The following is a 227436-nucleotide window of genomic DNA, read 5'->3' on the forward strand; positions in this document are numbered from 1 at the left end:
AATCAGTGCGAAATCGGTCGATCCTAGCGCGGCCGGCGACGTTGGCCGGGATTGCGGAACGGCTCGGCGGTGAAGCCGGAATCGCCCCGGTTGGAACTCATCGCGGAACCCTGGCCCTCGTCCACGTAGGTGCCGGGCGCGACGATCTCGTCGATGCGTTCGAGCACGTCCGGCCCGAGGCGGATGTCCGCCGCGGCCAGCGCCTCGTCGAGCTGTGCGCGGTCGCGCAGACCGACGATCGCCGAGGACACCGCCGGGTGTTCGGTGACGAAGCCCAGCGCCAACTGCACCATCGTCAGACCGGCGGACTTGGCCAGGTCCGCCAGCTTCTCGACGAGGTCGAGCTTGCGCAGCACGCCGGGGTCGGCGGGGTCGATCCCGCTCTTCGCCGCGCGGGAGCCGGCGGGGAACGGCCGGCCGGCGCGGTAGCCGCCGGACAGCCAACCGCCGTTGAGCGAACCCCAGGTCAGCACCCCCATCCCGTACCGCTGACAGGTGGGCAGCAGATGCCCCTCGACGCCTCGTGCGAAGATCGAGTAGGGCGGTTGCTCGCTGCGGAACCGCACCAGGCCACGCTTCTCCGACACCCACTGCGACTCGACGATCAGCTCGGGCGGAAACGTCGACACCCCGACCGCGAGCACCTTGCCCGCCCGCACCAGGTCGGTGAGCACCGACAGGGTCTCCTCGAAGTCGGTGTGCTTGTCGAACCGGTGGAGCTGGAACAGGTCGATGTGGTCGGTGTTCAGCCGGCGCAGGCTGCGTTCCACGCACCGCAGCACCCAACGCCGCGAGCCGCCCTTGCCGTTGGGGTCGGCGGTCAGCCCCTTGGTGCCGAACTTGGTGGCCAGCACGACCTCGTCGCGCCGGCCGGACCGGCTGAGGTAGTCGCCGATGACGGATTCGGACTCGCCGTAGATGTCGGCGGTGTCGATGGTGTTGATGCCGGCGTCGAGCGCCGCGCCCAGCAGGCGTGCCGCCTCGTCGTGGTCGGTCGTGCCGGTCACGCCGAAGTTCTGCGCACCGATGGTCAGCTTGCTGACCTTGATGCCGGTGCGACCGAGAGGTCGGTATTCCACTGTCGGCTCCTCGCTAGGGGTGCAGGCGGGCCAGTACGTCGGCGGCCTCGGGTCGGTTCTCGGGTCGGTGTTCCAGACACGCGTCGGCGATCTTCAGCAGCTCGGCGGGGAATCGCCCGGCGGGCGCGGCGGCCACGCACGAAGGGCCTAGGTACCGGGGCATCCGACCGGTGGTCATCTGGTGGATCAGCACCCCCAGCGCGTACAGGTCGGCTTTCGCGTCCGCGGTGTCGTAGGCCGTGGCGTACTCCGGCGGCCAGTGGAACTCGTCGGGCCGCCGGGCCGGCCCCAGCGGCCCGGAGCGCACGTCGCGGGCGCAGCCGAGGTCGGCGACGACCGCGTGACCCTCCTCGGTGAGCAGCACGTTCTCCGCGTTCAGGTCGCGGTGCGCGACACCCCTGCGGTGCAGGGTCTCCAGTCCGCCGGCGACGTCCCGCGCCACGGTCAGCACGAAGTCGGCGTCCAGGTCCCAGCCCAGGCTCCCCGCGTGGTGCGCCAGCGAGCCGGCCGGGTGGTGCCGCATCAGGTAGTAGGGGATCGCCGCGTCCATGTCGCCGGTCGACACCTCGACGATTCCCGGGCTGCCGCGCAGGGCCCGGAGCGTCTCGTACTCGAACCGGAACGCGGTGTGCCAGGCCGCGTACTGCTCGGGTCCGTACCGCTTGTACCAGTAGTAGCCGTAGGTCCCCGGCTGTCGTTCCGGCGGCGCGTCGTGGATCACGTGGTAGTAGCCGCTGAGTCCCTTGGCCACCGCGGGTTCCCCGGGCGCGTCCGCGCTGTCGACGAGCGCCAGCGTGCTCAGCCCGGCGAACGCGATGATCCGCCGGACCTCGACGCCGCGCGCGTTCAGGAACGCGGTGAACCGCCCGGCGGGGTAGTCGAAGTCAACCAACGGGAACGACCTCCTTCGCCGCCGGGAAGTGCCGCCGGATCGCCCGCAGCGCGGCGGCGACGGCCCGTGTCGGGTCCGAGCCGTTGTTGTCGATCCGTGCCACCGACGGCACGCCGGTGGCGAAGAACTCCAGGTACTTCGCGTGCAGCCGGCGCAGGGTCCGCTGTGTCTCATGTGGACGGACGGCCTTGTTCCGCTTGACGATCCGGTCGAGGGCGACGTCGGGATCGGTGTCCACGAACAGCACCACGTCGGGCATCCGGGTGCCCAGCTCGCGGTGGTGGTCGAGGGTGCGCGCGGCCGGGATGCCGTACAGCACGTCGTGATACACCACGTCGCTGTGCACGAACCGGTCGGCGAGAACGCCGACCGTGTCCAGTGCCGGGGCGATGTTCTCCCGCAGGTGCAGGAACTTGTCCACCGCGTACGCCCGGGTGAGCTCGTCGCGACCGAAGCCGAGCTGCTGGTTGCGCGCGGCCTGGATCACCCGCCCGGCGGCCACGTCGAGCCAGCTGTGCTGGCCCACCATGAAACAGCGGTGCCCGCTCTCGGCCAACGCCCGGTTGAGCAGTGTGCGCAGCGTCGACTTGCCGCTGCCGTCCGTGCCCTCGATCGCGATGAACGGGTACCGGCCGCGATCACCGCTCATCGATCGGCTTCCTGATCAGGGCCATGCTCAGGTCGCCGACCCCGCCCAGCACCTCCAGTTGCGGTGCGCCGGGGCCGAAGTAGTCGTCGCACGCCCGCTTGACGCCCGGCAGACCGTCCCACGCCCGCGGGTTGGCGTCCAGGTCGCAGTAGTCGTCGACCAGGATCACCCCGCCGGGCGCCAGCCGGGGGTAGACGTGCTCCAGGCTGGTCTTGATCGACTGGTGGAAGTCGCCGTCCAGGTAGGCGAAGCAGACCTGAGGCGGGCAACCGTCGGGCAGGGTCTGCTCGAACCAGCCGGGGTGCACGATCGGCAGCGGCAGGTCCCAGGTGGCGAAGTTCGCCTTCACGTCGTCGAGCGACGCCTGGCAGTCGCCCTTGCGCAGATAGGCGTCGTGGGTGCCCAGGTCGGGCAGCCCTTGGAAGGAGTCGAACAGGTGCAGTTCGCGTTCGGGCGCGAAATCCTGCACGATCCGCGCCAGCCACACGCTGGTGTACCCGGCGTTGCAGCCCAGTTCCACCACCGCGCCGGGCACCCGGTGGATCAGCGTGGTGGACAGCGCCCAGTAGATGGCGTTGATCCGTTCCAGGTCGGACATGGCCTCGTTCTGGGTGGCCAACCTGATCGCCATGCGCACTCGCACGATGCTCTCCTGCCTGTAGTTCGGGGCCGCTCAGGACACCAGGAAACCGATGATCTTGTTCACTCGTCCCGACCGCACCGGCTCGGTGCCGTGGGTCAGTTGCGAGCCGTAGAGCAGGGCCTCGCCCTGCCGTGGCCGCACGTGCCAGCGCGTCCTCGGCTGCGCGCGGAACCAACTCGACGAGTGGTCGCACTCGGGCCGCACCACCGGCCCACGCCGGGACGGCAGCCACTGCGCGGCGTCGCACGCGGTCTCCACGAAGAACTCGCCGCCGGTGTAGTCCGCCGGATCGCTCAGGCAGATGCTGATGCCCGCGACCTTCGGGTGGTCGGCGTCGGGATCGTTGTCGCTCAGGTCGATGTGCGGGGTGATGAACTGGCCTTCGGTGTAGCTGACGAAGGTCCAGTAGCCCAGTTCGCGCACCGAGGGCAGCATGATCCGCACCGTCGGCAGCAGGCGCTCGGCCGCGGCGTCGAGCACCTTGCGGGCCGCCTCCGGCAGCGTGGACAGCTCGTCACGCCCCTTCGGCTCGTACACCCGCATCGCCGCTTCGGTGCTCAGGCCCTCGATGCTGTGCACCGAGTCCTGACGCGCCGACGCGGCCAGCGTGGGCGCACCCGCGTACGTCGAGACCAGGACCCGCCGCAGTTCGTCGATCTCCTCGGGGAGAAGGAAAGCGGGCACGCTCCCGACGTGCAGGCTCTCAGCGACGTGCACCGGACACCTCCAGATGGGTCATGTAGTCGAACGGGGAACCGAAGATGTTGTGCGCCCGGCCCGGTGCCGGCCACCAGCAGCGCACCAGTTCCGACAGCAGGGGCAGTTCCGGCACCTGCGTCGGTTCACCGGGGTCCGGGCCGTGCCGGCCGTCGGCACGCCGGTGGTACTCGGCCAGCACGCCCCGGGCGAAGTCGGTGGCGGCGGCGGTCGTCCCCGGCGGTGGCCCGTCGAGTCCGTAGGCCAGCACCTCCGCGTACGCCCACGTCAGGGCCAGGGACCGCGCGGCACCTTCGAGCACCGACGCGGTCAGCTCGGCCGTCGGCAACGACCACGTGGCGGCCGGTAGCAGTACGGCTTCCCGGTCGACCGCCGGCTCGAAGACCGCCGGCAGGGACGTCAGGCCGACCAGGCCGATGCCCAACTGGCACACCGGCTCCAGGCCCAGTTCGGCGGCCCGCCGGTACGCGCGGTCCGCGCCGTCCGAGACCAGCCCGCTGCCGGGTTCGTCGAACACCAGTGGCCCGGAGTCCTGCCGGACGAACCGGTCCAGGAGCCGGATGCCGTCCGCCAACGGGCCGCCGACCGCGCAGCCGAGTAGCCGGGCGAGCACCCGGTCCGCGGGCCGGGTGCCGTCCAGCCGGGCGACCACGGCTACCGAGGTACCCGCCGAGTCGATCAGTGCCCGTTCCCGCGCGCGGTGGTCCCGCACGAGCTGGTGGTCGACCAGGCCCAGGTGCAGGTGGACCAACCGGCCCGTGATCATGCCTGCCCAGTACGGGTCGGGCAGGATCGGCTCGTTCACCGGACCACCTCCGATTCAGCGGTACGCGAAGACGCCGGTGCGAACCGGCGGGAATCCCAGGGGTGACAGAGGTCGGACACCGTCCATTCCGGACCGGAATGGGTACCGACTGACATCACCTAACGCGAGTCGGCGGAACGTGTCAACGTCATAGTTTCGGTGTCTTCCGGCTTGCCGGAAGGGGGAATTACCGTCGACGGCGTCCCATCATCAGGAGGTTCGAGTGAGCGAACAGGTCGATTTCGGTGAGTTCCTGGCGGCGCTGCGCGACTTTCGTCGCGACGACACCGTCGCCCGCCCGACCGCGCACACGTCCAGTGTGAGCACGCGGGATTGGCAGCGCGTCGAAGAAGCCCTGAACAGCACGGGTTCCGGGCGCGCGTGAGAGGTGCGGTGGGGCGGCCGTCCGGCACGCCCCACCGCCACTTCCACCGGAGGACGGAGGACAAGGTGGAGCTGGTGCTTCCGCGCCCCGCGGACTCGCTGACGGTGATCCTCAAACTGGCCGGGGCGGCCTGCAACATCAACTGCTATTACTGCTACGAGAAGCGCAAGCCCTATCCCGACGAGAACTGGCTCAGTCCCGAGACCCTGGGCAAGTTCCTCGTCGCGGCCGGGAATCGGCCGTTGCGCATCGTGCTGCACGGCGGCGAGCCGCTGTTGATCGGTCCCCGTCGGATGCGCCCGCTGCTGGAACTGCTCGCCGGCTACCCGGGCACCGTGGAGCTGACCATGCAGACCAACGCGATGTTGCTGACGGACACCTGGATCGACCTGTTCGACGAGTTCTTCCCGGACATCGACATCGGGGTGTCCATCGACGGCCCGCGCGAGGCCAACGCCCACCGGGTGGACTACCGCGACCGGCCGACGTTCGACAAGGTGTTGCGCGGCATCGAGTTGTTGCGCCGCAGGGGAAAGACGATCGCGCTGTGCATCACCGTCACCGATCTCGTGCTGGGCCTGGCGGCCGAGACGATGGCCCTGGTCGCGGACTTCCCGCACGTGCGCGCGGTGCGGCTGAGCCCGTGCCTGGACTACAACGTGTCGACCCTGAAGTTCCCCAAGGCCAACGCGCCGTCCCTGCTCGCGCTGAACGGGAAGGGCCGGGGCGCCGCCGGGTGGTCCACGACGCCGACCGAGTACGCGCGCTTCGTGGCCGACTGCTTCGACGTGTGGCACCGCGAGTACTTCCAGCGGTTCCTCGTCGAACCCCTGTTCTCGATGCTGCTGCACTTCACCGGTGCGGAGGTGACGTTGACCGACTGGTCGGTGCTCAAGGAGCCGTTCATCGTCGCCCTGTACCCGGACGGCACGATCGGCGCCTCCGAGGAGATCTCCACCCCGGACGCGGCGATCGGCACGGTGGACACGGTCGGCAGCCTGGACGAGATCGTCCGGTTCCAGCGGAACCTGCCGCTGGTGACCGGGATGCGCGAGTTGCTGGAGCGCTGCTCCTCCTGCTCCCACGTGTCGGTGTGCTCGGGCGGCTCGCTGGCCGACCGGCTGCGGTTGCGCGACACCGAGTGGGACAGCGAGTACTGCGCCTCCCGGAAGTGGCTGATCGACTACGTGAGGAGTGGGTGTGAGCGCTACGGCCTTCGACCGAGTGTTGCCGGCTGAGGTGGCCGACCGGGTCGACCGGTACCGGCAGGAGAAGATCGACCGGCTGGACTCGGTGCTGCGGGACCTCCCGGGGTGCCGACCGTGGGGTGACGTCGCGGCCGAGGACCTGCCGCTGCGGTACGCGTTGGCACACCACGTTTTCGAGGGTGTCAGCCGGGCGGCGGAACAGGGCGACGCCGAGCGCGTGGCTGACCTGTTGCGGCTGCGGGCCGACCAGTCGGCGCTGCGGCCCGCCCACGAGGCCGGCGGCCCGGTGCTGGTCGCCGACCCGCCGCGGTCGGCGTTCACCGACGACCGGGCCCTCGCGGCCTCGCCGGTCGCGCTCGTCGACCCGGTCGTGGCGGCCTCCGCGTCCCCCGCCGTCCGCGACCTGGTGTCCCACGCGCTGGCCACGGCGGTCGACAGCGGTTTCGGCGCGACGGTGAGCCGCAACTCGCGGGTGGTCGTGCTCATCGCGCGGCGGCGGGCCACGGACACGTCGATCCGGAGCTGGACCACGAACGCGTTGCCCGCGACGGTGCACCTGGACTACTTCGCCGAGCACGAGTACGTGGGCCGGGACCTGATCCACGAAGCCGCGCACACCGAGTTGAACGACCTGTTCGCGGCGCACGGCGTGGCGTTGCCCGACGAGGTGGCGTACTACGCGCCCTGGCTGGAGACCGAGCGCCCCGTGTTCGGGTTCCTGCACGGCACGTGGGCGTTCTCGCACGTCGCGCTGTACTGCGAGTGGCTGGCCGGTGCCGCGGTGCCCGCCGACGTGCGGGCACTGGCGAGCGCGATGCACGCGAAGTACGCCGAGCACATGCACCAGGCCAGGTCGGACTTCGACCGGGCGATCCGGTGGGTGCGGGCCGAGCCGGTCGCGGAGCTGATCACGGCGTGCCGGGACCGGGTGCTGGGGAGCTTCGACCCGGTGTGAACGGCGGACGGCCCGTCCGCCGGCCGGGCGGAGTCGACGGGGTGTCGCGACACGGCCGCCGGTCGTCGGCGGTGACAAGATCGGCGAAGCGCTCGGCCGGGGTGTCCCGGCCGAGCGTTTTTCGTGGGCCGCCGTCGAGTCCTGCCGGGGCCGGGTGCTCCGGGTCGTGGACGGACAGGTGTGCCCGATCCCGGGGCGAGGCGGCGGGGGTCGGTGCGCGAGTCCGTGGCGAGTCGGCGGCGAGTCGGCGGCGGGGACGGAGCGGGCCTGGATCCCGTGGTCCTCGCATCCCTGAGCCGGGGTGTCGCGACGACTACCGGAAACCGGGCAAGCGGAGGACCGACCGTGCGCGTGTGCCCGGCCCGGTCAGCCGCCAGCCAGGGAGAATCCCGCGACCTCCGGCTCGCACCGCGCCGCCAGGTAGACCTGCCGGGCCGCGGCCACCGCGCCGCCCGTCGACGAGAACCCGCGGTCGAAAGCGGCCAACTCCAGCTCATCGGCCGGCCGGCACCAGCGCTGCGCCAACCACTCCAGCACCTGGTCCGCCGCGATTGCGGCCGGGTCGAAGTCCGGTCGGTGCCGGCGGCCCGCCGCGTTGACCGCGGCGACCCGGCCGACCAGCGCGGATGCCGGACCGCGTGCCCGGCTCGCGCGGAACGCGCGCAGGGCCAGACCGGTGGCCACGATGCCGGGCCGGATGCGGAAGGCGCGCACCACCAGGCGGGTGAGCAGTTCCCGGGTGTCCAGCGCCGCCCGTTCGGCCGGTGTGGTCCAGCGGTCGACCAGGTCCGGGTCGGGCCGGTCGGCTCGGAAGAGGCCGACGTGGGCGCCGTGGTCGACGGCGTCGCCGGGGGCACCGCAGGTCTCCCGGCACCGCGCGGCCAACCACGCCAGCACCGTGCCGCGGTGGAAGTCGGGGTAGTCGGGCGCGAGGACCTGGCACAACGCCAAGGCGCGGGAATCCACGCCACCGGCCGCGATCCGCCAGTCGTACACGTGCACCGTCTCCGGGAAGGCCGGCGCGGGCGGCGGCACCGGGTCCGCCTTACGCAGCACTTCCAGCAGTTCCAAGGCGTCCGCGCGCTTGCGGTCCACCAACGGCACCGACGTGCCCAACGCGTGCCGCGTGCGGTCCCGGTACGGCATCGCGCCGAGGTCGGCGATCAGCCGGTCCGCCTCGGCCCGCCCGTACGAACCGGCGGCCACCGCCGAGTCCAGCGAGGCGCGCAGGTTCACCAGCGGTTCCGAGCGGTGCGAGTACCCGTCCTCGGCGGTGCCGTGCATCAGGGTCACCTCGTCGTCGGCGACCAGCCGGCCGTCCCGGTAGTCGGCGAAGATCCCGCCGATGCCCTCCATCCCGTACGGGTGCAACTCGGCCGCGCGCAGCGCGCCCAGGCTCGCCGCCCCCAGCACCCGGGCACCGCGGGCGAGCAGGTCCAGGATCTCCTTGTGCGGTATCGAGCGGGTCCGGTGGAAGTAGCCGTCCACGATGCCCACGACGTCGCCCGGCCCGACGGGCAACGCGAGCAGATCACCGGCCGACACCGGGGGGAGGACCTCGATCCCCGACCCGGAGACCAGCTCGGCGGCGTCGGGCAGCGTGGGGCCGACGAACAGGAACCTGCCTGGCATCCGAACCACCTCAGTAGTCGTGGGGACAGTCCAGACCCGGGCACACGACCCGGACCACCGGGATCGCGAACTCGTCGCGGGTGTGCTCGACCACCAGCGGGCTGTGGCCGGTGTGCGCGGTGACGCGGGCGGCCAGCACCTCCACCGCGGTCGCCGTGGCGTGGTGCGTGGGCGCGGGCAGCGCCGCGGTACCGGCGACCGCGGGGCCGGCCGGCGTCCACGAGTCGCCGAACAGGTCGCCGAGCAGGTCCTCGCGGGTCCCGGCGATCGCGGCCACCCGGGACTGGGCGGCTTCGGTCAACGCGCGGTGCAACGCCACCGACCCGTCCAGGTGGGCCGCGCTGCCGCGGAAGTCGACCGGGAACTCCTCGCTGGAGACCCGGACCTCCACGCAGGGCACGGCGACCGGTGACGGCACGAGGTACGCGGCCACGGCCACGCCCGCCCGCTCGAACCGCTCGACCAGCCCGGCCGCGACCTCGTCGACACCGCCGAGATCCAGCCCGACCCGGTCGGACTCCGCGCCCGCCAGCGCGTCCCGCTCGATCACCTCGTACAGGCCGTGCAGCACCGCGTCCACGCGGGTGGGCCCGCTCGCCAGGCCGTTGCTGGTGACCTCGAACAGCGGCGGAGCCCACTCCTCGACCACCGTGCCGTCCAGCCGCAGGGCCGCCGTGGGCACGAAGCCCGTGCCGCCGTCGGACAGCCGGGTCGCGGGCACCCAGTCGAGCACCAGGTCGTCGTTGACGCAGGTGCGCCCGGTCGTGCGCAACGCGGTCACCGGGTAGCCGAGCCGGTCCCGCATCGACCGGACGCTGCCCACCTCCGGCCCGGCGGGCAGGTTCTCCGCGTGCCACACCTCGATGGCCTCCATGGCCGCCGACACGGCCGCGGCCTCCGGGGTCAGGCCCTTGCCCTGCGACACCGACAGGGTGCGCGCGGTCGGCCGCACGGCCTGCCAACACGGAATCCCGACCTCGTCCAGCCAGGTCACGTCCGCCAGCCTGGTGACCCCGACCGCGGTCAACACCGGGCCGATCCGGTTCAGCGTCTCGTCGTGCGGAATCACGCACACCCACTTCCGGGCTGAATGGGAAATGCACTCGAAAGCTGTATACCCGCGACCCGCGATAGTGGCAACCAGTCGGCACGCGGTCGGCATATCCGTTTTTCCGCCGTTTCTTCCTGGACTCGTCCCGGTCGCCGTGCGAGTCTGCGGGGCAATGTCGACCGGGAGGTATGGCCGCCATGCGCACTTCGCTCGCCCAAAGGGATTCCGAATCGTCGTGGACGGTGGCCATCGCCGTCGGTCTTCCGCTGGCGCGGATAGGCGTGGAATGCGCCGTCGCCGGTGACCGGGACTTCCGGGTGGTCGCCTCGGTCGGCTTGGCCGAGGAGTTGGACCCGGTCGGGTGTCCGGCCGATCTCACGGTGGTCGAGGTGGCGCCGCACGGTCCCGTCCCGGCACCGGTCGTGTTCGGTGCGCTGGTCTGCCACAGCCGGGTGGTGGTGCTCGCGCACGCCGGGGACCCCAGGGTCCGCGAGCTGTCCGGCGTCGGTGCCGTGGTCGGACACGACACCGAGGCCCGCGACCTGGTGCGCGCGTTACGGGTCACCGCGGGCGACCGGCTGCCGCGGCGCGAGCTGCTGAGCAGGCGTGAGGTGGAGACCGTCCGGCACATCGGGCAGGGCCTGACCCACCGGCAGATCGCCCGCCGGATGGGTCTGACCGAGGCGACCGTGAGCACCTACGTCAAGCGGATCCGCGGCAAGCTCAACGTCACCAACAAGGCCGAGCTGGTGCTGCGGGCGATGGCCTTCGGCTACCTGACCGAACGGTGATCGCGCCGGTCCCGCCACCGGGCATGCCCGGCGACCTCGCGACCGAACAGCCGCACCAGGTCGGGCAGCGACCACCGGGACCGCCCGGTGGCGACGACCAGGTTCGCGTCGACCAGCTCGTCCACCGCCCGCAGGGCCACCAGCGGGCCGCCGGCGAGCAGGGTCTCGGCGAGCCCGACGGTCAGCTCGACCCCGGGCGCCCTGGCCACGCCGAGCAGCAGCGTGGCGGCCGGGACGCTGAGCTGCCGGTAGACCGACTCCAGCGCCGCGCGCATCGACAGGTCACCGACCTCCAACTGGGCCAGCCGGTCCGATTCCGGGCGGAGGCGGGCCGCGAGCTGCGCCAGGCACCAGTGCGGCCGGCTGGCCAGCTGGTTGATCATGATCCGCAGGGCGAGCGGGTGACCGCCGCACAGCCGGACCACCTCCGCCGCCGCGCCCGACTGCGCGTCCACCACGTCCGGGCCCAGCGTCGAGCGCAGCATGTCCAGACCGGTGCCGAGGTCGAGGGCGCCGAGCACCACCCGCTTGGCCACGTTCAGCCCGGTCAGCGTCCGGCGGCTGGTGAGGATGACCAGGCAGTGGGCGCTGTTGGGCAGCAGTGCCCGGATCTGGCGCTCGTCGACCACGCCGTCGAGCACGAGCACGAACCGCCGGTCGTGCAGCGTGGAGCGCAGGAGCGCGGCCCGCTCGTCGATGTCGGCCGGCAGCCCGTCGCCGGTGATGCCCAGGCCGCGCAGCAGCCGGGCGGCCACCTCGTCGACGGCCATGCCGCCCTGGAGGTTCACGAACAGCTGACCGTCGGGGAACCGCTCGCCGACCACCTGGCAGGCGCGGACGGCGAAGGCGGTCTTGCCCACACCCGGCACGCCCGACACCGACACGACGACCGGTCCGAGCCTGCGGCCGGGCGCCGGGGACACCAGGGTGGCCAGTTCACGCAGTTCGGCACACCGGCCGACGAACGACTCCGCGTCCGGGGGCAGCTGGCGCGGCACCTGCCGAAGCGGCTGGGGCGTCCACGCGACCGCCCGTAACGCCCGTAACGCCGCGTCGCCGAGTACGGCGCCGAGCGAGTCGACCGATCTGCGGTGCGGTCGTGCCACTGTTCCGCGTTCCATATTGCCGATCGCGCGGGCACTCAGACCGGATTTCTCCGCCAATTCCTCCTGGGTCATGCCCCGATCGAGTCGAAGTCGCAGCAGCACAGCACCGAAGTAGTTCACCCGAGCCTCCGTTCAGAGCGCACAGCACTGTCCAAGATGTGTGGATTCCGTCTCGACAGGCTCGGGAATGGATGGCCGGATCCAGGCGTGCGAGTGCCTGATCCGACTGAGTCGACACTATCCGCCGGCCTTCCGCCGGCAGTGGGTCCTAGGGGTCCGACCGCCGATTCCGACGGTCGCGACGCCCCGCCGGTGCGCGGGGTCGTCGAGCGCCGTCGGCGGTGACGTCTCGCGGCGCCATTCGGCGACGCGATTCCCCGGTGGTGGTCCCGCGGTCGACGGCGGGCCGCGCGTGGAGACGCCGGCAGCCTGTTCCGTCCGTTCCGCACTTCGTCCGATCGGCGGCCACGCCGCCGTGATCAGCCACGTCCGGGACCGGTGACCAGCCGATCCTCGACAATCCGACCACCCCCAACCCCAGGCTCCGATCCACGACCGAGGCGTACCCGGCGCTCCCCAACGCCGCACGCCCCGGCTCCTACCGCTCCGGACCGGTCTCTCCCACCGTGTCCGGACACCCTACGTGAAACCACCGCAGGGCAACGGCAGATCCCCGTAGCGATCTCCCTGTCCTCCGACGGAAGGTTTCCGCCCGCTCGACCACCGAGGTGGACATCCTGTGCACGAACGGAAATCCTCCCTCAACCGCACCGGGGAGCACATGCTACGACCGTCTGGATCTGCCAAGCCGGGGCGAATGGTCCGCGGGCCTCGTCGAGCGTGGTGCGGGCGCCGGGGGAGTGGCCCGCCGCGGCGGTGTCGTCGAACGGGGACGTCCGGTCGGCGCGACGCCGCCGGTCAGGTCGCGAGGAGGCGGGCCTGGTGGTCCATGACCAGTTCCTCGTCCGACTCGACGACGTGGACGGCGACGCCCAGGCGGGGCAGTGGCAGCCGGCACGTGATCCGGTCGCGCAGGCCAGCCGCGTGTTCGCCGATGCCGCCGGTGAAGACCAGCGCGCGCCAGTCGTCCAGCGTGGTGGCGCAGGACGCGATCGCCATGGCCGCCGAGCGGACGAAGACCTCCAGGGCGAGGCGGGCCGCCTCGTCGTCGGCGTCGAGGAGGTCGCGGACGTCGTGGCGACCGGAGATGCCGGCCAGGCCGCCGTGGTGGTCGAACAGGTCGCGCAGCCCGGACGCGGTCATGCCGTGTCGCTCGATCAGGTACGGCAGGATCGCCGGGTCCACGTCGCCGCTGCGGGTCGCGGACATCATGCCGCCGGTAGGGGTGAAGGACATGGTGGTGTGGCGTGGTGTGTGGTCGGCGGCCACGGCCGTGACGCTGCACCCGCTCCCTAGGTGCGCGACGACGGTGTCGCCGAGGTCGGGCCGGCGCAGCAGGACCGATTCGACCGACAGGCCGTGGAAGCCGTACCGCCGCACGCCCAGCGCCGCGAGGTCGGCCGGGATCGGCAGCCGGGTCGACGCTTCGGGCAGGGCTTGGTGGAACGCGGTGTCGAAGCACGCCACGAAGCGCGCGTCCGGCCAGGCGCGTCTGGCGTGCTCATAGGTCTCCAACGAACCGGGCTGGTGCAGCGGGGCCAGGGGCACGAGCGCGCGCAGCTCGTGCGTGAGGGCGTCGTCCCAGAGCGCCGGGCCGGGGCGGTCGCCGCCGTGCACGACCCGGATCGCGACCGCCTCCGGCGCCGCGCACACCCCGGCGACCGCGTCGACCGCCGCGCCCAGGTCGCCGGAGAACGGCCGGGTGTCGCCGTCGACGCGCAGCGTCCCCTCCGGGTCGCCGACACGCTCCACGCGCACCGACCGCACGAGGTCGGGTGCGCGCAGAGCGGCCTTGAGCGACGACGAGCCGGGGTTGAGGGACAGGATCAGGCCCACTGCCAGTCCCTGATCTCGGGCATGTCCTCGAAGTGCTCCCGCACGTACGCCTCGTGCCGGTCGAGCATGGCGCGGCAGTGCGCGGCCAGTTCCGCACCGCGCTCGGGCGCCCGCCGCGCCCGGCGCAACGCCTCCAGCACCAGGTGGTAGCGGCTCATCCGGTTGAGCACCACCATGTCGAACGGGGTCGTGGTCGTGCCCTGCTCGGAGAACCCGCGCACGTGGAAACGCCCGGGGTTGACGCGGCCGTGCAGCAGTTGGTGCACGGCGCGCGGGTACCCGTGGAACGCGAACACCACGTCCGCGTCCTCGGTGAACAACTCCGCGAACCGCGCGTCCGGGAACCCGTGCGGGTGGTCGGCCGGCGGCAGCAGACCCATCAGGTCGACCACGTTCACCACGCGCACCCGCAGGTACGGCACGTACTCGCGGAGCAGCTTGGCCGCCGCCAACACCTCCTGCGTGGGCACGTCGCCCGCCGCCGCGAGCACCACGTCCGGCTGGTCGCCGTCCTCGGTGCCCGCCCAGTCCCACACCGACGCACCCGCCGCGCAGTGCCGCTCGGCCTCCTCCAGCGTCAGGAACTGGGTGTGCGGCTGCTTGTCCACCACGATCAGGTTGACGTGGTCGCGGCTCTCCAGGCAGTGCCGGGTGATCGACAGCGCGGTGTTCGCGTCCGGCGGCAGCCATACCCGCACGACGTCGGGCGACAGCGGGATCGCGGTGTCGATCAGCCCCGGGCCCTGGTGCGAGAAGCCGTTGTGGTCGTTGCGCCAGCACGTCGAGGTCAGCAGCACGTTGAGCGACGCCACGGACGACCGCCACGGCAGCGTGGCCGCGTGCTGCAACCACTTCGCGTGCTGGATCAGCATGGACGCCGACACCATCGCGAACGCCTCGTAGGTCGCGAACAGCCCGTGCCGCCCGGTGAGCAGGTAGCCCTCCAACCAGCCCTCGCACAGGTGCTCCGACAGCACCTCCATCACCCGGCCGTGCGGCGACAGGTGCTCGTCGGTGGGCAGCACCTCGGCGCGCAGGCACCGGTCGGTCTCCTCGAACACGGCCTGGAGCCGGTTGCTGGCGGTCTCGTCCGGGCAGAACAGGCGGAACGTGCCACCGCCGTCCTCGGTCGTGGTCGCCGCGTACACGTCGCGCAGCAGCTCGCCGATGGGCGCGGTGTTGCCGTGCTCGACCGAACCCGGACCGTGGACCTGCACGGCGTACTTGTCCAACGGTGGCAACGGAAGCGGCCGGAGAAGACGACCGCCGTCGGCATAAGGCGTGGCCGACATCCGCTTGTCGCCCTGCGGCGCCAACGCGGCGACGTCCGCGACCAACGCGCCGTCGGCGTCGAACAACTCGTCGGGCCGGTACGAGCGCAGCCACTCCGCCAGGAGCGCGAGGTGTTCCGGGTTCTCCCGGACGCCCGACAGCGGCACCTGGTGCGACCGGTGCGTGCCCGTGACCGGGACGCCGTCCACGGTCGCCGGGCCGGTCCAGCCCTTGGGCGTGCGCAGGACGATCGCGGGCCACCGGGTGGCCGTGCCCGCCCGCAGGTCGGCGATCCGCGCCTGGGCCTCGGTCATCCGCGCGTGGAGGTCGGCGTACACGGCGGCCGGGTCGTCGCCGGACACGACCACCGGGTCCCAGCCCTGTGCGCGCAGGAACCCGGTCAGGTCCTCGTCGGACGCCCGGCCGAACACCGTCGGCCCGGAGATCTTGTAGCCGTTGAGGTGCAGGATCGGCAGCACGGTCCCGTCGCGGCGCGGGTCGAGGAAGCTCGGCGCCTTCCACGACGCGGCCAGTGGGCCGGTCTCGGCCTCGCCGTCGCCGATCACGCACGCCACCAGCAGGTCGCGGTGGTCGAACGCGGCACCGGTGGCGTGCGCGAGCGCGTACCCCAGCTCGCCGCCCTCGTGGACGCTGCCCGGCGTCTGCACGCTGACGTGGCTGGGGATGCCGCCGGGCGTGGAGAACCGGCGCACCAGCCGGGTCAGCCCGGCGAGGTCGCGCGACACCTCGGGGTAGATCTCGCTGTAGGTGCCCTCCAGGTAGGCGTTGGCGACCAGCGCGGGCCCGCCGTGCCCCGGACCGGTGACGTACAGGCAGTCCTGGCCGGTCTCGCGGATCAGCCGGTTGAGCACCGTGTAGATCATCGACAGGCCGGGACTCGTGCCCCAGTGGCCCAGCAGCCGGGGCTTGATGTGCCCGGCGGTGAGTTCGTCCCGCAGCAACGGGTTGTCCCGCAGGTAGATCTGGGCGACGGTCAGGTAGTTCGCCGCGGCCCACCAGCGCAGGTCGCGTTCCGTCGTCGACATCGGGGATACCCTCCCAGGCTCGTGATCGTGCCCCTTGACGATGCGGCAGGGGCGGGTCGCCCACCCAGAGCCGGAATACCCTGATCGTCACCCGGTACGCGTGCGTCCGCCCGGCGGCATGGGTACGGTCCGGTCCATGGCCAAGCCGAAGCGTTTCCCGCGCGCCTTGTACGAGGCGGAACTGGTGCGGCTGCAAGGTCGTCTGGTCGAACTCCAGGAGTGGGTCAAGGCGACCGGCGCCCGGCTCGTCGTGGTGTTCGAGGGCCGGGACGCGGCGGGCAAGGGCGGCACGATCAAACGCGTCGCCGAACACCTCAACCCGCGCGTGTGCCGGATCGCGGCGCTGCCCGCGCCGACCGAGCGCGAACGCACCCAGTGGTACTTCCAGCGCTACGTCGACCACCTGCCCGCCGCCGGCGAGATCGTCCTGTTCGACCGGAGCTGGTACAACCGCGCGGGCGTCGAACGGGTGATGGGCTTCTGCACGGCCGACGAGTACCGGCGGTTCCTGCGCCAGTGCCCGGTGTTCGAGCGGCTGCTGGTCGAGGACGGCGTGCTGCTGCGCAAGTACTGGTTCTCGGTCAGCGACGTCGAGCAGGAGCGGCGCTTCCGGGAACGCCTCGACAACCCGCTCAAGCGCTGGAAACTGTCCCCGATGGACCTGGAGTCGATCACCCGGTGGGATGACTACTCCCGGGCCAAGGACGACATGCTCGTGCACACGGACATGGACTTCGCGCCGTGGACGGTCGTGGAGGCCGAGGACAAGCGGCGCGGGCGGCTGAACATGATCGCGCACCTGCTGGGCAGTGTGGACTGGACGCCGGTGCAACGGCCACCCCTCGTGCTGCCCGCGCGCCCGGCCGGCGGCGGCCACGTCCGGCCGCCCCGCGAGGCCGACCGACTGGCACCCGACCACGCGCGGACCCTGCTGGACGGGCCGCCCCGCGAAGCCTCCTAGAGTACGGATCATGAACGGTTTCACCGAGGACGAAGGCCGCACGCTGCGCACCGCCGTGTACGGCGCGATGGTGCTGGTGTCGGTGGCGGACGAGGGCGCGGTCGACGAGGAGAGCCACGCCGGGATCCGGGCGATGTCCGCCCTGCCGCCGCAGCTGCGTCAGGTGGTCGGCGCGGCGCCGCCGGAGTTGCCCGTGGGGACGGTCGCCGACGTTGAGCACGGCGTGCTCACCGCGCTGCGGGCGTCGGCGGACCTGTTGGCCGCGCGGTCGGCCGGTCAGGCGCGGGCGTTCGCCGACGCGGTCCTCGCGATGTGCGGGGACGTGGCCTCGGCGGACGGCACGGTCGGGCGCGCGGAGGACGTGGTCGTGGCGCGCATCCGGTCCGCCTTGGACGCCGCACTATAGAGACCCCACCGTCCGAAATGCCCGCTCTCCGCCGACGCCGCGTCCCGACAGTCCAGTCGGGTACACCCGGACGGGCGAGCTTCAGGGGTGTAGCTGGGTGCACCCCGTGTTCGGGTGGTGGCCCGATGGCCGGAACCGCCGGACAGTTCCTAGGGTTTGCGGCATGACTGCGCTTCAGCTTCACGAGCTGCGCAAGGCGTACGGCACGGTCCGGGCCCTCGACGGGGTGTCCCTGGAGTTCCCGGCCGGCACGTTCACCGCGGTGATGGGCCCGTCCGGATCGGGCAAGTCCACGCTGCTGCACTGCGCGGCCGGGCTCGACCGTCCCGACTCGGGACGGGTCGTGCTCACCGGCGTCGACCTGGGCACACTGGACGACGACGGGCTCACGGTCCTGCGCCGGCAGCGGATCGGCTTCGTGTTCCAGGCGTTCAACCTCATGCCGACGCTCACGGCCGAGCAGAACGTCGAACTGCCCCTGCGCCTGGCCGGCGAACGACCGGACCCGGCGGCCATCACCGCCGCGCTCGCGGCCGTCGGCCTGGCCGACCGCGCCGGGCACCGGCCCGCACAGCTCTCCGGCGGCCAACGCCAGCGCGTCGCGATCGCGCGGGCGCTGACCACCCGCCCGCAGGTGCTGTTCGCCGACGAGCCCACCGGCGCGCTGGACAGCCACAGCGGGCACGAGGTGCTCGACCTGCTGCGCGCCCTGGTCGACCGGGAGCGGCGCACCGTGATCATGGTGACCCACGACCCGGTCGCCGCCGCCTACGCCGACCAGGTCGTGTTCCTCGCCGACGGTCGCCTCGCGGGCACGCTGCCCCGGCCGACCGCCGAGGCCGTCGCCGCCCGCCTGCCGAAGCTGGAGGCCCGGGCGTCGTGAGCACGCTGTCGTGCGACCAGGGGGAGCGGACATGCTGAGCATCGCCCGCGACACCCTCAAGGCCCGGTGGACCAGCCTGGTCGCGACGTTCATCGGCCTGGCGGTCGGCGTCGCCGTCCTGTCGTCCATGGCCGTGGTGTTCGCCTCGGCGCTGGCGCCGCAGTCACCGGCGCCCAGCCGCTACGCCGAGGCCGCGGTCGTGGTCCGCTCGCCCGAGACCCGGACCGTGGACGACGGCGCCGTCCTGGACAACGCCGAGCCGGAGCCGTTGACGAAGGAGGTCCTCGCCGCCGTTCCGGGCGTGCACGACCGGTCGTTCTACGCGCAGGTGGCCGACCGCCCGGCCGCCGCCCCGTACGGCAGGCCCTGGTCGGCGGCGAAGTTCGCGGGCTACCGCCTGGAGTCGGGCAAGGCGCCCGCGCTGGCCGACGAGGTCGTGGTCGCGGCCTCGACCGGCGCCAAGGCCGGCGACCGGGTGACCGTGCTGACCGCGTCCGGCCCGCGCCCGTACGCGGTCTCCGGTGTGACGGCCGACGTCGACTTCGAGACGGCCGTGTTCTTCACCGACACCGAGGCCGCGCGCCTGTCGCCGGACGTGATCGCGGTCGTGGCCGACGGGTCGGCCGAGCAGGTGCGCCAGGCGGTCGGCGACCGCGCGGACGTGCTGACCGGCGACGCCCGCGTCAAGGCCGAACCCGGCAGCAGCCGCAACCGCGGCGCGCTGTTGGGCATCGTGTCGATGACCGCGACCTCGATCGGTGTCGCGGTGTCCGTGGTGGCGTTCGTCGTCGCGGCCACGTTCGCGTTCTCGATCACGCAGCGCACGCGCGAGTTCGGGCTGTTGCGCGCGGTCGGCGCCACGGCCCGGCAGGTGCGGCGGATGGTGTTCGCCGAGGCCCTGCTGGTGTCGGTGTCCGCGTCGCTGCTGGGCTGCGGACTGGGCTTCGCGGGCGCGCCGGCGCTGGCGTCCGCGCTGAAGTCGGCCAAGGTCGGTCCGAAGTGGTACGAGCTGACCGTGTGGGTGGTGCCCATGCTGTCGGCGTTCGTGCTCGGCGTCGGCGTGGCGCTGCTGGCCGTGTGGTCGGCCGCGCGCAAGGCGGGCGGCACGTCGCCGGTCGAGGTGCTGCGCGAGGCCACGGCCGACACGAAGGCGATCGGTCGCGGCCGGTTGGTCGTCGGACTGTCCACGGTGGTCTTCGGGGCCCTGGTCGTGTTGTTCGTCGTGGCCAAGGCGTCGTGGCTGTCCATGGTGCCCGTGCTGTACACGCCCATCGCCGCCGTGCCGCTGATCGGCGTGGCACTGCTGACGCCCGTCGTGGTCAAGCCGTTGGCACGCCTGCTCACCTGGCCGCTCGGCCGGTCCAAGGGCGCGACCGGGATGCTCGTGCGGGCCAGCATCGTCACGGCCGTGCGCCGCACGGCGACCACCGCCGGACCCGTGCTCCTGCTGGTGGGCCTGTCGGTCACGATGCTGGGCGTCACCTACACGGTCGGCAGCGCCGAGGTGAACGCCGAACGCGCCACGGTCACCGCGGACCACGTCGTGACCCCGGCCGGCACGCCCGGCCTGAACGAGGCGGCGCTGGCGCGGCTGCGCGGAATCGCGGGCGTCACCGTCGCGCCGATCACGCCGCTGCGGGTCAACCACCGCAAGTTCGACGACGACCCCGAGATCAACGACATGCGGGCCGTGGCCGTCGACCCCGCGACTGTGGGCAGCACGCTCAAGCCCGTGGTGGCCGAGGGCTCGACGGCCGACTTCGGCGACGACACGATGATGGTCGACGAGAACGTGCGGCTGCCGCTGGGCGTGACCGTGGCCGTGTGGTTCCCGGACGGGTCCCGCGCGGAGCTGAAGGTCGTGGCGCTGCTGCGCAACAGCGAGACCTACATCAGCAGCAAGCACGCGTCCGGCGTGCTGCCGACCCGCGCGTACCTGACCACGCCGCCGGGCACGTCGACGGAGGCGGTGAACGCGGCCGTCGCCGGCCTGGGCGCGAGGGCGGTGCCGGCCGACGACTACTTCGTGGTGGCCGACCCGTTCCAGTCGCCGTCGCTGCGCTTCGGCGTGATCCTGGGCCTGGGGATCATCGCCGCGTACGCCGCGATGTCGATCGTGAACACCTCGATCCTGGGCCACGCCGACCGCCGGGGCGCGACCACGGCGTTGCGGCTGACGGGCGCGACGTCGAAGCAGGTGGTCCGGGTGGCCGCCTACGAGGCGGTGATCGTGGCCGCCGTGGGCATCGTGGCGGCGGTCGTCATCTCGGCGGTGAGCCTGTTCGGCTTGCGGCTGGCGGTGAGCCAGGAGGTCGGGCCCATGCCGGTGATCCTGCCCTGGTGGGCGTTGATCGGCGTGGTGCTCGGGTGCGTCGTGGTCACGGTCGCCTCGGCCGTGCTGCCGACCCGTCTGGCGCTGCGGTCGCCGCCCGCGACCGCCGATCCGCAGGGCTGATCGCGGACGAGGGGCGTCCACGGTGGACGCCCCTCGTTCACAGCTCCTTGCGCAGCAACGTGCACATGGTTTCGTAACGGCGGATGTCCCCGTTCGGACCTTCCTCGTCCCAGGAGTCGGGTTCACGGCCGTAGGCGACGTAGCCGAGGCGTTCGTAGAGCGCGCGGGCCCTCGGGTTGTCGTCCTCCACGCCCAACTCGGCACGCCGCAGTCCCCGGTCCCGGATGCGGAGTTCGGCGCCCCGGACCAAGGTGGTGCCGATACCGCACGACCGCAGCGCCGGATGCACCGCCAACTGCCACAACGTGCCGGCACCCGGACTTTCCCGGTAGTCGATCCCGCCGATGCCCAACGGCACGTCGGCCGGGCCGCACACGGCGAGGTAGTCGCCCACGCCGGACCGCGCGCGTGCCACCTCGGCCGCGACGTGCGTCAAGTGCAGCCGCGTCCCGGCCCACGAGCAGGACGGCAGGTCGGCCTCCGTCAGATCGCGCACCGACAGGGTCACCGTCACCTCGGTCATGGCGACCAGCGTGTCCACCCCGCCGGGCATCGGCAACGGAATTCCCGTCACCGGGAGCGAAGATCTCCGACCACGCCACCGCGAAGATCCCCGGTCGTCGGCGTCCAGCCCAGGTCACGCAGGCGGCCCGCGTCCAGGGCCGCGTCCATCGCCAGGAAACCCGCCATCGGCCCGTGCGTGGCCAGGGCCTCGGACAGCGGCCACGAGCGCACGGGCACGTCGGCGGCGTGACCGACGGCCGCCATCAGGTCCGCCAGGGCCACCGGGGACGCCTCGGCCGCGTGGAAGACGCCCCGCGCCGGGGTTTCCAGGAGCAGCGCGTACGCCTCCGCGAGGTCCGTCACGTGCACGGTCGACCACACGTTCGCGCCCTCGTCGACGTAGCGGGCCACGCCGTCGGCACGGGCCTGCCCGACCAGGCGTGCCACCGGGCCGCCGCCCGCGCCGTAGACCATCGGCGGGCGCACGACCACGCCGCGCACGTCGGCCGTCAACACCCGGTCCTCGGCGTCGGCCAACCACGCCAACGGCCCCTCGGGCGCGGCCGTGTCGTCCTCGGCCACCGGGACCCGGGACGACCGGGCACGCGGCACGCCGGTGGTCGTGACGAACACGGCCGGTCCGGCGGCGAGCATCGCGGTCACGGCGGCCTCGTCCACCACCGGCCGGTCCGCGGTGTCGGTGGCGGCGGTGTGGATCACCGCGTCGCCCACGGCACCGGCCAGGACCGCGAGGTCGGTCAGACTGCCCCGCACCGGTTCGCCGCCCGCCGCCCGCACCACCGCCTCGGCGCGGGCACTGCGGGCCAGGCCGCGCACGCGGTGGCCCCGTCCGACCAGGACACGGGTGATCGCCGAGCCGATGTAGCCGCTCGCACCCGTGATGAAGACGTCCAGCATGATCACTCCTTCGCGGAAGACGTCTCCGACGGTAGGAAGCGGCGTCCGGACGGGAAATGTGCGAGAGTCCGGGGTTCATGCGCGAGCGTCCGGTGTTCGAGACCCTGCTGGCCGGCGTCCGGGTCGAAGCGGGCAGGTTCGCACGGGTCGAGCTGCGGGCGCCGTGGGGTGCGCGGGTCGGGCCGCGCGACGTCGTGGCCCTGCACCACGTGCTCGACGGCGAACTCTGGCTCGACGCGGGCGACCACCACGCGCACGTGCGCGCCGGGGACCTCGTCGTGGTGCCGCCCGGGACCGGGCACGCCCTGCGCCACCGGCCCGGCGCGGCGGTGACGGCGGTTCACGACGCGCCCTCGGTCGACGCGCTGTCGGTGCGGCGGGTGTTCGGCGGCGACGGGCCGCGCACGGTCGTGCTCTGCGCGGAACTGACCCTGCGCGGCGCCACGCGGTCGGCGTTGCTGCGCGCCTTGCCGACGGTCGTGCACCTGCGCGAACCGCACCTGGACCACCTGCTCGCCGAGTTGCGGCACGAGATCCGCGAACGCCGCGCGGGCGCGTCGGTCCTCGCGGCGCGGCTCGTGGAACTGGTGCTGCTGCGCGGGATCCGGGCCGAACTGGAACGCCCGGCCGAGACCGGCACGTGGCGTGCCGCGCTGACCGACGAGCGGATCGGCCGGGCGCTCGACGCCGTGCACCGCGAGCCGGGTCGGGCGTGGACGGTCGCGGGTCTGGCCGAGGTGGCGGGGATGGGCCGCGCGGCGTTCGCCGTGCGGTTCCGCGACCTGGTGGGCGACACACCGGTGGCCTACCTGACCGCGTGGCGCATGGACGTGGCCCGGGAGCACCTCGTGGACCGTCCGGAGTGGACGATCGGCCGGGTGGCGGCGTCCGTCGGCTACGGCAGCGAGTACGCGTTCAGCACGGCGTTCCGGCGTGTGGTCGGCGTACCGCCCGGCCGCTACCGCACCGAGAGCGTCTGACCCGGGCCGCGGCTACCGGTCTCCGCGCTCGTGCCATGACGCCGCCAGCAGGTCCTGGAGGCGCGCGTGGCGGAACTGGTAGAAGGGGCCGACCGTCCGCAGCACGCCCCGTGCGCAGGCGTCCTCCAGGAAATCGATCATCCGCAGCGGGCCCGCGCCCTCGACCCGGAGCTGGCAGAACACGAGGAATGCCACCCAGGTCTTCGAGGACACCACGCCGAAGACGAGGCCGTAGGGCACCGTCCCGGCGAGCTGGCCCAGCAGGCTCGCCGTGACGTCGTCCACGCCTTCGTCGGACGTGATGAGTTCGGCGAGTGTCATCATCGCCCCGCCCAGGACGCCGACGGCCAAGCCGAACGCGATCCGGTACCTGATCTCCCGGTACCAGCACGTCGCCGGCGGTATCGGACTGAACTGGTCGACCGACGGCCGGGCGATCGAGTAGAACAGGAAGCTCGTCAGGCCGACGGCGAGCCCGCACAGCAGACCGGCCATGATCCCGTAATCGCGGCCGAGCCAGACGGACAACGTCATCGAGAGCATCAGGAAGGTCGTCACGGAGAACAGGGAGGCCGCCTTGAAGTTCTCCCGGGAGAACAGCTCCGGTCGCAGCGGCCTGGACCACTGGCGCGGCTGCCCGACCCCTCGCGCGTAGACCGCCCCCAGCACCAGGGCGAACACCGTGGCGTAGCTCAGCAGGGCGGCATCGGTACGACCGGCGACGATCGCGCCGAGCACGATGCCCAGCACGAACGTCACGCTCAACCCGGTGGCGACGACGCGTATCCACCTCGGGCGCCATCGGTGGACGGTCCACCACGAGAGTTCCGGGCTGTTGTCCTCGTTCATCTGCGCCGCGACGCACCCGAGCCACCTGGTCGCCTGGTCGAGTCCGTACCGGGGCGCGGGCTGTCCGGGGGAGGGGGCGTACGCCACGGCGAGAAAGCGTTCGAGCAGGTGGTGTTCCACCTCCGTGCGATCCGCGAACCCGCCGGTCGGGAACAGGTCGGCCATGTCGTCGCCCGGCCGGTAGGCGTCCCGCACCAGGCTGAGCATCAGCGGCGTGTCCAGTGCCCGGGTGACCGCGTCGTCGTGGCGCCGCACGTGGTCGACGAGCCTGCGCCAGCCTGGCGGTGGCGGATCGACGCGGCACAGTTCCAGGTAGGCGGCGGCCCGGTCCCCGGTCACCGGCAGCAGTTCGAGGACCGCCGCACCGGCGACGTGGCCGCCTTCGGCCACGGCCTGGACCAACTCCGCGCTTCGACTGAGCAGCACGACGCGTCCGGTGGCCTGTAGGTCCAGCGCCCGCACGGCGACCGGGCGCAGGCGTTCCGGCAGGTCGTCGAGGCCGTCCAGGAACAACACCACCCGGCCGCTCTCGATCAGTCTCCGGGCGGTGCCGCGGCCGTACTCGGAGGCGACCAGGAACGGGTACTCCAGTTCCAGGCGGGCCGCTGCCCAGTCGACCAGCCGGTGTCGGGCCGCGTTCCAGTCCGCGAGTCCCAGCAGCACGGGAATCGGCACCCGGTGCCGGTCGGCCGTGCCGTCGCGGTGTCGGAGCACCTCCAGCAGCAGCAGGATCGCCGCACTGGTCTTGCCCGCGCCCGCCGCGCCGATCAGCAGGATCCGGCCGGAGTCGAGGCCGGCGAACACGTCGAACAGGCCGCCGAGGTCGCCGTCCTCGACCTGGAGCGGGCCGACGGGCCGCGCACCCGGGAGCACGGCGACCCGCGACGGCGTGACGGGTGACCCGACGGCATCGATCCGCGAGCCTCCCGCCGTCCTGTCCGACCACGACCAGCGCACCGAAATGCGGGTCGGGTAGATCAGCCGGAGTTCAGTGGCGGTGCGTTCCCACCGGGCCCGTACGGCGACGGCCAACCCGTCCCCGGCCGCGTCGAGATCGGGAGTGCGCGGCACACGCCGTCGCAGCATCCACACCCCCAACGCCGACCCGGGGACCAGCACCGCCGAGACCGCCTGGATGACCGTGCCGACGACGCTCCGGTCGCTCGCGGAGAAGAGCAGCCACAGCACGCCCCCGATCGAGGCCACGACACCCAGGAAACCGACTATCGACCAGCGTCGTGGAGATCTTCTCCCGGCCATCCCAGTCCGATCCGCTGCGCGGCCGATCGCACCGGACCCGGCGATTCCCCGCGTCGCACCGACTTCGTCCCGTCCCGTCGACGCATGCTCCCACCTCCGGCCGTTCGCGAGCCCGTCGGTCACCCGGGCGGACCAGCGGGACCGGTCACTGACCGCCGGCCGCGTAGTGCGCCGAGATCCGGGCGGCCGACAGCGCGTACGGGTAGTAGGCCATGAACGCCAGGTTGCCCCGGAAGTGCGCCGTGGTCTGGTTCGAGCCGAAACCGTTGGCGTAACCCGAGGTGTTGTCGTACCCGATCCGCATATATCCGGTCATGCTCTGCGGGTGGGCGCCGGCGAGTTGCACGATCAACTGCCCGTCGAGGTACAACCGGATGCCGTACGTGGCGTCGTGCACGCCGACCACGTGGTGCCAGGCGCCGTCGTTGTACGCGAACGGCGTGACGATCTCGTACGGGCTGGGGTTGTTGGTCACGAACGCGATGGTGCCGTTCGACGTCAGAAGGATCATGTTGTCCTTCTTGGTCGACGCGCCCGTCGCCAGGTCGCCGATCCCGCTGATCACGCCGCCGAGGTCGTCGTGCGTGCGGAACCACGCCTCGTGGCTCGACGACGTCGACGCGCTGAGCGTGATCGTGCCCGTGGTCGAGACGTAGTGCGTGTTGTCGAGCACGGCGTACGGCTGGGTCTCCCGCAGGCACGGGTACTCCACGGCGTCCTGGACCTGCCGGCCGCCCTGGTAGGTGCCGTTCGCGGCGGTCGGCGACCCGTCGTAGGCGACCGTGCCGGTGGTCTCGTTGAGTTCGTAGAACCGGGTCGGGTTGTCGGCCAGCGCGACCGCGGTGCACGTGTGCGCCAGAGACGTCACCGTGTTGTTGGAGTTGGTCACCTTGGCGTTGAACGCGCCGCTGGTCGGTTCCACGCCGAGGTACGCGATCGCCGCGACGACGACCGCCACCACGAGCACGAGCTTCCTCATCGCACCGCCCTCGGCCGGACGAAGAACGACACCAGCAGCGGTATCGCACACAGCACCAGGCACAACGTCCACCAGGTCCACGGCATGTGCGGGTTCACCTCGATGGGCACGTTGCCGCCGTCGCCGTACTTCGACGCCGACGCGGTCAGCTCGCCCACCTGCCCGGCGCGCAGGTCCGTGAACACGCCGTCCGGGGTGGTCGCGCGGACCGGCAGCACGCCCGACGACACGAGCTGCGCGCGGGTCACGTCGCCCTCGGTGAACGTGCCGAGCAGGATGACCCCGACCAGGGGGCGCAGCACGACGATCGCCACGCACACCACGAGCGGGTAGAGGATGAGCCGCAGTGGCGTGCGCCAGCGGCCCGTCCAGCGGGTCAGCAACCACACCGTGAACCCGCCGACCAGCAGGAACGGCAGGGATTTGACCAGCCAGGCCACGCCCCACCAGCGCGCGACCACCAGGCCGACCAGGTTCTCGTCCCCGGTGCGCCACGGGTCGTCGGCGCCGTTGATGTCACCGCGCGTGATCAGCTTGCCGTCGCGGATCTCCACGACCCGGTGGGTGTAGGCGATCTTGCTCGCGGCCGTCGGGTAGAACGAGACGACGTCGCCGACCGCGACCTCGGCGACCGTCGTCGGCCTGGTCAGCACGAGCGTGCCGACCGGCGCGGTCTCGCCCATCGAGCCCGAGTCGACCGACAGCCACCGGCCGCCGGTCAGCCGCCAGCCGAGGGCGACGGCCAGGCAGAGCAGGACCACGGCGAGGAGCGCGATGCGCAGCACGCGCGGGACGTCGGCGCGGCGGTGTCCGCCGCGCCGATGCGCCCCGCTCCGTCGCCGAGTACCCACCCGATGCCCGTCAGGAGCTGAAGGTCCAGGTCAGGGCCTGCGACGCGGTCAGACCCTGGTAGGAGTTGCCCAGCGAGGACGGCAGCGACACCTGGAACGTGTACGGCTGGGTCGCCGAGGCGGCCAGGGGCGTGAGCGACAGCGGCGTGGTGAACGCGGCCAGGGTGCCGTTGTAGATCGGGGAGCCGGTGGCCGTCGCCCCGACGTAGACCTTCAGCGTGACCTGCGTGCAGAAGTCGTTGGCGGGCGTGATGCCGCTGACCGAGCCGGACTGCGAGCACGTGCCCGGGGTCAGGGTGAACGTCGCCGGCGTGCCGGTGCCGTCGTTGGCCAGCGTGACGGTCTTGGTCGCCGACCCGCCGGGGGCCAGGACTGAGCCGGTGTACTTGTTGATCGTGGCGCAGGTCGCCGAGTTCGTCGAGGAGCTGTTGCTGGTGCAGGTGTTGCTGCCGTCGGTCTCGCGCATGATCAGCGATCCGGTCGAGACGGTGTCGGTGGAGTTGGTGATCGCCGCGGTGAACGCCGCGAGCGTGCCGGTCAGGGACAGCGCCAACAGGACGCTGCCGGCCAGGCCGCTGAGGACCGCCACGAAGGCGAAACGGCGGCGGGAGCGGCGGGATGCAGGGACCGCACTCATGGACTTCCCTCTCTCGGGCGGTGTGGCAGGGGGTCGCCCGTCGATCGCAGGTACACCCAGGTGGGTGTACCTGGTCCGTCGAATACGGGTGGCACTCGGCGGCAGCTGTTACCCCCTGAATACGGATCAGTCTGCCGTTCATGACCAATTCACACGAACGATGATCCACAGAGGACAGTCCAATACAGACTCAGAGTAGAATCCGGAGTGCCTATAGCCACCCGAGAGAGTGAAGAGTGGGTGCTAAGTAGGTGCAGTCTGGGTGTAAAAAGGCGCTCTGTCAGAGAAGTGATGCGTGTTCATCACCTCAACGAGTGGTACTGAATTCCTACGTCACAGGACGTCGGTGCACTCACGCTCCGAGATCGCCGGTCTCCAGCAGCGTCTTGAGCGCGGAGACGATCATGGGCCAGCCCTCGGAGATCCCCGCCAGGATCTCGCTGCCCGGCTCGAACCCGTCGTGCACGACGGTCAGTTTGACCCGCGCGCCCAGTTCCTCCAACTCGAAGGTCACCTTCGAGCGCGGTTCGGCGGACATGCGCGCGACGACGTCCGGGTCGAACCCGTGCGAGGCCGTCCACTCGTCGGTCAGCGCGTGCCAGGTGTACGACAGCCGGTGGAAGGGGTCGGACTCCAGGACGACCTGTTCGGGGTCCTTGATCGCGACGCCGTTCTCGTGCCAGGTCATGGACGCGCCCGGCGTCCAGTCCGTGGTGAAGGTGGCGCCCCAGTACCGCCCGGTGAACGCCGGGTCGGTCAACGCCTGCCAGAGGCGTTCCGGCGTCGTGGTGATGTAGGTCGTGTAGACGAATCGGTTCGCGCCCATCGGTTCCTGCTCCAATGCCAGTTTCAGATCGGCGAGCGCGTGTACCCGCGCCCGGTCGTACCGCCCGATCCAGCGGTCCGCGATGGCGTTGATCGGCTCGGCGTTCAGGTGGTGCAGCTTCTCCCGGCCGCGCCACCGGGTCGTGACCAGGTTCGCCGCCGCCAGCACCGCGAGGTGCTTGCTCACCGACTGCCGGGTCATGTCCAGGCCGTCGCACAGTTGGCGCAGGGTCAGGCCGCTGCGCGCGTTGAGCCGGTCCAGCAACGCGCGTCGGCTCGGATCGGCCAGTGCGCGGAACACCTCGTCCATCTCATCGCCTTCGGGCAGCCGCTGGGTTGCCTGTCCGAGGATAGGCAACCCAGCGGCTGCATGTAAAGCCTCGATCGCGATCTTCCCGGCCGAAGAGGCGGGGAACGCGACGCACCGTCGTGACGGCCGCCAAGGGCGACGACGTGGCCTAGCGACCGACCAGTCGGGCCACCGCGAACCACGCGAGGGCGATCAACGCCAGGACGCCCGCGACCACGGACACCCGCCGGGCGTCGAGCAGTCCGCGGCGTACGGCCAGGACACACCCCACGCCGACCGTCGCGGCCGTGACACCCCCGAGCACCCAGAGGCCGGCGGTGGTCGTGAACAGCCACACGGCCATCCCGCCCACCGCGATCACCGAGACACCGCCGGCGGCGAACACCGCCATGATCCGCAGCCGCCCACCCAACTCGTCCCGCCGCGGCAGGACCACACTGCCCACCGTCGCGGCCATCGCGACCAGCGCGAGCACCACGGCCGCCGCCCGCCACGGATGGGCGGCCACGGCCGCCCCGACGAACGCCAACCCCCGACCGACCCGGTCGAACACCACGACCCCGCCCGCGACCAGAGCGACGAGTCCGGTGCCCGCCACGGCCACGAACCCGACCCCGGCGGCGACGTCCCGCCGCCGCCGATCCGCCGTCCACCAGGCGCCGGCCAGAACCGCCAGGACCCCGGCTGTGATGAGCGTGCCCCGCGCCGGATTTCCGGAGACGCTGTCCCACAGCGCCACCACGGCGGTCATCGACGCGAGCGCCACGCTCGACGCGAACACCGACAACGCCAGCGCCGTGGCGACCACGTCGTCCCGCGCACCGGCCTGCCGCGCGGATTCGCCCCCACCCCGAACCACCTCGCGCACGACCGGCCGCCGCGCCTCCTTCGACAGCAACACCAATCCGGCCGCCGCACCCAGACCGAGGGCCACGACCAGGACCGCCCGCACGGGGTGCACGGCAGCCGCACCGACCAGGGCCGTGAAGGCCAGGACACCGCCGATCACCACGGTCGAGACCAGGACGTGCCGCCTCACCACCAGCCCCACGAACACCGCGACCACCCAGAGCACCCGCGAGTTGTACCGCCGTTACGCCACCCCGTCCGTCCGAGCGCACGACCGTGGCCCGAACCCACCCGATCGAGGGCCTGAGCGCGTAGTTCAGGGTGTCCGAGCGGAGGACTCGCGAGGTAGAGGTACGCGAGTGCACATTTCGCAGTGCCTGAACGCACAACTCGCGGTGTCTGAACGTATAACTCGCGTGTTCGCGGAGCAGGGCGCACTCAGTCCGAAGGACGGCGAGGTTCGGGCACAAGGTGCCCGGCGTACGCGTAGGCGTAGAGGTCGGCAGGGGAGAGTCCCGCGGGCGTGCGGACCGGCGCGGCCACCCGCATGGGGTTCGCGGGCAACGACGACAACCACGCGGCCACCGCCTCCGGCGACGGCAGCAGCTCCCCGTCCAACCGGGCGTGCTCCACGACCTGACCCTCCACCGGCTCCCGCACCGCGGACCACCCGGTGTGCTCGTTCCACAGCAACGCCGACTCGCCGTCCAACGCCAGGTAGGCGGACGCCGGGTGCTCGTCCTCGATGCAGAAGCACTCGCCGCTCACCCCCAGCGCCGAGGCGACCAACCGCACGTACCCGCGCAGACCGCGGACGATGGCGTCGTCGAAATCCAGTTCCCGTTCCACCGCGCACCCCCTCACCCACTGGGCTCGTGGGTACATACCCGGGGAGGGTGAGCGAAATCCGACAAAGCGACTTTTCCGATCCAGACGCACGCGGCACCGCCCGTTCGGCAGCGACCGTTGGGCAACTCGACGTCAGTCCGGCCACTCCCAGGCGACGGAGAACGTGCCCGGCCCGAAGTTCAGCGCCACGGCGTGCGCGGCCCCCTCGGCGTTGACGGGCAGCCGCCGCCGGTCGCCGCCGTCGGGGTCGTCGGGGGTGGTGGTGAAGCGGTGGCACGCGACGGGCAGCGCGCGCGGGTCGAAGCGGATCTCGATCACGTAGTCGCGGATCGGCGAGCGGAACACCCGCCCGTACGAGTCGTTCCCGCGCGGGTACGGCGGACCGTCCAGCACGGACGCGTGCTCGACGACCACGGTCTCGCCCCGGCTCAACGGCCGTTCGAAGACCAGTTCGGCGGCGATCATGCCGGTCTCCTCGTCGGCCTCGATCCGGCCGACCGAGCACCCGCTGACCGGCAGGACGCGCGGTATCGGCCACCCCGGTTCGGTCAGGTCGTGGATGGAGATCCATCGGTCGGGACCGTCCACTTCGGCGCGCAACACCTGCCGTGTGCGCACGGCCCGCACGCCCCGGTCGGCCGCCAGTTCCACGATCACGTGCAGCGTCACGCGGGTCAGTTCGTCGTCGCAGTCGACGTGCACCCGCGACAGCAGCGCCTCGATCCGGTCGGACTCGTGCCACAGCTCGGCCAGCGGCCGGGTCGTGGCGCCGCGCCGGGACCGGCCGCGCGGCCGTGGCGCGCCGAGCAGTTCGGTCAGCGAACCGGGCGCCACGTCGAGCACCTCTTCCAGGTGCCGCAACGCGACCATGGACGCGGCGCGTTCCGGCCGTCGGCGTCCGGACTGCCAGTAGCTGAGCGCGGCGACGCTGATCGTGGTGCCGCGTGCCTGGAGCCGTTGCTGGATGCGGTCGAGGCCGAGTCCTCGTCGGCGGATGGCCTCGCGCAACGCGACCGCGAACGGGTCACCCGGCGCCGCGTCGCGGTGACTCATCGACCCTCCTCGGATCTGGCGACGACCGTGCGACACTACGCGGCCACCGACCGCGCTGGATAGCGATCCGGGGTGGAAATCCGCAATGCTGCGGTCAGCCGAACAGGCTCGCCGCGTCCCCGGTCGTGATCATGCGGACGGTCCGGCCCACGGGTCCGTCCCCGGTGGGCACGACCACGCGCACCAGGTCGTCCCGGTCGGCCTCGACCGCGGCGTCGGCGATCCCGGCCGGTGCGCCGGGCCGGGCGGCGACCGCGGCCACGTTGTCCCGCACCCGGTCGACGCCGGCGGCACCGCCGCACAGGACGTCGGTCGCCACGCCGTCGACCACGCGCACACCGGCCGCGACCGGCAGGCGGCCGAGCGGGTTGGCGATCACGGCGACCACCACGTCACCGAGGCACCGCGCCAGCGGTCCGACCGCCGGGTGCCGGTCGAGAGTCAGGTCGCCGGGAGCGGTGAACCAGCCCAGCGTCTCGGCGCTGGGCGCGTGGAACAGGCCGTCGGGCGTCACCCGGACCTGGTTGAACGCGGCCATGACCCCGAGCGAGCCGAACGGCCCGGCGAGGTCGACGGCGTTGTCCTTCGCGGTGGTCCACGTGGTGCCGCCGCCACCGTCCTCGCGTTGCGCGCCGAGGCCCTCGAACTTGCCGTTGACCGCGTCGACGGGGACCTTCATCCGCAGCACGCCCGCCCATTTCGGCGGCTGTCCGACGCGCAGCACCGTGTCGGCCGCGGTCGGGTCGAACCCGGTGACGTCGGCGATCTTCGCGCCGCGCGGGGCGAGGTCGGACAGTCCGACGTGGGCCACGGTCTTGAACCGGTCGACGTCGTACCCGCGCAGTGCCGCGAGGTCGCCGTACTCGACGTAGGCGGCGCCCTCGTGGGTGGCTTTGACGCGGGAGAGGGCGCCGACCAGTCCCGGTGGTGCCGGTGAAGTCGTGGTGGTGGGTGCCGGTGCGCCGGTCTCGGCGGCACACCCGCCCAGCAGTGCCGCGATCCCGACCAGTGCCGGGGCGATCATGCGAGTCGTCCGCTTCACCGGCGGAATCCTAGCCGGGCGGGGTGCCGATCCGGGCCGGATCGCGATCTTGACCGGCGCCGGCACGCCGACCGCGCAGACCGTCGGTGACGATCTCCAGCAACCGGCCCACCAGCGCCTCGTCGGCGGTGCGCATCGACAGGTGCAGGCCGGACAGCAGCGCGTGCAACTCCATCAGCGACAGGTCCGCGCGCACGCTGCCCGCCGCCTGTGCCCGGTGCAGCAGGCCGGTGAGCACGATCTGGAGGTCACGCCGTGCGCCGGTGACCACGAACGTGGCCGCCTGGCAGTTGTCGCCACGCGCGGCCAACGCGTCCGACAAGGCACGGTCTCGCGTGCCGTGGCGCAACAACAGCCGCAGCACCCCGAAGAACGCCTCGGCCGGGTCGGGTTCGTCGACGAGCACGCGCGCCTCGTCCACGATCTCCGCGATCCGTTCCTCCAGCACGGTCTCCAGCAGCGATTCCTTGGTGGGGAAGTGCCGGTGGACCGTGCCCGCGCCGACGCCCGCCCGCCGGGCGATCTCGTCGATCGACACCGCCGCGCCCTCTATCGCGAATGCCTCCCGCGCTGTCTGGAGCACCTTGGACCGGTTGCGCCGGGCATCGGCGCGCAGTGGCTTGGTCCGGGTGACGTCCTGGGATGACATGCGCTCACGGCTCCGCGTTGACCGGTACTGCGACGACGGTCCCAACGGTATCCGGTGTCGGGCGGAAACACGTGCTGGATGACCGTAGTGGCCCAGTGCCGGACACAGTGGTCCGCACGGGTCGGGAAAGGAAAGGGGTCGGCGCGGCGGTCGCCTCTCGGCGGGTGGCACATCACGGCTCCAGCCGCACGGTATTCCGTGATGGCGCGAGATGAGGCCCGGGGACACGAACCGCACCGACCGAGGGGTCCAACGACCGGAACGGCCCCCGGTGTTCCCGATTCGGTGTGACTTGGATTACATTTGTGGACCGAAGCGACTTTTTCCGCGGCCTCGTCGAGTTCTCCGCACATCGGCGGACACGGTCCGTCCGGGGTCCACAGTGGATCGTCCCGGCGGAGTCCGGTGTGGACGGTCGGCCGACGTGTGCGACACCGGACTCGGCCGAACCGGTCGAGCGCACTACCCTCCACCTCCTCGCGCGACGGACGGGTGGGTGCATGGGCTTACGCAGGGCGGTCGGCATCGGTGCGCTGGTGGCCATGATCGCGGTACTGGTGGCGGCGTACGGAGGGCTCGTGCCCTGGGACGAGGACGCCCGGAAACCCGTGGTCGACGTCGCGAACATCGGGAGTCCGCTGCTCGCCGCGCTGGCCATCCTCACGGCGCTGCCGGTCCGACGTCCGCGCCGCGCCCTGGACAGCACACCGGACCAGGTGCGGTCCGCCCGCGAGGTCGTCGCACGCGACGTGCGGCGGTGGGTCGAACGCGAAGTGCGGCACCAGGAACTCGACGCCTCGGCGTTGGTGAACCTGCGCGTACCCGGTCGGCACGACGAGGCGCCCACCGTGGACGACCTCGTCGGGCTGGTGACCGGCGGCCGGCTGCTGATCACGGGCGCGCCGGGGACGGGCAAGTCGTCGGCGGCGTTGCTGGTGGTCGACCGGCTGCTGCGGGACGCCGACCACGCCGGGCCGGTGCCGGTCGTGTTCGACATCCCCGTGTGGGACCCGGAACTCCACGCGCTGGAGGACTGGCTCGTCGGGCGGCTGGCGTTCGACCACAGACTGGCCGACGACACGCACTACGGCAGCCGGGCGGCGCGGTACCTGGTCGTGGACGGGCACGTGCTGCCGGTCCTCGACGGGATCGACGAACTGGCACCCGCCGCCGAGAAGGCGGTGCACGCGTTCCTGGAGCACTGGCCGCACCCGGTCCTCGTGACGCGGCGGTGGGCGGCGGGGGTCAACCAGCTCGCGCGGGACCTGGACCTGCGCCTGGTGAAGGTCGTGGAGATCGCGCCCGAGACGGCGCTGGCCCATCTGGCCGCGAAGGACCGGCGGTGGCAGGCCGTCCTGGACCTGCCCGTCAAGGCCCGGTCGCGCAGCGGACTGGTCAACGCGTTGCGCACGCCCCTGATGGTGTTCCTGGCCCGTGAGGTCACGCGGGTCGGTGCCGAACCCGTCGGGCTGGTCGACCGGTTCCGTACCCGCGTGGAGGCCGAGGACTACCTGTTGGCGCACTTCGTGCCGGCCGTGTTCGAGGCGTGCCACCGCCGTAGGGGCAGGCTGTCGAAGGCCGAGGCCGCCCTGGTACCACGCCGGACGCGTTCCTGGTCGCCCCGGCGTGCGGAGCGGTGGTTGAGGTTCCTTGCTTCCCGGGCCACGCACGACGAAGGCCGGTCGGTGCGGTGGTGGCGATTGTGGGAAACGACCTCCAGCCTGCGTTTCGCGTTCTTCCTCGTGGGCTTCGTGGCGCCACTCGCGACGGGGAGCCTGATCAACCTCGTCCGGTCCGGTTCGCCGCTGCCGGGCACCACGGCGCTCTTGATCGCCTACACGCTGTCGGCGACGTTGGCGTTCATGCCGGTGCGTCGGTTGCGGAGCGAACTGCGCAAGGAACCCGCGCTGGACCTGGGGACGAGCATCGGGTCGTTGGTCGCCGTGCTGGTGGGACTGGGCTTGACCCGGGCGCTGGGCCCGGTCGTCGGCGTGGTGGGCGCGCTGGTCGCGTTCGGCCTGGTGTTCAAGGTCTCCCACGTGGCCGACCTGCGCACGCGCGACGGCGAGGTGGTGATGGACCCGTCGGCGTTGATGCGGCGGTTGCGCACGACGGCGTTGACCGGCGCGTGCTGCTACGCCGTCGCGATGGTCGTCGTCGTCTCGTGGTGGTACCGGTTCGTGCCGGAACTCCTGCTGGTCGGTCTGGCCATCGCGTTGGCCGCGTTGCGGATGTCGTTGTGGGGCGTGTTCGTCGCGGTCCGGGTGCGGTCGGCGGTGGCCGGCCGGTTGCCGTGGCGGTTGATGCGGTTCCTGCGCGACGCGGACGCGTTGGGTGTCCTGCGCCGCACGGGTCCCACGTTCCTGTTCCGCCACGAGCGGCTGCGGGTGGCGTTGGCCGACAAAGACGACGCCGACAAGGACGACGCCGACAAGGACGACTAGGACTTGCCGACCAGGGGGAGCACCTCGGTGCCGAGAAGTTCGATCGCCGTCACCACGTGCCGGTGCGGGACGCCGGACCAGTCCATGTGCATGGCGTAGCGGTCGGCGCCGACCAGCTCGCCCACGGCGGCCAGGCGTTCGGCGATCTCGGCCGGACTGCCCGCGAAGATCGAGTTCGCGTCGTGGGTCCACGCGTCGTAGTCCGCGCGTGACGGCACGCGCCAGCCCCTGGCCCGCGCGCCGTACTTCATGGTCTGCAACCAGTACGGGTAGTAGATGTCCTTCGCGTCCTGCGACTTCGGGGCGATCAGGCCGATCGCGCTCATCGTGACGTGCAGGTCCTCGGGCCGGTGGCCGGCGGCTTCCCCGGCCCGGCGGTAGAGCTGTGCCAACTGTGCGAACCGCTCGGGTTCGCCGCCGATCACCGCGTAGACGACGGGCAGGCCGAGCAGGCCCGCGCGGATCGACGACTCGGGGTTGCCGCCGGTGCCGATGGTGATGCGCAGGCGGTCCCGGTACGGGCGCGGGTAGACCTCGGCGTTCTCCAGCGGCGAGCGGAACTTGCCCGACCAGGTGATCGGGTGTTCGCGGTCCAGGCGCAGCAGCAGGGCGAGCTTCTCCTCGAACAGCTCGTCGTAGTCCTCCAGCCGCGCGCCGAACAGCGGGAACGACTCGGTGAACGAGCCCCGCCCGGCCAGCAGCTCGGCCCGGCCCCGGCTGAGCTGGTCCAGCGTCGTGAACTGCTGGTAGACGCGGACCGGGTCCTCGGTGCTCAGGACGGTGACCGCGCTGCTGAGCGTGATGTGCTCGGTGACGCTCGCGGCGGCGGCCAGGACGGTGGCCGGGTTGGAGCTGGCGAAGTTCTCCAGGTGGTGCTCGCCCAGGCCGTAGAAGCCGAGGCCGACCTGGTCGGCGACCTTGATGCGCTCGACGGTGTTCGCCAGTTCGTCGGCGACGGAGAGCTGTTCGCCGGTCAGCGCGTCGGGGCTGCGGTCGGCGAAGCTGTAGACGCCCAGCTGCATGTTCGTGGACACGTCAACAAGATAGCCCCGGTTTGATGACGCGTCAACAAAGGCGTGTTAGCTTGGCGCCATGGAGTGGTTGGACGAGCGCGAGGCGGCGATGTGGCGGTCGTACCTGGCCCTGCACCGGGAACTGCTGGGTGCGCTGGAGCGGCGGCTCGAACGCGACTCGGGACTGTCCAACGCGGACTACGCCCTACTCGTGCCGCTGTCGGAGGCGCCCGACGGCCTGGTGCGCGCGCGTGACCTCGCCGCGTCGGCGGGCTGGGAGCGCAGTCGGCTGTCGCACCAGGTGGCGCGGATGGAGAAGCGCGGTCTGGTCGTGCGCGAGGTGTGCGCGGAGGACGCCCGCGGTTCGATGGTGCGGCTCACCCCGGCCGGTCGGGCGGCGATCGAGAGCGCGGCGCCCGGACACGTCACGGCCGTGCGCGGACTGCTGTTCGACGCGTTGAGCGAGGACGAGGTGGAGACGTTGGGCCGGGTCTTCACCCGCGTTCTCGACCGATTGGCCGACCAGGGCTGATCCCGTACCGTACGCTGCCGTATGGAGGTGGGGATCATGGAGATCGTCGCGGTGGTCGTCGCGGTCGCGCTGGCGCTGATCGGCCTGTTGCACGTGGTGTGGATCTTCTCGCCGTGGCCGTTGCCGGACCGGGCGTCGTTCGCGGAACTGGTGACCGACCGCCCGGTGGCGCAGGCACCGCCGTGGCCGTTGACGCTGCTGGTCGCGGTGCTGCTCGGGCTTGCCGGCTACCTGGTCGTCGGGCGTGCCGGGGTGGTGGCGGTGCCCGGACCGGCGTGGCTGACGACGGTGGGCGCGGGCGGGGTCGCGGCAGTGCTGCTGCTGCGCGGCGTCGGCGGGTTCGTGCACTGGGCGCGGTCGACGACGGCGTTCGCCCGGCTGAACCGGCGCTGGTACTCGCCGCTGTGCGTGGTGCTGGGCACGGGGGCCGGTGTCGTCGCGCTGGTCGGCTCGTGAGCGACTGGTCGGTGCTGCTGGTCGGCGGCGCGTCGGGCAGCGGCAAGAGCACGCTCGCCCGACCCGTCGCCGCCGCGCGCGGTGCCGTGCTGGTCGAGGTGGACGACCTGGTGCTCGCCACGCAGGCGGTCACCACGCCGGACTCGCACCCGGACCTGCACCACTGGCGACGGCACGACGCCGACCGGCTGGGCCCGGAAGGGGTGGCGGACGGTCTGATCACCGTGGCCCGTGCGCTGGCGCCGGCGGTCGACGCGGTGATCGCGGACCGCCTCGACGCCGGTGTGCCCCTGGTGCTTGAGGGTGACTACCTGCTGCCCGAGCACTGTGCGCGATGGGTCGAGCGGGACCGGCGGGTGCGTGCCGTGTTCGTGCGCGAGCCCGATGCGGACCGCGTGCGACGCAACTACCTCGGCCGCGAGCCGGAGTCCGGGGACCAGGTCCGGCGGGCCGAGTGCAGCGCGTACTACGGCGACCTGCTCGCGGCGGAAGCGGAGAAGCACGGGCTGCCGGTGTTCGCGGCACGCCCATGGCATGACGCGGCCGAACGGTTGGCGGCACTGCTGTAGCCGTTCGCCGGAACGCCACGCGGGTGATCGGGTCTTGCGCCCGTCCCGGCTGCCGCCCGACCCTCGGTGGCACGAGGGGGAGGGGATGTCGTGCGCGCATTCGGGATTCTGGCCGCGGTCGTGGCGATCACTCTGGGGACGACGCCGCCCGCGCGGGCCGTGCCGGGGGACCTGTACCTCCAGGTCGTCGCGCACGAGGACGACGACCTGCTGTTCATGAACCCCGACATCGACCAGACGATCCGCACCGGCACGGACACCGTGACCGTGTTCGTCACCGCGGGCCAGATCACCGGTGCCGGCGACACCGACGAGATCCGCGCCCGCAACCGGCAGCGCGGCATCCAGGACGCCTACGCGCGGATGGCGGGCGTGCCCGACCTCGACCCGAACGCCCAGGAGGAGTGGACCGGGGACCTGCTCGCGGTCGCCGGGCGGCAGGCCGAGCGCTACGTGCTGACCGAGCGTCCCGAGGTGGCGTTGCTCTTCCTCAACCTGCGCGACGGCCGCCTGGGCGCGGTCCGCGACAGCGGCGTCACCGACACCACGGTGATCCCGGCCGGCGGTCTGGTGACCAGGTCGTTCTCCTACGACCGGGCCGGGGTGACCGCCGCGCTGGCCGACGTGCTGAGGCTTTACCGGCCGTCGCTCGTGCGCGCGCAGGACCCGTTGCCCGATGCCCGGTACCAGCCCGACCACGGCGACCACGTGGCCGCTGCCCGGTTCACCGACGACGCGGTGCGCGCCTGGGGCGGGCGTCCGGTGCAGGTGAACTACCGCGACTACAACAACGTCGACGTGCCCGGCAACCTGTCGCCGGGCACGCTCGACCGCAAGAGTTCGGTCTTCGACAACTACCTGCGCTACGACGGCAACACCGGGCTGCGGGCACTGCTGGTCGGCATGAACGTGCGGTGGCCGCGCGGCACCGGCTGGGCCGGGCGCGACGCCGACGGGCGGGCGCGGTTGTTCGTGGTGCGCGCAGGAGTGGCGGTCACCTACACGCAGAACGCGGCGGGCGGCTGGGACGGCGCGGTGGCGTTGCCGGCCGCCGGCGGTCCGCTCGCACCGTCGATCGTGGTCGGTCGCAACGCCGACGGCCGGTCGGAGATCGTGGCCCGGCGCCTGTCGGACCACCACCTGCTCGGCCTGCACCAGACCACGCCGAACGGGGGTTGGGCCGGCGCGTGGACGGACCTGGGCAACCCCAACACCTCCGGCGCGGACCAGGTCGGTCAGCCGGTCCTCGCCGCCAACACCGACGGCCGCCTCCAGTTGTTCGTGAAGAATGGTGGTGGCGGAGTCAGCACCAGGTTCCAGACCACGCCGAACGGGCCGTGGGGCGATTGGGTGGACCTGTTCGGCACGGACGTGCAGGACGGGCTCGCCGCGATCACCGGTCCGCAGGGCCGCATCGAGCTGTTCGCCGCCACCCGGCAGAAGATCCTGCACTGGTTCCAGGCCTCGCCCAACGGGTCCTTCGCGCGCAACGACAACCTGCCGTCGGCCGTGCCCGCCGGTCCGCCGACGGCCGCGCTGTCCCAGGACGGCCGGATCGAGGTGCTCTACCGGGGCGCGGGCACCGAGCACGTGGTCGCCTCCGTGCAGCGCGAGGTGAACGGCGGCTGGTACTCGACGCCGGTCGTGCTCGGTGGCCACGGCGGCGTCGGGTCGGTCGCGACGGTGACCGGGCCGGGCGGGCGGATCGTCGCCGTGGAGCGCAACGCGGGCACGGGCGTGAGCCTCACGACCCAGCGCGGGCCGAACGCCGGGTACGGGGAGTGGGTCGACCTCGGCGGCGTGGTCGCGGACGTGCCGGCCCTGACGTTGGACGCGCGGGGCGCGGTGGTGGTCGCCTCGATCGGGACCGACGGTGCGCTCTACGTGCGTACCCAGGGCGAGCCGACGCCGGACAGCCCGTTCGGGCCGTGGGTCCGCTTGTAGACCGTTCGGCCCAGTCCGGAGGGCTGTGAGGTCACTCACCGGTACTTACATCGATTGTAAACTTGCAGTCGCTGAATAAAACCGCCTACGGTGTCCACCGTGACCGGGCGTCGTGACCGCAAGAAACGGCGGACACGGGCCGACCTCGTCCGGGCGGCCGTGTCGCTCGTCGAGGAACGCGGCTTCGACCGGGTCACGGTGGAGGACATCAGCGCGGCGGCGGGCGTGTCCGCGCGGACGTTCTTCAACTACTTCACCGGCAAGGAGGAGGCCGTCGTCGGCCCGGACCCGGAAGCGGGTCCGCGCATCCGGGCACACGTGCTCGCGCAACCCGACGACGTGCCCACCCTCCAGGCGGTCCGGTCGGCCCTGCTCGCCGAGATCGCGGACGAGGGTGCCGACGAACGGGCACTGCTGTCGGTGCGGATGCGCATCGTGCAGGCGGACCCCGGTCTGCTCGCCCGGGTCTTCGCGGGCGGCCGGCGGACCGAGGAACACCTCGTCACGGCGATCGCCGAGCGGACCGGCCTGGCCGCGGGCGACGCCTACCCGCTGCTGCTCGCGGCGGCGGCGAGTGCCGCGCTGCGGTGCGCGATGACGCGCTGGGCGACGACCGACCGGTCGTTGCCCGACCTGCTCGGCGAGGCGGTCGACCTGCTCGCGGTCGGCCTGACGGACCCGCCGGGCGCACACAGGAGAGGAACTGGGGGATCATGACCGAGGCCACCGGCTCCCGGGCGAACCGGGAGATCGGCCAGGCGATGACGGCCCTGATGCTGGGCATGTTCATGGCCATCCTCGCGTCGACCATCGTGTCGAACGCGCTGCCGCGGATCATCGCGGACCTGCACGGCTCGCAGTCGGTCTACACGTGGGTCGTCACGACCGAACTGCTCGCCATGACCGCGACCGTGCCGCTGTGGGGCAAGCTCGCCGACCTCTACAGCCGCAAGCTGCTCATCCAGCTCTCGCTGGGCATGTTCGTGGCCGGTTCGCTGATCGCGGGCTTCTCGCCGAACGTCGAGGTGCTCATCGCCAGCCGGGTCGTGCAGGGCCTCGGTGCGGGCGGCATGACCGCGCTGGCCACGATCGTGATGGCGGCGATGATCCCGCCGCGCGAGATGGGCAAGTACGCGGGCCTGTTCGGCGCGGTGTTCGGCGTCGGCACGGTCGCCGGCCCGCTGATCGGCGGCGTGCTCGTGGACACCTCGTGGCTGGGGTGGCGCTGGTGCTTCTTCATCGGCGTGCCGTTCACGCTCGCCGCGATCGTGCTGCTCCAGCGCACGCTGCACCTGCCGGTCGTGCGCAAGGAGGTCAAGATCGACTACCTGGGCGCGGTGCTGATCGTGGCCGGCGTCTCGACGCTGCTGGTGTGGTCGACGCTGGCGGGCCACCAGTTCGCGTGGTGGTCGGCGTGGACGGTCGTGCTGGTGCTCGCGGGCCTGGTGCTGCTGGGCGCGGCGGTGTTCGTGGAGTCGCGCGCGGCCGACCCGATCGTGCCGCTGTCGATCTTCCGCAACCGCACGGTCACGCTCACCACCCTGGCCAGCGCGCTGGTCGGCGTGGCGATGTTCGGCGGCACGGTGTTCCTGTCCCAGTACTTCCAGATCGGCCTGGGCAAGACACCGACGCAGGCCGGTCTGATGAGCCTGCCGCTGATCTTCGGCCTGCTCGTGTCGTCGACCGTGGCGGGCCAGCTGATCACCAAGTGGGGCCGGTGGAAGGCGTTCCTGGTCGCCGGTGCGGTGATCATGGTCGGTGGCATGGTGCTGCTGGCCACGATCGACGCGAACACGAGCGTGTTCGTGGTGAGCGTGCACATGGCCGTGCTCGGTGTCGGCGTCGGCATGCTCATGCAGAACCTGGTGCTGGCGGCGCAGAACGACGTGCCGGCGAGCGACCTGGGGGCGACCACGTCCACGATCACGTTCTTCCGCAGCCTGGGCGGCGCGATCGGCGTGAGCGCGCTGGGCGCCGTGCTGGCCAACCGGGTCACGTCGCTGTTCGCGGAGAAGTTCCCGCAGGCGGCCGGTTCCGGCGGCACGACCGAGGTGCCCGACCTGGCGTCGCTGCCCGAGCCGGTGCGCGCGGTGGTGCGCGAGGTCTACGCGACCGCGACCGCCGAGCTGTTCCTGATCGGCACGCCGATCGCGGTGCTGGCCGTCGTCGCGGTGCTGTTCATCAAGGAGAAGCCGCTCAAGACGCAGAGCGGCGACGAGCGGTTGGCCGAGGAACTGGCGGCCACCCACTGATCACCCGGTCGGCGCGGCACGGTGCCGCGCCGACCGGTGGGGTCCGGGTCGAGGGGGCGCGGTGCGGTGGGCGGAGTACTCCGCGGGGTGCATGGCTACAGGTACTCCGGGCTTCGGGTGAGCAGGTCGGGTTTGTAGACGGCGCGGGCGTGGTGGGGACTGCCAAGCCGAGGTTGAGGATGTCGTGGGCGTTTTTGGCGCTCATGGGGTGTCGTCGGGCCAGGGCCGGCGCGGTGACCACCGCACACCGCGTACAGCCGAACCGTCACTGCCTTTCACTGCGACCTCCGATCCCGAATCCGGCGACCGGGATCATTCAATCCGGGCGCGCTACGATCGGGCAGGGTCGACCACGCTGTTGCCCCCCCGTTTGCCCCCGGCGATCAATAGGTGACCGAGGTGGGCGCGTTGGCAGCGCGGGTGGGTGCTGTTGCCGATTCGTCGGTCGTGCGAATCCGCGGCGCCGTGGCCGACTTCCGCAGGAACGCCGTGGCAGAGGAGTCGACCGCGTGACCGGGTTGGAGCCGATGCGGGACCACTGGTGGTGGCGGCCGGGCTGGTGTGTCGGACGGTCGTTCTACACGTGGCACGTGACGTTCGCCGACCAACCCGGCGCGGGGCGACTCGTCGCCGACTACGCGCCCGTGCTCGCGGGGCTGCCGCAGCTCGACCCGGTTCCCGCACGGTGGCTGCACCTGACCTTGCAGGGCGTCGGCTTCACCGACGAGACCGACCGCGCGGAGGTGGACCGGGTCGTGGAGGCCGCCCGCGGGCGCTGTGCCGGACTGGAGCCGTTCACCGTCACCATCGGCTCGGCCCACGTCGATCCGGAGACGATCCAGATGCCCGTCCGTCCGCTGGAACCGTTGGCGGCGCTGCGGCGGGCGATCCGCGCGGCGATCGGCGACGTACGCGGACCGGAGAACGTGCCGGAACCCGAAGCCGGGTTCCGCGCCCACGTCAGCCTGGGCTACTGCAACACCGCCGGACCGGCCGAACCGATCGCCGAGGCGCTGGAAGTCCACAGTAGACACTCGGCGGAAGTGGTCGTTTCCTCCGTGTCGTCGATCGACTTCAACCGGGATCGCAAAGCCTACGAGTGGACCGACGTGGCGACCGTCCGACTGGGCGGGTGAAGGCAGTGGGACAGCCCCGCAGGACAGGCCGGGCCACCGGGCGGCCATGCGGTTCGTCCGGCGATCGGACCGGAAGCGGGTCGGGGAAGCCTCCGCATCCGGCACGTCGCACGCCGACCGGAACCCCACCGGACCGTGGCCGCGATGCACGAGGCCCTCGCCTCCTCCTAGGCGTCCGGGGCGACCGTCCGCCGCAACCACTCGAAGTACTCCGGCGTGCCGTCCACCACCGCGGTCGCGGTCACCTCCGGATTCGTCCACGGATGATTCGCGACCAGGTGATCACGCAGCCCCGGGAAGCGATCGGTGGTCGTCTTCAGCACGACCGCCCACTCCTCGCCCTCACCGAGTTCGCCCAGATGCCAGAACACCGACCCCACCGGCCCGACCACCTGCGCCCCGGCGGCCAACCGTGCCCCGACAGCGGACCGGGCGAGCACGAAAGCCGCCTCCCGACTACCCGCAGCGGTGGTCACCTGCACAAACTCCGTCACACAGACCAACCTAGCCCCGACCACCCGCCCCGACACGGCCGCGCACGCCGCCGAACCCCGGGCTGGATGCCGCCCGCCGCGTCCGCGAAACCCACACCACTACCTGGGTCACGACCCGGTCGTCCGTCATTCACGCGGTCGATCACCGAGCCGGTACCAGGGCGAAGATCCACATGTGCGGATATGGGCGGGCTGTGATTTCCGGGACCGGACGGCGTGGCCTCGGTCGTCGGGCACCGCGATGCCGTGTCGCGCCCCCGATCGCCATCAGGCTCGCCGACCGGCGACGCCGTGTCGGATTCATCCCGTGGAGTCCGGCGAATGCGACACTCGCCGCATGGTGCGTGAAGTGGGCTTGCGCGAACGCAAGAAGCGGGCCACCCGGGCGGCGCTGGCCGAGTCCGCGCTGCGGTTGTGCGTCGAGAACGGCTTCGACGCGGTGACCGCGGAACGGATCGCCGGTGCCGCCGGGGTGTCCCTGCGGACGTTCTTCAACTACTTCCCGTCCAAGGAGGAGGCGGTCGTCGCCGCCGAGGTCGCGCGCGCCGAGGCGATCGTCCGCGAGTTCGCGGGACGTCCCGCGCACGAGCCCGTGCTCGTGGCACTGCGCAACACGCTCCACCGCCTGCTCGCCGGCCGCCTCGACCGCGACGATGCCGCCCGGCTGCGGGCGTTGCGCGCCACGCCCGCCCTGCTGCCGTACCAGACCGCCGCCTACGCGGCCAAGGAACGGCAGTTGGCCGAGGCCGTCGCCCGGCGGGTCGGCGCCGATCCCGACGCCGACCTCTACCCGACGCTGTTCGCCGCCGCCGTCATGGCCACCCTGCGGGTGGTCGTGGGCCGGTGGCTCGATTCGCCGACGACCCCGTTGTCCGAGCTGGTCGACGCGCTCGTCCACCGGCTCGGCAGCGGGTTCGGCGACCACGTCCAGGCGTCCCGGACCGCCGCGGTCCCGGCTCAGGCGTCCCAGGTGACCGGGAGCGAGTGCACGCCGTAGATCGCCATGTCGTCGCGCAGCGGCACGTCGGCCGGGTCGACGTCGAGCCGCAGACCGGGCAGCCGGCCCAGCAGCCCGGTGAAGCCGGCGGTCATCTCCACCCGCGCGAGCTGCTGGCCCAGGCACTGGTGGATGCCGTGCCCGAACGCCAGGTGCGGCGCGCGCGGCCGGGTCACGTCGAGTCGGTCCGGGTCGTCGACCACGCGCCCGTCCCGGTTGGCGACGGTCACGGACACGAACACCGTCGAGTCGGCCGGGATGGTGACGCCGGAGATCTCCACGTCCTCCAGCGTCGTGCGGACGATGCCCAGGTGGACGATCGCCAGGTAGCGCAGCAGTTCCTCGACCGCGCCGCCGATCAACGCCGGGTCCGCCCGCAGCGCCGCGAGCTGGTCCGGCTTCTCCAGCAACGCGAAAGTGCCCAGCGCCAACATGTTCGCGGTCGTCTCGTGCCCCGCGATGAGCAGCAGGTTGGCGATGCCGACGAGTTCGGCGTCGGTCAGCGGCGTGTCGGTCTCCGCGTGCACGAGACCGGACAGGATGTCGTCGGTCGGCTGCGCGCGCTTGCGCTCGACCAGGCGGTGCATGAACTTCCGGAGGTTGTCGGAGGCGTCGAAGACCTCCTCCAGGGTCGAGTCGAGCGCCAGCAGCTTCGCGGTGCGGTCCTGGAACTCGTCCCGGTCGGCGTACTCGACGCCGAGCAGTTCGCAGATCACCAGCGACGGCACCGGCAGCGCGAACTCGGTGACCAGGTCGGCGCCCGGTCCCTTCGCGATCATCGCGTCGATGTGCTCGGCGACGATGGCCTCGATGCGCGGTTCGAGCTGACGCATCCGGCGCACGGTGAACTGGCCGGTGAGCAGCCTGCGGTAGCGGGTGTGGTCCGGCGGGTCCATGAAGATGAAGCTGCCCGCCCGCGCGTCGGGGTCCAGGACCCGGGCGCGGATCTCGGGCGAGAGCTTGTCGAGCACACGCGCTGTGAAGCGCTCCGAGGAGAATCGCGGGTCGGCCAGGACCGCCCGGCCCTCGGCGTACCCGGTGACCAGCCAGGCGGTGTCCCCGTCGCGTTGGGTGATCGGCTGGACGGCGGGCCCGGTGTCCGCGAGGCGGTCCAGGGCGACGGGCGGGTCGAACGGGCGGCCGGCGTCCCGGTGCATCAGTTCGGCGGGGAGCTGGATGCGCTCCCGGTTGGTGGATTCGGTCCCGGCGGTGGCTTCGCCCGCGTCTTCACGGGTCGACGAAGCGGTGGTGGACATCCCCAGTCCTTGTCCCGGCCCGGTCCCCCGACCAGGCCGTAGCTCGTCACCCACGGTACCAAAACCTGCACGCCGTGCAGCTTTCTTTTCCTCGGCCCGACTACCACGAGTGATCGATATTCGTCTCGAGGGGCGCGCTGAGATGTACAGCGCGTCATGTTCGGCGGCACTTTTCGGGGTAGTGGAGGCCGAAAGAGTGAACCAAGGTCATACGGAAGTCTGAGAAGTCGACTACCGAAGGGCGACCCGGTTCTCAGCACGCGCGTGCGACGCTTCCCGCGTCCCGCCGGCCGTGCCCCGGAGCCGGAGGCGTGCGACACCCCGTGCAGTTCCTTTAAGGAGATTCGTACATGTCCGTGCTGGCCAGGCTCAGCCTCGCCAACCGGAGCCTCGTCGGGCTGCTCAGCCTGGTGGTCATCGGCTTCGGCGTGCTGACGCTGCCCTCGATCAAGCAGCAGTTGTTCCCGTCGATCGAACTGCCGGCCGCCGCGATCGTCGCGCCGTACCCCGGTGCCGCGCCCGACCTCGTCGACCGCCAGGTCGCCGAGCCGATCCAGTCGGCGGTGCGCGGCATCGACGGCGTGGAGGAGGTGCTGACCACCTCGGCGGAGAGCCTCGCGACGATCCAGGTGATGTTCACCTACGGCACCGACATCGACGCCGCCGTCAACCAGTTGCAGCAGGCCGTCAACCGGCTCCAGCCCCGCCTGCCCGAGGGCGTCGAGCCGACCGTGGCGCAGGGCAGCACCGACGACATCCCGGTGGTCGCGCTCGCCGCGACCTCCGGCGACGACGACATCGCCACGGCCGCCCGGCTGCGCGCCGAGGTCGTGCCCGGCATCGAGGAGATCAAGGGCGTCCGCGAGGCGTCGGTCAGCGGCGAACGGGAGCGCGAGGTCACCGTCACGGTCGACTACGGCAAGCTCGGCGCGCGCGGCCTGGACCCGCAGGCCCTGACCGCCGCGCTGCGCGGCGCCGGTGCCGCCGTGCCCGCGGGCGCCGTCGAGCGCGGGACGCAGTCGCTCACCGTCCAGATCGGTGGACCGGTCACCTCGGTCGACGCGCTGCGCGACCTCGTGCTGACCTCGCCCAACGGCCCGGTCAAGCTCCGCGAGGTGGCGACCGTGGAGTCCGCCCCCGCCGCGCTGGCCGTGCTCAACCGCACCGACGGCAAGCCCACGCTGGGCGTCGTCGTCACGATGAACGCCGACGGCAACGCGGTGGAGATCTCCAAGGCCGTGCGCGCCAAGCTCGACGAGTGGGGCAAGGCCGCGGACTCCACGCTCACGGTCGCCTTCGACCAGGGTCCGGAGGTGGAGAAGGCGATCAGCGGCCTGACCACCGAGGGTCTGCTCGGCCTGCTGTTCGCGGTCGTGGTGATCCTGCTGTTCCTGATGTCGTTGCGCTCCACGCTGGTCACCGCCGTGTCGATCCCGCTGTCGGTGGTCGTCGCGCTGATCGCGCTGTGGACCGGCGACCTGTCGCTCAACCTGCTCACGCTGGGCGCGTTGACCATCGCCGTCGGCCGCGTCGTCGACGACTCGATCGTGGTGCTGGAGAACATCAAGCGCCACCTCGGGTACGGCGAGGAGAAGCAGCGCGCGGTGCTCGACGGCACCCGCGAGGTGGCGGGCGCGGTCACCGCGTCGACGCTGACCACGGTCGCGGTGTTCCTGCCGATCGCGTTCGTCGACGGCATCGCGGGCGAGCTGTTCGGCCCGTTCTCGATCACGGTGACCGTGGCGCTGCTCGCGTCGCTGCTGGTGTCGCTGACGATCGTGCCCGTGCTCGCGTTCTGGTTCCTCAAGCGGCCCGTCGTGTCCGACGACCCGGCCGCCGCCGCGGAGGCCAAGCGCCTGGCGGTGGAGAAGGAGCGGCGTGGCCTGCTCCAGCGGATCTACGTGCCGGTGCTGCGGTTCGCCACGCGCCGCCGCCTGGTCACCGTGCTCATCGCCGTGCTGATCTTCATCGGCACGGTCGGGCTCGCCGGTCAGCTCAAGACCGACTTCATCGGCGACTCCGGCGGCACGGCGTTGCAGGGCACCCAGACGTTGCCGCCGGGCACGGGTCTCAAGGCCCGCGACGACGCCGCCCGCAAGCTGGAGGCCGTGCTCGCCGACACCGACGAGATCGAGACCTACCAGGTCACGGTCGGCAGCGACACGAGCATGGCGGCGTTCGGCTTCGGCGGCGACGGCAACACCCGCGTCCAGGCCACCGTCCGCGAGGGCACCGACCTGGAGGCGTTGGGCACCCGCCTGAGCGACAAGATGAAGGGCGTCGAGGGTGCGGGCGAGGTCAAGTTCGGCGCCGGCGCGTCGGGCTTCGGCTCCGACGGCATCGAGGTCCTGGTGACCGCCGACGACGAGAAGTCCCTGCGCGAGGCCGCCGACCAGGTGCAGAAGGCGGTCGAGGGCACGCCGGGCGTCGCCGAGGTCGACAACGACCTGGCGGTCAGCGCACCGCGCGTGCAGGTCGTCGTGAACGAGGACGCCGCCGCCGCGCGCGGGCTCAACGGCCAGGTGATCGGCCAGTTCGCGGCGCAGGCGCTGCGGGGCAGCCCGGTCGGCGAGCTGCCGATCGGCGAGGGTTCGCAGCGGATCGTGCTGCGCACCGGCACCGCACCGGCCGACGTGGACGCGCTCAAGGCGTTGGCGCTGCCCGGCGGCGTGACCCTGGGCCAGGTCGCCGAGGTGTCCGTCGTGGACGGTCCGGTGCAGGTCAAGCGCACCGACGGCGAGCGCAGCACGACCGTGCGCGCCAAGGTGACCGGTGCCGACCTCGGTGCCGTGACCGCCGATCTGGCCAAGCGGCTGGATGCGCTCGACCTGCCCGGCGGCGCCGACCAGGAGATCGGCGGCGTGAGCCAGGACCAGGCCGACACGTTCGCCGACCTGGGGTTGGCGATGCTGGCCGCGATCGCGATCGTGTTTCTGATCATGGTGGCCACGTTCCGCAGCATCGTGCAGCCGCTGATCCTGCTGGTGTCGATCCCGTTCGCGGCGACCGGCGCCCTGGGTCTGCTGCTGGTCACCGGCACGGCGCTGGGTCTGCCGTCGCTGATCGGCATGCTGATGCTGGTCGGCATCGTGGTGACCAACGCGATCGTGCTGATCGACCTGGTCAACCAGTACCGGGCGCAGGGGATGGGCGTGACCGAGGCGGTGATCGAGGGCGGGCGCAGCCGACTGCGGCCGATCCTGATGACCGCGGCGGCGACGATCTTCGCGCTGCTGCCGATGGCCCTGGGCGTCACCGGCGAGGGCGCGTTCATCGGCAAGCCGCTGGCGCTGGTCGTGATCGGCGGCCTGGTCAGCTCGACGCTGCTGACCCTGGTGCTGGTGCCGACGCTGTACACGATGGTGGAGGGCCGCAAGGAGCGGCGTCGGGCACGCCGGGAGGCCAAGCGCGAGCAGGCGCCCCGACGCGAGCCCGTGTCGGTCTGATCCACCCTGCCCAGGACGGCCCCGCCCGCGTTCCGGGCGGGGCCGTCCGCCGTTCAGGCGGGGATCGTCGCCGTGGCGTCGGCCCGGCCGAACGGCCGCCAGGCCGCGACCACGAGCGCGGAGACGGCGACCACGCCGAGCCAGAACGGCGCCGTGACGCCGAACCGCTCGGCGAGCAGGCCCGCGGTCAGGGCGCCGATCGCGGAACCTCCCGCGGTGAGCAGGAACATCGTGCTGCCCACCCGGCCGCGCAGTTCGTCGGGCACGGCGCGCTGGCTGATCGTCTGGCAGATGACGTTCCACACCACGGCGTGCAGGCCGAACGCGGCCATCGTCGCGAACGCCACCCACGCGGTCGTGGTCAGCGCGAGGCCGAGGTGGGTGGCCGCCTCGACGACCAGGCCGAGGCGCAACAGGGCCGGCGCGCCGAAGCGCCGGATGAGGGCGGGTGCGAGCGCGGTGCCCGGCAGGCCGCCGACGGCCGACGCCGCGAGCATCAGACCGTAGGCGGACGGGTCGAGCCCGAGGCGTTCGCGCGTGTAGAGGACCATGATCGCGAAGCCGCCGGTGAGCGTGAGGTTCATCAGGGCCAGGCACAGGCACAGCGTGCGCAGGACGTCGTGGCGCCACAGCCACCGCAGGCCGGTCGCGATGTCCCGGCGGACCGTGGCGCGGGCTTTCGGCGCGGGTTTCGGCACGCCGCGCACGCCCGCGACGATCATCGCGGCGACGACGAACGTGACCGCGTCGATCCCGAACGGCAAGGCCGCGGCCAGGACGAACAGCGCCGCGCCCAGCGGGGGAGCGCCGAGTTGGTTGACGACCAGGTTCACGGCCGCGAGCCGGGAGTTCGCGCGGGGCAGGGCGTCGTCGGCGACGACCGCCGGGACGAGCGCGCGGGCCGCGTTGTCGGACAGGGTCTCGCCGGTGCCCAGCAGGAACAGGCACACGTAGATCAGCGGCACGGACACGTGGTCGGTCAGCACGGCCAGGGCGAGGGCACCGATGACCGCGCCGCGTGCGAGGTCGACGACCACCACCAGTCGCCGTCGGTCCACCCGGTCCACGATCACGCCGCTGACCAGGGAGAACAGCAGCCAGGGGAGGAGCAGGGCCGTCAGGCCGCCGGCGACCAGCGTCGGGCTGTCGGTGACGGACGCGAGTAACAGGGGACCGGCGGCCAGGGTGATGCCGTCGCCGAGACTGGAGATCGTCCGGGCGGTGATCAGTCGGGTGAAGTCCGGGCCCAGGGAAGAGGAACGCATGTGGCAGGAAGTTAACCGTCCTTCCCCGCTGGGGCAGCGGAAATTCCCGCCCTTGATTAGTTGGTCACGATAACTTCAGTGTTGACTGAAATAAGTTCAGGATCGGCACGAGATCGTCGACACCCCGCACGGACGTACTGGTCTCCAACCTGGTCACGCCACGCTCGCCCAAGGCCTCGATGCGGTCGTGGACCTGCGCCGGGGTGCCCGCGACCAGGAACCGGTCGCACAGGTAGTCCCAGACCCCGAGCCCGATCGCGGTGTCGACGTAGCGGCGCTTGGCATCCTCGGGCTGACGGCCGTGCGCGGACAGGTCGTAGGAGGCGCCGAGCGCGGCGATGGGGTCGCGGTACTCGACCGGCACGGCCTTGGTCGCCAGGCCGGAACGGGCGAAGTGGTGCGCGTGGGCGGCGAGCAGCCAGCCACCGGCCGCGCGCGCCCGGTCGGGGTCGTCGTCCACGCTGAAGCTGCCGGTGTTCCACCACAGCGGCACGGGGTCGCGTCCGGTGCGGTCGGCCACGCGGTGCACCACCTCGGTGACGGCGGCGACGACGTCCGCGCTGAACCCGAGGCCGACGATCACCGCGTCGCCGATCTCGGCGGCGGTCTCCAGTGCGGCGAGTCCGTGGGCGGACACGATGATCGGCACCGGGCGGTCGGGCACGCGGTCGAGCGCGAGGTCGCCGTGCCGCCCGGTGCGCAGCAGGTCGCGCACGCACCTGACGTAGGCGCGCAGGTCGGCCAGGGTCGAGGCCCGGCGGCCGAGGTTGTACACGCCGCTGTCGCCCGTGCCGATGCCCAGGAACACGCCGCCCGCGGCGATCTCGGCCAGCGTCGCGAGCGCGGCGGCCGTGACCACCGGGTGCCGGGTGACCGGGTTGGTGACCGTGACGCCGAGGGGGAGCGTCGTGCGCCCGGCGAGGACGCCGAGCGTGGTCCAGCACTCGGGGACGGCGACGGGGGAGTCCCAGACGCCCAGGCGCGCGGCGCCCGCGTCGGCGACGCGCACGGCCCGGTCGACCATGTCCCGCACGGACCGGGCGTTGAGGTTGACGGCGATCTCGACCATGGGCAGAGCTTTCCGCACCGGAAGGGGCGGCGGGCGGGAAATCGGTGGACGGTCGATTCGGTTCCGTAATGATGCGGAGTGTTTGGTGTCGGTCCGCGGTCGTCCTACGATTCGGTCATGCCTCCGGATTTCAGCAAGGAGACCGTCGATCGGTGGCAGGTATTCGGCGGGATGGCGGGCGTGGCGGCGCTCGCGGTTTCCGCCATCGGCGGGCTGAAGGATTCCCTGCCGCTGTCGTTGGCGGCCGGCGGGGTGGTGACGCTGGTCGGAGTGCTGCTGCTGTACCGGTGGGGGCGGCAGGCCGGATTCCAGCGGTTCCTGATTCCCGTCGTCGTCACCCTGATCGGCGCGTTGACGACAGGATTCCTGATCGCGCGGAATCTCTCACCGTCGACGTCCGGTACCGGCACGACGGGCTCCGCTTCCCGGACGACGGCGAAAAGCGTCGCACCGGCCGCCGCGGGTGAACCGGCGCGTTTTCGCGAGGGTCGCGTCGTGTTGAACGAGTACTCGTGGGTCGATCTGGATTCGCACGGGGAAAGCGGGGGAGTGGGGTCGGGGTCCCCGGCCTCCAACGGCCACGACCTGTCCTACAGCTACGGCCTGAACGCGGCCGAGCGGCTCGCGGTCGTGTCCGCGGAGTCGCCGGGGTACCGCGACTGCTACGAGGCGACCGACCTGCGGACCTACCTCGACGGCGACACGGTCAAGCGCGGGCCGGCGTTCTGCGTGAAGACCTCGGAGGGTCGGTGGGCGCGGGTCGTGGTCGACGCGTCCGGCTGGCCGGGTTCGGTCACGCTCGACGTCGTCGTGTGGGAGAAGGAGTAGCCCTCACGGCGCGAAGGGCGCGGTGATCGGCGTGGTCTGGGCGACCGCGATCCGCCAGCGGTCGGGCTGTCGGACCAGCACGTAGGTGAGCCGGGCCGTCAGCTCGTCGGCGAGGCCGGAGACGTGCTTGAGGCAGCTCACGATCGCGACGTCGGGCGAGACGAGGCGGATGTCCTCGACGTCGGACCGGGTGGTCACGTCGGCGAGCGGCGAGTCGAGCGCGGCGGCCATCGCGTCGCGGAGGGCGGCCCGGCCGAGCACCCGGCGTCCGGCGAGGTTGACGACCACGACGTCCTCGGTGTGCAGGGCGACGAAGGGGTCCAGGTCCGACTGGTGGCGTTCGGCGTCGGCGATGGTCCGGCGGATGTCGTCCACGGTGGGGTCCTCTCGTAACGGAGCGATTTGCTCCGTTATACGTGCGGAGCGGATCGCTCCGCAACCGTTATGCTGATCACCCCATGACCAAGCGCACCGCGGCCCGCCAGGCCGAAGCCGAACGCAACGACCGCGCCCTGCTCGTGGCCGCCCGCGAGGTCGTGGGCAGCGAAGGCGCGCACGCCTCCGTGGCCGCGATCGCCGAACGCGCGGGCGTGGGCATCGGCAGCCTGTACCGGCGCTACCGCACGAAAGAGGAGCTGTTCCAGCGCCTGTGCGCGATCGCCCTGGACGACTACCTCCAGGCCGCGCGGGAGGGGCTGGCCGACCCCGACCCGTGGGCGGGGCTGGCGCACTACGTGACGACCTCGCTCGCGCTGGGACCGGGTTCGCTGGCGCCGATCGCCGGCACGATCACCGTGACCCCGGAGATGGTGGAGAAGAGCGCGTCGGGCGACGAGGCCGTGGCCGGACTGGTGTCCCGCGCCCACGCGTCCGGCGTCCTGCGGCCCGACGCCACCGCGGCCGACCTGGAACTGCTGATCGAGCAGCTCTCCCGGTCGCCCCTGCTCGACCAGCTCCGCAAGCAGGGCCGTGCCGACCTCCTGCCGGCCGCGCTCGCCGCCCGTGCGCGGCTGGTCACGATCGCCCTGGACGGCCTGCGCGCCGGCACGACCCCGTTGCCGGGCGACCCGCCGGGCTACGAGTTGTTCACCGAGCGCTGGTCGAAGCCCGCGGACTGATCCGACCACCAGCGGCGGCCGGACTCCGGGAGGGTCGGGAGGGGGTCGTAGTACGGGTGGCGTCGGGTCAGGGCGTCGGGATCGTCGTGGTCCAGCGTCGTGCGGTAGTTCTTGGTCCAGTGGGAGATCCCGCGTTCCCGGTCGTACGCCGTGACCTGGTGGACCCAGCGCTTCCCGACGTAGGGCACGTCGCACACGATGCGCGGGGTGGCGTAGCCGGGCAGGTAGCCCATGATCGCCAGTTGCAGGTCCTGCGCCTCCCAGAGCGCCAGCCGCCAGTGCTCGGCGCCGGGGATCATGTCGCACAGGTAGAAGTAGTAGGGCAGCACGCCCGCCTCGCCCTGGAGCGCGAAGCACAGGTCCAGCAGGTCCGTGGACGTCGCGTTCACGCCGCGCAGCAGCACGCCCTGGTTGCGCACGTCGCGCACGCCGACGTCGAGCACCGTCCGGGCGGCCTTGGCGACCAGGGGCGTGACCGAGTTGACGTGGTTGACGTGGGTGTGCAGCGCCAGGTTCACGCCCCGGCGCGCGGCGGTGCGGGCGACCCGTTCGAGGCCCTCGACCACGGTCGGTTGCAGCCAGTGCTGGGGGAGCCCGGCCAACGCCTTGGTCGCGAGCCGCACGTCGCGGACGGTGTCCACGGCCAGCAGGCGCATGAGGAACGACTCCAGGCGCGGCCACGGGACGTTCGCCACGTCGCCGCCGGAGACCACGACGTCGCGCACGGCCGGCGTGGCGCGCAGGTACTCGATCATGCGGTCCTGGCGGTCGACGGGTTTGAGTTCGAGCCGCTGCTTGTCGACCTGTGGCGTGGAGTTGCCGACGAGGTCCATCCGCGTGCAGTGGCCGCAGTACTGGGGGCAGGTCGACACGAGTTCGGCCAGCACCTTGGTCGGGTAGCGGTGGGTCAGGCCCTCGACGACCCACATGTCCGATTCGTGCAGGGAGTCGCGGCTGGAGCGGGGGTGGCTGGGCCACGCCGCGCGGTCGGAGGCGACGGGCAGCATGTACCGGCGGACCGGGTCCTCGCGGAACGCGCCGGGGTCCATGGTGTTGAGCATCTGGGGCGGCAGGAGCATGGCCATGGTGGCGTGCCGTGCCTGGTCCTCGGCGAGGTCGGCGTAGAACGCGTCGTCGACGAGGTCGCCGAGGACGTCGCGCAGTTGTCGTGGGTTCTTCACGCAGTGCGCGCGTTGCCACTGGGCGTCGTGCCACTGGCGTTCGGTGACGTCGCGCCAGCCGGGGAAGCGGCGCCAGTCCGGTTCGACGAGTTCGCGGCGGCGGTACGCGTAGGGCTGGAGCGCGGGCTCGACATCGTGCAGCGCAGTCATACGTGCTCCCTCACGGTCGAAACGCGTAAAGATATCCTGCCAGTATCGGCGCTCAACGTAAATATTTCGGCAGGGAGCTTTCCGGGCGTCTCGTTCGTTGAGCCGGTCATGCGTGTGTTCGCCGTGTTGCTGATCGGCCTGGCCGTCGAGCTGACCACCCTGGTGTGGGCGTTCGGCGCGTGGGGATTCCTCACGACCCTGGGCCTGCTCGTGCTCGGGGGTGTCGTCGGCTCGGTGCTGATCCGCCGTGAAGGGGCACGCACGATGGCGGCGTTCACCGAGGCGCTGCGCAGCCGGCGCGAGCCGCACCAGGAGATCGCCGACGGCGTCCTGATCGCGGCGGCCGGCCTGCTGATCGTCGTGCCCGGCTTCCTCAGCGACCTGGCCGGGCTGTTCCTGCTCTTCCCGCCCACCCGGCGGCTCGTCAGCCGGCGACTGGCCCGCGGCGCCGAGCGGCGCGCGGCCACGATCACGCTCAACCAGCGCTACGGTCGGCCGCCGACGTCCGGCGGTGTCGTGATCGACGGTGACGTAGTGGACGTCCGCGCCGATGACCACGACGGGCGGCCGAACCGCCCGGAACTGACCTGATCGACAGGAGGCCAGGTGGCGACGCTGAACCGCGGGATGTGGGACCGGGGCCGGTCACGACTGATCGACTACGCCGCACGCGCGCTGTCGGGCTACGACACGGTCGTGTCGCGGTTACGAGAAGCGGCCCGGGAGCACGAGTCCGAGGAGACGCGCCAGTACCTGGCGTTGTTCGAGCAGGACAACGAGGACCTGCGCACGCAGATCGCCGAGCACAAGCGGCATACCGCCGAGATGGTGGCCGAGCGCGCGTACCTCGTCGAGGAGCTGGAGGCGTTGCAGGGCGAGAACGTCGACCTGCGGCACCGCTGGGACGACGCGCGCCGCAAGCTCGCGCTGGTCGAGCCCCTGCTGTGGCGTGATCATGCCGACGCGATGGCCGCGTTCGCCGAGTCGCCCACGCCCGACGGGGTCGAGTCCGCGGGCGACGCGGCCCTGTTCGCGCAGGCGTACCTGTCCGACCACCTCGTGCTGCCGGACTCGGCGTGCGTGGACCTGGAGGCGATCGACACGGCGGTGGAGTCCAAGGCGTGGGGGCAGACGTCCCTGCGCGGGTTCCTCGCGTTGCACGCCTACGGCCGGGCGCTCTCGGCCGGCGAGCCGGGCTCGTTCTGGACGTGGTGCGTGAACTCCGGGCACCCGTACGCGTGGACGGCGACGTCGAAGAAGCTGGCCATGGCCGAGAGCGCGACGGTGAAGAACACCGACAAGCTGCGGGCCAAGCGGATCTTCGAGGTGGACCCCTCGGTCGACCCGTCCGGGCACCTGTTCATGGAGGCCCACCTGAAGATCGCCGAGGGCGGCGGGAACCTGGCGCCGCGGGTGTACTTCCACCCGTCGCGCGAGCAGGGGCGGGTGCACGTGGGCTACTTCGGGCCGCATCGCAACGTGCCCAATACGGTCGCCTGACGACCCGGTCGGCGGGTCGTCGACCCGCCGCCCGTCAGGCCCGGATCGCGGTGAGTCCCCACGTGGCGTAGGGGAGCGTGACCGACTCGCCCACGGTCGCGGCCACGGCGTCGAGCACCTCGGCGAGGTGTCCGGGCGGCAGGCCCGTCAGTCCGCCGGAGGTCGGGATCAGGTCCAGCAGCTCGGCCCGGCTGTAGGTGCGCTCCCAGTCGTGCCGCCACACCACGGGCTCGTCGAACCCGCCCGCCGCGCGGACGCCGTCCGCCGCCCTGGTGTAAAGCCCCTGGTAGGCGTCCAGGATCGACCGGTCGCCGAACCCGATCGGCGAGTCCGGCGCCACCCGTCGGTACGCGTCGGCCAGGGCGTGCGCCGTCGGGGCCGGGAGTTCGTACACGTGCCCGAACGGGGCGAGCACGCCTCCCGGACGCAGGACCCGTGCCGCCTTCGCCGCGCCCGCGACCGGGTCGACCCAGTGCCAGGCCGTGCCGGAGACGACGGCGTCGAACAGGCGTCCGGCGGGCTCCCACGCCTCGAAGGTCGCCACCTCGACGTCGACGCCCGTGCGCCGGGCGAAGTCGGCCATGCGCGTGTCGGGTTCGACGCCGAGCACCGTGCGTCCGGCGGCCAGGAACTGCCGGGCCGCGATGCCCGTGCCGCAGCCCACGTCGACGAGGGCGGGGCCGGGCGCGGCGGACACGACACGCGCGATCACCTCCCTCGGGTACGCGGCGCGGGTCCGGTCGTATCGTGCGGGGTCGACGCCGAACGACTCGGCGAGATCACGGCGGGAAGTGGGCATGTGCCCACTCTAAGGGGAACGGTGCGATGCCGACCGGTGTGGCGCTGCGCGATCCGCGTCAGCGGCTGTTCGACGCGGCCGAACGGGTCCTGCTGCGGGCCGGGGCCACCGGTCTGACCAGCCGGGCGGTCACGGACGAGGCCGGGGTGGCGAAAGGGGTCCTGCACCGGCACTTCGGCGACTTCGACGCGTTCCTCGTCGAGCTGGTGCTCGACCGCATCGCCCGCGTCGACGCGCGGGCCGGCCGGTTGCGGGCGAAGGTCGGTGCCGGTGCCGTGGTCGACAACCTGACGAGCGTGCTGCTGGAGAGCTTCGACCGGGTCATGATCGCGATCGTGGTGCTGGTCGTCGCACGCGACGAGGTGCGTACCCGGCTGCGCGCGGCCGGCACCGCCCGGTTCCCGCTCGTCGGCGAGGCCGTGGCCATGGTCGCCGGCTATTTGGCGGCCGAACGCGACCTCGGCCGGCTCGCGGCGGACGCGGACGTCGACGCGCTCGCGCCCACGGTGATCGGCGCGGCGCAGTTGCTGTTCACCGAGCGGCACGACACTTCGCCCGAGCCCGAGGCCGTGCGGAAGGTCGTGGTCACGGTGCTCGCGGGCGTGCTGTCGGCCTAGTACGCGATTCGGGTGCGGTTCGTTCTTCGACGGCGCGGCCCGATGCCGCTGTCGCACCGGGGGCGCACCGCCCCGCGCGTACCCGCACCCGGAGCACGGACTAGCGCGGCGGGTACGGGCCCAGCGGGTGGTCGGCCCGGGGGTAGGGGCCGCGGGGGAGCTGGGTGTCGGCGTAGACCAGGTCGCCCACCACGCGCAGCAGGTCGGCCGGGCCGTAGCGGGTCGGCCTGCCCGGCAGGCGGCTGCCCAGGGCCTGGCGCCCGTCGGGTGCGGTGAAGGTGATCGAGCCGAGCACGCCGTCGCGGCTCGACGCCGCCCGCGCGCCCGGACCGTCGCACCACTCGAGGAGATCCGTGCGCGCGGGTTCGGCCACGCGCGCGGCGGCGTCGCGCAGCCGGGCGACGGCGTGTCCGAGCGGAAGGTCGAACGGCGCGTCGGAAGGGGCGCCTTCGACGTCGTTGAGCGCGTCCCGCACGGCGTGGTGCAACCGCAGCGAGGCCCACACGACCCGGCCGAGCGCGGGGAGCAGGTCCTCGTCGCACGGCATGCTCGCCGACCAGTAGTCGTAGTCGATCACGGCGTCATTGTTCCGTACCTGTCACGACGTCCGACCCGGTCGATGCTTGCGCCAACAGTACCAACGGCGTGAAGATATCCCGGTCACACCCGAACTGGCCGAAGGATTTCCTTCATGTCTGTCCACGGTCTGCACCGCGTCCTGGAACCGCCCGGTGTCCTGCCGCAGCGGGCCGACCGGCTGGACCCCACGCCCGTGTGCGGGCCGGACGAGGTACTGGTCGACGTCGGGCTCCTCAACCTCGACGCCGCGTCCTTCCGGCAACTGCGCGAGGCGCACGGTCCGGGGATCCGCGACGCGGTCCTCGACATCGTGGCCGCGCGCGGCAAGATGCAGAACCCGGTCACCGGGTCGGGCGGCATGCTGCTGGGCACGGTTCGGGAGGTCGGGCCCGACTCGCCGCTGGGGCTGCGTCCCGGCGACCGCGTCGCCACCCTCGTGTCCCTGACCCTGACGCCGCTGACGATCACCGGGATGGACTGGGACGGCACCACCGAGCAGGTGCCGTGCCGGGGCACCGCGATCCTGTTCGCCCGCTCGATCGCCGCCGTGCTGCCCGACGACCTGCCCGACGCGCTCGCCCTGGCCGTGCTCGACGTGTGCGGTGCGCCCGCACTCACCGACCGGGTCGTGCGCCGCCATGACCGACCGGTCGTGCTCGTCCTCGGTGCGGGCGGCAAGTCCGGCACGTTGTCGCTGGTGGCCGCCCGCCGCGCCGGTGCGTCCCGGGTGATCGGACTCGTCCCGCACGAGGCCGAGGCGGACCGCGTCCGCCGCTCGGGCCTGGCCGACGAGGTGGTGACCGCCGACGCCCGGGACCCGCTGGCGGTGGTGGCGGCGCTGGCCGGCGGCACACCCGCGCACCCGACGGAAACCGCACCGGCCACGCCCTCGGGAACCGGCGCCGACGTCACCGTGGTCTGCGTCGACGTGCCGGGCTGCGAGCACGGAGCCATCCTCGCCACCGCCGACGGCGGCACGATCGTGTTCTTCTCCATGGCCACCTCGTTCACCGCCGCCGCCCTGGGCGCCGAAGGACTGGCCGCCGACGTGGAGATGCTCGTCGGCAACGGCTACGTCCCAGGTCACGCCGCATTCGCCCTCGACATCGTGCGGACCGAACCTGCCGTGCGCGCGGTGTTCGAGCACCGGCAGACTCCACAGCCGTGACTACCTTGCTCGTGGGCGGACGCGTTCACACCCCCGCCTCTCCCGACGCCACCGCGATGGCCGTGACGGACGGCGTCGTCGTCTGGGTCGGGCAGGACGCGGTCGGCCGCGCCCTGCACCCGGACGCGGAGGTCGTCGACCTCGACGGCGCGTTCGTCGCACCCGCCTTCGTCGACGCGCACGTGCACGCCACGTCGGCGGGCCTGCTGCTGACCGGTCTCGACCTCACCGACTGCCCCTCCCCGCAGGCCCTGCTCGACGCCGTGCGGACGTTCGACGGCCCGCTGGTCTGGGGGCACGGTTGGGACGAGACCCGCTGGTCCGGCCGCGTGCCCACCCGCACCGAACTCGACGCCGCCGCCGGTGGTCGGGTCGTCTACCTGTCCCGCGTGGACGTGCACTCGGCGCTGGCCTCCACCGCGCTGCTCGACCGCGCGCCCGGCGCCCGCACCGCCGACGGGTGGTCCGAGGACGGCCCGCTGACCCGCGCCGCGCACCACTACGCCCGTGCGGTGGCCAAGGACGCCATCCCGGTCGACCAACGCCGTGCCGCGCAACGCGCCTTCCTCGACCACGCCCTGTCCCGGGGCGTGGCCGCCGTCCACGAGTGCGCCGGCCCGGAGATCTCCAGCGTGGCCGACCTCGCCGACCTGCTCGCGATCACCGACGGCCCGCGCGTCACCGGCTACTGGGGCGACCGCGCCCGCATCGCGCTGCCCGTGGCCGGGTACGCGGGCGACCTGTTCGTGGACGGTGCGTTGGGCTCGCGCACCGCCGCGTTGTGTGCGCCCTACGCCGACGACCCGGCCACGTCAGGCGCCCGCTACCTCGACGCCGACACCATCGCCGACCACCTGGTCGCGTGCACGGAGGCCGGCCTCCAGGCCGGGTTCCACGTCATCGGCGACGCGGCCGTCGCCGAGGTCGTCACCGGGTTCGAACGGGCCGCCGCCAAGGTCGGCACGCCCGCGCTCGCCGCCCGCCGGCACCGCCTCGAACACCTGGAGATGATCACCGCCGGGCAGGCCGCGACGCTTGCGTCCTACGGCGTCGTCGCGTCCGTCCAGCCCCTGTTCGACCACGAGTGGGGCGGCCCGGACGGCATGTACGCGCAGCGGCTCGGCGTCGACCGCGGCACCGCGCTCAACCCGTTCTCGCGCCTGGCCGCCGCCGGGCTGATCCTCGCGTTCGGCTCCGACGCCCCGGTCACCCCGGTCGACCCGTGGGCCACGATCCGCGCCGCCGTCCACCACCGCACCGAGGGCCACGGCATCTCCGCGCGGGCCGCGTTCACCGCGCACACCAGGGGCGGCTGGCGCGCGGCCGGCGTCGACGACGGACTCACCGGCACCCTGCGGCCCGGCGCGTCCGCCACCTACGCGGTGTGGGAGGCGGGGGAGTTGGAGGTCGCCGCACCCGACGCCCGCGTACAGCGCTGGTCCACCGATCCGCGCTCGGGTGTGGCGCCGCTGCCCGCGCTCGCCGGCCCCGCGCCGAAGTGCCTGCGCACCGTCCTGGACGGCCGCACCCTGTGGGCGGCCACGTGAGAGGGGAGTGACCCATGGCGCTGCTCGACCTCGATCCCGGGGTGGTCGCCACCGCCCGCCGGCTGGCCGCACGGGCCGCCGCGCCGGTGGTGGCGCTGGCCCGGGGCCACACCACGGTCGCGGTCGAGCGCGCCACCCTGCGCCTGGCCGGGATCACCGGTGCCGACACCGGGCACCCGGCCGGCGACGTGCCATGGGTCAACCGCGTCGTCGACACCGTGCGCGCGCACTGCGGCCTCGAGCACGGCGTCGTCCTGCCGGTGTTCCACGCGTTGCGCACGCACGGCCTGGCCACGCTGACCGACCTGGCCGAGGCCACCGCCGCCGGCCAGATCCGCTACACGCTGCCGAAAGGCGCCGAACGGACCCGTGCGGCCCGTGCCGCCACGACCGCCGTCAACCGGGGCCTGCGCGCGATCGACCGCAACCGCGCCACCCGGGACCGGCTCGTCGCGCGCCTGGGCGACCCGCCTTGCCGACCGTGGCTCTACCTGATCGTCGCGACCGGCGACATCGACGAGGACGTGGTCCAGGCAGCCAACGCCGCCCGCGCGGGCGCCGACGTGATCGCGGTGATCCGGTCGACCGGCCAGTCCCTGCTCGACTACGTGCCCGAAGGCGCCACCCATCACGGGTTCGCGGGCACCTACGCCACGCAGGAGAACTTCCGGATCATGCGCGCCGCGCTGGACGACGTGTCCAAGGAGGTCGGCCGCTACGTCCGGCTCACCAACTACGCGTCGGGCCTGTGCATGCCCGAGATCGCCGTGCTGGGCGGCCTGGAGCGCCTGGACATGATGCTCAACGACTCCATGTACGGGATCCTGTTCCGCGACATCAACCCGGTGCGCACGTTCGTCGACCAGCGGTTCTCCCGCCAGGTGCACGCCCGCGCCGGCATCGTGATCAACACCGGTGAGGACAACTACCTCACCACCGCCGACGCCGTGGACGCCGCGCACACCGTGACCGTGTCGCAGTTGCTCAACGAGCACTTCGCGCAGGAGGCCGGGCTGCCCGACCCCCTGCTGGGCCTGGGCCACGCGTTCGAGATCGACCCGAAGGTGCCCGACAGCTTCCGCCTCGAACTCGCCCACGCCCTGCTCGCCCGCGAGCTGTTCCCGGACGCGCCGCTCAAGTGGATGCCGCCCACCCGGCACATGACCGGCAACGTGTTCCAAGGGCAACTGCTCGACGGGTTCTTCAACCTCGCGGGCGTGCTCACCGGCCAGTCCATCCTGCTGGTCGGCATGATGACCGAGGCCGTGGCCACGCCGTTCCTGTCCGACCGCGACCTCGCCCTGGCCAACGTGCGCTACGTGCTCGACGCGGCGGGCGGCCTGGCCGAGGACTTCCGGCCCGCGCCCGACGGCCTGATCGTCAAACGCGCCCACCAGGTGCTGGGCGAGGCCGTCGACCTGCTCGGCCGCATCGTGGACGACGGCCTGCTCGCCGCGATCGCCGACGGCACGTTCGGTCTGATGCGCCGCCCACCCGACGGCGGCAAGGGCGCCGACGGCGTGATCGCCAAGGCCGACGACTACCTCAACCCGGCCGCCGCGGCTTTGGAGGCGCGATGACCCGCCACGTCCGCCCCTACGGCGACACCACCGGCGACGGCATGGTGCAGACGTCGTTCACGCTGCCCGTCCCGCCCGGTCCGAAAGCCGACGGCGCCGCCCGGCTGCTCGCCGAACGCATGGGCATCGACCCGGCGACCGTGGTGCACTCGCACGGCATCGGCGACGGATTCACGTTCTTCGTCGTCTACGGCCCGGTGCGGCACGTGATCGACCTGGCGGACGTCCGCGTCGTCGAACGCGAGTACCCGCTGCTGTCCCCGGCCGAGGTCAACGCGGCGGTGAAACGCGTGCTGCGCCGCAAACTCGTGGTCGTGGGCGGCTGCATCGGCACGGACGCGCACACCGTGGGCATCGACGCGATCCTCAACATCAAGGGCTTCGCGGGGGAGAAGGGGCTGGAGTACTACCGCGAACTGCGCGTGGTCAACCTCGGCGCCCAGGTGTCCGTGCCCGAGCTGGTGCGCCGCGCCCGTGCGGAGAAAGCCGACGCCGTGCTCGTCTCCCAGGTCGTGACCCAACGTGACGCGCACCTGCTCAACACCCGCGAGCTGGCCGCCGCGTTCCGCGAGGCGCTCGGTGCCCGGCGACCGCTGCTGGTCGCGGGCGGCCCCCGGTTCGACCCGCTGATGGCCGACGAGTTGGGCGTGGACCGGGTGTTCGGCCGCGGCACCACGCCCGGCGAGGTCGCCAGTTACCTCGTGCACGCCGTCCACGCCCGGAAGGAGTCCGCGTGAAACCGGGATTCGAGGTCACCCACCGCCGGTACGTCCCGCACGCGCACGCCCACTACGGCGGCGACCTCGTCGACGGCGCCTACAGCCTCGGCCTGTTCGGCGATGTGGCCACCGAACTGCTCATCCGCACCGACGGCGACGAGGGGCTGTTCGCCGGGTACTCGTCGGTCGAGTTCACCGCGCCGCTGCGGGCGGGCGACGTGGTCGAGGCCACGGCCACGCTCGTCCGCGTCGGCACCCGCTCGCGCGAGCTGGCCTTCGAGGCCCGCGTGGTGTGCCGGTCGGCGCCCGAACGCGGTCCGTCGGCCGCCGACGTCCTCGACCCGCCGTTGGTCGTGACGCGGGCCAGGGGAACGGTGGTCGTGCCCGGCTGAGGTCGTCGTGCGGGGTCGTTCCGGACCGCGGTACCCGGACGTCCACGCCTTCGCGCGGCTGTGGGTGCGCGGTTCCCGGTCCCGCCACTTGACCCGGACGGTATACCTCAACGATCATTGACTCAATGGATGCTGACTGGTCTTCGGAGCTGACCGCGCGGGCGCGGCTGCACGCCGCACTGGGCGAACCCGCCCGGCTGGCGATCGTGGACCGCCTGCTGCTGGGCGACGCCTCGCCGGGCGAGATCGGGCGCGAACTGGGACTGGCGAGCAACCTGCTGGCACACCACGTGAAGCTGCTGGAACAGGCCGGTGTGGTCGGACGGTCGCGGTCGGAGGGCGATGCGCGGCGGTCCTACCTGCGGTTGCGGACCGCGGCGTTGTCCGGGCTCGTGCCGTCGGGCGTGCGGCACGCACGACGCGTGGTGTTCGTGTGCAGCCGGAACTCGGCACGCTCGCAGCTCGCGTCGGCGTTGTGGGCCGCGCGCAGCGAGGTGCCCGCCGCGTCCGCGGGCACCCGCCCCGCCGGCGAGGTCCACCCGCTCGCGGTCGCGACCGCTAAGGCGCACGGCCTGTCGCTGGCCCGTGCCCGTCCCCACCACGTCGACCGGGTGATGCGCCCCGACGACCTGGTGGTCGCGGTGTGCGACAACGCCCACGAGGAACTCGACCCCGCCGACCGGCTGCACTGGTCGGTGCCCGACCCGGCGGCCGTCGGCACCGAGGCCGCCTTCGACGCCGCTTACCACGATCTCGCCGACCGCGTCGACCGGCTCGTACCGGCGGTCCACGACTCTTGATCACCGTGCACAGAAGTGGAGTCGCGATGCGGCCCCTGTCCCGACCGCTCGTGGCCGAGTTCCTCGGCAGCCTGCTGCTCGCCGCCCTGGTGATCGGTTCCGGCATCGCCGCCCGACGCCTCTCGCCCGACGACGTGGGCCTGCAACTGCTGGAGAACGCCGCCGCCACGGCCGCCGGCCTCTACGCCCTGATCCTCGTCTTCGGACCGGTGAGCGGCGCGCACCTCAACCCTGTCGTGTCCATCGTGGACGCGGCCTTCGGCGGGCTGCCGTGGCGGCACGTCGCCCTGTACGTCCCGGTGCAGATCGCCGGCTGCGTCACGGGTGCGATCGTGGCGAACGTGCTGTTCGACGCCGCACCGGTCAGCGTCGCCACCACCGACCGGGCCACGTGGCCGCACGCCGCCTCCGAGGTCGTCGCCACCCTGGGCCTGCTGCTGGTGATCTTCTCTCTGACCCGCACCGGACGCGCCACCCGGGTCCCCGCCGCCGTCGGCGCCTACATCGGCGCCGCCTACTGGTTCACCAGTTCGACCGCCTTCGCCAACCCGGCCGTCACGATCGGCCGCGCGTTCAGCGACAGCTTCGCCGGGATCGCCCCCGCCTCGGTGCCGGCCTACGTCGCCGCGCAACTGGTCGCGGCGGCGGCGGCGATCCTCCTGCTCCGCGTCCTGTACCCCGTCGCCCCGGACCCCTGGCCCGTCGGGCGGCCCGTGAAGGAGAACCCATGACACCGCGCCCGTCCGTCCTGTTCGTCTGCGTGCACAACGCCGGCCGTTCGCAGATGGCGGCCGCGTGGCTGACCCTGCTCGCCGGCGACCGCGTCGAGGTCCGGTCCGCCGGGTCCGCCCCCGCCGACCAGGTCAACCCGGCCGTGGTCGAGGCGATGCGCGAGGTCGGCGTCGACATCTCCGCCCAGTCCCCGAAGATCCTGACCTACGAGGCGGTCCGGGAGTCGGACGTGTGCGTGACCATGGGCTGCGGCGACGCCTGTCCGGTGTTCCCCGGCAAGCGCTACCTGGACTGGAAGCTCGACGACCCGGCGGGCCAAGGCGTCGAGGCGGTCCGTCCGATCCGCGACGAGATCAAGGCGCGGGTCGAGGGCCTCGTCGCGGAACTCCTGCCCGCGGACACGACCGTCGATGCCGTCGGCGTCCGGTCGGTTCCCGGGGCTTCCGGGCTCCGGACGAGTTGATCCACCGGGTGGCGTCCGGCTTCGAGCGGACCAAAGCCCGCGAATCGGTCACCTGTCGGTCGGATCGCCGCCCTCCCCGACGTGTCGGCAGGGTGGCGCGTGGAGTCCGTGATCTCCGACTCGAACTGGTTCTCACCGGGCGGGGACCGGGCCGCTTCCCCTTCGGCGACGTGGAGTCCCGACGGCCAGGAGTTCAGGGTCACCACACGCGGCGCCGACGGGAACAGCCACGAGAGCCACTGGTGGGCCGCTACCGGTTTCAGCGCCTGGTCCGACCTCGGCTTCACCTGGCGCGAAACGTCACCGAGCTGTTCCCCGGTCGCCGTCCTCGGGAATGGTCGAGTAGACCCGGTGCCAATGGTGGACCGAGCGGACCATGTCGTCGACGACGTGGAGGAGGAATTTGCTCAGGTTCTCCAGCCGTGCACCGGCCGGGGTGGTGGTGCCGAGCTTCTCCGCCGCGGTCCCGCAGGCGAGCGCGATCCGGGTCTGGTTGCGCGCGCCGGCCATGATCGACTGGAACAGGACGTCGTCGTCGATGACGTAGCTCTCCGCGCGGCTGCGCGGATCGCGGTCGCGCCTGATGAGAGCCTGGTTCTCCAGATAGCCGACCGCTTTGGAGACCGAGGCGGGACTGACGCGCAGGCGCCGCACGAGTTCGGCCGAGGTGAGGCTGCCGCTGTCGGTGGTGAACAGCGCGGCCAGCACCCTCGCCATCATGTGCGGAAGTCCCGCCTGGACCATCAGTTCCGTGCTCCGCGCGTCCACCTCGTCCAGGAGTCGCGGATCCGTCCGGCCGGGATCGCCGGTCGTCGGAGCCGGCCTGCGCCTGCGTGCCGGTCGTGTGCCGGTCCGGTGGGCCGATTCGGCGTCGTAGCCGCCCGGCCCGCCGTTGCGCATCACCTCGCGCGTGACGGTCGAGGTCGGCCGCTCGATCCGGCGGCCGATGGCGGCGTAGGTCAACCCGTCCCGTAGCCCGGCGGCGATCTGCCGCCGGTCCGGCAGGGTGAGTCTGTCCCCGGGCATCGCTGTCCTTATCCGTCGACGTCGGCGCCAGCGTAGTGCAACGCTGTCGCCGTTGCATTAGTCGGCAGAGGTCACGCAACAATATTGCTCTTTCTACCTGCGTTTACAGTCTTTATTGCCGAGTGCTCGATTGACGAGTTCGTGTATGCAACGTAAATTTCGCTGTGTCGCGAAGGTCATCGGTGCGAGTGGGCCCGATCCGACGCGCGACTTTCGGAACCTCTTCACGGAAGCGGAATCCTCATGACCGCAACTTCCGGTCGATCCGCGCTCGCGATGAACGCCGTACGCAAGGCGTACGGCGATCACGTCGTGCTGGGCGGCATCGACCTCGACATCCCCGCTGGATCGATCTTCGCGTTGCTCGGCCCGAACGGCGCCGGCAAGACCACGCTGGTGCGGATCCTGTCCACGCTCATCCGCGCCGACGCGGGGGAGATGCGCGTGGCCGGCCACGACGTGGTCCGGGAGCCGGACGCGGTCCGGGCCGCGATCGGCGTCACCGGGCAGTTCTCGGCGGTGGACGGCCTGCTCACCGGCGAGGAGAACCTGCTGCTGATGGCCGATCTCCTCCGACTGCCGCGCCCGGAGCGGCGGCGACGCTGCGCGGAACTGTTGCGGCGGTTCGACCTGGTGCGAGCGGCCGGGAACCCCGCGATCACGTATTCCGGTGGCATGCGCCGCCGCCTGGACCTCGCGATGACGCTCGTCGGCCGGCCCCGGGTGATCTTCCTCGACGAGCCGACCACCGGACTGGACCCGCGCAGCAGGCGGACCATGTGGGAGATCATCCGCGAGCTGGTGGCCGCCGACGGCGTGACGATCTTCCTCACCACCCAGTACCTGGAGGAGGCCGACCGGCTCGCGGACCGGCTCGCGGTGTTGCACGAGGGCAGGCTGGTCGCCCAGGGCACCGCGGCGGAACTCAAGCGGCAGGTCGGCGGCGGTCACATCGCACTGCGGTTCGCCGACGCGCGTGGCTACGACCACGCGGCCAGGACGCTCGACGTGGTGAGCCGCGACGACGAGGAGCGCACGCTGCGCATCGCCGGCCGGGGCGACGTCCGATCGCTGCGCGAGGTGCTGGACCGGCTCGACCGCGAGCACCTCGCCGTGGACGAACTCCGGGTCCACGCCCCGGATCTCGACGACGTCTTCCTCGCTCTGACCGGCAACCCGGTCGCCGAACAGGAGAAAGCCCGATGACCACCGTTCCCGGCAGTGTCTCCGCCGCGTTCGTCGACTCGGCGACCATGCTGCGCCGCCAGTTGCGGCACCTGGTGCGCTACCCGACGCTCGTCCTGACCGCCGCCGGTGTCCCGGTGGTCTTCCTGCTGCTGTTCGTCCACGTCCTCGGCGGCGCACTCGGCCGCGGCCTTGACGGCCCGGGCACCTACGTGGACTACGTCGTGCCCGGAATCATCCTGATGACGGTGGCCACCGCGGCCCAGGGCACGGCGATCGCCGTCGCGCTCGACATGACCGAGGGCATCGTCGCGCGGTTCCGCACGATGGCCATCGCCCGGATCTCGGTGCTCACCGGTCACGTGCTGGGCAGCCTGATCCAGACCATGTTCAGCATCGCCGTCGTCATCGGTGTCGCGCTGCTGGTGGGATTCGAACCGACCGCCGATCCCGGCGACTGGCTCGCCGCGGCCGGCATCCTCGTGATGATCACGTTCGCGGTGACGTGGTTGTGCGTCGCACTCGCCATGGTGGCCAAGACCGTCGCCACCGCGAGCAACCTGCCGATGCCGCTGATGCTCCTGCCGATGATCGGCAGCGGACTCGTCCCCACCGACTCGATGCCGGCCTGGCTGCGGTGGTTCGCCGACCACCAACCGTTCACCCCCTTCATCGAGACCCTGCGCGGACTGCTGACGGGCACCCCGATCGGCGACAGCGCGCTCCTGTCCACGGGGTGGTGCGCCGTCATCACCGTCGGCGGCTGCCTGTGGGCCAGGAAGCTGTACGACCGCGAGCCGAACCGGTGAGCCGCGGGGTCGCCCCTCGCCGTCCGGTCGTTCGTCGCCGGTTCGAAGCCGAGGCTCAGCGATCCGGCAGTCGGCGCACGACGTGGCGGGCGTCGCGACCGACGCCGCGCACCGTCGCCGACCCCAGGGTCCGCTGCCACTCCACACCGACGAACCCCAGCCCCGGGACCACTGTGGACAGCCCGCTCCGGTGGACCGGCCGCCCCCGGCCGTCGAGGGCGCCCAGACCATCCAAATAGGACAGTGCCGGGCGGTAGCCGGTCGCGAGGACGATCGCGTCGACCCGTTCGCGGGTGCCGTCCGCCCACGTGAGCACGTCGCCGTCGACGCGGGTGAACACCGGTCTGCGGTCGAGGAGCCCGGCGGCGAACGCGGCGCGCTGGTGCCCGCGGTCGAGGACCGGCGGGTGCGGCGGGTTCCGCAGCAGGCGGCCGACGGGCACGAAGTCCACGCCGGTGGCGGTGATCCAGAAGTGCACGTCGCGGCCCCACGGTCGCTGCCGCACGAACCGCACCGGCACGCGGGTGGCCAACGTGACGCGGGCGTGCCCCGCGAGTTCGACGGCGATCTGGACCGCCGAGTTGCCCGCGCCGACCACCACGACCCGTCGACCGGCGAACGGCGTCGGCTCGCGGTAGCCGGCGGCGTGCAGGAGGGTCCCGGTGAAGCCGTCGGCCAGGGCGGGCCGGTGCGGTCGACCGAACGAGCCGGTCGCGGCGATCACCCGACGGGCGCGCACCTCCCGCCCACCGACGGTCAGGACGAAACCGTCTCCGGCGCGTCGCACGGCGTCGACGCGGTGGTGGGTGCGGATGTCGGCGTCCAGGCCTGAGGCGTAGCGGCGCAGGTAGTCCACGACCTCGTCGCGACGCGGGTACCGGTCCGGGTCGCCGTCGAACGCCATACCCGGCAACGCGCTGTACCGGGCGGGGGAGAACAGGGTCAGGCTGTCGTAGTAGAACGGCCACGAGCCGACCGGTTCGGCGCCTGCCTCCAGCACCACCGGGGTGCGTCCGGCCCGCAGCAGGGCGTGTGCGGTGGCGAGTCCGGCCTGGCCGCCGCCGATGACTGCGGTGTCGATCACGAGGTCCTCCGGGTGGTGGCGAGGGAGAGGAAGGCGGTGCCGAGCGTGGTCACGCCCAGCAGTACGAACGCGGACGCGTGGCCACCGAGCAGGCGGGCCGGCGCGGTGCCGGCGAACGCGGACGGGTAGAGCACCATCCCCATCGCCACCCCGACCACCAGCCACCCCGCGGCGAACCACACCGGGTCGTGCGCCGTGGCCACCGCGACCGCCGACCCGACGGCCATCACCACGCGCGGCCCGCGCCGGTCCGGCCACCGCCCGACGGGAATCCCGACCAGCCCCGACACCGACCGGGCGGCGGAGAACCACGCCGTCAGCGTCACCGCCGACCAGCCCGTGTCGACGGCGATCCGACCCGACAGCACGGGGAAGGCGTAGAACAACACGCCACTTCGTGATCCGCGTGGCGCACAGCACCACCAACACCCGCCGCCGTCCCGCGTGCGACGTCCCGGTGACCACCCCGGTTCAGCGGGCGGCGGGCGCGGACAGCGGGAGCACCTCGGCCGGGGCGCAACAGCCGCCGCCTTCGGCGGGCCCGTCGAACACCCCCGAGCCCCCGCACACCCCGGTCTCCGGCAGGGTCAGCCCGACCTTCGCCGCCGCCTCGTGATCACCGGCGATCTCCGCGACCACGCTGCGCACCTGCTCGTACCCGGTCAACGCCAGGAACGTCGGCGCCCGCCCGTAGCTCTTCATCCCCGCCAGGTACACCCCGGGCTCCGGGTGGCGCAGCTCGCGGGCGCCGTGCGGGTACACCGTGCCGCACGAATGGGCGTTCGGGTCGATCGACGGCGCCAGCCGCACCGGTGCCCGCAGCACCGGGTCCAGGTCCAGCCGCACCTCCGACAGCCACGAGTGGTCCGGCCGGAACCCGGTCAGCGTCACCACCTCGTCGACCGGCTCCAGCCGGTGCCCGTCCTGCGACACCAGGACCACGCGGTCGCCGGCCCGCTCGACCGCGGCCGTGCGGAATCCCGTGACCACCTCGACCCGCCCGGCGCGCACCACCTCCCGGGCCTTGAGCCCCAACGCGCCGCGTGCGGGCAACTGGTCGGCCTCGCCGCCACCGAACACGGTGCCCACCTCGCCACGCCGCAACAACCACACGACGTGTGTGCCCGCCAGTCGCGTCAACGCCACCAACGCGGTCAACGCCGAGTGCCCACTGCCCGCCACGGCGACCCGCCGACCCGCGTACCGGCCGGCGTCGGCGACCAGATCGGGCACCCGGTAGGAGATCCGGTCGGCGGCCTCGCGTTCGCCGACCGCCGGATATCCGTCGCCGCCCAGCGGGTTCGGCGAGGCCCACGTGCCCGAAGCGTCGATCACCGCACGCGCCGTGATCCGGTCCTCGCCCGCGGCCGTGCGCACGTGCACCGTCAACGGTTCGCTGTCCCGTCCCGCGTCCACGACCAGGTCACGGCCCCGACGCGCCACTCCGACCACCTCGGCGCCCACCCGCACCCGGTCACCCAACGCCTCGGCCAGCGGCGTCAGGTACTCGTCCGCCCACTCCGCGCCGGTGGGGTAGCCGTCCGGGTCCGGAGCGGTCCACCCCCGCGTCGCCAACAGCCGCCGCGCGGCCGGGTCGACCAGTTCGGACCACCGCGAGAACAGGCGGACGTGGTGCCAAAGCGCGACCGCCGCCCCGGCCCGGTCGCCGGCTTCGAGGACCACGGGCGTCAGCCCGCGTTCCACCAGGTGCGCGGCGGCGGCCAAGCCGATCGGACCCGCTCCGACCACGACCACCGGAAGCTCGCTCATCGTCGACTCCTTCATCGAGGGATGCCTATCAAGCGAGCCGGACTCTATAGTCATGTGTCGATGGAAGCAACCATAGACAGCTCTCGATATACTGAGGTCGTGATGCCGATAACCCTCCAGGACGACGATGCCGCCACCTACGCGAAGTGGTTCGCCTGCCTGGCCGACCCCACGCGGGTCCGGCTCCTGCACACCGTCGCCACCCACCCGGACGAGATGACCGTCGGTGCCCTGGCCGACGCGATCGGCATCACCCAGCCGACCTGCTCCCACCACCTGCGCAAACTCGCCGAGGTCGGCTTCGTCCGCCTCCGCAAGGAGCGCACCGCCACGCTGGTGTCGGTCAACCCCGCCTGCTGCACGGGACTTCCGCACGCCGCCGACGCGGTCATGGGCACGATCGTCACCCGCCCGTGCTGTCCCGCCGACCTGCCCGGCGACGTCACGGTGCGTGCCCTGCTCGACGGCGACTGGACCGACGTCCGCCGCATCTACGCCGAGGGCATCGCCACCCGCGACGCCACGTTCGAAACCGACACCCCGAGCCGCCGCACGCTCGACGCGAAGTGGCTTCCGGACCACCGCTGGGTCGCCGAACTCGACGGCGAGGTGGTCGGCTGGGCCGCCGCCACGCCCGTCTCGACCCGGGACTGCTACGCGGGGGTCGCCGAGACCTCGGTCTACGTCGCCGCCGGCGCGCGGGGGAGGGGCATCGGCAAAGCGTTGCTGCACAAGCAGGTCACGGCCGCCGACACCGCCGGACTGTGGACCCTCCAGACCTCGGTCTTCCCCGAGAACCGGGCGAGCATCGCCCTGCACCACGCCGCCGGCTTCCGCACCGTCGGCGTGCGCGAACGCATCGCCGAACACCACGGCGTCTGGCGCGACACCGTCCTGCTCGAACGCCGCGCCCAGACCCCGCCGACCTGCCCCTGCTGAACCACCGACCGGGTCGGCGGACGCGGTCCCGGTCGACCGCGTCCGTCCGGAGCGCCGAGCCTTCCGCGTCACCGTCCGGTCGGGATGCTTCCTCTGCCCGACGCCCGGCCGCGCGGTGCGATCGCGTCCTTCCTCCAGAGCCACGAGTGGTCGGCAAGCCCCGCGCCCGGTGCCGCAGGGCACGGTGTCCGGGATCGCGGTGTCGATGCCTCACGACCCGCCGCCGGCGCACCACGTCCGGCCGACACGGATCTCCCGTGCCCGGAAACGGGCCGAGCCGATCACCGATCCGGCGGCCCCGGAATCCGATCACCGGGCCGGGGTGCGTCGCCAGGACTTCGTTCGCCGGGCACGTGATCGCGGGCCACCGGCGGCGGGGCCGGCTTGCCGAGCGCACCGGCCTTGTCGAGGGTGCCGGAGCCCGATCGCCAAGCGGGTGCCGACCTGCGCGGTCGCGGTGACGTCGTCTTCGGCGACCGCGGTGACCCCGCCCGAGCGGTGCGGTGCCGTTCCCCGTCGGGCTGTCCGACGCCGAGGCTCGACGGGGGCTCCGGCGCGGTACCGACCTTGATCGGCGGGCGTCGCCGTGGTCCCGACCAGGGCCTCGCCGATTCCCGGCTTTGCCCGTGCCGCCCCCGCCAGGCTGCCCGTCGGCGGCACGCGGGTCCGGTGTCGAAACCCGATCGTCGAGCGCGCCGGCCCGGTCCGCGGGCTCGGAATCCGATCACCGCGGACCGGGAGGCCCGTCGTCCCACTTCGCCTGACCGGACCGGGGGAGGATCCGATCACCGCGGAGCGGGAGGCCCGGGGGCGGGCCGCGACCTCGGGTCAGGGTGCGATGCCGAGGTCCGCGGAGAGGGCCTGGAAGCGGGATTCGGCCAGGGGAGCGGGGTCCCCGCCCAGCCAGGCCAGGTGGCCGAAGGTCTCCAGGACCACCAGGCCGTGGATCGCGGTCCACGCGGTGAACGCCACCGCCGCCGCGTCCGGGGGCAGGTCGACCGCCGCGGCGAACCGGTCCAGTGCGGTGAGGCTCGGCGGGACCTCCCGCCGTTTCAAAGTGCCACGCCGCCACGCCTTGATGATCGGCGGCACGAAGGCGGCACCGACCTTCCGGCTGGCGTCCGACGTCGGACCGGACTCCGGGGCCGCGTAGTCGGGGATCGGCGTTCCGTACAGCAACGCGAACTCGTGCGGGTGGGTCAGCGCCCACTCCCGGTAGGCCAGTGCCGCTGCCACGAAGGCGTCGCCCCGCGCCGCGTCCCGCGCCCGCGCCACCTCCTCGGCCAGCGCCGCGAACCCCTCGGTGATCAGGTCGGTCAGCAGCGCGTCCCGGCTCGGGTAGTAGCGGTACAGGCCCGCCGGGCTCATCCCGATCGACACCGCCACCGCGCGCAACGACAGCGCCGCGCCGCCGCCCTCCCGCAGGTGGGCCAGCGCCGCCGCCTTGATCTCGGCCGACGTCTGCTCCCTGAGCCGTTCCCGCCTGTTCGCCATGGTGTGTGAGGGTAGCGCGTTGCGATCGGTGTTCGCAGTGCGATACTTTGAAAGTGTGAACACTGATCGCAGTGTAGTTGCTGATCGCAATGCAAGTGGTGGACGCGAAAGCGTCCCGGGGCGGGCGACCGCGATGTTGTTGCTGGTGGAGGGGCTGCTGCTGTTCGTCCCGCTGGTCATCCTCGGGGCCGCGGTGGACTGGCCGGCCAGCCTGGGCGAACCCGCCGCCGCGGTGCTGCCGCGCGTGGCCGAGAACGAGACGGCGCTGCGGCTCGGGTACGTCCTCTACCTCGCCTACTCGGCGTTGTTCCTGCCGGTGGCGCTGTGGGCCACGGTGACCCTCGCCCCGGACCGGCAGGACTCGCGACCGGCCCGGCTCGGCCTCGCGTTCGCGGCCCTGTCCGCGCTGGCACGATGCGTCGGCATCGTCCGGTGGCTCACCACCATGCCCGACCTCGCGCACGGCTGGCAGGAGGGTGGGAACCGGGAGGCGATCGAGGTGCAGTACGACGCGCTGAACTCGTTCGCGGGCGGTGTCGGCGAACTGCTCGGTGTGTCGCTGTTCGCGGCCGGGTGGCTGCTCTGCCTGGCCGGGATCGCCGACCTCCCGGCGTGGCTCAGGGGCTTCACCGTCCTCACCGCCGCCGCCCTCGCCCTGCCGCTGGTCGAGCTCCTCGGCGTCGACGCGGGCGCGCTGATCAGCGTCGGCAGCGCGACGGTCCAGGTCTGGTTCCTGGTCGCGGCGGTGTACGTCTTCCGGAGCGCCCGGGGATCACGTCGGTCGGTCGCGTAGGTCGCGTTCCGAAGGTGACACAGCCGAAAGCCGGAGCGGGCACGGTCGGGTCCGGCTCTGCCGGCCCCGGCCGGCGACGTCCGGTCGGGAGGCGGACCGCCGGGGGTCGGTGACCTCGCCGGGCCCGAGGAGGTCGGCGCGTCCGCGGGCCGACGCGGGGTCGACGGCGTCGTCCAGGCCGCTCGGAGTTCTTGTCGGGTCCGGGCGGCCGGGCGTGGAGCGACCGGCGGCGGGTCGGTCGTCACGAGCGGACGCCGGGCGATGGCTGTCCGGGCGGCCTGGTACCGCACTCGGTGACGCTGTCCGGGCCGTTTCTCCGGTGCGCCGTCGACCTGCCCGCCGGCCATGGCCGATCGCCGCCCCACGCCAGGAGCCGGACTCCCCGGAACCACTCCCGCCGCGCGGACGTCGTTGTGGCTGACGTCGCAGCGGTTCCGCAGGCCCGCATCGCGTCGTCCGGCGGCATCGACAGGAACAACGACGTGCGGCACGGCACAGGCGCACCGACGACAGCGGGGGAGTGGACGACACCCGCGATCGCGATCAACGGCGCGGCGAGAGCCGATCCGCGGTCCTCGTGCCGGCAGTCTGCCAGTATCCCTGCGTGATCAGCCTCGATCCGGTATCCACCGTGCCGCCCTACGAACAGGTGCGCTCGCAGTTCGCGCGCAAGATCACCGACCGCGAACTGGCCGTGGGCACCCGGCTGCCGACCGTGCGCGCCCTCGCCGCCCAGCTCGGCATCGCGGTCAACACCGTCGCCCGCGCCTACCGCGAACTCGAGGAGGCCGGCCTGATCGAGACCCGCGGCCGGGCGGGCACCGTGGTCAGCGCGGCGGGGGAGCGCAGTCGCGAACGCGTCCTGCGGGCCGCACGCGGTTACGCGACCACGGCCCGGGAACAGGGCCTCACGACCGAGGAGGCGCTGGAGATCGTCCGGGCGGTGCTCGCCGACTGATCGGGAGCCTTAGGGTTGGGTCGTGGCCACCGAACACAGCGGCACCGGCGACCCCGCGCGCACCCTGGCCCTGCTGTGGCGCACGGCCGAACCCGTCGCCCGCAAGGGCCGCCCCGACCTGGGCGTGGACCGCATCACGGCCGTCGCCGTGGAGATCGCCGACACCGACGGCCTCGCCGCGCTGTCGATGCGCCGCGTCGCCGAACGCCTCGGCGTCGGCACGATGTCGCTCTACACCTACGTGCCCGGCAAGGGCGAACTCGTCGACGTGATGGTCGACCTGGTCAACGGTGGCACCCCGCGCCCCGACGACGTGCCGGGCGGCTGGCGCGGTCGGTTGACCCGCATCGCGCACGACAACTGGGACCTGCACCTGCGGCACCCGTGGCTGCTCCAGGTCGCGGGCCACCGTGCCGTCCTCGGCCCGAACGTGGCCGCCAAGTACGACTACGAACTGCGTGCCCTCGACGGGATCGGCCTGACCGACGTGGAGATGGACGCGGTGCTGTCACTCGTCCTCGGGCACGTCCGGACGGCCGCCCGCCAGCACGTGGAGACCGCGCTCACCGCGCAGCGCACCGGTCTCACCGACGGCCAGTGGTGGGAGGCCGCCGCGCCGATCCTGGCCCGCGTGCTCGACCCGGCGCGGTTCCCCACCGCCGCGCGCGTCGGCCAGGCGGCGGGCGAGGCCCACGACGCGCCCTACGACGCGTCGCACGCGCTCGGCTTCGGCCTGGACCGCATCCTCGACGGCGTGGCCGCGCTGATCGCCTCGCGCGCTCAGTAGCCCCGCTCGGGCAGGATCAGCCAGAGGGCGAGATAGATCAGGAACTGCGGTCCGGGCAGCAGGCAGGACAACACGAACACGATCCGCACCGTGCTCGGCTTCCAGCCGTAGCGCTGCGCCAGCCCGGCGCACACGCCCGCGATCACCCGGTCCTGTCGTGGCCTGCTCAACGTCGTCATGTCTCCACTCTCCCCGTGCGCGGGCGGCGGCGCATCGCTGTCCGACCCTGGTCTTGTGCTCCGGGGTTTCCCCGAGGAGGGCACCGCCCAACCTCGGCCATACGCCCTGCTCGTACGCTTGCCACGTGGTAGCTCCCCCCGTGGCCGCGCCCGAACCCGCGCCCGCCATCCCCCGCGCCCGTCGCGGGTTCCTGCGCGGCGTCCTGCCGCGCCTCGTCCTGGCCGCGGCCGGCGGTTTCCTGCTCTACCTGTCGGTGCCGCCGCGCACCACGTGGTGGCTGGCACCGGTGGCGTTCGCCGTGCTCGGCGTGCTGCTGCACGGTCGCCGCGCGCGTGCCGGGTTCGGCCTGGGCCTGGTGTGGGGACTGGGTTTCCTGACCCCGCTGCTGCGCTGGACCGGCGAGTTCGTCGGCCTGGTCGCGTGGCTGCCGCTGGCGCTGGTGTGCGCGCTGCTCGTCGCCGTGGGCACGGCCGCGATGGCCCGGGTGTCGACGTTGCCCGGCGGGCCGGTGTGGATGGCGCTGGTGTGGGTGGCCGACGAGGCGTTGCGCTCGACCGTGCCGTTCGACGGCTTTCCGTGGCCGCGCGTGGCGTTCGGCCAGCCCGAGGGCTGGTACCTGCCGCTGGCGTCGGTCGGCGGCACGCCCCTGATCGCGTTCGCGGTGGCGGTGACCGGGTTCGGCATCGCCCACCTGGGCCGCTCCTGGCGGCTGGGCGTGCCGCTCGCCGTGGTGCCCGTGCTCGCGGGTCTGGCCTTGACGCCGCTCGTGCACACGGACGCCACCGAGGGCACGGCCGTGATCGCCGCGATCCAGGGCAACGTGCCGCGCGCCGGCCTGGACTTCAACTCCCAGCGCCGGGCCGTGCTCGACAACCACGTCAACCGCACGCTGGCGCTCGCCGAGGACGTGAAGGCCGGCAAGGTGCCGCGGCCGGACGTCGTGGTGTGGCCGGAGAACTCCTCCGACATCGACCCGTTCCGCAACGCCGACGCCGCCGCCCGCATCGACCAGGCCGCCCGCGCGATCAAGGCGCCCATCGCGGTCGGCGCCGTGGTCGTGGACCGGGGCGACGGGCGTCCGCGCAACACCGTGGTGCTGTGGGACCCGGACCGCGGCCCGATCGACACCTACACCAAGCGGCAGTTGCAGCCGTTCGGCGAGACCATGCCGTACCGGTCGTTCTTCCGGATCTTCAGCTCCACCGTCGACCGGGCGGGCACGTTCCTGCCGGGCACGGACCCGAAGGGGTTCGAGGTCGGCAAGGTCCGGCTGGCGATCGACACGTGCTACGAGGTCGCGTTCGACTCCGTGGTGCGCGACTCGATCACGGCGGGCGCGAACATCATCGCGATCCCCACCAACAACGCCACGTTCGGCTACAACGAGATGACCTACCAGCAGTTGGCCATGTCGCGCGTGCGTGCCGTGGAGCACGGCAAGGCGGTCGTCGTGGCGGCGACCAGCGGCGTCAGTGCAATCGTGCAACCCGACGGGTCGGTCACCGCCCGTACCGGGATGTTCACGCCCGACGCGCTGGTGGCCGAACTGCCGCTGCGCGGGGAGGCTACGCTGGCAACCCGGCTGGGTCCATGGCCCGAGTGGGTGATGACCGCGCTCGCCCTCGGCGCCCTGGCCTTCAGCCTGACCCTGACACGACGACGAGCACGTCCGACCACCCCGGAACCGGGGGTCGGCGAGGAGGACACGGATGGCGGACCAGCAGGCGAAGCCTGACCGCGAACCCGGGCCGGTGCTGGTGGTGATCCCGACCTACAACGAGCGGGACAACATCGAGAAGATCGTCACGCGGCTGCACGCGGCACTGCCCGACGTGCACGCCCTCGTGGTCGACGACGGCAGCCCCGACGGCACCGGTGACATCGCGGACCGCATGTCCGCCGCCGACGACCGCGTGCACGTGCTGCACCGCACGGAGAAGGCCGGGCTCGGCGCCGCGTACATCGCGGGCTTCGGCTGGGGCCTGGAGCGGGACTACGGCGTACTCGTCGAGATGGACGCCGACGGCTCGCACGCGCCCGAGGACCTGCCGCGCATGCTGGCGGCGCTGGGCGACGCGGACCTGGTGATCGGGTCCCGCTACGTCCCGGGCGGCACCACGGTGAACTGGCCGTGGCACCGGCAGCTGATCTCGCGCATGGGCAACGTGTACTCGGCGATCGCGCTCGGCGCGAAGGTCAAGGACATCACCGCCGGGTTCCGCGCGTACCGGGCGGACGTGCTGCGCAACCTCAAGCTGCACAACGTGGCGTCGGCGGGCTACTGCTTCCAGATCGACCTGGGCTGGCGGACGATCGAGCTGGGCTACCGGGTGGTCGAGGTGCCCATCACGTTCACCGAGCGCGAGGTCGGCGTGTCGAAGATGAGCGGCGACATCGTGCGCGAGGCGTTGATCCGCGTGACGAAGTGGGGCCTGCGGCGGCGCTACACGCAGTTGCGCGACCTGTTCGCGCCCAAGCCCAAGGCACCGGCGAACCGGTAGCGGCGGGCACGACGGAAGGGGCGGTCCCGGTGTCGGGACCGCCCCTTCCGTCACAGTCGGATCAGGCGGTGCGGGTGCGCCGGCCCTTCAGCTCCTCCAAGCGCTCCTCGAGCAGCTCCTCCAGCTCCGGGATCGAGCGCCGCTCCAGCAGCATGTCCCAGTGGGTCCGCGGCGGCTTGACCTTCTTGGCCTCCGGCTCGTTCCCGTCGATGATCTTGGATTCCTGCCCGTGGAGGCGACACTCCCAGGTGTGCGGGATCTCGGCGTCGTCGGAGAAGGGGACCTCGAAGTCGTGCCCCTTGGGGCACGCGTACCGCACCGACCGGCGCGGGGCGAGGTCGTGATTGCGGTCGGTCTCGTAGCTGACTGCTCCGAGCCGGCTACCCCGGAGAACGCGGTCGGCCATGGCGGTGTCCTTTCGCTCGGCTCAGGGCCGGGGCCCAGGCTTGCTGCTCACCGAGTGCAACGACCGGACTGCTCCGTTCGTTCCCGGCTTTCATGGTCTTGGTTGCCCTCAGTGACGTCGTTCACCCGTCAACGAAGGCTTCCTCCTAAGGGATGCAATCGCGGCGAGATCGTGACGCGTTATCAAGCTGTCGGGACTCTTCATCACACTGATGGAGCAGTACCGGCAGTTGACGAGCGGCTGCGTCAGCTTAGACCGAACACGTAGTGCGACGTGACGGCGGGCTGGACGCGATTGTCGTGACGGCTGTCTCCACTGTGGTCACCCAACGTCAGTTCGGGGTCTGCCGATCTTGCGTACACGCTCCGTATCGGCCCGGTCGCACGGCGGGCGAGTCCTCCGACGCGTACCCCGAGGGTCACCCGACCGGCCCGCACCCAAACGCCGACCCCTCACATTTGATCAAAGCGATGACTTCAGTGTGGACTAAAGATCAAGCAGGTCGAGCAGCGGGACCTGGCCTTTCACCAGCCTGACCCGCGCCTCGGCCAGATCGAACCAGGCCACGCGATCGACCTCGGGGAACTCGCGGACCGTGCCCGACCTCGGCGGCCATTCGAGGCTGAACGTGCCGGGCACGACGTCCTCGGGGTCGAGGTCGCCCTCCAGGGCGAAGGCCGTGACGACCTTGCCGCCCGACTGGCGCACCTGCCCGAGGGGCACGAGGTCGCCCTCGGGCACCGGCAGGCCCAGCTCCTCGACGAACTCGCGACGCGCCGTGACTTCGGGATCTTCGTCGCCTTCGGTCTCGCCCTTCGGGATCGACCACGCTCCGGCGTCCTTACGCGCCCAGAACGGCCCGCCCATGTGGCCGAGCAGCACCTCGCGCCGCCCGTCGTGCAGTCGGTGCAGGACGATGCCCGCGCTGTGCTTGGCGCTCATCGGTCGAGGGTGGCGGTAGGGCGGGGGAGGAGCGCATGACCGGGGCCCAGCGATCCGGTGCGGTAGTGCCGTCGGCACAGCACCTGGTAACGCACGTCGCCGGCGGGGGCGGTGTCGGCGACCAGGACGGTGCTCCCGGCCCGGACGACGTCGCCGTCGTGCACCCGCGCGTTGAACCGGCCGGGGTGCCCGCACCAGCACAGCACCTCGACCTGGATGGCGTGCAGCTCGTCGGCCAGTTCGAACAGGCGTCGCGAGCCGGGGAACAGCGTGCTGCGGAAGTCGGTGGCCAGGCCGAAGCAGTGCACGTCCACGCCGCCGTCGTCGGCCAGTTCGGCGAGCTGGTCGACCTGGTCGGCGGACAGGAACTGGGCCTCGTCGACGATCACGTAGTCGACCCGCCCGCCGCGGGCCCGCCGTTCGCGTACGAGTTCACGCAGGTCCACGTCCTCGTGCGCCTCGACCGCACGCCGGATCAGCCCCATGCGGCTGGTGATGGCGGGGGAACCGGAGCGGTCGTGACGGACGAGGAGCAGCCCGTCGCGGCCCTGCCGGGCCTGGTTGTGGTCGATCTGGAGGGCGAGCGTGGACTTGCCGCAGTCCATCGGGCCGAAGAAGAACCGCAACCGGCCCGTCGGTCCGCCGCGATGGGCGGCGGACAGGGCGTCGGTGGGATCGGGTGTCGTCGTCGGCTCCACGGCGCGTCACCCTAGTGGGCGCCTGTTCCCGGCGGACCGCCCCCCTGCCTCGATAATCTCTATTCCTTCAGTGTGGACAGAATTTTAACTCGATCGGGAAAACACAAAGCCAAGACCACCAGGACGTCTCCCGGCGGTCTTGGCAGGACGATCAGGCGGCGTCGGACGGCTCGGTGATCACGAGCCCCAGGTCGGCCGACTCGCCGGCGCAGGCTTTGTCGATCATGTCGGACAGCACGCGGGTCAACTCGGCCAGCGTCCGGTCGGCAGGGGAGTCCGCCTTGGGCGACGGCTGTCTGGCGTGTCCGCGCAGCTCCAGCCACAGCCGGACGATGCGCATGATCTGGTGGTGCGGCAGACCGCAGACCCGCAGGAACTGCACCACCTGGTCCTGGCGGGTCGGCAGTGTTCCCCGCCGCAGCATCGAGTAGACCTGACTCCGGGCGATGCCCGAAGCCCGCGCGATCCGCGGCGGGGTCAACCCGGACCTGAGCTGGATCAGGCCGAGGAGGTCGGCGAACTCGGCGGCGTTCGTCGCCTGGAGTTCGGTGTCGAGCATCGGCTCGAGCGCGGTGCCCGAGTCGAGCGCCGTGGACGCCTTGTGCACGTCCACGTCCAGTGGCTGTTTGACGCGGACGTACAAGGACTCCTCGGTGTACGCCTGGATCACGAGACTCGGGCGTGGCACGTGGTCGGTGCGGGTCGGTGCCCGATCCCGGGCGCGGCGGTCGACGACCGCGTCGTGGTCCGCCGTCGCCTCCTGCTTCGACGCGGGTCGCCGGCCGTCGTGCCGCCGCGGGCGCTCGGAGATGAGGCAGTGGTCGTACAACGACCTGATCCGCTGGGACTCGTCGGTGGTCAGCGGCAGGTCGAACAGCCACTCGGCGTAGGTCGCGAAGCGTGCCAGTCGGCCGCTTTCCAGCGCTTGGAGGACCTCGGGGCGGGTGGCGACGTCGTGGACGGTGAACAGCCGGGCGACCGCCCGGTGGAACACGGTCACGGCGTCCGCGGCCGGGTCGGACTCGTGTTCGGCGGCGTTCACGCGGTGGCACCCGCCTCAGCGGTCACCAGCGCGTGCAGCAGTCGTCGCATCAGCAGGCCCGGTCGGGTCCGCACCACGATGACGACGAGGAGCACCACCGCGACCGGCACGGAGACGGCCGTTCGGACCGGGTGGGCCGCGTCGAGGAGCACACCGGTGAACACCAGCGTCGCCACCGCCAGGACGACTTCGGCGGGCGAGACGCGGTTGTGGGACGGGCACGAGGTGCGCGGGCGGGTGCCGTGGTGCCCGCAGATGTGACCCGCTTTCGTATTCATGTCATTGCTCCGTAAGCGCGCTTGTGGCGTTCCCCGCCGAAGTCGGCGGGGAACGCGGTTCGGGCCAGTCGGGACTGGAATGAACATGCCGCCGGAATTCCGACGGCGCCGTCGGGCGCGAGTTGGCGCTCTTGTCCGACGGCGCCGCCAATCCTGGCACCGACCGCCCGAATCGCCTAGCCGGCGGTCGATTTTTTCGCCGTTGACCGGTGCGAATCCGTCCAAGAACGTCCAAGAACGTCCAAGAAGTGCGCGTTATCCGCATTTAGCGGGAAAGGGTAACCACACGATCGGGCGGCAATGCCCACGTCAGACCTGCAACTTTGCGGCTTGTCGCGTCCAAGAAGCTTGATATGTGGCAGGGACGTGACATACCGTTCGCCCCGTTCCGAGGAGCCATACGCGACGAAGGAACACCTGGGCACGCTGATGGGCCAGTCGGGCACCAGGGCATGGTGGCCCCTCGTTGGCGCGGGGGGCCACTACTTTTTTCACCTTCGTGTCGATGCTTCTCGAAGGCGGCCGGCGGTCGACGGCCCGGGGACTGATTTCCGTTCGATCGGTTCCGTTCTCGAGAGCGCAGTCGCGACTGCGTCACATGAGAATACATCGAACCTTCACTCGTCCAGGTGACCCGGTGCGCCGCGCGGCGGTACACACTCTGCGTCTATGCGGTTTAGGTCGACTGAGCAGGGGCAACGTCGGTGAGCCTCTGTCGCCGGGGCGAGAGATTCCCTCGAAAGAGGTAAGCACTTCTCGTCGGAGTAGCGGGCCGTGTATAAGGCTGCCGGGTGGACCGGTCTCCGTTCACCGGTATTCGCAAGTGACGCCGTCGGCATCCGGCGTCGGGTGCGACGGGCGTGCGGTGGTGGCGCGACGCCTGCGACGCCGCTCGCGGGAGCGGGGGGCGAACGAGCCGCCTGTCGACGGGGGACGCGGGGTCCGCTGTGGACGGGGGCGCGCTGGGGGTCAGTCGGTGAAGTGCGTGCGTGCCCCGGCGATCACGTCCGGGTGCACGGAGGCGTGGATGTCGGCCAGCGTCTGGCCGGCCAGTTCGCGGCGCCAGGCGAGTTCGGCGCGGTTCATGGCGCGGTCGACGGCGCATGGCACGCCGGGGTCGACGGTGGCGCGGCCCTCGGGTGTGTTGAGCCTGATCTCGGTGCAGCGGAACGCCGGGTCGGTGCCCTCGATCGCGCACACGACGTCCATGAGCGTGATGGCGTGCAGGGGTCGGGCGAGGCGGAAGCCGCCGCGTGGGCCGGGGGTCGAGGCCAGGATTCCGGCGCGGGTGAGGGCTTGGAGTTGTTTGTTGAGGTAGGGGGCGGGCAGGGAGTAGTAGGCGGCGAGGCGTGCGGCGGGCAGGGCGCGGTCGTCGGGTGCCCAGGCGATGCCGAGGCAGCAGTGGACGGCCCATTCCACGCCTTCGCTCATCCGCACGGGCCGACCCTACACCTGAACCAGGACGTTCCATATCCACTATTGGTGGACGACATATACTGCCGTCCGATATAACTCGGGGTATGAAAGCCATGTCCGAGCAGACGTTCCTGATCCTCACGGCACTGGCCGACGAGTCACGGCACGGCTACGCGATCGTGCGCGCGGTCGAGGAGTTGTCGGACGGGCGCACGACGTTGCGCGTGGGCACCCTGTACGGGGTGCTGGACCGGCTGGTCGCGGACGGTTGGGCCGACCGTGGCCGCGAGGAGGTCCACCAGGGCCGCCTGCGCCGTTACTACAAGCTCACGGACGCGGGTGTGCGCGCGTTGTCCGCCGAGGTGGCCCGGCTGTCCGCGAACGTCCGCGCCGCCTCGGCGGTCCTGAACCGGAAGGGGAGCACGGCATGACGCCGCTCGAACGCCGTTATCGCCGCCTGTTGCGTGTGTTGCCCGCGGACTACCGGGCCGATCGCGAGGAGGAGATGGTCGCGACGCTGCTCGACGACCGCACCGACGAACTCGACCGCGAGCACGGGTGGCCGGGTTGGGGCGAGTTCGCGGCGACGGTCGCCCTGTCGGTGCGGGTCCGGTTCGCGGCGGGCACGCGGATCGGGGGCGTGGCGCGGACGGTCGCGCTCGTCGGTCTGCTCGGCCAGGTCGTGTTGGCCGCCCAGTCGCTGACGGTCGCGTCGCTGGTCGAGGGGGCGCGTCCGCTGCCGTGGTTCGACATCGCGGCGGTGGTCGCGTTCGCCGCGTTGGTGACCGGGCGTCGCACGACGGCGCGGGTGGCGGCGACGCTCGGCGCGGCCGTGTCGCTCGTGCCCGTGGTGACGGCGCTCGTGCGGGCCGAGCCGGGCTGGCTCGCGGTCGTGTTCGCGGTGCCGTCGCTGATCACGGCGGTCGCGATGCACGTCGGGCACCACCGTGAGGCGCCGCTGCCCGAACCGGTCCGCTGGTGGTGGGCCGCCGCGACCGCGGTGGTGCTCGCGGTCGCGGCGACGGTGCCCGATCCGGGTGCTGCCTGGCAGTTTCCGGCGGCGTGGCTGCTGACGCTCGTCGCGGTGGCCGTGGTGCGTCCGCGCGTCACACTTTCGCCGGTACCCGGTTCCCCGACGCGATGATCGCCCGGCGGACCGGTACGAAGATCAGCAGCACGAACCCGACGACGAAGAAGACGATCAGCGACACGATGGCCAGCCGGAACGAGCCGGTGGCCTGGCCGACGCCCGCGAACACCAGCGGGCCCAGCCACGACGTGGAGCGTTCGCCGATCTCGTAGAGGGAGAAGTACTGGGCTTCGCGGCCCGGCGGCACCATCTGCGAGAACAGCGACCGGGACAGCGCGTTGGTGCCGCCGAGCACGATGCCGATGCCGATGGCCAGGGCGTAGAACTGGGTGGGTTGCTGTGCCTGGACGAAGAACGCGCCCGTGATCACGACGATCCACACGCACAGGCTGGCCATGATCGTGTTCTTGGCGCCCCAGCGGCGGGCCGCCCAGCCGTGCAGCAGGCCGCCGAAGAAGGCGACGAACTGGACGATGAGGATCGTGGCGATCAGGACGGTCTCGTCGAACTTGAGTTCTTCGCGGCCGTACTGGGCGGACACGGAGTTCACCGTGGTGATGCCGTCGGTGTAGAGCAGGTAGGTGCCCAGGAACGCCAAAGTGAGCGGGAAGGTGCGGGCCTGGCGCAGCGTGGTGCGCAGTTCGGTGAAGCCGGCGGACACGACGGACTGCCCGGCTTCGACGGGGCGGGGTTCGCGGTGGCGGCCCAGGCGGGCCAGGGGGATGAGCGTGAAGCCGGCCCACCACAGGCCGGAGAGCACGAACGCGATGCGCACGGCGGTGGATTCGCTCAGGCCGAGGGCGTCGTGGCCGAGGAACAGCGCGAGGTGCAGGGCCAGGGCGAGGCCGCCGCCGAGGTAGCCGAACGCCCAGCCGCGGGTGGAGACGCCGTCGCGTTCGTCGGGGTCGGCGATCTCGGGCAGGAACGCGTAGTAGACGACGATGGACGCGCCGTAGCAGACGTTGCCGATCAGGAAGAGGATCACGCCCAGTCCCCAGTCCGATCCGGACACCAGGGCCAGGGCGATGGTGACCGCGGAGCCGGTGAACGCGAACACGGCGAGCATGCGGCGTTTGTTCTGGGAGCGGTCGGCGATGGCGCCCATGATCGGCAGGACGACGACCTGGATGACGGTGGACAGCGACAGCAGGTAGCCCCAGAGGGATCCGGCGGGGAAGTGGGCGCCGAACAGGGAGATGTCGCAGTCGCGCAGTCGGCTCTCGGCGCAGGCGTTCGGGCCGTTGCGGACGACGTCGGCGCGGGCGGCCTGTTCGGCGACGGCGCTGAGGTAGCCGGACAGGAAGACCAGGGCGACCGATGTCGGGAACACCGAGTTCGCCCAGTCGTACCACGTCCAGCCCCGCTGCTCGCGCTTGCGGTCGATGCCCGGTGCAGTGCCGTCGGCCACGCTCATGGAGGCGGACTGTACTTCCCCGAGGGGTGCGTGGAGACGATCATCGGGTACCCGGTGCCGAGCCGATATCGCGAAGCCGAGGAATGTTCACTCCGGGGCGGGTTCGGCAGGCCACTGGCCGCGTGACCGCAGCACGTCGCGCAGGAGGTCGGGCCGGTCGGTGACGAGTCCGTCGACGCCGGTGTCGAGCAGGGCGCGCATGGTCGGTTCGTCGTCGACCGTCCACACGTGCACCTCCAGGCCGCGTCGGTGGGCGGCGCGGACGAAGCGCTCGTCGACGACGGTGAGCCGGCCCTGGCGGACGGGGACCTGGGCGACGGCGTCGCCGACGGCGAACCCGAGGGCGGGTACGCGGGCGGCGAGCCAGAGGACGCCGGCCTGGTGCGGGCCCATGGACGTGAGCAGTCGCGGTCCGGCGGCGCGGCGCAGGCGGCGCAGGCGGGCGTCGGAGAACGAGGCCAGGCACACGCGGCCCCAGGCGTCCATGCGCCGCAACACGTCCAGTACGGGTCCGGCGGCCCGGTCGGCTTTGACGTCGATGTTGACCAGGGCGTCGGGCAGTTCTTCGAGGAGGTGTTCCAGGCGGGTCACGGGGTCCCGGCCGCCGACGCGTGCCTTCGACACCTGGGACCAGGGGAGTTCGGTGACGGTGCCGGTGGCGTCGGTGGTGCGGTCGAGGGTGGCGTCGTGGTGGACCACCACCACTCCGTCGGACGTGGCGTGCACGTCCGTTTCGAGGTAGCGGTAGCCCTCGGCGACCGCGCGGCGGAACGCCAGGAGCGAGTTCTCCATGCCGGCGAGATCGCCGAGGTGCCACCCGCGGTGGGCGAACGCGCGGGGCGTGGACTGGGCCAGGTAGGGGTGCGACGACGTCACGGGTACAGAGTCTGCCCCGGCGGCGTGGCGTGGTGGTGACCGGCCGGTAGCCGGATACCGTCGCCGGCCATGGAGTTGGCCACCCGACATACCGTCGCCGCACCGCGCCGGTCCGACACCCGTCATTGCGCGTGGTGCGGCCGTCCCCTTCCCGACACCGGACGGATCGGCCGGCCTCGGCGGTACTGCGCCCAGCCGTGCCGGCAGCGTGCCTACGAGCGCCGTGCGGCCGTGCAGCGCGGGGGTCTGCCCGACGACGCCGTGGTGTTGTCGGGCGAGGAACTCGCCGATCTCCAGGACCGGTTGTTCCAGTTGCGGTGCGCGGCCGAGGACATCGCGACGGCGGCGACCGACGGCACGGGCGGCGCCGAGTTGTTGCGGCTGGCCACCGAGCTGGCGCACACCGCGCGGGGGCTGGAGCGGCTGCGCTGAGCGGGGCGGGGTGACCACCCGATCAGACCATTGCCCGTCGTGGGTGGGATACGGAGGATGAGTGATCCGCCCCGCACCCCCCACGATCGGACCACCATCCCGTGTCCCACCCGCAGCCGACGCGCGGTGTCCGCCGCCTCGAACTGACCACTCCCGACCCCGAACCCGTCGCCGACTTCTACGCCACCCTGCTGGGCTGGACGGTGCTCGCCGAGCCCGACGGCTCGTTCACCGGCTGGGTGGGCGACCGGCTGGCGACGCACGTGCGCCCGCATTCCGAGACGGCGTGGCGGATCGTGTTCGCCGCCGGCCGGCCGCGTGAGCTGCGCGGGGGCGCGGCCACCGACACCGGTCGCGCGCTGCACGGCCCGTGGGCGCCGACGCCGCGTCCCGGCGAGCCCGCGTGGTTGGAGTTGCACGGCGTGCCCGCCGCCGACGACCCGTACTGGACCGACGAACTGGGCTGTCGGCCGCGGACGCCCGACGCCGACTACACCGTCTACGAGACCGGCGCGGACCAGCGTCCGCTCGCGGCGCGGCACACGAGCGCCGAGGGCGGTTGGCTGGCGTACTTCGCGGTCACCGACGCCACGGCGGTGCTGGACACGGCGCGTGGTCTCGACGCGACGATCCTGGTCGACCCGCGTCCCACGCCCAGCGGCACCGCCGCCGCGCTGTCCGATCCGGCCGGTGCGGTGTTCGCGGTGCTGGAGAAGCCGGCGGTGTGGGGCGGCACGTCCTGACCCGGTGCGCGAGAGCCGGTTCCACTACCGGACGGACGGGCGGTAGTGGAACCGGGCGGCGGTGGCCCCGCGGAAGCTTCGACGAGGAAAGGCCCATAAGGGACAGCGCGATGGTCCCACGTCCGCGCGTTTTCCCGAAGCGGGGTCACCGACCCGATCCGAGCAGTCCGGCCAGGTGGTCGAGCAGCGCGGTCAGCGCCCGTTCGAACAACGCGTCGAAGTCCAGGTCGTAGCCGGTCCGGCCGAACCAGGCCATGGCCGAGGCGAACGCCGGGTGCCCGCCGTCGGCCAGGCGCGCGGCGAGTTCGGACTCCTGCTCGTGCATCCACTGCTCGCCGGAGACGCCGGTGTCGTCCACGGCCTGCGCCTCGCGTTCGAGCTGCACGGCCAGCCCCTGGATGTGGCTGTACAGCACGACGTTGAGGTCGAGTACCAGTGCCGGGTCCAGGCCCCGGCCGGACAGCGTCGCGAACCACCACTCGGAGTAGTCCAGCAGGCTGGGGATCAGCGTGGGCCGGGTCAGCGGGCCCAGGTGGGCGAGCCACGGGTGGGCGCGGTGGACCCGCCACAGCATGCGCGCGGCCAGTTCCAGGCGTGGCCGCCAGCCTTGTGGCGCGTCGGGTCCGGCGGGCAGGCGCAGTTCGGACAGCACGGCGTCGGCCATCAGCAGCACCAGGTCGTCCTTGCCGGCGACGTGCCGGTAGATCGACATCGGCGCGACGCCCAGTCGGGCGGCGATGCCGCGCATCGACAGGGCGGCCAGGCCTTCGGCGTCGGCGATCTCCACGGCCGCGCGCACGACCCGTGTCCGGGTGAGGTCCTCGGCCGCCGGGCGTGGGCGGTCGCGCGGACCGGCGGTCGAGGCCACGACCGTGCCGGCCGACGACGACTCGACGAGGCCCTCCTGGCGCAGCAGGGTCAGGACCTTGGTCGCGGTGGCCATGGCGACGTTCCACTCCCGCGTGATCGCGCGCGTGGAGGGCACCCGGTCGCCCGGTCGCAGCGCTCCGGTGGCGATGCGGTCGCGGATCTCGGCGGCCACGCGCCGGTACGGCGCCTCGTCCTGAGACATGCGTCACTCCTCCTGGTGCACTAGGGCGGCCAGGACCGGTGAAGATCGCTCTTCGCCGACCAGTGCACTAGTGCTGAACTGCGTAAACAGTGGTTGTCGGCGTTGTCGCGTACTTCGTACAGTCCTTCTCGTACACCGTATCGAGGAGGTTCTCCCATGAACAGCACCGTGCTCGTCGTCGGCGCCGGCATCGCCGGACTGACCCTCGCCGCCGCCCTGCACCGGCGCGGCCACACCCCGGTCGTCGTCGAACGCGCGCCCGGCCCGCGCCCCGGCGGGCAGGCGCTCGACGTGCGCGGCCCGGCCCTGGACGTGCTCGACCGGCTCGGCCTGCTCGCCGGCGCCCGGGCCGCCCGCACCCGCATGCGCGGCATGTCGATGCACGACGCCGCCGGCACGGAACTGTGGCGCTCCACCGAGATGACCTACAGCGCGGGCATGCTCGACTCGGCGGACATCGAGGTGCCGCGCGACGACCTGACCACGTTGCTGCACGACCTCGTGCGCGACGACGTGGAGATCGTCTTCGGCGACACCCCGGTCGCGATCGCCCCCGACGGCGAGGTCACGTTCGCCGGCGGCACCCGGCGCACGTTCGACCTGGTCGTGGGCGCCGACGGGCTGCGGTCGGCCGTCCGCCGCCTGGTGTTCGGCGCGGACGAGGAGTTCGTGCGCCACCTCGGCGCCCAGGTCGCGGTGTTCGGCGCGGACAACTTCCTGGAGCTGGCCGACTGGCAGACCTGGACCCAGGACGAGGCCGGCACGTGGTGCGCCTACCCCGTGCACGGCAACGCCCGGCTGCGGATCACGGTCGGCGTGCCGACCTCGGCCGACGAGCGCCGCGAGCCCGACCAGTGGCGGGCGCACCTGTCGGAACGGCTCGCGCACCTGGCCGGCGACACGCCGCGCGTGCTGGAGGCGATGCGCGCCGCGCCCGACTTCTACTCGGCGGCCATGGCGCAGGTCGTGATGGACCGGTGGCACGACGGGCGCGTGGTGCTCCTCGGCGACGCCGCGCACTGCCCGTCCCCGCTGTCCGGGCAGGGCACGAGCCTGGCCCTGGTGGGTGCGCACGTGCTGGCCGAGGAGTTCGACCGCGACCCGGCGCACGCGCCGGCCGCCTACGAGGCGCGGATGCGGCCGTTCGTCGCGGTCAACCAGGCGTTGGCCACGGAGAACCCCGGCCAGGGGGCGTCGCCGGAGTCGCTGGAGCGGGCGAAGAACGCGTTCAGCCTGACCGCGTGATCACTCGCAGCGCTGGAGCAGCGACCGCAACGCGTCGGCGACGACCTGGCGGGTGCGCGTGTCGAGCGGGTCGAGGAGTCGGGTGTAGCGGGCGAGGTGGTCGCCGAGCATGCCGTCGACCATCGTGCGCCCGCGTTCGGTGAGCGTGATCCGCACGACCCGCCGGTCGGTGGCGTCCGGGACGCGGGCGACCAGGCCCTTGGCCACCATGCGGTCGATGCGGTTGGTGATCGCCCCGGCGGTGACCAGCGCGGCGTCCAGGAACGCGCCGGAGGTCATGCCCCGGTGGCCGCCCGCGCGGCGCAGCGTCGCCAGCACGTCGAACTCGCCGGGTTCGAGGTCGAACGGCGCCAGGAACTCGCGCAGGTCGCGGTCGAGCAGTCGGGCCAGCCGCAGCACCCGGCCCAGCACGGCCAACGGCGACGCGTCGACGTCCGGGCGCTCGGCCCGCCACTGCGCCAGGACCAGGTCCACCGCATCGCCCATCCGAACCTCCGGCCCAGGTACTTCAACGTCGAACAATTCGAGATAAAACTAGTGTACGCCGACGCGCCGACACCCGGACCGCGCGGCGGTTCACCGGGATGTCGTACCCACCTGGCCACCTGTGCCGGCGCACACCACTGCGACAGCCCTACGGGCACGCCACGGACACATCAGGCGGACACCACGCCCATCACCCTTCGTGACCGCTGTTCGGCGGTCATCGGAACGTCCGGACCGGCGGCGGGCGGCGGCGTTCACCCGGAAGAAGGTGCCCGAGCGCGTGTTTCAGGGTGTCCGGGCGGAGGACTCGCGGGTCAGTGGGAATGGACGGTGATCGTGGTCCACGCGCCGAGGTGGACGCGGGAGCCGTCGGCCAGCGGGCGCGGGGTGTGGGGGAGCAGCGGGCGGGGGTCGTCGTCCACCGTCGTGCCGTTGGTCGACCCGAGGTCCACCACCGCCCAGCCGGGACCGTCGGCCACGAACTCGACGTGCAGGTGGGACACCCCGGGGTCGTCCAGTTCCCGGTCCGGGACGCGGGACCGCGACCCACCGCGCCCGACCGTCACCCGCGGCCCGGTCAGGTCGAACCGGCACGGCCGGTCGTCGACCGGGAACACGAGCGTGTCCGCGTCCGGCCCGCCCACCGCGAGCACGCGACGGAAATAGGCGCGGTCGGGCGCGGCGCGGGCGTGCCACCGCACGACCGGCACCGGGGCCAGCGAGTCGTGGCCGCACTCCTCGCAGAACCGGCCCTCGCGCGGCGTCCCGCACGCCGCGCAGTCCGCCAAGGCCGGGACGGGCGACTCTCCGGGGTCCGGTTCCGCCAGGGACGCGCCGCACACGTCGCAGTAGTCCTCGGCGGCGGTCGCGTGGCCCGACGGACAGGCGGCCATCACCCCCTCCCGACGCGCTTGGTCATCGTCGACCGGGTGTCCAGGGTCATCTCGTCGGCGTCGGTCACGCCCGCGCGCAGCCGCACCGTCCCCGACGGCGCGTCCTCCACCTCGACCACGCGGGCCAACAGGCGCGCGGTGTCGGTGTGCCCGGACTCGTGGGCCAGCCGCACGGCCTTGCCGAGCTTCGCGGTCGCCGTCGCCACGTCTCCGGCCTTGCGCGCCTCCAACCCCTCCTGGATCGCCTGCGCCATCTCGGCCTGCCCGGTGTGGTGGGCGACCTCCGGGTTGATCCGCGTGGACAGCGCCGAGTCCTCGGTCCAGCGCACCAGGACCAGGCCGCCGCCCAGCACCTCGTCCCCGGCGACCAGGCTCACCCGGGACGCGAGCATCCGCCGGTCGCCCACGGGCGCGGGCCGCACCTTCACGCACAGGTGGTAGTCGCGGCTCTCCGCACCCGACCACGCGCCCGTCGGGTAGTCGCCGGTGCGCGGACCCGCGTCCGCGCGGCGGTCGGTCAGGTCCGCCAACGACGGCGCGGCCTGCTTGAGGAACACGACCTCGGCGCCCTCGGGCGTCCACAACCGCAACGACACGTCCGCGACCGCGCGGTCCATCGCCGTGCCGGTCATCGCCCGGAAGTCCGCGGCCAGCGCCGCCGGGTCGGTGACGATGTCGACCGTGCCCAGCAGGGTCTCGGCGATCCGGCGCAGCTCGCCCACCTCCCAGTCCGTGCCGATGCCCCGGCAGTCGCCGGTGAACCGGCCCGCGACCTGGGCCAGCACGGCCGACAGCTCGGCGGGCGTCTCGTGCTGGTTGCGGCCGTCGGTCAGCAGGATGACGTGCCGCATGCCGCCCTCGTGCCGCGACAGCAGCCGGTCGGCCGTGCGCAACCACGTGCCCATCGCGGTGCCGCCGTCGGCGCGCAGACCGGCGACCGCCGCCTTCGCGTTCTTCCGCGTCGTCGCCGACGCGCTCTTCAACGGGCCCGACGTCGGGTACACGACCCGCGCGGTCTCCGTGCCCGCGACCACGGCGAACCGCACGCCGTCGCGTAAGGAGTCGATCGCCGCCCGGGTCGCCTCCTTGGCGGCGGCCAACTTCGCCGGCGGGTAGCGCATGGAACCGGAGGTGTCGACCACGATCACCTGGGCGATCCGGTCCGCGGCGACGGGTTCCGCGCCATCGCCGGACGCGGTCACGGTGACGATCGCGTCGACCCGGTCGGCCCCTTCGGCCAGGTACTCGTTGTGGAAGACCTCGACGGCGAACTCAAGCCCCATGCCCACCCCGCAATTGGACGACGACGACCGTGACGTTGTCGTGGCCGCCCGACTTCAGGGCGACCTCGACCAGTTCCCGCGCGACCTCGACCGGCGTGACGCCGCGCGGCAGCACCTCGAGCAGGTCCTCCGGTTCCGGCAGGTAGTTCCACAGCCCGTCGCTGCACAGCACCAGCAGGCCCGACACCTCGACCCGGAACGTGACCGTGCGCGGCGCGTCCGTGCCCGAATCCGCGCCCAACCACCGCGACAGCACGTGCGCGCGCCGGTCGGTGAGCGCCTCCTCCTCGGTCAGCACGCCCTGCGCGACCAACTGCGCCGCCCACGTGTCATCGCTGGTCAGGCACGCGGCACCGGCCTGCGCCACCAGGTAGGCGCGGCTGTCGCCCACCCAGCCCACGGTCGCCGAGTCCTCGGTCGCCACCACCGACACGTAGGTGCACGACGGCGCCAGCTCCGGCGCCTCGGGCCGGGCCAGCCGGGCGACCGCCGCGTCCGCCGCCACGACCGCGTCCGCGGTGGACCGCTCCGCGTCGCCACCCGACTGCATCGCGGTCAGCAGCACGTCCAACGCCGTGTCCACGGCCGTCTGCGACGCCTGCTCCGCGCGTTCGGACGACGCCACCCCGTCGCACACCACGGCCGCCACGCCCCGCCCGCGCACCCGGCCGAACGCCATCGAGTCCTCGTTGCGCCGCCGCCGTCGACCCCGGTCGCTCACCCCGGCCACGCCGGGCAGCGTGAACTCGACCCGGTCCCGGCCGCCGCCCCGGGCCAGACCGCACCGCGTGCAGAACGCGTCCCGGTCGAACTCCGTGCCGCCGCACGCGCACCGCGTCGCGGCCGGCGAGTCCGGTCCGCCCACCGGCGTGCGGCGCACCCGCAGGTTGCGCCCGCACGCCTCGCAGAACCGGTCCTGCGCCGACACCGGCGCCGCGCACTCCGGGCAGCAGTCCATGATCACACCAACGTCCTGGGCCGGACCGCGTTCGCGCGGTCGACGAGCGCGATCCGCTCCTCCGGGGTGTCCGCGTGCCGGGCGAGTTGCCGGTAGCAGCGCTCCAGTCCGGTGCGCAGACCCGGTTCGTCCAGCGGGAACCCGAGCAGCCGGCCCGGTGGCGGCGGTGTCGAGCGCACGGCGGCCAGCGCCGCGGCGAGCAGCTCGACGGTGATCTCCGCCCGGCGCTGCGCGTCCAGGTCGAGCCCGGCCAGCCGGGTGCCGGCGGCCAGCACGTCCGACAGCCCGCCCCCGGCCTGCGCCCGCACCGCCGCGAGCTGCGCGGCCAGGTGGTGGCTCGACGTCGCGGGCACCGAGTGCAGCACGGCCACCGCGCCGTCCCGGTCGTCGACCGCAAGCAACGCGCGCGCCAGCCCGAACCCGGCACTGACGTAGGACCGGTCGGTGCGCCACACCACCCGGTGGAACGGGGCCGCGTCCTCGCCCGCCAGCTCCGCGCACGCGGCCAGCGCGAGCTTGGGCGCCGCCTCGCCGGGCAGCAGGTCGCACACCCCGTCGAACAGCTTCCGCGCCCGGTCCGGACGGCCCGCGACCAGCGCCACCACGCCCCGGTACCAGCGGCCGCGCCAGTCGGCGGGCACGTGGTCGAGTTCCTCGGCGGCCTCCTCCGTGCGCCCGGCCTCGGCCAGCACGCGGGCCAGCCGCAACCGCACCTCGGTCGTCACGGCCGGTGCCGCGCGCAGCTCGTCGGGATCGCCGGACGCGGTCATGAGGAACGTCGCCGCCGCGTCGGCCGGGTCGACGTTGGGCACCGGCAGCGCGGCGGCCACCGCGCGGGCGTCGGGCACGCCGTCCGTGCCGAACGCGCGCCGTTCGGGCGTGAACCGCCGCGACAGGCCCGGCCGCGGCACGTCGTCCTCCTGCGCCAACACCTCCCGCAGCACACCGGTCAACTGCTCGGCCATCTCCTCGGCCGAGGAGAACCGGCGGCGCGGCTCGCGGTGCGTGGCCCGGACCAGGAACCGGCGCAACGAGTCGTGCCGGTCCAGCAGCGGCACGTCCTCGGGCAGCGACTCCTTGTACGTGGTGCGGAAGTCGAACCGGAACGTCATCACCGCCAACGCCCGGCCCACCGTGTACAGGTCGGAGGACACCGACGGGCCGGCCTTGCCGATCTCCGGCGCCTGGTAGCCGATCGTGCCGTAGATCGGGGACTGGCGGTCGTCGACCCGGCGCACCGCGCCCAGGTCGATCAGCTTGAGCTGCTCCTCGGTCTGGATCACGTTGTCCGGTTTGAAGTCGCAGTACAGCAGGCCGACGTCGTGCAGGTAGCCCAACGCGGGCAGCACCTCCAGCGCGTAGGCGATGGCCTGCGCGGGCGGCAGCGACTCGTGTCCGGTGCCGGCCAGCCGCAGGCGGTTGATCATGTCCTTGACCGACGTGCCGCCGGCGTACTCCATGACGATGTAGTCGACGAGTTCGCCGGTGGCGCGGTCGGCGTGCCGCACGAAGTTGTGGATCTTGACGATGTTCGGGTGCTCCACCTCGGCCAGGAACCGCCGTTCGGCCATGGCCGCGGCCATCGCGTCCTCGTCGCCGGAGTCCAGCAGGCCCTTGAGCACCACCCACCGGTCGCTCACCGCGTGGTCGGCGGCCAGGTAGATCCAGCCCAGGCCGCCGTGCGCCAGGCAGCCGAGCACCTCGTACTGGTCGTGCAGCACCTCGCCGGGCACCAGCTTGGGCGTGAACGAGTAGCGGTGCCCGCACTCCGCGCAGAACCCCTCGGCCCGGCCCGGCCGGCCGTCCCGGCTCCGGCCGACCTGACGTCCGCAGCCGCTGCAATAGCGCTTGGCCTCGGGGACCTCCGGGTCGGTGAGCACGGCGTCCTTGGGGTCCCGGTAGGGGACCAGCGGCACCTCGACCAGTCCCGCGCCGAGCCGTCCGCGCCCGGCCGACCGGGTCGAGGACCGCCGTGACCGGCTGCCCGCCGATCCGGAGCCGGTCCGGGGTTCGGGTACCGGTGTCGGCGCGGACCACGCCGAGGTGCCGGGTGCGGTACCGGACGGTCCGGTGGCGGCCCCGACCCCGGGTCGCGCCGCCGAGCCGGTCGCCGCCGGACCGGTTCCCGTTCCCGACGACGTGCTCCCGTCCGGGCCGGCGGTCCCGGCACCGTTCGCGGCCGATCCCGTACCGACCGGCCCCGGACCCGTCGAGCCGGCACCGGACACCGCGGACGGACCGCCGCCGGCGGATCCGGTGCCCGCCGATCCACCCGCACCGGACCCGAGCGGGCCGGTTCCGGCGGCGGCCGGCGGCGGGGCCTCCATGCCGCAGCGGTCGCAGAACCCGTCCCCGTCGATCGTCCCGTCGCAGCCCGACCGGGCGCACGTCAGGGCAGTCATCGGCCCGCCTCCGTCCTGTCCAGCACCGCACGCTGGTAGCGGCCGACCGCCACCGTGGCCGCCCGCAGGTCGCACGGCGCCGAGTAGAGCACCGACCGGGCCCGGCGGTGCAGGTCCGACAGCTCCGCGTCCTCGGCATGACCCGTCCGGGTGGCTTTCGCCTGGTACGCCGACAACCTGCCGCGCAACTCGGCCCGCCGCTCCAACGTCCCGGCGAGCTGTTCGAGCACCGCGCGCGCCCGGTCACGCGAGGTCGCGGCCGTCCGCTCCACCTGTGCCACGTCGTTCTCCAGCACGTCGGGAAAACGCGCGCGCACCGCCGCCACCGTCCGGGCGAGGTCGTCGCCCGGCACGTCCGGGTGATCACCGGCGATCCGTTCCACGACCCGCGCCCGCACGACCCGCGCCCGCTCCCGCGTCGCCACGACCTCCTCGACGACCCCGTCCAGCGCGGCCATCCGGTCCGCGAAACCCTCGTGCAGCCGGTGGACCGCCGCGACCTCGTCGACCAGCCCGGCCACCTCCGGGTCCGGCGTCAACGGGTCGGACAGCGCACGCTCGCGGGCCGCGGCGACCCGCACGCGCAACGCCGCCACGACGGCCGTGTCGGGCAGGGCCCGCAACCGGTCGGCGGGCGTGGTCAGCAGCGCCACCCGGTCGGCGCACCGGGCGTGCGCCTCGTCGAGCACCGCGGTGATCTCCGCGTGCCGCCCGGTCATCCGCGCCAGCAACCCGGCGCTGGTGAGCGGGGTGCCGTCCACCTCGGTGACCGGCGTGGCCAGCAACACCCGCAGCAGGTCGGGATCGGCGTCACGGCAGCGGGCCAGCAACGCCCGGTGCACGTCGTACCACTCCCACAGCACGACCATCGCCGCTGCCGTCTCCTCCCACCGCGTGCGCGACGCGCCGGTCAGGCTCGCGCCGCGCAGCAGCCGGTGCCCGGGGTGGTCGTCCATGGCCAGCAGCGCGGCCGTGATCCGGTCGCCGTCGGCGATCAGCCTGTCCACGTCGTCGGCCATGTCAATCCCGGTAGGACGGCGTCGGCGGCGCGGGCGGTGCGCCCAGCCAACGGCGGTGGATCGACGCCCACGTGCCGTCGGCGCGCAGGCGCTCCAGCACGGCGTTGACGAACCGCACGAAGTCCTCGTGCCCCTGCGGGAACGCCATCCCGTACGGCTCGGCGGCGAACGGCTCGCCCACGATCCGCGTGAACGGGTCCTGCGCCACCAGGCCCGCCAGGATCGGGTTGTCGGTGGAGATCGCGTCGACCTGGCCCTGTTGGAGCAGCACCAGGCAGTCCGACCAGTACGGCACCGACACCGGGATCGGCTTCGCCGGGTGCGCGGCGATGTTGGCCAGCGAACTGGACCCCTTGGACGCGCACACCCGCTTGCCGCCCAACGCGTCGATGCCCGCGGCCGACGACGAGATCGGCACCAGGACCCGCTGGTCGGCCTGGTAGTACACGGTCGAGAAGTCGACCTGGGCCCACCGGTCGCAGTTGATCGTCATCGTGCGCACCACGATGTCCACGTCGCCCTGGCGCAGCGCCGGGATCCGCTGTTCGGAGCTGACCACCCGGAACTGGATCCGCGTCGGGTCGCCGAACAGGGCCTTGGCGATCTCGCGGGCCATGTCGATGTCGAAGCCCTCCAGCTCGCCGGAGACCGGGTCGCGAAAGCCCATCAGGTAGGCGTTCTGGTCGACGCCGACGACCACGCGCCCCTTGTCGCGGATCGTGGCCATCGTCGACCCGGCGGGCATCGCGTCCGGCGCGGGCGGCGGACCGGTCGGCCGCCGGCTCGCCGTGGGGTTCGCGGCGCACGCCGGATCGGGCACGGCCGACGGGGTGTTCGGCACGGCCGACGGGAGCGGGCCGGTCAGCTCGGTCGCGTCGACCGGTCTGGGCACGACCGCCGACACGTCGCCGATCGGGGGCGCACCGCTGGGCACGGGCGCGCACGCCACGCACGCCAGCAGCGCCAACGCGGGAACGAGTCGCCTCATCGGTACTCCTTCAGCCGCTGCCACAGGCCCGCCGCCGACATCACGGCCGCGAGCACCGCCATCAACGCCGCGACCGGCGCCGCACCGGTCAACGCGCCGCGGGCCGACGCGATCATGTCGTTCTCCGCGGTCCGCGTCCGGTGCAGTCCCTCGACCAGGGACGCGTCCAACGCGTCGAACGCGCGGGCGGCGCCGTCGGGTCCGTCGCTCAACGCCACCGCCACCGCCTGCGTGTACTCGCCCCGGTCGTCGGCGTCGCGGACGGCCTTGTGCGCGGTGCGCCAGCGTTCGTGCTGGTCGAGCAGTTCCGGGCGCACGGTCGGCCACGAGTCGGAGTTGTCGAGCAGCCCCTCCAGCCGGGTGTCGTACTGGGTGAACCGCTTCTCGTAGCCGGCGCCGCTGCCGCGCGAGACGAGCGTGAGCATCTCGTCGCCGCGCGCGGTCAGCATCGCGATCCGCGCCTGGGCGAGCGTGTCCACGCGGTACGCGCCATGGTCCTCGGCGTCCGTCACGCGGATCATCACCACCACGGAGGCGGTGACCACCCACAGCAATGACACCGTTGTCGCCAGCGTCGCGGCCACCAGTCCGACGTTGAACACCCGGTTCGTGCGCCGGGTCAGGAAGCGCTGGGCGAAGACCAGGACGAGCAGCGCGGCCAGGCCGAGCACGAGTTCGACGTACGGGAAGAGACCGGCCGACCGCAGGCCGTGCACCACGGACGCGCTCTCCGCCCGGTACACCGCCTCCGCGGCGGGCAGCAGCCGGTCGCGCATCAACGCCGACGCCTCGCGCAGGTAGGCCGCGCCGACGGGGTTGCCCTGCCGGTTGTGCGTGCGCGCGGTCTCGACCAGGCCGGTGTACACGGGCAGTTGCCCGGCCAACGTCGTCAACGCCGCGGACAGGTCCGGCGAGCGCACGGTCTCCGTCGTGGCGAACGACAACGCGACCGCGGCCTTGGCGATGTCGTCCTGGTACCGCGCGCGCAACGCGGGCGACTCGACCCCGCCGGACAGGAACGCGCTCGCGGCCGTCGCGTCCGCGTCGGCCATCGCCCGGTACACCTCCTGGGCGGCGTACGCGAGCGGCTCGCTGCGTTCGGCGAGGGTCTCCAGGTCGGCGGAACGCCGCTCGACCGACCGGACGGACAGCGCACCGGCCGTCAGGCTCACCGCGATCAGCAGCAGCGCCACCAGCGTCAACCGGCCCGGAGTGCTCCGGGCGAGCCCGGTCACCCGGCGTACGGCGTCCCGTTGTCCCGTTCCCACCAGCACGACCGCCCCCTCTGTCCGAGTGATCGGCGCCACAGGCGATCCTGTTAGCGTAGAGGCCCGGTGATCAGACGGGACGGCGTTTCGGCGGGAAGGACCGGCATGGGAGACGTGACCGGGGGAGTGGGCCTGACCGCGTTGGGCGCGGCGGCGGCGCGCGCCGTGGAGACCAGCCGCCCCGACCGCCTGGCCGAGGACCCGTTCGCCGCCGCGTTCGTCGAGGCGTCCCCGATCCCGGTGCCGTTCCCCGTGCGCTGGCCCGAAGACGGCGAGGAACTGACCGATCGGCAGCGCGTGCTGCTGTCGGGCGCCAACTACGTCGGGCTGCGCACACGCTTCTTCGACGACGTCGTCCACGGTGCCCGCCAGGTGGTGCTGCCGGCGGCGGGACTGGACACCCGGGCGTTCCGCCTGGACTGGCCGGCGGACGCCCACGTGTACGAGCTGGACCTGGCGGGCGTGCTCGCGTTCAAGGACGCGGTCCTCACCGTCGCACCGGCCGCGACCAGGACGACCGTGGCCGCCGACCTGGCGACCGACGACTGGGCGGCGGCGCTGCTCGGCACCGGGTTCGCCGCCGCGACCCCCACGACCTGGATCGTCGAGGGGCTCCTGCAGTACCTGTCCGCCGACGCCGAGGTCGCCTTCCTCGCCGCGGTGGACGGCCTGTCGGCGCCGGGCAGCACGCTGGCTGTGGAACGGTCGGTCGCACTGTCCGCCGAAGCCCTGCGCGCGGGCGGCGCGAGAGCGGGCGTGGACCTTTCGAAGATCGCGCACGCCGGTGCCCGACCGGACCTCGCCGCCTGGCTGGCCGACCACGGCTGGACCACCGAGGACCACCCGGTGGGCGAGGTGGCCGCCCGCTACGGCCGTCCCCTGCTGCACCCCCGCCTCGCCGCGGGCTCGGCGGCACCGTCACCCGCGGGCTTCACCGTCGCCACGAAGCGCTGAACCTCAGCGCGGCGGCAGGGGCAGCGGCACCGCGGGCAGGCCGTCGATGCTGTGCTGGTTGTGCTCCTTGCTCTCGCAGTAGCCGCGGAACTCCTCGTCGGACTTGCGGCCGAAGAAGTCGGCGTGCAGCGTCCGCTCCTCGCGGTAGTCCATGAACGGCACGGCGAATCCGCACGTGTCGCTGATCAGCTTGGCCGTCACCACCACCACGGCCCGCACGCCCGGACCGTCGGCCTCGCCGAACCCGGCCGCGAGTTCCGCGAACCCCGGCGAGTCGCGGAACACCGGCACGCCGGTCCCGTGCACCCGCACGATGGTGGGCGGACCGTCGAACGCGCACCACATCAGCGTGATCCGGCCGTTCTCGCGCAGGTGGGAGATCGTCTCCGCGTGGCTGCCACCGAAGTCCAGGTAGGCGACCCGCCGCTCGTCGAGCACCCGCCACGTGCCCGACCGGCCCTTGGGCGAGACGTTCACGTGCCCGTCGGCGGCGAGCGGTGCCGTCGCGGTGAAGAACACCGGTTGCGCTTCGACGAACGCCTTGAGTCGACCGTCGATCCGCTCGTAGATCTTTCCCATCCCGCGAGTATCACCGAACCCGAAACCGCTGGACAGTGCCGTGCCGCATGGCGGGATGGGACCGGACCCGCGCCCACGGCGAGCGCACGCCGAGCGCGCCGTCGCCGCGGCCTGCGCGTACGTGACGACCTTCCCGTCCTCGTCCGCCGGCCGCCACGTCGACCCACCGGGTCCTGCTACCGTCGACCGGCCGCCCCTGACCGTCCGGGGGTGGATCGACGACGCTTCCGGCAGGGCGGCCGGGAGTGGCTCGTGCTGTGGTGGGTCTTCTTCGTCAACGGCGCGGTTCTGTCGAGTTGGGCACCGCGCATCCCCGCGGTCGCGGCGTCCCTGGACCTCTCCGATCGCGGACTGGGCATCGCCCTGTTCGGCATCGCGGCCGGTTCGGTGCCGGCGCTGCTGGTCACCGGTCGCCTGATCCGCCGCCGCCGGGCCACGACCCTGTGCCTGTCGGGATTCGCCTTCGCGGCTGGTCTGCCGTTGATCGCCGCGGCGGACTCCCTGGTCACGCTGACCGTGGTCCTGGTGCTGCTGGGTGCGGCCGGCGGGACTCTCGACATCGCCATGAACACGGCGGCCGTCCGGTGGGAACGGACGATCGCCCCGCGCCGGGTCCTGTCCCGGCTCCACGGCGGCTACAGCACCGGTGTCCTGGTCGGCGCGGGCGGCGCGACCCTGGCCGCCGACGTGCCGGTGGGGCTCCACTTCACGGTGGTGGCCGGCGTGCTGGTGGTCGTGCTGGCCGTCGTCGTCCCGCGCCTGCCCGCCGAGACGCCCGCGGACGCACCGACCCGGACCCGGCGTGCGGCCCGCCCGGCGGTCCTGGTCCTGGCCGTGGGCGCGTTGTTCCTGGAAGGCGTCGTCACGGACTGGTCGGCACTGTTGGCGGCCCGGGACCTGGGCGCCGGACCGACGGCGGGCGCGGCGGTGGTCACCACGTTCACCGTCGCCATGGCGCTTTCCCGGACCCTGACCGCCGGCACCCGGACCGCGGCGGTCGCCGGGGTCCTGCTCGCGGTCGTCGCGGTGCCCGCCGCGCTCGTCCTCGCCCACCCGGCCGTGTTCCTGGCCGCCGCGGCCTGCGTCGGCGCGGGCCTCGGACCGCTGTTCCCGGCGGCGGTCGGCGCGTCCGGCGACATCGCGACGGTCACCGCCGTCGGCTACTGCGCCTACCTGGCCGGTCCGCCCGTGCTCGGTGCCGCCGCCGAGGCCGTCGGCCTGCCGGTCGCCTTCGGGGTCGCCGTGTCGGTCGTGGGCGTGGTCGTCGCGATGGCCGCCCGCCGGTGCCTTCCCCGCCGCCATTCCGGTGAACGGGCGGAGTAGGTTTCGGCACGGCGGGACACCGGTTGTCGCGACCGGCCCGGTTACCCGTCCTGGGTGTCCAGCAGCGCGCGCAACGCCGTGCGCAGGGACTCGGTCGTCTCCTCGGCGGTGCTCAACCGGGCGATCTCGGCCTTGAGCCGATCGAGTTCACCCGGTTCCCGCCCGGCGTTGCGCGCTTGGAGCAGGACCCGTTCGACGACGTCCACGGCGGAGCGCTCGGGCGCTCGGGCGGCCTGGTTGTAGACGCGGTTGGTGGTGTCGACCGACGAGTGGCCCACATCGGCCTGCACGTGGGTCATCTCCGCGCCGGCCTCGGCGGCGGTCGTGACGTAGAAGTGGCGCAGGACGTGCGGGCCGAGCCGGTCGGCGACGTCGGCCAGCCCCGGACCGGCGCCGCGGGCCAGGCGGCGCAGCAACGACCACATGTCACGCGGGTCGACCGGTCCGCCGTCGCGGGTGGCGACGAGCGGGGAGAGCTGCCCGCGGACGCGTCCGGGCAGCGTGGGCACGGCCGCCGCGCTCCACCGGTCGCGTTCGGCGAGGTAGTCGTCCAGTGCGCCGGCGGCGAGCGACGACAGGTAGACGATGCGGATCTTGTCGCCCTTGCCCGTCACCCGCAGCGCCCGCCGGCCCCGGGTGGTGTGCACGTCGCTGCGCCGCAGCGCGGCCAGCTCGCCGATGCGCACACCCAGGGTCAGGAGGGCGACGATCGCCACCGCCCGGTAGCGCATGACCGCGTGCACGCCACGCCGCGGCGTCGCGGCCGTGCGCAGCAGCAGGTCGACTTCGGCGGCCGTGAGGACGACGGTGGGGGAGGTGTCGCGGTGCGACCCCAACCCGAGCCGCGACCGGTCGAACCGGGTCGGGTCGACGGTGACGGCACCGTGTTCGGCCAGGTACGCGTACATGGCGCCCACGGCGGACAACCGGTGCGCCCGCGTCGACTTGGGTGCGCCTTCGGCACCCAACTCCAACTGCCACCGCTTGACGGCGGCGCTGTCGGCGCGCAACGGGTGCACGCCGTTGCGGTCGCACCACCGCAGCCAGGCCCAGTCCCGGTACCGTCCCGGCCGGGTGGGCGGCGTCGACCTGGCCGCACGCGGTCCGGGCAGTCCGCCGATGGCCTCGACCCACCGCCGGTCCAGGCCGAGGGCGTCGCCGTACGAGCGTCGGGTCGCGGCCGAGGAATAGCCGGACAGCCAGTCGTGCAGCAGCCGTTCCAACGCGCGCAGTTCCGACTCCCCGACGGCCGGGGAAGCCACGACCTCCCCCGGCCGCGGATCGGACGGCTGCACCGGTTCGACGATCACCGGAGCAGCCTATCCCGCACGCACCGACCACGACCGTCCACAAAGGACCGGTCGCGCGCCCGTCAACCAGGCGGCAGCGCCGTGCACTTGACCTCGGCCAACAATCCCGGCATGGCCAGGGCGCCCACGCCGAGCGCGGTCCAGGCCGGCAACCGGTGGGGATTCGTGAAATGCCGGTCCTTCACTTCGATGAAAAGCGGCAGGTCGCGCATGTCCGTGTGGTACGTGACCATGTCCACCACATCGTCGAACGCGACCCCGGCCGCGCCGAGCACTTTCCCGACGTTCTCGAACGCCTGGGCGAACTGCGCTTCCTTGTCCTCGACCGCGTTCAGGTGTTCGTCCCGCCCCAGTTGGCCGGCCATGAACAAAAAGGCCCGGACTTCACGCCGGGCGAATACCGGAACCGCTCGTGGACGTCCTTCATGTCCTCGGGGACCACGGTCTCTCGTCTGGGCATGTTCCGGTCTTCCTCTCCAGATGCGGTTCGGCGCCCGCGGACGCACTGTCGATCAAGGCTGGTGACTCGCCGGGCACCTGCCCGTCCATTTACCGGACACCGAGAGGAACATCGGCTCTCCCCGTTGTGCGAAGCAGTATTTTATGGCTTCCGACGAGGGTCGATAACGTCGGATTCATGAGTTTTCAGACGGCCGAAGAGATGACCGCCGCGCTGTGCGCGGGCGAGGTGACCTCGGCGGACCTGACCGACGAGGCGATCGCCCGTATCGAACGCGACGACAAGGCGATCAACGCGATCTGCGTGCCGGACTTCGACCGTGCGCGAGCCGCCGCGCGCGCCGCGGACCGGGCACGCGCCCGTGGCGAGGTCCGGCCACTGCTCGGTGTTCCGGTCACGGTCAAGGAGTCCTACGACATGGCCGGGCTGCCCACGACGTGGGGCATGCCGGAACACCGGGACTTCGTGCCGGCCGAGGACGCGGTGCAGGTGTCGCGGCTCAAGGCCGCCGGTGCGGTGGTGCTCGGCAAGACCAACGTGCCCTTGGGGCTGCAGGACATCCAAAGCTTCAACGAGATCCACGGCACGACCAACAACCCGTGGGATCACGAGCGCACGGCGGGTGGGTCGTCCGGCGGATCGGCGGCGGCCCTGGCGTCCGGGTTCGGCGCGCTGTCCATCGGCTCCGACCTCGGTGGTTCGCTGCGCACCCCCGCGCACTTCTGCGGCGTCTACGCGCACAAGCCGACCCTCGGACTGGCGGCGCACCGCGGCATGGTCGCGCCGACCGAGCCGGCATCGCCGACCGATCCCGATCTCGCCGTCGTCGGACCGATGGCGCGCACCGCCCGTGACCTCGCGCTCCTGTTCGACGTCATGGCCGGGCCGGACCCGTTGACGCTCGGCAAGGCGTACGACGTGACGCTGCCGCCCGCACGCCACGAACGGCTGCGCGACTTCCGGGTCCTGGTGCTCGACGACCACCCGTTCATCCCCACCGGGTCGGCCGTGCGGGCGGGCGTGAACCGGGTGGCCGACGCGCTCGCCGACGGCGGCGCCCGTGTCGAGCGACACAGCCCGCTGCTGCCCGACCTGACCGAAGCCGCCATCCTCTACGCGCAGTTGCTGGTCTCGGGCTCTGTCGCCAGGTTCCCCCTCGACGAGGAGCAGGTGCGGACCCGTGTCGCCGGACTGGACGTGGACGACCGGAGCCTCGACGCGGCGCGGCTGCGCGGAATGGTGTTCAGCCACCGCGACTGGCTCGAGGTGAACGCCCGTCGTGAACTCCACCGCCGCGGCTGGCGCCGGTTCTTCGCCGAGTTCGACGCCGTGGTGTGCCCGATCACACCGACCCCCGCGTTCCCGCACGACCACGACCCCGATCCGCTTGCGCGCCGGATCGACGTCGACGGCGTCGAGTACCCGTACTTCGACCAGCTCGTCTGGGCCGGTCTGGCCACGATGCCCGGCCTGCCCGCCACCGCCGTACCCGCGGACCGGTCTCCCGAGGGCCTGCCGGTGGGGGTGCAGCTCATCGGTCCGATGTTCGAGGACCGCACCCCGTTGCGGCTGGCCGAACTGCTCGAGCGGGCGATCGGCGGTTTCCGGGCGCCGAGGTAGGTCAGGTCGTCTCGACCGAGAGGAGCGCGGCCAGCGTGTCGAGGGCCTTCCGCTCCCGTCCGGCGTCGTGCTCCTCGGCCGGCGCGGTCGCTTCGCGCAGCACGCCCGCCACCCGGTCGAGCAGGCGGGCGTGCGCACGCTCGAACCGATCGGCCCGTTCGGTCTGCACGCCGAGGCGGTGCAGGTCCTCCCGTGACCGGGCGTCCTGCGCGCGGTTCTCGGCGTGTGCCCGTTCCACGCGTCCGTCGGCATCGGCGGTGATCTCCGCGGTGATCCGGGCGAGGTCGACGGCGAGCCGGTCGCGGACGCGGTCGACCTCGGCCTCCAGGTCGCGGACGCGCGTGGCCCGTTCGTCGAGCCGTTCCCGTGCGGTGGCCAGTTCGCCGCGCAGGACGGCGGCGGCTTCACGGGCCCGCGCCGTCGACTCGACCGCTTCCCGGACCCGGGCGTCGGCGACGGCCTCGGCCTGGGCGACCGCCGCGGAGGCATCGGTTTTGGCCTTGTCCGCCTGTTCGCGTGCGGCGTCGCGTTCCGCCCGAAGCCGCTCCTGGGCGAGCAGTGAATCCTGCCGCGCCCGGTCGGCGGCGTCGCGGGCACGCAAGGCTTCCGTCCGCTGTGTCCGGGCCTCCTGCGCTTGGTGAAGCGCTTCGTCACGGGCGGCTTCGGCGACGCGTGCCCGGTCCTCGGCCTGCTGCCGTGCGGTGTGGGCTTCCTCGGCGGCACGTTCGGCCTGCTCGGCGCGCGCGATGAGTTCGTCCCGCACGGCACCCAACAGGTCCCGTGATCCCTGCACGACTCCGACGAGGTCCTGGAGCGGTTCCCACACCTCGTCGAGCTGCCCAGCCAACTCCAGCACCGTTTCGCGCAGTGCGCCTGGCCCGCCCGTCATCCCGGCGGCACGCGCGGTGATCCGTTCGGCCCGGGCCCGGGCCTGGCAGTCGCGTTGCTCGGCGGGGCAGTACCTCGGCGGTCTGCCGGTCGGCTTGCGCGCGGTGACCGGCAGACCGCAGTAGGCGCAGGCACGGGTTCGAGGGGCGTCCACCTGCGATTCTTGGGCGACTGTCACCTGTCCAGCCTAGCAGAGTTCTTGTTTCCAGAAACCAGAATGGGTTCCACTTACCGTAAACGATAACTGTGACGAGGAGGCTGCCGAGATAAGTGACATTATGTCGGCGACATGTGCGAACGTGAATTCAGCCGCCCGGAGAGGGTGTAGAAACTGGGAGATCGTCACCGTGACGAAACTCGGCAGGGGGTCACCCTGCTGTCTCATCGAGTATTCGACATCCATATCGCCGGCCTGATCCGGCGGACCGGCCCATCCCGACCACCCCGGACGAACTGCCGGACACCGACGTCGAGCTCTCGGCCATCGGACCGCTGGTCGCCGGTCTACGCCTGCCCTTCGTCACCGCGGACCTCGTGCTGCGGGACGACGGCGTATGGCGCGTCGTCGAGTTGGGCGACGGACAGGTCGGCGATCGACCCCGCACCATGGACGCCGAGGCGTTCATCGACATGCCGATCCCCTGACGGAGAGGGGTCGCCGTAGTACTCGGGAAAACCGGCGGATTTGCCTGAACTGCGGCGATCCAGGCGTCCGGCGGTCTCGGCGTTGGGCTTCGGCGAAGTCGGCGTGCGTCTGGGCGACGGCGTCGGGGTGGGCGTGGCGCTTCTCGTGTTCGGCCGGCGCGGACCGAGGCGACGGTGAGGTCTTGTTCGTCGGTGAAGACCCCTGGCGAAGCCGATCAGCAGTCCGCCCACCGCTGCGGTGTCCCGGTTGACACCCGCTCATCGGGCATTCCACCGGGCGGGACTTACGGGAATCGGCGAGCAGCGGTGATCTTCACGGCGCGGCCAGGGGGCGTGTGTCCCGGTCGGGGTTCGTCGATCGTGACGGCGAATGGGCGCTCGGCCGAAACCGCACGGGCATGGCCGATGAGGGCAAGAAGTCTGCTGAGAGCAACCGTGCGGCCCGGCCCAGGGGCTGTGAACCCGTTGTCAATATCTTGCTCGCCACCACCAGGTAGTTCTCCGCCTCCGGGTTGAACGTGCTCCTTTCCGTCCGGAGTCCGACCCGGTGCAACTCGGCTTCGAGTTCGTCGTGCCGGTAGGGCCAGCAAGACAGCAGTTCCGAGCGGACGACAACCGGCCCGGCTGCGTCGACTTGTGCGACCGCGATCTCGATGTGGTGCTCCTCCTCCCAATGCGGCGCAATCTCCCAGCGGTAGACGACCATGGCATCGCGACCGTTCCGGCGGACGAGTCGATCACTGATGTCCAGCCGGGAACCTCTGGCCCTCACGAGTTCCCAAGTGCGGGAGGTGAGTACCAAGCGTCCGCCACGACGCAGAAGCCGTGACATCGACTCGAGGGCGGCAAGTCTGCCTCTCGCACCCGCGGCATGGTGCAGCGAGTTACCCACGCAGAACACCATGTCGAAGGTGCCGTCATCGAAATGGTCGGGCAACTCCTGCCAGTCCGCCCGCACTGTCCGGACAGATGCCTTGAATTCCTCGGACAACTCCTCGGTCCGACGAACCATCGCTTCGCTGGCGTCAGTCGCGACAACCCGCATGCCAAGACCGGCGAGGCCGACCGCGAGTTGCCCGGTACCGCACGAACAATCGAGGACTTGAGCGTTCGGCGGAAGGAGACAGGTGACGTCGGCGAACGCCGCGGCGAACTCGGGGGGCGTCGACTTCGCGTCCGAGATAAGCCACTCGTACACCTCGGCAAGCACGTCATAGCTCGTCACAACTGATACCTCCGTCACGCGTCAGATTCGCGCCGGCACATCAGTACATCAGCAGGGCAAGTCGGTTCGCCAATGCTTTCGCGAGGGGCGACCCCAGTCCGCTCACGCCGTTGCCGCTGCTCTCAACCGGCAGCCACGTCGTGACCGTCGTGCCTGGCCCCTACGGCCGTGATGCTTGTGGTCTTCGAACTCCGGAATGCCCCGGCCTCGGTCGAGTCTGCTTGTAGAGTCGCCGTAGTGGAGCGTTCCGAGATCTTCGACATTGCCCATCTGCGCCATCCGATCGCGGCGCCCGTGGCGCCCCGGCGGTTACGCGAACTGGTCGGCTGGCTGCGACCGAGCGACGGCGCCCGCGCCGTCGACCTCGGGTGCGGAGAGGGCGAGTGGCTGCAGGAGTTGCTGCTTGCCCACCCCGGGATGACGGGCGTGGGGATAGACCACATGCTCCCGGCCTCTGCCGCCGCGCGTGCCGGCGAGCGGGGGCTGGGCGACCGTGTGCGCTGGATCGAAACGGATGCCGCCACCTGGGCCGACGGGGGCTTCGACGTGGTGGTGTGCGTCGGTGCGAGCCACGCCTTCGGCCGGCTGGAGGACACGCTGGTCGCTGTCCGGCGGCATCTGCGCCCCGGCGGCCAAGCGCTGGTCGGCGACAGCATCTGGGAGGTCCCCCCGTCGGCCTCCGCGCTGGCGGCGCTCGAGCTTCCCGCCGACGCTTATCCCGACCTCGCCGGCTTCGTGCGAGCCACTCGTGAGCACGGATTCGAGCCGTCGTACGGGCACGTAAGCACAGTGGCCGAGTGGGACGACTACCAGTTCAGTTGGTCCGGGTCGCTCGTCGACTGGGCCGTGCGGGAGGCCTCGACGACGGAGGACCGTGACCAGGCGCTTGCCGTCGCACGTGAGCATCGCGAAGCCTGGCTGAGCGGCGCGCGACGTGAACTCGGATTCGCCACCTTCGTCCTGCACGACGTCGCCGGCGCGCGCGACTGATCGGCGTTCACGTCGCTGCCGATGTCGGGGTCGCCGTAGTATCCGGGAAAAATCGGGCGGATATGGCTTCGGTAGGCTCCTGACCTGGGCATTTTCAGGGTTGAGGGTCGTGGTTGTCGGCGCGGGTGTTCGCGGACGAGGAGCTTGAGCGTCTGCGGGAGTTCCCGGAGATCGGTCGGGACGAGTTAGCCCGTTCTTTACGCTGACGCCGGCGGATGTGGCGTTCGTTGACCCTGGTCGCGGGCGTGGCCCGGCGGATCGTCTGGGGTTGGCGGTGGCGTTGTGCACGTTGCCGTGGTTAGGGTTCGTGCCGGACAAGGTGTCGGTGGCGCCGCCGGTCGCGGTGGCCCGTCTCGCCGAGCAGCTCAAGGTGGATCCGGAGGAACTGCGGTCCTACGGGAAGCGGGCGAAGACCCGGACGGATCACCTGCGGCTGGTTGCGCAGTACTTGTCGTGGCGGTTGCCGACGACGCTGGAGCTCAAGGAGCTCGACGAGTTCTTGCTGGCGCGGGCGATGGAGCCCGAGTACACGGCACCACGCCAATCGACGTCACCGGCCGCGACGGCGGCGCTCGCCCTGGGCCTGCTGCCGGGTCGAGCAGTCAAGCCGCTCGGCCCGGCAACGGACGGATCAGACGTCCGGGTCGTTGCGATCGATCACTGCTGGTCCCGGGCGTCGACATGGACCGGCCCCGCAGACGAGGGGCGCCTGCGGGGCCGGGTGATCGCGTAAGCGGGTGGATCAGGCTGGCCGGGGCGGCTCGACCAGTTCGATGCCGATCGCCACGACGCCGAGTGCTTCGCGTTCGGGTGGGTAGATCTGGCGGATGTTGGCGAGCTGGTCCTCTCGGGTGGCGGTGGGGTTGACCGAGGCGACGGGTTCGCGGTCGAACATCTCTTCGAAGCTGGTGTAGCGGTTGACCTTGGTGACGCGGGTCAGGACGTTGTCGCCCTGGCAGTTGAAGCGGATCAGTGAGCCGGGCTTGATGTTGCGGCGGCTGGAGTCGTTGACGCGGATCTCAGTGGTTTTCCGGCCGGTGGCGATGAGATCGAAGTAGCGCTTGTATATGCCCATCTCGTGGGCACGGACGCCGGGTTCGGTGGGTCGCTGGATCATGAGTCGGCCGAGTTCCTTGACGGTGAACGAGCGGAAGAAGTGCTTGGGGTCCTTGAGAAGTTCGCCGACCAGCCACACGAGTGCGTCAACGTAGTCGTCGACGGTGCCGGGCCAGGCTGTGGTGTCGAGCATCCATGGCTCGACGTCGGGCGGGAGCGCGGCGCGGCCCTGTTCGCGCAGCAGCGATTTCGACAGCTTCGCGCCGGTCGGTGCGAGCACCTGCGGGGTGAACACCCGAATCGGCATCTGCGCGGCCGGCGTGCCCAGCGCACCGAGTGCGCCGTCGACGAGCTGGCAGCCGAACGTCCAGTCGCCGCCCTTGAGCATGACGTGCAGCACGTCGGTGTCACGGCCGAACGCGCGTTCCTTCACCAAGTTGCGGTACAGCGTCGCGAGATCCAGGTAGGGCACGTCGTCCTCGGGGTCGATGTGCACCTCGTAGCCGCCGTGGTCCATGCACACCGCGGTGAAGGTGGCACCGTCCTCGTCGAGGTGCGCGAGCTTGGTGCGCTCGGCGCGTTTTTCCGCCCATCCGCAGTCCGGGCACGGCACCCGGATGTGCACCAGACCGTGGCTGGGCGCCATCCACCAGCGGATGTCCTCCAGCCGTTCCAGGGTGCGCAGGAACTCCGCCCGGAAACCCGGGGTGGCCTGCTGGTCGGTGTAGGTCTCCACCGCGTACTCGGTGTCCGTCGCCTCCGATAGCGAGCGGAAGAACGCCTGGTAGTAGCCCTCGATCAGCTCGCCGATCTGGTCCTTGCCCAGGGCGTGGAAGTAGGTCTGCTGGTAGGCGTGGTGGGTTTCCGGGTCCAGGTCGACGGTGTGCGGGGCGTTGTCCAGCGCGCCGAACCGCACCACGGTGTCGATCGAGAACTCTCGGCGCGCGATCTTCGCGAGCAGGAACGCCGCGATCTGCACCAGGTTCGTGCCCAGGTGAGGGGCACCGTTGATCTGCGTGCCGACGACGAACTCGATCCGCTTCGGGCGCGCGGCGAGCACACGGGGCCGCAGCAGGTCGATCGAGCGCAGCAGCGCGTTGGCCAGGATGCTGTTCGGAGAGACGAGCAGCGCGGGTTTTCCGTTGCGCGACAAGGAAATTCACGCTCCTCGGCTGGGTTTGGGCAGACGCAGGTTGGCGCAGATGAAGTCCAGCCGCGCCGACGCGGAGTCGGCAGCGACGAACACCGGCTCGTAGCCGGCGTCGTAGTAGCCCTGCACCACCAGCTCGTGCACCCGGCGGATCTCGCGCTCCTTCGCCCACACGATGTCGTCCGGGTCCTCGAAGGTGTCCAGCGGATCCAGCAGGAAGATCGCGTCGTAGCGGTAGCGCGCCGTCGCCTCCTCGAGCTCGGTGGTCGGCTTGAGGCCGAAGAAGCCCTCCCAGCCGTAGCCGTCCGGGATGCCCCGGTTGTAGAACCGCACGCCGTGCACGTGCGCGGTGTACTCGGCGACGAACGCCTCCAGCACCTCCAGCGAGTACTCGCGCCGATCTTCCTTGCGCAGGTGGCGTCCGAGACGTTCACGGTGCTTGCGGTAGATCTCGCGGCCGGGCTCGTCGACCATGCAGGGGATCCCGGCGTTGTGCACCGCCGTGATCAGGTCGTCCTTGCCCGAGGAGGGGCCGCCGGTGATGACGTAGCGGCGCGGCGGCCCGCCCGCGGCGGCGGCGAGCGCTGTGGACAGGTCGGGGTTGATGCTGGTCACGGTCATCCGTTCTGGTCGGGGTCAGGCGGAACAGGGGTGCTTGGAACAGTCCTGGCCTGCTCGGGGGATGGGAGTGCGGCCAGGAAGCCTTCGGTCCAGGTGTTACCCAGGCCGGTCTCGCCGTGCAGGTGCGCGACGAACGCCTCGCGGCTCGCGCCACCAGCGGCGGCCTCGGTCAGCCGCGAGGTTTGCCCGGCACTCAGCGCCGGCGTCCACCCGGCCAGTGCCACCAGCTCGTGCACCGCGAGGTCCGGAGCGAACGCCGTGGTGTAGCTGATCGCCTCGGCGCGGGCGGCGGCCCACCGCCAGGCAGCGGTCACCGCGGCCCGGATGACGTCGGTGCGCTCGCTGTGCAGGCTGATCAGCCGCTCGACGGTGAGCAGCTCCGCACGGGCGGCGTAAATCGCCGACCACAACAAGCTCAGCTGCTCCTCCTGCTCGGCGACCTCCCACGCGAACGGGTCGGCGAGCACCGGCTGCCGCGCCGTCACCGGTGCAAGCCGGGGCGCGATCAGCGGCGACCGGGTGAACCGGTCCGCGTCGGCCAGCAGCTCGGCCGCCAGCGTCGTGACCAGCTTGGGCTCGACCCGCTTGCGGAAGTGGTGCACCTCGTGGCCGGCCTGCTCGGCCGCGAGCTCGCGGCGCACGGTCAGGTTCATTCCCGGCACGGCCGGTGGCAGGCCGAACAGCGCCCGCGCCGCCGCCGCGTACCGGGCATCAGGGAACCGTGCCAGCAGACCGCGCAGCGTGCCGTCCAGCGCCGCGATCCGGCTGGCCTCGTCGCCGGGGTCGGCCGCCCGCGCGAGCACACCGCGCAACTCCAGCAGCACCGGATCCACTGCCGCCAGCGTCACAGGCAGCCCGCGCCGCATCAGCCGCGCGACCGCGTCCGCAACCTCGTCCTCAAGTGGGCTTTTTGTGGGCATGGGTCGAGTGAAGCACGATGCCCAGAAAAGGCCCAGCCCGTCACCCGTCCGCGCCATGCTGACCACGCTGGTCATCGAGAGACTCGCCCAGCCGGCGCCAGCACCGCCCGGCGACCCGAACACGAACTGAACCAGCCACCGACGGCTGAACGACCTCCACCGAGCCGCATTACTGCGGGTCAGGCATATCCGCCCGACTTTTCCCGGATACTACGGCGACCCCATGTCACGGCTCCCGGACCGGCCTGTCGAGACGCGACCCGCAACGCCGGACGTTCGGCGGGAAGCCGCACGATTGCGGACCGCCTACCCTGGCCTCGGCGCCCCTGCGCGCCGCGGACGGACCACAGGAACCACGAGTGTCCTCGGGAGCCTCCAGTGAGAAGCACAGGAATCGTGCTGTGTGCCCTGCTCATCACGTGGGCTGTCAGCCTCTCTCCGGCATCCGCCACGCCGACCCGGAACGCGTTCACCCTGTCCAGCACCGCGTTCGCCGACGGCGGCACGATCCCCAAGGTGCACGAGTGCACCAGCGGCGGCGGCAACGACCCGGCCAAGAAGAACGAGTCCCCACCCCTGGCCTGGTCGGGCGCACCGGCCGGGGCCAAGAGCTACGCGCTGATCATGCGGGACATCGACAACGCCAACCTCATCCACTGGGTCATCTACGACATCCCGGTCAGTGCGACGTCGTTGCCCCAGAACGTGCAACACGTCTACCAACCCCCGGTTCCGGCCGGGTCGCGGCAGATCTACTACCGGGGCAGCGCGAGCCTCTACGGCTACCAGGGCCCCTGCTCGCCCTCGACGGTCAACACCTACGACTTCGTCGTCCACGCGCTGAACAAGGCGTCGTTGACCAACCTGAACAACAACTCCTCCACGCAGACCGCCGCCCGGGCGATCACCGCGGCCTCGATCGGTTCGGCCCGGATCACCGGCGAGTCGTGATCCGACCGCGCCGTCCCGCCGACCGGGGTGGGACGGCGCGGCTACCAGTTGAGCAGGATCTGCGCGTACGCGAACACCAGCAACAACGCCGGTCCTCGGGCCAGGCGCAGGATGAACGTCAGCGGTACGGCGCCGTAGCCGCCGAAGTCGAACAGCGGGGCCGAGTAGTCCAGTGGAGGCTTGGTCGCGATCCGGTACACGGCGAGTACCGCGCCGAAAGCCGACAGCACCGCGGTGCCCGTCCACGGCAGCGCGGGTGTGGTCGCCGCGCACCACACGAGTGTGCCCACCGTCGGGACGACCAGGTGGGCGGTGCGGATCACGCGGTCCGTGCCGCCGATCGACCGGCGTAACGCTCCCGAACCGCAGACCGCGCGCAGGCCGCCGGAGAGTTGTCCGGCGGCCAGGAACGCGCACAGCAGGTGCAGCACGGCCTGGGTGCGGGCGTCGTAACCCAACCCGATCGCGTACGGCACGGGGATCAGGCCGAGCCACACGAGCGGCACGTGGCGCAGTCTCAGCACCCGTCGGCAGTCGGCGCGCAGGAGCACGGCGAATCGGCGCCCGTGCAGGCGCGCGGAACGGACGCGTCCCAGGGCGCGGGTCCGGCGCGACGTCATCAAAGACGTGAACAACGCGCTGTCCAGGAACGTCACCGACACGGCCAACGCCGACGCCAACTCCGTTCCGGCGGCCAACGCGATCCGGTTCAGCCGGCCGAGCGTCCACACCGCGACACCGGTCGACACCACCGCCGCGAGCGCGACCGGCACCAGCGGCACGGTCACGCCGCCGATCCCCGACATCGTCGGCCGCACCAAAAGCAGCGCCAAGATCGACATCCAGGCCGTGACGGCGACACCGTTCACGACGCGGCGCGGCGCACGTGACACGTGCGGTTGCACGATCACCGTCACGGACGCGGCGACGACACCGCCCAACGCACCCGCCACCGACCACGGACCGCTCACGCGCATCAGCACGAACGGCAGCGCGAAGACGACCGTCCCGACCGTCGCCGACACCGCCAGCACCGCGAGGAACCGCGGCACAAGCAGCCCGCGACGGTCCACGGGCGTGCTCAGCACCCAGAACCGGGCCGCGCCCCGTGCCACGACCGGACCGAACGCGAGCAGCACGCCGATCTGCGCGGTGGCCGCGAGGACGCCCACCAGTACCGCGATCGGGTTCCACAACGTGTCCGGTGCCGGCGTGAACGCCAGGAGTTCGGCGACGGCACCGAGCGCGATCCCGGTGAACATCGCCGTGTAGGTGATCCGGTCCACCGCCCGCGACAGCCGGAAGCGCCACGGGTCGCGGCGGCGCGACCGTCGCAGCCGGCGCGACAGCGCGGCGGACGTGGTCACGGTTCCACGGCTCGGTCGGCGACGGTGTCGATCAGCGTCGCGTCGTGCGACGAGAACAGCACGCCGACGCCCGCCGCCTTCTCCCGGTTCAACCGGTCGGCCAGCCAGGCACGCCCGGCCCGGTCCAGGCGCTGTTCCGGTTCGTCGAGCACGAGCACGCGCCTGGGCCTGACCAGGCACGACGCCAGCCCGAGCCGGTGGTGCTGCCCGGCCGAGAGCGTGCCGGGCAGCTGGTCGCGGACGCCGTCGAGGCCGACCTCGGCCAGTACCCGGTCGACGACGCGGTCCGCGTCGGCCTCGCCGTGCGCCCACGCGTAGAGCAGCAGGTGTTCCACCACCGACAGGTCGGGGAAGTGCTCGACGTCGTCGAGCAGCACGGCGAGTGCCGCCCGGTGCGCGGGGTCGGTGTCGTCGACCGGGCGGCCTTCGAGCAGCACGGTGCCCTCGTCGGGCCGGTCGGCGCCGACCACGCAGCGCAGCAGGGTCGACTTGCCCGCGCCGTTGGGCCCGACGATCGCGACGGCCTCGCCCGCGTACACCGTGAGATCCACGCTGTCGACGACGGGATCGCCGCCGTGGTCCTTGCGCAGCCCGGCCACCCGGAGCAGTTCGTGCCCCATGAGTCCCCCTGGTCGTTCTCCCCGTCGATCAACCTATCGGGGTCTCCAACGACACCGGCCGGCCGACCATGCCGTGCGCGACGGCCCGGTCCACCATCGGCAGGCGGGACAGGCGCAGCGCCTGGCGGCGGGCCCACAGCCGGGTGGGCGAGGACGGCAGGAACCACCGGGCACCGGACCGTCCGACGAGTTGCTTCTCGTCGACGACCGGCCGCCACGCGCGCTCGAACCCGGGCGGGTCGTCGAGGTGGTCGGCGAGCAGGTACGCCCCGCCCATCGCCAGCGACGCGCCCTGTCCCGCGATCAGCGACACGGCACCGGCCGCGTCGCCGACCAGCACGACGCGGTCCCGACTCCAGCGCGGCACGACGACCTGCGCCACGTGGTCGTAGTACGGGTCCGCCGGGCAGAGTTCCAGTGCGCGCGGCACCACCCAGCCCGCCGAGGCGAAGACCGAGCGCAGTTCGGCACGCGGATCGGCGGGCCGCTCGGTGGACGGCGTGCGGTGCACGGTGAACGCGGTGACCCGGTCCCGGCCCAGGCCGTAGCAGCCGAACAGCCGGTCGACGGTGTCGGTGACCCGGAACCGGCCGGCCACCCGCGCGTGCACGTCCGGGTCGGTGAACGAGAACGCGGCGGTGTGGAAGCCGAGATGGCGCACGTGGCCGTCGCCGAAGACGAGCCGGCGCACCGTCGAGTGCACGCCGTCGGCGCCGACGAGCAGGTCCGCGTGCAGCACGGTGTCGTCGGACAGCCGCACCGTGACGCCGTCGGCGCGGTTGTCGACGTCGACGACCGCCGCGCCGTAGCGGAGATCGACACCGGACGGCAGCGCTTCGCGCAGGGTGCGTTCCACGTCGGGGCGCAGGATGCTGAGCAGGCGTCCGCCCAGGATCGCGGACAGCCGGCCGAACCCGATGCCCGCGACGCGACGCCCCTCGGCGTCGACGTACCCGGCCTCGTCGATCACGTGGGACCGGGCGCGCAGGACGGGCAGGATGCCCAGGCGTTCGGCCGCGTCGTAGCCCGGCCCGAAGAAGTCGATCAGGTAGCCCTGGTCGCGCGGCGCGGGGGAGCGGTCGACCACGACGACGTCGTGCCCGACCAGCCGGTGGGCCAGGGTGAGTCCGGCGATCCCGGCGCCGGCGATCACGATCCTCATCGCAGCACCCGTTCCAGGACGGGCACGACGCCCGCGGCCGACAGGCCGGGGTCGAGCGCGCGGTGCAGCAGGAGGCCGTCGACGGCGGCAGCGAGCACGGCCGCCGTCCGCTCGGGGTCGGGCACGTCGAACCCGGCGAGCCACTCGGCGAGGCCCCGGCGGAACTCCGCCAGCACCTCGCCGACCGCGGCGCGGATGGTGTCGTCCCTGGTCGCGGCCAGGAAAGTCTCGGTGAACAGCTCCTGGCCGTCGGGGGAGTCGAGGGCGGCGAGCACCGCGTCGAGGCCGGCGCGGGGTGTGGCCGCCGAGGCGAGCACGTCCCGCAGTCCGGACACGGCCGTGCGCAGGGCGCCCACGGCCGCTTCGGCGAGCAGCGCGGGCAGGGAGGCGAAGTGGTAGTGCACGACTCCGGGGCCGACCCCGGCTCGTTCGGCCAGGACGCGCGTGCTGACCGCGCCCCAGCCCCGTTCCGCGATGAGTTCCGTGGCGGCGGTCAACAGCCGCTCTCGCACCGTCATTTGGACGATCGTACTGGACGATCGTCCAAACATCAGGTGATCACCACCTCACCCGCGACGCCGGCGAACGCGAGCAGCGCGGCGCCCTCGGTCTCCACGTCGACGCGCTGCGCGCGGGTCAACGGCCGGAATATCTCGACGTCGAGCCCGGTGCGGGTCGTGCGCCACGTGCCGTGGACGAACCCGTCGACCAGGACCGTGCGCCGCCCGCCGACCACGACACCGCGCCGGTAGTCCTCGTCGGAGATGATCCGGCGGCGGTCGTCGTGCCCCAGCAGCACGTTGTCGAACTCCGGCAGGAAGCGCACCGGCGCGGGCACGTCCGCGTCGGGCAGCACGGCGTCGGGCAGGTCGACCAGCTCGCGGCCGTCCTCGTCGACCAGACGGCGCAGGTCCAGGCCCTCCACCACATCCTTGAGCCCGCCGAGTCCCGACCACGCCCGCACGTCGGCGACCGTGGCCGGCCCGAACGCGGCAAGGTAGCGCAGCACCAGGCCCGCGTGGTCCGCCTTGTCGCCGCGCGGCACCCCGAGCCAGTGCTCGGCCGTCGTCCACGACGCCCGCCCGCTCGCGCCCCACACCGCGCGCGGCGGCACCTGGATCATGGACAGGAGCTGGCACGCCGCCACCGCGAGCGACTCCGCGTCGACGTCGGGGAACTCCGCGCCGAGCAGCCTGGTCAGTTCCGCCTTCGTGCGCGGCTGCTCCGCGACCCACTCCCGCACGAGCGGCGCGATCCGGTCCAGGTACGGCGCCGCGACCTTGAACGGCGAGGACCGGAACCGGCGCTCGACCATCGGCCGCAGGACGGGTTCGAGCACGCCGTGGTCGTCGGCCGTGACCAGGTGGATCGTCGCCCGGTGCAGCGGCGCCCGCACGACCTTCCGGTCCACGAGCAGGTCGCCGAGCATGCGGGGGTCGAAGTCGCGCACCCGCGACCAGAGCCCGAAGTACGGCGAGAACGGCTCCTGCGCCTGCATGCCGACCAGGTGGGCCACGACCTCGTGGGGCGTCGCCGCCGACCGGTCGAGCAGCAGTTGACGGTCCAACGTGGCCCGGTTGAGGGCGCGGAGGCTGAGCATGCGCCCACGATAGGACCAATCGAGGACAGCTCCGGTCCGCGATTCAGGCCACGACGCCCAGCCGGGCCAACGCGGCGCGGGTGTCGTCGGCGGTGGTGTGCCGGTGGGCGTGCAGGCCGAGCGCGCGGGCGGCGTCGACGTTCGCGGGCATGTCGTCGACGAACACGCACCGGTCGGCGGGCAGGCCCACCAGGTCCAGGGTGTGGTCGAAGATCGCGCGGTCGGGTTTGCGCAGACCGACGCGCGCACTGATGACCAGCGTGTCGAACAGCTCGGTCAGCAGGGTGACGGGATAGCCGTCCTCGCCCCAGCTGTTGGACAGCAGCACGGTGTGGACGCCCGCGGCCCGCAGGTCGCGCACCAGCCCGACCATGGCGGGGTCCGTGTGCGCGGTGCCGAACATGCGGGTCAGCAGACCGGGTGCGTGGACCTGCCCGCCGTCGAGCGTGACCAGCTCGGCGGCGAGCAGGTGCTCGAACTCCGCCACGGACAGCACGCCGGTCTCCAGGTCGGCGACCGGGCCCGACCCGGAGTGCAGCCAGTCGGACATGGTGACGTGGTAGCGCTCGCGGTCGATGCGGTCGACCCGCAGCCAGTCGTCGACGAACGCGGGCACGGGCACCGTCAGCACGCCGCCCCAGTCCACCAGCACCGCGTCGACCTGCCGTCCGTCACCCATGGGCGCACGCTACCGCCGTAGGGGACCGCGCGGTCCCCTACAACCGGGCCAGGTGTCCGGCGTAGGCGCCGGTGGTGAAGAACCGCGGCGGGTCCTCGGCCAACGCGGTCGCCGTGAACAGCTCGCGTACCGCCTCCCGGCGTTCGGGTCGGACCGCCGCCAGCTCCCGGTCCAGCAGCGCGTGCACCAGCTCCTCGGTGACCATGCCGCCCTCGGCCAACGGCGTGATGTGCCGCAGCCACTGCCAGATCTGGCACCGCGCGATCTCGGCCGTGGCCGCGTCCTCCATCAACCCGCCGATCGACGCCGCGCCGACACCGTCGAGCCACGACCCGAAGTACCGCACGGCCACGGACACGTTGCCCCGCAGCCCGGCTTCGGTGACGCCGCCGGGCGTGCGGTCCACGGCCAGCAGGTCGGCGGCCGTCACGACGACGTCCGGGCGCAGCCGGTCGAGCTGGTCGGGCCGGTCGAACGCCGCCGCGCACACCCCGACCAGCCCGGGGTGGGCCACCCACGACCCGTCGAAGCCGTCCTCGGCCTCGCGCTTCTTGTCCTCGCGCACCTTGTCCAGCACGATCGCGTTCGTCTCGGCGTCGCGGCTCGGGATGAACGCGGCCATGCCGCCGATCGCGTACGCGCCCCGCCTGTGGCACGTGCGGACCAACAACTCGGTGTAGGCCCGCATGAACGGCACGGTCATGGTCACCCCGGCCCGGTCGGGCAGGACGAACTCCGGCCGGTCGCCGAAGTTCTTGATGACGCTGAAGATGTAGTCCCACCGGCCCGCGTTCAGGCCCGCGCCGTGTTCCCGCAGCTCGTAGAGGATCTCCTCCATCTCGAACGCGGCCGTGATCGTCTCGATCAGCACCGTGGCGCGGATCGTGCCGCGCGGGATGCCCAGCTCGTCCTGCGCGAAGCCGAACACGTCGTTCCACAGCCGCGCCTCGCGGTGGCCCTCCAGCTTCGGCAGGTAGAAGTACGGGCCGAGGCCGTGCGCGAGCTGTCGGCGTCCGCCGTGGAACAGGTACAGGCCGAAGTCGAACAGGCTCGCCGACACCGGCCGCCCGTCGACCACGACGTGCTTCTCGACCAGGTGCCAGCCGCGCGGCCGGACCACGATCGTGGCGACCTCGTCGGCGAGCGCGTACCGCTTGCCGGTGTCGGCGGTGAAGTCGATGCGGCGTTCGATCGCGTCGAGCAGCGTGAGCTGGCCGTCGACGACGTTGTGCCACGTGGGCGCGGTCGCGTCCTCGAAGTCGGCCATCCACACCTTCGCGCCCGAGTTCAACGCGTTGACGGCCATCCGCCGGTCCGGCGGCCCGGTGATCTCCACCCGCCGGTCGACCAGGCCGGGCGCCGGGGGAGCCACGCGCCACGAGTCGTCGGCGCGGACGGCCGCGGTCTCGGCGAGGAAGTCCGGGGTGCCGCCGGCGGCGAACACCTCGCGGCGTTCGGCACGGGCGGCGAGCAGTTCGGCGCGACGACCGGCGAAACGGTCGTCCAGGCGCACCACGAAATCGAGCGCCTCGGGCGTGAGGATCTCCTCGAACCTCTCGCCCGGGGCTCCGGTGACCACGATCCGGTCGGGCACGGCGGCCTCCTCCCGGCTCACGCGAACTGGGCCTGTTCGGTGGACCCGGCCAGGGCGGTGGTCTCCCCGGTCGGGTCGAGGGTGGTGGAGACGAGGTCGAAGTAGCCGGTGCCGACCTCGCGCTGGTGCTTGACGGCCGTGTACCCGTCCGCTTCGGCGGCGAACTCGCGTTCCTGAAGGCCCACGTAGGCGGCCATGCCGGACTCGGCGTAGCCGCGGGCCAGGTCGAACATCGAGTGGTTGAGCGCGTGGAAACCGGCCAGCGTGACGAACTGGAACCGGTAGCCCATGTGCCCGAGTTCGCGCTGGAACTTGGCGATCGTGGCGTCGTCGAGGTGCTTGCGCCAGTTGAACGACGGCGAGCAGTTGTACGCCAAGAGCCGGTCGGGGTACTCGGCCTTGACCGCCTCTGCGAACCGGCGCGCGACCTCCAGGTCCGGGGTCGAGGTCTCCATCCACAGCAGGTCGGCGTACGGCGCGTACGCCAGGCCGCGCGCGATGCACGGCTCGAGCCCGCCGCGCACGCGGTAGAAGCCCTCGGCGGTGCGTTCGCCGGTGACGAACGGACGGTCGCGTTCGTCGACGTCGGTGGTCAGCAGGGACGCGGCCTGCGCGTCGGTGCGCGCGATCACCACGGACGGCACGCCGGCCACGTCGGCGGCCAGCCGGGCGGCGTTGAGCGTGCGGATGTGCTGGCCGGTCGGGATCAGCACCTTGCCGCCGAGATGGCCGCACTTCTTCTCGGCCGCGAGCTGGTCCTCCCAGTGCACACCCGCCGCGCCGGCGGCGATCATCGCCCGCATCAGCTCGAACGCGTTGAGCACGCCGCCGAACCCGGCCTCCGCGTCGGCCACGATCGGCGCGAGCCAGTCGTGCGCCGACGAGGTGCCCTCGGCGTGGCTGATCTGGTCGGCGCGCAGCAGGGCGTTGTTGATCCGGCGCACCACCTGCGGCACCGAGTTCGCCGGGTAGAGGCTCTGGTCGGGGTAGGTGTGCCCGGACAGGTTCGCGTCCGCCGCCACCTGCCAGCCGGACAGGTAGATCGCCTTCAACCCGGCGCGCACCTGCTGCACGGCCTGGTTGCCGGTCAACGCGCCCAGCGCGTGCACGTAGTCCTCGGTGTGCAGCAGCTCCCACAGCCGTTCCGCGCCCCGACGGGCCAGCGTGTGCTCCTCCACGACGCTGCCGCGCAACCGGACCACGTCCGCCGCCGAATAGGTGCGCCGCACACCGGCCCATCGCGGCGCGGTGGCCCATTCCCGGGTGATCTCTTCCGCGGTGCTCATCTGCCGCGCTCCTCTCGCCGAATTCCCGTTCCGACCGTCGCACGACCGGTACCGGCCCGTCGACCGGCGGAATCTGCGAATTTGTGGAAATCTTCCGCCGACGATCTGCGAAGGTTGCGAAGACGGCATTTCGCGGACATGCCCTACCCTGGTCGTCTTTCCGGGAGGTGACCGCGTGGCGAAGACGTTCGTGGGTGCGCGATTGCGGAGGCTGCGGGAGGAACGGGCGTTGAGCCAGGTCGACCTGGCCCGCGCGTTGGGCATCTCGGCCAGCTACCTCAACCAGATCGAGCGCGACTCCCGGCCGCTGACCGTGCCCGTGCTGCTGCGGATCACCGAGACGTTCGGCGTCGACCCGTCGTTCTTCGCCGGCCACGACTCGGGGCGGCTGCTCGGCGAACTCCGCGAAGCCCTGGCCGGTACCGACGTGTCGGTCGACGACCTGCGCGAACTCGCCGGCTCCCGGCCGGAGCTGGCCCGCGCGGTGATCGACCTGCACCGGCGGGTCCGGGAACTCGCGGCGGCGGCGGGCGACCGGGGCGGCGAGTCGGCGGCCGGCGCGCACGAACGCGTGCGGGACTTCTTCTACACCCACGCCAACCACTTCCCGACGCTGGACTCGTCGGCCGAACGCGTGGCGTCGGCGATCGGCGTGCGACCGGGCGAGGTGCGCACCGTCCTGGCCGCCCGGCTGGCCGAGGCGCACGGGATCCGCGTCGAGAACACCGTCGGCGACGTCGCCCACCTCGCCACGGCCGGTGAGCTGCATCACTACGACCCGGTCGCGCGGACGTTGTCCCTTTCCCTGCACATGCGGCCCGGACAACAGGCGTTCCGCATGGCCACCCAAATAGCCCTGCTCGAATTCGCCGACGAATTGGACGCGATCGCGGCGGAAAGCCGGGAACCGCACGGACCCGTGCGGTCGTTGATCAGGATCGGGCTCGCCCGCTACGCCGCCGCGGCGCTCGTCATGCCCTACGGCACGTTCCACGCCGCCGCCGAACGGCTGCGCTACGACATCGAACTGCTCGCCGACCACTTCGCGATGGGCTTCGAGACCATCTGCCACCGGCTGACCACGCTGCAACGGCCGGGCGCGCGCGGCGTCCCGTTCTCGTTCGTCCGCGTCGACCGCGCGGGCAACGTGTCCAAGCGCCAGTCCGCCACCGGCTTCCACTTCTCCCGCTCGGGCGGCACGTGCCCGCTGTGGAACGTCTACAGCGCGTTCGCCGCGCCGGGCCGCGTCGTGACCCAGGTGGCGGCGATGCCCGACGGCCGGCGCTACCTGTGGGTGGCCCGGACCGTGGCGCGCAGTCGCGGCGGGTTCGCCGGGCCGGGCAAGACCTTCGCGGTGGGCCTGGGCTGCGAGGTCCGCCACGCCGGGCGCCTGGTCTACTCGGCCGGCACCGACCTCGACGACGTCGCCGCCGCCACCCCGATCGGCCCGGGTTGCCAGACGTGCGACCGTCCCCTGTGCCCGCAGCGCTCGGCGCCGCCGATCGGCAAGCCGCTGCGCGTGGACGAGAACCGCAGCACCTTCGTCCCGTACCCGCTGGACTTCGGCGTGCGCCCGCCGCCCCCGTGACTCAGTCCGCGACCACCCCGGTGTTCTGGCAGGCCGTCAGCAGCCACCGGCCCGCCTCCTTGGACATCACGTACAGCGGACTGCCCTCGTGCCCGCCCTCGACCGGGTCGCCGTCGAGGGTGAGGTAGCGCTGGCGGACCTTGACGGCCGCCACGTCGGACCGGATGAACAGGATGTGCACCACCTCGTAGGTCGCCGTGAGGCCCATCATGCCGCCCGGCAGCACCTCGGCGGTGAACGCGGCGATCTCGGCACGGCCGGTCAGGAGTCGGCCGTGCCCGGTGGTCCAGACGGCGTCCTCCCGGAACAGTGCCACGAACTCGTCGACGAGTTCGTGGCACTGGGTGTGTTCCACGGTCGCCACGACCTGCTTGATGGCCGCGATGTCGGCATCGGTGTCGTTCATGTGGATCATCCTCGGACCTCGACCTTGCTCGAGGTCAAGCCTGCTTCCCGGTCGTCGCCCCGGCTTCCTCCGGCCGGTCCGGGTCGCGGGACCCTGCCACGAGTTCCAGCACCTGGTGGGCACGGGCGATGCCCAACCGGTTCCCCGACGCCTGGTGCAGGGCGAGCGCCTCGGCCGCGTGCGCGGCGGCGTCCTCCGGTCGGCCGGCGTCGACCTCGGCGTGCGCGAGCACGGTCAACGCCTGCGCCTCGCGCAGCCGGAACCCGGTGGTGCGGGCCAGGAGCGCGGCCCGCCCGGCGTCGTCGATGGCCGCCGCCGCCCGCCCCAGTCCCACCGCGGTCGCCGCCAGGCCGATCAGGGACGTGATCTCGCCCTGCCGGTAGCCGACGCGCCGGGACAACCCCAACGCCTCGCTGTGGCCGCGCACCGCGGCGTCCCAGTCGAGCTGTCCGGCACGCGCGCTGGCCAGCGTGTTGAGCGTGTCGGCCGCGAAGCGCAGGTTCCCGGTCGACCGGGCCAGCGCCAATGCCTTCTCCCCGTACTCGACCGCCGTGGCGAAACGGCGGGCGTCGCGGTGCACGGCGGCGAGGTTCTGCAACACCTCGGCCTGGTCGTGGCGGGACCCCAGGACCTGGTAGCGCTCCAACGCGCCCTGGTGCGACGCGATCGCCTCGTCGAACGCGCCCTGCCGCAGGTGCACCGCGCCGAGCGTGTTCAACGCGACCGCCTCGGTGTGCACCAGTCCCAACGGCCCCGCCGAGGACAACGCGGACTCCAGGTGCGCGCGGGCCGCGGTCAGGTCACCCGCTTCCAGCCGCGCCACGCCCAGCCGGGCCAGCGCCGCCACGGCCACGGCCGGCACCTCCGCCTCCGCCGCCTCGGCGAAGTGCCGTGCCGCCTCGGCGAGCCGGCCGTCCTCCAGGTGCACCACGCCCAACGCGATCAGCGCCGTGCCCGCGCCCGCGGCGTCGCCGACCTCGCGGTGCAGGACGAGCGCGGCCCGCAGGCGCTCCAGCGCCCGGCGGTAGTCGCCGAGGCTCCAGTCCAGCACCCCCAACGCCCGCAGCATCGTGGCCTCGGCCGGCCGGTCGCCGTCCGCCCGCGCGGTGTCCAACGCGGCGGTCGCCACGGCCAGCAGGTCGCTGTCGTGCCGGTGCGTGTGCAGGTAGCCGGTGACGGCGTCGGCCAAGTGCCGGCTCCACGGCCGCAGGTCCGGGTGCGCGGTGGCGAACTCCACCGCACCGACCAGGTTGGCGCGTTCGGCGCTCAGCCACGCCACGGCCCGCGCCGGACCGTCGAACGCGGCGGGTGCCGCCGCCTCCGGCCGGGGCAGCCGGGGCGATGCCGGGTTGAGCACGACGGCCGCCGCGTCGGCCCACCGCAGGTAGTGCCGGTACAACCGGTCCAGCGCCAGGGCGCGGTGTTCCGCGGGGTCCTCCAGCTCGGCCCGTTCCCGGGCATACAGGCGCAGCAGGTCGTGGAGCTGGTGGCGCCGGTTGCCCTGCTGCTGCACGAGGTTGGCCGTGACGAGCCTGCCGAGCAGGGTCGCGGCCGTGGCCTCGTGCTCGTCGGCCAGCGCCGCGGCGGCCTCCGGCGTGAAGTCCGTGCCCGGTACGAGCCCCAAGAGGCGGAACATCCGGCGTTCGTCGGGCTTGAGCGTCTCGTAGGACAACCCGAACGCCGTGCGCACCGCCGCCTGCTCGTCGTCGTCGACGGCCAACGCGCTCAACCGGTTGGCCCGACGCAGTTCCGCGACGTGGTCGGCGACCCCGGCGCCGGCCCGTCCCACCAGGTTCGCGCCGGCGATCCGCACGGCCAGCGGCAGCCGGGCGCACAACTCGACCAGTTCGGCCACGGCGTCCGGCTCGGCGTCGGCGATGTCGGTGCCGACGATGTCGACCAGCAACCGGCGGGCGTCCGCCGCCGGCAGCGAGTCCAGCGCGAGCCGCCGCGCGCCTTCCAGGGCGATCAGGCCGCGCAGGTCGTTGCGGCTGGTCACGAGCGCGGCACAGCCCGGCTCGCCGGGCAGCAGCGGGCGGACCTGGTCGGAACTGACCGCGTTGTCCAGCACCACCAGCATCCGCCGGCCGGTCAGCAGGGACGCGTACCGGTCCTGCTGGGCGTCCTCGTCCAGCGGCACCTGCTCGGCGTTGAGCCCCAGGCCGCGCAGCAACCGGGTCAACGCCCGCTGCACGGTCAACGGCGGCTGCTGGGAGAAGCCGCGCAGGTCGACGTGCAGCACGCCGTCCGGGAAATCCTCGCGCACGGCATGGGCGACGTGCACGGCCAACGCGGTCTTGCCGACGCCCGGAGGTCCGGACAGCACGACGTACCGGGGCGACGACCGGTCGGGCAGGGGCCGGAGCAGACCCGCGGCCCGGACGGTCTCGGCCGTGCGCCCGACGAAGTGGGCCGCGGCGGGCGGCAGGTTGCCGCGCTGCGGCGGAGCCGTGTCGCGATCCCCGAGCAGTGCCGGGTCGTCGGCCAGGATCGCCAGGTGCAGGCGGCGGACCTCGTCACCGGGGTCGATGCCGAGTTCCTCGGCGAGCCGTGCGGTCAGCGCGCGGTGCGCCGCCAGGGCGTCAGCCTGCCGTCCGGCGCGGAACAGCGCCAGCATGAGCTGAGCCCAGAACCGTTCGCGCAGCGGGTGTTCCGCGATCAGCGACCGCAGTTCGGCGACGGCCCGGTTGTGCGCGCCGCCGTCGACGTCGAGCTGCACCCGTCGTTCCACCGCGTGCAACCGCAGCTCCTCCAGCCACGGGACCTCCTCGCGGTGCATCAGGTCCGACGGCACGTTCGACAGCGGCCGACCCCGCCACAGGTCCAGCGCGGCACCCAGGCACGCGGCCTCGGCGACGCGATCGGCCGCGGCGGCGGCCTCGTCCGCGCGGCGCAACGCGGCGCGGAACCGGGTCAGGTCGAGCCGGTCGGGGTCCACCGTCAGCACGTAGCCGCGGTCGACGGTCCCGATCACCCCCTCGCCCAGGACCTTGCGCAGCCGCATCACGTACGCCTGCGCGGTGCCCCGCGCGGCGGCCGGCACGTCCTCGTCCCAGAGCCGGTCGATCAGCTCGTCGACCGTGACCACCTCGTTGGCGCGCAACAGCAATGTGGCCAGCACGACCCGCTGTTTGCCCGATGCGACCGGCACGGGCGCGCCCGCCGACCGCACCTCCAGCGATCCGAGCAGCAAGAACTCCACCGCGTTCACTCCTGGTCGTCCTCGTGGTGCGGGGCGGTGACGTCCGCTGTCAACGCGGAGTCGACGCCGTGACGACGGCGCCCGTAATCCTTGGTCTCACCCGATCCGAACCCCGAAAGGAACCGACCATGGCAACGCGTCACCACCGGACACTGTCGGCCGCATTGGCGACCGTCGCGGCAAGCGGGCTCCTCTTCGTCCCGGTCCAGTCCGCGTCGGCCGATACCGCCCATGCCGCCCGCGTCGGCGTGCTGGAAGGCACGCGGCTCTACGTCAAGGAAGGCAGCATTTTCGATCCGTGGGTCGAGCAGGCCGACGGCGTGCGCAAGTTCCAGCTCGAAGGCGACCGCATCGGCGTGCTGCGCACCAACGGACAACTCGACGTGAAGGCCGGGGACCTGGGTCCCGGCTGGCACACGGTCAACACCGACTCGGTGACCGACTTCCAACTCAGCGGCGACCGGATCGCCTACACCGAGGGCAACGACCTCTACATCACCGAGGGAGACTTCGGCGGCGAAATCGTGTACCAGGTGGATGCCCCGACCCGGAAGTTCCAGCTCGCCGGCGACCGCGTGGTGGTACTCACCCCGGACGGCACGCTCAAGGCGAAGGAAGGCGACCTCGGTCCCGGCTGGGCTGTCCTGGGCACCGGCGTCACCGACTTCGAGATCACCGACCGTCGCATCGTGTTCGCCCAGGGCGGCAGGCTCTACTTGCGTGAAGACCTCGCCTACCCGAACGAGCCGCTCTACCAGACCCGGGACGTCGTCAAGTTCGACGCGGACGGCAACCGCATCGGCTGGGTGGACAGCAAGGGCGTGTTCAGGGCCATTTTCGGTATTCCCTACTTCGCCAGCGCGGTGACGATCAGCGAGTCGGTGACCGACTTCCGGCTCGACGGCGAGCGGATCGCCTACGTCGAGGACGGCGACCTGTGGGCACAGGAGGGCAGCCTGTGGGCGGCCTCCACCGTGCAGGAGACCGACATCGACGGATTCGACCTCGACGGCGACCTGCTCGCCGTGATCAAGGACGGCGCACTCCTGCTCAAGGACGGCGATCTCGGCCCGGGATGGTACGTGGCCGACGACGACTCGGCGCTGGCCGTGGACCTGCTCGCGGCGAGCGACGACTAGGCACGACGTACCCGGTCTTCCGGCGGCGCTCCCGACAGGGGCGCCGCCTCCACCGGAGCCGGACGGCAGGAACTCCACCACGGTCACTCCTGGCCGTCCTCGTAGCGCGGCACGGTGACATCCGCTGTCAACGCGGAGTCAACGCCGTGACGACGACGCCCTGAATCATTTGTCCCACCCGATCCGAACCCCGAAGGGAACCGACCATGGCAACGCGTCACAGCCGGACGCTGTCGGCCGCACTCGCGACCGTCGTGGGAGCGGGCCTGCTCCTGGTCCCGGTCCAGTCCGCGTCGGCCGATACCGCCCACGCCGCCCGCGTCGGCGTGCTGGAAGGCACGCGGCTCTACGTCAAGGAAGGCAGCATTTTCGATCCGTGGGTCGAGCAGGCGGACGACGTGCGCAAGTTCCAGCTCGAAGGTGATCGCATCGGCGTGCTGCGCACCAACGGACAGCTCGACGTCAAAGCCGGCGACCTGGGACCCGGCTGGCACACGGTCAACACCGACTCGGTGACCGACTTCCAACTCAACGGCGACCGGATCGCCTACACCGAGGGCACCGACCTCTACATCACCGAAGGCGACTTCGGCGGCGAAATCGTGCACCAGGACGATGCCCCGGTCCAGAAGTTCCAGCTCGCCGGCGACCGGGTGATGGTGCTGACCACGGACGGCAAGCTCAAAGTGAAGGAAGGCGATCTCGGTCCGGGCTGGGCTGTCCTGGGCACCGGCATCACCGACTTCTCGGCGACCGATCGTCACATCGTGTTCCTCCAGGGCGGCAGGCTCTACCTGCGTGAAGACATCTTCGGTCTGAACGAGCCCCTCGAACAGGCACGGGACGTCGTCACGTTTCGCACGGAAAGCGACCGTATCGTCTGGCTGAACCGCCAGGGCACACTCATGGCCATGCGCGGGACGCCTTACTTCGCCCGCCCGGTGACGATCAGCGGGTCGGTGACCGACTTCCGGCTCGACGGCGAACGCATCGCCTACGTCGAGAACGGCGACCTGTGGGCGCAGGAAGGCAGCCTGTTCGGGCCCTCCATCCACCAGGAGAACAACATCGATTCGTTCGACGTCGACGGCGACCTGCTCGCCGTGATCAAGGACGGCGCACTCCTGCTCAAGGCCGGCGACCTCTTCCCGGGGTGGTACGTGGCCGACGACGATTCGGCGACGGCCGTGGAGCTGCTCGCGGCGAGCGCCAACTAGGCAGGACTCCGCCACCGGCGACTCGTGATGGCCGACGGCGTCGACACACCGGCACGCGACCGGGACGCCCTCGGGTGAGGGCGTCTCCGGTCTTCCGATGGTGCTCCCGAGGGGGGCGCCTTCTCCGGAACCGGACCGGCGGAAATCGGGCAGCAGGAACTCCACCGCGGTCACTCCTGGTCGTCCTCGTGGTGCGGGGCGGTGACGCCTGCTGTCAACGCGGAGTCAACGCCGTGACAACGGCGCTCGGGACCCTTGCCCTCACCCGATCCGACTCCAGAAAGGAACCGACCATGGCAACGTGTCACAGCCGGACGCTGTCGGCCGCACTCGCGACCGTCGTGGGAGCGGGCCTGCTCCTGGTCCCGGTCCAGTCCGCGTCGGCGGACATGCCGCCCTTCCAGGGGCCGCGCATGGCCGCCCAGCAGGGCACGAAGCTTTGGATCAAAGAGGGCAGTATTTACGAACCATGGGTCGAGCAGGGCGACGACATCCGGTCGTTCCGGCTCTTGGGCGACCGCATCGGCGTGCTGCGCACCAACGGACAGCTCGACGTCAAAGCCGGCGACCTGGGACCCGGCTGGCACACGGTCAACACCGACTCGGTGACCGACTTCCAACTCAGCGGCGACCGGATCGCCTACACCGAGGGCACCGACCTCTACATCACCGAAGGCGACTTCGGCAGCCCGCCGGTCCACCAGGTGGGTGCCCCGGTCAAGAAGTTCCAGTTGAGCGGCGACCGGGTGGCGGTGCTCACGCCGAACGGCACGCTCAAGGTCAAGGAAGGCGACCTGGGGCCGGGCTGGGCGGACGTGGCCACCGGGGTCCGTGACTTCGAGCTGTACGGCGACGAGATCGTCTTCAACAGGAGCGGCAACCTCTGGACGCTGACCGAGCTGTACGGGAAGCCCCAGGAGATCATCTTCGCGCAAGGCGTCACCAAGTTCGACGTCGAGGGCGACCGCCTCGCCTGGCTGGACCGGAACGGTTCGCTGAAAGCCGTCCACCGGACCGTGAACACCGTCTACGCCCCGGTGACGATCAGCGAGTCGGTGACCGACTTCCAGCTCTCCGCCAAGCGCATCGGGTACGTCGAGAACGGCGACCTGTGGGCGCAGGACGGCCCGTTGGAGGCACCGTCCACGGTGCAGGAGACCGACATCGACGGGTTCGAGGTGGACGGCTATCGCCTGGCCGTGATCAAGGACGGCGCGCTCCTGGTCAAGGAGGGCGACCTCGGGCCCGGCTGGTACGTGGCCCTGCCCGACAAGGCGACGGCCGTGGAGTTCCAGGGACCGGTCCTGCTCGAGGACTAGGGGCGTCTTCGGGGACGACCCCGGCGACCTGTGATGGCCGACGACGAAGTCGACACACCGGTACGCGACCCGGACGCCCTCACCCGAGGGCGTCCCGGGTCTTCCGGTGGTGCCCCCGACGGGGGTACCACCTCCCCCGGAACCGGACGGGCAGGAACCGGAGCACACCGTGACGAATTCACCTCGACGATTCGTCGATTCTCGCGGTGGTAACCCGGTCGATGCCGAATAGGTCCGCTTCCGGCGCTGTAGTGTCCCGGATGGACGACGTGACGAAAGGATGACCGGCGGGGTGTTCGTGTTCACGACCCGCACGATGCGGAACGTGGTCGCCGTCGATCCTGACCCGGTGGGTTCCACAAGGTCCGACGTGAACCCGTCACCGGACGTACGCGACCACCGAATTCCGCGCGGTGCGGACGCCGGACGGCGTCCGCACCGCCTCCCCGAGAGGTGATCCATGCGCATAGCAGTACTGGCGGTAGTCATCGTGTTGATCGCCTCCGCGGTCGTGTGGTTGTTCTTGCGGGACGACCCCGACAAGGTCGGTGCGGTCCCGCCGATCTGGCCGACGCCCCAGCACGCCGAGAGTTCGGGCGCGGACATCGACCTGCCGGACGCGGTGATGATCATCGCCGATCCCGAGGCCGACGACTACACCGTCCAGGCCGCCGTGGACGCGTTCCGCGAGGCCGGGGTGGGCAACGTGTCGAGCCTCGACTACGGCCTCGACGCGCCCAGGGAGCCGATGATCGTGCGCCTGGGCAAGCTGGACGGCGCCAACGTCAAGTCCGCCGGGGTGTCCCTTCCCCAGTCCATCCCGGCCGAGGGCTACTTCCTGTCCGCCGACAAGGACGCCGTCGTGATCGCCGGAGCGGACGACGCCGGCACCTTCTACGGCGTCCAGACGCTGTGGCAATTGCTGAAACCGGACGCCCTCCCGTCCGTGCGGATCACCGACTACCCGTCGATGAGGCAGCGGGGAGTGGTCGAGGGGTTCTACGGTCCGCCCTGGTCCGCCACCGAGGAAATGGACCAGATGGAGTTCTACGGCCGGCTCAAGGTGAACTCGTTCATCTACGCGCCGAAGGACGACCCGTACCACCGCGACGACTGGCGGCGGTTGTTCGACAAGTCGCGCGAGGGCCAACTGACGACTTTGGTGGAGGCCGCCCGCGACCGCCACATCGAGTTCACCTACGCGCTCGCGCCCGGATTGTCCATTTGCTACACGAGTGCCGACGACTACGACGCGCTGACCGCCAAACTGCGTTCGATGTACGACATCGGTGTGCGGTCCTTCTCCATCCCGCTCGACGACGTGTGGGAGGACAAGTGGAACTGCCCCGAGGACGAGCGGCGGTACGGCCCGTGGACCGAGGAGCACCTCGCCCAGGCGCAGGTCGAACTGCTGAACAAGGTGCAGGGCGTGTTCCTGCCCGGCCTCCAGGACGTCCGCCCGTTGCAGACGGTGCCCGCGGAGTACTTCGACGTCAAGGACACCCCGTACAAGAAGGCCTACCGCGAGTACCTCGACAAGCGCGTCGTGATGATGTGGACGGGTGTGGGCGTGACCCCCACGTCGATCGAGGTGGCCGAGGCGGCCGACGCAGAACAGGTGTGGGGCCGCAAGCCCCTGGTGTGGGACAACTACCCGACGACCGACTTCGACACGGCCGCCGGCCGCATGCTGTTCGGGCCGTACGCCGAACGCAAACCCGGCATCGGGGCGCACCTGACCGGCATCATCGCCAACCCCATGGAGTTCGCCTACGCCAGCAAGCCCGGTGTGTTCGGCGTCGCCGGTTTCGCCTGGAACGACGGCGCGTACGACCCCGCCAAGTCGACCCGGCAGTACGCCGAGTGGCTCGGCGGCGGCGACGAGAAGGTCGTGACCGCCCTCATGGCGTTCTTCGACCTCAACCACCTGGCACCGGTGCTGGACGAGCCGGGGCAGACCTGGCAGCCCCAGGCGCCGGAACTGGCCCGGCGGATCGCCTCGTTCCGGGAGAAGTGGGCCGCGGGGGAGCACGGCAAGGCGATCGACGAGCTGACCAAGTACGCGGAGACGCTCGCCCAGGCACCCGGCCTGATCCGCACCGCGACCACCGACGACGGATTCGCCCAGGACGCCACCGACTGGCTCGACGCCGCGGACCTGTGGGCGCAGGCCCTGCTCACCACGCTCAAGGGCCTGGCGTCGCGGGCGGGCGGCGACGACGCCGGCGCCGAGCGCTGGTTCGCCGAGGCCGCCGACCTGACGACCCGTGCCGAGGACGTCGTGGCCCCGACCCGCTTCGAGAGCAAGGTCAAGATCGGCGACGGCGTCCTGGACACCTTCATCCGCGAAGCCCCGGCGCTGCGGCGCTGACCCGTCCGGGTGCCGCGCGGCGGGGGGTCGCGCGGCACCCGGGCATCGGACGTCCGGGGTCACCGGGCGCACGGCAGCACCAACTGGGAGCAGTTGACGAAACCGACGCTGGGCTCGGGCGCACCCACGTCCACCACCGCGTACCAGCCGGTTTCCCTGCTGGCGGGATACGGTTCGCCTTCGCGGAACACGTACCACCGCAGGTTCTCGTCGTGCCCGACGCCGAGCTTCACGTCGCCGACGTGTTCGCTGGTCGTGCCGGGTTTGCCCTGCTGCCACAGGTAGCCGGTGCGGGCGGGCGCCGATTCGCCCGCCCGCGCGCAGTCCGGCACGTCCGCGGTCGGCAGGTCACGGGCGTCGACCCAGCCCACTACCTCCGTGGTGTGCACGAACGTCAGCATCCACGGCTGTGAGCCGCCCAGTCGGCAGTACACGGAGTACTTGTGCTCCACGCGCAGCGTGCCGACCCTCGTCTTCCCGTCCGGCGCGCTCAGGACGCGTGCCCCCTCCGGCGGGATCGCGTTCCGGTCGTCGGTCGACCACCACACGGCCATCGCGGTGCCCGACACCGCCAGCACGGCCACGGCGACCAGGGCCTTCAGTCGTGCACTCCGCTTCGGCTCGGTCTCGTCGGGACCTTCCGGGATCGATGCGGTGCCGTCCCGCACCTCGATCGGTTCGGGTTCCAGGCCCACCACGACCCGACGTCGGGCCGCGACCCAGCGGTCGACCTCGTCGTCATCGGCGCCGCATGCCCGTACGAACGCCACCACAAGGTCCTGTCGTGGGACGGAAGTCCGGCGTAATGCCGCGGCGAGAGTGCTCCGCGGCAGGCGCATTCCCCCTCGGGCGGCGGCTCTCTCCAATTCACGGACCGTCATCCCCGTCCAGCGTTTGAGGCACGCCATCGCCTCGACGAATTGGGCTTGATCCCGTACCGAGTCGGGAGTCGGCCTGCCCATTGGGCCGTATGTCGTCACGATGCGGTCTCCCCCGAGTCCACACGCAGCTTGTCCGGTCACTTTGATACGTGATGCTGTTCGTGCCACCAATAGTAGTGATCCAGATCCACTGTGTCACAGCCGTGATCGGGCGGTTGTCCCACTCTGTCCGGGCCTGTCCCGGCGCCCTGGCCGGGTGCCGAGCCGACAAGGACCGCGTTTGCATGGCGTTCGGACATCCAGACCGACTCGAACCGAGGAGAACGCGGTGCGATCGAAATTGGTCATGACCGTCGCGGCGGCACTCTTGATCGGCGGCACAGTGGCGGGCGCGGCGGCGGCGAACGGATCGACGGACGAAGTCGCGGCGCAGTCCGGCAACGCGGCGGTGACGGTGTTGGATTCGCACAACGCGAAGCAGATCGGAAAGCCCGGTGGTGTCATCGACAAGGTGTTGCCGCGGGTGGACGACGTCCGGATCGCGGCGAGCGAGCCACCATCGTGCTGGACACAGTTCGCGCCGACGTGGCCCGCGGGCCGACCGATGGCCCAGTACTACCGCAACTGCAACGGTCACACGGTGCAGGCGTTCTACGGCTACACCGCCAACGGTTCCACCGTCAACGTGAGCGGCTGTTACGAGTTCGTCGACGGAGCGTCCCTGCTGTTGATGTACATCCACACGAACTACCCGGGCGCGACCTTCGGCACGTTCCCCTGCTGATCGTCTGAGGGTGGGCACGCGACCGGCGCGCCCACCCCATTTGTCCGGATTTGTTCGTAGCAGGCCAGGTCCCCCTCCTGTCTACGACGCGCGTACGGGACGGCCCTGCGAGGGCCGTCCCGTACGGGTCCGACTTCCCCGGAAACGCCGATGACGACCAATCGAACGTCAGCATATGGACGACAGGCTGTCCTGTCGTCGTTAGGATGACTGCATGGACACGGGTGCGTACGGGTCGATCCGGGCGATCGTCGCGGACGGGGTCGACGGGAAGGCGTCGACCGCGGAACTGCTGACGGCACTCATCGTGCTGCGCGGGTTGCGGGAGGAACTGGCGGCGTGGGAGCCGATGCTGATCGAGTCGGCACGCACGGCCGGTGCGAGTTGGGCCGAACTCGCACCGGCCCTGGGCGTGGCCAGCCGCCAGGCCGCGGAACGGCGCTATCTCCGGGTGCGGGCGGTCGGCGCGGCCGGTACGGCGGAGCAACGGGTGCGGGCGGAACGCGACCGTCGGGCCGGTGACCGTGCGGTGGCGTCGTGGGCCCGGGACAACGCGGCGGACCTGCGCGGGCTGGCGGGTCGGGTCGGGTCGGTCGACGTGGTGGTGCGGCAGGCACTGGCCGACGACGACACGGCGCTGCTGGTGGAGCCGCTGCTGGCCGCGCTCGACACGGTCCGCGCCGTCGACCCGGTCCTGGCCGAGGCGATCCAGGGCGTAGGCGACCGGACCGACGCGGTCCGCCGACAGACCCAGGCGGACCGCGATGCGCGGGACTGAAGGTCCGGAGCCGGAGATCGTCCGCCTTGTCGCCTGGCGGCACCAGGATCGGAAGGTGCCCCTCGGCCGACCCGGGACGGTGCCGACCGGGTGCCGCACACCGGTCCGAACGCACCCACTCCACGCTCGAACGTACGTGCTCGGACGTGCACCGCCCACCCGACGGTGCCTGAGAGGTCCGTCCGTGCGGCAGCCCCACCGGAATTCGCCCGGCCACCCGCCGCAGGGGCCACCGCGTGGCCACCACCGAGGAGCCTGGCCGGCCGCGCGAGCCCGCCGGAGGCCCACCGGGTCGTCCCCTCCCGACATCCCGGCGCGGCAGGGGATCGTCGACCGGGCCGGGCCTCGACCTACCGCGGCCGCACGGGCTCCAGTCGTCGATTGCGGACGTATCCCCTCCCGCCAGGGTGACCGCGGCCTTGATCGGGAACCACGGGAAATGTCGGACGGGGGTGACAGACTCGATCTTGGAACTGGATCGTTCAGCGATACGGGGGGCTGGGTTCATGGGATTCACGACGCCGGACAAGCCGGTCGACGTGGCCGCGTTGTTTCCGGAGCTGGCGGGATTGACGCGGACCGCGGTGCGGCTGTATCCGCGGCGGGGGGAAACCACCGCCCAGGAGTCCTCGTTGGGTGGGCCGTTGTTGTGGCCGGCGAACGAGCCGTGGCCGGTGTGCGGGGACGACGACCACATGGCGGACGCGGGTGTTCCGGTGCCCGTCGTCGCGGCGCCGTTGGTGTCGGTCGCGCAGTTCTACTCGCGCGACGTGCCGGAGTTGCCGTTCCCCGAGGGGACCGACGTGTGCCAGGTGTTGTGGTGCCCGCGCGGTCACGAGCCCTACTACACGCCGCGGTTCCGGGTGTTGTGGCGGGACAGCGCGTCGGTGGCCGAAGTGGCCGTCGCCCCGGAGCCGGATCGTGAGCACTCCGACGTCGACTTCCTGCCCAACCCGTGCCGGATCGCGCCGGAACGGGTGGTGGAGTACCCGCAACTGCGGGAACTGCCCTCGGACGGGCTACGGGAGCGGATCGTGGCCTGGGAGCGGGAGCAGAAGTGGGACTACAGCGAGCATCTGTCGGCCGCGCCGGGCACGAAGGTCGGTGGCTGGATGGAGTGGATCCAGGACCCCTTCCGGCCGGACTGCGCTCGGGGACATCGCATGACGCCGCTGCTCACGGTGTCCGATTCCGAGATCTCCGGGTGGGAGACGTGGATGCCGATGGAGGTCGTGTCCCGGATCGCCTTCCACAAGGAGGTGCGGTTCGGCCTGGCCAACGGCGGCACCGGGCGGACCTGGCTGGGGCCGGACCAGGAACTCGATCCCGCCGTCGCCGGCATCAGTGGCAGCCGGGTGGTGCCGGAGTCGGTGGTGGAGGTGCCCGTTCCGGACTTCTCCGCGCTGCCGGACGAGTTGGGAGTCGAGTTCGGCGGCGGCAACCTCTACGTCTTCGTCTGCCCCACCTGCCCGGAGCGGCCCATCGAGGTCGAGTACCAGCGTTGACCGGCCGGGTCCGACCTTCGACCGGTGGCGTCCCCGCATCCGGGTGACTCCGGCTGTGGAGTGGTCGCGTGTGATGCGACCGTACCGGGCAAGCGCCGAACCCCGAGATGATCGGAGGCGCGATGTCCACGTGGCGGACCATGACAGGGCATGTGGGCGTGGTCGTGTGCGTGTCGGCGCTGCTCGTGGCGGCGGACGACGCGACCGGGATCGTCGACCTGGGGCTCGGGCACGCGGCGGCGATCGACGACCGGGGCACGGTGGTCGGCTGGGACGGTTCCGGCCGTGCCGTGCGCTGGGACGTCTCCGGGCGCAAGACCGTGCTCGACGTCCTGCCCGGCCACACCACGAGCTGGGCGTCGGACATCGACCGGCACGGGAACGTCGTGGGCACGAGCGCCCGACGCGACGCCGAAGGTCGGACCCTCGCGCGGCACGCGGTCCGCTGGGACCGGGACGGTCGGGTCTTCCGGTTGGCAGGCCTCGACGGGCGACCGGTCGGTACGGCGGTGGCGGTCGACGAGGACGGGGTCGCCGTGGGCACGGCCTCCGGTCCTGACACCGGCGTCCGCGCCGTGCGCTGGGACCAGGCCCGGTCGGGCGACCGACCTCGGCGTCCTGCCGGGGTACGGGTCGTCGACGCCCGCCGCCATCGGCGGCGGTGTGGTCGTCGGCAGCGCCTACACGGCGGCGACGGCGTGGCGGGCGGCCCGGTGGGACGCCGCCGGGCGGATCGTCGACCTGGGTGCCCTGCCGGGCGACGACCGGAGCGGTGCCTGGTACGTCGACCGGGCCGGTACGGCGGTCGGGTTCTCGATCGGTGCCGGGTCCGCGCGTCCTGTGGTGTGGGATCGGGACGGGCGCGTCACCGCGTTGTCGGCCCTGCCCGGCGGTGCGCACGCGTGGCCGGCGGGGATCGGCGTCGACGGCACCGTCGTCGGCGGCTCCACCACGGCGACGACCGGGGTGTCCGGGCCGTGCGCTGGGATCGGCACGGCCGGGTCACCGGACTCTCGACGCCTCCGGGCGTCGGGTCGACGGCCGCCACCGCGATCGGCGATCGCGGCGTGATCGTCGGCTACGGGTGGGTCGACGACCGGACGACCCACGCGCTGCGGTGGGACCGCGACGGCCGGGTGGTCGACCTCGGCCTGCTGCCCGACGGCACCTACAGCACCGCGTCGCGCGTGAACGGCCGCGGCGTCGTCATCGGGCAGGCGGGGAAAGCCGACGGCGACCACGCCGTGCTCTGGCGCACGCGATGATCACGCGCGGTCGGCCAGGGCACGGCGGTGGTCGCTGGGCCGGGTGCCGCGCAGGCGTTTGAAGGCCACGCTCAACGCGAACGCGTTGGCGTAGCCCACCTTCCGGGCGATCGTGGCGACCGTGTGGTCGGTCCGGTCCAGCAGGTCGGCGGCCAACGCGACCCGCCAGTTCGCGAGGTAGGCCATCGGGGGTTCGCCGACGAGGGTCGTGAACCGGCGGGCGAGTGCCGCCCGGGACACGCCCGCCTTCGCGGCCAGGCCGGCGACCGTCCACGGCTGGTCGGGGGTGTCGTGCAGCAGCCGCAGGGCGGTGCCGACGATCGGATCGTCGAGCGCGCGGCACCAGGCCGGCGCGTCGGTGTGCGGTGCGGCGAACCAGTGGCGCAGCGCGGCGACGAGCATCAGGTCCAGCATCCGGTCCAGGACGAGTTGGCGGCCCGGCCGGTCCGCGGCGATCTCGTCCGCCACGACCGCCGCGGGCGGGTGGGCGACGGCCGGGACGGTCAGCACGGCGGGCAGCGCGTGCAGCAGGTGCTCGCTGAGTTCGCCCCGGCGTTCGAAGGCGCCGCTGAGCAGGACCGGGGCGTCGTCGTCGAGCGGCCCGAAGGCCGGCGTGCAGTAGTCGTCGTCGGTCACGACCCGGGTGGGCGCGGTCGTCGGCGAGTCGGCCACGGTGTAAGGCACGTCGCCGCGCACCACGGCGATCTCGCCGGTGCCGACGCGGACGGGCGGCGCCGTGTCGGGCACGATCCACGCGTGGCCGCGCAGCATCATGGCCAGGGTCAACGGGGCACCGCCGACGATCCGCAACGCCCACGGTGCCCGCATGATCGTCCGCTGGAAGACGGCGCCGCGCGCCCGTACGTCCGTCAACAGGTCCGAGACGGCGTCCATCCACCCACCGTAGACGATCAGACATCGAAGTGAGCTTCCCAGCCATTGATCGTCTCGGCGATCGGCGGTTGGCTGATCGCATGTCCGAACAACCGATCCTGGTCACCGGTGCGACCGGCAAGTCCGGCCGCCGCGTCGTCTCCCGCCTGCGGGACAAGGGTTTACCGGTCCGTGCGGCGGCGCGCGGCGGCGAGTACTTCTTCGACTGGAACGACGCCGACTCGTGGGACGGCGCACTGGAGGGCGTCCACGCGCTCTACCTGATGCCGTTGGACGGCATGCGCCTCGTCCAGCCGTTCGTCGAACGGGCGGCACGGCACGGGGTGCGCCGGATCGTGCTGGCCTCGGGCCGCAGCGTCGACGTGCCCGGCTACGTCAAGGACACCGCGATGATGACGCGGTTCCTCGACGGCGAGGCCGCGGTGCGCGAGAGCGGTCTGGAGTGGACGATCAGCCGGCCCGGCTGGTTCTCGCAGAACTTCAGCGAGGGGTTCTTCGCCGCCGACGTCCGGTCCGGCGAGCTGCGGCTGCCCGGCGGCGACGGCGCGGTGACCTACATCGACGTCGACGACATCGCCGACGTCGTGGTCGCCGCCCTCACCGAGGACGGCCACTCGGGCGAGATCTACGACCTGTCCGGCGACGAGGCGCTGACCCTGCACGAGGTCGCCGCCACGATCTCCGAGCACGCCGGGCGCGAGGTGCGCTACGTGCCGATCACCGTCGAGCGGTACGTCGAGGAACTCCTCGCGCGGGGGTGGCCCGCCGACTTCGCCGACGTGATCGAACCGCTGCGGGAAGGCCGCGACGAGCACGTCTCCGACGGCGTCGGCCGGGCGCTGGGCCGCAAGCCGCGCACGTTCGCCGAGTTCGCCGCGACCACCGCCGCCCAGGGCGGCTGGGACTGACGTCGGCCGCGCAATCGGTCGATCGACGGATGCCGGATCGACTTTTCGCCGACCCGATCCGATCCGTTCGCCGATCGTCGTCCCCCTCGGTCGCTGCCACGGTGGTGGCAGAGGACCGAGGGGAACGAGGAGGACATGACGATCCGACGACGAGTCGCCGCCGCGGCCGTGTGCGCGGTTTCGGTGGCTGCCCTGACCACAACGGCACAGGCCGCGGGCACTGCGGACGCGGCACGCCACGATGGCGACTGGGGCACGTGGTCCAAGGACCTGTCGGGGTCCCGGCACAACGCCGCCGAGTGGCGCATCACGCCCGACAACGTGCACCGGCTCAAGCTCAAATGGGTCTACGCCCACCCGAAGTCCGCGGCGCCGGTGCGCTCCCAGCCCGCGATCGTGGACGGCACCGCGTACTTCGGCTCGGACGACGGCACGTTCCAGGCCGTGGACGCGCGCACCGGCGCCCAGCGGTGGTCGGCCGACCTGCGGGCGGGCCTGCCGCCGGGCGAACGACCGCCGCTGGTGTGGGACAGCCCGTCCGTGTCGAAGGGGCGCGTGTACTTCGGCGACCTGGGCGGCCGGTTGCACGCGCTCGACCAGCGCACCGGCGAGCGCGTCTGGACGACGAAAGTCGACACGCACCCGTCGGCCACGCTGACCAGCTCGCCGATCGTGTACGACGGCAAGGTCTACGTCGGCACGTCCAGCGGCGAGAACGCGAACAACAACGGCACCGGCGACGACCCGGCCTACCCGTGCTGCACCTTCCGCGGCCACATCGACGCGTTCGACGCCGCCACCGGGGCGTTGGCGTGGCGGCACTACACCGTGCCGCAGCCGCAGGCGGTCGGCACGTGGCCCAGCGGCGCCACCCGCTACGAACCGTCGGGCGCGGGCGTGTGGAGTTCGCCGGTCGTCGACCAGGCGACCGGCACCGTGTACGTGGGCACCGGCCAGAACTACACCGGCAGCGCGGGCGACTTCGACACGCTGCTCGCGCTCGACCACCGCACGGGCGCGGTGAAGTGGCGCAACCAGGTCACCAAGGCCGACACGTGGCGCGCGATCTGCAACACCCCCGACGCCGAGGGCTACTGCCCGGGGCTCAAGGACGGCACGGCACTGGACTACGACATCGGCGCCACCCCGAACCTGTTCACCGTCGGCGGCCGGCGACTGGTCGGCGTCGGCCAGAAACTGGGCGTCTACCACGTGTTCGACGCGGCGACCGGCGAGGTGGTGTGGCGGCGGCAGTTGGGCGTGCCACTGCCCGGCGGCGGCATCTCCGGCATCCAGTGGGGGTCGAGCTTCGACGGCCGACGGCTCTACATCGCCACGTACTTCGCCGACCCGGGCAAGGTGTTCGCGGTCGACCCGGGCACCGGCCGGGTGCTGTGGGAGACGCCGAACCCGGCGGACGGCTGCACCACGGGCGGCGCGGCCGGCCACCCGGACCTGTGCTCGTTGGCGCACGGCGCGGCCGTGACCACGAGTCCGGGCCTGGTGTTCGAGGGGTCCAACGACGGCAAGTTCCGGGCGTACTCGGCCCGCGACGGCCGCGTGCTGTGGACGTTCGACACGCTCCGCGACTTCGCCGGGGTCGACGGGCGGACCGGCCGGGGCGGCGCGATCGCCGGTGGCGGCGGTGGCGCGGTCGTGGCGAACGGGATGGTCTACGCGCAGTCGGGCTACTCGCCCGAGTATCCGAGTCCGCACGGCACGGTGCTGCTGGCGTTCGGCCTGTGACCCGGTGGCGGGTGGGGGATCTTGGGGGAGCCCCACCCGCCACCTTCCCGCCTACGCCACGAACACCGGCTGGTCGACGGCCCACAGCCACGACCCGTCCGGCTGCCGGCGGGCGATCTCCACGGTCACGTCGCCGCTGGTCAGCGTGGACGAGGTCAACGCCAGGTCGCCGCCCGTCAACGCCGCGTGCTGCCGGCCCTGCGTGAGCACCGGCCTGGCGGCGAGGAACCGCTCGTACACTTCCCGGATCTGCGCGTGCCCGGTGGCGAGGTTGCCCGGCGGGAACGCCAGCACGGCATCCGGCTCGTACAGCGCCACCAGCCCGTCGACGTCGCCCGCGTTGCCGCGTTCGATGAAGTACCTGCCCAGGTCGTTCGGCTCGGTGGCCGGTTCGTAGGTCATGCGGACAAGCCTGCCGTCGAATCACGACATCCTGTGTCATGTATTCCTTGTAGGGTTTTCCGCGTGCGTGCCGACCGGTTGGTGTCGCTGGTGCTGCTGCTGCGTCAGCACGGCCGGCTGTCCGCCACCGCGCTCGCCCGCGAGCTGGAGGTGTCGACCCGCACCGTGCTGCGCGACATCGAGGCGCTGTCGGCCGCGGGCGTCCCGGTCTTCGCCGAACGTGGCCGGCTCGGCGGGTTCACGCTGCTGCCCGGCTTCCAGACCGAACTGACCGGCCTGAACCACGACGAGGCACTGGCCCTGCTCGTCGCCGGATCGCGGCGGGGCGCGCAGGCGTTCGGCCTCGGCCCGGCGCTCGCGTCGGCCATGCGCAAGGTGGTCGACGCGCTGCCCGAGACGCAACGGGCCGCCGCTGCGGGCGCCGTCCGCCGGCTGCTCGTCGACCCGGACACCGACCTGCTCCTGCGCCGCCTGACCACCGAGGAGGTGCCCGACGACGTGGTGGCCGAGGTCCGCCGCGCGGTCGTGGCCGGGCACCGGCTGCGCATCCACTACCGGGCCGCCGCCGACCGGGCGCCGGCGTGGCGCACCGTGGACCCGATCGGCCTGGTCACCGCGCGCGGCCAGGCCTACCTGTTGGCCACCCGGTCCGGGCAGGACCGCACCTACCGGCTGTCGCGCGTGTTGGCCGCCGAGGAACTGGACGAACCCGCGACCCGCCCCGACCGCGTCGACCTCGGCCGCGCCTGGCAGGACCGCGGCACCCGGTTCCGGTCCGGCGGCGACCAGGTCACCGTGCTGGCCCTGGTGACACCGGAACGCCGTGCGGGCCTGGCGGACACCGCCGTGGCGGTCCTGTCGGAACGGACCGAGGGCGACGGCCGGGTCCGGCTGGAGGCGACCTTCCAGGACGCGCGGCACGCCGAATGGGCGCTGTGGCAACCGGGCGCGCACGTCGAAGTCCTGGCCCCCGACTGGTTGCGCACCACACTGCGCGACCGGGCCGCCGCGATCGCCGCGACGTACGCGGACTGAGCCCGGGGCACGGTCTCTCGATAAGCACGGCGTAATCGCGATGGCGGTCGTCGACGTATGGTCTTCACGGTCCTTGAACTGTGTGTTCCGCAGGTGGTGCCGGTGCGCGTGACGAGTGACGTGATCCCAACGGGTTTCGGCGTGGTTCAGCGGTGCCTGAAGTGGTTGCCGGCCAGGGCATCTGCGGCGGTCTGGGTGAGTTCGCGGAGCTGACGTTGGTGTGGCGTAAGGCTCTTCAGCCGTCGTGGAGCAGGGCGAGGCCAGGTTCGCCCGTGGCACGGATGCCGGCGTCGCCTGGCCACAGCGCCGGGGCCGACGGCCAGGTTGTGGGTGTCGCGGCCCGACAGGGAACCCAGGCCGGAAGCTGCCCGCGAGGGCTACTGACTCGCTCGTGATTCCAGAGAGTTCTAGACACCGCAGATTCCGCCCGTGTCGACATTCCCCTGAGGCATCTCAGAACCCACCCGTTTCCACACGGTTCCCAACTTTTCACCCAGCCCGTGCCGGTCCGCCTCGCCGCCGTAAATTTCCGCGATGCCACCCCGCCTGCGCGACTGCGCTTCCGCGGGAGTCGCCAACCGCAATTCCGTCCCCATCCTGTAATGAGAATCCGGGATACTTGGACTCCCTGCTTCGAGCCTGATTTCGATGGTCCTCTTCCATATGGCATCCATCTTTCGAGTACGGACCGGCGACTTCTTTTCTCGAAGCTGGGTGAACCAGCTCTTTTCGAACCGGCAGATCCAGTGATCTCCTTCCTTCGCCACCGCCACCGCCTTGGGTGGATGGTTCGACCAGAGGGAGATCTCTACCTGCTTGCGCACGACCAGGTAAGCGACCACATAGAGCGCGAACGCCTCGGCTTCACCCGCGTCAAGGCCGGAATTGTCCTTCCGGCGACACCGTCGCACAAAAGATCGCACGGCACTCTTGGCGCCGTCGTAGACGGCATTTCCTATCACACCCGCAAGGGCGGCTTGTGCACCCCAGGTAAATTCTGCGTTGATCAGGATGTATTCAACGTCCAGCTGAGGATCGGGATCCTTGTTTTTCGATGCGGCGTACCGCTCGACGATCAGAGTGTGAGCGTTCTTCTCGCTGTCCTGGACGCCCAGCAGGTCATGGACTGCACGGAGATCTTCAGAGTCGTAGTCATATTCATGGTTCGCGGCCACCTTCCCACGGTCCCATAAAAGACCTGGCTGTCCCCACCACCAGAAGGTCGAACGCGACGAAGTCGAGCGGTCGTCGTCCACCCTGGCCCCGCTCTGCCACGACCCACTCCGTGCACGCGGACACGTTCGTCGCGATCAGGCTGCCCGTCTTCGACATCGTCGTCCCGCGCGCCGACCTCACCCGGCCCGGAATCCAGCGTCTCCCGCCCTCGTCGTCCGACGGGGGCGGGAGACGGCCTCGCCTCAGTCGCGCAGCGGCAGGACCGGCACGCCCGGCGGCGTGAAGCCGAAGACCTGGCCGTAGAACGACAACTCGGCCTCCAGCGCGGCGATGATCGACGCGGCCTTGCGGAACCCGTGCTGCTCGCCCTCGAACGTCAGGTAGGCGTGCGGGACGCCGGTGCCGTCGAGCGCGGCCACGAACCGGTCGGCCTGTTCGGGCGGGCAGATCTCGTCCTCCAGGCCCTGCAACAGGAGCACGGGACCGGCGAGCCGGTCGACGCGGTTGGCCGGCGACCGGTCGACGTACCGGTCGCGGGCGGCGGGCCACGGGCCGACCAGCCCTTCCACGTAGCGGGACTCGAAGTCGTGCGTCTCGCCGCCCGTGCCGGTCCACCCGGCCAGGTCCAGGATCGGGAACGCGACCATGCCGCACCGGTAGGTCTTGACCGACGTCATCGACGCCGCCGAGGTCCACCCGCCGGCGCTGCCGCCCCGGATGCCCAGCCGGGCGCCGTCCGCGGTGCCCTCGTCGGCCAACGCCTGGGCCACGGCCGCGCAGTCGTTGACGTCGACCACGCCCCACTGCTCGCGCAGCCGCTCCCGGAACACCCGGCCGTAGCCGGTCGACCCGCCGTAGTTGACCGACACGACGCCGATGCCGCGGCTGGTGAAGTACGCGATGTCCACGTCGAGCACGGGCGCGGACCGGCCGGTCGGACCGCCGTGGACATGCACCACGTACGGCGGCCGTTCGTCGGCGGGTCCGGTGAAGTCGGGGTTGCGCGGCGGGTACACGTAGGCGGGCACGTCGCCGTCGGGGCCGGCGAACACGCGCTCCTCGGGCACCGGCAGGTAGGCGCGCTCCGCCGGGTCGGCCGGGGTGGTGTGCCGGGTCAGGACGCCCGCGCCCAGGTCGTAGGACACGACCGTGCCCTCGTCGAGCGGACCGGCCGCGCTGGACACGAGCACGCCCTCGTGCACCGCGAGCTGCGACTGCCACAGGGGCAGGTCGACGTCGAGGTCGACGACCGTGCCCGCCGCCTCGTCGAGCACGGCGGGCGTGCCCGAGCGCAGCACCGCGTACCGGCCGGGCGCGATCGTGGCGAACCAGCGGTGGCCCAGTCGCCACATCGGTCCACCCAGCTCCTGGGCGACGGGCGCGAGGTTGGTCGACGTCCCGTCGGGGGAGATGCGGAACAGGTTCCACCAGCCCTGCGGGTCGGTGAGCGCGAGCAGGTCGTCGCCGTCCCACTCGACCTGGCAGACGGCTTCGGCGGGACCGCCCGCGACGACCCGGTGGGTGTCCTCGCCGACGCGGGCGACGCACAGCTCGGTGCCGTCCCACGGCATGTTCGGGTGGTCCCACCCGATCCACGCCAGGCGGGTGCCGTCGGGCGAGGGCTTGGGTCCGCTGAGGAAGTGGTGGGACGCGGCCAGCACGCGGATCGGCGAGCCGTCCAGCGGGATCGCGACCAGGTCGCGGCGGACGTCGGTGCGGGCGTCGCCGGTGACGGTCTCGCGCACGCACCACACCTCGGTCCCGCCGGGTCCGGCGGCGAGGTCGGCGTAGCGGACGCCGTGGTGCCGCTCCGGGGCGGGCGTGATCGGCACCGGCTCGGGCACCGGCGCGTCCGGGTCGAAGACGTGTACGCGCTGGTCGTCCCAGTGGGTGAACGCGACCCGGGTGCCGTCGGGGGTGTCGAGCACCACCCACGGTCGGCCGCCGTACTCGTGCACGCGGTTGCGTACGTTCCACGGCGGCGGCAACAGGTCCTGCCCGTCGCGCACGAGCGCGACCCGGCCGCCTTCGGCCGGTCGGCCCTCGGCCCACCACGGGCGCCCGTCGTGCAGGTCGACCCATTGCGGTCCGCCACCGGCGGCGGCGGCGTCGGCCGCCCCGATGGGGGATGTCCACGTTCCATACGGTGCGATCTTCACCACGCAGCGACCCTATAGCGCGGCTCCCCGTGCAGGCAGGCACCGATCGGCCGACAAGGTCTTGTGCGGGGGGAGGGCTGCCGATCTTGCCGGCGTGGCCTAGGGTCGGTCCTGTCATGGCACGCGTCATCCACGTATTCCGTCAGCCCGACCGGTTCGTCGCCGGGACAGTCGGGCAGCCCGGCGACCGCACGTTCTACCTCCAGGCGGCTGAAGAGGCCCGGTTGGTGAGCGTGGCGCTGGAGAAGCAACAGGTCGCCGTACTCGCCGAGCGCATCGGCTCGCTGCTGGAGGAGGTGCACCGCAGGTTCGGGGCCGACGTCCCGGAGACGGTGCCCGAGGACCTGCGCGACACCGAGCCGCTCGCGGTGCCGGTCGAGGAGGAGTTCAAGGTCGGCACGATGGGGCTGGGCTGGGACGCCGAGTCCCGGGCGGTCGTGATCGAGCTGCTCGCGCTCACCGACGAGGAGATCGACGAGGCCGTGGTCCTCGACGACACCGAGGACGGCCCGGACGCGGTGCGCGTGTTCCTCACCCCGGTCGAGGCGCGGGCGTTCGCCGAACGCGCCGACCGCGTGGTGCGGGCCGGGCGCAAGCCGTGCCCGCTGTGCTCGGAGCCGCTGGACCCGGAGGGCCACGTGTGCCCGCGGCAGAACGGCTACCGCCGCGCGGACGAGAGCTGATGCTGCCGGGCGACGACGGCGCGGTCGAGTTCCTGACCCGGGGTCGCATCGACGTGGAAGGCCGCCTGGTCGACGCGTCCAACGCCACCCTGTTCTGCCGGATCTCGCTCGACGGCGTCGAGGCGCGGTGCGTGTACAAGCCGGTGCGCGGCGAACGTCCGCTGTGGGACTTCCCCGACGGCACGCTCGCCGGCCGCGAGGTGTCGACCTACCTGGTGTCACGGGCGGCGGGCCTGGACCTGGTGCCGCCGACGGTGCTGCGGCCCGGCCCGTTCGGCGACGGCATGGTGCAGCTGTGGGTGGACACCGTCGAGGACGGCGACCTGGTGGACGTCGTCGCCGAGGACGCCGTGCCCAAGGACTGGCGCGCGGTGCTGCGGGCGCACGACGACGTGGGCGAGCCGGTCGTGCTGGTGCACGCCGACCACCCGCGCGTGCGGCTGATGGCGGTGCTCGACGCGGTGGTCAACAACGCCGACCGCAAGGGCGGGCACGTCCTGCACGGCGTCGACGGCGGCGTGTACGGCGTGGACCACGGCATCTGCCTGCACGTCGAGGACAAGCTGCGCACCGTGCTGTGGGGCTGGCTCGGCGAGCCGCTGCCCGACGAGGGCGTGGAGGCGTTGCACCGGTTGCGCGCCGACCTGCCCGGCGCGTTGGGCGACGTGCTGCACGAGCACCTGACCCGGGCCGAGGTGCGCCGGTTGGGCGAACGGGTCGACAAGCTGGTGGCGGCGTCGGTGTTCCCCGAACCGTCGGACGACCGGCCCATGATCCCGTGGCCCGCGTTCTGAACCGTGGGACAGTCCGGGACGACGGTGGTCTACTGGGCGCCGTGAGCGCCGTGCTGCTGCGTCCCGTGTCCGACGCCGACGTGCCGTTGTTCTTCGCGCACCAGAACGATCCCCACGCGGTGCGCATGGCCGCGTTCACCGCCGCCGACCCGCGGGACGCGGTGGCGTTCGCGGCCCGGTGGGCGCGCATCCGCACCGATCCGGCGATGCTGGCGCGCACCGTGGAGTTCGAGCACGTGGTGGTCGGGCACGTGCTGCGGTACGCGCAGTTCGGCGAGCCCGAGGTGGGGTTCTGGATCGCCCGCGAGCACTGGGGGCGCGGCCTGGCGTCGGCGGCGTTGGACGCGTTCCTGCGGCTGGACCCGACCCGGCCGCTCTACGCGCGGGCGGCCGTGGACAACCTGGGCTCGCTGCGGGTGCTGTCCAAGTGCGGGTTCGTCGCGGTGGGCGAGGACGTGGGTTTCGCGGAGGGGCGGGGCGCGGACGTGGAGGAGTTCATCCTGAGGTTGGACGTGTGAGGGCGCTGGACGAGCGGATGACGGTCCGCTTCGGGTCCGGCGTGCGGCCGTGGCTGGACGGGCTGCCCGCGCTGCTGGCGGACCTGACCGCGCGGTGGGGGCTGACCGTCGTGCGGGACCTGCCCGGTGGCAACACCTCGCACACCGTGCTGTGCACGACGGCCGACGGCGCCCCGGCGGTGCTGAAGGTGACGCCGGAGCCGCCGATCGCGGCGCAGGAGTCGGCGGCGTTGGGCGCGTGGGCGGATTCGCCGGCGGTGGTGGACGTGCTGGCCGAGGACCTTCCGGCGGGTGTGCTGCTGCTGGAGGGCCTGGTGCCGGGCACGTCGGCGCAGGACGGCCCGGAGTTGCCCGTGCTGCTGGCGGAGTTGGGGCGGGTGCGCGTGGTCGACGGGTTCCCGCCGCTGGCCGCCGGGGTCGAGCGGATGTTCGGGTTGCTGGCGCGGCGGCGTCCGGGCGACTACGCGGCGTCGGTCGGGGCGGCGTCGGCGTTGGCCGCCGACCGCGTGCCGGTGCGGCTGCTGCACGGTGATCTCCACCTGGGCAACGTGTTGCGGTCCGACCGGGGGCTGGTGGCGATCGATCCCCGGGCCACGGTGGGCGATCCGGCGTTCGACGCGGTCGACTTCGCCTACGCCGGACCGGACCTGGACGCGCGGGTCGAGTGGTTGTCGTCGGTGGTGGACGGCGACCGGTTGGCGGCGTGGTGCGCGGCGTTGGCGCCGTTCTTTCCCGACCACCCGGCGGTGGCGGCCGGCAGGCTGTCGGGGTGACGAGCCTGATCGACATGACCGAGCGCGAGTACTTCGCGCAGTTCGCCCTGCGCACCGGTATGTTCGTCGGCCTGCCGACGCTGGGCCGGACGGCCGCTTTCCTTGAGGGCTACCACCAGGCCGCCGTCAGGTACGGGAAGCCGGGCCTGACCGGGTTGCCCGAGTGGTTGGCCGCGAACCACGGGATCGAAGGCCCTGTGGTGTGGTGGGAGCAGCTCCACCGGATCGCCCTGCCGGATCGACCCGCCGACGACACGCCGCTCACCCCCGAGCAGGAAAAGGTCGTCCTCAAGCTGCTGTTCGAGCTGCTCGACGCGTTCCTCGCGGAACGGGAAGCCGCAGCCGACACCCCGGTGGGCTAGCTGTTCTGTCCTGTGAGGTTGGGGACGCGGCTGGCAGGTGGTTGGCCTTTGAGTGCGGTGTGGCCGCGGTGGTGATTATAGGTGTGCAGCCACCGCGGCAGCGTCTCGCGGCGTTCGGTCTCAGACCGGTATGCCTGGGCGTAGGCCCATTCGTCGAGCAGGGTGCGGTTGAAGCGTTCGACCTTGCCGTTGGTCTGTGGCCGGTAGGCGCGGGTGCGTTTATGGGTGATGCCCGCGTTGGCGAGGGTGTCGCGCCAGAGCCGTGAGCGGTAGCAGGAGCCGTTGTCGGTCAGCACCCGGCGGACGGTGACGCCGGCTTCCCGGAAGAACGCCTGTGCCCGGGTCCAGAACGCGGCGGCGGTGTCCTTGGTCTCGTCGGGCAGTATCTCGGTGTAGGCCAGCCTGCTGTGGTCGTCCACGGCGTTGTGCAGGTAGGCGTAGCCGAGGTTCGGGCGGCCGTGGACCTTGCGGGGCCTGGTCGGGTCGCGGTGGGCGGAGCTGTTGCGCCCGCCGGCCCGCCGTCCGTGCACCTTGTGGCCGCCGCCGTCGGGGATGTTGCCGAGCTTCTTGATGTCGACGTGGACCAGGTCGCCCGGTGCGGCGTGTTCGTAGCGGCGCACCGGCGTGGCGGTGGCCCGGTCCAGGTGGGCCAGGCGGGCCAGGCCGAAGCGGCGCAGCACCCGGTGCACGGTGGAGGGGTTCAGTCCGAGCAGGTGGGCGATGCGGGCCGGGCCCCACCGACGCGCCAGGCGGACCTTGACGATCCGGCGTTCGCGGCGGGTGGGCAGGCGACGCGGGCTGCGGTGCGGGCGGCTGGAACGGTCGACCAGGCCCGCCTCGCCCAGCTCGCGGTAGCGAGAGGCCCAGCGGGCGGCGGTGGTCGGCGAGACCTGGAACCGCTCGGCCGCCCGCCGCAGCGGCCACCCCTCGTCCACGACACACCGGGCCAGGCGCAGCCGTCCCAGCTCGGTCAAGGGTGCGTTAGCGTGGGTCACGAGGGCCTCCGTGGGCTCGGTGTCGACGTCGCAATCCACACCGAACCCGGAGGCCCTCCCTCATTCCAACATCATCCGACTACGTGTCGAACCGTCCACAACCTCTCAGGGCAGTACAGCTAGCGTCGCGGGTCGTGCGATCACAGGACTACGGGCGCGACGTGTTGGCGGGCGGGAAGAAGCGGTCGGTGCCGGAGGTGGCGGCCGAGCCGGGCGTGGTGGTGGAGGACCCGGCCTCGGGGTTCTGCGGCGCGGTGGTGCGGTTCGAGTCCGGCAACGTCGTGCTGGAGGACCGGCACGGGCGGGAGCGGCTGTTCCCGTTGCGGCCGGCCGGGTTCCTGGTCGACGGGCGGCCGGTGACGTTGGTGCGCCCGGCCGTCGCGGCGGCGACACCCACCCGGTCGGCGTCCGGATCGGTGCGGGTCGAGGGGCTCAAGGCCCGCACGGCCCGTGATTCGCGGATCTGGGTGGAGGGCCTGCACGACGCCGAGCTGGTGGAACGCGTGTGGGGGCACGACCTGCGCGTGGAAGGCGTCGTGGTGGAGCCGCTCGACGGCGTGGACGTGCTCGCCGACCGGATCGCGGAGTTCGGCACCGGTCCCGGCCGCAGGTTGGGCGTGCTGGTGGACCACCTCGTGCCGGGCAGCAAGGAATCCCGGCTGGTGGCGGCCGTGCGCGACGAGCACGTGCTGGTCACCGGGCATCCGTTCGTGGACGTGTGGCAGGCGGTGAAACCGGCGGCGGTCGGGATCGCGGCGTGGCCGGTCGTGCCGCGGGGCGTGCCGTGGAAGGACGGCGTGTGCGCGGCGTTGGGCTGGGGCGAGCCGTACGAGGGGTGGCGGCGGGTGCTGGCCGGGGTGCGCGGCTTCCGGGACCTGGAGACGTCGTTGCTGGGCGCGGTGGAACGACTGATCGATTTCGTGACGGAAGAGTAGAAACGGACACTGCCGCGTCGTCGTGGTGCGATGATGCGGGGGTGCTGCCCGCGATCATCTGGTTGGTCCTCGGCGTCGTCATGGTGGTCGCCGAGGTGGTGTCGGGCGACTTCGTGCTGGTGATGCTGGGCGTGGCCGCGCTGGGCGCGGCGGGTGCGTCGGCGTTGGGCGCCGATCTCGTGATCGCCACGGTGGTGTTCGCGGTGGCGTCCCTGGGCCTGGTGCTCGGGGTGCGGCCGGCGCTCAAGCGACGGCTGGAGCTGGGCACGGGACACCGGTCCGGGATCGACGCGTTGCCCGGCAGCACCGCCGTGGTGGTGTCGAGGGTGGACGGTCGCGATGGTCGGGTCCGCATCGGCGGTGACATATGGTCGGCGCGGTCGATCGACCACGAGGTCATCGAGGTCGGCGTGGAAGTCACAGTGGTCGAGATCTCGGGCGCGACCGCCGTGGTGATGTCCGGTGCCTGAGTGGAGGCGGGAGAGTTGACCACCGCAACGCTGATCGTGATCGCGGTCCTGGTGCTGTTCGTGTTGATCGTGATGGCCAAGTCCGTCCTGGTGATCCCGCAGGCCACGTCGGCGGTGATCGAACGGCTGGGCCGCTACCGGACCACGGCCGCGCCGGGCCTGAACATCCTGGTGCCGTTCCTGGACCGGGTGCGGGCCCGGATCGACCTGCGCGAGCAGGTCGTGTCGTTCCCGCCGCAGCCGGTGATCACCCAGGACAACCTGACGGTGTCGATCGACACGGTCGTCTACTTCCAGGTCACCGATCCGCGCGCGGCGGTGTACGAGATCTCCAACTACATCGTCGGCGTGGAGCAGTTGGCCACGACGACGTTGCGCAACCTGGTCGGCGGCATGTCGCTGGAGGAGACGCTGACCTCCCGCGACCAGATCAACAGCCAGTTGCGCGGCGTGCTGGACGAGGCGACCGGCCGGTGGGGCATCCGCGTGGCCCGGGTCGAGCTGAAGGCGATCGACCCGCCGCCCTCGATCCAGGACTCGATGGAGAAGCAGATGCGCGCCGACCGGGAGAAGCGCGCCATGATCCTCACCGCCGAGGGTCAGCGCGAGTCCGCGATCAAGACCGCCGAGGGGCAGAAGCAGTCGCAGATCCTGGCCGCCGAGGGCGCCAAGCAGGCCGCGATCCTGGCGGCCGAGGCCGAGCGCCAGTCGCGCATCCTGACCGCGCAGGGTGAACGCGCCGCCCGCTACCTCCAGGCGCAGGGCCAGGCGAAGGCGATCGAGAAGGTGTTCGCCGCGATCAAGGCCGGGCGGCCGACGCCGGAGGTGCTGGCCTACCAGTACCTCCAGACGTTGCCGCAGATGGCGCAGGGCGACGCGAACAAGGTGTGGCTGGTGCCGTCGGACTACGGCAAGGCGCTGGAGGGCTTCGCCCGGATGCTGGGCACGCCGGGCGAGGACGGCGTGTTCCGCTACGAGCCCCCGGCCCCGGACCCCGCGACCCCGGCGCCGGAGGCGGACGACCCGTCGGTGGCCGACTGGTTCGACACCGCGCCGGACCCGGTGGTGGCCGAGGCCGTGCGCGCGGCCGAGGAGGTGGCCCGCAAGGAGGTGCCCGGTCCGCTCGCGGCGCCCGCGCCGAACCCGTTGGCCGCGCCCGCGCCGCGGCCCGAGGTGGGTCCGGGGCCGACCGCGGACTGAGTCCCGGGGGTCCGGTCGACGACCACCGGACCCGAGGAACGGTCGACCGGCTTCGGCCGGGAGCTTGCCGAAACGCCCGGCCGGGACACCCCGGCCGGGCGTTTCGCGTCGGCGGCCGTCGGGGTTCGGCGGCGACGGCCGGCGTCGTGGGTCGAGGGGTCGGTGCCGGGAAGTGCCCGCGCGGCGAGCCGTCGACGACGCGTCGCCGGAGGTGGGCCGGGAGGTCGGTGGACTGGCCGGAGACTCGTGGTGGCGGCGTCGGAGAGCGGGCGAGGTGGGCGGGCAGGGCGACCGGGGTGCCGAGGGCGGTGGCTCCGTCCTTGCCGGTGGCCGCCGCCGCGCGGTCGTCGGCATCGGCCGATCGCGAGCGGCGGGCCGGTATCGGGTTCCGTGCCGGGCCTGGCGGCGGGGATCGTGCGCGGTGGGGCCGGCTCTCGGCGCGGCCCGATCCCGTGACCGGTCGGATTCCCCGCCGGGCCACCGCCTGCAGGTCCGGACGTCGCCCCGACGCCGCCTCGCGTGTCCCGGTCACCGGAGTCGGTCACGTCCCCTGGGCCGACGGCCGTGATGACGGTGCGTGTCGGCGTGTCGCGCGGCCACCGGATCGGGTCGTCGACGGAAAGGCGGGCACGGACCGTCCCGGTCGTGTGGAACCACGCGCACGACCGGGTGGTGCGCGGCTCGAAGCTGTCTTCTCGCCTTCGCCCGGTGCAGGCTGCACGACGTCCACAGTGGACGTCCGAGGAGGTAGCCATGAGCATCAGGTCGACCGTCGTGGCGTGTGTGACCGTGACCGCGTGTGTGGTCCTGGCCGTCCCGGCCCAGGCCGCCGGTGTCCGGATCGGGTCGCCGACGCCGAAGGCCGTCGGTCCAGCCAAGTACACCCTGATGCTCTCGGGCGCGGACCACACGTGGTCGCGTGCGATCAAGCTGAACTGCCCGACCGACGTGGACGGCCACCTCCATCCGTTCGGCGACCAGGCGTGCGCCGACCTGGCCTCGGTCGACGGCGATCCCGGTCGGATGCACCGCGCGCAGGTCAAGTGCACGCCGGAGTACGGCCGGTTGACCGCGTCGCTGTCCGGCGTCCACGCGGGCCGCACCGTCAAGTGGAGCCGGACGTTCCGCGACGAGTGCGCCCTCTACGGCGCCACCAACACGGTGTTCCGGTTCTGAGTCAGTCCGCGTGCCGGGGCGGGCGGCGGTCGGTCCACGGCCGGGTGCGTTCGAGCTGACCGGCCAAGGCGAGCACGGTGCGTTCGTCGCGGGGCTTGCCGACCAGTTGCACGGCCAGCGGCAGACCGGTGCGGGTGCGGCCGGCGGGGACGGCGGCGGCCGGGTTGCCGGTGACGTTCCAGGCCGGCAGGAACGTGGTCATGCGGGCGGCGGCGAGCAGGGCGGCGACGGCGGGGCGCCGGTCCCACTCTCCGACGCGCAGCGGCGGCCGGGTCAGCACCGGGGTGAGCAGGACGTCGTGATCGGCCAGCACGGAGTTGGCGTGGGAGACCAGGGCGTGGCCCTGGGCCAGCGCCGCGCGGACGGCGGTGGCCGGGATCGCCCGGCCGAGCGCGGCGACGGCCCGGGTGCGCCGGTCGAGGCGGCGCGGGTGGTCGAGCGCGGCCTCGCCGGTGGCCGCGCAGTGCAGGTAGCGGGCGGCGAACGCGGCCGAGCCGGGCACGTCGCGCAGGTCCGGGTCGAGCCGGGTGACGCGGTGGCCGAGGTCGACCAGCAGCGCGGCGGTGTCGAGCACGACGTCGCGGACCTCGTCCGCGACCGGGATGCCCGGCCCCCAGGTGCGCAGGGACACCGCGACCCGCAGCGGCGCCGGGTCGGTCTTCTGGGCGGCGACGCAGTCCTCGCCGGGTGCGAGCACGTCGAGCAGCAACGCCGCGTCGCGCACGTGCCGGGTGATCGGCCCGGCCGCGACCAGCCCGGTCCACGGGTTGCGCTCGGGGTCCAGGGGCACGCGGTCGTGGTGGGGTTTGAGGCCGAACACGCCCGTGCAGGCGGCCGGGATGCGAATCGAGCCGGCGCCGTCGGTGCCGACGGCCGCGCCCACGAGCCCGGCGGCGACGGCCGCCGCCGCGCCGCCGCTGGACCCGCCGGGGCTGTGCGCGTGCGACCACGGGTTGCGGGTGGGGCCGGCCCACGTCGACTCGGTGAACGGCCACAGCCCGAGTTCGGGCATGCGGGTGCGGCCGACGATCACCGCGCCCGCCGCCCGCAGCCGGCGCACGATCTCGCAGTCCTCGTCGGCGACCCGGTCGACGGCGGCGGTGCCGCGGGTGGTCGGCAACCCGGCCAGCGCGAGGTCCTCCTTGACCGCGATCGGCACGCCCAGCAGCGGCGCGTGCTCGCCCCGGGCGACCCGCGCGTCGGCCTGGTCGGCGTCGGCCAGCGCCCGGTCCGCGAACACCTGGCGGAACGCGTTGAGCACGCCGTCGTGGCGGCGGATGCGGTCCAGGCAGCCGGCGACGAGGTCACGGGCGCCCACGGTGCCCGAGCGCACCAGTTCGGCCTGGCGCGCGGCGCCCGCGAAGCACGCGTCGGTGAGGTCCATGGCCGAACCCTAGGGCAGAACCGGGTTTCCCGGCCCGCCGGCGCACGAGGACGAACGCGAGCACCACCAGGAGCGGGAACGGCGGTCCGGCGACCCAGCCGACGACGGCGAACGCGACGGCGAACGCGGCGACCGCGCCGATCGGCGGCCGGCGGCGGGGTGGTGCGGGCGGCGGTCCGGGCAGGTCGGCGACGAGCGTGTCGAGGTCGTCGCGGTGCACGGCGGCGTAGGCGGCGGACAGGCGTTCGTCGGCTTCGGTCAGGGTCAGCCTGCCTTCGCCGACGGCGTCGCGCAGGCGGGCCGCGACCTGGTCGCGCTCGGTGTCGGAGGCACGCACGGGAGTGGTCATGTCCGTCGATGGTGGACGTTCCGCAGCGGCGCGGCATCGGTCGCGAAGCGGCCTCGCGGCCCGCGCCCACCGACGTACGCCGCACGGGGGATGATCGGGGTATGCCGTTGTGGGTGACCGTCCTGGTGGTGTGCGCGCTGCTCATCGTGATCTGGGTGCGGCATCGCAAACGCGGCCACGCCGAGGCGTTGTTGGACGAGCACGCCCGACGGCGTACGACGGGCGGTCCGGCGGCGTCCACGCCGGTGTCGCGGTGGCGCGAGGCCAACCGGCTGTTCCGGGCCGGGGACCCGGAGGGGTTGCGGCGGCTGGAGGTCATCGCCGCCGCGTCGCCCCGGCACCGCCAGGCGGTGGTGGCCACGTGGCTGGCGGCGTTGCGCGGCGGGGTGAGCCGGGGCCTGGACCCGACGTGGCGCACGCTGGTCGAGCGGACGCTGGTGGCGCACCTGCGTCCCGGTCCGGGGTTCTGGCCGGGCATGGCGCTGGACGCGGACGGCGCGATCCTGGTCGACCTGGACCTGTCGGGGTGCCGGGTGGGCGAGGTGAGCTTCCGGGGCGCGGTGTTCGTGGGCGACACCCGGTTGACGACGATGACGGTGACGGGCACGGCGGACTTCACGGCGGCCCGGTTCCTGCGGCACGCGGACTTCCACGACACGTTGTTCGCCCGGTCGGCGACGTTCGCGTTCGCGGTGTTCTGCGGCAACGTGTCGCTGGCGGGCGCGCGGGTGACGGGCGACGCGGTGTTGTCGGACGTGAAGGTGTCGGGGCGGGCCACGCTGTCGGGCGCGGAGTTCTCCGGTGCGGCCGACCTGCGCCGGGTGTTCTTCGGCGGGCGGGCGCTGTTCACCGACGCGGTGTTCGGGCAGGACGCGTCGTTCGCGGGCGCGTGGTTCCGGGGGCGGACCGACGTGGGGACGGCGATCATCGCGGCGGACGTGGACTTCACGGGTGCCCGGTTCGGGCACCGCGTCCACCGCTGAGGGTCGAGCGCCGAGGGTCGAGCGGAGACCGGGGATCATGACGATCCTCTCCCCGGGCCGGTACCCGTCGGCACCGGACCACGACCGCCATCCCGGGATCGACGGGCGGACGCCGACCGCGCGGATCGCCGCGGGGGAGGAGGCGGCGTCGGGGGCGCGAGGGTTCGACTTCGTGTCGTGCCGGGCGGCGGCGGTCCCGGACGAGGCCGAGCGGACGGTGCGCGCGGCCGTCGCCGGGCACGCGGTGCGGGTGGTGATGACCGGCGCCGGGGTGCGGATGGCGGTCGAGCACACGGTGTCGTTCGAGCGGTTGGTGGACCTGGTCGTCGACCCGGTCCCCGGCGTCGTGTTCCGCGTCACCACGTCGCCGGAGACGACGGTCGACGCGGTGCGTCGAGCCGGGCTGTAGCCCGTCGGATCAGTACCCGACGGTGAAGCGGCGCTGGACGTGACGGGGGATCTCGATCTCGTCGAGGATCGCCACGGCCAAGTCGTCGGCGGTGATGTCGCCGATGCCGTCCTCGCGCACGAGCAGCCGGTCGCCGCCGACGCGGAAGCGACCGGTGCGCACGCCGGCGCGGACGAGGCCGCCGGACGGGCTCAGGTAGGTCCAGTTGCGGTTGGACACGCGGTAGAGGTCCAGCGCCTCGCGGTGTGCCCGGACGACCCGCTCGTACTCGGCCGGTGCGCCGAGGACCTCGCGCAGGGTCCTGGCGAAGTCCTCGGTGTCGACCAGTTGCACGCCGGGGCGGACCTCCAGGCTGCCCGCGCCGCCCACGACGAGCAGGCGGGTGGCGGGGTGCCGGGCCAGGGCCGCGATCAGGGCGCGGGCCGCCCGCGGGAACACGTCGGCGTTCGCGATCGTGTCGGGGACGCTGCCGCCCGCGTTGATCGAGTTCACGACCACGTCGAGGCCGGTGATCGCGGTGGCGACGTCCTCCGGGTCGAGGATGTCGGCGACCCGTCAGGCGACCGCGCCGGGTTCGGCGGGGACGCGCGCCCCGGTGCGGGTGAACGCGGTGACGCGGTGGCCGCGTTCCAGTGCCTCGTCGACGACCCTGCCGCCGATGACCCCGGTCGCGCCGAAGATGCCGATGTGCACGGATACCCCCTGGTGTCGGACACCGTTGTTGAACGCCGTGTCTTGACTGAACGGTGTGTAGTAACTACACGGGGAAGATTAGCGCAACGCTGTAGGGTGTCAACCGTGCAGATCCAGACCAGGCGCGCACGGCTGAAGGCGGAAACGGCGCGGGAGATCAAGTCGATCGCGCTGACGCTGATGGCCGACGCCGGTCCGGACGCCATCTCGCTGCGGGCCATCGCCCGGGAGATGGGCATGACCGCCGGTGCGATCTACGGCTACTTCCCGACGCGCGACGACCTGGTCACGGCGTTGATCGACGACCTGTACACCTCCCTGGTCGACCGGGTGGAGGCGGCGCGTGATGCCCTGCCCGCCGACGACCGGGCCGGCCGGATCCTGGCGTGGGCGCAGGCGCTGCGCGAGTGGTCGATCGCCAACCCGCAGGGCTTCCGGCTGATCTACGACGCCCCGGTGCCCGGTTACCAGCCGCCGCCCGGCGGCGCCGCGGCCGAGGCCGGGCACCGCGCGTGCGCCGGACTCACGGGTCTGGTCGCCGCCGCGTGGCTGGACGCCCGCGCCCACCAGTCCGACGGCGACCACGCGTGGTCGGACTTCGACCCCCGGCTGGTCGAGGAGGTGCGCGCGGAGTTCCCGCACCTGCCGCCGGCCGCGATCGCACTGGCGTTGCGCGTGTGGGGGCGCATGCACGGCCTGGTGTCGTTGGAGATCCACGGCCACCTGTCGGTCCAGACCCGCGAACCGGCCAAGCTCTACCGCACCGAGATCCACGACCTGATCAGGTCCCTGGGGCTGACCCCGCCCGCCTGACCCGGTCGCATTCCATTCTTGTCGGAATGACCATTGGCTCCACACAAGGACTTGCCGCGCACATCGCTTTAGTGTCAGGATGACCCTAAGCGCGGTTCCGGCGGGGTTGTCACACCGCGCGCGCTCACGTCGTAGCCCTTGTAGGCGCCCGTTCCGCGGCGCCGTCCGACCGCGTTGGGGTGGAGAACCGGTGAAAGTGATCATGACGGCATTGGACGTGGAGCACGCCGCCGTGCTGGCGCACCTGGAGGACGTGCGCCCGCACCGGCACCCGTCCGGCACGGTGTTCGACGTCGGCACGGTGGCCGGTCACCCCGGGCACCGGGTCGCGCTGGCGTTGACCGGCGCGGGCACGACCGCCGCAGCGACGCTCACCGAGCGCGCCAACGCCGAGTTCTCCCCGAAGGCCATGGTGTTCGTGGGCGTCGCGGGCGGCCTGCGGGACTGGCTGGAGATCGGCGACGTGGTCGTGGCCACCAAGATCTACTCCTACCAGGGCGGACGCAGCGAGGACGACGAGTTCCTGGTGCGCCCGTCCGCCTGGTCGGTGTCGCACCTGCTCGACCAGGAGGCACGGCGGCTGCTGCGCGGCAACGCCTGGCACGCGTTCCTGCCCGACGGCGCCGGGCCGCCCGCCTACTTCGAGGCCGTGGCGGTGGGCGACGCGGTGCTCGACTCCCGCACCTCCGAGCTGGCCCGCCGGCTCCGGTCGAGCTACAACGACGCGGTGGCCGTGGACATGGAGGGCGCGGGCTTCGCGCACGCGGCCCACCTGGGCGACCGCGTGCACGCGGTGTCGGTGCGCGGCATCAGCGACCGCGCCGACGGGTCCAAGTCGTCGACCGACCGGTCGGGTGGGCAGCGGCTCGCGGCGCGCAACGCGGCGGCGTTCGCGATCGCCCTGGTCACCGCGCTCGACCCCGACGAGGACGTGCCGCCGCCTCCGGTCGGGCCGGCGTCGATCCCGGTCGTGCGCAACACGAACACGGCCCGGGACAACGCCCGGGTCGGGCAGCAGATCGGCGTCAACCTCGGGTCGATCGGGCGGAAGTGGTGACCGCCGACGTGCTCGAGGTCGAGAACCACAACGTCGCCTCCGACGACGCCCGCGTCGAGCAGCAGATCGGCGTGCAGCTCACGGAGTGCGTCTTCCACAGCGCGAACATCTACACCGTCACCGAGGACGACACGGCCGAACGCCGGTACGAGGTCGCGCTCGCCTACCTCGCGGGCGGCGTCCCGCGCCGGGCCGAAGACCTGTTGCGCGAGTTGGCGTTCGGCGTCGACCAGACGTCCGGCCACGTCTACCACTACGTGCTGTCGGTGTTCAGCGACCGCGGCCTCGGCGACCTGACCAAGGACCTGACCGCCGGTCTGCGCGACGCCCGCAAGATCGCCGAAGGGCTGCCCGACGACGGGTGGGGCCGGGCGAACCGGGTGGTCTGGAGCCTGTTCGACCACGTCCGCAAGGACCGGTCCGGGGACACGTTCGCGGCGGTGGAGGCGTTCGGCCGGTTGCCCGCGCCGCGCCAGGACGAGATCGCCACGCACCTGTCCCGGCTGGTCGCGGGTTCGGTCGAGCAGCGGCTCAACGCCGAACGCAAGCACCAGGTGGGTGTGGAGCGGCTGTCGGGCGACCGGATCGGGCGGGTGTGGAAGTACTTCGAGCCCGACCCGGCGCCACCCTCCCGGTACGAGCCGAGGCTGGAGCTGCCCCGGCTGACCGGACGTCGGAGCGCGGTGCTCGGGGCGGTGGCCGCGGCGGTGTCGGCGGTCGGCCTGTTCACCGGTCCGTTCACGGCGTCGTTCTGGGGCGGGTTGGCGGTGATGGTGGCGGGGTGCGCGGTGATGGGCGGGTTCGGCGTGGCGCACACCGCGCACCTGGTGCAGGTCGCACTCCGCCGGGAGGCGGCCGAGTCCGCCGGCGGCCGGGGCGCGGCGACGCCCGTCGACCGGCTGATCGACCACTGCTTCCGCGAGACCCGTCCGGAGTTCGCGCACGACTGGCCGAACTACGCCGCCGGGTACGCCGCGCGGCTCAAGACCCGGTTCAACGCCCAGTTGTGGGACCAGGACCGGGTGTCGCTGCGGCGGTGGAAGTGGCTGTTCGACTGGCATGCCCGGCGCGTGGCCGACCGGTGGCCCCACCACGACCCGATTGTGCGCCCGGAGGGCACGGTGCCCGGCGGCGCCCGGCTGTGGCAGGTGGTCGGCGTGCTGGTGACGCTCGCGGGCCTGGGCCTGCTGCTGGTCGCGGCGCAGCGGTGGTGGGCGGTGCCGCTCGCGGTGGGCGGCGGGTTCGCGTTGCCCACGGTGCTGGAGGTCCTGGCGGCCCGTCGTGCCGTGCTGCGTCCGCGCCGGGAGGCCGACGCGTTGTTCGACGAGGAGAACGACGAGTTCCTGCGGTGGCGCGCGGAGTTGGCCGACCGTCCCGGCGACGGGGAGATGGCGCGGTGGCTGGCGTTGGACAAGGCGCACCTGAAGAGCGCGGTGTTGCGGGGCGGCGACATCGGCGAGCGTGACCTGGTGTCGCACGTGGTGCTCACCCAGCCGGCACCCGGTGCCCGACGCGGGTCGGTGACGCACGGTCCGCCGCGCTACTCGGCGTACCTGGTCACGGTGATCCTGTTGACCCGGCGCGGCGTGCAGGCCTCGCGCGTGTACCTGGACTTCGGCTCGGGCGAGGTCAAGAACGAGGTCCGGGACGTGTTCGGCTACGACCGGATCGTGTCCGCGTCGCTGCGGATGGAGGACGGACGCCGGGTGCGCCGCCGGGAGTTCCGGCTGACGCTGGTGAACGGTGCGGAGATCATCACGGTCGCCGAGCGCCTGGACGCGGGCAGCGACACGGCGGCGGCCGACGAGGCCGAGTTGGAGCGGCTGGCCGCCGAGACGTCGGGGATGGACGCGGCGCTGCCGGTCCTGCTGGCCGTCGCCCGGGAGGGCACGGCGTGGATCGGGTTCGAACTCGAACGGCAGAGCCTGCGGTCGCGCGACTGGGAGTGACGTCCCGGCCGCTCCGGAACCGGTCGCGGCGGGGTGGCCGGGGACGGCCCGCGCTCCGTCCCCGGCCTTCCTCACGCCGACACGGGCAACAGGTCGTGCGCCGGGTCGTGGACGGCAGCCACGGCGGCGTCGAAGTGACCGATCACCTCGGCGGCGAACGCACGTCGGGTGACGCCCAGCCGGCGCAGGGCGGGGCCGTGGTCCAGGCAGACGACCGCGAGCGCGCCGAGCAGCAGCACCCGCCACGGCCCGCGCACGGTGCGGGGCAGGTCGCCGCGCAGGCGCAGGCAGTGGAACGGCACGTGGCGGCGTTCGTCGTCGAGGATCCGACCGGCGACCTCGGCGACGAGCGGGTCGTCGGCGCCGTCGCGCAACGCCCGGTAGTAGCCGAGCGCCACGACCTCGGCGATCAGCAGGACCATCAGTTCCATGCGCAGGCCCAGCACGCGGCGCAGCCGCACGAACACCGCGTCGCTCCAGTGGCCGGCGATCGTGTCGCGGCCCGCGGCCCCCAGCAGCAGGGCGAGCATGCGGGCGTGGTCGCGCTCCTCGGCGACGAACATCCGCACGGCGCGGGCGTAGTCGTCGTCGCCGGCGTCGCCGGCCTTGGCGATCAGGTTGGCGCCGTCGCCGGATTCCCCGACCTGGAACCGGCGGACACTGGCCACGACCTCCGGTGCCATGACGGCACGGCGCGCGAAGTCCGGGTCGCCGGTGTCGCGCCGCCGGTCCGCCGCGTCCTCGAAGTCCCGCACCCATTCGGCAAACACGCTCAACGTGGGCTCCTCTCGTCTCACTCAAAGGGGGACGGGTCGTGCGGGGCGGGCGTTGTCGCACGGTTGTGGAGGTGGGGTGAAGGTCCTGTGCGCTACGCGTCGCGGTGACCGCGGTACCCGCGGCCACCGGTTCATCGGCGCGACGGCCGCGAGGACGAGCACGGACCTCATCAGGGCGGCGTCGACGGCGACGCCGGAGGAGAACACGGTCACGTCGAGTTCGCCGCCGGCATCGGCGGACGGCCCGGCGGCGGCCGACCGGTGCGCACCGCGTGGTCGCCCGACGGCGGGATCCCAGGGCGGCGTCGGATTGGGCCTGTCGATCGTCGTGGCGGCGGCGCGATGTTCACCGTGCGGCTGCCGGGCGCTCCGCCCGCCGTGCGCGTCCCGGGAGATCGACTAGGGTCTGACCACCGTGGACAACCGTCGTGACCTGCTGCGTGACACCGCCGTCTCCGTTCTGGCCGAGGCGGGCGGGCGCGGGTTGACCCACCGGGCGGTCGACCGGGCGGCGGGGGTGCCGGAGGGTACGACCAAGAACTACTTCCCGTCGCGCGACGCCCTGCTGCGGGCGGCGGCGGAACGGTTGGCCGAGGCGCACGAGGCGGCGGTGGCCCGCCTGCACACCACGACCCCGGCGGACGTGTCGCCCGCCGAGGTCGGCGCGCTCTACCCGGCGTTGCTGCGCCGGGCGGTGGCCGAGCCCGCCCAGTTGCTGGCGATGGTGGAGCTGTACCTGGAGGCGGTGCGCCGGCCGGGGGTGCGGCAGGCGTTGGGCCGCATGGCGGTGGCCAACGCGCGCGCCGGTGCCCGGCTGCACCGGGCGGCCGGACTGCCGGGCGGGGTGCGCGACGCCGGGCTGCTGGACGCGTTCTTCCTGGGCGTGGCCGTGTCGCTGGTGGCGTTGCCGGCCGACGCGTTGCGCGAGGTCGGGCTGGACGACGGCGACGAGCTGGGCGCGGAGCTGTTCCGCGCGGTGGTCCCCGGCCCGGTGTAGCCCCGCCCCCGCCGTCGGACGCCGGTGCCCCGCGGGCGGCGTCCGGGGCCGGGCGACAGCGCGGGGCTGCCACCCCGACGTCCTGTCCCGGCCCGTGCCTCGCGGCGGGGCTCAGGGCACGAGCAGCCAGCGGCCCCGCTGTCCGCCGGCGACCTTGTCGTAGGCGATCACGGCGTCGGCCAGCGCGACCCGGCCCGCGACCCGGGCCTCCAGCACGCCGGAGGCGGCCAGGTCCAGCAGCCGGGCCAGGCCGGCGCCGTCGGGTACGACGCTGCCGATGCCGACGGTGATGCCGCGTTCCGGCTCGGCGGGCACGGGACCCGGCACGCCGGTGTACGCGCCGCCGTCGCGGACCGCGGCGAGCACCGGCCCGTGCAGGACGGCGGCGTCGAGCACCGCGTCGAACGACCGCCCGGACAGGTCGGTGACCAGCGCGCGGGCCCCGGCGCCGAGCACGAAGTCCCGGTCGGCGGCGCGGGCGAGGCCGGTGACGGCCCACCCGGCGTGCGCGGCCGGTGACGGCCCACCCGGCGTGCGCGGCCAGGGCCACGGCGTAGCCGCCGACGCCGCCCGCGGCACCGGTGACCAGCAGGGTCCGGCCGGCCGCCGGACCGAGCCGGTCGAGCAGCTGGGCGGCGGTCGAGGCGTTGAGCGGCACGGCGGCGGCGTCGACCGGGTCGAGACCGGCGGGCAGCCGGGCCGCGGTGGCCGCGGGCACGACGGTCTCCTCGGCGTGGGCGCGCACGCCCGCGGCGAAGTCGACCTGCACGGCGCCGATCCGGTCGCCGACGGCGAACCCGGCGACGTCCGGGCCGACGGCGGTGACGACGCCGGACAGCGAGCCGCCCAGGCCGACCGTGCCGGTGAGGCCGAAGATCGCCCGGGCGGGTCCGCCGGCGACGAGCAGGTCGACGCGGTCGACGGACGCGGCGATCACGCGGACGCGCAGGTCGCCGGGTCCGGGCGGGGGCAGGGTCACCTCCGTGAGGGCGGGGGCGGTGGTGTCGGGCCGGGATACGAGCGCGAGCGTCACGACTTCTCCGTTCGATCGGGTGTGCACCCCACTTTCGGTGCTCTACTCTCTGTTGGGAAGAAGGCACTTGTGAGTGGGGTAGGCACCCGGAGGTAAGTCGTGGACGTGGCCGAGGCCCGGTTCGACGCGTTCAACGCCCTGTGCCCGAGCAGGCGGCTGCTGGACACGATCGGCGACAAGTGGGCGAGCCTGGTGATCGTCGCGCTGGGCCTGGAGGGGCCGTTGCGCTACTCCCGACTGGCCACGCGCATCGACGGGGTGAGCCAGAAGATGCTGACCCAGACCCTGCGGGGCCTGGAACGCGACGGGCTCGTGACCCGCACCGTGACCCCGTCGGTGCCGGTGCGGGTCGACTACGCGCTGACCCCGCTGGGACTGTCGCTGCTGGGCACGCTGCGCCACCTCAAGGACTGGGCCGAGGAACACATGCCGCAGGTCGACGCCGCGCGCGCCGCCTACGACCGAGGCGACCGGGTGTGATCGGTGCCGCCCGTGATCAGTGCGGCGCGGTGATGTCGGTGCCCTTCGGCGTGACCGCGTGGACCACGACGGCGATGGCGAGCATGACCACGCCGCCGATCAGGCCGGTGGCGCGCAACGCGTCGGTGAACGCCGCCCCGGCCGCCGCGGCGAGGTCGGGCAGCCCCCGTTCGACGGCCAGGGCCGTGGCCGCCCCGACCGAACCCTCGGCGGCCGACGCGACCGCCGGGTCCAGGTCGGGCAGTGCCGAGCGCAGCCCGTTGGTGTAGAGGATCGCGGCGACGCTGCCCAGCACGGCGACGCCGAGCACGTTGCCCAGGTCGTAGGCGGTCTCCTCGATCGCCGCCGCGCTGCCCGCCCGGTCGTCGGGCGTGCCGGACATGATCATCGCGGACGCGACCGCCAGCGACCCGACCCCGGCACCGATCAACGACAGCGCGACGGTCACGTGCCCGGCGGCCGGCCCGGACGGGGTCACGACCAGCGCGACCATGCCCAGTCCCGCGACCGCCAAGCCGCCCGCGAGCACGATCCGGGCGCCGACCCGGGCCGCGAGCCAGGTGCCCAGCAGCGACGCGACCGTCCCGGCCACCGCCGCCGGCAGCAGCCGCAGCCCGGTCCGGACGGGGCCCGCGCCGTCGACGACCTGGATCCACTGCGCGAGCAGCAGGAACGCGGCGGCCATCGCGAACGTCGACCCCAGCGCGGCGACCACGCCGGCGGTGAACGGCCGGCGGGCGAACAGGCGCACGTCCAGCAGCGGGTCGGGGCGGCGCAGGCAGCGCACCACGAACCACGCCAACAGACCCACACCGACGACCACCGCCACGACGGCCTCCGGGACGGCCGGACTCTGCTCCTTGGCGAACCGCTTCACCGCCCACATCAGCGCCGCCATGCCCACCAGCGTCTGCACGGTGCCCGCCGCGTCCCACCGGCCGGGGGAGGGGACCCGGGACTCGGGCAGCACGGCCGCGGCGGCGACGGACGCCACGACCATCAGCGGCACGTTGACCAGGAACGCCGCCCGCCAGGAGAACGACTCCAGCAGCACCCCGCCCACGATCGGCCCGACGCCCGCGCCGATCCCGGACACCGCCGCCCACAGGCCCAGCGCGGTCGCCCGTTCCCGGGGGTCGGTGAACACCGCGCGGATCAGCGACAACGTCGTGGGCATGATCATCGCGCCGCCGACACCGAGCAGGGCCCGCACCGCGATCACCTCCCCGGTGGTCGAGGCGAACAGCGCCCCGGCCGACGCCAGGCCGAACAGGGCGTACCCGGCCAGCAGCAGACGGCGGCGCCCGATCCGGTCGCCCAGCGCGCTCATCGACACCAGCAGACCGGCCAGCACCAGCGAGTAGGCGTCCACGACCCACAGCAGACCCTCCGACGACGGCCGCAGGTCGCCGGCCAGGTCGGGCAGCGCGATGTTCAGGATCGTCAGGTCCATGGTGACGACCAGCAGGCTCGCCGACAGCACCGCCGCCGACCCCCACCGCCGGGCCGCGCCGACGGGTGCGACGGTCGTCATCGGACCTCCCGGCCGGTCAGCGCGGCCAGCGACGCGGCCAGCGACGCGCGGTCCATCGGGCGGCCCTGGTGCAGGGCGTGCCAGGTCGCGCCGTCGAGGAACACGGTCACCGCGACCGCCCGCGCCGCGCCCACGTGCGGCGTGAGCACCGCGACCATGCCGTCGAACCAGCGCCGGGTCAGCACGAGCAGGTCGTCGTCGGCCACGGCCGCGGTCGCCACGGCGACGTCGGAGCGCACCAGCCGGGAGTCGGACAGGTAGGCGTGGGTCCAGTCGACGACCACGCCCACCACGTCGTCGGTCGCGGCCAACGCCGTGCCGATCCGCGTGATCTCCTCGTCGAGGAGGCCGGCCATGCTCTCCAGCGCGGCGGTGCGCAGGTCGTCGAGTGTGGCGAAGTAGGCGGTGACCGAGCCGGGGGAGACCCCGGCCCGATCGGCGACCAGGCGGTGGGTGAGCGCGGCCGGGCCGGATTCGGTGATCAGGTCGACGGCGGCGGCGACGATCTCGCGCCGGCGCTGTCCGGGGTCGCGGGCGCGGCGGGCACGCGGGGGAGTGTCCATGCTCGGCTCCTTACGTACAGACGTACATGTACTAATGTACGTTAGGGAGGGTGTCCCCACCAGGGACAGGCACGACCCCCACCGCCGGCGGCACGATGGACCCGTGATCACCACACGCACCGGCGACCTCGGCGGCTTCCTGCGCAGCCGACGCGAACGCCTCACCCCCGAGCGGGCGGGCCTGCACCCCGGCACCACCCACCGACGCGTCCCCGGACTACGCCGCGAAGAACTCGCCGACCTCGCCGGCGTCAGCGTCGGCTACTACACCCGACTCGAACAGGGCATCGGCACCGGCGCCTCCACCGCCGTCGTCGACGCCCTCGCCGCGGCACTGCGCCTCGACCCCGCCGAACACGACCACCTGCGCACCCTCGCCGCACCACGCCCGCCGACCCGCCCCCGCACCCGCCGCAGCAGACTCCGACCCGCGATCCGCGACCTGCTCGCCGCCCTGCCCGGCACACCCGCCATCGTCATCGACCACCGCGCCGACGTCCTCGCCTGGAACCCGCTCGGCCACGCCCTGCTCGCCGGCCACCTCGACCCCGCCGCCCCCGACGCACCCCAGCGACCCAACATCGCCCGCATGCTCTTCCTCGACCCCCACCACCGCGCCCTCTACCGCGACTGGCACGCCAAAGCCCAGACCACCGTCGCCGCCCTGCACCAGGCCGCTGCCCGACACCCCGCCGACCCCGGACTCGACCGGATCGTCGGCCGACTCGCCGTCGACAGCCCCGACTTCGCCCGGCTGTGGGCCCGCCGGCCGATCCGCACCTGCGCACACGCGGTACGCGAACTCGACCACCCCGTCGTCGGCCGGCTCACCCTCGCCAACGAGACCGTCACGCTCCCCGACGACGACCAGCACCTCGGCCTGTTCCACGCCCGCCCCGGCACCCCCGACGCCGACGCGCTCACCCTGCTCGCCCGGAGCGCCACCCCATGAGAACCCTCGTCATCGGCGGCGGCGGCACCATCGGACGACGGCTCGTCCCCGCACTGCGCACCCGCGGCCACGACGTCGTCGTCGCCGGACGCACCACCGGAGACGTACACGTCGACCTCGCCGACCACCCGACCGTCGAAGCCATGTACCGACAGGTCGGCCCGGTCGACGCCGTCGTGGCCATCGCCGCCCACGGCGCACTCGACGACTTCCCGACCCTCACCACCGAGGCGCTGTACGACAACACCCGCGCCAAACTGTTCGGCCAGATCGACCTCGTGCTCACCGGACAGCACCACTGCGCCGACGGCGCGTCCTTCACCCTCACCTCGGGCATCTTCGCCGACCAGGCCTGGCCGCACGTCACCGGCGGCGCCGTCATCAGCGGCGCCCTGCACGGCTTCGCCCTGTCCGCCGCCCTCGAACTGCCCCGGGGCATGCGGATCAACGTCGTCAGCCCGACGATGGTCGGCGACTCGGTCGACGCTTTCGCCGAACACTTCCCGGGCATGCGCCCGGTACCCATGGACGACCTCGTCCACCACTACCTCGACTGCGTCGAAGGCCCGCACACCGGCCGGATCGTCCGCGCCTACGGCTGATCACGCCGGGGGAGCGTCCCGCAGATCACCCGACGCCGCCCCCGAATGCACGTCACGCCAGAAATCCATGCCCCCCAACGACCCCTCACGCGCCGCCCCCGCGAACCACGACACCCAGTCCCGTTCCGCCCGCAACATCGCCGACCGGTACTCCAACTCGATCCACGCCAACTGCGGCAACCCCACCCCGGCCAAGGACACCTTGACCTCCTCCAACGCCGCCACCTGCGCGTCGAGCGCCGCCACCCGCCGACCCGCCAGCTCCACCGCCTCCTCCGGCGGCACCAACCCCACCAACGCGATCCCCGCCTCGAACCGCGGGTACTCCTTCACCGGCACCGCCACCAACTCCCGCAACCAGTCGTGCAACTCCGCACGCCCCGCCCCGGTCAACCGGTACGTGGTCCGCTCCGGCCGGTTGCCCGCACGCCCCGCGCCCACCGCCTCCACCAGACCGTGCCCGCGCAACGAATCCACCACCGTGTACAACGTGCCGTAACTCAACTTCACGCTGCCCACCTGATGACGCTCGCGCAACGTCGCCGCCATCTCGTACGGGTGCATGTCCCGCTCCCGCAACAACCCCAGCACGGCCAACGCCAACGTGTTCGCCCGCCGGAACGGCCTGGCCACGCCCACCTCCACCTCGCACCGACACCCGCGCCCGAGCATAGGGTCGCCACCATGGACAACCTCACCGTGGTCACCGGCGGCAGCCGCGGCATCGGCGCCGCCACCGCACGACTCCTCGCCCGCCGCGGCCACCGCGTCGTCCTCGGCTACCGCACCGCCCACGACCGCGCCCAAGCCCTCGCCGCCGAGATCGGCGGACACGCCGTCCAGGTCGACGTCACCGACGAACACCAGGTCGACACCCTCTTCGCCACCGCCGCCGACCACGGCCAGGTCACCGGCGTCGTCATCAACGCCGGCATCACCAGCCCCGTCGGCCCCCTCGCCGACCTCGACGTCGCCGACCTGCGCCGCGTCGTCGACGTCAACATCGTCGGCGCCCTGCTCTGCGCCCGCCGCGCCGCCCGCGACCTGCGCGAAGGCGGCGCCATCGTCGCGATCTCCTCCGCCGCGGCCACCCTCGGCAGCCCGGGGGAGTACGTCCACTACGCCGCCACCAAAGCCGCCGTCGACACCATGACCATCGGCCTGGCCAAAGAACTCGGACCACGCGGCATCCGCGTCAACGCCGTCGCCGCCGGCACCGTCCGCACCACCATCCACGAACTCTCCGGCGTCCCCGACCGACCCGACCGCGTCGCACCCGCCATCCCGCTGCGCCGACCCGGCGAACCCGACGAGATCGCCGCCGCCGTCGCCTGGCTCCTCAGCGCCGAGGCGTCCTTCACGACCGGGGCGGTCCTGCGGGTCGCCGGGGGGCAGTGAGCACCACCGGACCGTCGTCGGTCACCGCCACGCTGTGCTCCACGTGCGCCGCCCGACTCCCGTCCGTCGTCAACAACGTCCACCCGTCCGCCGCCGCGTAATACCCGTCCCGGCCACCCGCGTGCACCATCGGCTCGATCGCCAACGTCATCCCCGCCCGCAACGTCAACCCCCGTCCCGGCTTGCCCGTGTTCGGCACACCCGGCGCCTCGTGCATCTCCCGCCCGATCCCGTGCCCGCCGAAATCCCGCGGCGTCCCGTACCCCGCACCCCGGATCACCGTGCCCACCGCGTGCGACACGTCGCCCAACCGCGCACCCGGCACCGCCGCCGCGATCCCCGCCGCCAACGCCCGCTCGGCCGTCGCGATCAACTCCTCGTCACCCGACCGCGCCTGCCCGACCACGAAACTGACCGCCGAGTCCCCGTGCCAGCCGTCCACGTGCGCACCGCAGTCCACGCCGAGGAGGTCGCCCTCCTTGAGCCGGTAGCCACCGGGGATGCCGTGCACCACCGCGTCGTTCACCGACGCGCAGATCACCCCGGGGTAGGGGGTCGGCGCGAACGCCGGGTGGTAGTCCAGGAACGACGACCCGGCACCGGCCGCGCGCAGCACCTCGTGCGCGACGTCGTCCAACTCCAGCAGCGACACCCCGACCGCGGCGTGCGCCCGCACCGCCGCCAACATGTCCGCGACCACCAGCCCGGCCGCGCGCATCGCGTCCAACTCGCCGGACGACTTCAGTTCGATCACCACGGACTCCTGACCGCTTCGGTATACCTATACCGGTATTAGTATCACACCCATGGTCCGACAACCCCTCACCCAAGCCGACCACGACCGCGGCGAACACCTCGGCCGACTCCTCCGCCAAGCCCGCGGCGACCGCAGCATGACCGACACCGCCCACGCCGCCGGCATCTCCGTCGAAACCCTCCGCAAAATCGAACGCGGACGCATCCCCACCCCCGCCTTCTTCACCGTCGCCGCCCTCGCCGCCGCCGTCGGCCTCTCCCTCGACGACCTCAACCGCCACCTCAACGACCGCCGACAACCAGCAGCCTGACGTGCACGAACACCTCCTCCACGCACACACCACCCTCCAAACCGTGCCCCACGTCCCCGAAATCCACCTCCACACCGGCGACGACATCACCACCCTCTGGGAACACACACACCACCCCGACCCACCCTTCTGGGCCTACCCCTGGGCCGGCGGCCAAGCCCTCGCCCGCCACCTCCTCGACCACCCCCACCACGTCACCGGACACCACGTCCTCGACCTCGCCACCGGCTCCGGACTCGTCGCCATCGCCGCCGCCCTCGCCGGCGCCACCACCGTCACCGCCAACGACATCGACCCCCACGCCGCCACCGCCACCCGCCTCAACGCCCACGCCAACCACGTCACCCTCACCGTCGACCTGCGCGACCTGCTCGACACCGAACCCCACCACGACGTCGTCCTCGCCGGAGACGTCTTCTACGACCAGACCATGGCCGACCGCGTCCTGCCCTACCTGCGCCGCGCCCACACCTCAGGCGCCCTCGTCCTCGCCGGCGACCCCCACCGCCACCACCGCCCCCGCACCGGCTTCACCACCATCGCCCGCCACGACGTCCCCGTACACCCCGCCCTCGAAGGCAGCCACCACCGCGCCACCGCCGTCCTGCGCGCTACCTGAACCCGTCCGTCGCCGCCACCACCGCCTCGACCATCCCCGGATCACCCGCCGAATGCGACGCACCGGGAACCACCACCAACTCCGCCGCCGGCCACCCCCGCGCCAACTCCCACGCCGTCACCAACGGCCCCTGCAAATCCAACCGGCCATGCACCATCACCCCCGGAATCCCCTGGATCCGATGCAACCTGCCGAACACCTCGCCATCCGCCAACCACGCCTTACGCGCGAAGTAATGCGCCGTGATCCGCGCGAACCCCATCCGCCACCGCGCATCCGCGAACCGCGGCCCCGGATCGTAATCCGGTTCCAACGACACGATCGACGACTCCCAATCGGTCCAATCCGCCGCCGCCCGCTCCCGCACCACCGGATCCGGATCGTTCAACAACCGGTCGTACGCCGCCACCAGATCCACCGAACCCACCGGCGCACCCGCCCGAAAACGCGACCACTCCTCCGGGAACAACCGCCCCAACCCGTGGTACAGCCACTCCAACTCGTCGTACCGACCCGACGTCACCGCCACCAACACGATCTCCGACACCCGCTCCGGGAACGACTCCGCGTAATGCAACCCCAACGTCGAACCCCACGAACCCCCGAACACCATCCACCGACCCACACCCAGGTGCTCCCGCAACAACTCGATGTCCCGCACCAGATGCGCCGTCGTGTTCACCGACATGTCCGTACCGAAATCCGCCGCATGCGGCGTACTCCGCCCACACCCACGCTGGTCGAACAACACGATCCGATACGCCGCCGGATCGAACACCCGCCGCGACGACGCCGAAACACCCGTACCCGGACCACCGTGCAACACCACCACCGGCTTACCCGCCGGATTCCCGCACGTCTCCCAGTACACAAGGTTGCCGTCACCCACGTCCAACAATCCGTGCTCGTACGGCTCGATCTCCGGATACACCATCCCCCCATCCGACCACGGGGGAGCACCCCACAACACCCACCGACCACCCCACCCGCACTTCGACTAGCGTCGACACCGCACAAGACCAAGGGGGAGCGGTGCCACGAATCACCAGACTGACCACCTACCCGGTCAAAGGCTGCGCCGGCGTCGACCTCACCACCACCACGCTCACCACCGCCGGACTCCGACACGACCGCGACTACATGGTCACCAGCCCCGACGGCACCTTCCGCACCCAACGCACCGACCCGACCCTCGCCCTCATCACACCCACCGCCGACGACACCGGCCTCACCCTCACCGCACCCGACGCGGGGGAGACCCGCATACCCCACGACCCCACCGCACCACGCCGCACCGTCACCCTCTTCGGCGTCCACTACGAAGCCCTCGACCAAGGCGACGAAGCAGCCGACTGGCTCACCCACGTCCTGCGCACACCCAGCCGCCTCGTCCGCGTCCCACCCGACCACCACCGCATCACCGCCGGCCTCACCCCCGGAACCTGCGGCTTCGCCGACAGCGGCGCCGTCCACATCCTCTCCACCGCCACCCTCGACCACCTCAACAGCCGACTCGACACACCCCTGGGCATGGACCGCTTCCGCCCCAACATCGTCATCGACTGGACCGAACCCCACACCGAGGACACCACCCGCCGCCTCGTCATCGCCGACACCGAACTCGCCTACGCCAAACCCGCCGTGCGCTGCGCCGTCACCCTCGTCGACCAACACACCGGCACCCGAGCCGGACCCGAACCACTGCGCACCCTCGCCCGCTACCGACGCGACCCCGACGGCGGCGTCACCTTCGGCACCAAGTTCTCCGTACTGCGCACCGGAAACCTGACAGTGGGGGACACCGTCCACGTACCCGCGTACGCCTGACAAAACCGGCCGAAAGAAACGGGGAAAGACGCCGACACCGGATCGTGTCCGAAATGGACGGCCGCAGCCGTAACGGCACATCCCAAGATCGCGACACCCCCATCGCGCCATCCGCGCAGGTCAGAACTACCGCCGGTACCGCGCCGACGACACCGCGCACACCTCCGCGCCGCGGCGACGTCGTGCCTCGAAGCCGAAATGACAGGAACGAGAACGCACATGCACCCCCTCAGGAATTCCCTTGCCATCGCGACGTGCCTGCTCACGGCCGTCGCCCTGACGGCCTGCGGCACCACGGACACGCCCAAGACGACCGGCGGACCGTCGACCACGAGCCCGGCATCGGCCACCGTCCTGGCACAGGGGGAGATCCCGGGTTCCGCGGCGGCGTCCGCCACCGCCGCACCGGTCACCGGCACGTCCGTCGCGGCCACCCCGACGGGACGGTTGAAGTACGGCGAGTCGATGGGCTACGCCCTGCCCGAGACGAAGGACTGGGACACCGCCCTGGAGGTCCGGGTCACCGACCTGGCCGCGACCAGGGGCGAACCGGCCGGGACGTTCGAGATCGGCATCGCCAACCGGACCGGCAGCCCGTTCGACCTCGCGGGGCTCCAGGTCCGCGCGGTGTCCGACGGCAAGACCGTGGCCGAGCTGAAGCGGGACCCGGGCAACGAGGCGCTGTTCAAGACCCTGGCGAGCCCGGCGGTCGTGACCGGGTCGATCACGTTGCCCGTCGAGGCCGGGAAGGTGGAGATCTGGGTGCAGCCGTCGCCGACCGCCACGGAGATCACGAGCTGGAGCACGAACGGGAGCTGATCGGCGTGAGCGCGTCCTGTCCGCCGCGGTGGGCGACGGGCAGGACGCCGGGTCCGGCGACCCGGAGGAGGTCTTACTTAACATAATGTAGATTATCGGCAATACGGCGCCCTGCGGAAACAGGCCCGAGCGACCCCTTGAGGCGTCGACGTCGACACGCGTCGCCCTACGCCTGACGGCCGCGACTCACCGCGCGACTCATCGACCCGGTCCACACGCCGTTCGTCCGCGCCGCGCGTCACACGCACGCGTCGGTGTCACGACGGCGTGCGCGGCTCGGCGTTCGTGGACATCGCGCCGCACATCGGCACGCAGACCGGCCGACATGCCGTCGCGTCCCGTCGCGACGGGAGCATCCCCTGGTTCGCCGCCGGACCCGCGGCGACCCGGCCCTCGATCCGCTCCGACCGATATTTGATGGATAATCGGCATTATCCATCAAACCGTGTGCGCACAAGGGAATCGCGGAGACCCACCCGGCGAAATCGAGGCGGCCGCACCGTCATCCTCACACGGCGGACGTCGGCGTGCGCGGCGATTCGGGTTTCGTGTCGGCCGTGCGCGCCCCGTGTCGCGTTGTCGGCGTCGTGCGTCCCGCGTAAGGCCCACTCCCCTCCTCCGCGCCCGCACGGGTCCGGGTGAAGACCCGACCTGTCCCCCGCTCCACCCGGGTGGCGGCGGAAAACTGTCGGTGGGGTGCGCTAGGAAGATCCACATGGATGTGCTCGCCGCCCAGGAGTCGTTCTTCCTCGCCCGCCGTCCGCGCAAGGACTCCCCGCACACGACGGCGGCCTACCGGCGGGATCTGGCCGGGGTGACGGCGATCCTGGCCGAGGTCGCCGAGGTGTCGGCGGCGGAGTTGACGATCGGGCACCTGTCGTCGGCCAATCTCCGGGCGGCGTTCGGGGTGTTCGCGGACTCGCACGCGAAGAGTTCGGTGTTGCGGGCGTGGTCGACGTGGAACCAGTTCCTGACGTTCTGCGTCGCGGAGGACCTGGTGCCGGGTAATCCGATGGGTGCGGTGGCGCGGCCGAAGACCCCTCCCCTGGTGCCCAAGCCGTTGCGGGGTGAGGACACGCCGGAGTTGTTGTTGGAGGCGGTGGCGGGTGGGGCGCGGCGGGCGCGTGATCCGTGGCCGGAGCGGGACGTGCTGGTGGTGGCGTTGGGTCTGGTGGCGGGGTTGCGGTCGGCGGAGATGCGGGGGTTGACGCTGGCGTCGGTGGTGGGGCGGCCGGGCGAGCGGCGGTTGCACGTGGTGGGCAAGGGGAATCGGGACCGTTCGGTGCCGATCGAGCCGGCGATGGACCGGATCGTGGAGGGGTATCTGGCGTCGTGTCGGCGGCGGTTTCCGCGGGCGCGGTTCGATCGGGGTTCGGCGTTGTTGCGTGATCGGCACGGTGAGCCGATCGGGCGGGGTGGGTTGGAGTACCTGGTGCGGTCGTGTTTCCGGTGGGCGGGGTTGCACGACCGGGTGCCGTCGGGTGCGAATCTTCATGCTTTGCGGCATACGTTCGCGACGCGGTTGGCGGAGGACGGGGCGTCGGCGTCGGAGATCATGGCGTTGTTGGGGCATGCGTCGTTGGCGACGTCGCAGAATTACATCGAGGCGACGGCGCGGGAGCGGCGGGCGGCGGTGGCGGGTAGTCGGACGTACGTGTCGTTGGGGCGGTTGCCGGATGGTAGGTAGGTGTCGTTCGTTCGGGTGAGTTCGTCGTGCGGTGTGGGGTTTGTGGGGGTACGCACGGCGTATGAGGTCCGTGTGGCGTGGGGCGATCTCGTTCGGGCTGGTGACGATCGGTGTGCGGTTGTTCACGGCGTCGGAGGAGCATGATTTCCGGTTCCACCAGGTGCACCGTGAGGACGGTGGGCGGGTCCGTTATCGGCGGGTGTGCCAGGTGTGCGGGTCGGAGGTGGCGTTCGCGGACATCGCGAAGGGTTACGAGTTGGACGACGGTCGCATGGTGGTGATGTCGGACGATGATTTCCGGGCGTTGCCGGTGAATACGGATCATGCGATCGACGTGGTGGAGTTCGTGCCCGCGGTGGAGGTCGATCCGATCTATTTCCAGCGTTCTTATTATTTGGAGCCGGACAAGGCGGCGGCGCGGCCTTATGTGTTGTTGCGGTCGGTGTTGGCGGAGTCGGGCCGGTTGGCGGTGGTGAAGATCACGATCCGGCAGCGGGAGTCGTTGGCGGTGTTGCGGGCACGGGCGGACGTGTTGGTGTTGCACACGATGTTGTGGCCGGATGAGATCCGTCGGCCGGAGTTCGATTTTCTGGGTTCGGGGGTGGAGGTTCGGCCGCAGGAGTTGCGGATGGCGTCGTCGTTGGTGGAGAGCATGGCGGGGTCGTTCGCGCCGGAGTCGTTTTCGGATGATTACACGGTGGCGTTGCGTCGGGTGATCGAGGCGAAGGCGGAGGGTGCGGAGTTGCCGGTGGCGCCGGTGGAGGAGCCGGCAGGTGAGGTGATCGATCTGATGACGGCGTTGGAGCGGAGTGTGGAGCAGGCGCGGTCGGCGCGGGGGAAGTCGGGGAAGAAGAAGGCGAAGCCGGCGTAGGGGGTCGCGGCCCACTGTCGGGGTGGGCTGCGGGGTCAGTCTTGGAGGGTGACGGTGATGCTGAATACGGTGCCGGTCACCTGGTAGGTGGCGGTGGGTCCGTTCTTGCAGTATTTGACGGATCGGCCGTGGTCGATGCCGGGTTTGCCGACGACGTCGATACTGGGGTGGATTCGGGTGTGTTTTTTGGGTTCGTAGGACCGGAAGTCGATGGTGCGGCTGCTGGTGATGGGGAAATGGTCGGTGCGGGCGGTGGATTTCATGTCGCCGTCTTGGTCGCGGTAGCGGCCGTAGAAGGACAGTACGACGGCGGCCGAGTTGATCACGGAGATTTTTTCGTAGCAGTTGTCGGCGGCGGCGGGTGTGGCGGTGAGCACGCCGGTGATTGCCGGGATGATCGTGGCGGTGGCGATCGCGCGGGTGATCATGTGTTTTCCTCCGTCGGTCCGGGTCTCCCCATGCTAGGCCGGTGATTGGCGGGGAATGTTCTCGTTGTGGTGAGAAAATTGTCCGGATTCACCGGGCGGTATCGCGCGTTCGCCTTTTCGGGGGACACCTGCGGAGGAGTTCGGTGGCGGTGCGTGTCAGGTGGCGGGCGGTGGCGAGTACGGGGATCGCGGTGGCGGTGAGGGCGGCGCCGAGCGGGGTGTCGGGGGCGAGGATGGCGCGGACGGTCTTCATGGCGAGGGTGAGGACGTGGGCGCCGCGGATGCGCATGGCGGTTTCGTAGCGGCTGATGGCGCCGGGGAGGGCGGTGGTGGAGCCGGCGGGGTTGGTGGAGGCGTGTGGTCGGTTGGCGCGGTGGTGGTGTGCTGCTAGTCGTCGGTCTTCTTGATGACGTAGGTGACGGGGGCGAAGGTTTCGGGGACGGCGACGAGGTGGGGTGTGTAGGAGCCGTCGGGGACGACCTGCCAGCCGTTGATCGCGGTGGTGATGGTGACGACGGTGGTGTCGGTGGTGTCGGTGGTCTGGTCGACGGGGTGGGCGTGCCAGAGTTCGTTGTCGGGGTGGGTGGGCGGTTCGGTCGGGAAGACGATGAGCGGGCGGACGGTGACGGGTGCCCAGGGTTCGACTTCGTCGAGTGCCCAGCCGTTGGCGGTGCCGTCCTGTTCGATGAGGAGGGCTTGGCGCCGTTCGTCGCGGGTGATCTTCCAGCGGGTGGCGTGGGCGGGGTCGCCGAGGGTGATTTTGCCGTCGTGTTCGACGAGTGCGCCGCCTTGGGTGGCTTCGATGGTGTACACGCTGCCTGAGGGTGCCGGCGTCTGGGCGTGTACGGGTGTGAGGGCGAGGGCGGCGGTCGCGAGGGTCGTGAGTGTGTTCACCGCGGGGCCTTCCGGTCGTGGTGCCGCCGGGGTGGCGGCGCCCGCTCGGGGAAGGTGCCTCGGTGGGGTGTGGGCCATGCGTGGCCGGGTGGTGGTGTACCCGATCGTGGTGCGTGGCTCAGCGGGGTACGGCGTCGAGGGCTTTGAAGATGCGTTTGTCGGAGACGGTGTAGCGGGTGCCGATGGTCTGGGCGAAGTAGCTGAGCCGGAGTTCTTCGATCATCCAGCGGATGTCGTCGAGGGCGTCCTGGGGTTCGTCGGCGGGCAGGGTGGCGCGTAGTTCGCGGTATTCGGCGTGGACGCGGTGGACGTCGTCCATGCGGTCCTGGTCGCGGCGGACGTTCTCGCGGAGTTTCTCCAGGCGGCGGGAGATGCCTTGGAGGTAGCGGTGGACGTCGGCGAGTCGGTGTGTGCCGGTGGCGGTGACGAAGCCGGGGTGGACGAGGCCGGTGAGTTGGGCGCGGATGTCGGCGAGGGATTCGTCGTAGGCGGGGCCGGTGACGGTGTCGAGGGCGAGTTCGACCTGGTGGGCGGCGTCGAGGATCTTGCGGACGGCGCGGACGGTGTCGAACACGGTGTCGCCGAGGTGGGTGCGGACGTGGTCGGTGAGCGCGGTGAAGGCTTTTTCGGTCCACACGGGGGCGCCGACGTCGCGCATGAGCTGGTCGACGGCGGCGGCGATGCAGTCGGCGAGCAGGGGTGCGACGCCGCCGTGGGGGTTGCGGGTGAGGGTGAGTTTTTCGGCGTTGGTCAGGCCGCGTTGGAGGAGTTTGACCGGTGAGGGCACGGTGAGCAGGAGGAGCCGTCGGGTGCCTTTCCACATGGCGGCCTGTTGGCGGCCGGGGGTGTCGAGGATTTCGACGGCGACGGTGGTGCCTTTGTCGACGAGGGCGGGGTAGGCGGTGACGACGATGCCGGATTGTTCTTCGTGGACGGTTTTGGGCAGGGTGCCGACGGTCCAGGCGGTGAGGCCGGTGCGGGCGAGGCTGGAGGCGGCGGCGGCGAGGGTTTCGCGCAGGCGGCCTTGGAGGGTGCGTTTGAGGGCGCCGAGGTCTTTGCCGGTGGCGAGTTCGCGGTCGTTCTCGTCGACGACGCGGAAGGTGAGTTTGAGGTGGTCTGGTACCTGGTCGAGGTGCCAGTCGGCGCGGTCGACGGTGATGCCGGTGGCGGTGCGCAGTTCGCGTTCGAGCGCGGGTAGGAGCGGTTCGTCCTCGGTGATGCGGGTGAGGACGGCGGTGGCGACGTCGGGTACGGGGACGAAGTTGCGGCGTACGGGTTTGGGCAGGGAGCGCAGGAGGGCGACGACGAGGTCGTGGCGCAGGCCGGGGATCTGCCAGGACAGGGAGTCGTCGGGGAGGGTGGTGAGGGCGGGCAGCGGGAGGCGGACGGTGACGCCGTCGGTGCGTTCGCCGGGTTCGAAGCGGTAGGTCAGGGGCAGGGTGAGGCCGCCGCGGCGCAGTTCGTCGGGGTAGGCGTCGGGGGTGATGTCGACGCGGTCGTGGACGAGCATGTCGCGGTCGAAGGTGAGCAGGTCGGGTGTGGTGTGCCGGGTTTTCTTCCACCAGGTGTCGAAGTGGCGGGTGGAGACGATGTCGGCGGGGACGCGGTGGTCGTAGAAGTCGTAGAGGGTTTCGTCGTCGACGACGATGTCGCGGCGGCGGGCGCGGTTCTCGAGTTCGGCGACTTCGGCGAGGAGTTCGCGGTTGTGGTGGAAGAACTTGTGGTGGGTGGTCCACTCCCCTTGGACGAGGGCGTGGCGCAGGAACAGTTCGCGGGAGGCGACGGGGTCGATCCGCCCGTAGTTGATCTTGCGGGAGGTGACGAGGGGGACGCCGTGGAGGGTGACGCGTTCGAGGGCGGTGACGGCGCCGCGTTTGGCGTCCCAGTGGGGTTCGCTGTAGGTGCGTTTGACGAGGTGTTCGCCGAGGCGTTCGGCCCATTCGGGTTCGATGCGGGCGACGGTGCGGCCCCACAGCCGGGTGGTCTCGACGAGTTCGGCGGCCATGACCCATTGGGGTGGTGCCTTGAACAGGGCCGAGCCGGGGAAGACGGCGAATTTGGCGTTGCGGGCGCCGAGGTATTCGGTGACCTGGCGTTTTCCGGCGTCGCGTTTGGGGACGTCCTTGAGGCCGATGTGGGACAGCAGGCCGGACAGCAGTGAGACGTGGACGGAGCGCGGGTCGGCGGGGTCGTCGTTGACGTGCACGCCGAGGGTCTTGGCGACCTGGCGCAGTTGGGTGTAGACGTCCTGCCATTCGCGGACGCGCAGGTAGTTGAGGAAGTCGGTGCGGCACAGGCGGCGGAACTGGTTGGAGGACAGCTCTTTCTGCTTCTCGCGCACGTACTGCCACAGGTTGACCAGCGCCAGGAAGTCCGAGGTGGGGTCGGTGAACCGGGCGTGTTTCTCGTCGGCGGCCTGTTGTTTGTCGGAGGGGCGTTCGCGCGGGTCCTGGATGGACAGGGCGGCGGCGATGACCATGACCTCGCGGACGCAGCCGTTGCGGTCGGCTTCGACGACCATGCGGGCCAGGCGCGGGTCGACGGGCAGTTGGGCGAGTTTGCGGCCCAGCGGGGTGAGTTCCCGGTCGGCGGCGATGGCGCCGAGTTCCTGGAGGAGTTGGACGCCGTCGGTGACGTTGCGGGCGTCGGGCGGGTCGATGAACGGGAACGCGGCGACGTCGCCCAGGCCGATGGAGGTCATCTGGAGGATGACCGAGGCGAGGTTGGTGCGCAGGATTTCCGGGTCGGTGAACTCGGGGCGGGCGAGGAAGTCGTCCTCGGTGTAGAGGCGGACGCAGATGCCTTCGGACACGCGTCCGCAGCGGCCTTTGCGCTGGTTGGCGGAGGCCTGCGACACGGGTTCGATGGGCAGCCGTTGGACTTTGAGCCGGTGGCTGTAGCGGGAGACGCGGGCGGTGCCGGGGTCGACGACGTACTTGATGCCGGGCACGGTCAGCGAGGTCTCGGCGACGTTGGTGGCGAGGACGACGCGGCGTCCGGTGTGGGGTTGGAAGACGCGGTGCTGCTCCCCCGACGACAGTCGGGCGTAGAGCGGCACGATCTCGGTGTGGCGCAGGTCGAGGGCGCCCAGCGCGTCGGCGGTGTCGCGGATCTCGCGTTCGCCGGACAGGAACACGAGGATGTCGCCGGGGCCTTCGGCCTGGAGTTCGCGGACGGCGTCGCAGATGGCCTGGGTCTGGTCGCGGTCCGGGTCGGCCTCGGTGTCGTCGGGGTCGACGATCGGCCGGTAGCGGACCTCGACGGGGAAGGTGCGGCCGGAGACCTCGACGATCGGCGCGTCGGCGAAGTGCCGGGAGAACCGCTGGGGGTCGATCGTGGCGGAGGTGATGACGACCTTGAGGTCGGGTCGGCGGGGCAGCAGCTGCTTGAGGTAGCCGAGGAGGAAGTCGACGTTGAGGCTGCGTTCGTGCGCTTCGTCGATGATGATCGTGTCGTAGCGCGACAGCGTCCGGTCGGTCTGGAGTTCGGCGAGCAGGATGCCGTCGGTCATGAGTTTGACGAGGGTGTCGTCGCCGGACTGGTCGGTGAACCGGACCTTGTAGCCGACGGCGGAGCCCAGCGGGGTGCCGAGTTCGTGGGCGACGCGTTCGGCGACGGTGCGGGCGGCGAGCCGGCGCGGTTGGGTGTGGCCGATCTGGCCCACCACTCCCCTGCCGAGTTCGAGGCAGATCTTGGGCAGCTGGGTGGTCTTGCCCGAGCCGGTCTCGCCGGCGACGATCACGACCTGGTGGTCGCGGATGGCCTGGGCGATGTCGTCGCGGCGGGCGCTGACCGGCAGCTCGGCCGGGTAGGTGATCTTGGGCACGGCCTCGCGGCGCAGGGCGACGCGCAGTTCGGCGCGGTCGAGGTCCTGGGCGATCTCGGCGAGGACGGCGGCGCGTGCGGAGGTGTCGCGCACCCGGCGGGCGCCGTCGAGTCGGCGGCCGAGCCGACGCTGGTCCCGCGACATCAGTCCGGTCAGGCGTTCGCGCAGGTCAGCGTGCTGGGTGGTGTCCATACTGCACTCAGGATATCGGGGTGCCCGGTGCCGGGCTCCCGAATATCCCCCCGGTCGCGGCGGTCGGTGCCCTGGACCGTCCGAGTGAGTCCGGTGCCGGTGCCGAAATGTCCGGCCGGTCCGACGCGACGCCACGGGCGGGGGCGGGTCGGAGGGAGGCGTGGTGGACGTCAAGCTCATGACCGGCCTGGCCGCGATCGCCGCGTCGACGGTGTCCGGGGTGGTGCCAGGTGCCGCCGCGCAGTTCGTCGCGGTGATCGTCGCCCACCTGGACGGCGCCGGGTTCGAGCGGGACGTCCGGAAGGCGCCGGCCGGTCTCCGGCAGGAGGTGGGCCGGGTCGGCCCGGCAGACCTACCGGCACCACATGGGCGCGGGCGGCCGGATCCTGCGCGACGTCGGGTTGTACGCGCCCGCCTCGCGGTACGGGCAGGTCGAGAACGCGAAGTCGGGGTTCCGGCACGCCGCCGCCGTCGCCACGCAGCTGGGCAGCCCCGATCTGGTGATCACGGCGGAACTGGCCCCTCGCCGGCTGTTGGTGCCTGCAGGGCGATCAGCGGGGCGTGGCGGCCACGCTGGGCGACGTCCTCGAGGTCGCCGAGACCGACGTGCTGCTCGGCGACCGGGCGGTGGTCGACCGCTACCGGCACGTGCTGGGGCTGTGCCGGGCGTTCGGCGTGATTCCCGCGGCCTCGACGATCCCGATCGACCCGGCTGGGCGCGGCGCTCACCGCGCACGCCCCGCTCGGCGCGTGGGCGGACCTGTGGGACCTGTACCTGCTGGTCACGGCGGTGGGTCACGGGGCGGCGACCGCGCGGTTCGTCAACCGGACCACGGCCACGACGACCGTGTGGCTCCGGCCGCTGACCGAGCGGGCCCTGCCGTCCGCCCGGCTGATCGACATCGTGGACGGCGCCCCGGTCACCGACATGTACGACGTCGGCCCGGGCGCGGACGTGCTGCTGGAGTTGCGGCTGATCCGCCCGGCGAAGGCCCGGCTCGCCGTGACCGTCCGCCTGCCGGTGTCGTGGGGCCGGCCGGGCGGTCAGGTCGGCCCGTCGGTCGCGTTCCTGTTGCCCGCACCGGTCCGGTAGTCGCTACAGTCCCCCGCCGCCGTGCACGCCCGCGACCACGGCGGCCAGGTGTGCCATGACCTCGCGGTGCAGGAACGGTCCCAGGCTCACCCGGGCGACGCCCAGCGCGGCGAGTCCGGCGGGCGGGGTCGTGCCGGGCCGGTGCAGCACGTTGACGGGCGCGTCGACGGCGCGCACGAAGTCGGCGATCCGGTCGTGGTCGAGGAAGATCGGGTACACGCTGTCGGCGCCGGCCGCGAGGTAGGCGCGGGCCCGGTCGACGGCGGTGTCGTAGTCGCGGGCGTCGGTGCGCGCGTTGATCACCAGGTCGGGGTCGGCGGCGCGCACGGCGGCCAGGAATCCGGCCTGCCGGTCGACGTCGGCGAGCCCGCGGGTGGCGGGGTCGGTGTCCTCGAGGTTGCAGCCGACGGCGCCGGCTTCGGCGAGCAGGCCGACGAGTTCGTCCGGGGAGAGCCGGTAGCCGCGTTCGACGTCGGCGGTGACGGGCACGTCGACCGCGCGGGCCACGCGGGCGACGGCGGCGAACGCCTCGCGGACCGGCATGTCCTCGCCGTCGGCGTAGCCCAGGGAGGCGGACACGGCGGCGCTGGCGGTGGCGACGGCGGGGAAGCCGGCGCCGGCGACGGCACGGGCGGACGCCGCGTCCCACACGTTCGGCAGCACCACCGGGTCGCCGGGGACGTGCAGGGCGCGCAGCAGCTTCGCCCGGTCGGTTCGACTGGTCATGGCACGGACTCTAGGTCGCGGTCCGGGGTCGGGCGAAGGTCCATTTCGCGGTCGCCGTCCTGGTCCACCCGGATCAGGAGGCGCGGATCAGAGGGCGCGGATCACGCGGGCCGGGTTGCCGGCCGCGAACACCCGGTCGGGCAGGTCGCGGATCACGACGCTGCCCGCGCCGACCACGGTGTCGGCGCCGACGGTGACGCCGGGGCAGACGATCACCCCGACGCCGAGCCACGCGTTGGCGCCGATGGTCACCGGCGCGGCGCGTTCCCAGCCGGCCTTGCGCCGGTCGTGGTCCTCGACCGGGTGCAGGGCGGTCACCAGCCGCACGTCGGGCCCGAGGCGGGCGTGGTCGCCGATGGTGATCGCGGCGTCGTCCATGAACAGCGCGTCGGTGTTGACGAAGCAGTGCGCGCCCAGCGTGATCTGCGTGCCGTAGCTGCACCGGAACCGGGGCAGTACGACCGCGCCGGGTCCGACGTGGGCGAACAGTCCGGCCATGAGCGGGCGGCGGGCGTCGTCGTCCGCGGTGGCGTTGAACCGGTCCAGCAGGCGCCGGCAGCGGTCGCGTGCCCCGACCAGGTCGGGTCCGTCCAGGTACCAGTCGCCGCGTGTCATGCGCTCCATGGGGTCCATGGGATCCATGATCCGGATCAGGGCAGCAGCGCGAGCGCGGCCTCCAGGTTGCGCTCGGCGATGAACAGCATCGCGGCGCGGTCCGGGAAGTCGCCGTCGAGCAGGCGCAACGGCCCGGCCACCAGGTTCAGGTGCAGGGACAGCGAGTAGAGGGCGAGCCGGTCGGGGTCGAGGCCGGGGCGTGCCAGTGGCGGGTAGTGGTCGCGGAAGCGCAGCCGCAGGAAGACGTGCTCCCACTCGACGTCGAAGTGCATCAACCCCTCGATGTCGATGAGCACGGGCCGGTCGTCGGCGTCGAGCAGCACGTGGTCGGGGCCGAGTTCGCCGTGGATCAACCCGACCTGGGAGCGGGGTGCGACGCGGTCGCGCAGTTCCGCGAGGCGGTGGGCGAACCGGTCGCGCGCGGCGGCGATCCGGTCGTCCCGGCGGGCCGCCTCGGCGAGGTCGTCCAGCGCCCGGTCGTACACGCGTTGTTCGCAGGCGATGTCCGGGGTGCGGTCGAGCCGGTCGACCCGGCCGCAGCGGGGCGCGTGGTCGGCGTGCATCGCGTCCAACGCCCGGCCCAGTTCGGCGACCGCCGCCGCGCCGCGCCCGGGGTCGCGGGCGAGCAGGGCCTCCAGCGTGCCGCCGGTGACGTCCTCGACGACGGCCCACTCGGCGCCGTCGGTGTCGAGCACGCGCGGCACGCGCACCCCGAGGCGGTCGAGGCGGCGCCACGCGGCCAGGAAGAGTTCCGGTCCGCTCGCCGGTCCCAACGGGTCGGTGTCGTCGACGTCGCCCGCGTCGGGCCAGTAGTTCTCCTCGGCGGTCCACCGGTAGACGATCACGCTCGACGGGCCCGGCCCGTCGAGCGCCACCCGGTACACGCCCTTCTTCGAGCCGCCGCGCAGACGTTCGACACCGGTGGTCCGACGATCTTGGAAGACGGTTCCCGACAGCATCCGCGCGACGATACCGTGATCATGGTCCACGCCCGCGCACCAGGAACAAGGAGCGCACCAGGGTCGACGGCAGGGCGCCCGTCGCGAACACCCCCGGGCGGGGGGGCGCGGGGGGACCGGCCGTCCGGGGGTGCGTCGGCCGCGAGCGCGACGACCGACGCGCGGGAATCGGCGCGGTGCCGACCGGGGAACGCACAGCGGGCGCGGCCGACTCCCCGCCGGGTCGACGCCACCGCCGCCGTTCCGCTCCCCCGCCGAGGACGACGCCGACCTCGTGCACCGGTCGCCCGACGACGCCCTGCCCCCGACGGACACCGAAGCTGCAGTAGCACCGCGGCGCCCGGTCGGCCAAGGTGGGACACCGCACCCCGAAAACGCCCCGGAGCGAACCGACCGATGCGCCGACCCCGACCACCCGCCGGCACCGGACCGCCCTGATGTGTCGGGGGACCCGTCGAGGGAGAAGATCCGTTGTTCCGACCCGTGCCGGTACCCGCGCTGCCACCGAGCACCGCGCTGGCCGACCTCACCGCCACCGGCGACGACCACGCCTGGCTCGCCGGCACCACCGGCGTGTTCACCAGCCGCCCGTCCGCGCCGTTGATCCTGCGCTGGACCGGCACCGCCTGGCGGGTCGAGGACCTGCCCGGCATCGCCGCCGCCGCCAGCCTCGCCGGCATCAGCGCCACCGGACCCGACGACGTGTGGGCCGTCGGCAACAGCGCCGGTCGGCCCCTCGTGCTGCACTGGGACGGCACCCGCTGGCACCTGCGCACCCCGCCCGCCATCCCCTGGGCCAAGGCCGTGCTCGCCCTGGCCCCCGACGACGTCCACGTCGTCGGCGCCGGACCCGACGTCCTGCACTGGGACGGCACCGACTGGCACCGGACCGCCGTGCTGTCGTCGGACCGCGAAGGACTCCAGACCGTCACCGCCACCGGACCCGACGACATCTGGGCCGGCGGCGCGGGACTGGCGGGTGTCGGACCCGCGACCTACGAGTACCCGGTGCTCGTCCGCCGCACGGCCACCGGCTGGCACGAGGTCCGCGGCCCCCACGTCGACCACGGCCACGTCACCCGGCTCGCCGTCGCCACCCCCGAGGACGTGTGGCTCGCCCACGTCCACGGCTCCGACGGCCTGGCCGTGCACCGGTGGGACGGCGAACGCTGGCGGCCCGCGCCGCTGCCGGCCGAGAGCGGACGGCTGAGCCTGCACGGCGTCGCCGCCGGGTGGACGTGGGGCGTGCGCACCACCCGGCACAGCTTCGAGACCCACCCCGCCTTCCACCGCTGGACCGGCACCGCGTGGCAGGACGTGCCGCTGCCCGACAGCCTCGCCCGCACCCCCGCCTCCCACGTCGGCCTGGCCACCGCCGGGGACACCACGTGGGCCTACCTCAAGACCGCGGCCGGCGTGCACGTGCTGCGTCATACTGGACCGTGACCTTCGGCGTGACCGTGCTCGGCACCGCGACTCCCCACCCGCGCCCCGACCGGCCGTGTTCCGGATACCTGCTGCACACCGCCGCCACGCGGATCTGGGTCGACGCCGGCACCGGCACCCTCGCCGAACTCCAACGGCACACCGCGCTCGCCGACGTCGACGCGATCTGGATCTCCCACACCCACGCAGACCACGCCGCCGACCTGCTTCCCGCCTACTACGCGCTGCTCTTCGCCGGACTGCCCCCGCACCGGCCGACCCTGCTCGGCCCACCCGGACTCGCCCACCGGCTGGAGACCTTCCTCGCCTCCACCGGCCCCAACCCCGCCGACGCGGCGTTCGACGTGCGCGAACTCCACGACGGCGCCCGGTTCGACGTCGGCGACCTCAGCCTGCGCACCGCGGCCGTCGACCACGGCGTGCCCGCGTTCGGGCTGCGCGCCGCGCACGACGGCCGGGTGTTCGCGTACTCCGGCGACACCGCGCCCTGCCCCGCCCTCGACGCGCTCGCCGACGGCGCGGACCTGTTCCTGTGCGAGGCCGACGGCGGCGGACCCGACCACTGCGCGCCCGAGGACGCCGCCCGTGCCGGGCGCGGCGCGGGCGGACTGCTGATCACCCACGTCGGACCGGGCCTGACCGAGGCGGAAGCGGCCGAACGCGCCGCCGCTCCGGTGGCCCGTACCGGCGTCACCTACCCGATCGGGTCGTCGTGATCACGCTCGGCGCGACCGTCCTGGACCGCGCCCGCGCCACGCCCACCGGGCGGCCTGTCGTCGTCGACACCCCGGCCGCACCACCGACCCGTCCTTCCGGGCCGACCCCGACCACCGGCGACGAGCCGCGCATGACCGCGCACCCGGACGTCGGCCACGACGCGGCGGGCGGCCACGACCGTTGCCTCCGCGGCACCCTCGCCGACCACCACTGCCGCGCCGGCTCCCCGGACGATCCCGTTCACGCTGTACACCCACTGCGGCATCGCGGAAACGCGCGTGGAGGACCGCTACTACGAGGCCGACCCGCCCCTGGTCGTCTCCCCCGCCGGACCGCCGGCGGACTGGGGCGACCCCGGACCAGCCCGGCACGATGACCTTCGAGTCCGACACCGCGATGGTCTTCCGGGACGATCTGGGCCACGAGATCCGCTTCCGGCCGCGGCCCGGCGCCACGGGGTTCCTCCGGATCCGCCAGTGACTACCCCAACGCGCTGGTGACCGAGTCCAGCAACCCGGGGAACCGGCGTTGCATCTCGTCGCGGCGCAGTTCGTGACGGCGGAAGCTGCCGTGCGGCGTCACCCGCAGCACGCCGGCCTCGCGCAGGACCTTCAGGTGGTGCGACAGCGTCGACATGCTCACCGGCACGTCGAACTGTCCGCACACGATCCCGCCCGACCGGGTCAACTCGGCCACGATCCGCAACCTCACGGGATCGGCGAGCGCGTTCAGCACCGCGGCGAGCTGGATCTCTCCCACGTCCGGGTGTTGTAGAGCGCGCATGACTCCGGATCGTAGCGGCCATCGTCAAGCACGGAATTCTGTCGACACTGAAATATTCGAACGAATAAACAGGTCCGACGAAATGGGACAACGCTGTCACGACGTATCGGAGCGTGACGCCGTCCGCACTCAGCGTCGTTAACTGTAAACACAGCACCCACCGTCGACGTGGGCCGGACGGCGCAGCGCATTACCCCCGGAGTATATCGCCCGCGAAAGTTCCCCCGCCGTTCCCCTGTCCGTTGAGCTGCGGATATGTCGTCGGATCCGACGAACGCTCACCCCCCTGACCTGCGACGGCCACGATCGGCGGCACCGCAGTTCCCACCCGCTCGGGGTTGTTTACGCGGTGATCCACGCCCATACGATCGAGCCCACTTGGTCGCCCGCCCCGGCCACCTGCACCGGACACACAGGAGCGCCCATGAAACGCCACCTCGGTTATGCCGCGGCTCTCGCGGCGATCGCGCTCGTCGCGGCCAACAGTCCGACCGCGACCGCGGCACCGGCGTCCCTCGCCCAGCAGCTCTCCCTGGGCTCCCAGGAACGCCTCGTCGTCGTCGACGTCGTTCCCGGCGCCGACGGCTCGGAGCACGTCCGCTACGACCGCACCTACCGCGGCCTGCCGGTCGTCGGCGGCGACCTCGTCGTCCACCGCGCCCGCGACGGCAAGGTCAAGGACGTCGTCCGCGCCACCGACGCCAAGCTCGACCTGAAGACCACCACCCCGGCGTTCACCGCCGCGGGCGGTCGCCTGGTCGTGTTCGCCGTCGACCGCACGCCGACCCTGGCGTGGGAGACGGTCACCACCGGGGTCAAGGCCGACCAGACCCCGACCGAACTGCACGTCTACACCGACGCCGCCACCGGCGCCGAGCTGCTGCGCTACGACGCCGTCATGCACGTCGAAGGCTCCGGCGTGAGCACCTACAGCGGCACAGTCGCGTTGGAGACCACCCAGTCCGGCAGCACCTACCAGCTCAAGGACCCCAAGCGGGGCAACCAGCAGGTCAACAACCTCAACAACTCCACCAGCGGCGGCACGCTGTTCACCGACGCCGACAACAAGTGGGGCAACGGCAAGCCCAGCGACAAGGCCACGGCCGGCGTCGACGCCGCGTACGGCGCCGCCCAGACCTGGGACTACTACAAGGCCGTCCACGGCCGCAACGGCATCCGCAACGACGGCGTGGGCGCGCTGAGCAAGGTCCACTACGGCAACAACTACGTCAACGCGTTCTGGACCGACAGCTGCTTCTGCATGACCTACGGCGACGGCTCCGGCAACTCCAAGCCGCTGACCTCGCTCGACGTGGCCGCGCACGAGATGACCCACGGCGTCACGTCGGTGACCGCGCGCCTGGTGTACTCCGGCGAGTCCGGCGGCCTCAACGAGGCCACCAGCGACATCTTCGCCGCCGCGGTCGAGTTCGCGGGCAACAACCCGGCCGACGTCGGCGACTACCTGGTCGGCGAGAAGGTCGACATCCGCAACAACGGCACGCCGCTGCGCTACATGGACAAGCCGTCCAAGGACGGCAGCTCGCACGACAACTGGTCCACCAACACCGCCCGCGTGGACGTGCACTACTCCTCGGGTGTGGGCAACCACTTCTTCTACCTGCTGTCCGAGGGCAGCGGCGCGAAGACGATCAACGGCGTGTCCTACAACTCCCCCACCTCCGACGGCCAGTCGGTGACCGGCATCGGCCGCGACAAGGCCGAGAAGATCTGGTATCGGGCGCTGACCACCAAGTTCACCTCGACCACCAAGTACTCCAACGCCCGGACCGGCACGCTCGCCGCCGCGTCCGAGCTGTACGGCGCCAACAGCGCCGAGTACGCCGCGGTCAACCGCGCCTGGGTGGCCGTGAACGTGAAGTAGCCGTCCGACTCCGCAAGCCGTGGCCTCCCGGACCACCCTGCCCGGTCCGGGAGGCCACTTTCACGAACCGAGCATGTCGAAGTGGAAGCCGACGACGAACGCCGCCAGGCTCGCGGTCCGGATCGCCGTCACCACCCGGTCGTGCAGGTACAGCCAGGTCAGGAACCGGGGCAGCAGGTGGTTGACCGCCGCGAGGGCGGGCACGGAGGCGACCAGGGCGATCGCCAGGATCCCCAGCGGTCCGGAGTCCAGCCGCAGCACGACCCCGACGAGCACGAGGACGAACAGCCCGCCGAACACGATCACGCCGCGCCGCGCCGCCCGGCGGTCGACGCGCCACCGGTCGAGGTGGCCGCCCGCGACCCGGCGTTCGACCGAGGCGACGATCCGTTCGGGCCCGATGATGTCGACCACCAGCACCAGGCCGGCCAGGAACGCCATGAGCTTGCCGATCCTGGCCCACCAGAGGACCTTCACGCCCCACAGCACGGCGTCCTTGAGCGTGGGATCGCCGGCGGCCCACCGGGTCCACGCCTCCCACCAGCCCATGTCCTAGGCGCCGGTCGTGCCGCCGACCACCGCGTCCGACGAGGACGGTTTCTCCTCGGGCGGGACCACGCCGGACAGGTCGCCGCCGTTGTCGTTGAGCCGCAGGACGAACGGCCGGGTCTCGGTGTACCGGACGACCGACACCGACGCCGGGTCCACGACGATGCGCTGGAACCCGTCCAGGTGCACGCCCAACGCGTCGGCGAGCAGGGCCTTGATCACGTCGCCGTGGCTGCACGCCACCCACACCGCGCGCGGCCCGTGCTCGGCGGTGATCCGCGCGTCGTGCGCCCGGATCGCGGCGACCGCCCGGGTCTGCACCGACGCCAGTCCCTCGCCGCCGGGGAACACCGCGGCCGACGGGTGCTGCTGGACGACCCGCCACAGCGGTTCCTGCGCCAGCTCCTTCAACGCGCCGCCGGTCCAGTCGCCGTAGTCGACCTCGGCCAGGTCCGGCTCGACCACCGGCTCCAGTCCCCGTGCGCCCAACAGCGGCGCCAGGGTCTGCCGGCAGCGGTCCAACGGCGAGGTGACCACGGCGTCGACCGGGATGCCCGCCAACCGTCCGACCAGTTCCCCGGCCTGTTCCACGCCCCGGTCGGTCAACCCGACGCCGGGGGCACGACCCGCGAGCACGCCCGATCCGTTGGCGGTCGAGCGGGCGTGTCGCAGCAAGATCACGGTAGCCACGCGACCACTCTAGGTCGGCTTCACCAGGTCCATCGACAGCAGGCCCATGAGCACGATGCCCACGGAGATCCGGTACCAGACGAACGCCGAGTAGCTGTGCTTGGACACGTACCTCAGCAGCCAGGCGATGGTGGCGTAGCCGACCACGAACGCCACGGCCGTGGCCACGATCATCTGCGGCACCGAGGCGGCGTTCGGCTCGGACCGGTCGAGCACGTCCGGGATGCTGAACAGTCCCGCGCCGAACACCGACGGCAGCGCGAGCAGGAACGAGTAGCGGGCGGCGGCGGCCCGGTCCAGGCCCAGGAACAGGCCGGCGGTGAGCGTGCCGCCGGAGCGGGACACGCCGGGGATCAACGCCATCGCCTGCGCCAGGCCCATGCCCACGGCGTCCTTGAGGAACAGCTTGTCGCGGGCCTGCTTGCCGAAGTGGTCGGCCACGCCCAGCACGATGCCGAACACCACGAGCACGGTCGCCGTGATCCACAGGTTGCGCAGCTCGGAGCGGATCTGGTCCTTGAACACGTAGCCGAGGATCGCGATCGGGGCCGAGCCGATGATGACGTACCACGCCATCCGGTAGTCGTCGGTCTTGCGCGCCGCCTTGCTGAACAGCCCCTTGAACCACGCCGAGACGAAGTTGCCGATGTCCTTGGCGAAGTAGATCAGCACGGCCACCTCGGTGCCGAGCTGGGTCACCGCGGTGAACGACGCGCCCGCGTCGTTGCCGAAGAACAATGTCGACACGATGCGCAGGTGCGCCGACGAGGAAATGGGCAGGAATTCCGTCAGCCCTTGGACGAGTCCGAGAACCAGGGCCTGCAACCAGCTCAACTACCCACTCCTGCCAGATCCAGTGCGTCGGTCGCCGTCCGCAGGGCGGCGATCCCTTGCGCGAGATCTTGCAGCATGGGCGAAACGGTGAGCGTGGTGACCCCCGCTTGCGCGAACGCGGCCATCCGGTCGGCGATCCGCTCCTTCGGGCCGAGCAGCGACGTGGCGTCGAGGAACTCGAAGGGCAACGCCGCCATGGCGCCGTCGTAGTCGCGCGCCAGGTAGCGTTCCCGCACTTCGGCGGCCTCGGCGGCGTACCCCATGCGGGAGGCGAGGTCGTTGTAGAAGTTGCGGTCCCGGCTGCCCATGCCGCCGATGTAGAGCGCGGCGTACGGGCGCACGACGTCCGCGCACGCGGCCGGGTCGTCGCCGACCACGAGCGGGACGGTCGGCACGACGTCGAACCCGTCGAGGGTCCGGCCGGCGCGGCGGCGTCCGGTCTCCACGGCGGCCAGGAACTCGCCGGCGCGTTCGGGCGAGAAGAACAGGGCGAGCCAGCCGTCGGCGATCTCGCCCGCGAGTTCGACGTTGCGCGGTCCGATCGCGGCCAGGTAGACGGGGATGTGCTCGCGGACCGGGTGCGCGGTGAGGGTGAGTGCCTTGCCGGGGCCGTCGGGCAGGGGCAGCGTGTAGTACGCGCCGTCGTAGGTGAGGCGTTCGCGGCGCAGGGCGGTGCGCACGACGTCGACGTACTCGCGGGTGCGGGCCAGCGGTTTGTCGAAGCGCACGCCGTGCCAGCCTTCGGACACCTGCGGGCCGGACACGCCCAGGCCGAGCCGGAACCGGCCGCCGGACAGGGTGTCGAGGGTGGCGGCGGTCATCGCGGTCGTGGCCGGGGTGCGGGCCGGGATCTGCATGATCGCGCTGCCCACGTCGACCTTCGTGGTGTGCGCGGCCACCCAGGACAGCACGGTGGGCGCGTCCGAGCCGTACGCCTCCGCCGCCCACACCACGGAGTAGCCGAGCCGGTCGGCCTCCTTCGCCAGTTCGAGGTTGGCGGAATCGTTGCCGGCACCCCAGTACCCGAGGTTCAGTCCCAATCGCACGCGCGTGACCTTACCGACGGGTAACCACCGGCGCCAGGCATTCCGATCACCCCTCACGATTGCGGGTGAACACACCGTGACCGGGACGCGTGCGGATCGCGTTCACCCTTTAGGCTGCGCCACGTGGAACAGCGACACCTGGGCCGCAGCGGCCTGCGCGTCTCCCGCCTGGGCCTGGGCACCATGACCTGGGGCCGGGACACCGACGCCGAGACGGCCGAGGCGCTGCTGATCGCGTTCACCGAGGCCGGCGGCACCCTGGTCGACACCGCCGACGTCTACGTCGAGGGCGAGAGCGAACGCGTCCTGGGCCGCCTGCTCGCCGGGATCGTGCCCCGCGACCAGGTCGTCGTGGCGACCAAGGCCGTGGCCCGCCGCGACGACGGCCCGTTCGGCGGCGGCGCGTCGCGCGGCGCCCTGCTCGCCGCGCTGGAGGGGTCGCTGCGCCGCCTCGACCTGGACCACGTCGACCTGTGGCAGTTGCACGCGTGGGACGCGACCGTGCCGCTCGAGGAGACCCTGTCGGCCGTGGACGCCGCCGTGACCGGCGGAAAGGTCCGCTACGCGGGCGTGTCGAACTACGCGGGCTGGCAACTGGGCACCGCCGCCGCCCTGCCCGGCCACACGCCGATCGTCTCCACGCAGGTCGAGTACTCGCTGCTGGAACGCGGCATCGAGCGCGAGGTGGCACCCGCCGCCGAGCACCACGGCATCGGCCTGCTCCCGTGGGCCCCGTTGGGCCGGGGCGTGCTGACCGGCAAGTACCGCAACGGCACCCCGGCCGACTCGCGCGGCGCGTCGACCCACTACGCCGGCTACGTCGAACAGCACCGCACCGACCGCGCCGCCCGCATCGTGCAGGCCGTCGCCACCGCCGCCGACGGCCTGGGCACCTCCCCGCTGTCCGTGGCCCTGGCCTGGGTCCGCGACCGTCCCGGCGTCGTGGCACCCATCGTCGGTGCCCGCGACGCCACCCAACTGGCCGGCTCCCTGGCCGCGGAGACCCTGACCCTGCCCCCGGCGATCCGCGCCGCACTGGACGACGTGAGCGCGATCGACTTCGGCTACCCCGAACGTCCCTTGGTCTAGCTGGCCACACGCACGGCCGGCAGTGCCCGAACGCACATTTCACGGTGCCTGAACGCACAACTCGCGGTGTCCGAACGCATGACTCGCGCTAGGAGGCGGGCACCCGCACCTGCCGGAACCACTCCGACACCGCGTCCAGCCGATCCTCCAACCACGTCGCCACATCGGCCGCCAGATCCAGCGCCCGCCGCGTCCGGACCCGATCCGACAAATGCTCGACCAAAGCCTGGATCCGCCGCACAGGCGGCGGATGACTCCCCGCGAACGGCACCGCCAGGTCGAACTGCTCGGCCAACCGGTCCGTCATCTCGTGCAGGAACAACGGCAACAACATCGCCCCGACCAGATAGGGCTCGTGCACCTCGACGTCGCGCTGCGTCAGGTCGTCCAACGTGTGCGACATGATCGTCGCCGCAGTCCGGTCCGCCTCGTGCTCACGCGGCCACCCCACCGACAACGAATCCAACGCGCCCACCGGAGTGGTCGGATCGGTCCACCGCCGGGCGTGCACCAGATGCCCGGCCACCACGTGCGAGAGTTCGTGGGCCACCACGAACTGGACGGTCCGCCGGCTCAACGCCCCGACCAACGCCCGACGCTGCCCGGACAGCTCCGGCAGGGCATGCGGTCCGACGGCACCGTTGCCGTACAGGTAGGCGTTGAACATCTCGGTCAACGCCCACGTCGCCTGCTCGCCGGACAACAGCGGCGGCGAGCCGTAGTGCGGCAACGCCCCCGTCATCACCGTCAGGACGTTCGGGACCAGGTCCAGCAGCCCGCTGTCGACCAGGACGAGCACGCCGCGTCCGGGCACGGGCAGGCAGATGCCGTCGAGCGTGCCGGTGGGGAACACCGCGGCGAGCGTGGGCGTGGTCAGCGTCCACCCCGCACGACGCGCCAGGTGCAGCAGTTCCGGGTGCAGGGCGTCGAGGCCGCGCTGCCGGTCGTGCAGTCGCGCGGACCGGTAGGGGCCGGGCCGCCGCCGCAGGTCGAGGAGTCGGTCGAGCCGGGCCGCCGCCGGTTCGGACGCCACCTGCGTCCACGTGTGGTAGCGCGTGTCCGACCGGTCCGCGCCGGGGCGCAGGCCGTCCACCACCCTCCGGTCGCGCAGCAGTGCCACGTGCCTGCGACGCAGGTCCTCCACGGTCATCGCGATACCTCCCTGGGTCCCGTGGCATCGTGGCGAACCCGCGGTGGTGCGGGAGCGTTTATCACCTCCCCGGACCAACGACAACACCCGCCCCCCTGCGTGACGATGGGAAATTCGTGATGGATGCTGGGGGGACGTGTCGCGAACGGGTTACCTGGAGGTCCGACGTTGCGCCGACTGGCGGCGGTTGTGCTCACGGGAGCCGTCGTGCTCACCGGCTGCTCGACCGAGGAGAACCCGGCCGACCCGCTCCAGATCGCCGCGTCGCTGGAACCCGCCCGGCCGGCCGCCTCGCCCGAGGTCTCCGGCGTGCCCGCGGGGACGGTCGTGCCGGTGGGCGCGGCGCGTGACGTGGTCGTGCTCGACGGGGTGGCCGCCGTCGCCGTGACCGATCCGCCGTCGGTGACGTTCCTCGGTACGACGCCGCGCGCGGTGCCGTTGCCCGGACCGGCCGAGCGGTTGGTCGTGGTGACCGGCGCGATCGAGGCCGCGGTGCCGTCGGCGGGGGTGGTCGTGACCGTGCGCGCGGACGGGTCGACGTCGTCGCGCGAGGTCGCGGGCGGTCCGGTGGACGTCGCGGTGGTCGAGGGCCGCACGCTGGTGGCCCGGCGGGACGCGCGTCAGGTCGACGTCGACGGCCGGTCGGTCGGGGGGTTCTCCAGCCCGGACCGGGTGGTGGCGGCCGGTTCCCACGCCGTGGTGCTCGACCGTCCGCGCAGCGCGCTGTTCGACCTGGACCTGTCGGCGACCGGGCCGGGTGCGGGGTTGCGCGCGGGCGAGGGTGCGACGAACGCGGTCGTGGACCGGTTCGGCCGGGTGTTCGTCGTGGACACCCGGGGCGGCGAGCTGCTGGCGTTCTCCACGGCGCCGTTGATCATGCGGTTGCGCTACCCCGTGCCGGGTGCGCCGTACGGGTTGGCCTACGACGGGGCGCGCGACCTGCTGTGGGTGACGCTCACCGACCGCAACGAGGTGGTCGGCTACGACGTGTCCGGCGCGGAGCCGGTCGAGAAGCACCGCTACCCGACCGTGCGTCAACCCGACGCGGTCGCGGTCGACGGGAAGACCGGCCACGTCCACGTCGTGTCCGGTACCGGCCAAGGGATGCAGGTGATCGCACCGTGACCGAAGAGGTGGTCGACGGGGACTGGGAGTACCGGCCGCTGCGCCTGCCGGCCGGCATCTCCCGTCGTACGGCGACGACGCAGCTGGCGATCCACGCCGAGTTCTCGGGTTGGGAGCTGTCCCGGACGCTGCTGTTCGGCGATGGTTCCCGCAAGGTGTGGCTGCGCCGGCGGCGCACGGCCCTCGGGATGCCCGGCCCCATCACCTGACCACCACACCTGTGGTACCACAGGTGTGGTGGCTTCCACCTGGGCTTATTCCGGGATTTGAGTAGTCGTACGGATATCGGCCCGCCTGCCGCGCGACGATCATCACCCGAATGGGGAACCCGTTCGACAGCAGCCTGCGGCACCTGAAGCCGGCACGTCCATCCGCCGTTCGTCGCCACGGGCTGTCGGCCGTCGCGGGCGCGGCGCTGGCCGCCTTCCACTGGGCGTACTTCGAACTGCCCCGGTCGTGGTTCGCCGACGAGACCGGTTTCGGGTGGGCGATGCTCGGCGTGATGATCGCACCGCTCACCTGGATCGCGACCTGGTACGGGCTGTACAAGGCCGGCGTCGCACGTCCCGGGTGGACGGTCCTGCTCGGACTCGCGCTCACCTGGTGCGTCGTCTGGTTCCTCGCCCGGAACGACGCGATGCCGTACTGGGCGGTCATCCCCGTCACCGCGGTCGCCTTCCTGGTCGCGGCGCTGTTCACGTCCTGAGCGACCCCCCTCGACGGCCCGACGCTGGTCCGGCGGGTGGTGGCGCCGCTATCTTCGGTGATCACCGCCGAGGACGTCGGGAGGCCGGCACTTGCCCCGTTACAGCAGCGAGCACCACGTGGTCCTCGACGGCCTGCGCCACGAGGTGCTGCGGACCGGGACACCCGGCGCCAAGGAGGAGTCGCTGCTGACCCTGCGGTCGATGGTGTCCACCGCGCGGCGCGACGCCGCCGTCGAGGGGACCGGCACGACGGCGGCCCACCACGCGGCGGCCCTGGTCCAGCTCGCCGAGACCGAGTTCGCCACGGCCGAGTTCGAGGCCTCCGCCCTGTCGTTCGACGCCGCCGAGGCCGTGTTGCGGCGCGGGCCCGACCTGCCGCCGGGCGACCGGCCGGGCCGGGACTGGGCGGACGGCCTCGCCGAGGTGCGGATCATGCGGTCGCGGGTGAACGGGATGCTGCGGCGGCCATTGTCGGCGATCGCGGACGTGCAGCGGGCGTTGGACCACGACGCGAGAGCGCACCTGGCCCAGGCGGCGTGGGCTCTGACGCTCGCCGGGTACGACCCTGAGGTCGTGGCGCGGATGGCCGACGCCGACATGCGGTCCGCCACCGGGGCGCGGCTCGTCCTGGCCGCGCGCATGTCGGCCGTGGCCCACGACCGGCTCGGCGCGTCGGACGCCGAACAGCGGGCGTGGTTGGCGACGTTGGGCGTCGACCACCGCAGGGTCCTCGCCGTCGACGTGCGGCAGAGCGCACGGCCCGCACCGCCGGTGCGCACGATCGCGGACGTGCCCAGGGGGGCCGCGCTCGACGAGGCGGGCTTCGTGGTCTCCCGGCTCGGCGGGGACGCACTGGTCGCGGACCTGCTGGCGCACCAGCGGAAGGCGGCCGGGGACGAGGTGATCGCGCTCGGGCTGGAGGTCCACGCCCTGTGCGCGCTGTCCGACGTGCCGACGGCCGACCGGGTGGAGTCGTTGATCCTGCTCGGCGACGCCTACGCCGACGAGGGGGACGTGGCCCAGCTCGACGACGTCGTCCGCTGGTTGCGCCGCCTGGCACGCCAGGGGGAGGTGCCGCGCGCGGAGGCCGTCCGGCTCGCGGCACGTCTCGAAGCGCGCGTCGTCGAACCGGTGGTGCCGCCCGGCCCGGCGATGGAGGTGGCCGTGCTGTCCTTGATGGACATCGGGGTGGACGTGCCCGACCGGGCGGCGGACGCGTTCGGCCTGGCCGCCGAACTGCTCGCGGTGGCCGTCCGGGACCGGCCGTCCGAGCCGTGCTTCCGGCAGTACGGCGCGACGCTGTACGCGTCCGCCGGGGCGCTGATCGCCGACGACGACTTCGAGGCGGCCGTGCGCGCGTCGGACGAGGCCGAGAAGGCGTACTCCCGCGTGTCCGGCCTCGACGAGCGGATCGCGGACGTCCGCCTGCGCCGGGCCAGGGCGCTGGCGTCGCTGGGCCGGCCGCTCGGCGTGGTCGCCGACACCCAGCGCTGCCTCGACCACTACGCGGACCGGCCCGTGCCGGGCCGGGTGTTGGCGCACGCGGCGTTCGCGTGGTGGATCGTCGGCGTGGACCCGCACCGCACCGCGCGGGCCGCCGACACCGTGCTCGCCGGTCGACCGGAGGACGACCGGGCGTCCGCGGTGATCGCCGCGCAGGTGTCCTACCGCGTGCACCGCCTGCTGGGAGAACGTCCCACGCTCGCCTACGACGCGCTCAAGGCGCTCGGCGAGTTGGCGTGGCCCGAGGCCGAGGACGGGCCGGTGTTCCCGCTGAGCCTGCCCCGGCGGCTGTCGGCCGTGCTGCGTCCCGAGGTCGCCGGTCCGGAGCGGTTCGTGCCCGCACGCCTGGTCGGCGGGAAGGCGGACCGGGTGTGCGCGAAGCTGCTGGCCCTGGCCCGTGACCTCCCGCCGGCCGAGGCCGTGGCGGTGGCGTTGGAGATCCACGCCGTGCGCTCCCCCGCCGGCGTCCCCACCCCGGACTGGGCGGACGCGGTCGCGATCCTGGCCCGGGCGTACGGACGGCTCGGTCTCGCCCCGGCCGCCGCCGAGGCCGAGGAGCTGCACGCCCGGCTGGACCGCGACCGCCCCCGGTCCTTCCTGGCACGCCTACGCCGGAAGTGACGATCCGCTCGTAGGTCGCCGCGGTCGGCAGGTGTGCCCGACAGGTGTCGGTCGGCGGTTCGGGCACGCACCCTTCGACGGCGTCCCGCTCACCTGGCACACGTCGTCGACGGTCGCGGGGCAAGTGGTCCCGGTCTGTGTCGAGGGGCCACCGCCGCCCGGCGACCTCCGGACGAACGGCGGACCGCACGGACCCGGTCACCTCGCCAGGGTCGGCCCGGCCGCACCATCCGTCCACTTCGGACTCCAGGTCGGTCCGCGCACGGGAAGCCGTTCCGCCGGGCCGACGACCGCTCGTCGGCGAGGGACGCGGCCGGGCCGGTCTCGCGCGCACGGGCCGGACATCGCAGGGTGGCGTTCGAGCCTTCCGGCGAGTCGCGGCCCGTACCCCACGCACGGACGGGCCGGTAGCCACGCCGGCCCGGATCGGGTGAGACCGGCGTCTCCGAACGCGTCAACGACGCGTAAAGGCGCCTTTCGGTCGCGTCAAGGACCCGTTTGTGACCCGTTCGGGGCTCCCCCGTCCGATGCACCCTTTCCGGCGTCGTGGCCGTCAAGTGGTGGCGGCCGGGTAGTCGGAAGGGAGCACGCACATGGCCGACCTGGCCTACGCGGTGCTGCTGATCGGGGTCTTCGCGTTGCTCGCGCTCGGCGTCCGTGGTCTGGAGAAGTGGTGAGCGGCACCGGTGTGGTGGCCAACGCCGTCGGCGGCGTGCTCGCCCTGGCGTTGATCGGGTACCTGTTCGTCGTCCTGCTCCGGCCGGAGAGGTTCTGATGTCCTCGACCGCGGCCGGCCTGCTGCAGGTCGGTGTGTTGTTCCTCGCCCTGGCGGTGGCGTACCGGCCGTTCGGCGACTACATGGCACGCGTGTACGACGCGACGACGCATTCGCGTGTGGAGCGTGCGATCTACCGCGTGGCCCGGGTGGACCCCGACGTCGGGCAGCGCTGGGGCACGTACGCGTACGGCGTGCTCGGGTTCTCGTTCGTCGGGGTCGTGCTGCTGTACGTGCTGCAACGCGTCCAGTCCGTGCTGCCGTTGGACTTCGGCCGGGGGAACGTGGCGCCGGGCATGGCGTTCAACACCGCGGTCAGCTTCGTGACGAACACGAACTGGCAGTCCTACGTGCCCGAGGCGGTCCTGGGCCACACGGTCCAGCTGGTCGGGTTGACCGTGCAGAACTTCGTGTCCGCGGCCGTGGGCCTGGCCGTGGCGATGGCGCTGGTGCGCGGGTTCGTCCGCCGGCGCACGGACCGCCTCGGGAACTTCTGGGTGGACCTGGTGCGCGGCACGATCCGCGTGCTGCTGCCGGTGGCGGGCGTGGCCGCGATCGTGCTCGTCGCCTCCGGTGTGGTGATGAGCTTCGCGTCCGGTGTGGACGTCGACGGCACGACGGTCGCCACGGCGCCGGTCGCCTCGCAGGAGGCGATCAAGCTGCTGGGCACCAACGGCGGCGGCGTGCTCAACGCCAACTCCGCGCACCCGTTCGAGAACCCGGACGGCTGGACGAACCTCGTCGAGGTCTTCCTGGTCATGGTGATCCCGGTGTCGCTGACCCGGACGTTCGGCACGCTCGTCGGCGACCCCCGGCAGGGCCGGGTGCTGCTGGGCGTGATGGGCGGGCTGTGGTCGGCGATGCTCGCGGTGATCTGGACGGCCGAGGCGCACGGCCTGCGCCCCTTGGAGGGCAAGGAACTCCGGTTCGGCGTGCCGTCGTCGGCGCTGTTCGCCGACGCCACCACGGGCACCTCCACGGGCGCGGTGAACTCGATGCACGACAGCTACACGGGCCTGGGCGGCGGTGCGACGTTGCTGAACATGCTGTTCGGCGAGGTGACGCCGGGCGGTGTGGGCACGGGCCTGTACGGCATCCTGGTCATGGCGGTGATCGCCCTGTTCCTGGCCGGGCTCATGGTCGGCCGCACGCCCGAGTACCTGGGCAAGAAGCTCGGCCGCCGCGAGGTCACGGCCGCCGCCCTGGCGATCCTGGCCATGCCGACCGTGCTGCTGGTCGGCGCGGGCGTGGCCGCGGTCCTGCCGTCGACACCGGGCGTGCTGGGCAACCCGGGCGAGCACGGCCTGTCGGAGATCCTCTACGCCTACGCGTCGGCGTCGAACAACAACGGCAGCGCGTTCGCGGGCATCACGGTCACCGGCGACTGGTTCCAGGCGTCGCTGGGCGTGTGCATGGCGCTGGGCCGGTTCGTGCCGATCGTGGCCGTGCTGTGCCTGGCCGGTTCGCTGGCCGCGCAACGCGGCACGCCGGTCACCGCGGGCACGCTGCCCACCACCGGGCCGCTGTTCGCGACCGTGCTGGCCGGGGCGATCGTGCTGGTCGCCGCGCTGACTTTCGTCCCCGCTCTCGCCCTCGGTCCCATCGCGGAGGCCCTGCTGTGACCACCACCGCCCAACGTCCGCCGTCGACACCGCCCCGGGTCGCCGCGGGCACGTTCGACCCGCGGCTGCTCGTCCGCGCGCTGCCGGACGCGCTGCGCAAGTTCCACCCGCGCCACCAGGTGCGCAACCCGGTCATGTTCGTCGTCTGGGTGGGATCGTCGCTGGTCACGGTGTTCGCGGTCGGGGAGCCGGACGTGTTCACCGCGGCCGTGGCCCTGTGGCTGTGGGCCACGGTGCTGTTCGCCAACCTCGCGGAGGCCGTGGCCGAGCGGCGGGGCCGGGCCCAGGCCGACTCGTTGCGCCGGGCCCGGCAGGACACCGTCGCGCGGCTGGCCGACGGCCGGACCGTGCCGGGCACCGCGCTGGAGGTCGGCGACCGGGTGGTCGTGGCGGCGGGCGAGGTGATCCCCGGCGACGGCGACGTGGTCGAGGGCATCGCGACCGTGGACGAGTCGGCGATCACCGGCGAGTCCGCGCCCGTGGTCCGCGAGTCGGGCGGCGACCGCAGCGCGGTGACCGGCGGGAGCGTGGTGCTGTCGGACCGGATCGTCGTGGAGATCACGGCCCGGCCGGGCGAGACGTTCGTCGACCGGATGATCGCGCTGGTCGAGGGCGCGCGGCGGCGCAAGACGCCGAACGAGATCGCGTTGACGATCCTGCTGGCGACGTTGACGATCGTCTTCCTGCTGGCCGTGGTGGCGTTGCAGCCGTTCGCGGTCCACTCGGGCGGCGAGCAGTCGGTGATCGTGCTGACCGCGCTGCTGGTGTGCCTGATCCCGACCACGATCGGCGCACTGCTGTCGGCGATCGGCATCGCGGGCATGGACCGGCTGGTACAGCGCAACGTGCTGGCCGGTTCCGGGCGCGCGGTCGAGGCGGCGGGCGACGTCGACACGTTGCTGCTGGACAAGACGGGCACGATCACGTGGGGCAACCGGCGGGCCACGGAGTTGGTACCGGCCGCCGGCGTGCCGCTGGACCGGCTGGTGGACGCGGCGCGGCTGTCGTCGTTGGCCGACGACACGCCGGAGGGGCGCAGCGTCGTGGAGCTGTGCGCGGCGGAGCACGGGCGGCGCGCGGAGGCGTCCGAACACGAGAAGACCGGCGTGTTCGTGCCGTTCACCGCGCAGACCCGGATGAGCGGCATCGACCTGGACGGTCGCCGGGTGCGCAAGGGCGCGGCCGGCGGGTTCGTGGTGGACGACGCGGTCCGGGCCGTCGTGGACGACATCGGCCGGCAGGGCGGCACGCCGCTGGTCGTGGCCGAGGACGACGTGGTGCTCGGCGTGATCCGGCTGTCGGACGTGGTCAAGCCGGGCATGCGGGCGCGGTTCGACCGCCTGCGGGCGATGGGCATCCGCACGGTCATGGTCACCGGCGACAACCCGTTGACCGCGAAGGCGATCGCGGCCGAGGCCGGGGTGGACGACTTCCTGGCCGAGGCGCGGCCCGAGGACAAGCTGGCGTTGATCCGACGGGAGCAGGAGGGCGGGCGGCTCGTCGCGATGACCGGCGACGGCACCAACGACGCGCCCGCGCTGGCCCAGGCGGACGTGGGCGTGGCCATGAACACCGGCACCTCGGCCGCCAAGGAGGCCGGGAACATGGTGGACCTGGACTCGGACCCGACCAAGCTGATCGAGATCGTGGAGATCGGCAAGCAGTTGCTGATCACGCGCGGCGCGTTGACGACGTTCAGCGTCGCCAACGACCTGGCCAAGTACTTCGCGATCCTGCCCGCCATGTTCGCCACGATCCACCCGCAGCTCGGCGCGCTCGACGTCATGCGCCTGGCCTCGCCCCAGTCGGCGATCCTGTCGGCGGTGGTGTTCAACGCGCTGGTCGTCGTGGCGCTGATCCCGTTGGCGCTGCGCGGCGTCCGCTACCGGCCGTCCGGCGCGTCCGCGCTGCTGCGGCGCAATCTGCTGGTCTACGGGCTGGGCGGCGTCGTGGCGCCGTTCGCCGGTATTTGGTCGATCGACCAGCTCGTCCGTCTGATTCCGGGGATCGGGTGACATGCTCAAGCAAACCGTCGCGGGACTGCGCGTCCTGCTGGTGCTGACCGTCCTGACCGGTGTGCTCTACCCGCTGGCCGTGTGGGGTGCGAGCCGACTGCCGGGCCTGCGGGACCGGGCCGAGGCGGTGGACACCACGCTGGTGGCCGTCGACCGCGAAGGCGACGAGTGGTTCCACCCCCGTCCGTCGGCCGCCGTCCCGCCCGCGTCGGGCGGGTCGAACAAGGGCGAGCACAACGCCGAGTACACGGCCGTGATCGCCGACCGCCGTGCCGCCGTGGCCCGCCGCGAGGGCGTGCCGCCCGACCGGGTGCCGCTCGACGCCGTGACCGCGTCGGCGTCGGGGTTGGACCCGCACATCAGCGTGGAGTACGCGTTGTTGCAGGTGCCGCGCGTGGCCCGGGCGAACGGGCTGGACGAGCGGCGGGTGCGGGAGTGGGTGGCCGGGTGCACGGAAGGTCGGGTCGCGGGGTTCCTGGGCGAGCCGGGGGTGAACGTGACCGCGCTCAACCGCGCGCTGCGTCGGTGACGCGGGCGACGAGTCGCACGTCCGTGCCGACGCGGGCCGCGTCGACCAGGTCCAGCCGGCGGATCCGCGACAGGGTGCGGATGCCCGCGTCGGCCAGGCCGCTCTTCCCGGACCCCGGCAGCGTGGGGGCGACGTAGTCGACGACGCGGTCGACGAAGCCGTGCGCGAGGAAGGCGCCGCCGGCGTCGGGCCGCCTTCCCGGAACACCGCCCCGATGTCGCGGGCGGACAGGCCCCGCACGGCCGCGGGCAGGGCCAGTCCGCGCGCGGCTCGCGGGACGCGCAGGACGTCGGCCACGCCGTCGAGGTCGTCGACACTCAGTGCGCCCACTGGGCCTCTCCTTCGGGCGGCGACGGCGTCCGGGTGTCACGATCGCATGCCGCCGGGCGGGGCGGCCGAGGGAGCCCCCGTCGGTACGGGCGGCGCCCCGGGGCCTAGCCGTACAGGTCGGCCCAGGTCGGCACGTACGGCGTGACGAGCAGGCGCATGCCGGCCTCGGCGGGCAGCCGGTCGCCCTTGCGGGAGTTGCAGCTGCGCGCGGCACGGCCGCAGCACGCCACGGTGTTGAGCCAGCTCGTCCGCTCGCCGCCGCGCGACAGGGGCGTGATGTGGTCGACGGTGTCGGCCGGTCCGCCGCAGTAGGCGCACCGGTGGCCGTCGCGTCTGAGCACGCCCCGGCGGGACCAGCGCGGCGGGCGGGCGTAGCGCCATCTGGTGACGACGTAGCGGACGAGGCGCACGACGCGCGGCAGGGGGAAGACACCGATCGTCGAGTCGACCTCGGCTTCGTGGATTTCCGCCACCTTGCGCACCAGCATCCGGACCGCGTGCGGTACGGACACGGTGTGCAGCGGCTCCATGCTGGCGTTGAGAACGAGAACGCCCATGACCGTGCACCCCCTTTCTTCGAATACCGACCGGAATGACAACGAAGCCGCCCGTGCCGGGGTTCCGGCGGGCGGCTTCCGTCATGACCGTGCGCGGGTCATATCGGGAAGCCCAGGTCGTCGACCAGGCACGACAGGTACGGGAAATGGGTGTCACGACCCCTGTCCACGACCCGCACGGCGACTCCTCGACGCTGGTTTTCCGTTGCGCGCACAGTTTTTCCGACGGTCCGGAGCGGCGTCAATCGGATTGACGCACGGATGTCGCGGCGGTGTCGGGGAGGCGACTTCACGGCGATTGATCCGGAAGTGGATCTTGTCTGGTGTGAACGGTGTTTTCGGCTGCCTACAGGTCGGCGAACACCGTACCGGGGTCGCGGTGGGGCGGACCGGCGGGCCACCACCCGCCGTCCCGGCGCACGTAGCCGAACCAGCGGCCGTCGCGGGCGTGGCGCAGTTGCCGGTCCGCGACCGTCCACCTGTTGCGGGTGACGGCGGCCTCGGGCAGCTCGGCCCGGTGCCAGGCGCCGGCCGCGCGGGACGCCTCGGCCTTCGACGGGGTCCACGCGTCCTCGAACGCGGCCAACCCGGCAGGCCCGGCCTGCCGCCAGGCGGCCACGGCCCGGGGATCGGCGCCCAGCCGCCCGGCCAGTTCCGGCACGGTCGCGGCGAGCCGGATGCGGTCGCGCCGGTCGTCGTAGGACGGCCACTCGCCGGTCGCCAGCACGTCGCGGGCCTTGGCCGCCGCGTCGGCGACGAGCAGCGCGAGCACCTCCACGTCCAGGCCCGGCACCGGTTCGAGGTCGGGCAGGGCCACCGGGTCCGGTCCGGTCGGCGACTCCGGCAGCTCGCCCGCGACCGCCGCGAACGCCTCCGCCGCCGGGACGCCCCGGATGCGCGGCCGGGCACCGGCGACCACCTCGTCCTGCGTGCGCCCGCGCACCAGCAGCACCAGCCACGGATCGGCGTCGAGCAGCCACGCCACCTGGTGGCACAGCGCCGCCGCGTGCCGGCACGGCGTGTCCCAGCCCGGACACGTGCAGTCCGGGTCGAGGTCGCCGATGCCGGGCAGCAGCGGCACGCCCACGTCGTCGGCCGCCTCGACGAGTTCGCGCGGCAGTTCCCGGTCGAGCAACGCGGCCAGGTAGCCGGCCTTGACCGCGACCTGGGCCAGGAACCGGTCCCACTCGGCGTCGGTGAACACCGGCAGCGACACGGTGGCGTGGAACGCGTCGTCGTTGTCGGCGACCGTGGCGGCCAGGCGGCCGGGGCCGGCGGTGATCGTGCCGACCAGGCCCGCGTTGGCCCACTTGCGGCCCTGCCGCACGACGGTCTGGTCGAGCGTGGTGTCCTCGAACGCCTGGAGCCAGGCCCGTCCCCACCACGACCGGGTCCGCCGGGCGCCCTTGCCGAACGCGGGGTAGCCCCGCACGCGCTCGGTCACGACCCGCTCCGCAACGCGACGAGGTCCGCCAGTTCGGCGTCGGTCAGCTCGGTCAACGCCGCGTCGCCCCGGGCGAGCACGGCGTCGGCCAGCGACCGTTTGGCGCGCAGCATCTCCGCGATGCGGTCCTCGATCGTGCCCTCGGCGATGATCCGGTGCACCTGCACCGGCCGGGTCTGCCCGATCCGGTAGGCGCGGTCGGTGGCCTGGTCCTCCACGGCCGGGTTCCACCACCGGTCGTAGTGCACGACGTGGTCGGCGCGGGTCAGGTTCAGCCCGGTGCCGGCGGCCTTCAACGACAGCAGGAACACCGGCACCTGCCCGTCCTGGAAGCGGCGCACCATGTCCTCGCGCGCCGCTACGGGTGTGCCGCCGTGCAGGAACAGGCTGTCGATCCCGCGCGCGGTCAGGTGCCGGCCGATGAGCCGGGCCATGGCCGTGTACTGGGTGAACACCAGCACGGCGCCGTCCTCGGCGAGGATGGTGTCGAGCAGTTCGTCGAGCAGTTCGAGCTTGCCCGACCGCCCGGTCAGCACCGGCGCCGACTCCCTGAGGTAGTGGGCCGGGTGGTTGCACACCTGCTTGAGCGCCGTCAGCAGCTTCACGATCCGGCCGCGCCGGGCGATGCCGGTGGCGTCGGCGACCTCGGCCATGAGTTCCCGCACGACCGCCTCGTAGAGCCCCGCCTGCTCGCGGGTGAGCGCCACCGGCCGGTCGGTCTCGGTCTTGGCGGGCAGCTCGGGCGCGATGCCCGGGTCGGCTTTGCGCCGCCGCAACAGGAACGGACGTATCAGGGCGGCGAACCGGCGCGCGGCGGCCTCGTCCCGGTCGGCCTCGATCGGCTTGATCCACCGGGCGCGGAACGCGGGCAGCGTGCCGAGCAGGCCGGGCGTCGTCCAGTCCAGCACGGCCCACAGTTCCGACAGCGTGTTCTCCACGGGCGTGCCGGTCAACGCCACACGGGCACGGGCGGGCAGGCGGCGCAACGCCCGCGCCGTGTCCGAGGTCGGGTTCTTCACGTGCTGCGCCTCGTCGGCCACGACCAGATCCCACTCGACCTCGGCGAGCCGGTCGGCGTCCAGGCGCATGGTGCCGTAGGTGGTGAGCACGAACCCGGTGTCGGCGGTCTCCCGGCCGGTGCCGTGGAAGCGGCGCACCGGCGTGCCGGGGGCGAACCGCTCGATCTCGCGCTGCCAGTTGCCCAGCAGCGACGCCGGGCACACGACCAGCGTGGGCCCGCCGCCCCGGTGCAGGTGCAGCGCGATCAGCGTGATCGTCTTGCCCAGTCCCATGTCGTCGGCCAGGCAGCCGCCCAGACCCAGCGAGGTCATCCGGTCCAGCCAGCGCAGACCGCGCAACTGGTAGTCGCGCAGGGTCGCCGCGAGCGCGGCGGGCTGTTCCGCCGGTTCGAGGTCGGCCGCCGACAGCCGCTCCCGCAGGTCCTCCAGCCACCCGGACGCGACCACCTCCACTCGGGTGCCGTCGATCTCCGTGCTGCCGGACAGCGCCGCGCCCAGCGCGTCGATCGCGGACATCGGCTTGAGGTCGCGTTCCCGTGCCCGCCGGGCGAGTTCGGGGTCGACCAGCGTCCACCGGTCGCGCAGCCGCACGACGGGCCGGTGGGCTTGGGCGAGCAGGTCCAGTTCCTCGGGCGTCAACGGGTCGTCGCCCAGCGCGAGCCGCCAGTCCACCGCCGCGACCTGGTCGGGGCCGAAGAACGACGGCCGGTCGCCCCGGTCGGCGTGGACCACCACGCGGGCGGACAGGTCGCGCACCAGGTCCTTGGGCCAGTGCACGTCCACGCCCGCGGCCGACAGCAGGACCACGCCGTCGGCGAGCAGGTCGGTGACGTCCGCGTCGGCCAACGCGATCCCGTCGGGCACCGGCCGGTGCAGCAGTTCCTCCAGCGGCGGCCACGCCCGCGCGGCCCGGCGGACCGCCACCGTGGCGGCGGACCGGGTGCGTGGCGACGCGCCCGACCACAGCTCGGCGGCGTCCACGACCGAGGTCGGATCGGCCAGGCTGTGCACTTGGACGACCGCGCGGAACTCGTCCGGGCCCTCGACGCGCAGCGAGATCCGCACCCCTTCGTCCGCCCACGCGCGCAGGTGCGGCACCTTGCGCGGTTCGTGCCCGGTGAACTCGGGCGTGCCCGCCGCGTGCACGGCCGCCGAGCCCCGCGGCAGCCCGTCGGCGACCGCGTCGAAGAACGCCCTGATCAGCGGTTCGGCGTCGGGCAGTTCGGCCGGTGAGGTGCCGGGCAGCGGCAGCGCGCGGGCGTGCGCGGGCATGGCCCGGGCGAGGGCCGCGACCGCGGCGTGGTCGGCGGCGTCGAGCGGGCCGACGCGCCAGGCGTCGAAGTCGCCGTCGGTCACCGCCGGCCGGACACGGCCCCGGGCGACCAGGCGCAACGCGGCCACGACGACCGCTCCCCAGAACCCGGCGGCCGGGTGGGCGTCCGGCGCGCGGCGGGCGCGGGACAGCACGGGCACGGCCCGCGCGATCGGCAGCCGGACGGCGGGCACCTCCCGGGTGCCGCCCTCGGGCACGGCGACGACGGCGCGCTCGTCCCCCGTGCCGTAGAAGACCATGGTCGACAGGCGTGGCGGGTCGGCGGGCGCGAAGGCGACCGCGTACCGCTCCAGTCCGGAATCCAGCGCTTCCCCCTAGCTACTCAAGTTTGAGTGTAACCCAGCTCCCGGGCTCCCCGGGCGAACCCGGCTCGCCCCGCATCGCGTACTCCCCGGCCGCCAGCCGTCCGATCAGGCCACGCGCCCACTCCGCGCCCGACGACGCCGAGTGCTCCCACAACCCGTACAACTCCCGCACGTGCGGCGGCTCGCTCCACGCCCGCACCTGCTCCGCCGCCGCCTCCCGCCGCGCCTCCCACGCCGCCGACCGCTCGGTCAACAACCCGATCGCGTCCTCCCGGCGCAACGACGGCAGCAACGCCAACCCCGCCGCCAACAGGTCCGGCCGCGTCTCCGGCCGCCGCAACGCGTCCCGCAGCAACCGCAGGTACTCCTCCTCGCCCTTCACGGTCAGCTCGTAGTCGGTCCGCGTCGCCGTCACCGGGACGTCCAGCAGGCAACCGTCCTTCGTGGACTGCCGCAACGCGTGGTAGATCGACCCCCACTTGACGTTCGCCCACTCCCCCGCGCCCCACGCCATCAGGTCCGTGCCGATCAGGTAGCCGTGCGCGCGGCCGTACCCGCGCACCACCCCCAGCACCAGCAACCTGGTCGCCGACATGCCCACTCCCCGCCCGCAATCCGCTGTCGCGGGAAGCCTAGATCCGACGAGGATGACACCCGTGACGACGCTCGCCAGGATCACCGACCACGACCGACGCGCCCGACTCGGCCCGCGCCACCTCCTCGCCCACCCGGCCGACACCGTCGAGCAGGTCGCCGACGCCGTCGTCGGACTGCACGCCACCGACGCGGCCACCGTCTACCTGTCCGCGTGCGCCCGCCTGGCCGACCCGTCGATCAAGGCCGTCGAGGACGCCTTCTACGAACGCGCCACCCTCACCCGGCTGCTGTGCATGCGCCGCACCATGTTCGCGTTCACCACCGGGGCCGCACCCGTCGTCGACGCCGCCGCGGCCCGCGGCATCGCCGCCAAGGAACGCGCCGGCCTGCTCAAATACCTGGCCGAGGGCGTCGGCTGGGACGCCGCCCGCCTCGCCGAGGTCGAACGGCTCACCCTCGACGCCCTGCGCGACCGGGGCGAGGCCACCGCCGCCGAACTGTCCGCCGCCGTGCCCGCCCTGCGCGAACAGGTCCTCGTCGCACCCGGCAAGAAGTACGAGACGAAGCAGAACGTCTCCAGCCGCGTCCTGCGCGTCCTGGCCGCCGACGGCCGCATCCGCCGCTCGCGACCGCGCGGCACCTGGCTGAGCACCCAGTTCCGCTGGACACCGGCCGACCCCCGGCCCGCACTCGACGTCGCCGCGGCCCAGGCCGAACTCGTCCGCCGCTGGCTCGCCGCCTACGGCCCCGGCACCGAGGCCGACGTCAAGTGGTGGACCGGCTGGACCCTCACCGCCGTCCGCAAGGCCCTCACCGCGATCGGCGCCGAACCCGTCGCCCTCGACCACGGCACCGGCTTCGTCCTGCCCGGCGACGTCGACTCCCCCGACAGCCCGCCCTGGGTCGCCCTGCTGCCCTCCCTCGACGCCACGGCCATGGGCTGGCAGGGCCGCGACTTCTACCTCGACCCCGGGCACAAACCGAAACTCTTCGACGCCTACGGCAACATCGGCCCCACCGTCTGGGCCGACGGCCGCATCGTCGGCGCCTGGGCCCAACGACCCGACGGCGAGATCGCCTGGACCACGTTCGCCGACGTCGGCACCGAGACCACCGCCGCGATCACCGACCACGCGCACCGGCTCGCCGACCTGCTCGGCGACACCCGGTTCGTCCCGAAGTTCCGCACGCCCCTGGAAAAGGACCTCGCCCGATGACCTGGCTCCGCGCCCTCGACGACGACGCCCTCGAACGCCTGCTGCGCCTGGCGGTCGACGACGCCGACCCCGCCGACGTCATGCCACCGGGCTGGACCCCCGACCGCGAGGACGAGTTCCGCGCCTTCTACCGGGGACTGCGACCCGACGTCTACGAGATCGTCATCCGCGACGTCGGCACCGTCGGCATGGCCCGCCTCACCCCCGACGGCGACTTCGGCATGTGGATCGCCCGCTCCCACCGCGGCCAGGGCTACGCCGGCGAAACGCTGCGCGAACTGCGCACCTACGCCGACGCCCTGTGGGTCACGACCATGACCGCCCGCACCACACCCGACAACACGCCCATGATCGCCGCCCTGCGCCGCGCCGGCGCCGTGCCGGCCACCGTCGACGGCGAGGTCCACGCCCGCATCGGACGCGGCGAGGAACCCGCCCTCACCCTCGCCGACCCCGCCACGCTCCTGCGCGGCTTCCTCGACTTCCACCGCGACACCGTGCTGCGCAAACTCGACGGCCTGTCCGACGAGGCCCTGCGCACCCCGCTCGTCCCCTCCGGCTGGACCCCGCTGTCCATGGTCAAACACCTCGCCCACGTCGAACTGCGCTGGCTGCGTCTGTACTTCGCGGGCGAGGACGTCGAGAACCCGCGCGGCAACCCCGACGTGCCCCGCGCCGAGTGGGTCCTGGAAGAGCACGACACCTTCGAGAGCGTCCGCGAGTTCTACGTCGAGCAGGTCGTCCGCTCCCGCCGCATCTCCGACGCCGCGGCACTCGACGACGTCGTCGAGCACTGGCCGCGCGCCGAACCCGCCCCCACGCTGGCCTGGATCCTGTTCCACCTGCTCCAGGAATACGCCCGGCACGTCGGCCACCTCGACATCGTCCGCGAACTGATCGACGGCGAGACCGGCGCCTGATCGGGGGTCGAGGAACATCGGAACGAAAACCGGCGCCAAGCCTCTGGCGCTCCTGAGAGCGTTTGAACCGGACTTCTTCGGGGCCGAAGCCCTCGGCAGTCGTTTCGCCGAGGCGGAAGCCGAGCCGCGGGTGTGGGTGGACGCGCGGGCCTGGACGACCGGGGAGGGCCCGAAGGCGCTGTTCGACGCGGCGGTGGGATGGCTGCGCGAGCGCCGTGTGCTGCTGCCCGGCGTGACGACGCTCGCCCGGCCGCTCGCCTCAGTACGCGAGGCGGCGAACCAGCGGCTGTGGGACAGCCTCTACGGGCTGCCGAGCACCGGTCAGCCGACGGTGCTCGACGCCCTGCCGACCGTGCCGCCCGGCACGCGGGTATCGGAGTCGGATGGCAGAGCCATCGCGGTACGGGGTGGACGGCAAGGCGTCCCTGCTGCGGCACCACGGCGATTCCCGGCATCCCGAACAAGGACGCCACCGACGAGTGACGAGCCGCATTGGGCGGGGACAGCTCTCCCCGCCGGCCCATGGGCTGGTTTGCCTGCGGAGAAACGGCTGTGCGAGCCTCTTACCCCACCTCTCTGAAAGGGCTGGTCGTGACACTCGGCATGGTTCTCGGCGACTCCTCCTCTCGCGCTTCGACGCGGGAGCGGTAGCCCTACCTGCCCTGACACACGAGCCCGTGCCGCGGCACGGGCCGTTTGCCCTGCTCCTCGTCGAAGTGCTCTTCGTGCCCTTGCACGTTCGATCACGAGGAGTACGTGGTGTCCACGATCCACTGGACCGAGACGAACACCCCCGTTCCGCCCACTGGCATTCCGAGAGCGCGACACCGCCTCCCAGCCGGGTCATCCGCGCGGACGACCGGATGAAAGCCGACGCCGCTTACCGTCTGGCCTGCGAAGGAACCGCCTTGCTGTGGCACGGCGACTTCCACAACGCACGTCGACTACTGCAAGCGATGGGCCGCCGCGTCGACCGGAAACCTTCCCGGCCAGGCGGCAGCCCGACAGAGTCCTTCCACCTGCACCGCAGGGCCCGCGGCCACCGTGCCCGCGTGCTCGGCAGGCTCCTCGTCCTGTTGGAAGGCGACTACCGCCTGAACCTGCGCAGGGCCCCCGATGTGCGCCAGGCATGCACCGAGGCGTACGGCCCGCCGTCCGAGCCGATGGCCGTCTCGCTCACCGAACTACTGGGCGTGATCGGAGCGCATCAGTGGCGCACGAAGGGAGTGGAGGTACCGGCCCTCGACGCTCGCATTCACCCGCACTACGGCGTGTTCTCCCCGGTCAGGGGCGAATACGTCGACCTCGTCGCACAGGCACCGCTCCCCGCACCGGCGGCCCGTCGCGCGGGTCGCCGTACCGCATTCGACCTCGGGACGGGGTCGGGAGTACTCGCCGCCGTCCTGGCCCGCCGGGGGATCGACCGCGTCGTGGCCACCGACATCAGTCCCCGTGCCCTGGCCTGCGCACGCGAGAACGTCCGCCGGCTGCACTTCACCGGGCGCATCGACATCGTGGGCCCCGGCCTGTTTCCCGACGGGAGCGCGGACCTCATCGTCTGCAACCTCCAGCCCGGCCCACCTCCGCCGTGGAGCAAGGCGTCTACGACTCGGGCGGCAGCATGCTCCGCGACTTCCTGGACGGACTCGCCGTGCATCTCGAACCGGGAGGTGAAGGATGGCTCATCCTGTCGGACTTGGCCGAGCGCCTCGGGCTCAGGACGCGCAGCGAACTTCTGGCCGGCGTCAAGGCAGCGGGTCTGCACGTGGTGGACAGGACTGACACCCGGCCGCGGCATCCACGAGCGAGGGACACCGCAGATCCCCTCCACTCCGCCCGCGTCGCAGAGGTCACTTCGCTTTGGCGTCTCTCCAGCACGTGACGATCAGTGTCGGCTGTCGCCGGGGGCGAGCAGGCCGGTGATCTCGGCGATCGCCTCCGGGGAAGGATGGAAGTACCGACGAAGGCTCAGCGCCGGTTTTCGTTCCGATGTTCCTCGACCCCCTGACCGCCGAGCGCCGCCTCCACCCCGTCCAACAACACCCGCAACCCCACGCGGAAATTCCGCATCGCCTCCCGCTCGAGGTACGACGCGCACGGGTCGTCCTCGACGGGCGGCGGTTCCTCCGCGCCCAACCACGTCGCGTTCGGGAAACGCTCGCCGAAATCCGGCACGACCTCGGTCAGCACCCCCGACCGCGCGTACCACCAGTCCTCGTCCGACACCCCGGTCACCGTCGCCGCCCGCCGCACTTCGGTCACCATCGCCGCCGTGCCGCGCACGAACTGCATCACCACGCCCACCACGGCCTGCGCGCGCGACGGCGCCAACCCGGTCGACCGCACGATCGCGACCAGCGCCTCCAGCATCCGGAACTCGTTCGGTCCCAGCACCGGCCGCGCCTGCGAGACCTCCAACATCCACGGATGCCGCAGGTGGAACGCCCGCGCGTCCTCCGCCCACGCCATCAACGCCGCCCGCCACCCCGCCGCCAGGTCGTACCCGTCGGGCAGCTCGCCGAGCACCTTGTCGTACATCAGGTCCAGCAACTCGGCCTTGCCCGGCACGTACGTGTACAACGCCATCGCCGTGCGGCCCAGCCGCTCCCCCACCGCGCGCATCGACAACGCGGCCATGCCGTGCTCGTCGGCCACGGCGATCGCCGCGTCCAGGATCGCGTCCAGGGTCAACCCGGTCTTGTCCGACGGCTCACGCCACAACAGCGGAATCGACCGGCGCGGATCGCCCTGGCCCGGGTACACGACCGCCACGCGCTCGCTCCTTATGGTGTAAAGTCCCACTCTCGATCCAAACCTTACGCCATAAACATGGGGGATACAGGCATGGGCACGATCGCCGACAGCCACGACGTCATCGAGGTACGCGGCGCCCGGGAGAACAACCTCGCCGACGTCTCCGTCGACATCCCGAAACGCCGCCTCACCGTGTTCACCGGCGTCTCCGGCTCCGGCAAGTCCTCCCTGGTGTTCGGCACCATCGCCGCCGAGTCCCAGCGACTGATCAACGAGACCTACACCGCGTTCGTCCAGTCCTTCATGCCCAGCCTCGGCCGACCCGACGTCGACGCCCTGCGCAACCTCAGCGCCGCCATCGTCGTCGACCAGGAACGCATGGGCGCCAACTCCCGCTCCACCGTCGGCACCGCCACCGACGCCCACACCATGCTGCGCATCGTGTTCAGCCGCCTGGGCACGCCGCACGTCGGCACCTCCGGCGCGTTCAGCTTCAACCTCCCCGAGGGCATGTGCCCCGAGTGCGAGGGCCTCGGCCGCGTCTCCACCATCGACGTGGACGAACTCGTCGACAGGACCAAATCCCTCAACGAGGGCGCGATCACCGTCCCCGGCTTCACCGTCGACAACTGGTACGTCCAGACCTACATCCAGTCCGGTTTCTTCGACCCCGACAAGAAACTCGCCGACTTCACCGACGACGAGTGGGACGCCTTCCTGCACCGCGAGTCGACCAAGGTCAAGGTCGGCAAGAACAACGTCACCTACGAGGGCCTCGTGGTGAAGGTCAACCGGCTCATGCTGGCCAAGGACCGCGAGTCCATGCAGGCCCACGTCCGCACCTTCGTCGACCGCGCCGTCACCTTCACCACCTGCCCGTCCTGCGCGGGCGCCCGCCTCAACGACGCGGCGCTCTCGTCCAGGATCGACGGCCTCAACATCGCCGAGTGCTCGGCCATGCAGATCAGCGACCTGGCCGCGTGGGTCGACAAGATCTCCGACCCGTCCGTGGCACCGGTCCTCACGACGCTGGGCGAACTCCTCGACTCGCTGGTCGGCATCGGCCTGGGCTACCTCAGCCTCGACCGCCAGTCCGGCACCCTGTCCGGCGGCGAGGCCCAGCGCGTCAAGATGGTCCGCCACCTCGGCTCCGCGCTCACCGACGTCACCTACGTGTTCGACGAACCCACCGTCGGCCTGCACCCGCACGACATCAGGCGCATGAACGACCTCCTGCTCCAACTGCGCGACAAGGGCAACACCGTCCTCGTCGTCGAGCACAAGCCCGAGACCATCGCCATCGCCGACCACGTCGTCGACCTCGGTCCCGGCGCGGGCACCAACGGCGGCCGGATCTGCTTCACCGGCACCGTCGACGCACTGCGCGCCTCCGACACCCTCACCGGACGCCACCTCGACCACCGCGCCCGGCTGCGCGACACCGTCCGCACGCCCACCGGCACGCTCGCCATCACCGGCGCCACCCTGCACAACCTGCGGGACGTGAGCGTGGACCTGCCGACCGGCGTGCTCACCGTGGTCACCGGCGTCGCGGGTTCCGGCAAGTCGTCGCTGATCAAGGGCTCGCTCGCGGGCCGGCCCGACGTGGTGCTGGTCGACCAGTCCCCCATCCGCGGCTCGCGGCGCAGCAACCCGGCCACCTACACCGGCCTGCTCGACCCGATCCGCGCCGCGTTCGCCAAGGCCAACGGCGTGAAGCCGGCGCTGTTCAGCGCCAACTCGGCCGGTGCCTGCCAGAAGTGCAAGGGCATCGGGTTGGTGTACACGGATCTCGCGATGATGGCCGGGGTCGCGACCGTGTGCGAGGAGTGCGCGGGCAAGAGGTTCACCGCCGAGGTGCTCGCGTACAAGCTGCGCGGGCGCGACATCAGCGAGGTGCTGGCCATGCCGGTGGCGCAGGCCCGCGAGTTCCTGATCGAGAAGCAGGCCGCCGCGATCCTGGACCGGCTGGTCGACGTGGGCCTGGGCTACCTCGGCCTGGGCCAGCCCCTCACCACGCTGTCCGGCGGCGAGCGGCAACGCCTGAAGCTCGCCATCCACATGGCGGAGAAGTCCGCGACCTACGTACTCGACGAGCCGACGACCGGCCTGCACCTGGCCGACGTCGACCAGCTCCTCGCCCTGCTCGACCGCCTGGTGGACGCGGGCAACACCGTCGTCGTGATCGAGCACCACCAGGCCGTGATGGCGCACGCCGACTGGATCGTCGACCTGGGTCCCGGCGCCGGGCACGACGGCGGGCGGATCGTGTTCACCGGCACGCCGGAGGACCTGGTGTCCTCAGCGGGCACTTTGACGGCCAGGCACCTGCGTAAGTACGTCGGTTGCTAGAAATATTTTCGATCAACACTGAAATAATCGAGAATACTAACGTGGAGGACGGCGCTCTCGCGCCGTCCTCCACGGCATCAGCCGAACCAGCGCGTCAGGTGCCCGTCCAGCTCCCGCTGGTCGTCGCCGACCCAGGCCACGTGACCGTCGGGCCGCAGCAGCAGGGCCGGGACGTCCACCGCCGCGGTGGCGTCCGCCAGGTGGTCGACCCGGTCCGACCAGTCCCCCACTCCCAGGCCTCCGATGCGGTCCAGCAGCAGTCCCCGACCTCGCCGCAGCAGGTCGTAGAGCCGGCCCGACGCCACGTCCACGTCGCGCAGCCGGCGGCCGACCAGGTCCGGACCCGCGCCGAAGTCGTAGCGCAGGTCGATCGCGATGATCTTCCCGATCAGCAGCCGGTTCACCTCCTCGACGGCCATCAGCTCGGTGAGCAGCCGCCGCACGGCCCGTGCGCCCGGACCGTCGGACTGGATCTCCACCTGGGCGCGGGTGTTGTCGAGCACGTCCTGCGCGACCGGACGGCGTTCGCTCTCGTAGGTGTCCAGCAACCCCTCGGGTGCCCGGCCGCGCACGTGCGCGGCCAACTTCCAGCCGAGGTTCACCGCGTCCTGGACCCCCAGGTTGAGCCCCTGTCCCCCGGCGGGCGGGTGGACGTGCGCCGCATCGCCCGCCAACAGCACCCGCCCGACCCGGTAGCGGTCGGCCAGCCTCGTGGCGTCCCCGAACCGGGACAACCAGCGCGGCGAGTGCACACCGAAATCGGTCCCGGCCACGGCGCGCAACCGGCGCGCGAAGTCGTCGAGCGTGGGCGGCTCGGTGCGATCACCGAGCCCCTTCAGGGAGACCACGACCCGGTGCATCCCGTCCCCGAAGGGGGTGAGCGAGAAGCTCCGGTCGGTCTTGCGGGCCTCGGCCACTGCGGCGGCGATCTCGTCCGGCGGCGCGTCCACCGCCATCTCCCCCATCAACGTGTCGGTCCGCGAGGGCTCGCCGGGGAAGCCGACGCCGAGCAGTTTGCGCACCGTGCTGCGTCCGCCGTCGCAGCCGACGAGGTAGCGCGCCCGCAGCCGTTCGCCGTCGGCCGTCGTGACCGTCACACCGTCGTCGTCCTGCTCGATGCCCGTGACCGCACGACCGCGCCGGACCCGCGCACCCAGGTCGACCGCGTGCTCTTCGAGCAGCCGGACGAGGACCGGCTGCGGGATGCCCAGCAGGTAGGCATGCGCGGAATCGAGCCCGGCGGGCTCGGGTGCGGGAATGGCGGCGAACAACCCGGCGGCCGGGCGCCGACGGCCGTGGTCGAGGAGTCGGTCCAGCAGTCCGCGCATCGCCATCAGCTCGATGCTGCGGATGTGCAGGCCGACGATGCGCACGAAGGAGACCGGCTCGGTCTCCTGTTCCAGGACGAGTACCCGCACGTCGTGCAGCCGCAGCTCGGCGGCCAGCATCGCGCCGGTCGGTCCGCACCCGGCGATGATCACGTCGAAGTCGGCGGAGGTCGGTGAAGAGTCCATCGGTGTCGCCTTTCGGGAGTGCCTGTTGTCGAGGCACTCCCCCGGCGACACCTACACCGGCCGCCCGACCGCCACGGGAAGGGGGAGCACCCACATCGCTACAGCGTTCACGGGTCCCACCTCCTCCATCCGGGTCACGGTCAGCGGCAAGCTACAAGCCAGGCCGTTGGCCCGTCCACCGCGTTTTCGAGCCGCCGGCGACGCGGCGAGCGAGTTTCGGCCGACACTGAAGGAATAGGGAATATTGACCCGTGAGGGTGAGTATTCCCCGAGTTCGGGCCGGTGGGCGGGACGCGCGTCCCGCCCACGCGGAGTCGTCAGTCGACGTGCACGAGCAGCCGGTCGACGCCGTGCACGATGGACGCGGAGCGGAAAGCCGGCCGGTTCTCGGCCGGGCGCAGGCGGGGGAACCGGCGCAGCAACGCCGGGTAGGCGGCGCGCAGTTCCATGCGGGCCAGTTCGGCGCCGACGCAGCGGTGCGCGCCGTACCCGAAGGCCAGGTGGGCGCCGCTGGTCGAGCGGCTCGGGTCGAAACCGGCGGCTTCGGCGCGGTTGGCGGCGTTGAGCGACACCACCACCACGTCGCCCTCCCCCACCGGGACGCCGGCGATCTCCAGGTCCCGACGGGCGAACCGGGGGAACGCGACCTGCACGACGCTCAGGTGCCGCAGCAGCTCCTCGACCACGGGGCCGATCGCGGCGTCGTCGGCGCGCACCGCCTCGGCGGTGGCGTGGTCGTCCATCAACACGATCGCGCCGAGTGCGAGCATGCTGGCCGTGGTGTCGAAACCGCCGGTCAGGACGCCGTCGGCCAGGCCCGCGAGTTCCTCGTCGCCGACCGCGTCGCCGTGCTCGCGGATGATCATGCCGAGGAGTCCGTCGCCGGGCGCGGCCCGTTCGCGTTCGACGATCTCCTTCATGTAGGTCAGCGACTCGGAGATCGCGCCCAACGCCGAGTTCGCGCCGCCGAACAGGTCGAACCGGGCCGCCGCGAGTCGCTGGAACCGGTCGCGGTCGTCGTAGGGCACGCCGAGCAGTTCGCAGATCGTCAGCGACGGGATGGGCAGCGCGAACTTCTCCACCAGGTCGACCGGGCCGCGCGTGGCGGCCATCGCGTCCAACTGGGCGGTGACGATCTCGTCGATGCGTGGCACGAGCCGGTTGAGGCGGCGCATCGTGAACTCGGGCGTGAGCAGCTTGCGCAGCCGGGTGTGGTCGGGCGGGTCGGCGAACCCGAGGCCGCCCGGCGACTGCTCGATCGACCCGACGGCCGCGCCCAGGCGCGCGTAGTCGTTGCTGAACGAGTCGGTGTCCGCGAGCACCTGTTTGGCCTCGGCCTGGCCGGTGACCAGCCACACCGTGATCCCGAACGGGACCGGCAGGCGGTGCACGGGCCCGTCGAGCCGCATCCGTTCCAGGGCCGTGACCGGTTCGACGCCGTCCCGCTTGAGCGGGACCAGCGCCGCGTCCGGCAGCAGCGACAGCGCCCGGGACCCGATCCGGCCCATCACCCACCGCGTCACCGATCGCCGCGCGACCCAGGCCACCAGGCCGTCACGCACCGACGCGAGAGTCGTCATCCCGCACCCCTCATTCCCCGGAGTTGTCGATCGACGGTATCCCCCCGCCAGGGTGAGCAGCATCGCGCCACAGGCGGATTGACAGGGGAATCGACCGGATCGATTATCACGGGTCGTACACGGCGGCGTGGCCGCATCCGGACATTCCGGATGCGGCCACGTTCCGTAGCGGGGTCGTCAGGCCGCGTTGGCCGGCTCCTCGAGCAGGCTGTTCGCGACCCGGCCCTGCTTGCCGGTGTCGGAGTCGAACAGGTGGCTCCACCCGCCGCGCTCGCAGTCGAGCTGCACCTTGTGCGCGGCCTGCGCCTGGTAGTGCATGGCCCGCCGAAGTCACCGCTCACCGCGGGCGCTTGGCGCCGGCCATCAGCAGCACCAGCCCGACCGTCGCCATGCCCAGCCCCATGCCGAACGACGACCGGTAGCCGAGCTGCTGCGCCACGGCGAACAGCGGACCGCCCACCATCGCGCTGATCTTGAAAGAACTGGCCACCATCGTGCTCGCGTAGCCGGGCCGGTCGGGCACCAGGTCCTGGAAGTACGAGATGCCGACGCCCATCACCGCGGAGATCATCACCGCGTGCAGCGCCTGCGCCGCGATGATCTGCCACATCGACGTCGCACCGAGCCCCACCGCGTGGTAGGCCAACGCGAACGCACCGCCCACCAGCACGATGGTCCGCGGCTTGAAGCGCATCGCCAACGCGCCCAGGCCCACCATCAGCGGGATCTCCAGCGCCGCGCACACGCCGAACACCAGGCCCACGTCCGAGGTCGACCCGTGCAGATCCTCGGTCACGAACAGCGGCATCGCCGACGACGTCACGCCCGTCCCGGCCTGGAGCAGCACCATCGCGGCCATGGCGAAGTACAGCTCGCGCCGCCCTCCCCCGCCCTCGTCCGCCGGCGTGGTCACGACGATCGGCCGGGGCTCGGGCAGCATGGTCCACACCACGAGCGACGACGCCAGGTAGACCGCGGCGCCCGCCAGGTAGAGACCGTCGAACCCGACGGTCTGGATCAGCAGCGCGGCCAGCGGCGGACCGCCCACCCACGCCACCGACACCATCATCCGCACCGTGCTCGTGGCCAGCGGCGCCCGCGGCGAGCCCAGCAGCATCTCCCGCGCGTAGGCGTAGATCTGGGGCAGGACGACGCCCGAGAACGAGATCAGCGTCAACTGGACCGCGAGCAGTCCCCAGTAGTTCCGCAGCACCGCGTACAGCACGTACCCGACCGCACCGACGAGCGTGGCCGTGCCGAGCAGCAGCCGCCGTGCCGGGCGACGGTCCGACCAGTGCCCGACCACCGTGCCGACGACCAGGCTGACGACGGCCGTGGACAGCAGGAACGCGCCCACCTCGACCGGCCCGCTGTCCAGTTCCCGGACCAGGAACAGGGACAGGAACGGCATCGCCAGGGCGTAGCCGGTGCCGATCAGGAAACTGACGGCCAACAACGGCGCGAACCGCCCGGAACGGGCCGGCACAACGGTCGGGGCGCTCACCCGACCGATCCTCGGCGCCGCCCCGACCCCGCGGGAACCGGTTTTCCACCCTGCGGGAGTCAGCCCACGAAGCCCGCGTGCCGCTCCACGTCGCACCAGCGGACCAGCCCGGCGATCCGGGGCTGACCGTCATGCCGCCAGGTCATACCCGGCCGGGTCATCGCGCCCGGTTCGGTCACCCGGCAGACACCGAGCCTCGCCAGGTCGAACGCCACGCGGTGCAGCTCGTCGCCGACCGCGCCCAGGCCCACGTTCTGGAAGTGCCGCGCGTACGGGCGCATCAGCTCGACGCCCGCGTCCAGGTCGGGCACGGCCACGATCCGGGCGACCCGGTTGCCGGCGCCGCTGAGCGGCAGCAGCGCGTCGTCCAGCACGACCGTCCACCGCAGACCGTCGGGCGATGCCCACACCTCGCCGTCCGACGACGCCGCCCGCCACCTGGCCAGCACGCGGCGGTGCGCGAGCACGACGGCGGCGTCCTCGTCGACGCGTCCGGGCGGGCAGTCGTCGGCCTCGCGGCGCATCGCCTCGGCGACCTGGGCGGCGACCGCGCGCGCCTGCCCGGCCGCGACCAGGTACACCTGCGGCGACAGGCACGCGTGCTGGTCGAAGTCGCTGCAGTCCGCCGCGATCCGCCGCGCGACCTCGGGCAGGCCCACGGTCCGCACGTACTCCTCGGACACCAGGCCGAACGAGAGCTTGTGGCCGTGCTCCTCGTAGAGCTGGTGCGGCCGGACGCGGGCCCGGATCGCCGCGCACGCCTCGTCGCCGCCGTACGCCACGACCGCGTCGGCGATGTCGAGCACGGCGTCGAGCGTGGCGTCGTCGTCACGGCCCCAGTAGGTGGCCACGACCGCGTCGGCCAGGACCGGTTCGACCTCGTGCAGCGTGCGCAGGAACGCGGCCGTGAAGCCGGGTTCGCGGGCCGGGATCTTGGCGACCACGGTCGACTTCACCAGCAGCGCGCGCACGAGCGACCGCGCGGGCAGGCCGGGCACGTTGCCGGAGAACACGCCGAGCACGGTGCGCGGGCCGATCGCGGTGGTGCCCGCGCGGAAGCCGTCGAGCACCTCCGGGTCGCCGAGTTCGCGGCGCAGTGCCGCGTACAGGTGCTCGGCGCGCAGGTTGCCCAGCTCCGCGTCCAGTGCCCGGTCCACGGTGGCCTCGGACATGCCGGTCACCTCGACGGCCACGCGCGCGGCCGCGCGCCGGGGCGGGAAGTCGGGTTTGGCCCAGCGTTCGGCGACCGTGTCGATCGCCTCCACGATCCGGGCGACCGGCAACGCGCGCAGCTCGCGGTGGGCGCGGGCCAGGCCGGCGCCGATCGCCGCCCAGTCGGTGGGTCTGCCGCCGGGCCACGCACCGTCGCCGGCGCTGAGCGTGAACCGCTCCTGCGCGATCTCCTCCGCCCAGCGCGGAATCCACGACACGCTCATGCGTTCACCGTCCCGGCGGTCATCTCGTCGAGGGAGAGCGAGCAGCCCCGGCTGGGCGTGCCGGCCACGCGGCCGGCGAGCGCGACGCCGTCCGCCCCGGCGAGCGCGACATCGCCGGTGAGCAGCACGTGCGGGCGGTCGATCAGGCACAGATCGGTGATCTCCAGCAGGCCGCGCCCGGCTGTGACGTGCCCGTGCGTGGCCGGGTCGCGCACGGCCATGCGCGACCACACCGTGCCGATCTTGGGGCGTTCGCCGAGCGGGCCGACCGGGCGGTCGACGGCGTCGTAGAACTGGGTGGCCAGCTCGGTCATGCCGAACATGTTGTCGAACTCGCGGACGCCGAGGACGCGCCCGACGAGGTCGCGCAGTTCGTCGACGCGCATGACCCGCGACCGCCCTTTGAAGCCGCCGCCGTCGTACATGCGCGACCCGGCGGGCAGGTCCCAGCGCAGGCCCCGGGCTTCCAGTTCGTCGCACACGTTGACGTAGCCGAAGCTGGCGCCCAGCAGCACGGCGGGCCGGCCCTCGGCGACGACCAGGTCCAGGTGGGCGGCGAGGCGGTCGTAGTCGACGCCGTCGGGTCCCACGACGGCCAGGCTCAGGTCGGGGTCGCCGACGGTCTCCAGGATGCGGGCCATGTCGAACGCGATGGCCATGTGCGGCGCGTCCCGTTCGGCGGGGCCGAACAGGATCACGGCGGGCCGGGCGCCGGGCCGGCTGATGTGCAGCCGGGCGTTGGCCGCGACCGAGATGCCCTTGAGGGCCAGGCCGGGTCCGGTGTAGCGGACGAGTCCGCGCGAGCTGCCGGTGGTGCCGCTGGTGCGGAACTCGCGCACCACGGGCGCGTCGGGGAACAGGTGCGGTCCGCCGTCCTTGTAGGCCGAGTCCGGCACGCCGGTGCCGAAGCCGACCTCCTTCCAGTACCGCGCGACGTCCGGCGCGTTGGCGAGGGTCAGCTCGACGAGTTCCGCGTGCAGCTGCGCGGGGTCACCCTCCCCGTCCACCACCAGCAGCGCGATCCGGTCGAACAGGCGCCCCACGTACGGGTCGTCGTGGGCGATGGTCATTCGACTGCCTCCGGGCGAATCGTGGGGCATCGACGGGCGGAAATCGGGCCGGACCCGCTATTGCCGGTGCGGCGACCCGGGCACGCTAGCAACGGCACGCGGCGGCCAACAAGGCACGGCGGCGAAACGGATCGGCACGTTCCGAGGGGTGGCACCGCACCGCGCTGCACCG

220 protein-coding genes and 3 pseudogenes are annotated in these 227436 nt (G+C 72.3%); 107 read left to right on the top strand and 116 right to left on the bottom strand.

Annotation, left to right across the window (positions count from 1 at the left end; genetic code table 11):
• Positions 1 to 23: 23 nt before the first annotated feature.
• The 6 genes from F4559_RS15470 to F4559_RS15495 are packed head-to-tail and all read right to left on the bottom strand — an operon-like array spanning position 24 to position 4785.
• On the bottom strand, positions 24 to 1079 hold the full coding sequence (locus tag F4559_RS15470) for an aldo/keto reductase (protein WP_184669434.1): 1056 nt from the start codon (positions 1077 to 1079) through the stop codon (positions 24 to 26).
• Positions 1080 to 1092: 13 nt separating this feature from the next.
• Positions 1093 to 1971: a protein kinase domain-containing protein gene (locus F4559_RS15475; RefSeq protein ID WP_184669436.1), complete on the bottom strand. Its 879-nt coding sequence runs from the start codon at positions 1969 to 1971 to the stop codon at positions 1093 to 1095.
• Complete coding sequence (locus F4559_RS15480; RefSeq protein ID WP_184669438.1) at positions 1964 to 2620, bottom strand: dTMP kinase; 657 nt, start codon at positions 2618 to 2620, stop codon at positions 1964 to 1966. Before F4559_RS15480 ends, F4559_RS15475 begins: the two co-directional genes overlap by 8 nt.
• The gene (locus F4559_RS15485; RefSeq protein ID WP_184669440.1) at positions 2610 to 3263 is read right to left on the bottom strand and encodes a TylF/MycF/NovP-related O-methyltransferase; all 654 of its coding nucleotides are present in this window, start codon (positions 3261 to 3263) and stop codon (positions 2610 to 2612) included. Before F4559_RS15485 ends, F4559_RS15480 begins: the two co-directional genes overlap by 11 nt.
• A 30-nt stretch (positions 3264 to 3293) precedes the next feature.
• Positions 3294 to 3980: a 2OG-Fe(II) oxygenase gene (locus F4559_RS36365; RefSeq protein ID WP_184669442.1), complete on the bottom strand. Its 687-nt coding sequence runs from the start codon at positions 3978 to 3980 to the stop codon at positions 3294 to 3296.
• Entirely contained in the window at positions 3967 to 4785 is an 819-nt protein-coding gene (locus F4559_RS15495) for a hypothetical protein (RefSeq protein ID WP_184669444.1), read from the bottom strand. Before F4559_RS15495 ends, F4559_RS36365 begins: the two co-directional genes overlap by 14 nt.
• Positions 4786 to 5008: 223 nt before the next feature.
• On the opposite strand from F4559_RS15495, the gene F4559_RS15500 reads away from it, so the two are divergent.
• The 3 genes from F4559_RS15500 (at position 5009) to F4559_RS15510 (ending at position 7333) form a co-directional block, all read left to right on the top strand.
• Positions 5009 to 5170 carry a hypothetical protein gene (locus tag F4559_RS15500; protein ID WP_184669446.1) on the top strand — a complete coding sequence of 54 codons (162 nt, stop codon included), beginning with the start codon at positions 5009 to 5011 and terminating at the stop codon, positions 5168 to 5170.
• Positions 5171 to 5235: 65 nt separating this feature from the next.
• A complete protein-coding gene (locus tag F4559_RS15505; RefSeq protein ID WP_184669448.1) occupies positions 5236 to 6408 on the top strand; it encodes a radical SAM protein in 1173 nt (390 codons plus the stop codon).
• Positions 6371 to 7333, top strand: a complete 963-nt coding sequence (locus tag F4559_RS15510; RefSeq protein ID WP_184669450.1) for an aKG-HExxH-type peptide beta-hydroxylase — start codon at positions 6371 to 6373, stop codon at positions 7331 to 7333. The genes F4559_RS15505 and F4559_RS15510 overlap by 38 nt, the downstream gene beginning before the upstream one ends.
• 366 nt (positions 7334 to 7699) lie before the next feature.
• On the opposite strand, the gene F4559_RS15515 is transcribed toward F4559_RS15510, so the two are convergent.
• Positions 7700 to 8965 carry a TfuA domain-containing protein gene (locus tag F4559_RS15515; RefSeq protein WP_184669452.1) on the bottom strand — a complete coding sequence of 422 codons (1266 nt, stop codon included), beginning with the start codon at positions 8963 to 8965 and terminating at the stop codon, positions 7700 to 7702.
• A 10-nt stretch (positions 8966 to 8975) separates the two neighbouring features.
• Positions 8976 to 10034 carry a YcaO-like family protein gene (locus F4559_RS15520; protein WP_184669454.1) on the bottom strand — a complete coding sequence of 353 codons (1059 nt, stop codon included), beginning with the start codon at positions 10032 to 10034 and terminating at the stop codon, positions 8976 to 8978.
• 179 nt (positions 10035 to 10213) lie between these two features.
• On the opposite strand from F4559_RS15520, the gene F4559_RS15525 reads away from it, so the two are divergent.
• Complete coding sequence (locus tag F4559_RS15525) at positions 10214 to 10807, top strand: response regulator transcription factor (protein ID WP_184669456.1); 594 nt, start codon at positions 10214 to 10216, stop codon at positions 10805 to 10807.
• Here F4559_RS15525 and F4559_RS15530 read toward each other — a convergent pair.
• From F4559_RS15530 to F4559_RS15540, 3 genes are all read right to left on the bottom strand, one after another.
• On the bottom strand, positions 10789 to 12033 hold the full coding sequence (locus F4559_RS15530) for an NB-ARC domain-containing protein (RefSeq protein WP_184669458.1): 1245 nt from the start codon (positions 12031 to 12033) through the stop codon (positions 10789 to 10791). The two genes, F4559_RS15525 and F4559_RS15530, sit on opposite strands and share 19 nt — an antisense overlap.
• A gap of 798 nt (positions 12034 to 12831) precedes the next feature.
• A complete protein-coding gene (locus F4559_RS15535; RefSeq protein ID WP_184669460.1) occupies positions 12832 to 13869 on the bottom strand; it encodes a hypothetical protein in 1038 nt (345 codons plus the stop codon).
• A complete protein-coding gene (locus F4559_RS15540) occupies positions 13860 to 16187 on the bottom strand; it encodes a phosphoketolase family protein (protein WP_184669462.1) in 2328 nt (775 codons plus the stop codon). The genes F4559_RS15535 and F4559_RS15540 overlap by 10 nt, the downstream gene beginning before the upstream one ends.
• A 136-nt stretch (positions 16188 to 16323) precedes the next feature.
• Here F4559_RS15540 and ppk2 point away from each other — a divergent pair, with 136 nt between their 5' ends.
• The 4 genes from ppk2 (at position 16324) to F4559_RS15560 (ending at position 20892) form a co-directional block, all read left to right on the top strand.
• On the top strand, positions 16324 to 17148 hold the full coding sequence (gene ppk2 / locus F4559_RS15545; protein ID WP_184669465.1) for a polyphosphate kinase 2: 825 nt from the start codon (positions 16324 to 16326) through the stop codon (positions 17146 to 17148).
• Between the two features lie 10 nt (positions 17149 to 17158).
• Entirely contained in the window at positions 17159 to 17554 is a 396-nt protein-coding gene (locus F4559_RS15550) for a hypothetical protein (protein ID WP_184669467.1), read from the top strand.
• Between the two features lie 163 nt (positions 17555 to 17717).
• Positions 17718 to 18437 (top strand): ABC transporter ATP-binding protein, encoded by a 720-nt coding sequence (locus F4559_RS15555; RefSeq protein ID WP_184669468.1) that lies wholly within the window; start codon positions 17718 to 17720, stop codon positions 18435 to 18437.
• Between the two features lie 31 nt (positions 18438 to 18468).
• Positions 18469 to 20892, top strand: coding sequence for an ABC transporter permease (locus F4559_RS15560; protein WP_184669469.1), 2424 nt, complete (start codon positions 18469 to 18471; stop codon positions 20890 to 20892).
• 37 nt (positions 20893 to 20929) lie between these two features.
• Here the strand turns inward: F4559_RS15560 and F4559_RS15565 are convergent, their stop codons facing one another.
• Both F4559_RS15565 and F4559_RS15570 read right to left on the bottom strand, forming a co-directional pair.
• Positions 20930 to 21466, bottom strand: a complete 537-nt coding sequence (locus F4559_RS15565) for a GNAT family N-acetyltransferase (protein ID WP_221447245.1) — start codon at positions 21464 to 21466, stop codon at positions 20930 to 20932.
• Positions 21463 to 22314 (bottom strand): NAD-dependent epimerase/dehydratase family protein, encoded by an 852-nt coding sequence (locus tag F4559_RS15570; RefSeq protein WP_184669470.1) that lies wholly within the window; start codon positions 22312 to 22314, stop codon positions 21463 to 21465. Before F4559_RS15570 ends, F4559_RS15565 begins: the two co-directional genes overlap by 4 nt.
• 77 nt (positions 22315 to 22391) lie before the next feature.
• Between F4559_RS15570 and F4559_RS15575 the strand changes: the two genes are divergently transcribed.
• A complete protein-coding gene (locus F4559_RS15575; protein WP_184669471.1) occupies positions 22392 to 23294 on the top strand; it encodes an AraC family transcriptional regulator in 903 nt (300 codons plus the stop codon).
• Positions 23295 to 23306: 12 nt separating this feature from the next.
• Here F4559_RS15575 and F4559_RS15580 read toward each other — a convergent pair whose 3' ends face one another.
• The 10 genes from F4559_RS15580 to F4559_RS15625 all read right to left on the bottom strand — a co-directional run bounded on the left by F4559_RS15580 (position 23307) and on the right by F4559_RS15625 (position 33447).
• A complete protein-coding gene (locus F4559_RS15580; RefSeq protein ID WP_184669472.1) occupies positions 23307 to 25349 on the bottom strand; it encodes an NACHT domain-containing protein in 2043 nt (680 codons plus the stop codon).
• 199 nt (positions 25350 to 25548) lie between these two features.
• Entirely contained in the window at positions 25549 to 26382 is an 834-nt protein-coding gene (locus F4559_RS15585; protein ID WP_184669473.1) for a LamG-like jellyroll fold domain-containing protein, read from the bottom strand.
• Entirely contained in the window at positions 26379 to 27167 is a 789-nt protein-coding gene (locus F4559_RS15590; RefSeq protein ID WP_184669474.1) for a signal peptidase I, read from the bottom strand. Before F4559_RS15590 ends, F4559_RS15585 begins: the two co-directional genes overlap by 4 nt.
• Before the next feature lie 76 nt (positions 27168 to 27243).
• Complete coding sequence (locus tag F4559_RS15595; RefSeq protein ID WP_184669476.1) at positions 27244 to 27870, bottom strand: hypothetical protein; 627 nt, start codon at positions 27868 to 27870, stop codon at positions 27244 to 27246.
• Positions 27871 to 28222: 352 nt separating this feature from the next.
• A complete protein-coding gene (locus F4559_RS15600; RefSeq protein ID WP_184669477.1) occupies positions 28223 to 29005 on the bottom strand; it encodes an ArsR/SmtB family transcription factor in 783 nt (260 codons plus the stop codon).
• A gap of 148 nt (positions 29006 to 29153) precedes the next feature.
• Positions 29154 to 30080: a hypothetical protein gene (locus F4559_RS15605; RefSeq protein WP_184669478.1), complete on the bottom strand. Its 927-nt coding sequence runs from the start codon at positions 30078 to 30080 to the stop codon at positions 29154 to 29156.
• A 212-nt stretch (positions 30081 to 30292) separates the two neighbouring features.
• A complete protein-coding gene (locus F4559_RS15610; protein ID WP_184669479.1) occupies positions 30293 to 30703 on the bottom strand; it encodes a DUF6292 family protein in 411 nt (136 codons plus the stop codon).
• A 132-nt stretch (positions 30704 to 30835) separates the two neighbouring features.
• Positions 30836 to 31756 (bottom strand): helix-turn-helix domain-containing protein, encoded by a 921-nt coding sequence (locus F4559_RS15615; protein WP_184669480.1) that lies wholly within the window; start codon positions 31754 to 31756, stop codon positions 30836 to 30838.
• 94 nt (positions 31757 to 31850) lie between these two features.
• Positions 31851 to 32798 carry a hypothetical protein gene (locus F4559_RS15620; RefSeq protein WP_184669481.1) on the bottom strand — a complete coding sequence of 316 codons (948 nt, stop codon included), beginning with the start codon at positions 32796 to 32798 and terminating at the stop codon, positions 31851 to 31853.
• A gap of 10 nt (positions 32799 to 32808) precedes the next feature.
• Entirely contained in the window at positions 32809 to 33447 is a 639-nt protein-coding gene (locus F4559_RS15625) for a TetR/AcrR family transcriptional regulator (RefSeq protein WP_184669482.1), read from the bottom strand.
• Between the two features lie 500 nt (positions 33448 to 33947).
• Between F4559_RS15625 and F4559_RS15630 the strand changes: the two genes are divergently transcribed.
• Positions 33948 to 35891 carry an NACHT domain-containing protein gene (locus F4559_RS15630; RefSeq protein WP_184669483.1) on the top strand — a complete coding sequence of 648 codons (1944 nt, stop codon included), beginning with the start codon at positions 33948 to 33950 and terminating at the stop codon, positions 35889 to 35891.
• On the opposite strand, the gene F4559_RS15635 is transcribed toward F4559_RS15630, so the two are convergent.
• The gene (locus F4559_RS15635; protein WP_184675830.1) at positions 35888 to 36913 is read right to left on the bottom strand and encodes an LLM class flavin-dependent oxidoreductase; all 1026 of its coding nucleotides are present in this window, start codon (positions 36911 to 36913) and stop codon (positions 35888 to 35890) included. The genes F4559_RS15630 and F4559_RS15635 overlap by 4 nt on opposite strands.
• A gap of 70 nt (positions 36914 to 36983) precedes the next feature.
• Between F4559_RS15635 and F4559_RS15640 the strand changes: the two genes are divergently transcribed.
• The 7 genes from F4559_RS15640 to F4559_RS15670 all read left to right on the top strand — a co-directional run bounded on the left by F4559_RS15640 (position 36984) and on the right by F4559_RS15670 (position 43793).
• Positions 36984 to 37436 (top strand): MarR family winged helix-turn-helix transcriptional regulator, encoded by a 453-nt coding sequence (locus F4559_RS15640; protein ID WP_184669484.1) that lies wholly within the window; start codon positions 36984 to 36986, stop codon positions 37434 to 37436.
• 36 nt (positions 37437 to 37472) lie between these two features.
• On the top strand, positions 37473 to 37892 hold the full coding sequence (locus tag F4559_RS15645; RefSeq protein WP_184669485.1) for a DUF3995 domain-containing protein: 420 nt from the start codon (positions 37473 to 37475) through the stop codon (positions 37890 to 37892).
• Positions 37889 to 38461, top strand: a complete 573-nt coding sequence (locus F4559_RS15650; RefSeq protein ID WP_184669486.1) for an AAA family ATPase — start codon at positions 37889 to 37891, stop codon at positions 38459 to 38461. The genes F4559_RS15645 and F4559_RS15650 overlap by 4 nt, the downstream gene beginning before the upstream one ends.
• 90 nt (positions 38462 to 38551) lie before the next feature.
• Complete coding sequence (locus F4559_RS15655) at positions 38552 to 40405, top strand: DUF8189 domain-containing protein (protein WP_184669487.1); 1854 nt, start codon at positions 38552 to 38554, stop codon at positions 40403 to 40405.
• Positions 40406 to 40504: 99 nt separating this feature from the next.
• A complete protein-coding gene (locus F4559_RS35935) occupies positions 40505 to 41122 on the top strand; it encodes an acyl-CoA-like ligand-binding transcription factor (RefSeq protein WP_312865670.1) in 618 nt (205 codons plus the stop codon).
• Positions 41119 to 42657 carry an MDR family MFS transporter gene (locus F4559_RS15665; protein WP_184669489.1) on the top strand — a complete coding sequence of 513 codons (1539 nt, stop codon included), beginning with the start codon at positions 41119 to 41121 and terminating at the stop codon, positions 42655 to 42657. Before F4559_RS35935 ends, F4559_RS15665 begins: the two co-directional genes overlap by 4 nt.
• A 509-nt stretch (positions 42658 to 43166) precedes the next feature.
• On the top strand, positions 43167 to 43793 hold the full coding sequence (locus F4559_RS15670) for a 2'-5' RNA ligase family protein (protein ID WP_184669490.1): 627 nt from the start codon (positions 43167 to 43169) through the stop codon (positions 43791 to 43793).
• Positions 43794 to 43960: 167 nt separating this feature from the next.
• On the opposite strand, the gene cutA is transcribed toward F4559_RS15670, so the two are convergent.
• Positions 43961 to 44287, bottom strand: coding sequence for a divalent-cation tolerance protein CutA (cutA, locus tag F4559_RS15675; RefSeq protein WP_184669491.1), 327 nt, complete (start codon positions 44285 to 44287; stop codon positions 43961 to 43963).
• Positions 44288 to 44624: 337 nt separating this feature from the next.
• Here cutA and F4559_RS15680 point away from each other — a divergent pair, with 337 nt between their 5' ends.
• Positions 44625 to 45284, top strand: coding sequence for an acyl-CoA-like ligand-binding transcription factor (locus F4559_RS15680; RefSeq protein ID WP_184669492.1), 660 nt, complete (start codon positions 44625 to 44627; stop codon positions 45282 to 45284).
• Here F4559_RS15680 and F4559_RS15685 read toward each other — a convergent pair.
• On the bottom strand, positions 45245 to 46540 hold the full coding sequence (locus F4559_RS15685; protein ID WP_221447247.1) for a cytochrome P450: 1296 nt from the start codon (positions 46538 to 46540) through the stop codon (positions 45245 to 45247). The two genes, F4559_RS15680 and F4559_RS15685, sit on opposite strands and share 40 nt — an antisense overlap.
• Positions 46541 to 46890: 350 nt before the next feature.
• Here F4559_RS15685 and F4559_RS15690 point away from each other — a divergent pair, with 350 nt between their 5' ends.
• Positions 46891 to 49986: an efflux RND transporter permease subunit gene (locus tag F4559_RS15690; RefSeq protein ID WP_184669494.1), complete on the top strand. Its 3096-nt coding sequence runs from the start codon at positions 46891 to 46893 to the stop codon at positions 49984 to 49986.
• Between the two features lie 53 nt (positions 49987 to 50039).
• On the opposite strand, the gene F4559_RS15695 is transcribed toward F4559_RS15690, so the two are convergent.
• Both F4559_RS15695 and F4559_RS15700 read right to left on the bottom strand, forming a co-directional pair.
• Positions 50040 to 51251 carry an MFS transporter gene (locus F4559_RS15695; protein WP_184669495.1) on the bottom strand — a complete coding sequence of 404 codons (1212 nt, stop codon included), beginning with the start codon at positions 51249 to 51251 and terminating at the stop codon, positions 50040 to 50042.
• A 64-nt stretch (positions 51252 to 51315) separates the two neighbouring features.
• The gene (locus F4559_RS15700) at positions 51316 to 52320 is read right to left on the bottom strand and encodes an LLM class flavin-dependent oxidoreductase (RefSeq protein WP_184669497.1); all 1005 of its coding nucleotides are present in this window, start codon (positions 52318 to 52320) and stop codon (positions 51316 to 51318) included.
• A 117-nt stretch (positions 52321 to 52437) separates the two neighbouring features.
• On the opposite strand from F4559_RS15700, the gene F4559_RS15705 reads away from it, so the two are divergent.
• Positions 52438 to 53148 carry a hypothetical protein gene (locus tag F4559_RS15705; protein WP_184669499.1) on the top strand — a complete coding sequence of 237 codons (711 nt, stop codon included), beginning with the start codon at positions 52438 to 52440 and terminating at the stop codon, positions 53146 to 53148.
• Positions 53149 to 53151: 3 nt separating this feature from the next.
• On the opposite strand, the gene F4559_RS15710 is transcribed toward F4559_RS15705, so the two are convergent.
• Positions 53152 to 53523, bottom strand: a complete 372-nt coding sequence (locus tag F4559_RS15710; RefSeq protein ID WP_312865671.1) for a YybH family protein — start codon at positions 53521 to 53523, stop codon at positions 53152 to 53154.
• Positions 53524 to 53606: 83 nt separating this feature from the next.
• Between F4559_RS15710 and F4559_RS15715 the strand changes: the two genes are divergently transcribed.
• A complete protein-coding gene (locus F4559_RS15715) occupies positions 53607 to 54266 on the top strand; it encodes a TetR/AcrR family transcriptional regulator (RefSeq protein WP_184669500.1) in 660 nt (219 codons plus the stop codon).
• Here F4559_RS15715 and F4559_RS15720 read toward each other — a convergent pair.
• Positions 54224 to 55597: a KamA family radical SAM protein gene (locus F4559_RS15720; RefSeq protein ID WP_184669502.1), complete on the bottom strand. Its 1374-nt coding sequence runs from the start codon at positions 55595 to 55597 to the stop codon at positions 54224 to 54226. The two genes, F4559_RS15715 and F4559_RS15720, sit on opposite strands and share 43 nt — an antisense overlap.
• A 108-nt stretch (positions 55598 to 55705) precedes the next feature.
• Between F4559_RS15720 and F4559_RS15725 the strand changes: the two genes are divergently transcribed.
• Positions 55706 to 56188 (top strand): FxsA family protein, encoded by a 483-nt coding sequence (locus tag F4559_RS15725; RefSeq protein WP_184669503.1) that lies wholly within the window; start codon positions 55706 to 55708, stop codon positions 56186 to 56188.
• Between the two features lie 15 nt (positions 56189 to 56203).
• A complete protein-coding gene (locus F4559_RS15730) occupies positions 56204 to 57097 on the top strand; it encodes a hypothetical protein (protein ID WP_184669504.1) in 894 nt (297 codons plus the stop codon).
• A gap of 34 nt (positions 57098 to 57131) precedes the next feature.
• On the opposite strand, the gene F4559_RS15735 is transcribed toward F4559_RS15730, so the two are convergent.
• On the bottom strand, positions 57132 to 57896 hold the full coding sequence (locus F4559_RS15735) for a class I SAM-dependent methyltransferase (RefSeq protein ID WP_184669505.1): 765 nt from the start codon (positions 57894 to 57896) through the stop codon (positions 57132 to 57134).
• 26 nt (positions 57897 to 57922) lie between these two features.
• Here F4559_RS15735 and F4559_RS15740 point away from each other — a divergent pair, with 26 nt between their 5' ends.
• Complete coding sequence (locus F4559_RS15740) at positions 57923 to 58513, top strand: TetR/AcrR family transcriptional regulator (RefSeq protein WP_184669506.1); 591 nt, start codon at positions 57923 to 57925, stop codon at positions 58511 to 58513.
• A 100-nt stretch (positions 58514 to 58613) separates the two neighbouring features.
• Here F4559_RS15740 and F4559_RS15745 read toward each other — a convergent pair whose 3' ends face one another.
• Positions 58614 to 59090, bottom strand: a complete 477-nt coding sequence (locus F4559_RS15745; RefSeq protein WP_184669507.1) for a hypothetical protein — start codon at positions 59088 to 59090, stop codon at positions 58614 to 58616.
• A 114-nt stretch (positions 59091 to 59204) separates the two neighbouring features.
• On the opposite strand from F4559_RS15745, the gene kdd reads away from it, so the two are divergent.
• The 8 genes from kdd (at position 59205) to F4559_RS15785 (ending at position 66493) form a co-directional block, all read left to right on the top strand.
• Complete coding sequence (gene kdd / locus F4559_RS15750; RefSeq protein WP_184669508.1) at positions 59205 to 60260, top strand: L-erythro-3,5-diaminohexanoate dehydrogenase; 1056 nt, start codon at positions 59205 to 59207, stop codon at positions 60258 to 60260.
• Between the two features lie 56 nt (positions 60261 to 60316).
• Positions 60317 to 61807 (top strand): amidohydrolase, encoded by a 1491-nt coding sequence (locus F4559_RS15755; RefSeq protein ID WP_184675836.1) that lies wholly within the window; start codon positions 60317 to 60319, stop codon positions 61805 to 61807.
• Between the two features lie 14 nt (positions 61808 to 61821).
• Entirely contained in the window at positions 61822 to 63387 is a 1566-nt protein-coding gene (gene kamD / locus F4559_RS15760) for a lysine 5,6-aminomutase subunit alpha (protein WP_184669509.1), read from the top strand.
• A complete protein-coding gene (gene kamE / locus F4559_RS15765; RefSeq protein ID WP_184669511.1) occupies positions 63384 to 64124 on the top strand; it encodes a lysine 5,6-aminomutase subunit beta in 741 nt (246 codons plus the stop codon). Before kamD ends, kamE begins: the two co-directional genes overlap by 4 nt.
• Positions 64121 to 64498, top strand: a complete 378-nt coding sequence (kal, locus tag F4559_RS15770; RefSeq protein ID WP_184669513.1) for a 3-aminobutyryl-CoA ammonia lyase — start codon at positions 64121 to 64123, stop codon at positions 64496 to 64498. The genes kamE and kal overlap by 4 nt, the downstream gene beginning before the upstream one ends.
• A gap of 125 nt (positions 64499 to 64623) precedes the next feature.
• Entirely contained in the window at positions 64624 to 65298 is a 675-nt protein-coding gene (locus F4559_RS15775; RefSeq protein ID WP_184669515.1) for an arsenate reductase/protein-tyrosine-phosphatase family protein, read from the top strand.
• A gap of 26 nt (positions 65299 to 65324) precedes the next feature.
• On the top strand, positions 65325 to 66029 hold the full coding sequence (locus F4559_RS15780) for an aquaporin (protein WP_184669517.1): 705 nt from the start codon (positions 65325 to 65327) through the stop codon (positions 66027 to 66029).
• Entirely contained in the window at positions 66026 to 66493 is a 468-nt protein-coding gene (locus F4559_RS15785; RefSeq protein ID WP_184669519.1) for an arsenate reductase ArsC, read from the top strand. Before F4559_RS15780 ends, F4559_RS15785 begins: the two co-directional genes overlap by 4 nt.
• A 300-nt stretch (positions 66494 to 66793) precedes the next feature.
• On the opposite strand, the gene F4559_RS15790 is transcribed toward F4559_RS15785, so the two are convergent.
• The gene (locus tag F4559_RS15790; protein ID WP_184669521.1) at positions 66794 to 67519 is read right to left on the bottom strand and encodes a GbsR/MarR family transcriptional regulator; all 726 of its coding nucleotides are present in this window, start codon (positions 67517 to 67519) and stop codon (positions 66794 to 66796) included.
• A gap of 243 nt (positions 67520 to 67762) precedes the next feature.
• Here F4559_RS15790 and F4559_RS15795 point away from each other — a divergent pair, with 243 nt between their 5' ends.
• Both F4559_RS15795 and F4559_RS15800 read left to right on the top strand, forming a co-directional pair.
• Positions 67763 to 68725, top strand: a complete 963-nt coding sequence (locus F4559_RS15795) for an efflux ABC transporter ATPase subunit, DrrA-related (protein ID WP_184669523.1) — start codon at positions 67763 to 67765, stop codon at positions 68723 to 68725.
• A complete protein-coding gene (locus F4559_RS15800) occupies positions 68722 to 69513 on the top strand; it encodes an ABC transporter permease (protein WP_184669525.1) in 792 nt (263 codons plus the stop codon). Before F4559_RS15795 ends, F4559_RS15800 begins: the two co-directional genes overlap by 4 nt.
• Positions 69514 to 69568: 55 nt before the next feature.
• On the opposite strand, the gene F4559_RS15805 is transcribed toward F4559_RS15800, so the two are convergent.
• The 3 genes from F4559_RS15805 to F4559_RS15815 form a co-directional block, all read right to left on the bottom strand.
• A complete protein-coding gene (locus F4559_RS15805; protein ID WP_184669527.1) occupies positions 69569 to 70597 on the bottom strand; it encodes a flavin-containing monooxygenase in 1029 nt (342 codons plus the stop codon).
• The gene (locus F4559_RS15810) at positions 70594 to 70986 is read right to left on the bottom strand and encodes an MFS transporter (protein ID WP_184669529.1); all 393 of its coding nucleotides are present in this window, start codon (positions 70984 to 70986) and stop codon (positions 70594 to 70596) included. Before F4559_RS15810 ends, F4559_RS15805 begins: the two co-directional genes overlap by 4 nt.
• 82 nt (positions 70987 to 71068) lie before the next feature.
• Entirely contained in the window at positions 71069 to 72367 is a 1299-nt protein-coding gene (locus tag F4559_RS15815; protein ID WP_184669531.1) for an NAD(P)-binding domain-containing protein, read from the bottom strand.
• A 102-nt stretch (positions 72368 to 72469) separates the two neighbouring features.
• On the opposite strand from F4559_RS15815, the gene F4559_RS15820 reads away from it, so the two are divergent.
• On the top strand, positions 72470 to 73306 hold the full coding sequence (locus F4559_RS15820) for a helix-turn-helix domain-containing GNAT family N-acetyltransferase (RefSeq protein WP_246445924.1): 837 nt from the start codon (positions 72470 to 72472) through the stop codon (positions 73304 to 73306).
• 828 nt (positions 73307 to 74134) lie between these two features.
• On the opposite strand, the gene F4559_RS15825 is transcribed toward F4559_RS15820, so the two are convergent.
• Complete coding sequence (locus F4559_RS15825) at positions 74135 to 74800, bottom strand: TetR/AcrR family transcriptional regulator (protein WP_184669535.1); 666 nt, start codon at positions 74798 to 74800, stop codon at positions 74135 to 74137.
• Positions 74801 to 74933: 133 nt separating this feature from the next.
• Here F4559_RS15825 and F4559_RS15830 point away from each other — a divergent pair, with 133 nt between their 5' ends.
• The 3 genes from F4559_RS15830 (at position 74934) to F4559_RS15840 (ending at position 77338) form a co-directional block, all read left to right on the top strand.
• A complete protein-coding gene (locus tag F4559_RS15830; RefSeq protein ID WP_184669537.1) occupies positions 74934 to 75593 on the top strand; it encodes a DUF4386 family protein in 660 nt (219 codons plus the stop codon).
• Positions 75594 to 76197: 604 nt separating this feature from the next.
• Positions 76198 to 76551, top strand: coding sequence for a GntR family transcriptional regulator (locus tag F4559_RS15835; protein ID WP_184669539.1), 354 nt, complete (start codon positions 76198 to 76200; stop codon positions 76549 to 76551).
• Between the two features lie 22 nt (positions 76552 to 76573).
• The gene (locus F4559_RS15840; RefSeq protein ID WP_184669540.1) at positions 76574 to 77338 is read left to right on the top strand and encodes a TetR/AcrR family transcriptional regulator; all 765 of its coding nucleotides are present in this window, start codon (positions 76574 to 76576) and stop codon (positions 77336 to 77338) included.
• Here the strand turns inward: F4559_RS15840 and F4559_RS15845 are convergent.
• Complete coding sequence (locus tag F4559_RS15845; protein WP_184669541.1) at positions 77332 to 77517, bottom strand: PspC domain-containing protein; 186 nt, start codon at positions 77515 to 77517, stop codon at positions 77332 to 77334. The two genes, F4559_RS15840 and F4559_RS15845, sit on opposite strands and share 7 nt — an antisense overlap.
• A 125-nt stretch (positions 77518 to 77642) precedes the next feature.
• On the opposite strand from F4559_RS15845, the gene lnt reads away from it, so the two are divergent.
• On the top strand, positions 77643 to 79253 hold the full coding sequence (gene lnt / locus F4559_RS15850) for an apolipoprotein N-acyltransferase (protein ID WP_312865672.1): 1611 nt from the start codon (positions 77643 to 77645) through the stop codon (positions 79251 to 79253).
• Positions 79228 to 80019: a polyprenol monophosphomannose synthase gene (locus F4559_RS15855; protein ID WP_184669542.1), complete on the top strand. Its 792-nt coding sequence runs from the start codon at positions 79228 to 79230 to the stop codon at positions 80017 to 80019. The genes lnt and F4559_RS15855 overlap by 26 nt, the downstream gene beginning before the upstream one ends.
• Before the next feature lie 61 nt (positions 80020 to 80080).
• Here F4559_RS15855 and F4559_RS15860 read toward each other — a convergent pair whose 3' ends face one another.
• From F4559_RS15860 to F4559_RS15885, 6 genes are all read right to left on the bottom strand, one after another.
• Complete coding sequence (locus tag F4559_RS15860; protein WP_184669543.1) at positions 80081 to 80425, bottom strand: RNA polymerase-binding protein RbpA; 345 nt, start codon at positions 80423 to 80425, stop codon at positions 80081 to 80083.
• Between the two features lie 486 nt (positions 80426 to 80911).
• Positions 80912 to 81367 (bottom strand): NUDIX hydrolase, encoded by a 456-nt coding sequence (locus F4559_RS15865; RefSeq protein ID WP_184669544.1) that lies wholly within the window; start codon positions 81365 to 81367, stop codon positions 80912 to 80914.
• The gene (locus F4559_RS15870) at positions 81364 to 82065 is read right to left on the bottom strand and encodes a thymidine kinase (protein WP_184669545.1); all 702 of its coding nucleotides are present in this window, start codon (positions 82063 to 82065) and stop codon (positions 81364 to 81366) included. Before F4559_RS15870 ends, F4559_RS15865 begins: the two co-directional genes overlap by 4 nt.
• Positions 82066 to 82216: 151 nt before the next feature.
• On the bottom strand, positions 82217 to 83107 hold the full coding sequence (locus F4559_RS15875) for a hypothetical protein (RefSeq protein WP_184669547.1): 891 nt from the start codon (positions 83105 to 83107) through the stop codon (positions 82217 to 82219).
• Positions 83104 to 83385: a hypothetical protein gene (locus tag F4559_RS15880; RefSeq protein ID WP_184669550.1), complete on the bottom strand. Its 282-nt coding sequence runs from the start codon at positions 83383 to 83385 to the stop codon at positions 83104 to 83106. The genes F4559_RS15875 and F4559_RS15880 overlap by 4 nt, the downstream gene beginning before the upstream one ends.
• A gap of 969 nt (positions 83386 to 84354) precedes the next feature.
• On the bottom strand, positions 84355 to 84816 hold the full coding sequence (locus F4559_RS15885; RefSeq protein WP_184675840.1) for an RrF2 family transcriptional regulator: 462 nt from the start codon (positions 84814 to 84816) through the stop codon (positions 84355 to 84357).
• Between the two features lie 89 nt (positions 84817 to 84905).
• Between F4559_RS15885 and F4559_RS15890 the strand changes: the two genes are divergently transcribed.
• On the top strand, positions 84906 to 85232 hold the full coding sequence (locus F4559_RS15890) for a PadR family transcriptional regulator (protein ID WP_246445224.1): 327 nt from the start codon (positions 84906 to 84908) through the stop codon (positions 85230 to 85232).
• A complete protein-coding gene (locus F4559_RS15895) occupies positions 85229 to 85945 on the top strand; it encodes a hypothetical protein (RefSeq protein ID WP_184669552.1) in 717 nt (238 codons plus the stop codon). Before F4559_RS15890 ends, F4559_RS15895 begins: the two co-directional genes overlap by 4 nt.
• Here the strand turns inward: F4559_RS15895 and F4559_RS15900 are convergent.
• Positions 85908 to 87305, bottom strand: a complete 1398-nt coding sequence (locus F4559_RS15900; RefSeq protein WP_184669555.1) for an MFS transporter — start codon at positions 87303 to 87305, stop codon at positions 85908 to 85910. The two genes, F4559_RS15895 and F4559_RS15900, sit on opposite strands and share 38 nt — an antisense overlap.
• Before the next feature lie 87 nt (positions 87306 to 87392).
• The gene (locus F4559_RS15905; protein ID WP_184669557.1) at positions 87393 to 88181 is read right to left on the bottom strand and encodes a glycerophosphodiester phosphodiesterase family protein; all 789 of its coding nucleotides are present in this window, start codon (positions 88179 to 88181) and stop codon (positions 87393 to 87395) included.
• A gap of 69 nt (positions 88182 to 88250) precedes the next feature.
• Here F4559_RS15905 and F4559_RS15910 point away from each other — a divergent pair, with 69 nt between their 5' ends.
• Both F4559_RS15910 and F4559_RS15915 read left to right on the top strand, forming a co-directional pair.
• On the top strand, positions 88251 to 88613 hold the full coding sequence (locus tag F4559_RS15910) for a hypothetical protein (protein WP_184669559.1): 363 nt from the start codon (positions 88251 to 88253) through the stop codon (positions 88611 to 88613).
• 101 nt (positions 88614 to 88714) lie between these two features.
• Positions 88715 to 89356 (top strand): VOC family protein, encoded by a 642-nt coding sequence (locus F4559_RS15915; protein ID WP_184669561.1) that lies wholly within the window; start codon positions 88715 to 88717, stop codon positions 89354 to 89356.
• Between the two features lie 145 nt (positions 89357 to 89501).
• Here the strand turns inward: F4559_RS15915 and F4559_RS15920 are convergent, their stop codons facing one another.
• Entirely contained in the window at positions 89502 to 90428 is a 927-nt protein-coding gene (locus F4559_RS15920; protein WP_184669562.1) for a GntR family transcriptional regulator, read from the bottom strand.
• Positions 90429 to 90584: 156 nt separating this feature from the next.
• Here F4559_RS15920 and F4559_RS15925 point away from each other — a divergent pair, with 156 nt between their 5' ends.
• Positions 90585 to 91673 (top strand): FAD-dependent monooxygenase, encoded by a 1089-nt coding sequence (locus F4559_RS15925; protein ID WP_184669563.1) that lies wholly within the window; start codon positions 90585 to 90587, stop codon positions 91671 to 91673.
• Here the strand turns inward: F4559_RS15925 and F4559_RS15930 are convergent, their stop codons facing one another.
• The 8 genes from F4559_RS15930 to F4559_RS15965 all read right to left on the bottom strand — a co-directional run bounded on the left by F4559_RS15930 (position 91674) and on the right by F4559_RS15965 (position 100976).
• A complete protein-coding gene (locus F4559_RS15930; protein WP_184669564.1) occupies positions 91674 to 92159 on the bottom strand; it encodes a MarR family winged helix-turn-helix transcriptional regulator in 486 nt (161 codons plus the stop codon).
• Positions 92160 to 92473: 314 nt separating this feature from the next.
• Positions 92474 to 93052, bottom strand: a complete 579-nt coding sequence (locus F4559_RS15935) for an FHA domain-containing protein (RefSeq protein WP_184669565.1) — start codon at positions 93050 to 93052, stop codon at positions 92474 to 92476.
• Positions 93052 to 94335, bottom strand: a complete 1284-nt coding sequence (locus F4559_RS15940; RefSeq protein ID WP_184669566.1) for a vWA domain-containing protein — start codon at positions 94333 to 94335, stop codon at positions 93052 to 93054. Before F4559_RS15940 ends, F4559_RS15935 begins: the two co-directional genes overlap by 1 nt.
• Complete coding sequence (locus F4559_RS15945; protein ID WP_184675846.1) at positions 94325 to 95293, bottom strand: PP2C family protein-serine/threonine phosphatase; 969 nt, start codon at positions 95291 to 95293, stop codon at positions 94325 to 94327. The genes F4559_RS15940 and F4559_RS15945 overlap by 11 nt, the downstream gene beginning before the upstream one ends.
• A 2-nt stretch (positions 95294 to 95295) precedes the next feature.
• Positions 95296 to 97695: a serine/threonine-protein kinase gene (locus F4559_RS15950; protein WP_246445227.1), complete on the bottom strand. Its 2400-nt coding sequence runs from the start codon at positions 97693 to 97695 to the stop codon at positions 95296 to 95298.
• Positions 97692 to 98714: a hypothetical protein gene (locus F4559_RS15955; RefSeq protein WP_184669568.1), complete on the bottom strand. Its 1023-nt coding sequence runs from the start codon at positions 98712 to 98714 to the stop codon at positions 97692 to 97694. Before F4559_RS15955 ends, F4559_RS15950 begins: the two co-directional genes overlap by 4 nt.
• 1 nt (position 98715) lies before the next feature.
• Positions 98716 to 99702, bottom strand: a complete 987-nt coding sequence (locus F4559_RS15960) for a glutamate ABC transporter substrate-binding protein (protein WP_184669569.1) — start codon at positions 99700 to 99702, stop codon at positions 98716 to 98718.
• Entirely contained in the window at positions 99699 to 100976 is a 1278-nt protein-coding gene (locus tag F4559_RS15965; protein ID WP_312865673.1) for a GlnX family signal transduction membrane protein, read from the bottom strand. Before F4559_RS15965 ends, F4559_RS15960 begins: the two co-directional genes overlap by 4 nt.
• 99 nt (positions 100977 to 101075) lie before the next feature.
• Here F4559_RS15965 and F4559_RS15970 point away from each other — a divergent pair, with 99 nt between their 5' ends.
• Entirely contained in the window at positions 101076 to 101924 is an 849-nt protein-coding gene (locus F4559_RS15970) for an SAM-dependent methyltransferase (protein ID WP_184669570.1), read from the top strand.
• A 3-nt stretch (positions 101925 to 101927) separates the two neighbouring features.
• Here the strand turns inward: F4559_RS15970 and F4559_RS15975 are convergent, their stop codons facing one another.
• Complete coding sequence (locus tag F4559_RS15975; protein ID WP_184669571.1) at positions 101928 to 102503, bottom strand: pyridoxamine 5'-phosphate oxidase family protein; 576 nt, start codon at positions 102501 to 102503, stop codon at positions 101928 to 101930.
• A gap of 210 nt (positions 102504 to 102713) precedes the next feature.
• On the opposite strand from F4559_RS15975, the gene F4559_RS15980 reads away from it, so the two are divergent.
• The gene (locus F4559_RS15980) at positions 102714 to 103826 is read left to right on the top strand and encodes an MFS transporter (protein WP_184669572.1); all 1113 of its coding nucleotides are present in this window, start codon (positions 102714 to 102716) and stop codon (positions 103824 to 103826) included.
• Positions 103827 to 103867: 41 nt separating this feature from the next.
• Here the strand turns inward: F4559_RS15980 and F4559_RS15985 are convergent, their stop codons facing one another.
• A complete protein-coding gene (locus tag F4559_RS15985) occupies positions 103868 to 105136 on the bottom strand; it encodes a tyrosine-type recombinase/integrase (RefSeq protein WP_184669573.1) in 1269 nt (422 codons plus the stop codon).
• A gap of 62 nt (positions 105137 to 105198) precedes the next feature.
• On the bottom strand, positions 105199 to 105507 hold the full coding sequence (locus F4559_RS15990; RefSeq protein WP_221447249.1) for a Rid family hydrolase: 309 nt from the start codon (positions 105505 to 105507) through the stop codon (positions 105199 to 105201).
• A 266-nt stretch (positions 105508 to 105773) separates the two neighbouring features.
• Between F4559_RS15990 and F4559_RS15995 the strand changes: the two genes are divergently transcribed.
• Positions 105774 to 107216: an amidase gene (locus F4559_RS15995; RefSeq protein ID WP_184669575.1), complete on the top strand. Its 1443-nt coding sequence runs from the start codon at positions 105774 to 105776 to the stop codon at positions 107214 to 107216.
• A 1-nt stretch (position 107217) separates the two neighbouring features.
• On the opposite strand, the gene F4559_RS16000 is transcribed toward F4559_RS15995, so the two are convergent.
• Positions 107218 to 108258 (bottom strand): coiled-coil domain-containing protein, encoded by a 1041-nt coding sequence (locus tag F4559_RS16000; protein ID WP_184669577.1) that lies wholly within the window; start codon positions 108256 to 108258, stop codon positions 107218 to 107220.
• 299 nt (positions 108259 to 108557) lie between these two features.
• Between F4559_RS16000 and F4559_RS16005 the strand changes: the two genes are divergently transcribed.
• Positions 108558 to 108749, top strand: a complete 192-nt coding sequence (locus F4559_RS16005; RefSeq protein ID WP_221448096.1) for an ATP-grasp domain-containing protein — start codon at positions 108558 to 108560, stop codon at positions 108747 to 108749.
• 313 nt (positions 108750 to 109062) lie between these two features.
• Here F4559_RS16005 and F4559_RS16010 read toward each other — a convergent pair whose 3' ends face one another.
• Positions 109063 to 109974: a class I SAM-dependent methyltransferase gene (locus F4559_RS16010; protein WP_184669579.1), complete on the bottom strand. Its 912-nt coding sequence runs from the start codon at positions 109972 to 109974 to the stop codon at positions 109063 to 109065.
• 237 nt (positions 109975 to 110211) lie between these two features.
• Here F4559_RS16010 and F4559_RS16015 point away from each other — a divergent pair, with 237 nt between their 5' ends.
• Both F4559_RS16015 and F4559_RS16020 read left to right on the top strand, forming a co-directional pair.
• Positions 110212 to 110964, top strand: coding sequence for an SAM-dependent methyltransferase (locus tag F4559_RS16015; protein WP_184669581.1), 753 nt, complete (start codon positions 110212 to 110214; stop codon positions 110962 to 110964).
• A 217-nt stretch (positions 110965 to 111181) separates the two neighbouring features.
• Positions 111182 to 111697 (top strand): DUF4158 domain-containing protein, encoded by a 516-nt coding sequence (locus tag F4559_RS16020; protein WP_312865674.1) that lies wholly within the window; start codon positions 111182 to 111184, stop codon positions 111695 to 111697.
• Between the two features lie 9 nt (positions 111698 to 111706).
• On the opposite strand, the gene F4559_RS35100 is transcribed toward F4559_RS16020, so the two are convergent.
• The 3 genes from F4559_RS35100 to F4559_RS16040 are packed head-to-tail and all read right to left on the bottom strand — an operon-like array spanning position 111707 to position 114711.
• Positions 111707 to 113173, bottom strand: coding sequence for an ASCH domain-containing protein (locus F4559_RS35100; RefSeq protein WP_246445229.1), 1467 nt, complete (start codon positions 113171 to 113173; stop codon positions 111707 to 111709).
• Positions 113174 to 113179: 6 nt separating this feature from the next.
• Positions 113180 to 113785 (bottom strand): AAA family ATPase, encoded by a 606-nt coding sequence (locus F4559_RS16035; protein WP_184669582.1) that lies wholly within the window; start codon positions 113783 to 113785, stop codon positions 113180 to 113182.
• 2 nt (positions 113786 to 113787) lie between these two features.
• Entirely contained in the window at positions 113788 to 114711 is a 924-nt protein-coding gene (locus F4559_RS16040) for a hypothetical protein (protein WP_184669583.1), read from the bottom strand.
• A 378-nt stretch (positions 114712 to 115089) separates the two neighbouring features.
• On the opposite strand from F4559_RS16040, the gene F4559_RS16045 reads away from it, so the two are divergent.
• Entirely contained in the window at positions 115090 to 115662 is a 573-nt protein-coding gene (locus F4559_RS16045) for a YbhB/YbcL family Raf kinase inhibitor-like protein (RefSeq protein WP_184669584.1), read from the top strand.
• A 41-nt stretch (positions 115663 to 115703) separates the two neighbouring features.
• Here the strand turns inward: F4559_RS16045 and F4559_RS16050 are convergent, their stop codons facing one another.
• From F4559_RS16050 to aceA, 8 genes are read right to left on the bottom strand one after another with little or no spacing between them, the layout of a single operon-like run.
• The gene (locus F4559_RS16050; protein WP_184669585.1) at positions 115704 to 117029 is read right to left on the bottom strand and encodes a DUF6297 family protein; all 1326 of its coding nucleotides are present in this window, start codon (positions 117027 to 117029) and stop codon (positions 115704 to 115706) included.
• A complete protein-coding gene (locus F4559_RS16055) occupies positions 117026 to 117649 on the bottom strand; it encodes an ABC transporter ATP-binding protein (RefSeq protein ID WP_184669586.1) in 624 nt (207 codons plus the stop codon). The genes F4559_RS16050 and F4559_RS16055 overlap by 4 nt, the downstream gene beginning before the upstream one ends.
• 28 nt (positions 117650 to 117677) lie before the next feature.
• Positions 117678 to 118811 (bottom strand): FAD-dependent monooxygenase, encoded by a 1134-nt coding sequence (locus tag F4559_RS16060; protein ID WP_184669588.1) that lies wholly within the window; start codon positions 118809 to 118811, stop codon positions 117678 to 117680.
• Positions 118808 to 119329, bottom strand: coding sequence for a TetR/AcrR family transcriptional regulator (locus F4559_RS16065; protein ID WP_184669590.1), 522 nt, complete (start codon positions 119327 to 119329; stop codon positions 118808 to 118810). The genes F4559_RS16060 and F4559_RS16065 overlap by 4 nt, the downstream gene beginning before the upstream one ends.
• A gap of 32 nt (positions 119330 to 119361) precedes the next feature.
• A complete protein-coding gene (locus tag F4559_RS16070) occupies positions 119362 to 120411 on the bottom strand; it encodes a winged helix DNA-binding domain-containing protein (RefSeq protein WP_184669592.1) in 1050 nt (349 codons plus the stop codon).
• Positions 120412 to 120454: 43 nt separating this feature from the next.
• On the bottom strand, positions 120455 to 121090 hold the full coding sequence (locus F4559_RS16075) for an HAD family hydrolase (protein ID WP_184669594.1): 636 nt from the start codon (positions 121088 to 121090) through the stop codon (positions 120455 to 120457).
• Positions 121091 to 121127: 37 nt separating this feature from the next.
• Positions 121128 to 122705: a malate synthase A gene (gene aceB / locus F4559_RS16080; RefSeq protein ID WP_312865675.1), complete on the bottom strand. Its 1578-nt coding sequence runs from the start codon at positions 122703 to 122705 to the stop codon at positions 121128 to 121130.
• Positions 122702 to 123970, bottom strand: coding sequence for an isocitrate lyase (gene aceA / locus F4559_RS16085; RefSeq protein WP_184669596.1), 1269 nt, complete (start codon positions 123968 to 123970; stop codon positions 122702 to 122704). Before aceA ends, aceB begins: the two co-directional genes overlap by 4 nt.
• Before the next feature lie 175 nt (positions 123971 to 124145).
• On the opposite strand from aceA, the gene F4559_RS16090 reads away from it, so the two are divergent.
• On the top strand, positions 124146 to 125558 hold the full coding sequence (locus F4559_RS16090) for a short-chain fatty acyl-CoA regulator family protein (RefSeq protein WP_184669598.1): 1413 nt from the start codon (positions 124146 to 124148) through the stop codon (positions 125556 to 125558).
• Position 125559: 1 nt separating this feature from the next.
• Here F4559_RS16090 and F4559_RS16095 read toward each other — a convergent pair whose 3' ends face one another.
• Both F4559_RS16095 and F4559_RS16100 read right to left on the bottom strand, forming a co-directional pair.
• Positions 125560 to 125964 (bottom strand): SgcJ/EcaC family oxidoreductase, encoded by a 405-nt coding sequence (locus tag F4559_RS16095; RefSeq protein WP_184669600.1) that lies wholly within the window; start codon positions 125962 to 125964, stop codon positions 125560 to 125562.
• 34 nt (positions 125965 to 125998) lie between these two features.
• Positions 125999 to 129166, bottom strand: coding sequence for an AfsR/SARP family transcriptional regulator (locus tag F4559_RS16100; protein WP_184669603.1), 3168 nt, complete (start codon positions 129164 to 129166; stop codon positions 125999 to 126001).
• A gap of 128 nt (positions 129167 to 129294) precedes the next feature.
• Between F4559_RS16100 and F4559_RS16105 the strand changes: the two genes are divergently transcribed.
• The 4 genes from F4559_RS16105 to F4559_RS16120 all read left to right on the top strand — a co-directional run bounded on the left by F4559_RS16105 (position 129295) and on the right by F4559_RS16120 (position 135212).
• On the top strand, positions 129295 to 130305 hold the full coding sequence (locus F4559_RS16105) for a hypothetical protein (RefSeq protein WP_184669604.1): 1011 nt from the start codon (positions 129295 to 129297) through the stop codon (positions 130303 to 130305).
• Between the two features lie 206 nt (positions 130306 to 130511).
• Positions 130512 to 131522 carry a hypothetical protein gene (locus F4559_RS16110; protein WP_184669606.1) on the top strand — a complete coding sequence of 337 codons (1011 nt, stop codon included), beginning with the start codon at positions 130512 to 130514 and terminating at the stop codon, positions 131520 to 131522.
• Positions 131523 to 131815: 293 nt separating this feature from the next.
• A complete protein-coding gene (locus tag F4559_RS16115) occupies positions 131816 to 132841 on the top strand; it encodes a hypothetical protein (protein ID WP_184669609.1) in 1026 nt (341 codons plus the stop codon).
• 460 nt (positions 132842 to 133301) lie between these two features.
• Positions 133302 to 135212 (top strand): glycoside hydrolase family 84 protein, encoded by a 1911-nt coding sequence (locus F4559_RS16120; protein ID WP_184669611.1) that lies wholly within the window; start codon positions 133302 to 133304, stop codon positions 135210 to 135212.
• Positions 135213 to 135271: 59 nt separating this feature from the next.
• Here F4559_RS16120 and F4559_RS16125 read toward each other — a convergent pair whose 3' ends face one another.
• Entirely contained in the window at positions 135272 to 135982 is a 711-nt protein-coding gene (locus tag F4559_RS16125; RefSeq protein ID WP_184669613.1) for a hypothetical protein, read from the bottom strand.
• A 439-nt stretch (positions 135983 to 136421) separates the two neighbouring features.
• Here F4559_RS16125 and F4559_RS16130 point away from each other — a divergent pair, with 439 nt between their 5' ends.
• From F4559_RS16130 to F4559_RS16145, 4 genes are all read left to right on the top strand, one after another.
• Positions 136422 to 136877 (top strand): hypothetical protein, encoded by a 456-nt coding sequence (locus F4559_RS16130; protein ID WP_184669615.1) that lies wholly within the window; start codon positions 136422 to 136424, stop codon positions 136875 to 136877.
• 214 nt (positions 136878 to 137091) lie between these two features.
• Complete coding sequence (locus tag F4559_RS16135) at positions 137092 to 137655, top strand: HSP18 transcriptional regulator (protein WP_184669617.1); 564 nt, start codon at positions 137092 to 137094, stop codon at positions 137653 to 137655.
• Between the two features lie 506 nt (positions 137656 to 138161).
• A complete protein-coding gene (locus tag F4559_RS16140; protein ID WP_184669619.1) occupies positions 138162 to 139160 on the top strand; it encodes a YwqG family protein in 999 nt (332 codons plus the stop codon).
• Between the two features lie 140 nt (positions 139161 to 139300).
• Positions 139301 to 140425 (top strand): hypothetical protein, encoded by a 1125-nt coding sequence (locus F4559_RS16145; protein ID WP_184669621.1) that lies wholly within the window; start codon positions 139301 to 139303, stop codon positions 140423 to 140425.
• On the opposite strand, the gene F4559_RS16150 is transcribed toward F4559_RS16145, so the two are convergent.
• A complete protein-coding gene (locus F4559_RS16150) occupies positions 140426 to 141319 on the bottom strand; it encodes an AraC family transcriptional regulator (protein WP_184669623.1) in 894 nt (297 codons plus the stop codon).
• 80 nt (positions 141320 to 141399) lie between these two features.
• On the opposite strand from F4559_RS16150, the gene F4559_RS16155 reads away from it, so the two are divergent.
• A complete protein-coding gene (locus tag F4559_RS16155) occupies positions 141400 to 142227 on the top strand; it encodes an NAD(P)H-binding protein (protein ID WP_184669625.1) in 828 nt (275 codons plus the stop codon).
• A 135-nt stretch (positions 142228 to 142362) separates the two neighbouring features.
• The gene (locus tag F4559_RS16160; protein ID WP_184669627.1) at positions 142363 to 143973 is read left to right on the top strand and encodes an outer membrane protein assembly factor BamB family protein; all 1611 of its coding nucleotides are present in this window, start codon (positions 142363 to 142365) and stop codon (positions 143971 to 143973) included.
• Positions 143974 to 144024: 51 nt separating this feature from the next.
• On the opposite strand, the gene F4559_RS16165 is transcribed toward F4559_RS16160, so the two are convergent.
• On the bottom strand, positions 144025 to 144375 hold the full coding sequence (locus tag F4559_RS16165) for a YybH family protein (protein WP_184669629.1): 351 nt from the start codon (positions 144373 to 144375) through the stop codon (positions 144025 to 144027).
• A 63-nt stretch (positions 144376 to 144438) separates the two neighbouring features.
• Between F4559_RS16165 and F4559_RS16170 the strand changes: the two genes are divergently transcribed.
• Positions 144439 to 145410: a helix-turn-helix transcriptional regulator gene (locus F4559_RS16170; protein WP_184669630.1), complete on the top strand. Its 972-nt coding sequence runs from the start codon at positions 144439 to 144441 to the stop codon at positions 145408 to 145410.
• Positions 145411 to 145817: 407 nt separating this feature from the next.
• Here F4559_RS16170 and F4559_RS16175 read toward each other — a convergent pair whose 3' ends face one another.
• On the bottom strand, positions 145818 to 146666 hold the full coding sequence (locus F4559_RS16175) for a hypothetical protein (RefSeq protein WP_184669631.1): 849 nt from the start codon (positions 146664 to 146666) through the stop codon (positions 145818 to 145820).
• Positions 146667 to 146828: 162 nt separating this feature from the next.
• Positions 146829 to 148748 carry a S9 family peptidase gene (locus F4559_RS16180; protein ID WP_184669632.1) on the bottom strand — a complete coding sequence of 640 codons (1920 nt, stop codon included), beginning with the start codon at positions 148746 to 148748 and terminating at the stop codon, positions 146829 to 146831.
• A gap of 113 nt (positions 148749 to 148861) precedes the next feature.
• Here F4559_RS16180 and F4559_RS16185 point away from each other — a divergent pair, with 113 nt between their 5' ends.
• Genes F4559_RS16185 through F4559_RS16205 form a run of 5 tightly spaced genes read left to right on the top strand, consistent with a single transcriptional unit; the run spans position 148862 to position 151875 of the window.
• Complete coding sequence (locus tag F4559_RS16185) at positions 148862 to 149428, top strand: Rv2134c family protein (RefSeq protein WP_184669633.1); 567 nt, start codon at positions 148862 to 148864, stop codon at positions 149426 to 149428.
• On the top strand, positions 149428 to 150222 hold the full coding sequence (locus F4559_RS16190; protein ID WP_184669634.1) for an Rv2133c family protein: 795 nt from the start codon (positions 149428 to 149430) through the stop codon (positions 150220 to 150222). Before F4559_RS16185 ends, F4559_RS16190 begins: the two co-directional genes overlap by 1 nt.
• A gap of 41 nt (positions 150223 to 150263) precedes the next feature.
• Positions 150264 to 150740: a GNAT family N-acetyltransferase gene (locus F4559_RS16195; RefSeq protein ID WP_184669636.1), complete on the top strand. Its 477-nt coding sequence runs from the start codon at positions 150264 to 150266 to the stop codon at positions 150738 to 150740.
• Complete coding sequence (locus F4559_RS16200; RefSeq protein WP_184669638.1) at positions 150737 to 151513, top strand: aminoglycoside phosphotransferase family protein; 777 nt, start codon at positions 150737 to 150739, stop codon at positions 151511 to 151513. The genes F4559_RS16195 and F4559_RS16200 overlap by 4 nt, the downstream gene beginning before the upstream one ends.
• The gene (locus F4559_RS16205) at positions 151510 to 151875 is read left to right on the top strand and encodes a hypothetical protein (RefSeq protein ID WP_221447250.1); all 366 of its coding nucleotides are present in this window, start codon (positions 151510 to 151512) and stop codon (positions 151873 to 151875) included. Before F4559_RS16200 ends, F4559_RS16205 begins: the two co-directional genes overlap by 4 nt.
• On the opposite strand, the gene F4559_RS16210 is transcribed toward F4559_RS16205, so the two are convergent.
• Positions 151872 to 152870 (bottom strand): IS481 family transposase, encoded by a 999-nt coding sequence (locus F4559_RS16210; protein ID WP_184667470.1) that lies wholly within the window; start codon positions 152868 to 152870, stop codon positions 151872 to 151874. The two genes, F4559_RS16205 and F4559_RS16210, sit on opposite strands and share 4 nt — an antisense overlap.
• Before the next feature lie 134 nt (positions 152871 to 153004).
• On the opposite strand from F4559_RS16210, the gene F4559_RS16215 reads away from it, so the two are divergent.
• From F4559_RS16215 to F4559_RS16230, 4 genes are all read left to right on the top strand, one after another.
• Entirely contained in the window at positions 153005 to 153805 is an 801-nt protein-coding gene (locus F4559_RS16215) for a DUF3097 domain-containing protein (protein ID WP_184669640.1), read from the top strand.
• Between the two features lie 41 nt (positions 153806 to 153846).
• On the top strand, positions 153847 to 154275 hold the full coding sequence (locus F4559_RS16220) for an NfeD family protein (protein ID WP_312865676.1): 429 nt from the start codon (positions 153847 to 153849) through the stop codon (positions 154273 to 154275).
• Positions 154276 to 154347: 72 nt separating this feature from the next.
• On the top strand, positions 154348 to 155475 hold the full coding sequence (locus F4559_RS16225) for an SPFH domain-containing protein (protein ID WP_246445944.1): 1128 nt from the start codon (positions 154348 to 154350) through the stop codon (positions 155473 to 155475).
• Between the two features lie 753 nt (positions 155476 to 156228).
• Positions 156229 to 156651: an SSI family serine proteinase inhibitor gene (locus F4559_RS16230; protein WP_184669642.1), complete on the top strand. Its 423-nt coding sequence runs from the start codon at positions 156229 to 156231 to the stop codon at positions 156649 to 156651.
• 1 nt (position 156652) lies between these two features.
• On the opposite strand, the gene F4559_RS16235 is transcribed toward F4559_RS16230, so the two are convergent.
• Together F4559_RS16235 and F4559_RS16240 are read right to left on the bottom strand one after the other, a co-directional pair.
• Positions 156653 to 158035: an amidase family protein gene (locus tag F4559_RS16235; RefSeq protein ID WP_184669644.1), complete on the bottom strand. Its 1383-nt coding sequence runs from the start codon at positions 158033 to 158035 to the stop codon at positions 156653 to 156655.
• Complete coding sequence (locus F4559_RS16240) at positions 157956 to 158384, bottom strand: DUF1707 SHOCT-like domain-containing protein (RefSeq protein ID WP_184669646.1); 429 nt, start codon at positions 158382 to 158384, stop codon at positions 157956 to 157958. Before F4559_RS16240 ends, F4559_RS16235 begins: the two co-directional genes overlap by 80 nt.
• 101 nt (positions 158385 to 158485) lie before the next feature.
• Here F4559_RS16240 and F4559_RS16245 point away from each other — a divergent pair, with 101 nt between their 5' ends.
• Together F4559_RS16245 and F4559_RS16250 are read left to right on the top strand one after the other, a co-directional pair.
• On the top strand, positions 158486 to 159367 hold the full coding sequence (locus F4559_RS16245) for a pentapeptide repeat-containing protein (protein ID WP_184669648.1): 882 nt from the start codon (positions 158486 to 158488) through the stop codon (positions 159365 to 159367).
• 37 nt (positions 159368 to 159404) lie between these two features.
• Positions 159405 to 159776 carry a hypothetical protein gene (locus F4559_RS16250; RefSeq protein WP_221447251.1) on the top strand — a complete coding sequence of 124 codons (372 nt, stop codon included), beginning with the start codon at positions 159405 to 159407 and terminating at the stop codon, positions 159774 to 159776.
• 9 nt (positions 159777 to 159785) lie between these two features.
• Here the strand turns inward: F4559_RS16250 and F4559_RS16255 are convergent.
• Positions 159786 to 160469 (bottom strand): annotated as a pseudogene (locus tag F4559_RS16255) (NAD(P)-dependent oxidoreductase).
• A gap of 105 nt (positions 160470 to 160574) precedes the next feature.
• Between F4559_RS16255 and F4559_RS16260 the strand changes: the two are divergent.
• From F4559_RS16260 to F4559_RS16270, 3 genes are all read left to right on the top strand, one after another.
• Positions 160575 to 161282, top strand: a complete 708-nt coding sequence (locus tag F4559_RS16260; protein WP_312865677.1) for a TetR/AcrR family transcriptional regulator — start codon at positions 160575 to 160577, stop codon at positions 161280 to 161282.
• A 190-nt stretch (positions 161283 to 161472) separates the two neighbouring features.
• Complete coding sequence (locus F4559_RS16265) at positions 161473 to 162339, top strand: 5'-methylthioadenosine/S-adenosylhomocysteine nucleosidase (protein ID WP_184669650.1); 867 nt, start codon at positions 161473 to 161475, stop codon at positions 162337 to 162339.
• Between the two features lie 8 nt (positions 162340 to 162347).
• Positions 162348 to 164288, top strand: coding sequence for a hypothetical protein (locus tag F4559_RS16270; RefSeq protein ID WP_184669652.1), 1941 nt, complete (start codon positions 162348 to 162350; stop codon positions 164286 to 164288).
• 71 nt (positions 164289 to 164359) lie between these two features.
• Here F4559_RS16270 and F4559_RS16275 read toward each other — a convergent pair whose 3' ends face one another.
• The gene (locus F4559_RS16275) at positions 164360 to 165058 is read right to left on the bottom strand and encodes a ferritin-like domain-containing protein (protein WP_312865997.1); all 699 of its coding nucleotides are present in this window, start codon (positions 165056 to 165058) and stop codon (positions 164360 to 164362) included.
• A gap of 421 nt (positions 165059 to 165479) precedes the next feature.
• On the opposite strand from F4559_RS16275, the gene F4559_RS16280 reads away from it, so the two are divergent.
• The gene (locus tag F4559_RS16280) at positions 165480 to 166061 is read left to right on the top strand and encodes a TetR/AcrR family transcriptional regulator (RefSeq protein WP_312865678.1); all 582 of its coding nucleotides are present in this window, start codon (positions 165480 to 165482) and stop codon (positions 166059 to 166061) included.
• A 111-nt stretch (positions 166062 to 166172) separates the two neighbouring features.
• On the opposite strand, the gene F4559_RS34420 is transcribed toward F4559_RS16280, so the two are convergent.
• Positions 166173 to 166640: an MDR/zinc-dependent alcohol dehydrogenase-like family protein gene (locus F4559_RS34420; RefSeq protein ID WP_221447253.1), complete on the bottom strand. Its 468-nt coding sequence runs from the start codon at positions 166638 to 166640 to the stop codon at positions 166173 to 166175.
• A 178-nt stretch (positions 166641 to 166818) separates the two neighbouring features.
• Positions 166819 to 167121 (bottom strand): annotated as a pseudogene (locus tag F4559_RS36740) (alcohol dehydrogenase catalytic domain-containing protein); the annotation flags it as partial.
• A gap of 72 nt (positions 167122 to 167193) precedes the next feature.
• Between F4559_RS36740 and F4559_RS16290 the strand changes: the two are divergent.
• Positions 167194 to 167574 (top strand): winged helix-turn-helix transcriptional regulator, encoded by a 381-nt coding sequence (locus F4559_RS16290; protein ID WP_184669656.1) that lies wholly within the window; start codon positions 167194 to 167196, stop codon positions 167572 to 167574.
• A gap of 16 nt (positions 167575 to 167590) precedes the next feature.
• Here the strand turns inward: F4559_RS16290 and F4559_RS16295 are convergent, their stop codons facing one another.
• Positions 167591 to 169108, bottom strand: coding sequence for an MFS transporter (locus F4559_RS16295; protein ID WP_184669658.1), 1518 nt, complete (start codon positions 169106 to 169108; stop codon positions 167591 to 167593).
• On the bottom strand, positions 169105 to 169671 hold the full coding sequence (locus F4559_RS16300) for a TetR/AcrR family transcriptional regulator (RefSeq protein WP_184669660.1): 567 nt from the start codon (positions 169669 to 169671) through the stop codon (positions 169105 to 169107). The genes F4559_RS16295 and F4559_RS16300 overlap by 4 nt, the downstream gene beginning before the upstream one ends.
• 103 nt (positions 169672 to 169774) lie before the next feature.
• On the opposite strand from F4559_RS16300, the gene F4559_RS16305 reads away from it, so the two are divergent.
• Together F4559_RS16305 and F4559_RS16310 are read left to right on the top strand one after the other, a co-directional pair.
• Complete coding sequence (locus F4559_RS16305) at positions 169775 to 170623, top strand: MmyB family transcriptional regulator (protein ID WP_312865679.1); 849 nt, start codon at positions 169775 to 169777, stop codon at positions 170621 to 170623.
• On the top strand, positions 170620 to 171225 hold the full coding sequence (locus tag F4559_RS16310; RefSeq protein ID WP_184669664.1) for a short chain dehydrogenase: 606 nt from the start codon (positions 170620 to 170622) through the stop codon (positions 171223 to 171225). Before F4559_RS16305 ends, F4559_RS16310 begins: the two co-directional genes overlap by 4 nt.
• On the opposite strand, the gene F4559_RS16315 is transcribed toward F4559_RS16310, so the two are convergent.
• On the bottom strand, positions 171226 to 171858 hold the full coding sequence (locus tag F4559_RS16315) for a PadR family transcriptional regulator (RefSeq protein WP_221447255.1): 633 nt from the start codon (positions 171856 to 171858) through the stop codon (positions 171226 to 171228).
• 51 nt (positions 171859 to 171909) lie between these two features.
• Between F4559_RS16315 and F4559_RS16320 the strand changes: the two genes are divergently transcribed.
• On the top strand, positions 171910 to 172623 hold the full coding sequence (locus F4559_RS16320) for an SDR family oxidoreductase (RefSeq protein WP_184669669.1): 714 nt from the start codon (positions 171910 to 171912) through the stop codon (positions 172621 to 172623).
• Here the strand turns inward: F4559_RS16320 and map are convergent.
• Positions 172583 to 173377: a type I methionyl aminopeptidase gene (gene map / locus F4559_RS16325; protein ID WP_184669671.1), complete on the bottom strand. Its 795-nt coding sequence runs from the start codon at positions 173375 to 173377 to the stop codon at positions 172583 to 172585. The genes F4559_RS16320 and map overlap by 41 nt on opposite strands.
• Positions 173378 to 173429: 52 nt before the next feature.
• Here map and F4559_RS16330 point away from each other — a divergent pair, with 52 nt between their 5' ends.
• A complete protein-coding gene (locus F4559_RS16330; protein ID WP_184669673.1) occupies positions 173430 to 173690 on the top strand; it encodes a helix-turn-helix domain-containing protein in 261 nt (86 codons plus the stop codon).
• A 43-nt stretch (positions 173691 to 173733) separates the two neighbouring features.
• On the top strand, positions 173734 to 174309 hold the full coding sequence (locus F4559_RS16335; RefSeq protein WP_312865680.1) for a class I SAM-dependent methyltransferase: 576 nt from the start codon (positions 173734 to 173736) through the stop codon (positions 174307 to 174309).
• Here the strand turns inward: F4559_RS16335 and pip are convergent.
• On the bottom strand, positions 174302 to 175243 hold the full coding sequence (gene pip, locus F4559_RS16340) for a prolyl aminopeptidase (RefSeq protein WP_184669677.1): 942 nt from the start codon (positions 175241 to 175243) through the stop codon (positions 174302 to 174304). The two genes, F4559_RS16335 and pip, sit on opposite strands and share 8 nt — an antisense overlap.
• 98 nt (positions 175244 to 175341) lie before the next feature.
• Between pip and F4559_RS16345 the strand changes: the two genes are divergently transcribed.
• From F4559_RS16345 to ku, 4 genes are all read left to right on the top strand, one after another.
• Positions 175342 to 176136: an MOSC domain-containing protein gene (locus F4559_RS16345; protein WP_184669679.1), complete on the top strand. Its 795-nt coding sequence runs from the start codon at positions 175342 to 175344 to the stop codon at positions 176134 to 176136.
• Positions 176137 to 176355: 219 nt separating this feature from the next.
• The gene (locus F4559_RS16350) at positions 176356 to 176955 is read left to right on the top strand and encodes a hypothetical protein (RefSeq protein ID WP_184669681.1); all 600 of its coding nucleotides are present in this window, start codon (positions 176356 to 176358) and stop codon (positions 176953 to 176955) included.
• A gap of 715 nt (positions 176956 to 177670) precedes the next feature.
• The gene (locus F4559_RS16355; RefSeq protein ID WP_184669683.1) at positions 177671 to 178642 is read left to right on the top strand and encodes a tyrosine-type recombinase/integrase; all 972 of its coding nucleotides are present in this window, start codon (positions 177671 to 177673) and stop codon (positions 178640 to 178642) included.
• Between the two features lie 61 nt (positions 178643 to 178703).
• Complete coding sequence (gene ku, locus F4559_RS16360; protein ID WP_184669685.1) at positions 178704 to 179513, top strand: non-homologous end joining protein Ku; 810 nt, start codon at positions 178704 to 178706, stop codon at positions 179511 to 179513.
• A gap of 35 nt (positions 179514 to 179548) precedes the next feature.
• Here the strand turns inward: ku and F4559_RS16365 are convergent, their stop codons facing one another.
• The 5 genes from F4559_RS16365 to F4559_RS16385 form a co-directional block, all read right to left on the bottom strand.
• The gene (locus tag F4559_RS16365) at positions 179549 to 179941 is read right to left on the bottom strand and encodes a hypothetical protein (RefSeq protein ID WP_184669686.1); all 393 of its coding nucleotides are present in this window, start codon (positions 179939 to 179941) and stop codon (positions 179549 to 179551) included.
• 88 nt (positions 179942 to 180029) lie between these two features.
• Complete coding sequence (locus tag F4559_RS16370) at positions 180030 to 180230, bottom strand: hypothetical protein (RefSeq protein WP_184669687.1); 201 nt, start codon at positions 180228 to 180230, stop codon at positions 180030 to 180032.
• A 98-nt stretch (positions 180231 to 180328) separates the two neighbouring features.
• On the bottom strand, positions 180329 to 180754 hold the full coding sequence (locus F4559_RS16375; protein ID WP_184669688.1) for an I66 family serine proteinase inhibitor: 426 nt from the start codon (positions 180752 to 180754) through the stop codon (positions 180329 to 180331).
• Between the two features lie 199 nt (positions 180755 to 180953).
• On the bottom strand, positions 180954 to 184853 hold the full coding sequence (gene hrpA, locus F4559_RS16380) for an ATP-dependent RNA helicase HrpA (RefSeq protein WP_184669689.1): 3900 nt from the start codon (positions 184851 to 184853) through the stop codon (positions 180954 to 180956).
• Between the two features lie 352 nt (positions 184854 to 185205).
• Positions 185206 to 185361 carry a hypothetical protein gene (locus tag F4559_RS16385; RefSeq protein ID WP_184669690.1) on the bottom strand — a complete coding sequence of 52 codons (156 nt, stop codon included), beginning with the start codon at positions 185359 to 185361 and terminating at the stop codon, positions 185206 to 185208.
• Between the two features lie 282 nt (positions 185362 to 185643).
• Here F4559_RS16385 and F4559_RS16390 point away from each other — a divergent pair, with 282 nt between their 5' ends.
• The gene (locus F4559_RS16390; RefSeq protein ID WP_184669692.1) at positions 185644 to 185946 is read left to right on the top strand and encodes a hypothetical protein; all 303 of its coding nucleotides are present in this window, start codon (positions 185644 to 185646) and stop codon (positions 185944 to 185946) included.
• A gap of 3 nt (positions 185947 to 185949) precedes the next feature.
• Here the strand turns inward: F4559_RS16390 and F4559_RS16395 are convergent, their stop codons facing one another.
• From F4559_RS16395 to F4559_RS16405, 3 genes are all read right to left on the bottom strand, one after another.
• Positions 185950 to 186672 (bottom strand): isocitrate lyase/PEP mutase family protein, encoded by a 723-nt coding sequence (locus F4559_RS16395; protein ID WP_184669693.1) that lies wholly within the window; start codon positions 186670 to 186672, stop codon positions 185950 to 185952.
• A gap of 87 nt (positions 186673 to 186759) precedes the next feature.
• On the bottom strand, positions 186760 to 187287 hold the full coding sequence (locus F4559_RS16400) for a sugar O-acetyltransferase (protein ID WP_184675866.1): 528 nt from the start codon (positions 187285 to 187287) through the stop codon (positions 186760 to 186762).
• A gap of 35 nt (positions 187288 to 187322) precedes the next feature.
• Positions 187323 to 188246 carry a phosphotransferase family protein gene (locus F4559_RS16405; RefSeq protein ID WP_184669694.1) on the bottom strand — a complete coding sequence of 308 codons (924 nt, stop codon included), beginning with the start codon at positions 188244 to 188246 and terminating at the stop codon, positions 187323 to 187325.
• A gap of 471 nt (positions 188247 to 188717) precedes the next feature.
• Between F4559_RS16405 and F4559_RS35105 the strand changes: the two genes are divergently transcribed.
• On the top strand, positions 188718 to 189692 hold the full coding sequence (locus F4559_RS35105) for a hypothetical protein (protein WP_184669695.1): 975 nt from the start codon (positions 188718 to 188720) through the stop codon (positions 189690 to 189692).
• Positions 189689 to 190408 (top strand): MBL fold metallo-hydrolase, encoded by a 720-nt coding sequence (locus F4559_RS35110; RefSeq protein ID WP_184669696.1) that lies wholly within the window; start codon positions 189689 to 189691, stop codon positions 190406 to 190408. Before F4559_RS35105 ends, F4559_RS35110 begins: the two co-directional genes overlap by 4 nt.
• Here F4559_RS35110 and F4559_RS16420 read toward each other — a convergent pair.
• Both F4559_RS16420 and F4559_RS16425 read right to left on the bottom strand, forming a co-directional pair.
• Positions 190387 to 190653, bottom strand: coding sequence for a hypothetical protein (locus F4559_RS16420; RefSeq protein WP_184669697.1), 267 nt, complete (start codon positions 190651 to 190653; stop codon positions 190387 to 190389). The genes F4559_RS35110 and F4559_RS16420 overlap by 22 nt on opposite strands.
• 236 nt (positions 190654 to 190889) lie before the next feature.
• Positions 190890 to 191192 (bottom strand): ArsR/SmtB family transcription factor, encoded by a 303-nt coding sequence (locus F4559_RS16425; RefSeq protein ID WP_184669698.1) that lies wholly within the window; start codon positions 191190 to 191192, stop codon positions 190890 to 190892.
• 424 nt (positions 191193 to 191616) lie between these two features.
• Here F4559_RS16425 and F4559_RS16430 point away from each other — a divergent pair, with 424 nt between their 5' ends.
• Positions 191617 to 193077, top strand: coding sequence for a M4 family metallopeptidase (locus F4559_RS16430; protein WP_184669700.1), 1461 nt, complete (start codon positions 191617 to 191619; stop codon positions 193075 to 193077).
• A 60-nt stretch (positions 193078 to 193137) separates the two neighbouring features.
• On the opposite strand, the gene F4559_RS16435 is transcribed toward F4559_RS16430, so the two are convergent.
• Genes F4559_RS16435 through F4559_RS16450 form a run of 4 tightly spaced genes read right to left on the bottom strand, consistent with a single transcriptional unit; the run spans position 193138 to position 196196 of the window.
• Positions 193138 to 193626 (bottom strand): hypothetical protein, encoded by a 489-nt coding sequence (locus tag F4559_RS16435; RefSeq protein ID WP_184669702.1) that lies wholly within the window; start codon positions 193624 to 193626, stop codon positions 193138 to 193140.
• A 3-nt stretch (positions 193627 to 193629) separates the two neighbouring features.
• On the bottom strand, positions 193630 to 194316 hold the full coding sequence (locus F4559_RS16440; RefSeq protein WP_184669704.1) for a histidine phosphatase family protein: 687 nt from the start codon (positions 194314 to 194316) through the stop codon (positions 193630 to 193632).
• Between the two features lie 9 nt (positions 194317 to 194325).
• Entirely contained in the window at positions 194326 to 195150 is an 825-nt protein-coding gene (locus F4559_RS16445) for an undecaprenyl-diphosphate phosphatase (protein WP_184669706.1), read from the bottom strand.
• Positions 195147 to 196196, bottom strand: a complete 1050-nt coding sequence (locus F4559_RS16450) for an LLM class F420-dependent oxidoreductase (RefSeq protein WP_184669708.1) — start codon at positions 196194 to 196196, stop codon at positions 195147 to 195149. Before F4559_RS16450 ends, F4559_RS16445 begins: the two co-directional genes overlap by 4 nt.
• A 123-nt stretch (positions 196197 to 196319) precedes the next feature.
• Here F4559_RS16450 and F4559_RS16455 point away from each other — a divergent pair, with 123 nt between their 5' ends.
• The gene (locus F4559_RS16455; RefSeq protein ID WP_184669710.1) at positions 196320 to 197285 is read left to right on the top strand and encodes an aldo/keto reductase; all 966 of its coding nucleotides are present in this window, start codon (positions 196320 to 196322) and stop codon (positions 197283 to 197285) included.
• 88 nt (positions 197286 to 197373) lie between these two features.
• Here F4559_RS16455 and F4559_RS16460 read toward each other — a convergent pair whose 3' ends face one another.
• On the bottom strand, positions 197374 to 198435 hold the full coding sequence (locus F4559_RS16460) for a M48 family metalloprotease (protein ID WP_184669712.1): 1062 nt from the start codon (positions 198433 to 198435) through the stop codon (positions 197374 to 197376).
• Between the two features lie 168 nt (positions 198436 to 198603).
• Here F4559_RS16460 and F4559_RS16465 point away from each other — a divergent pair, with 168 nt between their 5' ends.
• From F4559_RS16465 to F4559_RS16500, 8 genes are all read left to right on the top strand, one after another.
• On the top strand, positions 198604 to 199560 hold the full coding sequence (locus F4559_RS16465) for a YncE family protein (protein WP_184669714.1): 957 nt from the start codon (positions 198604 to 198606) through the stop codon (positions 199558 to 199560).
• Positions 199557 to 199769 (top strand): DUF5703 family protein, encoded by a 213-nt coding sequence (locus F4559_RS16470; RefSeq protein ID WP_184669716.1) that lies wholly within the window; start codon positions 199557 to 199559, stop codon positions 199767 to 199769. Before F4559_RS16465 ends, F4559_RS16470 begins: the two co-directional genes overlap by 4 nt.
• 110 nt (positions 199770 to 199879) lie before the next feature.
• Positions 199880 to 200266 carry a hypothetical protein gene (locus tag F4559_RS16475; RefSeq protein ID WP_184669718.1) on the top strand — a complete coding sequence of 129 codons (387 nt, stop codon included), beginning with the start codon at positions 199880 to 199882 and terminating at the stop codon, positions 200264 to 200266.
• A gap of 91 nt (positions 200267 to 200357) precedes the next feature.
• On the top strand, positions 200358 to 202391 hold the full coding sequence (locus tag F4559_RS16480; RefSeq protein ID WP_184669720.1) for a hypothetical protein: 2034 nt from the start codon (positions 200358 to 200360) through the stop codon (positions 202389 to 202391).
• A gap of 673 nt (positions 202392 to 203064) precedes the next feature.
• A complete protein-coding gene (gene kdpF / locus F4559_RS16485; protein WP_184669723.1) occupies positions 203065 to 203166 on the top strand; it encodes a K(+)-transporting ATPase subunit F in 102 nt (33 codons plus the stop codon).
• Positions 203166 to 204788, top strand: a complete 1623-nt coding sequence (gene kdpA, locus F4559_RS16490; protein ID WP_184669724.1) for a potassium-transporting ATPase subunit KdpA — start codon at positions 203166 to 203168, stop codon at positions 204786 to 204788. Before kdpF ends, kdpA begins: the two co-directional genes overlap by 1 nt.
• Entirely contained in the window at positions 204785 to 206803 is a 2019-nt protein-coding gene (kdpB, locus tag F4559_RS16495; RefSeq protein WP_184669726.1) for a potassium-transporting ATPase subunit KdpB, read from the top strand. Before kdpA ends, kdpB begins: the two co-directional genes overlap by 4 nt.
• A gap of 1 nt (position 206804) precedes the next feature.
• Positions 206805 to 207332 carry a potassium-transporting ATPase subunit C gene (locus F4559_RS16500; protein WP_184669728.1) on the top strand — a complete coding sequence of 176 codons (528 nt, stop codon included), beginning with the start codon at positions 206805 to 206807 and terminating at the stop codon, positions 207330 to 207332.
• 434 nt (positions 207333 to 207766) lie between these two features.
• On the opposite strand, the gene F4559_RS16505 is transcribed toward F4559_RS16500, so the two are convergent.
• The 4 genes from F4559_RS16505 to F4559_RS16520 all read right to left on the bottom strand — a co-directional run bounded on the left by F4559_RS16505 (position 207767) and on the right by F4559_RS16520 (position 212915).
• Entirely contained in the window at positions 207767 to 208219 is a 453-nt protein-coding gene (locus F4559_RS16505; RefSeq protein ID WP_184669730.1) for an HNH endonuclease, read from the bottom strand.
• A 346-nt stretch (positions 208220 to 208565) separates the two neighbouring features.
• Positions 208566 to 209663 (bottom strand): SWIM zinc finger family protein, encoded by a 1098-nt coding sequence (locus F4559_RS16510; RefSeq protein ID WP_184669732.1) that lies wholly within the window; start codon positions 209661 to 209663, stop codon positions 208566 to 208568.
• Entirely contained in the window at positions 209660 to 212320 is a 2661-nt protein-coding gene (locus tag F4559_RS16515) for an SCO1167/SCO6262 family helicase (protein WP_513851429.1), read from the bottom strand. The genes F4559_RS16510 and F4559_RS16515 overlap by 4 nt, the downstream gene beginning before the upstream one ends.
• Before the next feature lie 13 nt (positions 212321 to 212333).
• Positions 212334 to 212915, bottom strand: coding sequence for a PadR family transcriptional regulator (locus F4559_RS16520; protein ID WP_184669736.1), 582 nt, complete (start codon positions 212913 to 212915; stop codon positions 212334 to 212336).
• Between the two features lie 52 nt (positions 212916 to 212967).
• Between F4559_RS16520 and F4559_RS16525 the strand changes: the two genes are divergently transcribed.
• From F4559_RS16525 to F4559_RS36370, 4 genes and pseudogenes are all read left to right on the top strand, one after another.
• The gene (locus tag F4559_RS16525; RefSeq protein ID WP_184669738.1) at positions 212968 to 214134 is read left to right on the top strand and encodes a winged helix DNA-binding domain-containing protein; all 1167 of its coding nucleotides are present in this window, start codon (positions 212968 to 212970) and stop codon (positions 214132 to 214134) included.
• A complete protein-coding gene (locus F4559_RS16530; RefSeq protein ID WP_184669740.1) occupies positions 214131 to 215054 on the top strand; it encodes a GNAT family N-acetyltransferase in 924 nt (307 codons plus the stop codon). The genes F4559_RS16525 and F4559_RS16530 overlap by 4 nt, the downstream gene beginning before the upstream one ends.
• A 136-nt stretch (positions 215055 to 215190) precedes the next feature.
• Positions 215191 to 215634: a DUF4158 domain-containing protein gene (locus F4559_RS36745; protein WP_221447256.1), complete on the top strand. Its 444-nt coding sequence runs from the start codon at positions 215191 to 215193 to the stop codon at positions 215632 to 215634.
• Between the two features lie 583 nt (positions 215635 to 216217).
• Positions 216218 to 216562 (top strand): annotated as a pseudogene (locus F4559_RS36370) (50S ribosomal protein L11 methyltransferase); the annotation flags it as partial.
• Between the two features lie 460 nt (positions 216563 to 217022).
• Here F4559_RS36370 and F4559_RS16545 read toward each other — a convergent pair.
• Positions 217023 to 217826 carry a TetR/AcrR family transcriptional regulator gene (locus tag F4559_RS16545; RefSeq protein ID WP_184669743.1) on the bottom strand — a complete coding sequence of 268 codons (804 nt, stop codon included), beginning with the start codon at positions 217824 to 217826 and terminating at the stop codon, positions 217023 to 217025.
• 72 nt (positions 217827 to 217898) lie between these two features.
• Between F4559_RS16545 and F4559_RS16550 the strand changes: the two genes are divergently transcribed.
• On the top strand, positions 217899 to 220160 hold the full coding sequence (locus F4559_RS16550; protein ID WP_184669745.1) for an ATP-binding cassette domain-containing protein: 2262 nt from the start codon (positions 217899 to 217901) through the stop codon (positions 220158 to 220160).
• A gap of 77 nt (positions 220161 to 220237) precedes the next feature.
• On the opposite strand, the gene F4559_RS16555 is transcribed toward F4559_RS16550, so the two are convergent.
• From F4559_RS16555 to F4559_RS16580, 6 genes are all read right to left on the bottom strand, one after another.
• Complete coding sequence (locus F4559_RS16555; protein ID WP_184669747.1) at positions 220238 to 221674, bottom strand: FAD-dependent oxidoreductase; 1437 nt, start codon at positions 221672 to 221674, stop codon at positions 220238 to 220240.
• Between the two features lie 317 nt (positions 221675 to 221991).
• Positions 221992 to 223254: a cytochrome P450 gene (locus tag F4559_RS16560; RefSeq protein WP_184669748.1), complete on the bottom strand. Its 1263-nt coding sequence runs from the start codon at positions 223252 to 223254 to the stop codon at positions 221992 to 221994.
• Between the two features lie 177 nt (positions 223255 to 223431).
• On the bottom strand, positions 223432 to 223572 hold the full coding sequence (locus F4559_RS16565; protein ID WP_184669749.1) for a hypothetical protein: 141 nt from the start codon (positions 223570 to 223572) through the stop codon (positions 223432 to 223434).
• 19 nt (positions 223573 to 223591) lie between these two features.
• Positions 223592 to 224758, bottom strand: coding sequence for a sugar efflux transporter (locus F4559_RS16570; protein ID WP_312865681.1), 1167 nt, complete (start codon positions 224756 to 224758; stop codon positions 223592 to 223594).
• A gap of 59 nt (positions 224759 to 224817) precedes the next feature.
• Entirely contained in the window at positions 224818 to 226194 is a 1377-nt protein-coding gene (locus tag F4559_RS16575) for an acyl-CoA reductase (RefSeq protein ID WP_184669750.1), read from the bottom strand.
• On the bottom strand, positions 226191 to 227264 hold the full coding sequence (locus tag F4559_RS16580) for a long-chain-fatty-acid--protein ligase (RefSeq protein ID WP_184669751.1): 1074 nt from the start codon (positions 227262 to 227264) through the stop codon (positions 226191 to 226193). The genes F4559_RS16575 and F4559_RS16580 overlap by 4 nt, the downstream gene beginning before the upstream one ends.
• Between the last annotated feature and the right edge of the window lie 172 nt (positions 227265 to 227436).

The organism is Saccharothrix violaceirubra, from assembly GCF_014203755.1.
GTDB classification, from domain to species: Bacteria; Actinomycetota; Actinomycetes; order Mycobacteriales; family Pseudonocardiaceae; genus Actinosynnema; species Actinosynnema violaceirubrum.

Bases quoted from the DNA above. Each gene is read 5' to 3' on its own strand.
- F4559_RS15480 (WP_184669438.1), bottom strand. From the start codon at position 2,620: ATGAGCGGTGATCGCGGCCGGTACCCGTTCATCGCGATCGAGGGCACG.
- F4559_RS15515 (WP_184669452.1), bottom strand. From the start codon at position 8,965: ATGCCAGGCAGGTTCCTGTTCGTCGGCCCCACGCTGCCCGACGCCGCC.
- F4559_RS15525 (WP_184669456.1), top strand. From the start codon at position 10,214: ATGCGCACTTCGCTCGCCCAAAGGGATTCCGAATCGTCGTGGACGGTG.
- F4559_RS15540 (WP_184669462.1), bottom strand. From the start codon at position 16,187: ATGTCGACGACGGAACGCGACCTGCGCTGGTGGGCCGCGGCGAACTAC.
- ppk2 (WP_184669465.1), top strand. From the start codon at position 16,324: ATGGCCAAGCCGAAGCGTTTCCCGCGCGCCTTGTACGAGGCGGAACTG.
- F4559_RS15550 (WP_184669467.1), top strand. From the start codon at position 17,159: ATGAACGGTTTCACCGAGGACGAAGGCCGCACGCTGCGCACCGCCGTG.
- F4559_RS15555 (WP_184669468.1), top strand. From the start codon at position 17,718: ATGACTGCGCTTCAGCTTCACGAGCTGCGCAAGGCGTACGGCACGGTC.
- F4559_RS15560 (WP_184669469.1), top strand. From the start codon at position 18,469: ATGCTGAGCATCGCCCGCGACACCCTCAAGGCCCGGTGGACCAGCCTG.
- F4559_RS15570 (WP_184669470.1), bottom strand. From the start codon at position 22,314: ATGCTGGACGTCTTCATCACGGGTGCGAGCGGCTACATCGGCTCGGCG.
- F4559_RS15575 (WP_184669471.1), top strand. From the start codon at position 22,392: ATGCGCGAGCGTCCGGTGTTCGAGACCCTGCTGGCCGGCGTCCGGGTC.
- F4559_RS15585 (WP_184669473.1), bottom strand. From the start codon at position 26,382: ATGAGGAAGCTCGTGCTCGTGGTGGCGGTCGTCGTCGCGGCGATCGCG.
- F4559_RS15595 (WP_184669476.1), bottom strand. From the start codon at position 27,870: ATGAGTGCGGTCCCTGCATCCCGCCGCTCCCGCCGCCGTTTCGCCTTC.
- F4559_RS15600 (WP_184669477.1), bottom strand. From the start codon at position 29,005: ATGGACGAGGTGTTCCGCGCACTGGCCGATCCGAGCCGACGCGCGTTG.
- F4559_RS15615 (WP_184669480.1), bottom strand. From the start codon at position 31,756: ATGAGTCACCGCGACGCGGCGCCGGGTGACCCGTTCGCGGTCGCGTTG.
- F4559_RS15625 (WP_184669482.1), bottom strand. From the start codon at position 33,447: ATGTCATCCCAGGACGTCACCCGGACCAAGCCACTGCGCGCCGATGCC.
- F4559_RS15630 (WP_184669483.1), top strand. From the start codon at position 33,948: ATGGGCTTACGCAGGGCGGTCGGCATCGGTGCGCTGGTGGCCATGATC.
- F4559_RS15635 (WP_184675830.1), bottom strand. From the start codon at position 36,913: ATGCAGCTGGGCGTCTACAGCTTCGCCGACCGCAGCCCCGACGCGCTG.
- F4559_RS15640 (WP_184669484.1), top strand. From the start codon at position 36,984: ATGGAGTGGTTGGACGAGCGCGAGGCGGCGATGTGGCGGTCGTACCTG.
- F4559_RS15645 (WP_184669485.1), top strand. From the start codon at position 37,473: ATGGAGATCGTCGCGGTGGTCGTCGCGGTCGCGCTGGCGCTGATCGGC.
- F4559_RS15665 (WP_184669489.1), top strand. From the start codon at position 41,119: ATGACCGAGGCCACCGGCTCCCGGGCGAACCGGGAGATCGGCCAGGCG.
- F4559_RS15680 (WP_184669492.1), top strand. From the start codon at position 44,625: ATGGTGCGTGAAGTGGGCTTGCGCGAACGCAAGAAGCGGGCCACCCGG.
- F4559_RS15685 (WP_221447247.1), bottom strand. From the start codon at position 46,540: ATGTCCACCACCGCTTCGTCGACCCGTGAAGACGCGGGCGAAGCCACC.
- F4559_RS15690 (WP_184669494.1), top strand. From the start codon at position 46,891: ATGTCCGTGCTGGCCAGGCTCAGCCTCGCCAACCGGAGCCTCGTCGGG.
- F4559_RS15695 (WP_184669495.1), bottom strand. From the start codon at position 51,251: ATGCGTTCCTCTTCCCTGGGCCCGGACTTCACCCGACTGATCACCGCC.
- F4559_RS15700 (WP_184669497.1), bottom strand. From the start codon at position 52,320: ATGGTCGAGATCGCCGTCAACCTCAACGCCCGGTCCGTGCGGGACATG.
- F4559_RS15705 (WP_184669499.1), top strand. From the start codon at position 52,438: ATGCCTCCGGATTTCAGCAAGGAGACCGTCGATCGGTGGCAGGTATTC.
- F4559_RS15715 (WP_184669500.1), top strand. From the start codon at position 53,607: ATGACCAAGCGCACCGCGGCCCGCCAGGCCGAAGCCGAACGCAACGAC.
- F4559_RS15720 (WP_184669502.1), bottom strand. From the start codon at position 55,597: ATGACTGCGCTGCACGATGTCGAGCCCGCGCTCCAGCCCTACGCGTAC.
- F4559_RS15725 (WP_184669503.1), top strand. From the start codon at position 55,706: ATGCGTGTGTTCGCCGTGTTGCTGATCGGCCTGGCCGTCGAGCTGACC.
- F4559_RS15735 (WP_184669505.1), bottom strand. From the start codon at position 57,896: ATGCCCACTTCCCGCCGTGATCTCGCCGAGTCGTTCGGCGTCGACCCC.
- F4559_RS15740 (WP_184669506.1), top strand. From the start codon at position 57,923: ATGCCGACCGGTGTGGCGCTGCGCGATCCGCGTCAGCGGCTGTTCGAC.
- kdd (WP_184669508.1), top strand. From the start codon at position 59,205: ATGTCTGTCCACGGTCTGCACCGCGTCCTGGAACCGCCCGGTGTCCTG.
- F4559_RS15755 (WP_184675836.1), top strand. From the start codon at position 60,317: ATGGCCGTGACGGACGGCGTCGTCGTCTGGGTCGGGCAGGACGCGGTC.
- kamD (WP_184669509.1), top strand. From the start codon at position 61,822: ATGGCGCTGCTCGACCTCGATCCCGGGGTGGTCGCCACCGCCCGCCGG.
- kamE (WP_184669511.1), top strand. From the start codon at position 63,384: ATGACCCGCCACGTCCGCCCCTACGGCGACACCACCGGCGACGGCATG.
- F4559_RS15775 (WP_184669515.1), top strand. From the start codon at position 64,624: ATGGATGCTGACTGGTCTTCGGAGCTGACCGCGCGGGCGCGGCTGCAC.
- F4559_RS15780 (WP_184669517.1), top strand. From the start codon at position 65,325: ATGCGGCCCCTGTCCCGACCGCTCGTGGCCGAGTTCCTCGGCAGCCTG.
- F4559_RS15785 (WP_184669519.1), top strand. From the start codon at position 66,026: ATGACACCGCGCCCGTCCGTCCTGTTCGTCTGCGTGCACAACGCCGGC.
- F4559_RS15790 (WP_184669521.1), bottom strand. From the start codon at position 67,519: ATGCCCGGGGACAGACTCACCCTGCCGGACCGGCGGCAGATCGCCGCC.
- F4559_RS15795 (WP_184669523.1), top strand. From the start codon at position 67,763: ATGACCGCAACTTCCGGTCGATCCGCGCTCGCGATGAACGCCGTACGC.
- F4559_RS15800 (WP_184669525.1), top strand. From the start codon at position 68,722: ATGACCACCGTTCCCGGCAGTGTCTCCGCCGCGTTCGTCGACTCGGCG.
- F4559_RS15815 (WP_184669531.1), bottom strand. From the start codon at position 72,367: ATGAGCGAGCTTCCGGTGGTCGTGGTCGGAGCGGGTCCGATCGGCTTG.
- F4559_RS15820 (WP_246445924.1), top strand. From the start codon at position 72,470: ATGCCGATAACCCTCCAGGACGACGATGCCGCCACCTACGCGAAGTGG.
- F4559_RS15825 (WP_184669535.1), bottom strand. From the start codon at position 74,800: ATGGCGAACAGGCGGGAACGGCTCAGGGAGCAGACGTCGGCCGAGATC.
- F4559_RS15830 (WP_184669537.1), top strand. From the start codon at position 74,934: ATGTTGTTGCTGGTGGAGGGGCTGCTGCTGTTCGTCCCGCTGGTCATC.
- F4559_RS15845 (WP_184669541.1), bottom strand. From the start codon at position 77,517: ATGACGACGTTGAGCAGGCCACGACAGGACCGGGTGATCGCGGGCGTG.
- F4559_RS15855 (WP_184669542.1), top strand. From the start codon at position 79,228: ATGGCGGACCAGCAGGCGAAGCCTGACCGCGAACCCGGGCCGGTGCTG.
- F4559_RS15860 (WP_184669543.1), bottom strand. From the start codon at position 80,425: ATGGCCGACCGCGTTCTCCGGGGTAGCCGGCTCGGAGCAGTCAGCTAC.
- F4559_RS15865 (WP_184669544.1), bottom strand. From the start codon at position 81,367: ATGAGCGCCAAGCACAGCGCGGGCATCGTCCTGCACCGACTGCACGAC.
- F4559_RS15880 (WP_184669550.1), bottom strand. From the start codon at position 83,385: ATGAATACGAAAGCGGGTCACATCTGCGGGCACCACGGCACCCGCCCG.
- F4559_RS15885 (WP_184675840.1), bottom strand. From the start codon at position 84,816: ATGAGCGAAGGCGTGGAATGGGCCGTCCACTGCTGCCTCGGCATCGCC.
- F4559_RS15890 (WP_246445224.1), top strand. From the start codon at position 84,906: ATGAAAGCCATGTCCGAGCAGACGTTCCTGATCCTCACGGCACTGGCC.
- F4559_RS15895 (WP_184669552.1), top strand. From the start codon at position 85,229: ATGACGCCGCTCGAACGCCGTTATCGCCGCCTGTTGCGTGTGTTGCCC.
- F4559_RS15900 (WP_184669555.1), bottom strand. From the start codon at position 87,305: ATGAGCGTGGCCGACGGCACTGCACCGGGCATCGACCGCAAGCGCGAG.
- F4559_RS15910 (WP_184669559.1), top strand. From the start codon at position 88,251: ATGGAGTTGGCCACCCGACATACCGTCGCCGCACCGCGCCGGTCCGAC.
- F4559_RS15920 (WP_184669562.1), bottom strand. From the start codon at position 90,428: ATGTCTCAGGACGAGGCGCCGTACCGGCGCGTGGCCGCCGAGATCCGC.
- F4559_RS15925 (WP_184669563.1), top strand. From the start codon at position 90,585: ATGAACAGCACCGTGCTCGTCGTCGGCGCCGGCATCGCCGGACTGACC.
- F4559_RS15930 (WP_184669564.1), bottom strand. From the start codon at position 92,159: ATGGGCGATGCGGTGGACCTGGTCCTGGCGCAGTGGCGGGCCGAGCGC.
- F4559_RS15935 (WP_184669565.1), bottom strand. From the start codon at position 93,052: ATGGCCGCCTGTCCGTCGGGCCACGCGACCGCCGCCGAGGACTACTGC.
- F4559_RS15940 (WP_184669566.1), bottom strand. From the start codon at position 94,335: ATGGGGCTTGAGTTCGCCGTCGAGGTCTTCCACAACGAGTACCTGGCC.
- F4559_RS15945 (WP_184675846.1), bottom strand. From the start codon at position 95,293: ATGGACTGCTGCCCGGAGTGCGCGGCGCCGGTGTCGGCGCAGGACCGG.
- F4559_RS15950 (WP_246445227.1), bottom strand. From the start codon at position 97,695: ATGACTGCCCTGACGTGCGCCCGGTCGGGCTGCGACGGGACGATCGAC.
- F4559_RS15955 (WP_184669568.1), bottom strand. From the start codon at position 98,714: ATGGCCGACGACGTGGACAGGCTGATCGCCGACGGCGACCGGATCACG.
- F4559_RS15960 (WP_184669569.1), bottom strand. From the start codon at position 99,702: ATGAGGCGACTCGTTCCCGCGTTGGCGCTGCTGGCGTGCGTGGCGTGC.
- F4559_RS15970 (WP_184669570.1), top strand. From the start codon at position 101,076: ATGGGAGACGTGACCGGGGGAGTGGGCCTGACCGCGTTGGGCGCGGCG.
- F4559_RS15975 (WP_184669571.1), bottom strand. From the start codon at position 102,503: ATGGGAAAGATCTACGAGCGGATCGACGGTCGACTCAAGGCGTTCGTC.
- F4559_RS15995 (WP_184669575.1), top strand. From the start codon at position 105,774: ATGAGTTTTCAGACGGCCGAAGAGATGACCGCCGCGCTGTGCGCGGGC.
- F4559_RS16040 (WP_184669583.1), bottom strand. From the start codon at position 114,711: ATGCCCACAAAAAGCCCACTTGAGGACGAGGTTGCGGACGCGGTCGCG.
- F4559_RS16055 (WP_184669586.1), bottom strand. From the start codon at position 117,649: ATGGGGCACGAACTGCTCCGGGTGGCCGGGCTGCGCAAGGACCACGGC.
- F4559_RS16060 (WP_184669588.1), bottom strand. From the start codon at position 118,811: ATGAGGATCGTGATCGCCGGCGCCGGGATCGCCGGACTCACCCTGGCC.
- F4559_RS16065 (WP_184669590.1), bottom strand. From the start codon at position 119,329: ATGACGGTGCGAGAGCGGCTGTTGACCGCCGCCACGGAACTCATCGCG.
- F4559_RS16070 (WP_184669592.1), bottom strand. From the start codon at position 120,411: ATGCTCAGCCTCCGCGCCCTCAACCGGGCCACGTTGGACCGTCAACTG.
- F4559_RS16075 (WP_184669594.1), bottom strand. From the start codon at position 121,090: ATGGGTGACGGACGGCAGGTCGACGCGGTGCTGGTGGACTGGGGCGGC.
- aceA (WP_184669596.1), bottom strand. From the start codon at position 123,970: ATGAGCACCGCGGAAGAGATCACCCGGGAATGGGCCACCGCGCCGCGA.
- F4559_RS16095 (WP_184669600.1), bottom strand. From the start codon at position 125,964: ATGAACGACACCGATGCCGACATCGCGGCCATCAAGCAGGTCGTGGCG.
- F4559_RS16105 (WP_184669604.1), top strand. From the start codon at position 129,295: ATGGCAACGCGTCACCACCGGACACTGTCGGCCGCATTGGCGACCGTC.
- F4559_RS16110 (WP_184669606.1), top strand. From the start codon at position 130,512: ATGGCAACGCGTCACAGCCGGACGCTGTCGGCCGCACTCGCGACCGTC.
- F4559_RS16115 (WP_184669609.1), top strand. From the start codon at position 131,816: ATGGCAACGTGTCACAGCCGGACGCTGTCGGCCGCACTCGCGACCGTC.
- F4559_RS16120 (WP_184669611.1), top strand. From the start codon at position 133,302: ATGCGCATAGCAGTACTGGCGGTAGTCATCGTGTTGATCGCCTCCGCG.
- F4559_RS16135 (WP_184669617.1), top strand. From the start codon at position 137,092: ATGGACACGGGTGCGTACGGGTCGATCCGGGCGATCGTCGCGGACGGG.
- F4559_RS16140 (WP_184669619.1), top strand. From the start codon at position 138,162: ATGGGATTCACGACGCCGGACAAGCCGGTCGACGTGGCCGCGTTGTTT.
- F4559_RS16145 (WP_184669621.1), top strand. From the start codon at position 139,301: ATGACAGGGCATGTGGGCGTGGTCGTGTGCGTGTCGGCGCTGCTCGTG.
- F4559_RS16150 (WP_184669623.1), bottom strand. From the start codon at position 141,319: ATGGACGCCGTCTCGGACCTGTTGACGGACGTACGGGCGCGCGGCGCC.
- F4559_RS16155 (WP_184669625.1), top strand. From the start codon at position 141,400: ATGTCCGAACAACCGATCCTGGTCACCGGTGCGACCGGCAAGTCCGGC.
- F4559_RS16160 (WP_184669627.1), top strand. From the start codon at position 142,363: ATGACGATCCGACGACGAGTCGCCGCCGCGGCCGTGTGCGCGGTTTCG.
- F4559_RS16165 (WP_184669629.1), bottom strand. From the start codon at position 144,375: ATGACCTACGAACCGGCCACCGAGCCGAACGACCTGGGCAGGTACTTC.
- F4559_RS16185 (WP_184669633.1), top strand. From the start codon at position 148,862: ATGGCACGCGTCATCCACGTATTCCGTCAGCCCGACCGGTTCGTCGCC.
- F4559_RS16190 (WP_184669634.1), top strand. From the start codon at position 149,428: ATGCTGCCGGGCGACGACGGCGCGGTCGAGTTCCTGACCCGGGGTCGC.
- F4559_RS16225 (WP_246445944.1), top strand. From the start codon at position 154,348: ATGGCCAAGTCCGTCCTGGTGATCCCGCAGGCCACGTCGGCGGTGATC.
- F4559_RS16230 (WP_184669642.1), top strand. From the start codon at position 156,229: ATGAGCATCAGGTCGACCGTCGTGGCGTGTGTGACCGTGACCGCGTGT.
- F4559_RS16235 (WP_184669644.1), bottom strand. From the start codon at position 158,035: ATGGACCTCACCGACGCGTGCTTCGCGGGCGCCGCGCGCCAGGCCGAA.
- F4559_RS16240 (WP_184669646.1), bottom strand. From the start codon at position 158,384: ATGACCACTCCCGTGCGTGCCTCCGACACCGAGCGCGACCAGGTCGCG.
- F4559_RS16245 (WP_184669648.1), top strand. From the start codon at position 158,486: ATGCCGTTGTGGGTGACCGTCCTGGTGGTGTGCGCGCTGCTCATCGTG.
- F4559_RS16250 (WP_221447251.1), top strand. From the start codon at position 159,405: ATGACGATCCTCTCCCCGGGCCGGTACCCGTCGGCACCGGACCACGAC.
- F4559_RS16295 (WP_184669658.1), bottom strand. From the start codon at position 169,108: ATGACGACCGTCGCACCCGTCGGCGCGGCCCGGCGGTGGGGGTCGGCG.
- F4559_RS16300 (WP_184669660.1), bottom strand. From the start codon at position 169,671: ATGGACACTCCCCCGCGTGCCCGCCGCGCCCGCGACCCCGGACAGCGC.
- F4559_RS16310 (WP_184669664.1), top strand. From the start codon at position 170,620: ATGAGAACCCTCGTCATCGGCGGCGGCGGCACCATCGGACGACGGCTC.
- F4559_RS16320 (WP_184669669.1), top strand. From the start codon at position 171,910: ATGGACAACCTCACCGTGGTCACCGGCGGCAGCCGCGGCATCGGCGCC.
- F4559_RS16330 (WP_184669673.1), top strand. From the start codon at position 173,430: ATGGTCCGACAACCCCTCACCCAAGCCGACCACGACCGCGGCGAACAC.
- pip (WP_184669677.1), bottom strand. From the start codon at position 175,243: ATGGTGTATCCGGAGATCGAGCCGTACGAGCACGGATTGTTGGACGTG.
- F4559_RS16350 (WP_184669681.1), top strand. From the start codon at position 176,356: ATGCACCCCCTCAGGAATTCCCTTGCCATCGCGACGTGCCTGCTCACG.
- F4559_RS16355 (WP_184669683.1), top strand. From the start codon at position 177,671: ATGGATGTGCTCGCCGCCCAGGAGTCGTTCTTCCTCGCCCGCCGTCCG.
- ku (WP_184669685.1), top strand. From the start codon at position 178,704: ATGAGGTCCGTGTGGCGTGGGGCGATCTCGTTCGGGCTGGTGACGATC.
- F4559_RS16365 (WP_184669686.1), bottom strand. From the start codon at position 179,941: ATGATCACCCGCGCGATCGCCACCGCCACGATCATCCCGGCAATCACC.
- F4559_RS16370 (WP_184669687.1), bottom strand. From the start codon at position 180,230: ATGCGCATCCGCGGCGCCCACGTCCTCACCCTCGCCATGAAGACCGTC.
- hrpA (WP_184669689.1), bottom strand. From the start codon at position 184,853: ATGGACACCACCCAGCACGCTGACCTGCGCGAACGCCTGACCGGACTG.
- F4559_RS16395 (WP_184669693.1), bottom strand. From the start codon at position 186,672: ATGACCAGTCGAACCGACCGGGCGAAGCTGCTGCGCGCCCTGCACGTC.
- F4559_RS16400 (WP_184675866.1), bottom strand. From the start codon at position 187,287: ATGACACGCGGCGACTGGTACCTGGACGGACCCGACCTGGTCGGGGCA.
- F4559_RS16405 (WP_184669694.1), bottom strand. From the start codon at position 188,246: ATGCTGTCGGGAACCGTCTTCCAAGATCGTCGGACCACCGGTGTCGAA.
- F4559_RS16425 (WP_184669698.1), bottom strand. From the start codon at position 191,192: ATGCGCGCTCTACAACACCCGGACGTGGGAGAGATCCAGCTCGCCGCG.
- F4559_RS16430 (WP_184669700.1), top strand. From the start codon at position 191,617: ATGAAACGCCACCTCGGTTATGCCGCGGCTCTCGCGGCGATCGCGCTC.
- F4559_RS16435 (WP_184669702.1), bottom strand. From the start codon at position 193,626: ATGGGCTGGTGGGAGGCGTGGACCCGGTGGGCCGCCGGCGATCCCACG.
- F4559_RS16460 (WP_184669712.1), bottom strand. From the start codon at position 198,435: ATGACCGTGGAGGACCTGCGTCGCAGGCACGTGGCACTGCTGCGCGAC.
- F4559_RS16475 (WP_184669718.1), top strand. From the start codon at position 199,880: ATGGGGAACCCGTTCGACAGCAGCCTGCGGCACCTGAAGCCGGCACGT.
- kdpA (WP_184669724.1), top strand. From the start codon at position 203,166: ATGTCCTCGACCGCGGCCGGCCTGCTGCAGGTCGGTGTGTTGTTCCTC.
- F4559_RS16500 (WP_184669728.1), top strand. From the start codon at position 206,805: ATGCTCAAGCAAACCGTCGCGGGACTGCGCGTCCTGCTGGTGCTGACC.
- F4559_RS16505 (WP_184669730.1), bottom strand. From the start codon at position 208,219: ATGGGCGTTCTCGTTCTCAACGCCAGCATGGAGCCGCTGCACACCGTG.
- F4559_RS16520 (WP_184669736.1), bottom strand. From the start codon at position 212,915: ATGTCGGCGACCAGGTTGCTGGTGCTGGGGGTGGTGCGCGGGTACGGC.
- F4559_RS16525 (WP_184669738.1), top strand. From the start codon at position 212,968: ATGACACCCGTGACGACGCTCGCCAGGATCACCGACCACGACCGACGC.
- F4559_RS16530 (WP_184669740.1), top strand. From the start codon at position 214,131: ATGACCTGGCTCCGCGCCCTCGACGACGACGCCCTCGAACGCCTGCTG.
- F4559_RS16550 (WP_184669745.1), top strand. From the start codon at position 217,899: ATGGGCACGATCGCCGACAGCCACGACGTCATCGAGGTACGCGGCGCC.
- F4559_RS16555 (WP_184669747.1), bottom strand. From the start codon at position 221,674: ATGGACTCTTCACCGACCTCCGCCGACTTCGACGTGATCATCGCCGGG.
- F4559_RS16560 (WP_184669748.1), bottom strand. From the start codon at position 223,254: ATGACGACTCTCGCGTCGGTGCGTGACGGCCTGGTGGCCTGGGTCGCG.
- F4559_RS16565 (WP_184669749.1), bottom strand. From the start codon at position 223,572: ATGCACTACCAGGCGCAGGCCGCGCACAAGGTGCAGCTCGACTGCGAG.
- F4559_RS16575 (WP_184669750.1), bottom strand. From the start codon at position 226,194: ATGAGCGTGTCGTGGATTCCGCGCTGGGCGGAGGAGATCGCGCAGGAG.
- F4559_RS16580 (WP_184669751.1), bottom strand. From the start codon at position 227,264: ATGACCATCGCCCACGACGACCCGTACGTGGGGCGCCTGTTCGACCGG.